This is a genomic window from Vibrio sp. nBUS_14 (assembly GCF_051201655.1).
Taxonomy (GTDB): domain Bacteria; phylum Pseudomonadota; class Gammaproteobacteria; order Enterobacterales; family Vibrionaceae; genus Vibrio.
Genome location: NZ_CP179206.1, coordinates 692,059 through 922,744 on the forward strand (window position 1 = coordinate 692,059; position 230,686 = coordinate 922,744).

Genomic DNA, 230,686 nt, shown 5'->3' on the forward strand with positions numbered 1-230,686 from the left:
GGTAAAGCGATCTTTCAAGATGAGTTTCTCTGAGTAATTTTAGTTCCCAGGATAACTGAGCCCGCTGGGTAACTTTAATTTCTTAGATAATTGGGCTCACTGAACTCATCAATCGATTAAAAGCGGAAGCCTAATCCCACTTCAACACCGCGTTGCCACTCTTCATAATCAAGGGTGGCATGCATATCTAAATTGTCTGTTAGCTGGACACGACTCGATACTTCGGCGGCCACTGACTTGTCGTTGCCTTCTGTCTCGTCTTTATATGTATGCAGAGAGCTGTTGAAAGAGATGCGTTCAGAGAATTGATAGCTCACCCCACTCAAGAAACCACTTTCGTATTTGAGAGAATCACTGTTAATACGTGCCCCTAAATAAAGATCGACATCAGCAAATAGGCTGTAGGAATAGCCGCTGTCTACTTTCCACGTATCGAAGCTTTCACTAGAGGCGTTTTGGGTTGAGATAAAGAACTTATGAGAAGAGATATCTACCTGGCTTGGGAGCAGAGGTAAACCGCTTAATATAGGTAAGTCATCCGCAGAACAAACAGCAGGCACAGCAAAGATTAAAAGAATAAGTAATCTCTTCACTTCCCACTCCTGATGCCATTATTATTGTTCTTCGAACGTTATGGTTCAATTAAAGCACAGAATTTGCACGTTCGCTGCACAATCGATATGGCAATTTGTTATGATTATATATGCAACTGATCACTTTTTTTGTTTGATGAGTTAATCCAGTCTCTGAATGGCAGGTTGATGCAGGATGTTTTATCCCTTAAATGACGCCTTGCTCTGAAAAACGGTGTGAATGTAAAAAAAACGCAACTTTTCATTGACGTCTAGTGGTAAAAATTGATACACGTAGAGTAAAGCACAAGCAGAGAATTTGATATGCAGCACGTAAGCCACCTAGTAATGACCACCACCATTATTATTACCGACATTAACATTGTTGGGGCAGGCTGCTAAGTAACGGATTTCAAAAAAAAGGCCTGTATCCAACAAGATACAGGCCTTTTTTTATACCATTTTTATGACTTATGGAGAAAGGGATGCGCGTTTTAAAGTTTGGAGGTTCATCATTAGCTGATGCAGATCGTTTTTTACGAGCAGCAGATATCATCGCTAATAATGCCCAGCAAGAAGAGCTAGCCGTTGTACTATCGGCTCCAGGAAAAACAACGAATAAGCTGGTTGCTGTTATTGAAGCAGCACTAAAAAATGGTGAAGCAGACGTACAGATCGCCGAGATCGAATCATCATTCGCTGCATTGTTTACAGAGATTCAAGCGGTATTGCCTTCAGTTGATGGCTCTGCGTTTCAAGAGCAGGTCGATACCTCTCTTGCTCAACTTAAGCAGTTCGTGAATGGTATTAACTTACTGGGCATGTGCCCGAACCATGTTAATGCTCGCATCATCAGTAAAGGTGAGCGAATCTCGATTCAGTTAATGAAAGCGGTATTAGAAGCGAAAAGTCAGCCAGCAAGCCTGATTGACCCAGTGGAATACCTCTTTGCTAAAGGTGACCACCTTGAAGCTATGGTTGATGTAGACATTTCTACACAGAACTTCCGTCAATCTCCACTTCCACAGGGTCACGTTAACATCATGCCAGGCTTTACGGCGGGTAACGAAAAAGGTGAGCTAGTCACGTTAGGTCGTAATGGCTCAGACTATTCTGCGGCTGTATTGGCAGCGTGTCTGCGTGCTGACTGTTGTGAGATCTGGACTGACGTCGATGGTGTTTACAACTGTGACCCACGCTTAGTGGATGACGCCCGTCTTCTTAAATCACTTAGCTACCAAGAGGCGATGGAGCTTTCCTACTTCGGTGCTTCAGTTCTACACCCGAAAACAATCGCACCTATCGCACAATTTCATATTCCTTGCCTAATCAAAAACAGCTTCAACCCACAGGGTGCAGGTACTTTGATTGGCCAAGACACTGGTGAAGATAACCTAGCGATCAAAGGTATCACTACGCTAAGTGACCTAACCATGGTTAACGTATCAGGCCCTGGTATGAAGGGTATGGTAGGCATGGCGAGTCGTGTATTCGGCGCGATGTCTTCTGCAGGCGTTTCTATTGTTCTTATTACTCAATCTTCTTCAGAGTACAGCATCAGCTTCTGTATTGAATCAGCTGATAAAGTGAAAGCGAAGCAAGTATTGTCAGACGCATTTGAACTTGAACTTAAAGATGGTCTATTAGAGCCAGTTGAGTTCATGGATGATGTTGCGATTGTAACGCTGGTGGGTGACGGTATGCGTACATCACGTGGTGTTGCTTCTCAGTTCTTCTCTTCTTTAGCTGAAGTGAACGTTAACATCGTTGCTATTGCTCAAGGCTCTTCAGAGCGCGCTATCTCTGCGGTTATCCCTGAAGATAAGATCTCAGAAGCAATCAAAGCGTGTCACGAAAACCTATTCAATTCTAAGCACTTCCTTGATGTCTTCGTTGTCGGTGTTGGCGGTGTCGGTGGTGAGCTTGTTGACCAGATCCAACGTCAACAAGGCAAATTGGCTGAAAAAGGCATCGTGATTCGCGTGTGCGGCCTAGCAAACAGCAGAGGTTTGTTGCTAGACAGCGACGGTCTACCGCTAGAACAGTGGCGTGATCGTATGTCGAGCGCGACAGAAGAGTTTAGCCTAGCGCGTTTAGCGGCACTTGTTCAACGTAACCACATCATCAACCCTGTGTTGGTTGATTGTACGTCTAGTGAAGGTATTGCCGGACAATACGCAGATTTCCTAGCGGCTGGTTTCCACGTTGTAACACCAAACAAAAAAGCCAACACGGCAAGCATGGCTTACTACCATCAGCTTCGTGAAGTGGCACGTAACTCTCGTCGTAAGTTGATGTACGAGACAACAGTAGGCGCAGGTCTACCGGTAATCGAAAACCTACAGAACTTAATCTCTGCAGGTGATGAACTTGAGAAGTTTAACGGCATTCTTTCTGGTTCATTGTCTTACATTTTCGGCAAACTTGATGAAGGCATGACACTCAGCCAAGCAACCAACATTGCTAAAGATAACGGCTTTACTGAACCGGATCCTCGTGATGATCTGTCTGGTATGGATGTGGCGCGTAAGCTGCTTATTCTTGCTCGTGAAGCTGGTATGGCACTTGAGCTTGAAGATGTTGAAGTTGACCAAGCATTGCCACCAGGTTTTGATGATTCAGGTACGGTTGACGAGTTCATGGCTCGTTTGCCAGAAGCGGATGCTTACTTCAAAGAGCAGTTAGCTATCGCAGCAGAAGAAGGCAAAGTACTTCGTTATGTGGGTGAGATCGCTGAAGGTAAATGTAAGGTTCGTATCACAGCTGTTGATGGCGATGATCCAATGTTTAAGATTAAAGATGGCGAGAACGCTTTGGCATTCTACAGCCGTTACTACCAGCCAATCCCACTCGTTCTACGTGGCTACGGTGCAGGTACTGAAGTTACAGCAGCAGGCGTATTCTCTGATGTGATGCGTACTCTTGGTTGGAAGTTAGGAGTTTAGGAATGAGTTCAAGTGATATGGATGTTGTCGTTTATGCTCCTGCATCAATCGGCAATGTCAGTGTAGGTTTTGATGTGCTGGGGGCCGCAGTGTCTCCAGTGGATGGCACATTGCTTGGTGACCGAGTAATGGTTAAAGCCGGTGATGAACCATTCTCGCTAAAAACAGCAGGCAGCTTTGTTTCTAAGCTGCCAACTGAAACCAAAGAAAATATTGTCTACGACTGCTGGGTTGTGTTCTCTCGCGAGTTAGACAAGAAAGGTATCTCAGTTAGGTCTTTAGAGATGACGCTAGAGAAGAACATGCCGATCGGTTCTGGTTTAGGGTCGAGTGCTTGTTCAATTGTCGCTGCGCTTGATGCCTTGAACCGTTTTCATGGTCAACCGTTGAATGAAACTGAACTGCTTGCTCTTATGGGTGAAATGGAAGGTAAGATTTCAGGCGGCATACATTACGATAACGTTGCGCCATGTTACCTTGGTGGTGTGCAGCTTATGCTTGAAGAATTAGGCATTATTAGCCAAGAGGTTCCATGTTTTGATGATTGGTATTGGGTAATGGCTTACCCGGGCATCAAGGTTTCAACGGCCGAAGCGCGAGAGATCTTGCCCTCTCAGTATCGCCGTCAAGATGTGATTGCTCATGGTCGTCATTTAGCGGGCTTTATTCATGCTTGTCACTCTGGTCAGCCAGAGCTAGCGGCTAAGATGATCAAAGACGTGATTGCTGAACCGTATCGTGAGAAACTGCTTCCAGGGTTTGCTGATGCACGCAAATATGCAACATCAGCAGGAGCACTAGCTACAGGAATTTCTGGTAGTGGCCCTACGCTATTTAGCATTTGCAAAGAACAAGATGTCGCCGAGCGTGTTGCACGCTGGTTAGAACAAAATTACGTACAAAATGAAGAAGGATTCGTCCACGTTTGTCGCTTAGATAAGCAAGGTTCGATCGTTACAGGAAGTGAGTTATGAAGCTGTACAACATCAAAGAAAACGATGAGCAAGTCTCTTTTGGCCAAGCCGTTCGTCAAGGTCTAGGCCGTAACCAAGGTCTATTTTTCCCATCAGAGCTTCCTAAGTTCGATGACATCGATGCACTACTTGCAGAGGACTTTGTCCCTCGTAGTTCAAAGATTCTTTCTGCTCTCATTGGTGATGAGTTACCAAAAGAACAGATTGATCAACTAGTGGATGCGGCATTCCAATTCCCAGCACCGATCAACCAAGTGAAAGACGGTGTTTACGCACTTGAACTGTTTCACGGTCCAACGTTAGCATTTAAAGATTTCGGTGGCCGTTTTATGGCTCAATCTTTAGCTGCGGTTTCTGATGGTGGTCAAATCACAATCTTAACGGCAACATCGGGTGATACTGGTGCGGCGGTTGCGCATGCTTTTTACGGCATGGAAGACATCAATGTTGTAATCCTTTACCCGAAAGGTAAGATCAGCCCACTGCAAGAAAAGCTATTCTGTACGCTAGGTAAGAACATCCACACTGTCGCGATTGATGGCGATTTTGATGCGTGTCAGGCACTCGTAAAAGACGCATTTGACGACGCTGAATTGCGCAAAGAGATTGGCTTAAACTCAGCAAACTCAATCAACATCAGCCGTTTGATGGCTCAGATTTGTTACTACTTTGAAGCGGCTTCTCAGCTAACCAAAGATCAACGTGAAAACCTCGTTATCTCTGTACCAAGTGGTAACTTTGGTAACCTAACAGCAGGCCTATTAGCGAAAGCGCTAGGCTTACCAGTTAAACGCTTCATTGCAGCAACCAATGAAAATGACACGGTTCCTCGTTACCTAGAAACAGGTCAATGGGATCCAAAACCAACGGTTGCGACAACATCGAACGCGATGGATGTGAGCCAACCAAACAACTGGCCACGTATCGAAGAACTCTGCCAACTGAAAGGTTGGGGACTTGATGCTTTGGGTAAAGGTAAAGTATCTGATGAGCAGAGTGCTGAATCAGTACGCGACCTAAAAGATCAAGGCTACCTGTGTGAACCTCATGGTGCGATTGCTTACCGTCTATTGGAAGAGCAACTGCAAGAGAACGAGACAGGCCTGTTCTTATGTACGGCACACCCGGCTAAATTCAAAGAAGTGGTTGATGACATTTTAGGTACTGATATTGAACTTCCTGGCCCGCTAGCTAAGCACGCGATGATGGAGTTGTTGTCTGAAGACCTAGATAATAATTTTGAAGCTTTGAAAGTGGTACTTCGTCGAGTTCAACCTGCGTAATTTCTCAGACACGTAAAGTGTAGAATTTAGATGGTTACGAGAAGGTGAATGAGCAATCATTCGCCTTTTTTATTGCCTAAGTGATTTTTAGAAGTAAGCTCTAGTGCAGTATTTTCTTCAGCTTGATGGGGTTGGCTCAAGCTCGGTAACTGAACTGACTGAACCAAAGTTTAATAAAAGGGATAGTATGAATTTTTTGATTTTTCTTGGATCTGTACGTGAGAGCACACCACCAAGACCTGCTCGATTAGGGGTGAGAGTTAGCAAGGCGTGTGAAAAGTTACTGGTGGATAAACATTCTGAGCATACGGTCGAAATCATCGACCCTTTGAATTACGATTTTGGCGATGTGTTTAAGCCTGAGTTTTCGTATAATCGCTCTAAGGTGCCAGCACATCTTGCAGAATTAGCCGACAAGATCGCAAAGGCTGACGGCTATGTGATGGTTAGTCCGGAATACAATCATTCGATGAGCCCAGCACTAGCTAATATTCTCAACCATTTTGGCAGCTCGCTATTTTCATATAAGCCGAGTGCGATTGTGACTTATTCTGCGGGTCAGTGGGGCGGGGCAAGAGCATCCGTTTCGATGCGAACCTTCTTATCAGAGTTAGGGTGTTTACCGGTTTCTGCGATGATTCATCTGCCTAAAGCACAAGAAGTGTTTGATGAAGAGGGCTGTGTTGTTCAAGAGTCAGAACAAGCACAATGGGATGAGTACATGAACCGAACCTTCCATCAGTTGATGTGGTGGGCGCAAGGGGCGGCGTTGCAAAGAGAAAATATTAATCCAACGGCTTTAGCGAAAGCCTTCACCAAAGCTCCTTCTCAACGAAATGCGCCATAACCCGATTTGATTGGTGGCAGTACTTGGTTAATTCTGAGTTAGCTAATACAGCGTTGAGATAGGTGTTTGATTTTACGTTGAGAGAGTTAGTGATAAGAAGTGGGTGACACCAAAACTTAAAAAGCTCGGTCACTTCTGACCAAGCTTTTTAAATCTTTAACACTTTACTTTACTGAGATTATAGAGATTCAGTGAATGTACGTGCAATAACGTCACGTTGTTGTTCAGTTGTTAGAGAGTTGAAACGCACAGCGTAACCCGATACACGGATAGTGAGCTGTGGGTAGTTCTCTGGGTGAGCAACAGCATCTTCTAGCGTTTCACGCTTAAGAACGTTAACGTTTAGGTGTTGACCACCTTCGATGCGTGGTGCTGCTTCGATAGCAACTTCACGGCTTTCGTACTCGCCTAGGTCTGCAGCTGAGATAACCTGGTCAGCTTCGAAACCTGAAGTAGCAACAACACAACGAGCTTCATTCTTCTCGCTATCTAGTAGCCAGATTGAGTTTAGTAGGTCATCGTTTGCTGCTTTAGTAATTTGAATACCTTGGATCATAACTATCTCCTAGTCCACTGAATGTGGTTTGATTATGGTGTTAACTTTCGATTTTTATTGAGCTGGGTAATATATACCTAACATTAGTGGGGTTAATATTGATTTAAGTCAAAAAACAACCAAAAGACATAGCTTGGCAAAGGTTATTATGTTGAGGTAAATCAATAAAACCTTTTAAAACAAAGTAATTAAAAAATATTTTAAAGCATAAAAAAATATTCAACAGTCTTGTATGTTGTAAGTTTACTACATCTTTTGTGTTTTTATTGAATTAGAAACGATACAACCCTTTATTTATTAAGCATTCTGAAAGTGTAAAGTGATTTAATGACAAACAATAATGCATCTTCAAAACCTCAAACAAATATTAAGTTTATTGGCGCTCATGTGTCTGCTGCTGGTGGTGTTGATCAGGCGCCAATGCGCGCTCGTGAGATTGGCGCCAATGCGTTCGCACTGTTTACCAAAAACCAGAGACAATGGGCTGCAAAACCATTGGAAGCTAAAACAATCAGCGCCTTTAAGGCCAATTGCAAAATGTTAGGTTTTAGCGCTGAGAACATTCTTCCTCATGATTCCTACCTTATTAACTTAGGAGCACCAGAAGAAGAGAAGCTAGAGAAATCACGTGCGGCGTTTATTGATGAAATGGAGCGTTGTAATCAACTTGGACTAACGCTTTTGAATTTTCATCCTGGGAGTCATTTGAAGAAAATCTCAGAAAGCGAATGTTTGGCGAAGATAGCTGAATCGATCAACCTAGCTCATCAAGCGGTGCCTGACGTAATCGCGGTGATCGAGAATACGTCTGGGCAGGGCACTAACCTTGGTTGGAAGTTTGAACATCTAGCAGAGATTATTGAGCAGGTAGAAGATAAGTCACGTGTTGGTGTGTGCTTAGATACCTGTCATACCTTTACTGCTGGATATGACCTACGAACAAAAGAAGCGTGTGAGCATACTTTTGCTGAGTTCGACCGCATTGTCGGCATGCACTATCTAAGAGCAATGCACATCAATGATTCAAAAGCTGAGTTCGCAAGCCGAGTAGATAGACACCATTCTTTAGGAAAAGGTGAAATTGGCTGGAATTGTTTTGAGTATATTGCCTTAGATTCTCGCTTTAATGGTATACCTCTGATCTTAGAAACGATTGATTCGACAATCTGGAAAGAGGAGATTCAACAACTTAGGGTATTTCATCGCTCAGCAACGCTAGCGAGCGAAGAAGCGTAATAATAGATGGGAAATTTATTTCCTGCTATTCCTAAAAATTGGCACCTTTTTTTCATAGTATTAAAGTGAATATGTAGTTCACGATGTCTTAGAGGAGGTGCCTTTATGTATTCAAAAGTCCAAACTTTACCTGTAGCCGTCGCCAGTCGTTTACCGACACCAAACCGTCATGTGCATAGTCACGGCCATCATCGTACACCGCAAAAAGCGGTTAATCGAGATAAACACAACTTGAACTGATTATTATGATTCATCAACAAGTGAACCCTACACATCATGTTTATTGATAGCTGTATGAGGTATAACTAGAGCCTTGTTTAGGACAGTTAGCCGATACAGCTATTTTTTTTTCTGGCGAAACCTAGAAACCTTGATGATTGGGAAGTAAAACGATGAGCGCACCAAAGACTTGGGAATCCATTATTAATGATGAACGCGAGAAAGAGTACTTTCAGGGTGTTCTCACTTTTGTCGAACAGCAACGTAATAGTGGGAAAACCATTTACCCTCCCAAAGAGCAGGTGTTCAGTGCTTTCGATATGACGCCTTTTGAGTCTGTACGCGTGGTTATCCTTGGGCAAGACCCTTATCACGGCGCTAACCAAGCTCATGGCTTAGCATTCTCTGTGCTACCTGGCGTTAAAATCCCCCCGTCTCTGCGTAATATGTACAAAGAACTCGCACAAGATATAGAGGGCTTTGAGATCCCTAGTCATGGCTACCTCGACACTTGGGCATCTCAAGGGGTGTTAATGTTGAATACGGTACTGACCGTAGAAGAGGCAAAAGCACACTCACATGCCAAATGTGGTTGGGAAACCTTTACCGATACCATCATTGCTGAGCTAAATCAGCGTTCTGAGCCGATCATCTTCTTACTGTGGGGCGCGCATGCCCAGAAGAAAGGCCAAGCCATTGATGCAGACAAACACCATGTGTTGGTCGCACCTCATCCATCGCCATTATCAGCACGCCGTGGTTTCTTCGGTTGTCAGCATTTCTCGATGACCAACGAGCTGCTCTCTTCTATTAATCAACAGCCTATCGATTGGACATTACCACTGGCACTGTAGGTTGATGATTTTCTGAGCAGAGCCAAACCACAAATTGCTACCTTCATATACACTTATAAATAGTATGTGTAATGGGATGAAATACTATGATGATTGAAAGGATAATAAGAGAGCACGCGTACATGGCTCGTTTGCTCGCGATTCTCAAGAGTAAATTAAAGTGCCTAAAGCAAGAGCGTGACATTAACTATAGCTTGATCGCTGAGGTGGTCCATTACTTGATTAACCATTCAGATAAGGTGCATCACCCTAAAGAGGACATTATTTATCGTTATTATCTCAAGCAGTACGGCAGTGACCAAGTAATTGAAGACTTGGAATTAGAGCATCAACTGCTTTCTGAGAAAACAGCGGACTTTTTAGGTTTGGTCGACATGATCTTGCAAGATGCGGTTGTTCCTCAGCAGTTTCTTATTGAACAACTAGAAGGTTTTGTCGCTGTTCAGAAAAAGCATATGGAACTGGAAGAGAGGTTCATTATCCCCAAGATTGTGGATGCGTTTACGGTACAAGATTGGCAAGAGGTCGAATCGCAATGGCAGCTGCCTGAAGATGACCCTGTATTCGGGCAAACCATCGCAGACCAATATAAGCAGTTAGCAGATCGAGTTTGCCAAAGTGAAGACGAATGTGTGTAGTGAATGGATTTGCTCTCACAAAAACTAAAGGCACCGTTTAGGTGCCTTTATCATTCAATTTATTTGTTGTTCTGATTAAAGCTTAATATCGTCTAAGCTAAAATCGAGTCCGAGATTCATCTCTCTGAGCTCTTTTTCAAGCTGTCTACGGTCGTTGATCGCCTCAATTTCTCGCCATTTTCGTTGAAGTGGTTTTGAGCGAGTCTTGGTAGCAACGCGTGGTAATTCTAGTTCTGATATTTCATCAAATTGAAAGTGGTCCATAAGCTATATCTCCATCCGTGGGCTAGTCTTTACAGACTATTAGATACCATATTTGGTTCTACAATAACCTTGATTTGTTTCTCATTTGTTTCAAATTCATGAAGGTTTTGTTTGTGTTTCCTATGCATGCTCACACATTATTGTTTATTTTCTGTATAAAAAACAAGCAAACAGACTGGCGTAAACGATTAAATTACGTGTGTTTTAATGTTAATTCATTGTGCGAAAGGAATAGTACTTTAACGACAATGCATGCAGCTGCGTATTATGTGATGAGGGGGAGGGGTTTAATCGCTATAGAAAAAATCACAGATCTTCACTAAACCTTGTAAAACCTAGGCTGGTGCTATTTTTATCGAATGTCATTCTTGTTAAACCAAGGCTCTGGGCATTGTTGATATTATGTCCCGATAATGTGACTTTTATTGGGCTTGATTGTCGAAAGTTGTGTTAATAAAACGTGTGTTATTAGTGAAATGTCATCTAGATATCAATCTATTTGCATATTGATTTTTAGGCCTTCTCGCTGCATTATCCGCCCGTCAAAAAATACACTGATACGTAAAATGGATGCATGAAGCGACATTTACAATCTAGATCGCAACAAATAAATATAAAACGAATGCCGATACAATATTGACACTGGCATTGGCGGTTTAGAGGAAGGCTCGGAAGCAAGATCGGTGCTTAAACTCAATTACGAGGTTCACGTGACAGACTTAATCAATTTGATGAACGATCTCCTTTGGGGATCTATCTTAGTTTACTTACTCGTTGGTGTGGGTATCTACTTCACTGTACGACTAGGCTTCATTCAATTCCGCCATTTCGGCCACATGTTCTCTGTTCTTAGAAACAGCCGTAAAGCAGACAGTGCTGGTATCTCTTCTTTCCAAGCTCTTTGTACTAGTCTAGCTGCTCGTGTAGGTACAGGTAACATGGCAGGTGTTGCAGTTGCTCTTACCGCTGGTGGCCCTGGTGCTATCTTCTGGATGTGGCTAATTGCCATGCTAGGTATGGCAACATCGTTTGCAGAAAGTACACTGGCACAGCTATACAAAACGCGTGATAACGACGGTAACTACCGTGGCGGTCCTGCATACTACATGGAGAAAGGCCTAGGTATGCGTTGGATGGGGGTTCTATTCTCTATCTTCCTAATCATCGCATTCGGTCTTGTCTTCAACGCAGTTCAAGCGAACGCGATTGCAAGTGCAATGAACACGGCATTCGACTTCGAGCGTAGCTACGTTGGTGTTGGTATCGTGATTATCTCTGCATTCGTTATCTTCGGTGGTATCCGTAAGATTGCTCGCACTGCAGAAATCATTGTTCCAATCATGGCACTGGCTTACTTAGCTATCGCTATCTACGTAATGCTAATGAACATTGAGAAAGTGCCTGAAGTTATGGCTCTTATCTTCAAGAGTGCTTTCGGTCTGCAAGAAGCAGCAGCGGGTGGCCTCGGTTACGCAATCGCACAAGCGATGATTAACGGTATCAAACGTGGTTTGTTCTCGAACGAAGCGGGTATGGGTTCTGCGCCAAACGCAGCAGCTTCTGCTACGCCTTACCCACCGCACCCAGCATCACAAGGTTATGTGCAAATGCTAGGCGTGTTTATGGATACTATTGTTATCTGTTCTGCAACAGTAGCAATCATCCTGATGTCTGGTGAGTATGTACCACACGGTGAAGTGACGGGTATCGAACTAACGCAACGTGCACTAACGGCACAAGTAGGCGAATGGGGTGGTATCTTTGTAGCGGTAGCGATTTTCTTCTTCGCTTTCACTTCAATTATTGCAAACTACTCGTACGCTGAAACGAACCTTATCTTCCTTGAGCACAACAACAAGAAGGGCCTAGTGCTGTTCCGTATTGTTGTACTGGGTATGGTTATGTTCGGTTCTCTCGCGACACTACCAACGGTATGGGCATTGGCTGACGTATCGATGGGCCTAATGGCGATTGTTAACTTGGTAGCGATTATCTTGCTATCGGGCATCGTGATTAAGCTAGCGAAAGACTACAACCGCCAATTAGACGCGGGTAAAGTACCCACGTTCGATGCTGATGATTTCCCAGAGCTTAAAGCTCAATTGGAAGATGGTATTTGGGTAAACAACAAGAAGAAGTAGTCTTGTTGGAGTGATTCATCGCTCATCCTAAACTCATTAGAAAGGCTAAGGTTTCGACCTTAGCCTTTTTCTTTGCCTGCGATTTTTCTTTGTAAGCGATTCTTCTTTGCAAGAGACTTATAGCTAGATCTGTCTATCAAAGTAATAGGAAAAGTCATAAAGACAAGTTGATGTTTTTTCTATACTCTAGCTGCATCCAGTTAGATAACCGATTAGGGTAAAGTTATGTTAGTTGTCGTTTCTCCAGCCAAGACATTAGATTACGAATCACCATTAGCGACTGAGCGCTTCAGCCAGCCAGAGTTTGTTGAACACTCTGCAGAGCTTATTGAAGAGTGCCGCAAGCTGACACCTGCTGATATTTCAGCTCTGATGAAAGTAAGCGATAAGATTGCTGGGCTGAACGTAGCGCGTTTTGAGCAATGGAGCGAGACCTTTACCCAAGAGAATGCACGCCAAGCAATCCTAGCCTTTAAGGGCGATGTGTACACTGGTCTAGACGCTGAAACGTTATCGGACGAAGATTTTGACTACGCACAAAACCACCTGCGTATGCTTTCAGGGTTATATGGCTTACTTAAGCCGTTAGATCTGATACAGCCATACCGCTTAGAGATGGGTACACGCCTAACCAATGCTCGTGGTACTAACTTGTACCAATTCTGGGGCAACATCATCACAGACAAGCTGAATGAAGCGCTAAATGCTCAAGGCGACAATGTGTTGATCAACCTAGCATCGAACGAATACTTTAAAGCCGTGAAGCCGAAGAGCCTTGATGGTCAAATCATCACGCCAGTTTTTAAAGACTGCAAGAATGGCCAGTACAAGGTGATCAGCTTTTACGCGAAAAAAGCGCGTGGCATGATGGCTCGCTACATTATTGAGAATAAAATCGACTCAGTGGAAGCGCTAACCAAATTTGATACCGCGGGTTACTACTTCGTTGAAGAAGAGTCGAACGCGAAAGATCTCGTCTTCAAGCGTGAAGAGCAAAACTAGTGGTTCTTGGTTAATTAGTCACTCTTGGTTAATTCGTTAATCTCGGTTTGAGTCTGTAATTAAAATTAGAGGCCTAGTCACTTAGCCTGATAACAAGCCAGACAAAGAAAAGCCCCATACAGATAACTGCATGGGGCTTTTTATTGAATCATTGAAAGGTGGTTAGATTACTTGTTCTTAACGGCTTTCTTTTTCTTAGCGATTTTCTTTTTCTTAGCAATTTTTTGCTTCGCTACCGCTTTCTTGTCTTCTTTCTTCGGTTTTTTCTTCTTCGTTACCGCGGCTTTCTTATGCGTTGGGCGCATGCCTTCGATGAAGCGTTCTTTGATCGCATCTTCAGTGTAACGAGCAACACGTTCAATCATTAGTTGATCGTGCGCTTCAATGATAGAAACCGCGTTACCTTTCTTACCTGCACGAGCCGTACGGCCGATACGGTGTAGGTAGACATCGGCTGTACGCGGCATGTCGTAGTTAATAACGTGGCTTACATCTGGAAGGTCGATACCACGAGCTGCGACGTCCGTTGCCAGCAGTACGTTGATAGAACCATCGCGGAAACGAGAAATCGCGTTGTTACGACGATCTTGAGGCATTTCACCTTGGATCCATACACACGGGATCTGTGCACTTTCTAATTGAGCTCGTAGGTCACCTAGGCGGTCACGAGTCTTCAAGAAGATGATGCTGCGTTCAGCTTGCTCTGTGATGATATGTTTTAGGATATCAAGCTTGTGCTTAGCTGAATCGGCGCGGTGATACCATTGAGTGATCTTCTTACGTTCACGCAGTGATGATTTCGCATCGATCTCAGCTGGGTTTTTCAGAAGATCTTCAGTGAAACCTTCAATACCTTTACCTTCTAGCGTTGCTGAGAACAGTAAAGTTTGTTTACGCCAGCGACACTCTGCAGACAGACGGTCAACAACAGGACCAAAGCCCATGTCTAGCATACGGTCAGCTTCATCGAGAACTAACCATTCAATCGCACGGCAGTCAAAACGCTCGCCTTCAATGTATTCCATTAAACGACCAGGTGTTGCCACCACGATATCTTGAGTAGTACTTAAGATGTCAGCGTGCTCTTGATACATCACGCCGCCAGTGATCGTAAAGATGTTTAGGCTGGTGTACTTAGCGAGCTCACGAGCTTGCTCGGTGATCTGCATTGCTAGTTCACGCGTTGGCGTCAGGATAAGCATACGCGCAGGACCTGACTTCTTACGTGGGAAGTCCAGTAGGTATTGCAGTGCTGGCAGTACAAATGAAGCTGTTTTACCGGTACCTGTTGGCGCAGAAGCCAAAACGTCTCTTCCATCTAACGCTTGTGGGATAGCTTCAGCTTGTATCTGTGTAGGGCGTTCGTAGCCCATTTCGTCAATTGCTTTAAGCAGCTCTTGGTTTAGATCGAGTTCTGCAAAGGTTCTGATCACTGTTGTTTCTCCACAAGCAATAAATGTTTCTGCTTCTAACAGCAGACGATAAAAAAGAGTAGTCGGACATTATAGAAGCATTAGTGATTAGGATCACATGGTATTTGCTACATCTTGAGATAAAAATCTTTAGTAAGTGCAATAAATGCCTCGCTATAACCACCATCGTGATGGATCGTAAGCGATTCACGCTGCAAATCTTGCTCGCCAACAGGATCTTTAGACAATTCAAATAAGACTCTAAGTGCCGGTTTTCTGTCTGTTGTTTTCACATCAAGGCGTTTTGCTAGGTACCAACCACATTGTTGAGCAAGCTTGATGAAGCCTCCTCCTTCGGACGTCGGTAGTATAAAACTGGCAGTGGCGGCATCAGTCGTTACCTCGAAACAACGTTGGGCAAGTTGAAGGTGATCCAAGCTGTCGGTGTGTCTCGCGATGGCTCTTTGACTTTGCTGCGCCTGCTCTCCAGAGTTGAAGTAGGGCGGATTACAAATTATTGCATCAAATCGTTGCGAGAAGTCCGTGGTTAGCACACTGCCATGATGAAGGCTAATACGATCTCGCCAAGGCGACTGTTCAATATTGATGGTCGCGGCATGGATCGCGTGCTGATCAATATCAATAGCCGAGATTAAGGCACCTTCGAAACGTTGAGCCGCCATCAAAGCTAATAATCCTGTGCCTGTCCCTATATCAAGTACCGACTCTTTTTCCGCAAGGCTAACCCATGCACCGAGTAGCACTCCATCGGTACTGACAGGCATACCGCTCTGTCCCCCGTAAATAGAGAATTTTTTGAAATCGAAGCTTTTGGTTTCTACCGTTTTGTTTTTCATGAATGTTCTGAGTATCGAGATATTTTAAGTGATTAGCTCTAATGTTAATTAGTTGTATGAATCAATGTTCTGCTTGGAGAACTATTGTTGTGAATTATGGTTAGTTTATAATTATGGCTATTTTCCCATATCCAGTGGAATCCACTGCTTTTTGTTTGTATATGCAAATTTATATGGTGTTTTTTTATGGTGACTTGCAGCTAGGCGAGCGTTTCGTCATTATGCGCGACTATTTTATAGATTGATTGGCAGCCTTGCGCTGTAACATTCATGTAAACACAACATAAACTCATAAATATAATTAAGGATTATCTGTGAAACAGAGTCTAAAACTAACAGATATAATGGCATTAGGCTTTATGCTTTTTGCGTTTTTCTTAGGTGCGGGTAACATCATCTTCCCACCTCTTGCTGGCCAATTGGCTGGTGACCACTTTCTTCCAGCGATGTCTGGTTTCCTGCTTACCGCCGTTGGTCTGCCGTTAATCACTATCGTCGCAGTTGCAGTAGCGGGTGGCTCTTGGGGTCATCTAACCAAAGATCTTCCTAAGCAAGCAGCAACTATCATGGCTGTGCTGATCTTCATCATTATCGGTCCTGCATTTGCTGCGCCTCGTACCGGTCTTGTTGCTTATGAGATGGCGGTGAAACCGTTCTTCATCGATGCCTCTCAAGCTCACCTCACTCTTTTTTCGATTGCATTTTTTGTGGTAGCGATGTTCTTCTCATGGTCGCAAGGTAAGCTTATCGACGTGATTGGTAAGGTACTAACACCTGTACTATTCGTTGGTTTGGTTGTACTGGCGATCGCTGTATTCGTTAATCCTCAAGGCGATATTCTTGCGGCTCACGGTGAGTACATCACTCAACCAATGACCAAAGGTTTCCTTGAAGGCTACAACACCATGGATACGTTTGCTTCTTTGATGTTTGGTATGCTGATTGTTGATGCGATTCGTAGCAAGGGCATTACTGACCGTGCAGCGACGACTAAGTATCTGATCAGCGCAGGTTGCATTGCAGCTGCTGGCCTAGCGTTTGTTTACATCTCTCTGTTCTTCCTAGGCGCAACAAGCGCAACCGTTGCAGCGGGTGCGGATAATGGCGGTGCTATCTTAAGCCTTTACGTTCAATCGTTGTTTGGTCCTTCTGGTCAGCTAGTGCTTTCTGTGATCGTACTATTGGCGTGTCTAACAACGGCGATTGGTCTTGTATCAGCATGTTCTGATTACTTTAGTTCGCTAACACCGCTGTCTTACAAGACTTGGGTAATCATCAATGGTGTAGCTTGTGCAACCGTAGCGAACGTTGGTCTTTCTCAGCTGATTTCTCTGTCTGTACCAGTATTGTTTGCGCTTTACCCGGTAGCTATCGCTCTAGTCGCGCTGACGTTCTTGCGTAGCCGTTTCCCTAACCCCAAAGCGGCTTACCGCGTGGTGGTATTAGTGTCACTGCTGTTTGCTCTTATTGATGGCGCTAAAGTAGCGGGTGTAGACGTGTCTGCACTTAAGATGCTGCCATTGTTTGAGATTGGTATGGGTTGGTTGCTTCCAACTGCTGCTGCAATCATCTGTATGTTCTTTGTTGGTAAATCAACAGAACAAGAGATGGCGGAAGAGACTGTTTAATCTTCCGTTGAGATTAAATCGTTAGTCCGTATTCAATACAGAGTTGAATAGAAAAGGCCTCATTACTTCGCAGTAATGAGGCCTTTTTGTATCTAATCGATAATGTTCTTTCGGTTTGGAGTTAGAAACTCGCGCTTAATTCTTAACGCTTAGTTTTTAGAAAACTGAGCTTATAGCTTATAGCTTATAGCTTATAGTTTTTCGCTGTACTCGACGAGTACTTGTTCAACCCAAGTTGCGATGCGTTCGTCGCTGAGTTCGTACTGTGAATCTTCATCCAGAGCTAAGCCAACAAATTGAGATTTGTCTTCCGTTAACGCTTTAGATGCTTCAAACTCGTAACTGTCATCGTTTGGCCAGAAGCCGACAAATTCAGCGCCTGCGGTTTTCAGTTCATCATGCAATAGTCCCATCGCATCTAAGAACCATTCACCGTAGCCCTCTTGATCACCTAGACCAAACAGAGCCACAACTTTGCCTTTCATTGGCGCTGTAGCGATGTCTTCCCACAACTCATTCCAGTCTTCTTGAATTTCACCGAAATCCCACGTTGAGATACCAAGTAGTAAAAGGTCGTAGTCCGCCATAAAAGAAAGAGGGGTCTCTTTCACGTTATGGATATCAACTAGGTCTTCACCAATAATGCCGCGAATTTTCTCTGCTGCCATTTCGGTATAGCAGGTGGTTGAGCCGTAAAATAATCCAATTTTCATAGCAAACGTTCGATTTTAATTTCAGATGGCGAATTCTAACCATAAATCGACTTCGATTGCAGCGATTATCCACTCAAGTTGTAATTTTTATGGCATTCATATTTGCTCTGACATACTCTCAAAACAGTTTCCAATATTGTGAGTAACACTATGCAGTCGCCTCAAGGGCAGAGCGCAGACCACGGTCTAGTTGAACAGTTTTTAGATGCTATGTGGATGGAGAGAGGGTTATCAGAGAATACACTCGTCTCTTATCGTACGGATTTATCCAAGCTTCTGACGTGGATGGAAAAGCACAATTATCGCCTCGATTTTATTAGCCTGTCAGGGTTACAAGACTATCAAGGATGGTTAGCCGACGCCGATTTCAAGCAGACTTCTCGTGCTCGTATGTTGTCTGCAATTCGTCGCTTGTTTCAATATTTACATCGCGAGAAAGTAAGAGCCGACGATCCTAGTGCGCTGTTGATCAGCCCGAAACTGCCGAAGCGCTTACCGAAAGATTTAAGTGAAGAGCAAGTGGATTCGCTGCTTGAAGCGCCAGATCCCAATGACCCTATTGAGCTTCGCGATAAAGCGATGCTTGAGTTACTCTATGCAACCGGTTTGCGTGTTACGGAACTCGTTAGCCTGACCATGGAAAACATCAGCCTAAGACAAGGTGTGGTGCGTGTGATTGGTAAGGGTGGCAAAGAGCGCTTGGTACCAATGGGCGAAAATGCGGTGGATTGGATAGAAACATTTATCGAGCAAGGTCGCCCACAATTGTTGGGGGATAATAGTTCGGATGTGGTTTTTCCTAGTAAACGAGCGAAGCAAATGACCCGTCAAACGTTCTGGTATCGTATCAAGCATTATTCGGTGATAGCGGGTATCGACACGGAATTATTGTCGCCACACGTATTAAGGCATGCTTTTGCAACGCATTTACTGAACTATGGCGCAGATCTCAGGGTCGTACAGATGTTGCTTGGGCATAGTGACTTATCGACAACCCAAATTTATACTCACGTGGCGACTGAAAGGCTGAAGCAAATTCACGCTCAGCATCACCCACGTGCTTAAATCCATTTATTTTTAAGGTGAACTTAATGAGCGTATTACGCCGTCTTCCTCTATTAGCGCTTCCTCTCATGATTACTGCATGTAATGCATCAGAAACGAAAGTAGTACAAACATCAACAGCTGTAGAAGTTGCTCCATCACAAGCTGTTGACACAGCCGCGTTAACAAAGCGCTTTGAAAAAATCGGTATTAAGATAGAGAAGATTGTTCCTTCAGATATCGATGGCCTGTTAGAAATTCAAACCAACAGTGGCGTTATCTTTTCTTCTCCAGAGGGCGATCATTTTCTAGCGGGCACTCTTTACTCTTTGGATGACAGCGGTAAATTCAGCGACGTATTGGCCGAGCGTCAAGCTCCGCTTAATGCAGAAAAGGTGGCGGCATTGTCAGATACGGTTATCGAATATAAAGCCGATAACGAAAAGTACGTTGTGACGGTGTTTACTGACATTACCTGTGGCTACTGTGTTCGTCTACACAGTCAAATGCAAGGCTATAACGATCTGGGTATTACCGTTCGTTACATGGCTTACCCACGCCAAGGTGCGACCGGACAGGTTGCTGACCAAATGGCAGCAATCTGGGCTTCTGATGATCCAAAAAAAGCAATGCACAGTGCTAAAGCAGAGCGTAAAATGCCAGCAGCGGGCACAGACCTTACCGAGCAGAAGCAAATCATAGCGAAGCAGTATCAATTGGGCCGTGAACTTGGTATTAACGGCACACCGGCTATCGTACTAGCAAGTGGTGAGTTGGTGAGTGGCTACTTACCGCCAGCACAACTTCTTCAACGCTTAGAGCAGTAAGCTTTATTCCGAGCAAATCAGTTTGGTTTAGAACGGCATGATTTGTTCCGAGCGATGAGACTCGTTGAAAGCTATCTAACCTCATCGCTCGTTGTTTTAATTCCCCCATGTTTTTGATTTAAGGAGTGGCCTGATTGATATCGGGCCCATTTTTATATGATAGAGATCCAACGCCGCCCTGAGGTCGATACTTCAGTTTTACCTGCTCACTTACCTGACTTGTTAAAGCGCATTTATGTGAGTCGCGGAATCGACAGTGCAGAGCAACTGGAGACAGCTGCGAAAGGCTTGCACTCCTATCAAAAACTGGGCGGTATCGATGCCGCGGTAGAACTACTTTTCAATGCGATTAAGCTTCAAAAGCGCATTATTGTTGTCGGTGATTTTGATGCTGATGGCGCGACGAGTTCCGCTTTGTCGGTCTTGGCACTGCGCATGCTGGGCAGTTCGAATGTCGATTACTTAGTCCCAAACCGCTTTGAAGATGGCTACGGCTTGAGCCCTGAGGTTGTTGAACAAGCGATTGAGATTGGTGCCGAAGTGATTATGACCGTGGACAATGGTGTGTCTTCGATTGACGGTGTTCGCTTCGCTAAAGAGCAAGGCCTTGATGTGTTGGTTACCGATCATCACTTGCCTGGCTCTGAACTACCGATTGCCGATGCGATGGTGAATCCCAACCTAGAAAGCTGTGCATTTCCTTCAAAAGCACTAGCAGGTGTCGGTGTGGCGTTTTACCTGATGATGGCGCTGTGTGTTCGTATGCGTAAATTGGGTTGGTTCGCAGAACGTGGCATGACCGAGCCTAAGTTGATGGAACTGATCGATTTGGTTGCGTTAGGTACCGTTGCCGATGTGGTACCACTCGATGAAAATAACCGTATTTTGGTTCATCAAGGTTTACAGCGTATCCGTGCAGGCAAAGCGCGCCCGGGTATTCAGGCCTTAATTGAAATTGCTAAGCGAGACGCTAAACGTTTGGTCGCTTCTGATTTTGGTTTTGCACTTGGTCCACGTATCAATGCCGCAGGCCGGTTAGATGATATGTCGTTTGGTGTTGAGTTGTTGATGAGCAATAACATTCACGCTGCGCGTCGAATGGCCAGCGAGTTAGATGGCTTGAACCAGACACGTAAAGAGATCGAAGAGGGCATGAAACAAGAAGCGATGGCTTTTTGTGAGCGCCTTGAGTTCGGTAAAGATGACCTGCCTTCCGGTTTAGCTCTGTTCCAACGTGATTGGCACCAAGGTGTGATTGGTATTTTGGCTTCGCGTATCAAAGACAAATACCACCGCCCAGTGATTGCGTTCGCTGATGGTGGGGAAGGCAGTATTAAAGGTTCATGTCGCTCGATTCCAGGTTTGCATATGCGCGATGCGCTCGACCGAATCGACACTCAAAACCCTGGCTTGATCTTGAAGTTTGGTGGCCATGCAATGGCGGCCGGTTTGACCATTATGGAAAAAGACTTCGAGCGATTCAGCAAGATGTTTGATGACGTTGTGCGCAAAGATCTAGGTGAGACGGCGCTGAAGGGCATCATCTTGTCTGATGGTGAGCTGTTACCAGAAGAGTTCTCAATGCACACCGCTGAAACGTTGCGTTCTGGTGGTCCTTGGGGACAAGCGTTTCCTGAACCTATCTTCGACGGTGAATTCAAAGTACTGCATCAAAAGTTGGTCGGTGAAAAACACCTTAAATTAATGCTAGAACCTTTATACAAAGGTCATCCAACCAACGTCATGATCGATGGTATTGCCTTCAACGTTGATTTACGTCGCTGGCCAGATGCGTCAGTGAAAACGGTGAATCTCGCATTTAAGCTGGATATCAACGAGTTTCGTGGCAACCAATCTTTGCAGTTGATGATTGACCATATCGAAGCCAAATAGTTGAAGCCAAATAGAGTTATCATTCACTGAATAATGTTCACCATTTAGCCCCAAATTCAACAAGCTCTGTTCAAAAACAGGGCTTGTTCTCTTTCTTTCCCTTATCAATACTACGCCTTTTTTTAGCCTGTCAAATTGATATCCCACTTAGTTATTGAATCTTGACTTTCCACTCTAAAAAATTCTGTATCTCCGTCACACTTTTGAGTACAATTCTTCGGTTAAATTCTACTCATAAATGATGAGCTAAAATGTTTGAAATCAATCCTATTAAAAACCGTCTGCAGGATGTGTCTGAACGCACAAATATCCTGAGGGGGTATCTTTGACTATGACGCTAAGAAAGAGCGCCTAGAAGAAGTAAACGCAGAATTAGAACAACCGGATGTATGGAACGAACCTGAGCGTGCACAAGCACTAGGTAAAGAACGTTCTGCATTAGAAGTGGTAGTAGAAACGATCGACCAACTTGACCAAGGTGTTGAGGATGTTGAAGGTCTATTAGAGCTTGCGGTTGAAGAAGAAGACCAAGAAACGTTTGACGAAATTGAACCAGAACTGGCTGAGCTCGAAGCCAAGCTAGAAAAACTGGAATTCCGTCGTATGTTTGCTGGCGATCACGACGCATCAGATTGCTACATCGACTTACAGTCAGGCTCGGGCGGTACAGAAGCTCAAGACTGGACTTCGATGATGTTGCGTATGTACTTACGTTGGGCAGATTCGAAAGGCTTCAAAACTGAGGTTATCGAAGTGTCTGATGGTGATGTTGCTGGCCTTAAAGGCGCAACGGTACGTATTTCTGGTGAGTACGCTTATGGTTGGTTACGTACAGAGACCGGTGTTCACCGTCTAGTTCGTAAATCACCATTTGATTCCAGTGGCCGTCGTCATACTTCATTTGCATCTGCGTTTATCTACCCAGAGATTGATGACAACATTACGATCGACATTAATCCTTCTGACTTACGTATTGACGTATACCGTGCCTCTGGCGCTGGTGGTCAGCACGTAAACACCACTGAATCGGCGGTACGTATTACTCACGTTCCAACCAACACAGTGGTTCAATGTCAGAATGACCGTTCGCAGCATAAGAACAAAGATCAAGCGATGAAGCAGCTACGTGCTAAGCTTTTTGAACTTGAGATTCAAAAACAAAATGCTGAAAAACAAGCGAGCGAAGAAACGAAATCAGACATCGGTTGGGGCAGTCAAATCCGCTCTTACGTACTGGATGATTCTCGTATCAAAGATTTGCGCACCGGCATCGAAAACCGTAACACTCAAGCGGTTCTTGACGGTGACTTAGACAAGTTTATTGAAGCTAGCCTGAAATCAGGTCTGTAAGCTTTACCAACTATTAAGCTTTACCAAGAATATTGGTAAAAATGACTATATTTGAAAAAATATAGCTGTCCAAATTATAAAAGCAGGGTACATCTCTAATGACTGATGCTGTTCAAAACGAAAACGCACAAGAAGCTTCTTCACCTGAAGAGAACAAACTAATCGCTGAGCGCCGCAGTAAGCTGGATCACATCCGCCTGAACTGTAAAGCTAACGGTCACCCAAATGACTTCCGTCGTGAGCACCTAGCTGGCGACCTTCAAGCGGAATTCGGTGAGAAGTCTAAGGAAGAGCTAGAAGAGCTTAACCACATCGTTGCGATCGCTGGTCGTATTATGGCGAAGCGTGGTCCATTCCTTGCGATTCAAGAAACTTCTGGTCGTATCCAAGCATACGCAGCGAAAGACGTTCAAAAAGTACTAAAAGAGAAGTACCAAGGCCTAGATATCGGTGACATCATCGGTGTTAAAGGTGCGCTTCACAAGTCTGGTAAAGGCGACCTTTACGTGAACATGGAAGAGTTTGAATTGCTAACGAAAGCACTTCGTCCTCTGCCAGAGAAGTTCCACGGTCTAACTGATCAAGAGATGCGTTACCGTCAGCGTTACGTTGACCTAATCGTGAACGAAGACTCTCGTAACACATTCATTGTGCGTTCTAAGCTTGTGTCTTCAATCCGTAACTTCATGAGCTCAAAAGGCTACCTAGAAGTTGAAACGCCAATGATGCACGTGATCCCAGGCGGTGCAACAGCACGACCATTTATCACTCATCACAATGCACTAGACATCGACATGTACCTACGTGTTGCACCTGAGCTTTACCTTAAGCGTCTAGTAGTTGGTGGTTTTGACCGTGTATTCGAGATCAACCGTAACTTCCGTAACGAAGGTCTTTCTCCACGTCACAACCCAGAATTTACAATGATGGAATTCTACCAAGCGTACTCTGACTACAAAGATCTAATGGATCTAACGGAAGAGATGCTAAGCACAGCAGCGATGGACGTTCTTGGTTCGACTTCTATGCCTTACGGTGACGAAACTGTTGAGTTCGGTGGCACTTACTCTCGCATGAGCATGTTCGATGCAATCAAACACTACACACCTGAAAATGCAAACATTCAAGCTCTGACTGAAGACGATCTTCAGAACAGAGAATTGATGGTTAAAATTGCAGAAGAAGTGGGTCTGTACGTTGAGAAGTTCTGGACATGTGGTCAGCTTCTTGAAGAGATCTTTGGTGAAACGGCTGAGCCTCAGTTAATTCAACCAACGTTCATCACAGGCTACCCTGCGGACATTTCTCCACTGGCTCGTCGTAGCGACAGCAACCCATTCTTCACAGACCGCTTTGAGTTCTTCATCGGTGGCCGTGAAGTAGCGAACGGTTTCTCTGAGCTTAATGATGCACAAGACCAAGATGAGCGTTTCAAAGCACAAGTGAACGCGAAAGACGCGGGTGACGACGAAGCGATGTACTACGATGCAGACTACATTACTGCACTAGAGCACGGCCTACCACCAACGGCGGGTCAAGGTATTGGTATCGATCGCCTAGCGATGCTATTTACTAACACGCACACTATCCGTGACGTGATCTTGTTCCCGGCAATGCGTCCTCAAGCGTAATTTTCGCTGACAGGCTGTAACAGCCGATTCGATTTAAAAGCCACCTTCGGGTGGCTTTTTCTATTTCTAAGTGCCCAAAACCTTGCCTGTACCGCACTCTTGATTCGAAAAATCATTATTTCTGACATAGTCTTACTATTGAGACAAAAAATCTAAGATAGTCTCACTACTATACGTCTCTGCGCTTAATACGATCTCGCGGCATTTTTGTCGAACGATGAAGCAGTGACTCGTATTAGCCGGATTTAAATAAAAATAGAACAAGGAAGAAGGATGGGAACTCAATTTAAGATGGATTCCTTACCAGGTTCTCTTATCGTCGTTGGTGGTGCGTACGAACCCTGGTTATCTGTATTAGAACAAGTGGGTTGGCAGTGTACCCAGTGTGCAGATTTACGAAAAGCCGATGCATTGATTGCTGATATAGGCCCATGCATTGGCATTGTGGACCTTAGTCATGATGAGTTCAGCCTAAATGGCATTGCAAACTTGGTGAGTAACAATAAGCAGGTTAGATGGCTCGCCTTTATCCGTGAATCGCAATTAAGCTCCGATACTATTTGCCAGTTTATCGTTAACTTCTGTATCGACTTTTTCACGGCACCCATTCCAGATGCGCAGCTACTGAGTACCATAGGTCACCAGCTTGGTATGCTTAAGCTTGAGCAGAAAGTATGGCCAAACTATGGCATTAACAAAAATATGGGCTTGCTGGGCGACTCGGTGGCAGTAAAGCGCCTAAGAGACCAAGTAAAGCGTATTGGGCCGACTGATGTCAGTATCTTGATTTATGGCGAGAGTGGGGCAGGCAAAGAGACGATTGCACGCTCGATTCATCAAAACTCTTCGCGCGCGCAAAAGCCATTTTTAACGGTCAACTGCCGAGCTCTGTCTGAGATGAGAATTGAGTCTGAAGTCTTTGGCATTTTAGCTCTGTCTGATGTTGCCCCTTGTATGTTGGAAGAGGCGGACGGCGGCACGATATTGCTCAATGATGTGTTAGCGATGCCTCGCAATCAACAGTTGAATTTATTGCGCTTCTTGCAAGAAGGGAAGGTAGAGACGGAGACTGGGTCGAAATCTGTGGATGTTCGTATTCTAGCGGCTAACTCTTCTGATATTGAAAAGTCATTGATTGAGGGTGATTTCAATGAAGAGCTTTACCACTATATCAATGTTCTACGAATCCAGGTTCCGAGCTTAAAAGAGCGGGTTAGTGATATCTCTGTGCTGGCTAATCATTTCTTGCGTCAGTATTCGAAAGAGTTTAATGCTCAAGCTAAGAGTTTCTCTGACGAAGCGCTTCGATCGATGAATCGTTATCACTGGCCGGGCAATGTCCGTGAGCTGATGAACCAAATCAAACGCGTTGTGTTGATGTCGGATTCGGTGATCATTGACGATCATCAGCTGGATTTACCTAAGCAAAATGATGAGCGCCGCAGCCTCAAAAGTATCCGTGAGCGTTCAGAGCGAGATGCGTTGCTGATTGTTCTGGAATCCTATGGTGGTCAAGTGTCGCTGGCTGCTAAGGAACTTGGAGTTTCACGCGCGACCATGTACCGATTACTGAACAAACATAGCCTGATTTCTGAAGGTGTTGTTTAGAAATCTCAACTAATCGATTTTATCCGGTTAATGTCAATTTAAGAGCCACGCATGATGCGTGGCTTTTTTGTTACCCATCGCTACAACTTCCTGTTGGCTGTTGGCTGTTGGCTGTTGGCTGCTGGCTGTTGGCTGCTGGCTGTTGCTGGCTGATAGGTTGAGCTATTGGACGCTAGGTCGTTAAGAGAGATGTTCTGTGATTTCATATAATAATAGTGAATATGTTATATATGAAGTGATATGCAACTAATGTTTCGGGTGAATCATTTGTTTTGAAATTGTTAATCAATTATCTGTTGAATAATATACTCACTTGGTTAGACTTTAATCGTGAAAGCAATGGTTCAACAACGACTTATTTGCTTTTGTTATCTCATTTCTTTTTGGATTTTTTAGTTAGTTTGGAGGCGCAAATGAAACATTTCGATTTTATACAGCATATTTGCGCGTCATTTGATCCGTGTACTGACATGGTGACTGTTATGTCACAAGCATCAGTCATGGCCGATCGAAACACCCAAGATAAACCTAACTAATAGATCCGTACCCTTATTTGGCTGCGGAAAAATAGCAGCTAAGTGAGAAGCCCTCATACTATCTAGAACGCTATTTTTCCTCAGTTTATTCCACAACTGGAGAGTTATTATGCGTCACTCAGTCTATTTAAAACTAGCAACAGTCCTTATCCGTGCAGACCTTCGTCGTGAAGAACGTGAATGGCAACGAAAAGTTCGTCGTAGTTCATATGATCTACCATGGAACAATACCCACTTATTGAGAGATATTGGCCTTGAAGCCGATGGTCGACCAATTGGTTTTTCTGAGCCTGAAGTAGTCACGATTGAGCGTCGAGTTCGTCACCTTCGTCGAGTCTTAAGCGCGCGAATACCGACGTAATCTTGTGGGGTGATAGCGCCTTTTGCCCCTTAAGATAAACATCAGCGATAGTTATGGCGTCTCAAGCACAAGCTTTTGAACTGGATCTGGCCAAAAAAGAGAAGCACTTGCTTCTCTTTTTTGCTTTTTTAAGCCGTTATGTATGATTTTTTAAGTCGTTATCTAGTAAAGGAAAAGAGTTCTACTAAGCTTTATGTAGCAATGGAGGCTTGCTATGCAAAAGCATCAATTAGACATGTGGTTACATGGAGAGCATAAAGACTCTTATCAAACACCTAAAGTGTACGTTATTGGGTGTTCCGATATCTCGGAATATCTATTGGCGGTAGAATATAAACACAAGTTGGAACCCGTTGAGCAAGACGGAGAACCGCTTCACTTTGGATCCTTGGATCAAGTAAAAGAGGAGTTGCTCCGGCTGGGCTTTGAAAAGGCATACCTGCGTTTGCACAATGCGTATGACGAGTTTGGTAATGAACCAAGCCAAGGTTACTGCGATATAGAGCTGGCTCTAAAGCCGCATTAGAACGCCTCTGTAACACACGGCAACCAATGCCATCCATTGCGTTAGTCATCTGCGAAACAAGGATTAGTCGCTAGGCACAGTGGCTGTGAGCTATTTATGCGTAGTGCGTTGTGAGCAAGTTATGGGTGAACTGGGTTCGTAGGTAGAAACCACGAGGCTTGGTCTTGATAGGTTTTCCACTCGCACCGTACGCTTCTGTTAAGACTCGGCTGTTCGCTGCTTTCGGTCGTAAATGCAATGCTTCTCCGTGCCTTGCTGTGATCTGCTCGACATTGCCTAACACGATCAACTCCATGAGCTCTTCCCAATCTCTTTTTAAGATTTCGTCTTCCGCTTGTGTTGGTGTCCAGAGTAATGGGGATCCAACATGTCTTTCTGCTAGAGGGATCTCTCGCTCACCTTCAACGGGGATCCACAATACTTTAGACAGCTTATTTCGGACGTGACTGGTTTCCCATGTTAATCCTTGTACTCCCATTAGCGGTGCTACGCAGACAAAGGTAGTTTCTAAAGGCTTGCCAGAATAACCAATAGGAATACTTTTTAGCTCGATCCCTAATTTAGCAAAATCTTGCTCTGGTTTACTGCCTGCCGCTGCACCCAAATGCCATTCTAATAGTTGTCCAACCCAGCCTTTATCGCGCTTAAGATCGTTTGGCATGATCATCTCAGCTTCGTCCGCGAGCTCTTTGAATGTCATTCCGGCAATAGCATACGCTCTGTCTAAGAGCTCTTGTTGTGTTTGTGGTTCTGGTTTCATAATAAAAGGCATGATCAAAAAAATGATTTTATCAGAAGTTATCACCAAATGCCGACTGGTTAAGAAATGATCTCATTGCTATAAAAGGGATCAAACTCATGGTTATCCACAGGTCATGAAGGTAATTAATTGAAATATTAATTTAGTGTATAAATAAACAGGGTTTTTTGGTGGATAAAATGCTTGCTAAATGGGGTTCAAAATGAACCTTTGACCCACCAGTGTGGATAAGCAGCGGAATGGTTGATCTTTAACCAGGTTTGGTTTTGAAAAGATCTTTTAGTTTTTGAAGATGGTTTACTTTATGGTTTGGTTTTTAAATTATTGATTTTGTATGTTTTTTATTGTTAATAGCGAGAGGGCTACTTTCGGGATTGATGAATGTATGGATTTAAAAAAACGATTGCGGGTAATTCTTCACATAGTTATTCACAGAAAAGGTGAATAAATGTGGTCTATGTCTCACTCTTATGTGGGTAACTAAGATTTGAGCAAAACTTATCCATATTCTTAGTTAATACTCATAAATATAGCGCTTGTCACGTCACTAAGTTTGCTCCAATTGGGGATATGTGGAAAAATCAGTGTAATTAAAAATTTAGATAGAGGTTGGCCAGTGATAGATGGCGATGGTTACCGATTAAATGTTGGTATTGTAATCTGTAACAACCATGGTCAGGTCTTTTGGGCTAAACGATACGGGCAACATTCATGGCAATTCCCTCAAGGGGGAATAGATGAAGGTGAAACTCCGGAACAGGCAATGTACCGCGAGTTGTATGAAGAGGTTGGCCTTACAAAAAAGGATGTAAAAATCGTCGCGACAAGTCGTCATTGGTTACGCTATAAGCTACCCAAACGACTGGTTCGGTGGGATTCGAAACCTGTCTGTATTGGACAAAAACAGAAGTGGTTCCTTTTGCGCTTAGATTGCGATGAATCGCATATCAATATGCAGCGTGGAAGTACACCTGAGTTTGATGGTTGGCGTTGGGTGAGTTACTGGTACCCAGTTCGACAAGTTGTTTCTTTCAAGCGAGATGTTTACCGTCGAGCGATGAAAGAATTCGCATCTTTAGCAATGCCGTTTAAAGAGCGAAAAATAAAAGGAAAACGCAAATTGCGTAGAGGTTAAGCATGCTCAGCCAACTAAGGGAAATAGTTGAACACGTATCAAGAGTTGAAGATGTGTCGACGGCTCTTGATATTTTGGTGAAAGAGACATGCAGTGCGATGCAGACAGAGTGCTGCACCGTTTATCTAGCGAATAGTGATATGCAGCGCCTTGAGTTGATGGCAACTCAAGGCCTCATCTTCGAAGGGAATAGTATTCACATTGGTTTTGACGAAGGCTTAGTTGGCCTTGTCAAAAGAAGTGCTGAGCCTATTAACCTTGCACAGGCATCTGCTCACCCAGCTTATAAGTTTTTTCCAGAACTAGGAGAAAGTGTTTACCATTCTTTTCTAGGCACTCCGATTATCCATCGCAAGCAAGTGCTTGGCGTTTTGGTTATTCAACAGAAATCTCCTCGTTTATTCAGTGAAATGGAAGAGTCTTTCCTTGTCACTCTCTCAGCTCAACTTGCGGTTATTGTGGCGCATGCCCAAACTCAAGGCCATTGGCTTCTTGAGCAACAAAAGCTGCCTGCGATTAAAGGTATTGCTGCATCATCTGGTGTCGCTATCGGTGATTTATGGTGGGACAACACGCAGCCTGAATTAACCGATGTTTACCCGGCATCGACGCTCAATGTTGAAAGAGAGCATGAGTTGTTGGCGGTTGCGGTCGAAAATGCCCTCAACGATTTCAAGCGTATGCGAAAGCGCCTAGACAGTGAAATCAACAAAGATGCGCTGGCGATCTTTGACTTGTTTACCCACTTACTCAACGACCCTATGTTGCGTAAGGATCTGAAAAGCCAAATTCAGAAAGGCGACAAGGCTGATTGGGCATTGAGACAGGTTGTTGAGAGTTACTCCAACCGTTTTGCCCGTATGTCTGATGTTTACCTTCGAGAGAGGGCACAAGACATTCGCGAGCTGGGTCAAAGGCTGCTCTATTTCCTTCACAACTCAGAACACGCGCTGCGGACGCTAGATAAACCGATTGTCTTGGTGGTGCGTGAGTTAACCGCTTCAGTCTTAGCGTCGATTCCAAAAGAAAAATTGTTGGCGGTGGTCTCGCTTGAAGGGGCGGCTAACTCGCACGCGGCTATTTTATCTCGCGCATTAGGCATTCCCTCGGTAATGGGAGTAAACCTCAATCTAGCTCAAGCCAATGGCAAACAAGCGATTGTTGATGGTTACAGCGGTGAGATATTTATTGAGCCGACTCAGAGCCTACTGAGCGAATACCAAGGGTTAATCCTAGAAGAGAGTGAACTCTCCTCTATGGTTAACCGAGAATTGTACTTACCTGCAAAAACCCAAGATGACCGAAAAGTCGAGATCTTGCTAAATGCGGGCTTAAGTGCCGATACCAATATTGCGATCAACCAAGGGGTGGATGGTGTAGGCTTGTATCGAACAGAAATCTCTTTCTTGTTACAACAAAGATTCCCGTCAGAAGACGAACAGTTCAAGCAGTATCGATCTGTTCTCGCGAGTTACCCTGAGAAGCAAGTTGTGATGCGAACTTTGGATATTGGTGGCGATAAGGCGTTACCTTACTTCCCAATAGAAGAAGACAATCCATTCCTTGGCTGGCGTGGTATTCGTTTTACGCTCGATCACCCTGACATCTTTATTATCCAATTACGTGCGATGTTACGTGCGAGTTGTGATAGTCAGAACTTGAGTATCTTGTTGCCAATGATCTCTAGCACTCAAGAACTGGATGATACAGTTCAACTCATCGAGCAAGCCTATGATGAAGTGCATGAACTCGACAGTCGAGTTCGTATGCCGCGTATCGGTATCATGATTGAAGTGCCATCTATGCTTTACCTTCTTCCGCTGATTGCGGATAAAGTTGATTTCGTTTCGGTGGGCACCAATGATTTAACTCAATATTTATTGGCGGTTGATCGGAACAATTCCCGTGTCTCTGATGTCTATGAATTCATGCACCCTGCAGTGATCATGGCATTGAAACACATCCATGATACTTGTAAGCAATATCAATTGCCTGTGTGTATATGTGGCGAGCTTGCGGGTGATCCAATGGGCGCTTTGCTCTTGATTGGATTAGGGTATGAGACGTTAAGTATGAATACCTCAAATGTCGCAAGGACTAAGTATTTGATTCGTCAATCTAAGCTTAGCGAACTGCAGAATTTGGCAAATGAGGCGCTATCAAAACCGTATGGAAGTGACATCTATAGTATGATGCTCAATTATTTCGAAGAGCGTGAATTTACAGGCTTCATTCGAGCGGGTAAAAAATAGGATTTAACGTGTCATACGAACTCATTGGCTTGTTGGCAGGCCTTGGTGCTGTTGTTGGTGTTTTAGCGGGTTTGCTGGGCATTGGTGGTGGTTTGCTGGTGGTTCCAGCCTTACTGTTTTTGCTTCCTAAAGCGGGTATTCCTCAAGAGTTTGCAATGCAGATGGCCTTAGCGACTTCGTTATCAACCATTATTGTTACGTCAGGATCTTCTGCGATTAATCACCTAAAACTAGGCAACGTCGAGATCTTTGTTGTGAAGTGGTTGATGCCTGGAGTGGTAGTCGGTGGCTTCCTAGGTTCTTTGATCGCAGACGTAATTCCCGCACAATATCTGCCGAAGGTGTTTGGTGTGATCGTCTTGATGTTAGCACTGCAAATGCTGCTATCCATTCGCTCTACAAGCCCAAAAGTGATGCCTAGTTCGGCGAAGACGATGATGTATGGCGGTGGAATTGGTGTGGTATCGAGCTTGGCGGGTATCGGGGGAGGGTCTTTATCTGTACCTTTCCTGAATCATCACGGTGTGGAAATGCGCAAAGCCGTCGGTTCATCTTCAGTATGCGGTTGTGTCATTGCGATTTCAGGAATGCTTGGATTTATTTGGCATGGTTCATCGGTTAACGATTTACCCGCTTTCAGTTTAGGTTACGTGTATCTACCCGCTCTGGTTGCGATATCTTGCACGTCAGTGTTGACCACTCGAATTGGCGCTAAGTTGGCGACTCAACTACCAACGCCAGTGTTGAAAAAATTCTTTGCGGTATTTTTAATGTTTATAGCGTCGATGATGCTGCTGTAGTGCATTTCTCCGTTGGTTGTTGTGCTGAGTTGCTTAATTTCAGTGAAGCAGTTAACTCATTGTTTATTAAATAGATAGAGAGCCAAGTATGTCTCAGGGTTTTATCGAATTCCCAAATATCGATCCTGTTCTTATTGAACTAGGACCAATCTCAGTTCGTTGGTATGGCCTAATGTACCTGGTCGGTTTTATGTTTGCGCTTTGGTTAGCAAACCGCCGAGCTGATCAACCTGATAGTGGTTGGACTCGAGAGCAAGTATCAGATCTGCTGTTTGCTGGCTTCCTTGGTGTGGTGCTTGGTGGTCGTATTGGCTATGTGCTTTTCTACAATTTTGACCTTTTCCTAGCAGACCCACTTTACCTCTTTAAGGTATGGACTGGTGGTATGTCTTTCCACGGTGGCTTGCTTGGTGTAATCACTGCGATGTTTTGGTATGCGAAAAAGAACGGTCGAACCTTCTTTGGTGTAGCAGACATGATCGCGCCTCTGGTTCCATTTGGTTTGGGTATGGGTCGTTTAGGTAACTTTATGAACAGCGAGCTTTGGGGCCGAGTGACTGATGTGCCATGGGCTATCGTGTTCCCGAATGGTGGTCCACTTCCTCGTCATCCATCTCAGCTTTATGAAATGGCGCTTGAAGGTATTGTGCTGTTCCTTATCTTGAACTGGTTTATCAAAAAGCCGCGTCCTCTTGGTTCTTTATCAGGATTATTTTTAGCAGGATATGGTACATTCCGTTTCTTAGTAGAATACGTACGTGAACCAGATGCTCACCTAGGTTTGTTCGGTGGATTTATCTCTATGGGACAAATTCTGTCACTGCCAATGGTTATCATCGGCGTGCTGATGATGGTTTGGGCATACAAGCGTGGTCACTACAAAGACGAATTACCACAACAAACGAAGTAAGGAATTGGTGTGAAACAGTATTTAGATCTCTGTCAGCGTATCGTTGATGACGGTACTTGGATTGAAAATGAACGCACGGGTAAGCGCTGCCTAACTGTGATCAATGCTGACCTTGAATATGATGTTGGTAATAACCAATTCCCACTGGTAACAACGCGTAAGAGCTTTTGGAAATCGGCTGTTGCTGAACTGCTTGGCTATATCCGTGGTTACGATAACGCTGAAGATTTTCGTAAGCTAGGGACTAAAACTTGGGATGCGAATTCGAACCTGAACGAAGCATGGCTGAATAACCCTTACCGCAAGGGTGAAGACGACATGGGACGTGTTTACGGCGTTCAAGGACGTGCATGGGCGAAACCTGATGGTGATCATATTGACCAACTGAAGAAGATTGTTGATGATTTAACGAAAGGTATTGATGACCGCGGCGAGATCTTAAACTTCTATAATCCAGGCGAGTTCCACATGGGTTGTTTGCGTCCGTGCATGTACAGTCACCACTTCTCTCTGCTTGGTGACACTCTGTACCTAAACAGTACTCAGCGCTCTTGTGACGTCCCGCTAGGTTTGAACTTCAACATGGTTCAAGTGTATGTGTTCCTCGCTATCATGGCGCAGATCACAGGCAAGAAAGCGGGCGTGGCTTACCATAAGCTTGTTAACGCTCATATCTATGAAGATCAACTTGCACCAATGCGTGATATTCAGTTGAAGCGTGAACCTCTAGCTGGCCCAACATTCCATATGAATCCTGAAATTAAGTCTCTAGAAGATTTAGAAACTTGGGTAACGGTGGATGACTTCTGGGTTGAAGGTTATGAATGCCACGAAGCGATTAAGTACCCGTTCTCGGTTTAATCTAATTCGCTTTGTTTGATTGAAAGGCTGCCTCTGTGCAGCCTTTTTTGCATCTAAGTGAGTAGTGAGGAGTAATCGGGGGGCGAGATACGAAGATCAAAAGCAGCCGTAATTCTCTATACTGACGAAGGACGGAGTAGGGAAACTCTGGGTGTTATGTGTTAGGTAGATTCCCTATCAAGCTCGTCCCTCGCTGTAGGGAATGACGGTTTTTAGGTGTGAGATACTAAATATCAAACGCAGTTAATTGGAGGGAGTCGCTCTTCGTCACTCGTTCACTCGCATCCAGTATCTTCTTTTTGCTTCCCTCATCTGCTCCTAAAAAGAAGAAGCCCGCAACCTAGGTTGCGGGCTTTGCTATAAGCGATGTTTGTTTTGCTATTAAGCAGTCAGTGCTAACACGCTACCCGGCAGTACAAGGAATACCGCAATAAGGTAACCAGCCACTACAGCTTTGTTTTTCACAGCCATGTCAGAAATGATATCAGCGGCTTTCACTGGAAGTTCACGTAGGAACGGAATACCGAAGATGAATACCGTTGCCATGATGTTGAACACCAAGTGTACTAGAGCAATCTGAAGTGCGAATACTGCGAATTCACCTGATACTGCTGTTGCTGCTAATAGAGCAGTAATACACGTACCGATGTTTGCACCCAGGGTGAATGGGTAAACATCACGTACTTTAAGAACACCTGAGCCTACTAGTGGAACCATCAGGCTTGTTGTCGTTGAAGAAGACTGAACAAGGATAGTAACGATAGAGCCAGAAGCGATACCGTGGATAGGCCCACGACCGATTGCGTTCTTTAGAATCTCACGAGCACGGCCAACCATTAGGCTCTTCATTAGCTTACCCATTACCGTGATAGCTACGAAGATAGTTGCGATACCCAGAACGATAAGCATGATACCGCCAACAGTGTCACCAAATGTTGATAGTGGCTCTTTAATCGCACTGACTACAGGCTTAGTGATTGGCTTGATGAAGTTTAGTCCACCCATGCTCATATCACCTGTTGCTAGCATCGGTGATACTAACCAGTGAGAAATTTTCTCGAGGATACCAAACGCCATCTCTAGTGGTAGGAAGATTGCAACGGCTAATAGGTTAAAGAAGTCGTGAATCGTCGCACTTGCGAATGCACGTTTGAACTCATCTTTACAACGAACATGACCAAGGCTAACTAGCGTATTGGTTACTGTAGTACCAATGTTTGCACCCATGATCATAGGGATTGCTAGCTCAACAGGTAAACCACCTGCCACAAGGCCAACGATAATTGAAGTAACTGTACTTGATGATTGAATAAGTGCTGTTGCCACCAAACCAATCATTAAGCCTGCAACTGGGTGTGAAGCAAATTCGAAAAGAACCTTTGCTTGCTCGCCTGTTGCCCATTTGAAGCCTGTACCAACCATTGAAACTGAAAGTAATAGTAGGTAAAGCATGAATGCCAAGTTAGCCCAGCGTAGCCAACGAGTTGTGCTCGAGATAGGCGCTGCTGCAGTAGTAGCTTGGTTCATAATGTTTTCTCCATTGGACCGTTTAAGTCTGTGTTTGGTCTGTTTGTTTAATCTGAGCGTGATGTTAGAGGGGAAATATTTCAGTAATATTACATTTTGGTTTAGGTAAGACTTTTTTGTGATGATTTACTCTTTAAATATTCTCATCGCTAATGTTGTTTATTCTGTGGATACAGAAAACCACGGGTTTACCCGTGGATGAATGCCTTTGGAGACGGTACGATGGATAAATGCAATATTACACCTCATCCCATAGTGTCTACTACACGAAGTATCACGTAGTTTGGGTAACTAAGTACCGTCGGAAAATCCTGAATCCTGGTATGTGCAGCTACCTACGGAAGGTTATGCCAAAGTTACTGCGAAGTTTACCTGGCGTTGAGATTGAGACGATAGGCTTTGATGAAGATCATCTGCATATGATGATGCTTATCCCACCGAAATACAGTATTTCAGACGTCATGGGTAAACTAAAAAGCCAATCGTCGCACCACATGCGAAAAACGTTCAGTTGGCTAAGTAAGGTTTACTGGAAAGAGAACATTGTGTGGTCGCCAGGTTACTTTGTCAGTAGCGTAGGCGTGAATGAACAAGTTATAGCGAATTACGTTAGACACCAGGGCGAAAAGGATTCTGGTCAACTCCGCATGGAGTTGTAACAGTAAGTACCCCGTGCATGCACGGGGGTATCTACTTAAATGATTGTTTTAGTTGAATATTTATGATCTCTTCTATGGGTGATATAGATCTTAAAAGTTAGAAAAAATTGAAAATAATCGCTCAAATATTACATTATGAAATCACACACTTCGAAAAAATAAGTGGTAATGGCTGTTTAGGTTAGGTTTTTCCGAGTTTGTTGAGCGAAGGTGTCATATTTGATATAAAAGGTTATCTACTCTTTTACTACGGCGTACTTATGTCGCATCTCAACTATAACCATCTTTATTATTTCTGGATGGTTTGCAAACAAGGCTCTGTTACTAAAGCCGCAGAAGCTCTGTTTTTAACGCCACAAACGGTAACTGGCCAGATCAAGGCGTTAGAAGAACGTATGGATGGTAAGTTAACAAAGCGTAACGGGCGCAGTGTTGAGCCTTCAGAGCTTGGCCAGTTGGTATTCAAGTACGCCGATCGTATGTTTGGCCTGAGTTATGAAATGCTGGATATCGTGAATTATAGCCAGCACTCCAATATTCTATTTGATGTTGGCGTTGCGGATGCTCTGTCCAAAAGATTGGTCAGTAAGATATTGATGTCGACTATCCCGCCCGATGACAGCATTCATTTACGCTGTTTTGAGTCGACCCATGAAATGCTACTCGAACAACTCTCTCAGCATAAACTCGATATGATTCTTTCCGACTGTCCCGTTGATTCAAGCCAAAGCCCAGGCCTTTTTAGTAAGAAATTGGGTGAGAGCGGAATGAGCTTCTTCTGTTCTGGTAAAGTAGAAGGGATTAGTTTTCCCGCTGTGTTAGAACAAAGGAAGCTTTTGATCCCTGGAAGTCGAACTTCTATGGGACGAAAAGTACTGCAGTGGTTTGATAGGCAGGGTTTAAAACCCGATATTTTGGGCGAATTTGATGATGTTGCTTTGATGAAAGCTTTTGCGCGCTATCATCATGATGCTATTTTCCTTGCCCCCACTCTTTACATGTCTGAAGTGGAAGAAGACACTTCTTTGCAACTTTTGTGTGATATTGAAGAGTTAAAAGAAGAGTACTACGTCATATTTGCGGAAAGGATGATTCAACATCCAGCAGTAAAAAATGTATGTGACGCAGATTTTAGTAAATTGTTCGAATGAGTTAGTTTGTTAATGAATTGATATCGATTATCATATCCAAGCAATATGCCGTAAATACTGATAGCCCGTAGTTGGCGTAATAAGTCGTTGGGAGCCAGACTATGAACTTAAAAGAGATGGAGAAGAAGTCGGCGCAGGCCGTTATTCTACTCAAAGCCATGGCCAACGAGCGACGTTTACAGATCTTGTGCTTATTGCATGGCACAGAGCTGTCGGTCGGGGAGTTATGTGGCAAGTTGGAATTGAGTCAATCAGCGTTATCTCAACATCTTGCTTGGTTGAGAAGGGATGGCTTAGTCGAAACTCGTAAAGAAGCTCAGACGGTGTATTACACATTGAGCAGTGAAGAAGTAAAAGCGATGATTAACCTACTGTATGGTATGTACTGCAAGTAGCTTATTGCTGGTGGATTAGCTCATTTCCTATCAGAAATAAGATAGGCACAAGGAAGTGTCGCTATTTATTAGTGAGGCTTAAGAACCATTATTAGCCAAGGCTTAGACAGCTATTAGTCAGACTTCGAGATGTGTTCGCCAAATTTCAGATATAAAAAAACCGGCCGAGGCCGGTTTTTTTCGTTTTGCGTTGTAATCAAATTTCTATTAAAGAGCTTTGATTGCAGCAGCGAAACGAGACTTATGACGTGCAGCTTTATTCTTATGAATAAGGCCTTTAGTCGCCATACGGTCTAGAAGAGGTGTAACTTCTACAAGAGCAGCAGTTGCAGCTTCTTTATTGCCAGCTTCAATAGCTGCAATAGTTTTTTTCATGTAAGTGCGCATCATAGAACGACGGCTAGCATTGTGCTGGCGACGTTTCTCAGCTTGGATAGCGCGCTTCTTAGCAGATTTACTGTTTGCCAAGGTCTAACTCCCAAAAACTTAGTTCGGTGACAATTTAAGGGCGAGGACTATCCCTCATAGGCGCTTAATTGTCAAATGATTTGTGCAAAAACCAATCTCAACCAAACAAATTTTGGTATGGAAAGGTCATCGCGGTTAAGATGGCGGGGATTCTAACAGCATTTTTAGACCAATGCTAATAATTATGCTTCTTAGGATAGGATAGTATTTATCCTTGATTGAAAGTAATCAACCAGTGTCAGAGGTTTGTGTGAGTAAACGACTATTAAAGTCAGGGCTGATTGTCAGTGTAATGACTTTTGTTTCCCGTGTCTTGGGGCTAGTACGTGATGTCGTAGTAGCAAACTTAATGGGGGCAGGAGCAAGTGCAGACGTATTTTTCTTCGCCAATAAAATTCCTAATTTTTTACGTCGACTGTTTGCCGAAGGCGCTTTTTCTCAAGCCTTTGTACCAGTATTAACGGAATATCACGCCGCAGGTGATAAAGATAAAACTCGAGACTTGATAGCAAAGGTGTCCGGTACACTCGGGGTGATGGTTTCTATTGTCACAGTGCTTGGGGTATTAGGCTCTGGGGTTATCACCGCAATGTTCGGTGCGGGTTGGTTTATTGATTGGCTTAATGACGGCCCCTCGGCGCCTAAGTTTGAACTCGCCAGCTTAATGCTGAAAATTACTTTTCCTTATTTATGGTTCATTACGTTTGTCGCTTTATCAGGTGCAATCCTCAATACTATGGGCAAATTTGCAGTTTCGTCATTTACGCCTGTGTTTTTGAACGTAATGATCATTGCTTGTGCTTGGTTTCTTGCTCCTAATTTAGAGCAGCCTGAAATTGGTTTATCCATCGGTGTTTTTCTTGGAGGCTTAGTTCAATTCTTGTTCCAAATGCCCTTCTTGATTAAAGCGGGAGTATTGGTTAAGCCTAAGTGGGGTTGGAGAGATCCGGGCGTGGTTAAGATCCGCACGCTAATGATCCCGGCTTTGTTTGGTGTGTCAGTAAGTCAAATCAACTTGTTGTTCGATACATTTATTGCCAGCTTTCTAGCGACGGGCTCTATCAGTTGGCTGTATTACTCGGATCGACTATTGGAATTCCCACTCGGTTTGTTTGGTATTGCTATTGCGACGGTCATTCTTCCGGCTTTATCTCGTAAGCACGTTGATGCCCAAGGAGAAGGGTTTGCTCATACCATGGATTGGGGGGTGCGCATGGTGTTGCTGCTAGGCATTCCTGCGATGCTCGGTCTTATCGTGTTAGCAAAGCCGATGCTGATGGTGTTGTTCATGCGCGGTGAGTTTTCTCCTCATGATGTAAACCAGGCCTCTATGTCTTTGGTGGCGTACGCTTCAGGCTTGCTGAATTTCATGCTTATTAAAGTATTGGCTCCCGGCTATTATTCTCGTCAAGACACCAAAACACCAGTGAAGTACGGCATCATTGCGATGGTGACTAACATGGTGTTCAACGCAATCTTCGCTTATTTCTATGGTTATGTTGGTTTGGCTATCGCAACGGCGTTGTCTGCGTTCGTGAATATGACTCTGCTTTATCGTGGGTTGCATTTAGCAGGTGTTTATCGTTTAACCAAGACTACATTGTTGTTTAGCCTTAAATTATTGATTTCAGGTACGGTAATGATTGGCGTGATTTTATGGCAGCTAGACAATATGCAATTGTGGCTTGATTGGGGCTTTAACCAAAGAGCGTTGACACTAACAGGTTTGATCGCACTTGGCGCCTTTGCTTATATTGTGTCGATACTGTTTTTAGGTGTCAGAGTAAAACATTTAAAAGCAGCGACAGATTAATACTGATTAGTATATAATCCGTCGGTTTCACACAATAAATGATGCAAATAACAGGTTTTAGCTGATCACAATGGAACTGATCCGAGGTATACACAATATTAAAGCACAGCATCATGGCTGTGTATTAACCATAGGTAACTTCGATGGTGTTCATTTAGGGCATCAAGAGGTTCTGAGTCAGGTTTCTAAACAAGCTGCAGCATTAGGTTTCCCTTCTGTTGTCATGACGTTTGAGCCGCAACCTATGGAGTTGTTCGCCAAAGGTAAAGCGCCAGCACGTTTAACTCGCTTACGAGATAAATACGTGCAACTGAGTAAGCTAGATATCAGTCGTTTACTGTGTGTGAATTTTAATCAGTATTTTGCAAACTTGTCGGCGGAAGCGTTCATTAAAGGCCTTTTGGTTGATAAGCTTGGCGTGAAATTCTTGGTTGTCGGTGACGATTTTTGCTTCGGTAAGGGTCGTACTGGTAATTTCGCTATGCTTCAAGAAGCGGGCGAGAAGTATGGTTTTGAGGTGGTGAGCACCCAAAGCTATTGCTTAAACCAATTACGAGTAAGCAGTACTGAGATACGAAATGCGTTAGCGGCCAATGATTTGGCTTCTAGTACTACCATGCTAGGGCGTGACTACAGTATCAGTGGTCGTGTTTCTCATGGTCGAAAACTAGGGAGAACTATCGGTTTCCCTACCGCTAATATTCCATTAAAACGTTGTGTTTCTCCCGTGTCGGGAGTGTATGTTGTTGAAGCATTAGATATCGACGGTGTTCCTGTCGGTGGTGTTGCTAATATTGGACAACGACCAACGGTTAATGGTGTAAGGCAGCAATTAGAAGTGCATTTTTTTGACTTTAAAGCCAATTTATATGGTAAACAGTTAGAAGTACGACTTTTGCACAAACTGCGCGACGAAATAAAGTTTGAATCGTTCGACGCACTAAAGAATCAAATAGAATTGGATGCTGAAGCCGCAAGGGTGTGGTTGCTTCAGCTAAAGAATTAGTCGGATAATTCCACCGATTAACATAATGTCTAACTTCGCCCAATATAACGGAATTAAGAATCGATGAGTGATTATAAAGATACCCTGAACTTACCAGAAACAGGGTTCCCAATGCGTGGCAATCTGGCAAATCGTGAACCAGAAATGCTTAAGCGTTGGTACAAAGAAGACCTTTACGGTGAAATCCGTAAGGCAAAGAAAGGTAAAAAATCTTTCGTATTGCATGATGGCCCTCCATACGCGAACGGGGACATTCACATTGGCCACGCGCTAAATAAGATTCTTAAAGACATTATTATCAAATCTAAGACCCTTTCTGGTTTTGATGCACCGTACATCCCTGGTTGGGACTGTCACGGCCTTCCAATCGAGTTGATGGTTGAGAAGAAGAAAGGTAAACCTGGTCAGAAGATTTCGGCTGCTGAATTCCGCGAAGAGTGTCGTAAGTACGCTGCGGGCCAAGTTGAAGGTCAGAAAGAGAGCTTCAAACGTCTTGGTATCATGGGCGAGTGGGACAAACCTTACCGCACTATGGATTTCGGCACAGAAGCGAACATCATTCGTTCTCTAGGTAAAATCGCAGACAAAGGTCACCTACTTAAAGGTTTCAAACCTGTTCACTGGTGTACTGACTGTGGTTCTGCTTTGGCTGAAGCTGAAGTTGAATACAAAGATAAAGTTTCTCCATCTATCGATGTGAAATTTTCTGCAGCTGACGAAGCGGCTCTACTAGAGAAATTTACTCTAGTAGAAGGCCACGCTGGTCAAGGCGAGATCTCTATCGTTATCTGGACAACAACACCATGGACTCTGCCTGCTAACCGCGCAGTATGTCTACGTGATGATCTTGAATACGTATTGATCCAAGTGGAAGCGAATGGCGAACAGCCTGCTCAACGTATTATTGTTGCTTCTGAACTAGCAAAAGACGTAATGGATCGTGCGGGTATCGAGCGTTTCCATAACCTTGGTTTTGCGACTGGTGCTGATCTTGAGCTTTCTCAGTTCAACCACCCGTTCTACAACTTTACGGTTCCTGCTGTTCTTGGCGATCACGTAACAACTGACTCTGGTACTGGTGTGGTTCATACCGCTCCTGGTCACGGTCAAGAGGATTTCGTGGTTGGTAAGAAGTACAACCTAGAGATCGCTAACCCAGTAGGCTCAAACGGCGTTTACCTGCCAGACACTGAGCTTTTTGCTGGTCAGCATGTATTTAAAGCGAACGATTCTGTTTTAGAAGTTCTAAAAGAGAAAGGTGCATTACTTCATCACCACGCTTACGAGCATAGCTACCCACATTGTTGGAGACACAAAACTCCAATCATCTTCCGTGCAACACCACAATGGTTCATCTCTATGGATCAAGCTGGTCTACGTGCAAAAGCACTAGAGTCAACGAAGAGTGTTGAGTGGATGCCAGAATGGGGTCAAAGCCGTATCGAAGGTATGATCGAAGGTCGCCCTGAATGGTGTATCTCTCGTCAACGTACTTGGGGTGTGCCAATTGCTTTGTTCGTTCATAAAGAAACATCAGAACTTCACCCAGATAGCCCAGCTCTTATTGAAAAAGTAGCGAAGCTTGTGGAAGAAAAAGGCATTCAAGCTTGGTGGGATGTAGATGCTGCTGAACTTATGGGGGCTGAAGACGCTGACAAGTACGAGAAAGTACTTGATACGCTAGATGTATGGTTCGACTCAGGTGTAACGCACTTCTCTGTTGTGGATTCTCGTGAAGAGTACAACTTCCCGAATGAAGAAAGAACGCACAGTGCTGATCTTTACCTTGAAGGTTCTGACCAACACCGTGGCTGGTTCCAGTCATCTTTGATTTCATCTATCGCGATGAAAGACGTAGCACCATACAAGCAAGTGCTAACGCATGGTTTCGTAGTTGATGGTAACGGCCGTAAGATGTCTAAATCTATCGGTAACGTTGTTGCTCCTAAAGATGTAACGAACAAGCTAGGCGCAGATATTCTTCGCCTATGGGTTGCTTCTACGGATTACACTAACGAAGTTGCGGTTTCTGACGAGATCCTGAAGCGTTCTGCTGATGCATACCGTCGTATTCGTAACACGGCTCGTTTCTTCCTAGCTAACCTGAACGGTTTCAACCCTGAAACTGACCTAGTTCCGGCTGAAGAAATGGTTGCACTTGATCGCTGGGCTGTTGGCCGTGCTCAAGCTGCACAAGAAGAGATCGTTAAGGCATACGGTGAGTACAACACTCACGGCGTAACTCAACGTCTAATGCAGTTCTGTTCTATCGAAATGGGTTCCTTCTACCTAGACGTAATTAAAGACCGTCAGTACACAGCGAAACAGGGCAGCCATGCTCAACGTAGCTGTCAAACGGCACTTTACTACATCGTAGAAGCTCTCGTTCGTTGGATGGCTCCTATCATGTCGTTCACTGCAGATGAAATCTGGAACGAGATGCCTGGCTCTTTACCAACTGGAGAGCAGCGCGACACGTTTGTATTCACAGGCGAGTGGTTCGAAGGCCTATTTGGTCTTGCTGACGACGAAGAACTAAGCAACGAATTCTGGACTGAAATCCAGTCAGTTCGTGGCGCAGTGAACAAGCTTCTTGAAGATGCTCGTAAAGAGAAAACAATCGGTGGTGCTCTGCAGGCTGAAGTTACTCTATACGCTGACGATGCACTAGCGGCTAAAATCAACAAGCTAGAAGATGAGCTACGCTTCGTACTTATTACTTCTGCTGCTGTTGTTAAGCCACTTAGCGATAAGTCTGATACAGCTCAAGCGACAGACGTTGAAGGTCTATACGTTGAAGTTGCAGCAACTGAAGCTGAGAAGTGTGACCGTTGCTGGCACCACACTCCAGATGTAGGCACAATCGAAGGTCACGAGAAAATTTGTGGTCGTTGTGTGTCGAACATCGACGGTGAAGGCGAAGTGCGTAAGTACGCATAACGACTCAGAGAAAGACTGAACTTTTTGTAAAAATCATAGCCCCAGTATCAGCTGGGGTTATTTTTAATTATAGGAAATGTGTTTAACCAAGCTGACTTTCTCGTGTTCATTCTTGATAGTGGATAATGAGATGATTTGACTGAGTAGAGACTAGGAATAGAAATGAGTGAAGTTTCGTTAAAACAATCTGGTGTTCGTTGGTTATGGCTGGCTTTGCTGGTGTTCCTTGCTGATATCGTCATCAAACTCTTTGTCATGGACAATATGGGTTATGGCTTGGCAAATCGTATTGAGGTGTTGCCATTCTTTAACTTTTTGTACGTTCATAACTATGGTGCGGCATTTAGCTTTTTGAGCGATCAGAGCGGCTGGCAACGTTGGTTATTTACGGGTATCGCATTTGCGGTAACGGGTATGCTGACATACTGGATGAGCAAACTACCTGCGACAGAAAAGTGGAATAATATTGCTTATGCGATCATCATTGGTGGCGCGGTAGGTAACGTGTTCGACCGCGTTGTGCATGGTTTTGTGGTTGATTACCTAGACTTCTACTGGGGTACTTACCATTGGCCTGCATTCAACTTGGCTGATATGGGGATCTGTATCGGTGCTGCGATGATCATCTTGGATGGCTTTCGCAAGAAAGATGAAAGCAAATAGGCTACCAAGCATTAATGAGTGTTAAGTAAATTGCTTTGAAATAGATTGCCCTAAAGTCAGTCTATGACTCACAGAATAGAATAGCCCTAAGCGCTGTCGGTTGATTCCGACGGCGCTTTTTTTTATGCTTCAGTCAACAAGGAAGCAAAGCACAGCGCATCCTCAAATAATAAAGAAATCTAAGGAAAGTAACGTGGCAGCAATTAAAAATGATTCAGCAGTAACTCTACATTTTACGATTAAAATGAAGGATGGTTCAGTTGCCGATAGCACCGAAAATATGGGCAAACCCGCTAAGTTCGTTATGGGTGATGGTAGCCTAAGCGAAAACTTCGAAGTGTGTTTGCTTGGACTTGAAGCGGGTACAGAAAAGTCTATCGAACTGAAAGCACAAGATGCGTTTGGTATGCCTAACCCAGACCATATTCACCACATGGATAAAGCGAAGTTTGCTGGTGGTACTGATGTTGAAGTCGGCACTATCATGGCATTCTCTGGCCCTGACGGTATGGAAATTCCGGGTATTATCACTGATATCGCAGGTGATTCAGTGACGGTTGATTTTAATCACCCATTAGCAGGCCAAGACGTTACGTTTGACGTCACCATCTTAGCGGTAGAATAACGATAGAATAGCTGTCTTCACGCTAGAACAAGATAGCCTTACAGCTGTGATGTCACCCAAAGCTTCACTGTCTAGGCGCTTCACTGTAGAATGCGAACCTCGCTGACAGCGAACTCTATAGAAACAACCTTAGTACCGCGGTAAATGATGAGCAATGAAATGAAAATAATGTTAGCTAACCCTCGTGGCTTTTGTGCTGGTGTCGATCGTGCGATTAGCATCGTAGAACGCGCACTCGAAATGTATCAGCCACCGATCTATGTTCGCCATGAAGTGGTGCATAACCGCTTTGTTGTTGAGGGACTCAAGCAGCGTGGTGCTATTTTTGTCGAAGAACTGAGTGAAGTGCCAGACGACAATATCGTGATCTTCTCTGCTCACGGTGTTTCTCAAGCCGTTCGTAAAGAAGCGAAAGAGCGTGAACTCACGGTATTTGATGCAACGTGCCCATTGGTAACCAAAGTACATATGGAAGTTGCTCGTGCGAGCCGTAAGCATATGGAAGTAGTACTGATTGGTCACGCGGGTCACCCAGAAGTGGAAGGCACTATGGGTCAGTACGCTAGCCAAATCGGTGGAATGTACTTGGTTGAGAAGCCAGAGGACGTACAGAACCTAGTGGTGGATGATCCAAGTAACTTGCATTACGTTAGCCAAACCACGCTGTCAGTTGATGAAACAGCAGACGTGATTGAAGAGTTACGCCGCGTGTTCCCTGAGATCCAAGGGCCACGTAAAGATGATATTTGCTACGCAACACAAAACCGTCAAGACGCAATTCGTGAGATGGCCGGTGACGTTGATGTCGTGATTGTTGTTGGTTCTAAGAACTCATCTAACTCAACACGTTTGAAAGAGCTGGCTGAGAAGCTAGGCACGCCAGGTTACCTAACCGATTGCCCTGGAGACATTCAAACAGAATGGGTTGAAGGGAAAAAGAAAATTGGTGTGACAGCGGGTGCTTCAGCGCCTGAAGAGCTAGTAAACCAAATCTTAGATCGTATTCGTGAGTTGGGTGCAACTGAAGTCGAAGAGATTCAAGGTCGTGAAGAGAACATGTTCTTCGAAGTACCTAAAGAGCTACAGATTAAGCAAGTCGACTAATCTCTATTGATTCGTGACAAGATCGATTCGTCATACAGTCGATTCGCAAGCAGTAAAAAGCCAACGTTGATACGTTGGCTTTTTTGATCGTGCGCTTTGATAAGCTATTGGATACCGAGTTGTTCTTTTAGTGTCTTGAGATAGCGACGACTCACAGGCACTTCAAACCCGGTAAGCGTGACGACCTCTGCTAATCCATTCTCGAGTAACTTGATCTCTTGGATGGATTTAATGTTGATCAAATATTGACGATGACAGCGGATCAAATCGGTCTTTTCTTCTAGGATCTTCAGGGTTAACTGTGAGGTCGCAGTTTGTGATGAGCTACGAACATGCACACCACTGATATCTGAATAAGCGCATTCGACTGTTTGGCTTGCCATGATCACAATACGGTTATGACCAATGCACGGGATTTGCTCTAAGTGACAGGGAGCAATCGCGGAGATGTTTTGTTCTGGCGCTTTCTGGTTCTGCTTGATGACCTTATTCAGACGACAAACACTCTTGTTTAATCGACAAGGTTCAACCGGTTTGAGTAGGTAATCAAAGGCATTGTCTTCAAAGGCTTGAATCGCATATTGGTCGTAGGCGGTAACGAACACCACGTAGGGCATGGTGTCTGGATCAAGCATGCTTAATAGTTCAATTCCGGTAACCTGCGGCATTTGGATATCCAAATACACGACATCAGGCTTGAAAAGGTTGATCTGTTTCAGTCCTTCGATCGCGTTACTCGCTTGGCCAATGATTTCTACTTCACCGGTTTCTGTCAGTAGCTCAATCAGCTCTTCGCGAGCAAAAAGTTCATCATCGACAACTAATGCCTTTAACATCCTACAATCTTCATCTTGATTCTATCCCTGCTTGATTCACGTTTATCTTTTAAATATGGCTTTTAAATGTAGCTACCCAGAAGCTATCACCTACGAAAACACCATTATTTTAGTATAGGTATGATAAAGCTCATTCGAGTAAATTGCTGTGGTTGAGATTCTATTTTTAGTGCAGAGTCTTGTCCAAAGAAATTAGTGAGTCGTTTGTCAACAATTTCCATCCCTAAACCGACATGGTCTTGAGACGGTTTCTGATAGTTGCCTGCATTGTCTTCCACGATCAGCTTAAATCCACCCTCGAAAGCTTCGCTATAGATCTTCACTTGGCCGCCTTCCAACATGTTTGAAATACCATGCTTGATGGCGTTTTCAACCAGTGGCTGTAGGGTAAAGCTTGGCAGTCGCGACTCATACAGTTGCGGATCGATATCCCATTCCACTTCTAATCGGTCGGTAAAGCGTGCCTTTTCAATGGTTAGGTACGCATTAACGTGTGCCAACTCGTCTTTGAGTTTCACAGTGTTGATGTTCTGCTTCAGATTACTTCTAAAGAAGTGAGACAGATGCTGAATAAGCTCTCGTGCTTTGTCGGGATCACGGCGTGTTACAGCGCTGATGGTGTTAAGTGCATTGAACAAGAAGTGAGGGTTCACTTGAGCATGCAGCAGTTTGATCTCTGCTTGAGTCAGCAGTGTTTGCTGTTGCTGATAGTTACTGAATAGGATCTGACTCGACAATAGCTGAGCGATACCTTCACCCATCGACATGTTGATGGTCGAAAACAGTTTGAGCTTTGGCTCATACAGCTTGATGGTACCGACCACTTCATTACCCGCACGCAATGGAATAATAAGCGCAGAGCCCAATTTACAATCTTGCGATAGAGAACATTGGTACGGGTTCTCTTTGCCATCGAGGTAGATGATGTCGTTCTGTTCCATCGAGGTTAGGGTGCTTTGCGATGAAATAGGGGTGTTTGGAATATGGTGTTCATCGCCAATGCCGACGAAAGCGAGGATTTTCTCTCGGTCGGTAATCGCCACGGCACCAACATTGGTCTCTTCATAAACGATACGCACGATTTTTTGTGCGTTATCGGAATTGAATCCACCATGCAGAATACCCACTGAACGTTCGGCGATGGTTAATGCGCGGCGAGAGAAGGTCGCAGAGTATTTTTCGAAGATGGTTTTACGGTCTTGGATTATGCTCATGAACAGTGCCGCACCCACAGAGTTTGCGATGATCATTGGCGCGGCAATATCAGAAACCAGAGCGTAGGATTGCTCGAACGGTTTCGCGACGGCAAGCAAGATTATCATCTGAATGATTTCGGCAAAAAGGGTTACAGAGAAAACCACCAGAGGATTAAACAGCTGGCTAGCTTTGTTCTTCCTCACGAGATAAACGTGTAATAGGCCGCCAATCAAGCCTTCTGCTGTGGTTGAAATCGCACAAGCTAGATCGGTGAATCCACCTAAAGAGTAACGATGGATACCGCCAGTAAAACCGACCGCAAAGCCGACCACCGGACCACCAAACAGACCGCCCATGACCGCGCCCATTGCCCGCGTATTGGCGATGGCGTCATTGATCTGTAATCCAAAATAAGTGCCCATAATACAGAACAGGGAAAACAGAATGTAGCAGCTGATTTTATGACTTAACCGCGAAGAGATGCTCAATAAAGGGAGAATCAGTGGAGTCTTACTTAGCATGTAAGCTATTACTAAGTAGACACAGGTTTGTTGCAGCAGAGAAAGAATGAGTTCCATATTTTCACCTATTGAGACGCTTGTTAAGTGTAAAGCTCATTGCGGGGTAACGGTAGCTTTGCTTGCCTTTTCTGGCTTATATCGAATGACTTTGGTTTCCCAAGGTCGAGAAACTAATATTTAGAAATAACAAAGCCCATCACAGTGGATGGGCTTTAGTCTTCATTCCCACGAATCACTGGGTGATTACGGGAGCAAGCGAAGCTGTGCTTGACAGTCCTTTTGTCTCTTTCTAAGAAGATTGGTCTCTTGTTATCAAGAGCTTTAAAGAACTAGGCTGTTTTAGTCACCGGTTTTGACTCTTGATCTTGCTCGTCATCAGCTAGGTCGATATTGCCTTTGCCTTTTGAAATCTTGATAACGTAAGCCGCAATAAGTAGAGAAGAAATCACACCTACGATTGTTGAGATTTGCATCGGTAGCCCAAAACCTAGCTGGCTGTTGTTCAGGATGAATGTGATACACACAGACGTCATGAAAATAGCTGGAACCGTTGTTACCCAGTGCAGTTTGTTGTGACGTAGTAGGTAAGCTGAAGCCGTCCACAGCATCATTACTGCCGTTGATTGGTTTGCAAAGCCAAAGTAGCGCCAGATGATACCGAAATCTACTTGAGTCAGGATGCCACCAAGAACGAATAGCGGTAGAGCCATTAGTAGGCGGTTACGCAGTGTTTTCTGTTCCATCTTGAAGTATTCAGCAAGGATAAGGCGGCTTGAACGGAACGCAGTGTCACCCGAAGTGATAGGTAGAATAACTACGCCAAGGAAAGCAAGGATACCGCCAAATACACCCAGTAGGCCAAATGAAGCGCTGTATACCACGTTACCTGGTCCGCCGTTTGCAATCGCGTCAGATAAAGACTCAGCTGAACCAAAGAATGATAGAGCAAGTGCACACCAGATTAGAGCGATGATGCCTTCACCAATCATTGCACCGTAGAATACGAAGCGACCGTTTTTCTCGTTTTCCATACAACGCGCCATCAAAGGTGACTGAGTTGCGTGGAAGCCAGAGATAGCACCACAAGCAATCGTGATGAATAGAGCAGGCCAAAGTGGTAGGTCATTCGGGTTCATGTTGGTGAACATATCTTTTATCTCGAAGCCACCCATAATTTGGTGCTCGTCAGATAGACCAATCGCAGTGATTAGGCCAACAGACATAAAGATAAGTAGTGCACCGAACAGTGGGTAGAAGCGACCAATGATTTTATCGACAGGGACAATCGTTGCGATGATGTAGTAAGCAAAGATGATAACAACCATAGTGCTTGCAGACATCACGAAATCAGTTTGGTCGTTCACTAGGTTAGTGATCATGCCTGCTGGAGCAGAAACGAAAACCACACCAACAAGAAGCAGCAGAACAATGGCAAAGATGTTCATAAAGTGTTTTGCGCCATTGCCTAGGTAACGTCCAGTGATGGTTGGAACCGAAGCACCGCCATTACGGATAGATAACATACCTGAGAAGTAGTCGTGTACTGCACCTGCGAAGATACAACCTAGCACGATCCAAAGCATTGCTGCTGGGCCGTAAAGGGCACCCATGATAGGGCCGAAGATTGGACCAACACCTGCAATGTTAAGCAGCTGAACTAGGTAAACCTTTGGCGTCGACATTGTAACGTAGTCCACGCCGTCTTGCTTGGTATGGGCTGGGGTTTGACGCTTTTCATTGATACCGAAGATCTTCTCGATAAAGGCACCGTAAATAAAGTAGCCACCAATGAGTGCTGCGACGCAGGTAAGAAACCACATCATAATTTGTTATCCCTGAATGTATTAATTAAGTCAGGGTGTATATTAAAGGAGTCGATGAGAAGAAACTTCCGCTAAAGGAGTGAGCGGTCGAATAGCCAATTAAGTGGTGTTATAACTCATTGAGTGGTTTGTTCTCTTGCTTGAGAGGACAACAACAGACTATGAGTGGACATCGGTACGTGTTCAGTGGAGAATCGCCACAAAGGCAGCGCTTCGTCAGGAAGTGGTGAAGTAACAATATAAAGGATTGAAATGAAAAAAATAATAGCACTATTCGCCGTGGCATTTAGCCTTGCAGGATGCAGCGCCAATGTTCAAGATTTAGCGGCCGAAGGCAATTGGCAAGAGATTGGCTATCGTGACGGTATCAAAGGTAACCCCCAACGTACTTACCAAGAGATGACTAAGCTTGGAACGGTAGACCAATCAGGCTACAGCAAAGGATACTATCTAGGTGTTGCTGAATACTGCAACCCAAACCATGCTTACCAAATTGGATTATCTGGCCAGGTTTATGAAGGCGTTTGTTCAGGTACGGAAGACGCTCAACGCTTCCGTATGGAATGGCAGCGCGGCTGGGATGAGTTTTCTAACGACTACTAAGCTCAAACTGGCGATTAGAAAATAAAAAGACCAGTGCCGCATGTGTACTGGTCTTTTTGTATGTCGTTAAAGTAGCTGTCTAAATGAAAAGCTACAAACCAAATTAAGATTACTGATTATTCTCGACCGCTTTTCTCAAGAAACCATTTTGTTGATCAAGTTGAGCCTTAGCTGATTCTAAACCCAGTCCTGTCAGAATCATCAAAATAGACAGTTTCACATCATAATCGGTGGTTTTAAGTGTCGAAACAGCAAGGGCTTTATCACACTCCGTCGCTTGGATAACGATACGAGCTGCGCGGGCAATCAATTTCTCATTGGTCGCTTTCACATCGACCATCAAGTTCTGATAGCTCTTACCAATACGAATCATGCTCGCAGTGGTGAGCATATTAAGTACCAGCTTTTGTGCTGTCCCTGATTTCAAACGAGTTGATCCCGTTAGGGCTTCTGGACCAACGACGGGGCTAATTGCGATTTGAGCAATCTCGGCAATAGGAGCACCTGGGTTACAAGACAGCGCAACCGTCACCGCACCAATCTGATTCGCATAGTTGAGCGCACCAATCACGTAAGGTGTACGACCGCTGGCTGCGATGCCTACCACGACATCATTGTCTGTAAATTGAATGGCTTTTAGGTCTTCAATACCGAGAGTCAGCGAATCTTCCGCTCCCTCTTTGGCTTTTAAAATGGCTTCTGGTCCGCCAGCGATTAAGCCGATAACCATTTTGTCTGAAACACCAAAAGTCGGAGGGCATTCTGATGCGTCTAACACGCCCAATCGGCCACTTGTGCCAGCGCCCATATAGATCAGTCGGCCACCGTTTTGAAAGGCGTGAGCGATCTTATCAACCGCTTTCGCGATCTGTGGCAATTCGGCTTCAATCGCCAGTGGGACCTGTTTGTCTTGTTGGTTAATCTTTTCAACCACTTCGAGAGAGGTGAGCAGATCAATATCCATAGTGTCAGGGTTTCTCCCCTCCGAAACGAGGTGCGAGAGCGCTGATATGAGAGCGTCGTTACTCATAATGATCCTTAAATGATGATTCTAAAGTGATGATTCTAAAATTGTTTAGACAGCACCGCGAAGTCAGTATTGTTACTAAATTAGCACGGCTATCAAATTAATCTGCACGATACAAAACGCCTAGAGAGGCAGGCCTACTTGCGCCAGTCACTTCGGGTAAATTGCTTGGCAGTTGATGAACATGACGTTGAGCAAGCCACGCAAAGGCCATCGCTTCCATGTAATCGGCATCTACACCTTTACTGGTGGTCGAATCAACCTCCCAGCTAGGAAGCAGTTCAGCCAGTCTCTCCATCAACAATGGATTTCTCGTACCACCGCCACACACATACAGTGCAGCTTGGCTACCCAAGCGATAAGTCTCCACTTCATTGGCTATCGTCAATGCGGTGTATTCACAAAGCGTGCGCTGAACATCTTCTGCTGCAAGGTCTTTAAATTCTGTTAGTTGTTGCTCTAGCCACGGTAGATTAAACAGCTCTCTACCAGTGCTTTTCGGTGGCATTTGAGATAGGTAAGATTCATTCAACAACTGTTCGAGCAAAGCTTGATTGAGTTGGCCTTTTAGCGCGAACAGTGCATCACGGTCAAACTTCTCACCCGTGTGTTTATCTACCCAAGCGTCCATCAACATATTGCCCGGACCAGTATCATAACCAAGAGTTGGCTGATTCGGGCGTAGCACTGAAATATTCGAGATACCACCAATATTCAAAACCACAACGGAGCTGTCTTGCGGGTGAAAAATAGTATGGTGAAACGCTGGTACTAATGGCGCACCTTGCCCGCCAAGCGCCATGTCTTTGCGTCTGAAATCGGCGACCGTTTGTACCTCTGTTTTAGTGGCAATGATATTGGCGTCACCTAGCTGCATGGTAAATGGCGCATCACCGGTTGGCTGGTGGAATACTGTTTGGCCATGGTTGCCAATCGCAGTCACGGATGATGCAGGCGTATCTGACTTGTCGAGAAGTTGCAGAACCGCATCAGCAAATAAATGACCAAGCTGGTGGTCGAGTTCACCAATGGCAATCAAATCCGTTTTCTGACCAATACAAACCTCAAGCAGACGGGCTTTGATATCATCTGGCATAGGGAACTCATCATGAGCGAGTAATGTGATACCAGTATCTTCTATCGAAACTAAGGCCGTATCAACGCCGTCCATACTCGTCCCCGACATCACCCCAATATACAGTTCTTTATGATCCATTCCTAAGCTCTTGCCCTGCATTCTTAAAGTCTTCCATAGATTGGTTTAAAAACATTGTAAAGCAAATTTAAAGAGAATAATCTCGGGAAGTTTATGAAATTAGGTTTAATAAGGGATAAATATGGGACCGTTGTGGGTAGATGTTGCGGGCTACGAGCTAACAGCTGAAGATAGAGAAATTTTAGAGCACCCAACCGTTGGTGGTCTCATCTTATTTGCTAGAAACTACCACGATAGCAAACAGCTATCGGCGTTAAATAAAGAGATCCGCAAGGTCGCAAAACGTCCTATTTTAATCGGTGTTGACCAAGAAGGTGGCCGAGTTCAGCGCTTCCGCGATGGCTTTTCAATTATCCCTGCAGCTCAGGAATTTGCGACCAAGAATAATGGCGAACAATTAGCAGAACAAGCGGGTTGGTTGATGGCGGCAGAGTTGATTGCTCATGATATCGATCTGAGCTTTGCGCCTGTTTTAGACAAAGGCCACGACTGTAAAGCGATTGGTAGCCGAGCATTTGGTGAAGATATTGATACCATCGTTCGCCACAGTAGCGCTTTTATTAAGGGTATGAAATCGGTTGGAATGGCGACAACAGGAAAGCACTTCCCAGGACACGGCGGCGTGATTGCTGATTCGCATCTTGAAACGCCTTACGATCCTAGAGACGATATCTTTGAAACTGACATGGCCATTTTTAAGGCTCAAATTGAAGCTGGAATATTAGATGCAATGATGCCTGCGCACGTGGTTTTTTCTCACTATGATGATCAGCCAGCGAGTGGCTCTGAGTATTGGTTGCAGAAAATATTGAAGCAACAGCTTGGGTTCAAAGGCTTGGTGTTCTCTGACGATTTAACGATGGAAGGCGCTGCGATTATGGGCGGCCCTGCCGACAGAGCTAAGGCTGCTCTGAATGCAGGTTGTGACATGGTGTTGATGTGTAATAAACGAGATGCACAAATTGAAGCTCTTGATCACTTAGCGATTCAAGAGGTGCCTTTAGCCAACTCATTGCTTAAAAAGCACAGCTTTGACTTACCGACTCTTCACTCGGATAGCCGATGGAAAGAGGCCTCAGAGCAAATTAAGCGAATGTTAAACGCTGGGTGACAAATAAACACTCTATAAGTTTTAAGAAGGCGATATGAAAAATATCGCCTTTTTTGTATGTGTTAGAAGTGGTTTAGGCCTATTTGTGCCTCAGAACGAATTAAAGATGATATGTAAATAAATATTTACATCAAATGCTTTTATTGTTTACACTTGCAATCGTTTTTGTAGCTGTTATTGTGTTTTTAAAGATTGTTAGCCCAAATGGAAATGTCGGGTGTAAAAATAAATATACAGGTTGAGTTATGCAAAAAAGTGAATTAAGCAATGTCAATATCATCGACGAACAGGTACTGATTACTCCAGAGGAGTTAAAAGCGAAATTACCTTTGAGCGATAATGCTCGTCGTTTTATTCAAGAGTCTCGTGAAACGATTGCGAATATCATTCATAAGAAAGATCACCGTATGCTAATCGTGTGTGGCCCATGTTCTATTCATGATCTAGAAGCGGCGAAAGAATACGCAAAACGCCTCAAAGCACTTTCTGAAGAACTGAGCGACCAACTGTATATTGTTATGCGTGTTTACTTTGAAAAGCCTCGTACCACTGTTGGTTGGAAAGGCTTGATCAATGACCCACATCTAGATGGTACGTTCGATATTGAGCATGGTCTGCATGTTGGTCGTGAGCTTTTAGTTGAGTTAGCTGAGATGGAGATCCCACTAGCGACCGAAGCACTGGACCCAATCAGCCCCCAATACCTGGCAGATACATTCAGCTGGGCTGCGATTGGCGCACGTACGACTGAATCTCAAACTCACCGTGAAATGGCAAGTGGCCTTTCAATGCCAATCGGCTTTAAGAACGGTACTGACGGTAACTTAGGTACTGCAATTAATGCGATGCAGGCTGCTTCTTCTAGTCACCGTTTCATGGGTATCAGCCGTGAAGGTGAGGTTGCACTGCTAACGACTCAGGGTAACCCAAACGGTCACGTTATTTTACGTGGTGGTAAGCAAACGAACTACGATTCAGTATCAGTACATGAGTGTGAACAAGAGCTGGGTAAATCTGGTTTAGAAGCTGCGTTGATGGTTGATTGCAGCCACGCAAACTCTCGTAAAGATTTCCGTCGTCAACCATTGGTTGCTGAAGACGTTATCCACCAAGTGCGTGAGGGCAATAAATCAATTATTGGCCTGATGATTGAAAGCCATATTAACGAAGGTAATCAGCCGTCAGATATTCCTCTAAATGAGATGAAGTACGGCGTTTCTATTACCGACGCGTGTATCAATTGGGAGTCAACTGAGGCACTATTGAAACATGCACATACGGAGTTAGTCCCGTTTTTAGAGAACCGTCTGAAAGGTTAGTCAGAGTTTAAATTTAAGTGCCTCATCTAATGGGGCATTTTAAGATCTGTCGCTAACGAACCTGCGTCAGTGCGGGCTTTTAGATTAGCGCGGGCTTATAGATTAGTAAGGAATAAAATGGCCGTTGAACTGAACGAATTACGCGACCAAATCGATGCTGTCGATAAACAAATGTTAGATTTACTGGCTCAAAGACTGGCTCTAGTAGAGAAAGTCGGCGAAGTAAAAAGTGAACATGGTTTACCTATTTATGTACCAGAACGCGAAGCTGCGATGCTGGCGTCTCGCCGTCAAGAAGCCGAGAAAATAGGGGTTCCGCCACAGTTAATCGAAGATATTTTGCGTCGTACTATGCGTGAGTCTTATGCCAGTGAAAAAGATTCTGGTTTTAAGTGTCTTAACCCAGAGTTGCGTTCAGTGGTTATCGTTGGTGGTAATGGTCAACTTGGCGGTCTGTTTGGCCGTATGTTCAAGCTTTCTGGCTACGAAGTGAAAATCCTTGGCAGCCAAGATTGGGATAAAGCCGATGAGATCTTAGATAATGCTGGCCTTGTGGTTGTAACGGTTCCAATTCACCTAACTGAAGGTGTGATTGCGAAGCTGGGTAACCTACCAAGCGATTGTATTCTTTGTGATTTGACGTCGATTAAATCAAAGCCTCTACAAGCCATGATGAACATGCACCAAGGCCCAGTGGTTGGATTACACCCAATGTTTGGCCCTGATGTTCCAAGCCTTGCGAAACAAGTGATTGTTTACAGTGATGGACGTAGTTCTGAAAGCTACCAATGGTTGCTGAATCAATTTGGTATCTGGGGCGCGAGCTTGTGCCAAATGGATGCAGCTGAACACGACCATGGTATGACTTTGATTCAAGCACTTCGCCACTTCACCTCTTTTGCTTACGGTTTACACCTGAGTAAAGAGAATCCAAATATTGATCAGCTTCTGAAGCTAAGTTCACCAATCTACAGACTTGAAATTGCAATGGTTGGCCGTTTATTTGCTCAAGACCCGAACTTGTACGGTGATATCATTCTTTCTTCGGATGAGAATATTGAGATGATTCGACGCTTCCACAGTCGCTTCGGCGAGGCATTAGAAATCTTGGATGGGAAAGATAAAGCCAAGTTTGTTGATAACTTTAATCAAGTCAGTGATTGGTTTGGTGATTACTCGCAGCAGTTCTTGCAAGAGAGCCAAAACCTTTTAAAACAAGCACATGACTCGATTCATCGAGGCTAATCACTATTTGAAATTATAAAAAAAGAGCGACCTAATGGTCGCTCTTTTTTATCTAATTCAGGACTAAAAGTAGTTGGCCTATAGTAGGCTAAAAGCAATTATATCATCATAGGCCAAATTAACAGGCCCTAATAACTAGTTAGTCGTGATAGGTTTTTTACTCTCTTCACTCGATACGGTGTCGATGGTCGAGCTAATGTAAGGCACATTCGTCAGGTTGATCTGCAAGCGAACCACATTATCAATCAGTTGAACCAGTGGACCCCACTTAACCTTTTTCTCTTTCTCGAACAGGTAGTTAAAGTTTTCCGGTGTCCAATCCATTAAGTATTGAGGGTTTAGTGAGCGGCCAAGGAAGCGTACTTCATAATGCAGGTGTGGCCCGGTTGAGTGACCTGAGTTACCACAACTTGCAATCACATCACCCTTGCTAACAAACTGACCGCTGCGAACTTTGAATTTTTGCAGGTGCGCGTAAGAACTCATGAAGCCGAACGAGTGACGCATGGTAATAAAGTTACCGAAGCCTTTTTTACTTGGGCGTACCGTTTCAATAACTCCATCTGCGGACGCGACAATATCTTCACCACGCTTACACGTCAGGTCGATACCAGTATGTACATGGCGTTTACCTGAAATAGGGTTAGTGCGGCGACCATAAGAAGAAGAGATACGTTGATAAGCCATAGGACTGTCGTTTGGAATCAAGCGAAACATCGTGGCTCTTACTGCTGAATCTACCGCCGCAGCATCAATGCGATCTTCCAAAGAGACATCATCGGTAAGCAGCTCTTCATCGGCAAGACCAAGTACTGATTCCACATCAAATACACGCTTACCAAGCAGTTGAATGGTGCCTTCTTTCTCAGTGAGTGTTTGCGATAGTGAGTGATTGGTTTCTACCTGCTCAGCGTAAAGAAACTCGGTTTGCTCTTTTTCAACAATCAGCGTTTCAATCAACTGTTGTGCATCGCCTGCTTGCATTGCGAGCTCTTGTTTACCTTCGAAGTGCATGTATGCAGCTCCGCCAATTAACAGCGGTACTGAAAAAATTGCAGTAGTGCACATGAGCACGGCTTTTCGGCCGAAGTAAAACGTCTGTTCCCCATGGTTAGAGGGAATAGTAATGGAAATTTTTTTAGACATGGTTCTGTATTAACTAAATGTTTCTAATCGAAAAAGGTAATGGAGATATTATTCCTTACCTAAATCGGTAAGGTGTTCAATCTCTCTATAAAGCAGTTCATCGTCACCGACATTAAGCTCAATAAGGCGCTTAAGGTGGCTAATACTATCAATATCTAAATGCTCTATGCGTAAACGCATTGAGGTATTGATGGTAGAGACTATCGTTGCTTCTAACTGAATATTGATATCACTGTTGGTGAGCTTAAAGCTGACTTGAACAGGATCATCGTGGCTGAGTTGCTGCCATTTATCACATTGAATGAGTAAACCATGGAGAGATAAGTCTTGCACTGAGCCTGCTACATTTACTTGTGCTTGTGAGATCTCAGTCGGGACTTGATAAATAACTCGTGAAAATTGACGTCTTTCAAGCATAGGTAATTCCTCTATATCAATAGGTAAATAGTAAGCCCGATATATCAAAGGCCGCTATTATCGCGGCCTTTGTTCAAAATACAAGCTAATTTACTTAGTAATACGCTTGTACTTGATACGGTGCGGTTCAGCCGCTTGTGCGCCCAGAGTCTTCTTCAGCCACTCTGTGTACTCAGTATAGTTACCTTCGTAGAAGTTAACTTGACCTTCATCACGGTAGTCTAAGATATGGGTTGCAATACGGTCAAGGAACCAACGGTCATGCGAGATAACCATTGCACAGCCAGGGAACTCAAGCAGCGCTTCTTCAAGTGCACGCAGAGTTTCGACATCAAGGTCATTGGTTGGCTCATCGAGTAGCAGTACGTTACCGCCCGCTTTTAGCAGTTTCGCTAGGTGAACACGGTTACGTTCACCACCAGAAAGCTGACCGATGATTTTCTGTTGGTCGTTGCCTTTGAAGTTGAAGCGAGAGCAGTATGCACGAGCAGGGATTTCGAAATTGTTGATCTTAATGATATCAGCGCCTTCAGAGATCTCTTGGAATACTGTTTTAGTGTCATCCATGCTGTCACGGAACTGATCAACAGAAGCAAGCTTAACGGTTTCGCCTAGTTCAACTGTACCTGAATCTGGCTGTTCTGCGCCGCTTAGCATCTTGAATAAAGTTGATTTACCTGCACCGTTGGCACCAACGATACCGACGATAGCGCCTTTAGGCATGCTGAACGATAGGTCGTCGATAAGAACGCGATCACCAAATGACTTAGTTAGGTTCTTAACTTCAAGTACCTTGTCACCTAAACGCTCACCTGGTGGGATGAACAGTTCGTTGGTTTCGTTACGCTTCTGGTATTGTCCAGTCGTTAGTTCTTCAAAACGAGCCATACGAGCTTTAGATTTAGCCTGACGGCCTTTAGGATTCTGACGAACCCACTCAAGTTCTTTCTCGATGGTCTTTTGACGTGCGCTTTCGCCTGATTTTTCTTGCTTCAGACGCTCATCTTTCTGTTCTAGCCAAGATGTGTAGTTACCTTCCCATGGAATACCTTCACCACGGTCAAGCTCAAGAATCCAACCAGCAGCGTTGTCTAGGAAGTAACGGTCGTGGGTAATTGCTACAACAGTACCGCTGTAATCAACAAGGAAGTGCTCAAGCCAAGCCACTGATTCTGCATCCAAGTGGTTAGTTGGTTCATCAAGAAGCAGCATGTCTGGCTTCTCTAGAAGTAGACGACAGATCGCAACACGACGACGTTCACCACCTGATAGGAATTCGATTTTCGCATCCCATTCAGGAAGACGAAGTGCGTCAGCAGCACGCTCTAGAGCTGTTTCTAGGTTGTGGCCATCTTTTGCTTGGATAAGTGCTTCAAGCTCGCCTTGTTCTTTAGCAAGAGCATCGAAATCTGCATCTGGTTCTGCGTAAGCCGCGTAAACAGCATCGATACGCTTAAGTGCGTCTGCAACATCAGAAACTGCTTCTTCTACGATTTCACGCACTGTTTTTGATTCGTCCAGTACAGGTTCTTGCGGCAGGTAACCGACTTTAAGACCTTGTTGTGCACGAGCTTCACCATCAATATCAGTATCAATACCAGCCATGATACGTAGTAGAGTAGATTTACCTGAACCATTTAGACCCAAAACACCGATTTTAGCGCCAGGAAAAAAGCTAAGAGAAATGTCTTTAAGAATTTGACGCTTAGGTGGAACAGTTTTACTCACCCGAGACATGGTATATACGTATTCAGCCATTGCCGATCGATCCTAATCATTGTTAAAAATTGTTAGCTATTTTATACCAATATCCCTAAAGATGTTACTCCTAGGAAAGAAAAGCCATTCTTGAACGAATCCTTACTTACTATTGTCACATTAGCCATTAAAACTATATTTAATATGCTTCTTAGGTGAAGTGTTAAATATTAGTGATATTTACACTCAATTCCTTTACATTTTATGTGATGTCGGGCGTAAATAGATTTCACGTATCCATACACGCACTAAGGAAAGAGCGAATGTTTTTCCGAATTGGTAATACGAAGGTTGCTGTGGCTGCATCTGCAATCTTGTCTTCAGTTTCACTAGCTCCAATGGCTATGGCTAGCAATGCCTCAGAGTTAGAAATGCAGCGTGATGTTTATGATAGAGCGCAAGAGGTTTTAGACAACCGTGATCTAAAAGCTTATTCAGCACTGCGCAGCAAAATTCAAACATACCCTCTAACGCCTTACACGGATTATCGTGCCTTTCTCATAGGCCTAGGTGATCGCACACCTGCTGAAATGGATGCGTTTATTGAAGAGAATAAAGCCCTGCCATTTTCTAATCGTATGCGAGCCCCCTATCTAGATGCGCTCGCTTCTAGAAAACAGTGGCAAACCATCCTTGAGTTTCAGACCAAAGAGCCGGTGGGCGAAAAGTACCAATGCATTTATTACCGAGCGAACTATGAGCAAGGTAATCAGGAGCTGGCTTTTAAAGGGGCTCAGCAGCTTTGGTTGAGCGGTGATGGTGTTGATGACGCTTGCGACCTGTTATTTAAGAGTTGGGATCAAGCTGGCTTAAGAACCGATGAGCTGATTTTAGAGCGTATGCTGTTAGCGTTTGAAGGGCGTAACGGTAAGCTGATGACCTATCTGATCAAGCAATTGGATCATGACGAGTCAATTGCTCAAGCTAAGCAGATGAAGGCGTTATACAACAAGCCTGAATATGTGCTCACATTCGCTAAGAAGCATCCAGCGAATGAGTTTTATCAAGCCCAAACGGAGTTTGCTTTTGAGAAGCTCGCGCGAAAATCGGCTAGCAGTGCCCAAGAAGTATTCGATGAGGTCATTAAAGCTCAGAAGTTTTCTGAAGAGAAATCTCAAGAGCTCGCTGATTACCTGAGTTTCCGTTTAATCAATACCGATTCTGAAGAGTTGATGGAGTGGCGAGACGAGATGTTGGCGAGTTCGTCGAAACAAGTCTTACTGGAACGTCGCGCCCGTTTGGCTATTCAGCATGCCGATTGGGCTGGATTGAAAGAGTGGATCGCCCGCTTGGACGACAAGCACCAAGCGTCATTGCGTTGGCAATACTGGTTAGGCAGGGCGGAAATAGCAACAGGTGATACTATAAAGGGCAGCCAACGTCTGTCTGATATTTTAGGTCAGCGTAATTTCTACAGTGTGGCGGCGGCAAAGCAGTTAGGTAAACCGATTCAATATCCAACCTCTACGTTGAAATATAATCCAGAAACAGTGAAGCCTTTTAGTACTTCACTGATTCGTATAGATGAACTGATCTCTCGCGATAAAATTGCCGCTGCGAAAAGTGAATGGCGTTGGTTGCTAACCAATGCTGAGAAAGATCAGAAATCAATGCTTGCCGCTCATGCAGCTACACAACGTTGGAATCACTTTACGGTAACGGCGAGTATCTCAGCGAAGATGTGGGACAACATAGCGTTACGTTTCCCTGTCGCTCACAAGTGGTGGTTTAACTTCTATGCTGAAAAGCACGATATAGACCCGATCACCTTGATGTCTTTAGCGAGACAAGAGAGTGCAATGGATTCAGAGGCTCGTTCTCCTGTTGGGGCTCGCGGTATCATGCAAATCATGCCGAAGACGGCTCAATATACGGCGAAGAAGCATCAGATTAAGTATCAGGGTAGCGATGATCTTTACGATGTGAGCAAGAACATTGAGATTGGCAGTCATTACCTCGATGGGTTGCTGTCTCAATATGATAATAACCGTATTCTTGCTTTCGCAGCATACAACGCAGGTCCGAGCCGAGTGAAACAATGGCGTTCACGCAGTGATGAAAAGTTAGATGCGTACGCCTTTATCGAAATGATCCCATTCAAGGAGACTCGTGGCTATGTTCAGAACATCTTGATGTTTGAGACTTACTATCGAGATCTCTTGGGCGAGAAGGGAACGTTTTTAGCGCCGCATGAGGCAAAAACGAAATACTAAGGTCTCGGCGCTTTGTCCAAAATTGAGTAAATATTAAAGGCAGTGAGTGCGAACCATTTCCACTGACTGCCTTTTTACATTGGATCAAAGTGAGTGTTTCGGTATAAAGTGTTGAACGCTTTCAATGTTAAGCGACTCTTTCAGTCAGAATTTAAAAGTAAGTGTAGAAATATGGCATCACAACCTGAATATGATAATTGGCAACAACTAATGGATTTGGTAAAAACAGCCGCTGAAAAAGATCAGCATGAGCTGTTGTTGACCATGATGATGACATCTGATGAACGCGATGCTTTGGTTGCTCGAGTTAATATTCTTTGTGAATTGATGAAAGGCGAGATCTCTCAGCGACAAGTGAGTCAAATGCTGGGAGTAGGCGTGGCGACGATCACCAGAGGCTCTAATGAGCTCAAGGCTAAATCTGAACAAGAGAAAGCGGCCATCGCAGAGTTACTGCTTAAGTAAGACCCACTTATTAAGCACTGAGGTTTGATAGAAACGCTAACAATCCGTTAGCGTTTTTTGTTTCTGCTGTACCGGTTAGTCTTTCAACGAGATAACTTAAACTAAACCTTTGAAAACCATGTCTTTGAAAAACCGTATCTTTGGAAGCTAAGTGGGAAAATGCTCAGGATTAACGAAAGGGATAAGCGCTAAGATCAAAGCTTGATGATATACCGAACTGCGTGAGAGTTGGTTGTGTGTCAGTAGGCCAATCGCCCCACCTTTTTGCTTGATGTTGTCTGTACCGAAGACTTCATCCATCACGTCCCCTAACTCATTCGCATACTGGAGCTTATCAAGCACAACTGGTGGCAGCATCAAGCTTGCAGAGCGAGATTCGCCACGTTGACCATTTGCTTCAATTATCATCCAAGCAAAGGTTACGTTACCTTCAATTCCAGATTCTAATCCGACATGAAAGTCTGCATTTGGCATCTCTTGGAGCGTATTGCTCACGCGGTTCACTGCACCTTGATAGGTTTCATCATTGCTCATGGGTTGATCGGCAACTCCGCTGGGTACGCTAACCCCGATGAATTCGAATTCAGTATTAGAGAAAGCTGACAAGAACGCACTTTTAACGGCGTTGATTTTTGCTGGGTTGAGCGATGCAATGACTACGGATTTCATGAATGAGTTCTTATTGTTGTTGGTTAAATTGCAATTGATGTTCTCTGTACCAATCACTTAGGTCTTCAAGTGGCATCGGTTTGCCAAAATAGTAGCCTTGCAGCATATCGCACTGCGCCTCTTGTAACCATCGATGCATGCGTTTGGTTTCGATGCCCTCAGCGGTGACCTTCTTTCCTTGTGCATGGCACAAACTTATCACTGTTTGTACTATGTTCTGATTGTCAGTTTCGATCAAGGTTTCTAAAAAGCCCTTATTCAATTTGATTTTTTGAGTCGGATATTGAACCAACTGGGTTATCGATGTGTAACCAGAGCCAAAGTCATCAATCGCTAAGCGGTAGCCCATTCGATAGAGCTCGTTCAATAATGGAAACCCTTGTGAGTTTGAGTTGAAGGTCTCGGTGATTTCAAAATCAATTAAGCTCGGCAGAATACCATTGATCTTAGCGTGTTCACCGATGAAAACAGCAAGGTGAGTCGTTTCTATTCCTGCAGAAGATAGATTGATAGAGAGCTGAATTGAATGATCAAACTGAGCTAGAAGCTGCGGTACTAATCAGTATAACGGGGGCTATTAGAAGTAATATTTTAGTACTGAGCTTCATTGTTACATACAACACTATTTATAATTTTGTGCGTAATTTTATGTTACTTACTGATAGCTCGCTATCAATTATACGTTGTTAGATGATGTCCTGTGAAGGCAATAAGGTTTTGTCTTTATTGGCGAAAGTATGAATAGTGGGGGTTTTATTATGTTGATAATGATTTTAGGGGAGGGGTGTGAAGAGATAGCTAACGGAATAACAATTTAATAGCCAGCAGTACTTATTTTTGCGTATTGCTGAGTTCGATTGTTATTCCGTTTGCGTTAATTTGTACTGTTTGGCCTATGGTAGGCGCATTGCTTTTGACACCTAAACTTACAATAACTTAACTTGAGTCGCTTTAATGTTCTCACTTGGGTAGCAGCCTAGTACTTTTAAGTGACGAGTAATGGCCGTCAGTTCCGTGATCGCTTGCTGCATGTTATCCGCATTCAAGTGTGCTTCTAAATCAACATAGAACATCTCTTCCCATGGGTTACCCATAATTGGGCGAGATTCTAGTTTCGTCATATTGATGCCCAAGCGTTGTAGAATCAGTAGAGTTTCAACCAAAGAGCCCGCTTCTTGAGAGGTTGACATGATGAGTGTCGTTTTCGCTGGGATCTGAGTCGAGACTTCTACGGGTTTACGCGCCACAACGATGAAGCGAGTGTGGTTCTCTGTTTGATTAGCAATGTTGCCTTGTATTGCTTGAAGCCCATACAGTTTACCACTTGAAGCGTTACCAATGGCCGCTACATCATCACTATCTAGCTCTTTCACTTTCTTCATTGCGTCAGCGGTGCTTGCACAAGATTCTAGGCTTACACCTTTAAGACGGCTCAAGAACTCACTACATTGCTGATGAGGTTGTGGATGCGAATAAAGCGTTTTAATGTTTTCTAATCGAATATCACTTTTAGCAACTAAGCAGTGTTCAATAGGCTGAGACAGCTCACCCACGATGTAGAGCGTTGTATGTTGCAGAAGATCGTAAACTTCGTTGATTGAACCTGAGCTGGTGTTCTCAATCGGCAGCACACCGTAATCGGCATGACCAGATTCCACCGTTGATGCGACTTCTTTGAAGTGATTGCAGTTAAGCTCTATCAATTCCATATTCTTACGGCTGAAGTATTCACGGCTAGCAAGATGAGAATATGAACCTTTAGAACCTAAGAACGCAACGCGAGCCAGTGGCTTACGGCTTTGTGGATTCGCTAGGTTTTGCAGGTATGACTGTTGAAGCAGAACCGAATCTTCAATGATGGTATGAAACAGCTTAGTAATGTACTGCGCATCAAGTTCGTATTTATCTTTACCGTTGTTAATCAGCTTAACCAGAAGCTGCTGCTCACGAACGGCATCGCGTACAGGCTTTGATGTCTTTACTTTACTTTTCGCAACTTCGATACTGAGTTTGCGGCGTTCTGAAAGTAAACTCAGAAGTTCGTCATCTAAATCATTGAGACGAAGGCGGATATCATCCAGTGAAATTGAGCGGTCAGTCATAAATGTGTCCTTATAAAAAAGCCTCCCTAGTGTGGGAGGCTTCTTGTTCGTTTTTGACTTGTTTTTCTAAAACGACTCAGCCTCCGATTTACGGAAGAAAAAAGAAGTCAAAAATAAACAAAGATTGAGAGTGCATAAAAAGTGATTGTTTTATGAATGTTTAAACACAATAAGCAAGCGAGCAACGAGCGTCAAGCAAAAAAATAGCGCCCTGAGGCGCTATTTTTTAATCTGTTCTTTTTCCTTATTCTACTTCAGCTTCTAGCTCTTCAATTTCAGGCTTTTCAGCGCGGCGCGCTTCAGGTTTATGGCGTAGCTTGTTGAGTTGACGCTCTAGTTTTTGTTCTACTTCGTTGATAGCTACGTAGAGGTCGTCATGGACTGATGAAGCAACAAGTTGGCCTTTTGGCACTGTTAGAACGGCTTCGAATTTTTTCTTCTTGTTTGGTTCTTCGCTAAAGCTCGCTTGGCAGCCAATGATGTCTACTTGCCATTTATCCAGCTTTTTAAATTTGCTTTCTATGTGATCACGGATTGCAGAGGTAATGTCGATATTTTTACCAGTGATGTTCATTTTCATAGAAGTTTTCCTCTGTTGTATCCCTCATGGGTTAACTTCAGATTACGACTTTTAGGAACAAATAACGTGATCTAGATCTTGTTTTGGTTGGGTGGGATAAGCATTAAAATCAAATGTGATCTCACGCAAGTATTGGTATCTTTTTGTAGAAAAATGCTTGTTATCCTTACGAAAAACGATAAGTTGGAGATGAGGCTTCGCTAAAAATTAAACCAGTTTTTAGGGGCGTCCTACAGCTTTTTGAAAGTGCTTGATGAAAATTTACGCAATATACTTTTGTGATTTAAGTCACGCTAAAGAACGTTCCGAATTTGATAAGCAAAAGCCGCATAAGTTTCCTTATGCGGCTTTTGTGTTTTGAGTCTTGGCTTAGGCGTCACAGCTTAAGTTCATAATGATAAACAGCGGTTAATCGTTGGTTTGCAAAAGCCTCGCAGTGCCGTTCTCTCGGATAGTATTGATCGCCTGTAACTGCTTATAAATTACAAAGTAGCGGTTGATGTTGGCGACATAGGTTACGGGTTCTTTACTGACATACTTGCGTGTAATTATTTCGACATTTTTAAACCAGATGTTTGGGTTGTAACCTTGTTTCTTCGCAATGCGTCTCATCTTTCTAATCTTAGCGGGACCAGCATTGTATGAAGCCAAAGTAAAATAGATTTGGTTGTCAGGTGAAATGGCGGGATCGTCAAAGTATCGGTCTTTGATAAAGCGCATATATTTCACGCCCGCATGGATGTTGTTATCCACTTTATGAATATTTTTGATATTAACGTTTTTGTCTTTAGCCGTACTTGGTAAAACCTGCATGACGCCAATCGCCCCACGATGAGAGACTTGACTCTGATCGAGTCCTGACTCTTGAAACCCTTGAGCAGACATCATCAAAGGATCAAATTCGTACTTACTGGAGTATTTCTCAAACACGTCAGCGAGCTTGGCAACTCTGTCGACCTTGTTTGGGTTGAGAGCTCGGCCTAACCAACGCGTATTATCGATATATTTTTGATAGATCACGTTACCCAGTAAAGTACCTGTGCGGGCTTTCTTGACGTACTTGTTGATTTCTTTTTTGAGAAGAGGACTATCCTTTCTCAGTGCCCAAGCAATTTGACCGTTTTCACGTAAGGGCAAATTATGATGAACTTGAATGTTGTCCATTACGTCAGTCCAGAGCTTTGCTTTATGGCTATCTAGAATCGTTCCTTGAATATAGCCTTGGTTCACAAGTTCTATCAGCTCATAGTCTTGTAGAGATTCTTCGATAAAGTGGACATGTAATGGGGGCAAACCTAGTTCATTGAGCTCCAAATTTACCTTTTGCACACTTTCAAAATAGCTTGAGCTTGCGCGAACCCAAACCTCTCGCCCACTCAATTGTTTGATTTCGGTGATAGGGTCTGAGTTTTTTCCAGTAATAATGAGTTCTTGTCCGTCTTTGAGCATCGGATCTGAAAAGTCGATTACTTTTAATCTTTTATCGGTAATCGTGAGGTTTGCTACCGCGACATCACCGTATCCAGATTCTAGTGAAGGAAGGAGAGCATCTCGCTGAACCGGAATGATTTGCACATTAAGATAAGGGTGTTTCTGGCGGAGGCTCTTCTCAAAGTGATAGAGCATTTCTGCCACAATACCTTTAGGCTTACCATCTTCTATGTAGTAAAAACCCAGATCAGCCGATACCAATACTCTTACTGTTCCTTTTGTTTTAAGTACGTCTAAGTCGCCCATGTAAGGCTGGTTACTCAAGGGAGATAGTTCTAATGCGTTGGAAAGTGGACTAAATAACCCGATCCAGATAAATAATAACATCCTACTCACATCCACACTCCATGTTGATGTTTTGTTAAAAGTTATCTATTGAAGATACTGCTTATGCTGCCATTCATCAAGTTTACCAGACGAAGTTCAAAAAAAATCGCGCTAACAATTAGTGCGATTTTGAAGTGATTGTTTTAGTAAACAACGAGTGTGATTCGTTGGCTAAGGCAGTGGGTTAAGCTCAATCAAGGCTTCTGTTCTTTTCACTGCGTCTTCTAATCCAAGCTGCTCGTAGGCTTCTAACTGTATTTTCAGAGATTTACGCGCTGCAATTGTGTCAGGGTAAGTCTTTTGTAATTCCTGAGAACGATTCACAGCTGCAATCCACGCTTCACGACGCAGATAGAAATCAGCGGTTGCTAAGTCATACTCAGCTAGGCGGTTTTTCAGTGCGAACATGCGTTTTTGTGCATCTTCCGCATAAGGGCTGCTAGGGAAACGTTCTAACAGTCGTTTGAAATCAGCAAACGCGAGTTTCACTGGTTCTGGATCTCGGTCGCTTCGATCGATATTAAAAATATCGTGCATGAAGTTTCGATCTTGAGCCATGTGTGTCAGGCCACGCATGTAAAGAACCCAATCCTGTTTTTCATGAGTTGGGTTTAAGCGTAGGAATCGTGAAATGGTGGCGAGGCCTAACGCTAAGTCATCATTTTTGTAGTACGCGTAAATCAGATCCAGTTGTACTTGTTCAGAATAGGCGCCGAATGGGTAACGAGAGTCTAAGGCTTCTAGTTTTTCGATTGCAGAAAGCCAGCTACCACTCTGCAGTGATTCTTGGGCGTCAGAGTAAAGAACCGATGGCGGTACATCCGGTACTATTTCTTCACTACTTGAACAGCCAACTAAGAGTGATAGGGCTAATAGACCCGATAAAGTAAGGTGTTTCATGTCAGGCGTCGATTCCTTGAATTAAATATTTCGTAAGCTTCCGTTACTTTCTAACCAGTAACAGATACAATGATGCAATTATTCTATTTTATCCATACTAATGGGTATTAGTCTCACGGTTTTTAAAAAAGTTCGATATGGCTCAGCAGATAACATTAACAGACACAGTAAAAAGCAGCCAGTTAGGTCAACGTTTAGACCAAGCTGTCGCTGAACTATTTACCGATTTTTCTCGCTCTCGTATTAAAGAGTGGCTTCTTGACGGCAAAATCCAAGTGGATGGCGAAGTTATCACTAAACCGCGCACCATAGTTTTGGGCGGTGAAGCGATCATTTTACAAGCGGAGCTTGCGGATGAAGAGCGCTGGGAAGCACAAGATATTCCGTTAGACATTGTCTATGAAGATGATGATTTATTGGTTATCAATAAACCTCGCGATCTGGTTGTACACCCAGGCGCAGGTACGCCGGATGGGACCATACTTAACGCATTGCTTTTCCATTACCCTCAGATTGCTGAAGTACCTCGTGCGGGTATTGTGCACCGTCTTGATAAAGACACAACAGGTCTTATGGTTGTGGCTAAAACGGTTCCAGCTCAAACTCGTCTTGTACGTGCTCTTGCTAAACGTCGTATTACTCGTGAATATGAAGCAATTGCAATTGGTAAAATGACTGCGGGTGGTGTTGTTGAGAAAGGTATTAGCCGTCATGCAACGAAGCGTACGTTAATGGACGTTAATGAATTGGGTAAGCCTGCGGTGACTCACTACCGTGTTGCGGAGCATTTCCGCGAACATACTCGTATTCGTCTGCGTCTAGAAACAGGTCGTACTCACCAAATCCGTGTTCACATGTCATATCTTCAGCATCCGCTGTTAGGTGATATCGCGTACGGTGGTCGTGCACGTATTCCCAAAGGTGCATCTGAAGAGCTGACAACAATGATTCGTTCTTTTGATCGCCAAGCGCTACACGCGGTTATGCTGAAATTTGTTCACCCGATTACTGGTGAAGAAGTTGAGTTCCACGCACCTGTGCCAAATGACATGGTTGTGATGGCTGAAGCGTTGCGTGTTGATGCTCGCGAAAACATTGAAGACGACATTTAATCATGTCAATGATCATCCCTAACTGGAATGCTCCTCAAAACGTGAAGGCATTTGCTTCGACACGTTTTGATGGTTGTTCTACAGGTGCTTATCAAGGGTTAAACCTCGGCATGCACGTTGGAGATGATGCTTCGCTTGTTGAAAGCAATCGAGCGTGGCTAACGCAACAATCTAAGATGCCTACGGCTCCGGTATGGTTGAATCAAACTCACTCAACGGATGTCGTTACGGTTTCAGAACCTGTGGCGAATGTGCTTGATGCGGATGGTGCATTTACCACTGCAAAAGGTGTTGTTTGTTCTGCGATGACAGCCGATTGCTTACCGGTCATCCTTACCGATACCAAAGGCACTCAAGTTGCTGCAGTTCATGCGGGTTGGCGTGGTCTTGCTGGTGGCATTCTTGAAAGTGCGGTTGCAAAATTTTCAAACCTAGATTCAGATAACCCGATCATTGCTTGGCTTGGTCCTGCAATTGGTAAGGATGCGTTTGAGGTTGGCAACGATGTATTTGACGCTTTTGTTCATTTTGACCCTCAAGCTAAATTAGCATTTAAAGCCAAATCTGAACCTGGCAAGTGGCTAGCAAACATGTCTCAGCTCGCGACTCAACGACTAGTGAAAGTAGGCGTGACTTCGGTGACAGATTCGAATCTGTGTACATACGCAGATTCAGATGCTTTCTATTCTTATCGTCGTGATGGTGTTACTGGGCGTCAGGCGACATTTATTTGGTTAGAGTAATCTCTGACTCGCACAACCACTCATTTAGAACATTTATATTTTCATATCAGCTCTATTCTTCATTCTTATCCCTTGAAAATCCGCGTTACCGTATCCATCTTCTAACCATAAGATAAACATATCTAAGAGTAGGAAGGTTGGCATGCGTCTCGATCGATTCACTAGTAAATTCCAAATTGCGATATCTGATGCTCAGTCGCTCGCATTAGGTCGTGATCACCAATATATAGAACCTGTACACCTAATGGTGTCTTTACTTAATCAAGATGGTAGTGCAATTCGTCCATTGCTCACCATGCTTAATATTGATGTTGTTCAATTGCGTTCTAAATTAAGCGAAATATTAGATCGAGTGCCAAAAGTAAGTGGTATCGGTGGTGATGTTCAGCTCTCTAACGCAATGGGAGCGCTATTCAATCTATGTGACAAGGTCGCGCAAAAGCGTCAAGACAGTTACATATCTTCAGAAGTATTCCTACTCGCTGCAATTGAAGACAAAGGTCCTTTAGGAAACTTACTTAAAGAGCTAGGCCTTACTGAGCAAAAACTATCTCAAGCTATCGAGCAAGTTCGCGGTGGTCAAAAAGTTGATGACCCGAATGCAGAAGATAGACGTCAAGCATTAGAGAAGTTCACTATTGATCTGACCGAAAGAGCAGAGCAAGGCAAACTAGATCCTGTGATCGGCCGTGATGATGAAATTCGTCGCACGATTCAAGTTCTTCAACGTCGAACTAAGAATAACCCTGTCATTATCGGCGAACCCGGCGTAGGTAAAACCGCGATTGTCGAAGGTTTGGCTCAGCGTATTATCAATAATGAAGTTCCTGAAGGCTTAAGAGGCCGACGAGTGCTTTCATTAGATATGGGATCATTGGTAGCGGGTGCTAAATATCGTGGTGAATTCGAAGAGCGTCTAAAATCGGTGCTTAATGAATTATCGAAAGAAGAAGGCAATATCATTCTCTTTATCGATGAAATTCATACGATGGTCGGCGCAGGTAAAGGCGAAGGCTCTATGGATGCGGGTAATATGCTGAAACCAGCATTAGCTCGTGGTGAACTGCATTGTGTCGGTGCAACAACGCTCGATGAGTATCGTCAATATATAGAGAAAGACCCTGCGTTAGAGCGTCGCTTCCAAAAAGTGATAGTGGATGAACCAACAGTTGAAGACACAGTCGCGATTCTTCGTGGTTTGAAAGAGCGCTATGAACTTCACCATCATGTAGAAATTACCGATCCTGCTATTGTAGCGGCGGCAACTCTATCTCACCGATACGTTTCAGATCGTCAGTTACCAGATAAGGCGATTGATCTCATTGATGAAGCGGCTTCGAGCATTCGAATGCAGATAGATTCAAAACCTGAGTCGCTAGATAAGTTAGAGCGCAAAATCATTCAGTTGAAGATCGAACAGCAAGCTTTGACGAATGAAAGTGATGAGGCCAGTGAAAAACGCCTGCGTACGCTACAAAGCGAACTTTCTGAGAAAGAGCGAGATTTTGCAGAGCTCGAAGAAGTTTGGAATGCTGAAAAAGCGGCTTTGTCTGGTACGCAACATATCAAGTCAGAGTTAGAACAAGCTCGGATGGATATGGATTTTGCACGACGTGCTGGTGATCTTAACCGTATGTCTGAATTGCAATATGGCCGAATCCCAGAATTGGAGAAGCAGTTAGATCTCGCGACTCAAGCTGAAATGCAAGAAATGACCTTGTTACGTAACAAGGTGACTGACGCTGAGATTGCCGATGTCCTTTCAAAGCAAACCGGCATCCCGGTTTCTAAAATGCTAGAAGCAGAAAAAGAGAAGCTTCTGAAAATGGAAGGTGTTCTGCATAAGCGGGTTATCGGTCAAGTGGAAGCGGTCGAAGTAGTATCGAATGCGATTCGTCGTAGCCGTGCTGGTTTGTCTGATCCGAATAAGCCGATTGGTTCGTTCTTGTTCTTAGGGCCAACAGGTGTCGGTAAAACGGAACTGTGTAAAACATTGGCGAACTTTATGTTCGATAGTGAAGATGCCATGGTGCGTATCGATATGTCTGAGTTTATGGAGAAGCACTCTGTTGCTCGTTTAGTTGGTGCTCCTCCAGGTTATGTGGGTTATGAAGAAGGTGGATACTTAACCGAAGCCGTTCGTCGAAAACCTTATTCTGTCATTTTGCTTGATGAGGTAGAGAAAGCACACCCAGATGTTTTCAATATTCTATTGCAGGTTTTAGATGATGGACGATTAACTGACGGACAAGGTCGCACGGTCGACTTTAGAAATACCGTGGTAATCATGACATCGAATCTAGGTTCAACTCGTATTCAAGAGAACTTCAACACATTGGATTACCAAGGGATTAAAAATGAGGTTATGGAAGTGGTAGGTAAACATTTCCGTCCTGAGTTTTTGAACCGAGTTGACGAAAGTGTCGTGTTCCATCCATTGGGCCAAGAGCACATCGAATCAATTGCTGCTATTCAGCTTGAGCATTTGAAAAAGCGAATGGATGATAATGGTTATGAACTCGAAGTATCAGAAAAAGCGCTCAAGCTAATATCTCAAGTTGGTTTTGATCCTGTATATGGTGCAAGGCCTCTTAAAAGAGCAATTCAACAAACTGTTGAGAACCCGCTAGCGAAAGCGATACTGGCTGGAAAAATAAATCCAGAGAAGAAAGTGCAGCTATTAGTGAATAACGACCGAATTATTGCTCACCAATAATCAAACTATGAATAATAGGTACGATTAGCCGAAATAAAGGCTTAATCGCACCTATTTTGAACGCTTTGTGCAAATAGTGTCCGAACGATCGCCTGCTGCGTTTTTTTTTTGTTTTTGGTCTTGTGCAAAGGGGAATTCTCTCTATAATGCGCCTCCGTTGCCAGGGATAACCAAGCGGTTTGAACTAAGTAACGAGACGACATTAAGCATTTAAGATGCTTTGAAAAATTAGCTGGAAAAAGTGTTTGACACTGGAACCCAATTCGCTAGAATGGCCGTCCACTTAGAGAGGCTCCTTACTAAAAGGAACGCTCAATAAGTAAAGCTCTTTAACAATTTAAACCTATCAATCTGTGTGGGCACTCGTTGATGAATATCAAGACGTTATTGGTTCTTTTTCGAAAGAGCGTAATGACAGTTACTTCGGTAACGCAATGATTTCAATGAACTGAGTGACCTGAGCTAGAAATAGTTCGAATGCTTTTTGGTTTTGCTTTTATTAAAAAGTGAAAACAACTAGCGGCACAGTCAATTCATTACCATTCTGTTCCTATTTATTTAAGAAGAGAGAGGTAATAGCTTTAAAATTACACTCTTTATTTATAAAGAATAGTTTTGAAGTCAGTATTCGTTGAGTCACACCTATTAATTTAGGTAATCAAAACTTTAAATTGAAGAGTTTGATCATGGCTCAGATTGAACGCTGGCGGCAGGCCTAACACATGCAAGTCGAGCGGAAACGACACTAACAATCCTTCGGGTGCGTTAATGGGCGTCGAGCGGCGGACGGGTGAGTAATGCCTAGGAAATTGCCTTGATGTGGGGGATAACCATTGGAAACGATGGCTAATACCGCATAATGCCTACGGGCCAAAGAGGGGGACCTTCGGGCCTCTCGCGTCAAGATATGCCTAGGTGGGATTAGCTAGTTGGTGAGGTAATGGCTCACCAAGGCGACGATCCCTAGCTGGTCTGAGAGGATGATCAGCCACACTGGAACTGAGACACGGTCCAGACTCCTACGGGAGGCAGCAGTGGGGAATATTGCACAATGGGCGAAAGCCTGATGCAGCCATGCCGCGTGTATGAAGAAGGCCTTCGGGTTGTAAAGTACTTTCAGTTGTGAGGAAGGGGGTAACGTTAATAGCGTTACCTCTTGACGTTAGCAACAGAAGAAGCACCGGCTAACTCCGTGCCAGCAGCCGCGGTAATACGGAGGGTGCGAGCGTTAATCGGAATTACTGGGCGTAAAGCGCATGCAGGTGGTTCATTAAGTCAGATGTGAAAGCCCGGGGCTCAACCTCGGAACTGCATTTGAAACTGGTGAACTAGAGTGCTGTAGAGGGGGGTAGAATTTCAGGTGTAGCGGTGAAATGCGTAGAGATCTGAAGGAATACCAGTGGCGAAGGCGGCCCCCTGGACAGGCACTGACACTCAGATGCGAAAGCGTGGGGAGCAAACAGGATTAGATACCCTGGTAGTCCACGCCGTAAACGATGTCTACTTGGAGGTTGTGGCCTTGAGCCGTGGCTTTCGGAGCTAACGCGTTAAGTAGACCGCCTGGGGAGTACGGTCGCAAGATTAAAACTCAAATGAATTGACGGGGGCCCGCACAAGCGGTGGAGCATGTGGTTTAATTCGATGCAACGCGAAGAACCTTACCTACTCTTGACATCCAGAGAAGCCAGCGGAGACGCAGGTGTGCCTTCGGGAGCTCTGAGACAGGTGCTGCATGGCTGTCGTCAGCTCGTGTTGTGAAATGTTGGGTTAAGTCCCGCAACGAGCGCAACCCTTATCCTTGTTTGCCAGCACGTAATGGTGGGAACTCCAGGGAGACTGCCGGTGATAAACCGGAGGAAGGTGGGGACGACGTCAAGTCATCATGGCCCTTACGAGTAGGGCTACACACGTGCTACAATGGCGCATACAGAGGGCAGCAAGCTAGCGATAGTGAGCGAATCCCAAAAAGTGCGTCGTAGTCCGGATTGGAGTCTGCAACTCGACTCCATGAAGTCGGAATCGCTAGTAATCGTGAATCAGAATGTCACGGTGAATACGTTCCCGGGCCTTGTACACACCGCCCGTCACACCATGGGAGTGGGCTGCAAAAGAAGTGGGTAGTTTAACCTTTCGGGGAGGACGCTCACCACTTTGTGGTTCATGACTGGGGTGAAGTCGTAACAAGGTAGCCCTAGGGGAACCTGGGGCTGGATCACCTCCTTATACGAAGATACTTACGATGAGTGTCCACACAGATTGATTAGGTTTAAAAAATTTAAGAGTAGAAATACTTTTCCAGATGGGGCTATAGCTCAGCTGGGAGAGCGCCTCGCTGGCAGCGAGGAGGTCTGCGGTTCGATCCCGCATAGCTCCACCATCTTTAAGTGTTTTTCTTTGAAAATATTTAAAAATGGTTCCCTTCTTTTAACAGAAGTTGAATCAAGCTCTTTAACAATTTGGAAAGCTGACTGATTACTTAATTGGTTTTCACTTTAAAAAGTGAAATCAAACAGCTTAAGGCTGTGATTAAGTTAATCAAATTTAAAAGTTCTCAATGTTTATCTTTCATTAGGTAAACGCAACAAACACATTCAAGTGTCTTGTATTCGAATGATCAGAAATGATTGTTCATTTTTTGATTCTACTTTTTATTAAAAGTGGAAACAAAAAGTAAATTGAGTCCGGCAAACAGTCATTGAGAATTAACCCTTCTTGATGACAACCAAAAACCTTGGTTAGTTGCCATACACTAAGACCCTTTCGGGTTGTATGGTTAAGTGACTAAGCGTACACGGTGGATGCCTTGGCAGTCAGAGGCGATGAAAGACGTAATAACTTGCGATAAGCCCAGATTAGGTAGTAATAACCTTTTGAGTCTGGGATTTCTGAATGGGGAAACCCACGTGCACAAGCACGTATCCTGTTGTGAATACATAGCAACAGGAGGCAAACCGGGGGAACTGAAACATCTAAGTACCCCGAGGAAGAGAAATCAACCGAGATTCCGAAAGTAGCGGCGAGCGAAATTGGATTAGCCCTTAAGCTTTTAATGATGCAGGTGAAGCCTCTGGAAAGTGGCGCAATAAAGGGTGATAGCCCCGTAACCGACACATCATAATCAGTGAAATCGAGTAGGGCGGGACACGTGATATCCTGTCTGAATATGGGGGGACCATCCTCCAAGGCTAAATACTACTGACTGACCGATAGTGAACCAGTACCGTGAGGGAAAGGCGAAAAGAACCCCTGTGAGGGGAGTGAAATAGAACCTGAAACCGTGTACGTACAAGCAGTAGGAGCACCTTCGTGGTGTGACTGCGTACCTTTTGTATAATGGGTCAGCGACTTAATTTTAGTAGCAAGGTTAACCGTTTAGGGGAGCCGTAGGGAAACCGAGTCTTAACTGGGCGTACAGTTGCTAGGATTAGACCCGAAACCAGGTGATCTAGCCATGGGCAGGTTGAAGGTTGAGTAACATCAACTGGAGGACCGAACCGACTAATGTTGAAAAATTAGCGGATGACTTGTGGCTAGGGGTGAAAGGCCAATCAAACCTGGAGATAGCTGGTTCTCCCCGAAAGCTATTTAGGTAGCGCCTCGGACGAATACTACTGGGGGTAGAGCACTGTTAAGGCTAGGGGGTCATCCCGACTTACCAACCCTTTGCAAACTCCGAATACCAGTAAGTACTATCCGGGAGACACACGGCGGGTGCTAACGTCCGTCGTGGAGAGGGAAACAACCCAGACCGCCAGCTAAGGTCCCAAAGTATAGCTAAGTGGGAAACGATGTGGGAAGGCTCAGACAGCCAGGATGTTGGCTTAGAAGCAGCCATCATTTAAAGAAAGCGTAATAGCTCACTGGTCGAGTCGGCCTGCGCGGAAGATGTAACGGGGCTAAGCTATACACCGAAGCTGCGGCTACGTACCTTAGGGTATGTGGGGTAGGGGAGCGTTCTGTAAGCCGTTGAAGGTGGTCTGTAAGGGCTGCTGGAGGTATCAGAAGTGCGAATGCTGACATGAGTAACGATAAAGGGAGTGAAAAACTCCCTCGCCGGAAGACCAAGGGTTCCTGTCCAACGTTAATCGGGGCAGGGTAAGTCGACTCCTAAGGCGAGGCCGAAAGGCGTAGTCGATGGGAAACGGGTTAATATTCCCGTACTTCTTACAATTGCGATGGGGGGACGGAGAAGGCTAGGTGGGCCTGGCGACGGTTGTCCAGGTTCAAGTATGTAGGCGGAAAGTTTAGGTAAATCCGGACTTTCATTAACGCTGAGATACGATGTCGAGCTACTACGGTAGTGAAGTCATTGATGCCATGCTTCCAGGAAAAGCCTCTAAGCTTCAGATTGTAAGGAATCGTACCCCAAACCGACACAGGTGGTCGGGTAGAGAATACCAAGGCGCTTGAGAGAACTCGGGTGAAGGAACTAGGCAAAATGGTACCGTAACTTCGGGAGAAGGTACGCTCTTATCAGTGAAGTCCCTTGCGGATGGAGCAGACGAGAGTCGCAGATACCAGGTGGCTGCAACTGTTTATTAAAAACACAGCACTGTGCAAAATCGTAAGATGACGTATACGGTGTGACGCCTGCCCGGTGCCGGAAGGTTAATTGATGGGGTTAGACTTCGGTCGAAGCTCTTGATCGAAGCCCCGGTAAACGGCGGCCGTAACTATAACGGTCCTAAGGTAGCGAAATTCCTTGTCGGGTAAGTTCCGACCTGCACGAATGGCGTAATGATGGCCACGCTGTCTCCACCCGAGACTCAGTGAAATTGAAATCGCTGTGAAGATGCAGTGTACCCGCGGCTAGACGGAAAGACCCCGTGAACCTTTACTACAGCTTGGCACTGAACATTGAACCTACATGTGTAGGATAGGTGGGAGACTATGAAACCGCGTCGCTAGATGTGGTGGAGTCGTCCTTGAAATACCACCCTTGTAGTTTTGATGTTCTAACGTTGGTCCCTGAATCGGGATTACGGACAGTGCCTGGTGGGTAGTTTGACTGGGGCGGTCTCCTCCCAAAGAGTAACGGAGGAGCACGAAGGTGGGCTAAACACGGTTGGACATCGTGTGGTTAGTGCAATGGCATAAGCCCGCTTGACTGCGAGAATGACAATTCGAGCAGGTGCGAAAGCAGGTCATAGTGATCCGGTGGTTCTGAATGGAAGGGCCATCGCTCAACGGATAAAAGGTACTCCGGGGATAACAGGCTGATACCGCCCAAGAGTTCATATCGACGGCGGTGTTTGGCACCTCGATGTCGGCTCATCACATCCTGGGGCTGAAGTCGGTCCCAAGGGTATGGCTGTTCGCCATTTAAAGTGGTACGCGAGCTGGGTTTAGAACGTCGTGAGACAGTTCGGTCCCTATCTGCCGTGGGCGTTGGAAAATTGAAAGGGGCTGCTCCTAGTACGAGAGGACCGGAGTGGACGAACCTCTGGTGTTCGGGTTGTCATGCCAATGGCATTGCCCGGTAGCTAAGTTCGGAATCGATAACCGCTGAAAGCATCTAAGTGGGAAGCGAGCCTTGAGATGAGTTTTCCCTGGCACTATAAGTGTCCTAAAGGGTTGTCGTAGACTACGACGTTGATAGGCAGGGTGTGTAAGTGCTGCGAGGCATTGAGCTAACCTGTACTAATTGCCCGTGAGGCTTAGCCATACAACACCCAAGGGGTTTTGTGGACTCAAAGACAGACCTTGAATGCGTTTGAAGAGATACAACTTTTATTGCTCTATTGAATAGAGAATCAGCTTTCCAGATTATTTTGCCTTCAGTTTTTAAAACGCTGAAAGTAAAAGCAAAATTTGCTTGGCGACCATAGCATTGTGGACCCACCTGATTCCATGCCGAACTCAGAAGTGAAACACAATAGCGCCGATGGTAGTGTGGGGTTTCCCCATGTGAGAGTAGGACATCGCCAGGCTTTAAATTAAATCTTTAGGTTGACCGACCTGAAGGTATGGACGCTCACTTAGTGAGTTGACCACTGCGGAGTGGTAGTTCAGTTGGTTAGAATACCGGCCTGTCACGCCGGGGGTCGCGGGTTCGAGTCCCGTCCACTCCGCCATTTATTCAGAGTTTCAGCTCTTTAAAACTGAAAATAGGGGTGTAGCTCCAATTGGCAGAGCAGCGGATTCCAAATCCGCGTGTTGGGAGTTCGAATCTCTCCACCCCTGCCATATTTAAGGCTCTAGTCGAAAGACTAGAGCCTTTTTGCTTTCTCCCATATAGAGAAAAGAGCAGCAAACCTCTGCGGCTACAAATTATCTCAATATCACTAATAGTTAGTTCAGTTCAAAAATAGTTAGTTCAGTTTAAAACAATCTATGTTGTGCATGAATAGATTAAGGCTTCAGTCGAAAGACAGGAGCTTTTTTATTTTTTGCTCATTTTTCAACTTCACCTATAAGGCGATGAGTTTACGCTGTTAATCGATAAGGTGTAGTGACTATAAATTAAATTTAAGTGACAAATTCGAGGCCCTTACGCTCTTCAGTTAGCCAATAGTAGTGGGGAAAGTTAGCTGATAAGACGCGTTGCTTGTCATTTTCACTTAATGCCCCGAAAAACTTACTACTTATGTGCCCCAATTCTTCAATGACAGCTAGTATAAATACTAAAGACAAATCATTTAGGATCGTTATGAGGTTACTTTGCGCTGTGGCTACTGTGTTATGTTCATTTGTAGCCATAGCAACGCCTTGGGAAAAGGCTAAGAGCCCGACAATCAACTCAACATCATCTATTGGCAGTTATGCTAATGGCTGTCTAGACGGGGCACAGGCTTTGCCTATCAACGGGGAGGGTTATCAAATTATTCGTCCTCAGCGAGGGCGCTACTATGGCCATACCGAGGCCATTCGGTTTATTGAAAGGCTAGGTGTAATTACAAGCGAACAACTCAACACTAACTTATTAGTGGGCGATATTTCGTTACCTAGAGGGGGACGCTTCTCATCTGGTCATTCAAGCCACCAGACTGGGTTGGATATTGATATATGGTTAAGGCTCACTGATGAGAGACTTTCCGAAAATGAACTCGCTGTCCCTAAGCCAATAAGCGTTGTCGACCTTACCAGCTACAAATTACGTCAATCAAATTGGACTGATGATCATTTTCAAGTGATTCGCTATGCTGCCAAAGACGAAAAAGTGGTACGTATTTTTGTCCATCCTGTCATTAAACAAACTCTTTGTGACCAAGAAAACTCTGATGCCAATGAGAGAGCTTGGTTAGGTAAAATCAGGCCTTGGTGGGGACATCATTCTCATTTCCATGTTCGTTTAAAATGTCCTAAAGGCAGTTCTAACTGTATCGCTCAAGCAAACCCACCAAAAGGTGATGGTTGTGGATCTGAACTTGCAAGTTGGGCTCCGCAGACTATTCCAGTTCCTCCGCCTAAAAAAGTGGTTAAAAGTAAGAAAAAAAAGAAAGTTAAAGTGATGCCGAGTCAGTGTTTAGCCTTGATATCAGATAAGTAATCGTACTTGTCGAGGTTCATTACAGTGGTAATGCCACTGTCTTTCTCGTATCTAAAACTGGAGAAATGTCACACTTTTGTCTAGAGTTTATAAACACGTAATGTACGAACATCGTTTGATATCAAAACAAACGGATAACGACAATAGCAAAAACAACGATGAATTTGATAATACTTAGTCAGGGATGGCGTGTTTCTTGGGTGAAAGATGCGGCTTATGTGCAGTATATGCAAATCAGAGTCTGATACCCGTCTATAAAAATTCCAAGGATAAGACAATGACTATGATTTGCGCGAGGGAATTCTCTAAATGGTTAAGACATAGATCCACTAATGAGAAGTAAGCGTCTACGAACCGACTCATTGACTTTCTAATATCTACGCAGATACCGCCAACTAAGGCGGTATCTGTCATTCTGAGCGGTATTCTGTAGGGGCGGACTATTCCGTCTTTGGCATGTTCCAAGGTAGAAGATGACCATGGTCATCCTCACTCTTCAGTTTCGGGATTTCTCGTAACACGTATTCGAGGTACTCATACGGCTCACAGTCGTTAGCCTTCGCGGTTTCGATAAGACTGTACAACACTGCACTGGCGCGGGCTCCATTATGAGTCTTTGAGAACAACCAGTTGTTCCGTCCTACCGTGAACGGACGTACTGAACGTTCCGCTCGGTTATTATCCATGCTTAACCGGCCATCATCGATAACTCTTACTAGCTTCGACCATTGATTGAGACTGTAGCTAATCGCCTCACCCAATTTACTTTTAGGGGGCACCTGAGTGACCGATTTATCTAACCACGCCTTGAATTCATTGAGCAGAGACTGAGTCTTTGACTGGCGGGTAACATATCGCTCTTCCCTCGTCTTATCTTTGAGTGCTTGTTCAACACGATAGAGCTTTTGGAACCAACTCACTGCCCACTGGATTTTACCCCCTTTTCCATGCTTGCCTTTTGGTTGGCTCTGCTCTGCCTCTATGAACTTACGTCTTGCATGAGCCCAGCAACCCACCAACTTCGCTTCTGTCTTTTCATACGCTTTATACCCATCAACATGAAGGTATCCAGTGTAGTTTGACAGGTACGATTCAGGGCAGTGGTGCCCCCGACTCCCTTCCTGGTAGTCGAACAAGACGATACCGGGAGATTGCGCATTACCGCCCCGGTCTGGACCACACCCATACAACCAGATGTAACTTTTCTTTCTTTCGTCATCGAGCACGGTCAACGTGGTCTCGTCCGCGAACAGAACATCTTGTGCAAGGAGGGTTTCTTTCAGTAAGGCGATTAACGGCTCTACCTTATCGGCGCAACGCAGTATCCATTGACTCATCGTTTTTCGGCTGAGCGCTAGCCCATATTGTCTGAACAGCGATTCTTGACGATAGAGAGGCAGGGCGTAGTGGTATTTGTTCGTGATAATTTGCGCAAGCAAAGAGGGAGTCGCGATGCTTTTCGGGATAATCGATGCTGGCGGTGGAGCCATTGCAACAACACCCTTCTCTCCTAACGCGTCACATTGACGACAGACGTATTTGGGTCTTTCAGTGACTTCGACATACAACTTGGCCGGGATATACACCAGTTTTTCACTGGTGCTTTGCCCCATCCTGCAGAGTATCGACTGACAACACGAGCAGGTTTTTTCTGATTCTGGTATGTCCACCACGACTCGCTCTCGTGGCAGGTCTTCAGGAAGCTTTGGGCGACCACGACGTTTTGTCTCGGATGAAGTGTTTTCCGCTTCCGAAGCGTCATCATTCGGATTATCGGGTGCTTCCTCTTCACCTGTCGTATCGGCATGAGTCTCCGCCTCATTGAACTCTAAGTCCTGAGGGGGCAGGGTTTCACTAGTGCTACCAAAGCGTTTACGCCGCGCTAGGTTGAGTTTTTCAACCAGCGATTGGATGGTTAATTCGCTCTCGCTTAGAGATTGGCGAAGTGTGAGTACCGTAGATTCAAGCTCAGTCACTTTTGAACGTAAGAGCGCTAGCTCATCTTCTTTATTTGTATTTGGCATATAAGGAAGATCGCAGAGAGCCGCGAAAGTTCCTTATCCGCTAATATTTTTTAATTTAATTAAGACTTTGGTAATTCAATGTTTGATGGGGTTTCATTTTTTCAATATCGAGCCCATCAAGCAACCAATGCCACTGCTCTTCCGTTAATGAGAGGGTTTTCCCTGGCATTTTTCTTGGCCAAGCGAACTTGTCTTTTTCGAGTCGCTTTTGCCAGAGGCAAAAGCCATTACGCTGCCAGTAGAGAACTTTGAGCTTATCCCGCGTGCGATTACAGAAGACGGATAGCGCTTCGGAGAAGGGATTAAGGTTCATATTCTGTTCAACAATAAAGCTCAAGCCGTTAATGCCCTTTCTAAAATCGACGGGCGCCTTGTGGAGATAGATAACAGAGATATCAGGGAACATTTTCATACAACAGCAAGCTCCTTCAATAGAAGACCGAGCCACTGAGGTGCTACATCACGAGGTACATGAAGAGAGCATGCTCCCGCTTCAAGGCGTAATTCCGTAGGTAACGTAGAGGGAGGCAGTTGCTCGGTTTTGGTATTTAGTATGGCTATTTTTTCAACAACAACGAATTCAGAAAGTGAATCTTCTCGTTTTTTAGGCAGGTTGACTAAGTGGTGTAGTTTGCGACGGTTGTTATCAAATGTTTTTGGATGAAGATTGTGCTCTAAACAAAACTGAGCGGCAGACTGCTCACTATTGTAATACTTCTGAACAAGGCGAAGCCATTCTTGCTGAGATCTATGCTGAGACATTTTCGAGTACCTTTAACGATAAAAGTTAAAGGTTACGACGTTTATTAAAAGGATTGAATGAGTCGATTTAAAGACGCTTACAATGAGAATGTCGGTATTTCAATTTCTAGAGAAGACATAAGCCAGCTAACAGGTCGACAACGATTAGATCCTAGCTTTGTTAATGATGTTCATTATGAACTGATGCAGCATGGAATGGCGTTTGTCACTGATACCAGTCGGGAGAGCTTTTATCTAGTTCCAGTATCTCAAGCTAAAAACTGGCGAGAGCAACTTGAATATCAATTTGAGAAAGAGATGTTCTGTAACATATATCCCATTGAGAAATCGGGTTAAAAAAAGGTTCAACTTGATGATTAAGTTGAACCTTTTCTTTTTTAGGTCAACCCTTGAATGATGACAAACTTTTCTAATAACTCGTCATCAGTTTCAATATGGTTTGGGTCAGTAATGATGCATTTTGTAATCGGGCATACTGACTGACATGTTGGCTTCTCGTAGTGACCTTTACACTCAGTACATAAATCAGGATCGATTTCGAAGATACTATCACCCATAGTGATTGCGCCATTTGGGCATTCTGGGTCACACATATCGCAGTTTATGCACTTATCAGTTATTAACAGAGCCATTTCTATCTTCTCCGTAGAGTTTCTAGGTAAAGTTATTTACCTGAAGCGTTGCGTGTATCTTGGCCTGTGCTCAAGTTACGCATTAACAAACCAAATTCTAGGTCAAGATCAGCTGGTACTGGAATAAATACAAAGTGACCGTTACCTTTTGCATCTTCTACTGGCTGAGATTTACGGTTCTCCATAACTTCTAATTTGAAAACGATGTTACCTTTTGGTGTCATCATTTCTAAGCTATCGCCAACTAGGAATTTGTTCTTAACTTCGACTTCTGCTAAGTCACCACGGCGCTTACCTGTGAATTCACCAACAAACTGTTGACTATCAGAGATAGAATAACCGTACTCGTAGTTTTGGTATGTGTCGTGAGTGTGACGACGCAAGAAACCTTCAGTGTAGCCACGGTGTGCTAGGCTCTCTAGCGTACCCATAAGGCTCTCATCAAATGGTTTGCCTGCGACAGCGTCATCGATAGCTTTACGGTAAACCTGCGCTGTACGTGCACAGTAGTAGAAAGACTTAGTACGGCCTTCGATTTTCAGAGAGTGAACGCCCATCTTAGTTAAACGCTCAACGTGCTGGATTGCGCGAAGATCTTTTGAGTTCATGATGTACGTACCATGTTCGTCTTCAAACGCGGCCATTTTCTCTTCAGGTTTGTGTGATTCAGAAAGTAAAACCACTTCATCAGTTGGCTTACCAAGACCTAGAGTGTTGTCTGGGCGCTCGTCTTGAACTTCAATACCTTGAGTTTCTACTTCTTGAATAGCAACACCTGTAGGCGTTGCTTCCACGATCTGACCGTTCTCGTCTTCTTTTGCTGCTTCGGTCTTGTATTCCCAACGACAAGCGTTAGTACAAGTACCTTGGTTTGGATCGCGTTTGTTCATGTAACCAGAAAGTAGGCAACGACCTGAATAAGCCATGCATAGTGCACCGTGAACAAAAATCTCTAGCTCTGTTTCTGGGCAGTGTTCGCGAATCTCTTCGATCTCTTCAAGTGATAGTTCACGAGATAAGATCACACGTTCAACGCCTTGAGTAGACCAGAATTTTACGGTCGCCCAGTTTACAGCATTTGCTTGAACAGAAAGGTGGATCGGCATTTCAGGAAACGATTCACGTACCATCATGATAAGACCTGGGTCTGACATGATAACAGCATCTGGGCCCATCTCAACAACAGGCTTAAGGTCGCGAATGAATGTTTTTAATTTAGAGTTGTGTGGCTGAATGTTACATACAACATATAACTTTTTGCCTTGAGCATGAGCTTCATCGATACCGATTTGTAGGTTTTCGTGATTGAACTCGTTGTTACGAACACGAAGGCTGTAACGTGGCTGACCTGCGTATACTGCATCTGCGCCGTAAGCGAATGCGTAACGCATGTTTTTAAGGCTTCCTGCCGGTGATAATAGTTCAGGTACAAATGGTTTTGGTGTAGTCATTGCTTCGTTCTCTAATCTGATCTCAAGTCAGGTTGATACCACCAAGTGATATCAAAGGGGTGCAAATTTTACGCTAAAATGAGCTTGGTTGATAGCCCTAAAGATAATAATGGTATTAAGAAGCGAGTTGATAGGTATTGATAAGCGGGAGTAGGAAAGAGAATAAGCTCAGATATCGTCGACACCTGAGCTTCAAATCGGAACAATTAAGCGTTAGGTTGAGTTAACCCGCCTAATGATTCAAATAGGTTTGGTAGGAAAACACTGAATTCACCACAGAGCAGTGAGAAGTCTGCATCAAAGCGTGCTGCTTGATCTTCACGAGGAATGTCGTCGTTCTCATCTTTTAGTTCATCACTGAATTTCAGGCGCTTGATGCTGCCATCTTCAGCAAGAATGAACTCAATGCGATCTTGCCAATTGATCATAAGTTTAGTCACAACTTTGTTGGCTTCGATGTGGTTTTTAATCTCATCAGCTTCTAGTTCTTGTTTCTTAACTCGAACAATACCGCCGTCTTCTTGGATTGATTTAAGCTCAGCTTCATCGAGCATAGTGATACCTTTAGGTGTGTCACCTGATTTCACCCACTCTGTCAGAGTCGTATCAATTGCTTGCTCTGGAATAGCAGGTACTACTGGCAAGCTACCCATTGTTTTACGTAGTAATGCTAGTACGTCTTCTGCTTTTTTGTAGCTGCTAGCATCAACAACAATAAAGCCTTCTTTCGGCATGATCAGTGCGTAAGTGAAGTTACTGCGGCTGAAAGCACGAGGAAGAAGATCGATGATGATGTCTTCTTTTAGGCTGTCTTTCTCTTTCTTTTTCAGAGGAGTACCAGACTCTGCTTCAAGCGTTTCTACTTTTGCATTCAATGAATCTTTGATCACAGAAGCTGGCAGCATTTTCTCTTCTTTTTTTGCACAGATGAGAATGCGGTTTTCTGATACATGCGTCATCATATCACCATGTCTACCCATCGCATTTACCCAACCAAACTTCTGTTTGTCTTGGCTACCACAAGGGGTAAAACGGAACTCTTCAAGTTGTTTCTCTAGCTTATCTGCGTTGAAGTCTATATCACGATTAAAGCGATAGACGAGGCAATTCTTAAACCACATAAATATTTCTCATACCTTTATCTGAAGACGCTCATCATAGGAGATTTCGATCCATTTGTCTTATACCTGCAATAAAAATTAAAAGTGAAATGTTTGAGACAGTTATATGAAAATTTGTTTTCAAAGGTCACAAAAGTGTCATAATTAAACCAGATAATGCAATGCGTTGATTAAATACTAAGGCTACTCAATTATGTCGAGAAGGATTCTGGTCGTTGAAGATGAAGCACCCATTCGTGAGATGCTGTGTTTTGTACTTGAACAAAAAGGCTACCAAGCAGTAGAGGCTGAAGATTACGATACAGCGGTAAACAAGCTATGTGAACCTTTCCCAGATCTAGTATTACTAGATTGGATGCTACCTGGTGGTAGCGGGATAAACTTTATCAAGCACATGAAGCGTGAAGAGTTAACTCGCAACATCCCAGTGGTGATGCTGACGGCTCGTGGTGAAGAAGAAGATAAGGTTCGCGGTTTAGAAGTTGGCGCAGACGACTACATTACCAAACCATTTTCGCCAAAAGAGTTGGTCGCTCGTCTGAAAGCGGTTATTCGCCGTGTAACACCAACGGCATTGGAAGATGTGATTGATGTTCAAGGGCTTAAATTAGACCCTGTATCTCACCGTGTTACAGCAAGCGAAGGTCCAGTTGATATGGGACCAACCGAGTTCAAAATGCTGCATTTCTTTATGACTCACCAAGAGCGAGTATACAGCCGAGAGCAACTGCTAAATAACGTTTGGGGCACCAATGTTTACGTTGAGGACCGTACGGTTGATGTCCACATTCGACGTCTACGCAAAGCACTTGAATCTGCTGATCATGATAAGTTAATTCAAACGGTTCGCGGCGCAGGCTACCGTTTTTCTACAAAGGCTTAATGTGGCTTCGCTGCCCAGTTTACGGAGTCCTTAATGGTTGAAAAGTTAACCTGGAAAAAGCTAGCTTGGGAGCTGGCTTTTTTTTACGCACCTTGGATTATAGTCGGATGGATATTCGGTTATCTACCTTGGTTATTGCTGGCTGCAACAGTATTACAGTTAGCATGGCATCTGCACAATCAAATGCGTTTATCTACATGGTTGTGGGATGAGAGGCGGTTAACACCTCCTTCAGGTTCTGGAAACTGGGAGTCTCTGTTTAATGGTATCTATCGTATGCAGCAGAGACAGCGTCGCAAGCGTAAAGAATTGACCAACCTTATCCGTCGTTTCAGAAACGGTGCAGAATCCCTTCCCGATGCCGTTGTGGTGTTTCGCGGTGAAGGCAATATTGTTTGGTGTAACAAGCTTGCTCAATACTTACTGGGTTTTCGCTGGCCAGACGATTCAGGTCAACCTATCTCGAACTTGATCCGAACTCCTGATTTTATCAAGTATCTCAATAAACAAGACTTCTCCGAGCCGTTAGAAATGCCATCGCCACTCAATGTGGAACGTATGCTTGAGCTGCGTATCGTGCCTTATACGGAAGGTGAACACTTGATGGTAGTTCGTGATGTAACTCAGCTTAAACAACTGGAAGGCATGCGTCGGAACTTCTTTGCTAACGTTTCTCACGAGCTACGTACTCCTATGACCGTACTTCAAGGTTACCTTGAAATGACGGAAGACCCAGACATGATTGTTGGTCCAATGTGGACTAAAGCTCACGGTGTGATGACTGAGCAATTGAATCGCATGAACAGTTTAGTCAATCAACTGTTAACACTTTCTAAGATAGAAGCGGCGCCAATGCATGAATTGGACGAAGTGGTTAACGTTCCTGCTATGTTAGAAGTTCTTGAAAAGGAAGCGGCTAGCCTAAGCGGAGATCGTGAGCATAAGCTGGAATTTGATATTGATAAGAGTCTACGCGTATTAGCAGATGAAGATCAAATGAGAAGTGCGATATCGAATCTAGTTTATAACGCAGTCAAGTACACCCCGCCCGGTGCAACCGTCAAGGTTCGTTGGTATCAAACCAGTCAAGGTGCGTGTTTGGATGTGTCAGACACCGGTGATGGTATAGAACCTCAGCACTTACATCGACTCACAGAACGTTTCTATCGAGTTGATAAGGCGCGCTCTCGTGATACGGGTGGCAGTGGCCTTGGGTTAGCTATCGTTAAACACGCACTTAGTCATCATGACTCACACTTAGAAATTCAAAGTGAAGTCGGTGTTGGTAGCCGTTTCCATTTCACACTTCCAAGCCGATTGACTGTGTAATGAAAGCGCTGATACGCACAATGCGTCTTCCTATTGTTTCTATGCTCGCATTGGCTATAACTCACTACGCTTATGCGGAGCAGGGCTTAGAGTCGCTTCCTGATTACTCTAAAGTTCCGGGTATTTCTGGCAGCTTGTTGTCTGTCGGTTCCGATACCTTAGCGGGAATGACGACGTTATGGGTTGAAGAGTTTAAGTCTTATTATCCGAACGTGAATGCTCAAGTTCAGGCGTCTGGTTCTTCCACTGCACCTCCTGCATTAACGGAAGGTACCGCGCATCTCGGGCCGATGAGTCGCCCGATGCGCTTACGAGAAGTCGAGGCATTTGAAAGAGAGCATGGTTATAAGCCGACAGCACTGCGAGTTGCGATCGATGCCATAGGCTTATTTGTACACCGTGATAACCCAGTGGAAGGACTTAACTTTCGACAGATCGATGGTATTTTTTCCCAAACATTACGCTGTGGTGCAACAAAACCACTCAATAGTTGGCAAGATCTCGATATTGACCAGCCTTGGGCTAAACATCGATTCCAACTGTTTGGACGAAATTCGGTTTCAGGGACATACGGCTATTTCAAGCAAAATGCTTTGTGTGGTGGTGATTTTAAGAATCGAGTTAATGAGCAGCCAGGTTCGGCGTCAGTGGTCCAATCCGTGGCATCTTCTATTAGTGGTATTGGTTATTCTGGAATTGGATATCGCGTTGCCGGTGTGAAATTGATACCGATCGCTGAACAAGGTTTCGATTATGTCGAGCCTACTAGAGCTAACATCTTGAATGGCGATTACCCACTGTCTCGTTTTCTGTATGTGTATGTAAACAAGCATCCAGATAAACCGCTTTCTCCGGTTGAGAGAGAGTTCCTCACTTTTGTGTTCTCAAAGCAAGGGCAAGAACTGGTAGAGAAGGATGGCTACTTAGCGATACCGTCTGAGTTCGCAGAGCAAGAGTTAGCGAAGATAGGGCTATGATGAGGTCGTTTTAGTACGATAAACAAGTACTCCATCAGCCATGATAATAAAGCCCTAATAGCTTGTGAATGCAAGCTATTTTCATTTTTGTTATGGTTAATCTAACACTAACGTCCAACCCATACTTTTCCAGCGTTCTTGCTCTTCTGCAAGTTCGTAGCTAATTAGCTGATGGTTTGTTAGCCAGTCAACATTACTTCCGGTCAAAGACCAACACTCTCCTGTCTCAACCCTTAAGTGTACCTCTGGGATTGGGGATTGGCTTCGTTGTCGGTTGAGAATAATTGCCAGTCTCAGAACTCTAATGAGTAGTGTTACTTGGTCTTTGGTAAACAGATAGAGATCTGGCAACTCGCGAAGCTTAATGGCTTTTCTTTGATTGCGAGCTAAAAGTGATAACAAGCGTTGTTGTTCAGCATTAAAACCGGGCATCGTCGTATGTTTAAGCAAGTAAGCTGAATGGCGATGATAACCTTGGAATGAGATACTTTGCCCGACCTCATGAAGCAGTGCTGACCAACCCACAAGATCAAACAACTCGCGATGCACAGGTATCTTGATTTGAGATTGAGCTTGTTTCAACAAGTTGACAGCTAGTTTTTTTACTCTTTCCCCATGAGTTAAATCTACGTGATAGCGAGATATGAGTGTTTCGGCTGTTCGAGTGCGGATATCAATATCTTTAAACCTTTCTTCCATATCATAAAGAACTCCTTCTCTTAATGCGCCATCAGACCAATGAAGATCCTTGATATCGAGAGTGTCGATGACGGCAGATAGAATTGAAACTCCAGCCGCAAATACGGCCTTTCTCTCGTCACTCAAACCTAAAAGGTTGATGTCATCAGAGGTGTCAAATTCGCATAATCGATTTTTGAGGTAGCTAAGCCGCTGTGGAGTTATATAGCCGTCAGTAAACCCTAATCCGATTAAGACCTCTTGTATTGATTTCGCAGTGCCGGAAGAGCCGAAAGCGATCTCCCAAGTGATATTGCGATATTCATTTACTACAGGCTCAATTAAACGATTCGCTGCGGTGCAAGCAATGGCGAATTTTTCAGGCGTTAAATTTTTGTCTGCGAAGAAGCGTTGGGTAAAATTGACACACCCCATAGGTAAGCTATGCATAGCTATTGGTGTAAAACCTTGCCCAGCCACGACCTCTGTACTGCCGCCACCAATGTCGATAACGAGTTTACTGTTAGAGGTGGCTTGAGTATGTTCTACACCGTTGTAGATGAGTCTGGCTTCTTCCTTACCTACGATTATCTCTATCGGAAAGGGGAAAACCTTCTTTGCTCTCTCCAGAAAAACTCTGGAATTTTTTGCCTTCCTGAGTGTATGGGTCGCAACGACTCTCACATCATCGAGTTCAAAATCGGTCAGTCGTTCAGCAAAGAGTTCAAGGCAGTCTAAACCACGTTGGATGGCACTTTCTGATAGGTGTAGGCTAGCGTCGAGCCCGTCACCCAACCGGACTTTTTGTTTGTGCCGACTCACTAATTGCAAATGCTGCTCAAAGACCTGAGCGACAACCATATGGAAGCTGTTCGAGCCCAAATCAATGGCGGCAATACGTCTTGAACGTTTATGACCGATTAGCTGCATGACTTTTTCTCTTTCTTGTGTTTCTTACGTGCGTGCTTCTCTATACGTTTAATATAGTGGTATGTCGCCAGTTGTGACGTCGAGTAATCAAGCGGCTCTGAAGGTGGTGCTAAGTAAAGGTTGCTCATTGCCTGGTCAAGGTTTCTCGCTTTGTTGTAATCATCAAAGTGAAACTCTGTGATGTCGATGATCGTTTGCTTGGCTTTGGGATCTAAGATCGGCGCTGCAACTTCAATTCGATGGTCAAAGTTTCGAGTCATCCAGTCGGCGGAAGATATGTATACCTTAGGTTTCCCATCATTATGAAAAATCATCACTCTAGGGTGTTCAAGGAAACGATCGACCACACTAATTATCTCAATATTGTCGCTGATGTTTGGTATTCCTGGAACCAAGGAGCACATGCCGCGAATGATCATTTTTATGGTGACGTTGGCTTGGCTAGCTTGATAGAGTTTTTCAATGATCTCTCGGTCGACTAAATTGTTGAGCTTGAGGGTTATGCTGGCTGGCTTGTTCTCAGTGGCATTCTTAATTTCGTTATCAATCAACTGATACAGGCGTTTTCTGGTGTTTTTGGGAGAAACAATCAGCTGTTTAAATTGAGACTTTTGATATGGGCTTTCAATATATTTAAAGACCTGTTTAACCTCTTGTGTGATCTCTTCTTGTGCCGTCAGCAGAGAAAAGTCAGTATAAACACGAGCGGTCACTTCATGAAAATTGCCAGTCCCTATATGAGCATAATGCTCGAGTGCTTTCCCATTTTTTCTTGTGATCAGTAGAAGCTTAGAGTGCACCTTTAAACTTGGAATACCATGGATGACTTTTACTCCGGATTTTTGAAGTGTTTTCGTCCATTGGATATTAGCTTGTTCATCAAAACGAGCTTGAAGTTCAACAGCCACTGTCACCTTTTTTCCGTTGTGCGCGGCATCAATAATTGAGCTGAGTAGTTTGGAACCTTCTGCAACACGATAAACATTTATTTTGATGACCGTTACTTTAGGATCGAATGACGCCTGCCTGACGAGTTCAGTGATGTGATCGAAGGTGTGGTAAGGGTAGTGCAATAAGATATCGCGAGCTTTAATCGCCTCAAAATAGTTGGGGTACCAGCCGAACTGAGCGCATTTGATTGGCGGTAAAGGGCGGTGGACCAATTCACGACGGCTGAGGCTTGGAAACTCAGAAAAGTGTTTGAAGTTATGGTAACGACCTCCTGCAATGACGCTGTCATAGTCGGATAGCTGGAGCTTTCTGCGTAAAAAATCGAGCATTTCAGGAGGTATTTCTGATTCGTAAATTAAGCGAATAGGAAGTGCTGTGAGCCGTTGCTCTAGTCCTAATGACATGGCCTCTAGTATGTTACTGTCATTCCCTTCTTGAAGCGCGTAGTCCGCATCGCGAGTCATTTTAATCGCATAGCAGCTCAAAGAGTCGTATTCAAAGAACCCTTTTAGCAGGTCATCTAAACAGAACCGAACTATATTATCTAATAAGATCAGAGTCGTACGGTGTGAATCTGAGTTGTCAGGAAGTTTCACAAAACGAGGAAGGTTCTCTGATGGGATCTCGAGCAACACGTATTGAGAGCTATCTTGATGCTGTATATCGATGGCAAGATAGCTTTGTTCATCTTTTAGAATGTTGAGTAATGGACTTTCGTCGTTTAACAGGAATGGCGTTAGGTGTGGCAGTACTTTCTTTTTGAAGTATTTTCTTACCCATTCACTTTGCTCTGCACTGATTTGCTGTTCATTGATGAGAAAAATCCGGTTACGTGCCAGTTCTAACAGTAAGTCGTTATAAAGTTCATTAAAGCGAATACCCAGCTCGCTTGCTTTACTTTGCATTCGCGCTAATAACGTTTTCGGTGAATGAGGTGAGGGTTGTGGATCTTGAAGGATGATCTTTCGTTTAACGTCAGCAAAGCGAACTTTGTAAAACTCATCGAGATTGTTGGAGTAAATACCTAAAAAGCGCACTCTTTCGATCAACGGAACAGACTTATCAGCGGCTTCTTGTAGGACTCTTTCATTAAACGATAACCAGCTAAGTTCTTTAGTAACATAGTCTTTTTCCATCGTCATGCTTATTCCTTGTGCGCTGGTTATAGAGTTTGTTACTTTAAGTGAGAACGTGGCTATTCACAAAAACAATGATCTTATTTTAAGAAATATGACGAAGAAACTTGTTATTAGTTTCAGTTGTTTAAAGTAACTTGTAATATAATTGTCATCTAACGTACATATTATGTCAGTAGCTAAAAAAAGGTAGATAAACAGATGGCTTCAGCCCAATTTTCATTGAAAGAGCGCGACAAAAAAAGATGGTTGAAAGATCGTCTCGTCCGTTTTTCGGTGACATGTGGCGGTGTCAGTGTTTTAGCTTGTTTAGTTTTGATCTTTGTTTACCTTGCTATGGTCATTTTACCGGTATTTTCTGATACTGGACTTCAGACCGGCCAAGTCGTTAAAACCGTTGATGTTGAGCAGCCCATTGCTTTATCTGTTGATGAATATGGTCAACATGCCTTTACTACCGAAAAGTCCGGCTTAGTGCAATTTTGGGATTTAGACGCTCAAAATACACAGTCTTACTTTGAGCGTGATGTTGTCGATGACCCAATAGCATTCTCTCGTAACACCCCATCTGAAAACTGGTTTGCTTTTGCTGACAGCGCAAGCAACATGACCTTCTTTTATCCAGAGTATAGTGCGCCTGTGCTTCAAAAGGACAGCGTTGTACAACCTAAGATCACACGGATCGAATTACCTGAACCGTTTTTGAAGAGTGACGAAGCGAACGGAGCGATCATCGATCAGTTCGCATTTTCTAAGAATGCGCGTGGAATTACCGTGGTGGCGCAGTTAAGCGATCAACGAGTTATCGTTAAGTGGTATCAAAGCGATCTTGCTGGTGACTATGTATTTAAGAACAGCCAGTGGTTATCGAACAAGTTAGGTCTACAGCAGCAACTGTTAGTTACACCGGATGGAAGAACGATATACCTAAGATCTCAATCGGATCTAGCGGTGTTGAAGCTGTCTGATACTGGATTCAATGTTCGCGAAGTGATCGACCTTAGTTTGAATGATGCGAAACACTCAGTGAAAAGCATCGACTTGTTGTCGGGCGCCTATTCTCTATTGGTGACGCATGAAGATGGGCAGGTTTCTCAGTGGTTTGATGTGCTTAAAGATGAACAGCGCAGCCTGACACACATTCGAGACTTCCAGCTTGCTGAACAAGTGCAATTTATCTTGCCAGATACCTATCGTAAAGGTTTCTATAGCTTCTATAAAAATGGCACATTGCAAAGCCATTATACGACCAGTGAAAAGCTCTCTTTATTTGAGCGAGCATTTGATAAGTCACCACAATTGGCGGCAATGTCGGCTAATGAACTGCATCTTGCGACTCTTATTGATGGCGAAATCAGCGTGGCTAAAGTCGACAATGAGTATCCTCAGATTTCATTCTCATCGTTGTGGCAGAAGGTGTGGTATGAGAGCTACCCTGAACCTCAGTATGTTTGGCAATCCACGTCCGCTAATGACGATTTTGAAGAAAAATTCAGCCTAGTCCCTATTACTTTTGGCACCATTAAAGCGGCCTTGTTTGCGATGATGTTTGCAGTGCCTGTGGCGGTATTAGGCGCTATTTATACCGCTTACTTTATGTCGCCTCGAATGCGTAGAGTGGTTAAGCCTTCAATCGAACTGATGGAAGCATTGCCGACTGTGATCATCGGCTTTCTGGCTGGCCTTTGGTTCGCCCCTATTGTAGAGACGCACCTCACCGCTGTTTTTTCTTTGATGGTGATATTGCCATTAAGCACTTTATTGACCGGATTAGCTTGGTTCTGTTTACCTAAAGTCATCACGAGCCGTTTTGCTAATGGTTGGCATGCCTTGATATTGATTCCGGTATTAATCATTACTGTGATTACGGTATTTGCAGGCGGAAACGGTATTGAAGCCTTATTGTTTGATGGTGACATACGTACTTTCCTTGCTAGCTATGGCATCGACTTTGACCAACGTAATGCGCTGGTGGTTGGATTTGCGATGGGCTTTGCGGTTATTCCTACCATCTTTACAATTGCAGAAGATGCGATTTTCTCTGTACCAAAACACTTATCGGACGGTTCATTAGCTCTAGGCGCAACAGCGTGGCAGACTCTGATTTATGTTGTGTTGCTCACCGCAAGTCCGGGTATATTTTCAGCCGTTATGATGGGACTTGGACGAGCTGTGGGTGAAACCATGATTGTGTTGATGGCAACTGGCAATACTCCAATTTTGGATTGGAATATTCTTGAAGGAATGAGGACGCTTTCTGCTACGATTGCCGTCGAATTACCAGAATCAGAAGTTGGCGGTTCTCATTTCCGATTACTGTTCTTAGCGGCACTGTTGCTGTTTATTTTCACGTTCGCAGTAAACTCTGTAGCAGAGTGGGTAAGACAAAGGTTAAGAGATAAATATCGTGCTTTGTAGTGTTGAAGTTATGCCTCATTGTCTTGCTAATATGGCTGAATCATCGTTTTGTGTCTTTCATGAAAGCGCGTGTTGCCTAGCTGATACAGTTAAAGGGCAGGTGAATCATGTTTAACAAACTCAAATCATTATTATCTTGGGTTAAGTCAGGTTCCCCTTGGATCTGGTTAACTGGCGGTGCGGTGAGTATTAGTATGCTCTCAGTACTTGGCCTAATGCTGCTGATCGGTTGGAAAGGTTTAACCTATTTTTGGCCTGCACCTCTTTATCAATGGCAAGTTGATTCTAAAGATCTATCGTTAGTTGTGGATCTTGATGAAACGGTCTCTCAGCAAGATGTGCTGATTGGTCAACTTTACGAACGAAAGTACATCCCGATAGAGCAAGTGCCACAAGCTCATGACTTACTGTCGCCTCAAAATATTGCCACAGGTTTAATCCAGCGCTTAAGTATCAAAGTCGCTAATAGAGAGCTTTACCCAGCCGATTTTGTTTCAATACTTGATGTGAACCTGCGTGAACCGACCACTCCGTCAGAATGGGCTGTGATCGAGCGCAGCCGTGGTGGTTATTTCTTTGGTAAACCGGTTGGTTTTAAAACGGCTTCAGGGACATACCAAACCAACATAGACCAAAAACTCCAAGAAGGCTTGGCGTTTGCCGATACTTTACGTGAAGAAACGTCACGAGTTGTGAACCAAGAAATTCGCAATATCAGTTGGCAGTTGGAAAACCTGCGTTTAGAAAAGCGTAAACTCGAGCTCAATGAGTCGGTTAGTGATGAATATCTTAAAACCTATACTAAGACTAAGCTTGAGTTAAACAGTCAGCTTGGTGATGCTGAGATTAAACTCGAGCACCTCAGAACACAGTTAAATGTGGAAAGCTTGTTGGTTAAAGATATGACGGGTAAGCAGGTCGAGATATCGCTCAGTCATATTCTTGATTACTGGTACCCCAATAACATGTCATACCCTGAAAAGGTTGTGCATTGGGGTAAACAGGTTTGGAAGTTCTTATCTGAAAATCCTCGAGATTCTAACTCGGAAGGTGGTGTTTTTCCTGCGATTTTCGGTACGGTATTACTCGTAATATTGATGTCGATTGTGGTGATGCCTCTTGGAGTTATCGCCGCGATCTATTTACACGAGTATGCAAAAAATAATGCACTGACACGCTTGATTCGCATTGCGGTGATTAACTTGGCGGGTGTTCCGTCGATTGTGTATGGCGTATTCGGCTTAGGTTTCTTCGTGTATACCATTGGTGGCTCGATCGATTCTTTGTTTTATGCCGAGCGATTGCCAGCACCGACATTTGGTACTCCAGGACTGTTATGGTCCGCACTGACCTTGGCTGTCTTAACTCTTCCCGTTGTTATTGTCACCACGGAAGAAGGCTTAACACGTATACCTAGCGCGGTGAGACATGGCTCTCTAGCACTGGGAGCCACTCAGTTTGAGACCTTGTGGCGCATTGTATTACCTATGGCAAGCCCTGCGATTATTACTGGCTTAATATTGGCGATAGCGAGGGCGGCAGGTGAAGTAGCGCCATTGATGCTGGTGGGTGTCGTTAAATTAGCATCAAGCCTGCCGGTTGATAGCCAATTTCCATACATACATTTGGATAGAAAGTTCATGCATTTAGGCTTTCATATCTACGATGTTGGATTCCAAACATCGAACATAGAAGCGGCCCGCCCATTGGTGTACGCGACTTCATTTCTATTGGTTACCGTTATCGTCGGATTGAATTTAACGGCAATCAATATCCGTAATAACTTACGTGAAAAATACCGAACCTTAGGACAAGATTAGATGTTCTCGATTAATGAAACCTTGGGTTACCAAGCGCCACTTGATGTTCACAACCTGAAGGATGAGCAAATTGCTATCTCGATTGAAGGGCTGAATCTTTACTATAAAGAGAGCCAAGCACTTGATGATATCTCGATGCAGATCCCTAAAGGGCAGGTGACGGCTTTTATCGGCCCATCGGGTTGCGGTAAGTCGACCTTGCTACGCTGCATTAATCGAATGAATGATTTAGTTGAAGGCTGTAAGGTTTCTGGGAAAGTGAAGCTTCATGGCAAGAACGTGTATCACCCTAAAGTTGATGTCGCGACTCTACGACGTCGTGTCGGCATGGTATTCCAACGCCCGAACCCTTTTCCTAAATCTATCTATGAAAACGTAGTTTATGGATTGAGGTTACAGGGTGTGAGCAATAGCCGAGATCTTGATGACGCCGTCGAGCGTTCTCTACGTGCGGCTGCGTTATGGGATGAAGTTAAAGACCGATTGCATGAAAATGCCTTTGGTTTATCTGGTGGTCAACAGCAGCGCTTGGTGATTGCTCGTGCGGTTGCGATTGAGCCGGAGGTATTGTTGTTGGATGAGCCGACATCGGCACTCGATCCAATTTCGACATTGACGATTGAAGAGTTGATCAACGAACTGAAAACTCAATATACCGTTGTTATTGTGACTCATAACATGCAGCAGGCTGCTCGCGTGAGTGACCACACCGCTTTTATCCATATGGGTAAGTTGATCGAGTACTCAGATACTGATTCTATATTTACTTCGCCATTGAAAAATCAAACAGAAGACTACATTACAGGTAGATATGGTTAACGTTTAAGTTCGTGCCATCTAGAGCTAAGTCACTCTTAAATAAATGACTTTATTCATTTCTTTTAAGGAGCTGACATGCATTTTGGTCGCCACATCTCAGGACAGTTTAATGTCGAATTGGAATCTATCCGTACCCACGTATTAACCATGGGTGGGCTGGTAGAGCAGCAGTTGTCCTTTGCGATGCAAGCGCTTCATAAAGATGATGCGGAACTGGCCAAAAAAGTGATTCGTGATGACCACAAAGTGAATGCGATGGAAGTTTCAATCGATGAAGCATGTACTCGTATTATTGCAAAGCGTCAGCCGACAGCAAAAGATCTACGTTTGATTATGGCGATAATCAAAACCATTACTGACCTAGAACGTATTGGCGATGTTGCCTCTAAAATCGCTTATGGCGCGATAGAAACCCCTTCGACGAAAGAGCAGAAATTCCACGTCTCTTTAGAACCACTCTGTCGACAAGCGATCACTATGCTTCATCAGGTTTTGGATGCCTTTGCACGAATGGATGTAGATGCCGCGGCAGAAGTACATAAGTTAGATGACAAGCTTGATGCTGAATACGAAGCCGTGATTCGTCAATTGATGACGTACATGATGGAAGACCCTAAGAACATTCCTAACATCTTACAAGTGATGTGGTCTGCAAGGGCGATTGAGCGAGTAGGCGATCGTTGTCAGAATATTTGTGAATACATCATCTATTTCGTGAAAGGCAAAGATGTTCGTCACCTTGGTGATCAAAGCTTAGATGACGCTTTAAAGTAACGTATTCATCGATCCTAGCTAATTTTATTTTTTACGTCAGCCCTTTATCGATGAGGGCTCCTCTCACTCTGGATATCTTGCTAGCATCCGTTACTGGTATCTGATAATCATCAATATCATCACTCCCCATTTGAGCATTCGAATTGCTTTCCATTAGGCTCGGTCTTGTCGATTTACCGGAAAGGTGAAGTGCAGGTACTTGGGTGGTGCTTTTAATCATTTTCGCATTCGTTGCGTTGACGCCAGCCCCTGCCATGATGTCGACTCTGCTATCGGCCTGTTTAACCATATCAGCCAAGACATTGATACCATGCTCAGCATTAACAGCAAGCCCCGACGTTAGAATTCTTTCACATCCAAGTGCGATGATTTGCTCTAGTGCGACTCTATAATCCTGAAGTTGATCGATTGCTCGGTGGAAGGTGATGCCTAGTTTGAGTTGATGAGCCTTGGTTGCGAGAGTTTGCATCGCAACCATGTCTATTTCACCTTGAGCGGTAAGCACTCCCAATACCACACCATCTAAACCAGCATCGGCAGCGGCTTGGATATCATCGAGCATGCACATCATATCGTCATTATCGAATATGAAGTCAGCTTGTCTCGGGCGAATCATTGCATACACGGGAACTGATGAGATGCGAGCAGCTTGCTTCATCATTCCGAAGCTTGGAGTTAACCCGCCAAGTGCCAGTGAAGAGCAAAGCTCAATTCGATTTGCGCCGCCAGACAGCGCGTTGTGTAAAGATTCTAAGTTATCGATACAGACTTCAATTTCGGTATTCATCATATTGACTCGTTCTAAGAGGTACTGATGAAATCATAGCAATCTTGAGACGATTATGAATAGGTAGCGATAGAGGAAAATAGAGGTAAAGTTTGGCTTTGCGGTTACCCCTATTCACTGTGGATATAAGCAAGCAATAAATCATTATTGAAGCAATAGATGCAAAAAGCCCGAAGCGTTAACTTCGGGCTTTGAATAAGACTTTACTTCATAACTGATTGGCGATGCGCTTTGCGCTATAGCTTATGCTTTATTTCTCTCTATAGAGAGTCATCCAACCATTCACCCGTGTTGAGTCGGGCTTAAGAATGTAATTACTTGCTTAAGTCGTCAGCGTGCTCAGATAGGAACGCAGCAACACCTGTTGGTGATGCGTCCATACCTGCTTTGCCTTCTTCCCATTGTGCAGGACAAACTTCACCGTTCTTCTCGTGGAAGTTTAGTGCGTCTACCATGCGTAGCATTTCGTCGATGTTACGACCTAGCGGAAGATCGTTAACTACTTGGTGACGTACAAGGCCGTCAGCGTCGATTAGGAAAGAACCACGGAAAGCAACGCCTGCTTCTGGGTGCTCAACATCGTATGCTTTGCAGATCTCGTGCTTAACGTCAGCAACTAGAGGGTATTTAACTTGACCGATACCGCCGTCAGCGATAGCAGTGTTACGCCATGCGTTGTGAGAGAATTGTGAATCGATAGAAACACCGATTACTTCAACGCCTTTAGCTTGGAAATCTTCTAGACGGTTGTCGAAAGCGATTAGCTCTGAAGGACAAACGAAAGTGAAGTCTAGTGGGTAGAAGAAAACAACCGCTTTCTTACCTTTAGTGAATTCTGCGAAGTTGAAGTTATCAACAATCTCACCGTTACCTAGAACAGCTGCTGCAGTAAAGTCAGGGGCTTGACGACCTACTAGTACCATTTGGAATCTCCTAAAAAATTAGTTGGCCCAACACATCTTTGTTTGGGCTCCGTTTCTACGCGACAAACTATAGTACAATCGGTACTATAGAAAAAAGCGAATTAAATAGATTAAGTTCATCGAAAAAAGCGATAAGCTTATTCTTTGTCCTTTTCTCAGGTCTTAGGACCTTCGTGTAACTTATCCTACTCATATTACAAAGGAATTTCATGAATAAATGGCCAAGTCTTAAGCAACTTCACTATCTTGTTACTCTTCACGAAACTCGTCACTTTAGTGATGCCGCTGATCGCTGTTTCGTGAGTCAATCTACGCTAAGTAAAGGTATCCAAAATCTAGAAGATCTGATCGGTTGTCCTCTTTACGAGAAGAAAGATAAAAAGAGCCCGCTCGTTTTCACGCAAGCGGGGGAGCTGGTGTTGAAGCATGGCCGAGAGTTATTGGCGAAAGGGCAAGACTTGGTTGAACTCGGAAACCTATGTAATGGGGATGCAATGCAAGGCCAGTTGCGAGTAGGATGTATCCCTACCATAGCGCCATTCCTTTTGTGTGATTTGGTTCAAGAAGCCAACCATCGTTTCCCGCAGCTAAATTTACTATTGCGTGAAGACACGACGACCAACTTATTAGCTGCACTGCGTCATGGTGAGTTGGATGTGTTGATTCTGGCTCTGCCTGTCGATATCGACAACATGGAGAGCAAAGTGGTTGGGCAAGACCCTTTCCGTATGGTGATCAGTCGTAATCAAGCAGATGGTATTCGTGTCCCGATTAAATACGATGACTTGCCTGACGAGTCTGTATTTCTGTTAGAGAACGAACACTGTTTAACCGAGCACGCGGTGTCAGCGTGTAAGTTAACCGACAAAGAGAAGATCAACCCGTTCACCGCGACAAGCCTACATACATTGGTGCAAATGGTGGCCAATGGTTTAGGAACCACCTTTATTCCGCAGATGGCCATCGACCACGGTTTACTGGAAAATCAGAACTTGGTGGTGATCGACCCGCCAGGCCAACAGGCATATCGAGACATAGGCCTTGTTTGGCGACCAAGCTCATCACGTCGCGAAACATTCCATCAACTTGCTGATGTGGTGTCTGAGTTGTTGTAATAAGTGCTCTTAGTTATAGATGTATTCACCCTACCTTGCATAGTGGCAGGGTAAGGCTCGTACTTAACTATTTTTTGTAAACTGGTGGTATTTTAATACGGCATATAAACATTTTAATGCAATAAATCTAAGCATTATATTTAAAGGATCCATTGCTTTATCCGACATTCCGCACCTCATTTAGGAATAAATTGCTTCATATAGCTTACCTAGCAATTGAAGCAATCTCCTCTGATGGTCTTGAATGCCGGTGATAAACCATTGTTCGCCGAACTCAAGTGTATCGACCCCTTCAAATTTTAAAAACACCCAGCGAGCAGTTGGCTTAGATGTGGTTTTGTTCTTAACCATGCTTGGAAAAAATTCTTCAGTAACAGCCAACTCTTCACGTATCTTATGCTCGAGTCCAGCATAAACCATTAGGCTTAAGGTCATTATCATGAGTAAAGCTTCGATGCGTTGTGGTTTTTTTAAGAAGATAGATGATGTTAAAAACTCAGGGCTTTTAAGGAAGCGAAAACCTCGCTCGACTTTCTGTTGTGACTTGTAGTGTTCCAGTAACGCAGCCATATCGAGATCGGTACTTTCAGTATCATTGGTCGCAAGAATGAACATACCAACTTTAAGCTTCGCGAGTTTTACTTTTTCTAAATCAGTGAACGGATTTGCTTCAATTTTGTAGTGGTATCCAGTTGGAACCTCATCTTTTTTAGGGCGCCCTCGGCCAGCAAACTCGGGCACTTGCCGTATCTCACTTTGCTCGAAACTCAACAGTTGGCATTGACTCTGAAATTCACTCATAGCCTTTTGTGCATCAGTCGCACAGGCAAATTGTTTCTTAGCTAATTGAGCTAGAGATTTAAGCTCTTTGGTCAGATTTTTATCCAAATTTTTATAAAAAGTGGCTTCTTCTCGCTTTGTCGCTTGCTCGCTGTTCACTAACAACCATCGCTGCTTCACGTTGCCATAATCAGATTCAATCCAGTGCCCCGAATAACCATTACCGATAGGCTCTAATTGCGCTGGCGATAATGCCAGTAGAGCTTGTTTGGCCATTTTAATGGTCATTGGGACGCGTGTAATGAACTTCTGCTTTTGTTCATCAAGTGAGCAAATACTGTCTGACGTGTATAAAGCTGCATCAGCAATAAAGTAACGACTATTTTGCGCGGCTTTAAGACAGTGAATATGGCGCTTAGTGACCTCTGCAAATGCTTTTGCATCGTTCGTGTTTCCACTGAGAGCCTGCATATAAACAGGGAGCCCTGCTTGATTTTCACAAATTAATTCAAGGACAACCTGATTCAATTCAGGTCGGTGATCTCGACTATAACCTTTGACGAGTTGAATAGAATTAATGTCATCCTCTGCTGATTGAGCATATTCACCATCAACATGGAAACTCGTTATATCAAGGTGGACAGACTCTGTCTTGAGGCCCAATTTTTCAACGGTATGCTCTGCAATAACTTGATATAAAATAGATACATCAGCTTCAAATAAAGCATCTAATGTGCGCCCAAGAACATCATCAGTTAAGTGGTGCGCTTCTATGTTTTTAGCAAGCAGCTTTGATATTGGCTTTGTCTCGAAAAAGTCAGAAAACATATGCAATGTTCGACTATGGAAGCCCAAACCGTTCAAAATCATGGCTAGAACGGCATCACCGTGTGAGACATTATGCTCTGAATACTTAGGAATTATGCGGTCGATAAGCCCGGGTAAATCAATCTCATGACAGAATGCAGCGATTAATCCAAGATGATCTAAGCGTTTTATGACAGGTTGAGGAGCAGACATCGCAAGTTACCGGCAAATAAAAGTAATAGATCAAAACGGGGGATCTGCGTCAAGTCTCAACTGCAATCATTATTGATAAATGATCGTGGGATCACACTAATTAAAATCTAGAATTGGCTGCGGAATGACGGCTTTATATAACCTTTAGTATTTAATGGTATTTTTATTCATTACATATTTCTTCAGTGATAGCGAATTTTTCAAATATACCACGCGAGCTTTTTTCTTCTAGATCTGGGCCGCAGTATACATGAGTTGGGCTGTTTTTTTTATAATCTTCCATTTTTAAATAATATAGAAAAGAAAGCATGAACGATATAGAAAGTAAAACATATGAAGTTTTATCTTTCATTCTAATATGATCTTTCTTTGTTTTAAATATTAATTTTAATTGAACTATACTTATGAAAAAAGCCCAAAAGAAAGCAGGAGTAAGTAGTATTGATAAGAGATATATTTTATCGGTTCTATAAGATCCGAGTGGGAAGTATAATATAGGGTAAGAACTGATTAATAATATAATCGTAAACCTAATAGCTTGTTTGTGCTTGCGTAGTTTCATATCTTTTCCTGTGTAGGTATATGACAGCCCCAGATGAGCTGTTTAAATAATATTTAATTAAATTTATACAGACTCGTCGCTAGCCGTCTCGTCATTTCCACCAGTTAGCCGATGTGGTGTCTGAATTGCTTAAAGTTAGTCACCTTAACAACAGTACTTGATTGCCATGTTTGAATAAATCCATACGATTATGTTTAATCGTATGGATTTCTAGGTCTTGTTAAATGAGACTTTAAAGCTCCATAAAGTAAATAAAAAAGCACTGCAATACTCATATAAGCAGGAAGTGTTCCAAACAAGGATAAATAAACATCAAGTAGGCTACTATTTTTATTTACTAGTATTATTTTTCCCCCATCGTTGATAGATAATACATTATAGTATCACTTCTCTATCAATTCAAAATTGAACTTATGTACAGAGCGCTTTCCCTCTATATCTAATAGATAGTAATAGGTTTTTAACCCTCTCATATGGACGTTAATATGATCAAGTTGTATTACTTTTGCTTGTTTTTCTATGCCAGATGTCCAGAATTTGTATGTATCTCCAACAACTTCATAAAGTGCAAAAGATACAACAGCATAGCCTATCATAAAAAAAGAAAATTTTAAAAATGGAAATAAATTTTTCATAATCCGTTGCCGCATTTTTCCTGTGAAAGCGCAAACTTTTCTAAAAGCCCTACAGAACTTCTCATCTTTAATATTGCCCCGCAATATACGTGACTAGTGCTTGTTTCTTTATACTCTTCAACCTTAAAGTAATAAAAAGTAGATAGTGATATGGCTATGATAAAATAAATACCCATATTATGATTTTTAGTTTGGCACTTATCATCCTATTTTTTATTATCAGTGCTAACTGTGCCACGGTAAACACTAAGAGAAAAAACATAAAAATTGAGCTTAGTACAGTAACAAAGTAAACTCTATCTGAATCATACTCCCCCGAAGGGAAGTATATGAATGGGAAGGGCGGGATCGAACTTTAGTTATTGAAAATAAATAACTTTATTTTCAATTGGAACTTTTCCTGATAGTCACGATCAGATCATGAAATAAAAAATATGAGAAACTCGCATGATTATCATTGAACAGCTAAAAAAAGTGAAAGATACCGTTCGCACATCAACCAAGTCTACCCTGTTATAGAAGTCGCTTTTGTTGTCATAACAGCCATGCTTTGTGGTCAAAACAAGTGGACGGATATCAAGGATTTTGGTGAAGGAAATATCGACTGGTTACGTGAGTATTTCCCCTACGAAAATGGCCTTCCTACTCGTCATAATATTGCAGCAATTATGAGGACTATTGTTCCTGAAACACTCTTAGAAGCTATGGTGGGCTGGGTTAATTTGCATAGAGAGAGGCATGCTCAACCTATCATCAGTGTTGACGGGAAGGTACTAAAAGGTGCTAAAGCAAACAAACAAGATAACCCCCTTTATATGGTCTCGGCATTCGATGTTGATGAAGGTTTGACCCTCACACATCAACCCTGTAAAGGCAAAGGGACGGAGCTAACAGCGATAAAAAACCTGTTAGATACTTTAGATATAAAAGGATGTCTATTAACGGCTGATGCCCTGCATTGTCAGGTTGAAACTCTGAATAAAGTGGTTGATAAAGGTGGCGATTTCTTAGTGCAAGTCAAACTGAATCAGCCCAGTTTGCTTGCAGAAGTGGATGCACAATTCCAAGACTATTGGTCTTTGCCTGAAGATAAACAAGAGTCATACATCACCGAAGATAAAGGGCATGGCAGAAAAGAGGTTCGTGAGGTTTACGTTCTCCCAGCAGCCTTCAGTGAAGCACTCAGAGAAAAGTGGTCTGTCGTTAAAAGTGTTGTTGCAGTGGTGAGAGATAGAAGTGTCAAAGGGAAAGGAAGTTATGAAACATCGTATTATATTTGCACAGATCACTTGTCGTTAGAGTTAGCCTTACAAGCGACCAGAAAACACTGGCACATCGAGAACCAGCAGCACTGGGCGTTGGACGTTATTTTCAAAGAAGATGAACAATGTATTTATGCTGGAGATTCAGCACTAAATATGGCTTGTTGCAGACGTTTTGTTCAGAACTTGTTTAGAAAATCCGAAGGGAACTTGTCAGTACCCAGGAAGATGAATAAAGCGGTATGGGACAAAGATTACAGAGCTTCGGTTTTGTTTACATCAAATTAACAAAGTACATTCGTGCCCTTTATGAATGGGTAACTGCATACAGTGATGATTACTAGGCATATTATTGAATATTTATAGTTTGATACTTTCATTTGTACTCTCAAGAACCGTAACTTTTTGGGCGCCTCATAATGAGATGCCAGTATATTCTCCGAAACATTAAGTGGACCAAATGAATGGTCGTCAATTGCTTTTATATAAGTTTCCAACACTCCTGAAGAAGTAGCTACATTCTCTACTGTGAATATAACAACAGTGATACAAGCAATGACAGGAGCTGAATTCGTTATAACCTCTGCATCAAGCCTATTGATAAATATGATTTTTTCACTTTATTACGGAGGTGGTTGTATATGGCGGGTAATATAAATCTCATAAATATATTATTCAACTTGTTTTATATTTGATATGGTGTGCGGATTGGTTGTTTATTGTAATGAGTTACGGGGTAAGCGGCAGTGCATTTCTATCGATTAAAGTTACCTAATATTGAGCCTAATAGTTTTATGAGGCTCTTTCTATAGCTTCCGAGCATTACTCCACTTCCGCTTCTTCCGGCTCTACTTCTTCTTGTAGCTCTAGCAAGTTAATCGCGATGGTTACGAAGTCGCTATCAGTAATGATCCCCACTAATTCGTAGTTTTCTACGACAGGTAAACAACCCACTTTGTGTTTCTGCATATAGATAGCTGACTCTTTTAATCCTGCACGCGGCTCTACCGACATAACGCTTTTGTGCATGATGTCGCTGAGTGGTGTTGAGAGAGTAAAAGATTGAGCTTGTGGGATATTTTGTAGGCTGGATTCTTGAGCGGCGAGAACGTCTCGTTGTGTGACGACGCCAAGTAGCTTTCTGTCGGCATCAACGACTGGGATATGGCGCATATCAAGCGCTTCCATTATGTGCTTAGCATCGGCCAGTGAGTGTGAGCGCAATAGGGTATGAGGGTTGCGAGTCATCATATCTTCAACCTTGATCATACGAACCTCCTTCTTTTTTAATTTGTTGCTATGACTATAGTTTTTTATCCAAAAAATAACTGAGATCTGACGCATTTTGGGGGAGTTTTATGCAACTAATTCTCAAACTTTAAGAGGTAAATCGTTAGCATTATTTTTCGCCTCTCTACAATAATCCAGTGCTGTAAACCTTGCTATTGCGGCTCGTGTGCCTATACTAGCCCACTGCGAAATTTTTAGTCGCGCCTGCGATCTGTTTACGGTAGCTATTTTCTTACGGTAACGGTTTATTAGCGGCAGCGATTTATGATTCGTCAACGATACAAACCTCATCAACTAAGACAAGATTAGACACATGCAAGTTTCAGATTTTCACTTTGACCTACCAGATGAACTCATTGCTCGTTACCCTCAAGAAGAGCGTACAGCAAGCCGTTTGCTTAAATTAGACGGTAATAATGGCAACTTAACTGATGGTTCGTTTAAAGACGTTTTAGACTTGGTTGAACCAGGCGATCTTGTCGTTTTCAATAACACTCGTGTTATTCCTGCTCGCGTATTCGGTCGCAAGGCATCAGGTGGTAAGCTTGAAGTGCTTGTTGAGCGTATGTTGGATGAGAAAAGCATTCTGGCGCATGTTCGTTGTTCTAAATCACCTAAGCCGGGCACGAAGTTGTTCCTTGGTGAGAACGATGAGTATGAAGCTGAAATGGTGGCGCGTCATGATGCGTTATTTGAAATTCATTTCACATCCGATCAAAGCGTTTTAGATATTCTAAACAACGTCGGTCACATGCCATTACCGCCTTATATTGATCGTCCAGACGAAGACGCCGATAAAGAGCGCTACCAGACTGTCTATAATGAAAAGCCAGGTGCAGTTGCTGCGCCAACAGCTGGCCTTCATTTTGATGACAAGTTAATGGCTGACATGAAAGAAAAAGGTGTTGAGTTTGCTTACGTGACACTCCACGTTGGTGCTGGCACATTCCAGCCCGTTAAAGTGGACAACATCAATGATCACCACATGCATGCAGAGTACGTTGAAGTGCCGCAAGAAGTGGTTGATGCCGTAGCGGCTGCAAAAGCTCGTGGCGGACGTATCATTGCCGTTGGTACAACCTCTGTGCGTTCATTAGAAAGTGCAGCGCAAGACGCACTGAAGAAAGGCACTGAGCTCGTTCCTTTCTTTGGTGATACAGAAATCTTCATCTTCCCTGGCTATGAATATCAGCTAGTGGATTGCTTGATTACCAATTTCCACTTACCAGAATCAACACTGATTATGTTGGTGAGTGCATTTGCGGGTTATGACAATGTGATGGGCGCATACGATCACGCAGTGAAGAGCGAATATCGTTTCTTCAGCTACGGCGATGCCATGTTCATCAACAAGAAAATAGCATAATTTAAAGCCTTGATCTTAAAGCTCAAAGTTTGGTGAGTTAATAGATTCACCATTTGATACAAAATATTTACGGGTGCTAGCAGTAGGCTAGGAGTCGGGCAGGTCACTGTCTAATCTCTCGCAAGGAATACGCGACCGCTCCTCATAGAACTCGCTAGATTGAACTTATGTTTAGCTTAAGGTTCTGAATTATCAGTCAGATTGTTTCTCTGGCATCTTGGAGGCTTCGTGAAATTAAAATACGAACTTAAAAAAACAAACAGCGGCGCACGTCGTGGTCAACTTCAGTTTGAACGTGGTAGCGTTGAAACACCAGCATTCATGCCAGTAGGTACTTACGGTACGGTTAAAGGCATGACTCCTGAAGAAGTGAAAGACACAGGTGCTGAAATCTTACTAGGAAATACGTTCCACCTATGGTTACGCCCTGGTCAAGAAATCATGAAACTGCACGGTGACTTGCACGATTTCATGAACTGGAAAGGCCCGATTCTGACTGACTCAGGCGGTTTCCAAGTATTCAGCCTAGGTGCTACGCGTAAAATCACTGAAGAGGGGGTTCACTTCCGTAACCCTGTAAACGGTGACAAGATTTTCATGGACGCTGAAAAGTCGATGGAAATCCAAAAGGATCTAGGTTCAGACATCGTAATGATTTTTGACGAATGTACGCCTTATCCTGCGACGCATAAAGAAGCGAAAGACTCAATGGAGATGTCTCTTCGTTGGGCTCAGCGTTCACGCAATCACTTTGATAAGCAAGAAAACCCGAACTCACTATTCGGTATCGTTCAAGGTGGCGTATACGAAGACCTTCGTGATGTATCCGTTAAAGGCCTAACAGAAATTGGTTTTGATGGTTACGCTGTTGGCGGCCTAGCAGTAGGCGAACCAAAAGAAGACATGCACCGTATTCTTGAGCACACATGTCCTCAACTACCTGAAGATAAGCCACGTTACCTAATGGGCGTAGGCAAACCTGAAGACTTAGTTGAAGGTGTTCGTCGTGGTATCGACATGTTTGACTGTGTTATGCCAACGCGAAATGCACGTAACGGCCACTTGTTTGTGACTGAAGGTGTGATCAAGATCCGTAATGCGAAGCATAAAACCGATACAACACCACTAGATTCAGATTGTGACTGTTACACTTGTAAGAACTACAGTAAGTCTTACTTACATCATTTGGATCGCTGTAATGAAATCCTAGGTGCAAGACTGAACACTATCCATAACCTGCGTTTCTACCAACGAATCATGTCAGACATTCGTCAATCTATTGATGAAGACCGTTTTGAAGAGTTCGTTGCTGAGTTCTACGCAAGAATGGGGCGTGAAGTGCCACCATTAGGTAAAGAATCTTAGTATTTCTTTTTTGCGAGCCCTATCTCTCTTCCGAGTGATGGGGCTTGAAAATAAAGGGATGCAACCCAATTAGACAAACAATGACTAAAATATAATAGAGGATGTTTTTAATGTTTATTTCTCAAGCTCACGCAGCAGCAGAAGGTGCACCAGCAGGCGGCGGTTTCGAAATGCTTATCATGCTAGGTATGTTCGCTGTGATCTTCTACTTCATGATCTACCGTCCACAAGCTAAGCGCGTAAAAGAGCATAAGAACCTTATGTCTGCTATGGGCAAAGGCGATGAAGTTCTAACGAGCGGCGGTCTGATTGGTAAGATCACTAAGATTGCAGAAGACAGCGACTACGTTGCTATCGAACTGAACGCAAACAACGAAGTTGTTATCAAGAAAGACTTCGTTACAGCAGTGCTACCAAAAGGTACTCTGAAATCTCTATAAACAGCTAGAGGATCCTCGCTGTGCTAAACCGTTATCCGTTATGGAAGTATTTGATGGTGATGTTTGCCATCGCTATCGCTGCGTTGTACGCACTTCCAAATATATACGGTGAAGATCCGGCAGTTCAAGTTACAGGGGCGCGCGGCGCCTCTGTAGATCTGTCTACGCTGGATGCTGTCACCGACGCTCTTGAAGCAAAGAGCCTTTCTACTAAATCCGTTGCTCTAGAAAACGGTTCCATTCTTGTTCGCTTTAACGATACAGATACGCAAATTAGTGCCCGTGATATCATCACTGAAGCATTAGGTGATGATGTTATCGTTGCTTTAAACCTTGCGGCTTCAACTCCTGATTGGCTTGAATCTATTGGTGCTGCACCAATGAAACTGGGTCTTGATCTACGTGGTGGTGTTCACTTCTTAATGGAAGTGGATATGGACGCTGCAATGGAAAAGCTCGTTGGCCAACAAGAAGAAGCCTTCCGTAGTGAACTTCGTGAAGAAAAAATTCGTTACCGTGCTATTCGCCCATCGGGTAAAGATGCAGTTGAAGTGATTCTGCGTAACGAAGAGCAGCTTGCTGAAGCGAAATCGCTACTGCAATCTAAGCACCAAGATATGACGTTCGTAGATTCAGAATCTAATGGTCGCTTCTCTTTGGTTGCTCGTTTTACAGACGCTCGTCTTCAAGAAATCCGTAACTACGCAGTAGAGCAAAACATTACCATTCTACGTAACCGTGTTAACGAACTTGGTGTTGCTGAACCTTTGGTTCAACGTCAAGGTGCTAGCCGTATCGTAGTAGAATTGCCTGGTGTTCAAGACACGGCGCGTGCTAAAGAAATTTTAGGCGCAACCGCAACTCTTGAATTCCGTGAAGTGGACAGCAGTGCCGATTTGGCCGCTGCCGCTTCTGGTCGAGCCCCTGCAGGTAGCGAAATCAAGCAAGACCGTGATGGTCGCCCTGTGGTACTTAAGAAACGCGTTATCTTAGGCGGTTCTAGCATTACAGATGCAAGCTCAAGTGTTGATGAATATGGTCGCCCACAAGTTAACATCTCGCTAGACAGCGAAGGTGGTAGCAAGATGTCTACGTTCTCTCGTCAAAATATCGGTAAGCTAATGGCAACCGTATTTGCAGAGTACAAAGACAGCGGTCGTAAAACACCTGAAGGTCGAGTGATCTTAACTAAGCACGAAGAAGTGATTAACCAAGCGACGATTCAATCTGCGCTAGGTCGTAACTTCCGTATTACAGGTATTGACTCAACGGCTGAAGCTCATAACTTGGCACTTTTACTACGTGCTGGTGCATTGATTGCGCCTATCTCGATCGTAGAAGAACGTACGATTGGTCCATCTATGGGTCAACAAAACATCGATATGGGTATCATGGCGATGGTTTGGGGTATGGCTGCAGTAATGTTGTTTACCCTACTTTACTACCGTACTTTTGGTTTGATTGCGAACGTTGCTCTGATGGCTAACTTGGTGTTGATTATCGGTGTGATGTCGATGATTCCGGGGGCTACTATGACTCTGCCAGGTATTGCCGGTATCGTATTGACGGTTGGTATGGCAGTCGATGCCAATGTTCTTATCTTTGAGCGTATACGAGAAGAACTTCGAGATGGACGCAGTCCACAACAAGCGATTCACCAAGGTTATGCAAACGCATTTAGTACAATCGCCGATGCCAACATCACCACACTATTAACAGCAATCATTCTATTTGCTGTCGGTACAGGTGCAATTAAAGGCTTCGCGGTAACGCTGTCTATCGGTATCTTAACTTCAATGTTTACAGCCATTGTCGGAACACGTTGTATCGTGAACCTGATGTATGGCGGAAAACGCGTTAAGAAACTGTCGATCTAAGGCTAGGAATTAATATGTTTCAGATTCTAAAAGCACAAAAAATGATCGACTTTATGCGTTGGTCAAAGGTTGCCTTTTTATTCTCAATCTTGATGATTGGTACTGCTATCTTCACCTTAACAACGAAATCGTTGAATTGGGGGCTAGATTTTACTGGTGGTACGCTGATTGAAGTGGGTTTTGAGCAACCAGCAAACCTACCTGATATACGTAGTGCACTAGAAGCAGAAGGTTTCGGTGATGCAACGGTACAGAACTTTGGTTCTGCACGTGAGGTAATGGTTCGTTTACGTCCACGTGAAGGTGTTGCGGGCGAAACGCTTGGTAACCAAATCCTGTCTGCAATTAAAGATGGTACTGGTGAGCAAGTTGAGATGCGTCGTATCGAGTTCGTCGGTCCAAACGTGGGCGATGAACTAACAGAAGCGGGTGGTCTTGCGATCTTAGTTTCTCTGATCTGTATCTTGATCTACGTGTCAATGCGATTCGAATGGCGTTTGGCTGCAGGTGCTGTATTAGCCCTAGCGCACGACGTTATCATTACATTAGGTGTATTCTCTCTAATGCAAATTGAGGTAGACCTTACTATCGTGGCAGCCTTGCTGACGGTGGTCGGTTACTCTCTCAACGATACCATAGTGGTATTTGACCGTATTCGTGAGAACTTCCGTAAGATGCGTAAAGGCGAGGCGCCTGAAGTGTTGAACAGCTCAATCACACAAACATTGAGCCGTACTTTGATTACCTCTGGTACGACGTTGTTCGTGGTTATCGCTCTGTTTGTACAGGGGGGGGCTATGATTCACGGCTTCGCAACCGCACTTCTATTGGGTATTACCGTTGGTACTTACTCTTCTATCTACGTTGCATCAGCACTCGCTATGAAGTTGGGTATCACGCGTGAACACCTGATGCCACCACAAGTGGAAAAAGAAGGTGAAGAGTTTAACGAGATGCCTTAAGCTTTGGCTTAAACTATTTCGATAAACCAAAAAAACCGCTAGGCAACTAGCGGTTTTTTTACGTCTGCATTTTGTGGTTGAACTCAATGCAATTTAACGTTGAAGTGAGTTGCACTCAAGGTAACTAAGCGCCATCCTGCTCATAGCTCATAGCTCATAGCTCATAGCTCATAGCTCATAGCTCATAGCTCATAGCTCATATCTCGAACAGCAGATACAAAAAAGCCCCGCAATCGCGAGGCTTTGAAAATCTTTTGCTCTTAACCAAAGAGTATTAACGCAAGGTCTGAATTACTTCAGCATACCTTCGTTAGAGTTCTCACGAACGTGCTTAAGAATAGACTTAACACCACGTGCGCTTGAAGCAACAACATTACCAGAAGTCATGTAATCAGTACCGCCAGCAAAGTCAGTCATGATAGCACCAGCTTCACGAGCGATGAGATCGCCAGCGGCTAGATCCCATGGCTTAAGGCCTAGTTCTAGGTAGCCGTCAACACGGCCTGCCGCTAGGTAACATAGGTCAAGAGCTGGAGAACCAGTACGACGGAAGTCAGCACAGTCAACGAATAGACCAGTGATGATTTTCATGAAAGATTCAGAATGTTGTTTTTGCTTGAACGGGAAACCAGTAGCAAGAACAGTACCTTGAAGGTCTTTAAGTTGAGTAACACGCATACGAGCGTTGTTAAGTTGTGCGCCAGCGCCGCGTTGAGCTGTGAATAGCTCGTTTAACATTGGATCATAAACACAAGCAACTTCTGTACGACCGTTCATGCGAACAGCGATAGATACTGAGAAGTGAGGGAAACCTTTTACAAAGTTATTGGTGCCATCTAGTGGGTCAACGATCCATTGTACGTCAGAGTCTTTACCTTCAGTTAGGCCTGACTCTTCAGAAATAATGCTGTGCTCTGGGTAAGATGATTTGATTGTCTCAATAATCATGTACTCAGCTTCTTGAGCAATGTTAGTAACGTAATCATTGTTACCTTTTAGAGACGATTCGATCTTATCAGTTGTTTCTAGAGATTTAGCAATATGGTTGCCAGCTTTACGCGCAGCGCGTATCGCAATGTTTAGCATTGGATGCATATGGTTTTTCCCACAAGATGTTAAAGAACAGTTTAAAGCGGCGTCGAGTATACCAAATTTTTTGCAAAAGGGAAGTGGTTGTTTTTTGAACTCTTGAATTCATATTACGCGAAGGGCCTGACCATTTTACTTAGCTATGTGTTAATATCTCGCGATTATTTTTAAAGTGGTGTCATATAGCATGTTAGACAATGTAAAAGTCGTTCTGGTTGGTACGTCTCATTCGGGAAATATCGGATCAGCCGCTCGCGCAATGAAAGTGATGGGCTTGAGTCAATTGGTTCTTGTCGATCCTCAATGTGAAGTTGACGAGCAGACCTTAGCACTGGCAGCGGGTGCAGGTGACATCGCAGAAAATGCGACGATTGTTTCTACACTGGACGAAGCTGTAAAAGACTGTGGTTTGGTGGTAGGTTCGAGTGCGCGTTCACGTACGCTTGAATGGCCAATGCTTGAGCCGCGTGAATGTGGTGAAAAGTTTGCCGTTGAAGGTCAAAAACACCCTGTAGCATTAGTCTTCGGCCGTGAACGTACTGGTCTAACAAATGATGAACTGCAAAAGTGTCATTACCATGTGTGTATCCCTGCGAACCCTGAATACAGTTCACTGAATCTAGCAATGGCGGTACAGACGTTAAGCTATGAAGTTCGTGTGGCGCACCTTGATAGGGTTGCTAGCCAATATCAACCGCAGCAACAAGATGACTATCCTCGTCACGAAGAACTAGAAATGTTCTACGAACACCTTGAAAAAGTGATCATCGATACCCAATTTATCTCTAAGGACAAGCCAGGTCAGGTGATGAACAAGCTACGTCGTTTATTCAGCCGAGCTCGTCCAGAACTACAAGAGATCAATACCCTACGTGGTATTTTGACCTCAATTGAGAAGAGTAATAAGGATAAATAAAGCCCATGCAATAGGTAGGGGTGAATACCTGACTAAAATAGTCAGTTAAATACTTGACCAATTTAGTCAGGTATGGGAAAATTCCAACCACATAAACAATGTGGATACGGTGTGATATGAAACTTACATCTAAAGGAAGATATGCGGTAACAGCTATGCTAGATGTAGCACTGCATTCGCAAAAAAGCCCAGTTCCTCTGGCTGACATTTCAGAGCGACAGGGTATTTCGTTATCTTACTTAGAGCAGCTATTTTCTAAGTTACGTAAAGCTGGCTTAGTGGCTAGTGTTCGTGGTCCTGGTGGTGGTTACCGCCTAGGTGCTGAAGCGGGCGATATCGCTGTCGGAACTGTGATTGCTGCAGTAGACGAATCAGTCGATGCAACTAAGTGTCACGGTAGAGCAGATTGCCAAGGTGGTAGTCGTTGTTTAACTCACACTTTATGGCGTGATTTAAGTTCCCGTATTAGTAGTTTCTTAAATGACATTACGCTCGGTGAGCTAATGAAAGATAACGATGTTTTACAGATTTCTGATCGTCAAGATAGCGATCTTGCGGTTAATAATAGTTTTACACAAAAAAATACGAGCACTACAACGATTAGTGCAGCACCTCACGGTGTTAATGCCCGCTCTTAGCGGTCAGTTTTTACATTGGAGTAGAAAATGAAACTGCCTATTTACTTTGACTATTCAGCTACATGTCCAGTTGATCCACGTGTTGCTGAAAAGATGGTTCAGTGTATGACGATGGATGGCAACTTCGGTAATCCAGCGTCTCGTTCACACCGTTATGGCTGGCAGGCAGAAGAATCAGTAGATAATGCTCGAGAGCAAATTGCCGATTTACTAAATGCAGACCCACGTGAGATTGTCTTCACGTCAGGAGCTACAGAGTCAAATAACCTTGCGATTAAAGGTGCAGCGCACTTTTACGAGAAGAAAGGTAAGCACGTAATTACGTGCAAAACAGAACACAAAGCGGTTCTTGATCCATGTCGCCAACTAGAGCGTGAAGGTTTTGAGGTTACATACCTTGAGCCAGAAGCAAACGGCATTATCGATCTAGACAAGCTACAAGCTGCAATGCGTGAAGATACTGTTCTAGTTTCTATCATGCACGTGAACAACGAGATTGGTGTAATCCAAGATATCGCTGCAATCGGCGAGTTATGTCGCTCACGCAAGATAATCTTCCACGTTGATGCGGCACAGTCTGCGGGTAAAATCCCACTAGACGTAAAAGAGATGAAAGTTGATCTTATCTCTATGTCTGCACACAAAGCATACGGTCCTAAAGGCATCGGCGCTTTGTACGTTCGTCGTAAGCCACGTATTCGCCTAGAAGCACAAATGCACGGTGGCGGTCATGAACGTGGTTTCCGTTCTGGTACGCTTGCGACTCACCAAATCGTGGGTATGGGTGAAGCCTTTGCTCTCGCTAAACAAGATATGCAGAAAGATTACGATCACGCACTAGCTCTTCGTGAGCGCCTATTTAAAGGTGTTCAAGATCTAGAAGCAGTAACCGTAAACGGCGACTTAGACCAACGTGTACCACACAACCTAAACGTGAGCTTTGCTTTCGTTGAAGGTGAGTCTCTGCTTATGTCTCTAAAAGACCTAGCAGTATCATCAGGTTCTGCATGTACATCAGCAAGCCTAGAGCCTTCATATGTTCTACGTGCTCTTGGTTTAAATGATGAACTAGCACACAGCTCAGTACGTTTCTCATTCGGCCGTTTCACAACGGAAGAAGAAATCGACTACGCGATTGCACAAATCCGTGCAGCGGTAAACAAATTACGTGACATGTCTCCTCTATGGGATATGTATAAAGAAGGGATTGATTTGAACACTGTTGAGTGGGCTCATCACTAATCTCACGGAAATAGAGGATTAGAGGTAACTATCATGGCATATAGCGAAAAAGTAATTGATCACTACGAAAACCCACGTAACGTAGGTTCGTTTGATAAAGAAGACCCAAGTGTAGGTAGCGGCATGGTTGGCGCACCTGCTTGTGGTGACGTAATGAAACTGCAAATCAAAGTATCTGCAGAAGGTATTATTGAAGATGCAAAATTCAAGACTTACGGTTGCGGCAGCGCAATCGCTTCTAGCTCACTAGTTACAGAGTGGGTTAAAGGTAAAAGTATTGATGAAGCTGCTGCAATCAAAAACTCTGAAATCGCAGAAGAGCTTGAGTTGCCACCAGTGAAAGTTCACTGTTCAATTCTTGCTGAAGATGCAATCAAAGCAGCTGTTGCGGATTACAAAAAGAAGCACTAATCGCTTCAATACCGTAATCACGTCGACAAAATAAGTAATATTTGGGAGCACCTTTTGTGCTCCCACCTGAGTTATCAATTTATATAAAACACAAGGTTGTAGTATGGCCATCACCATGACAGATACGGCTGCAAGCCGAGTTCAAGCTTTCCTAGATAACCGTGGTAAAGGTCTCGGGTTACGCTTAGCAGTAAAAACTACTGGCTGTTCGGGTATGGCGTATGTACTGGAATTCGTTGACGAGCTTAACGAAGAAGACGAAGTGTTTGAGCACTCAGGTGTGAAGGTCATCATTGATCCAAAGAGCCTAGTATACCTAGACGGTACTGAGCTTGATTATGTAAAAGAAGGCCTAAATGAAGGTTTTGAATTCAACAACCCGAACGCGAAAGGCGAGTGTGGTTGTGGTGAGAGCTTCAATGTTTAAACGCTTGACTCGTTAAGCGTTGTAAGCGAAGAATAAAATTAGGTTCTGAACAAAGAGCCTAAACTTAGGACCACCTTTACATGAATCATTTCGAATTATTTGGGCTACCACTTCAGTTTCAACTGGATGGTAGCCTTCTTTCTTCTCAGTTTAGAGATCTGCAACGCCAATTCCATCCTGATAAATTCGCGATAGCTTCTGAGCGTGACCGCTTATTAGCCGTGCAAAAAGCGGCACAAATCAACGATGCGTACCAGGTATTGAAGAATCCAATCAGCCGAGCAGAATACCTGTTGGTTCAACACGGAGAAGACATTCGTGGCGAACAACAAACCATGCAAGATCCGATGTTCCTGATGGAGCAAATGGAACTGCGAGAAGAGCTGGAAGATATCGCAGACAGTTCTGATCCTGAAGATGCGCTATTTGCATTTGAAGGCAAGGTTAGCAAAATGTATAAACAACAATTAAGTGCTATCCAGCAAGAACTCGAAAGCGAAGCTTGGCTAGAAGCTGCAGACCGAGTAAGAAAGCTTAAGTTTATTGCAAAATTAAAGAATGAAATCGAATTAGTTGAAGATCGTTTGATCGACTAGTTTGTATAACAAGGACACATCCATGGCACTACTTCAGATTGCAGAACCAGGGCAAAGCGCCGCTCCTCACCAGCACAAGCTTGCGGTGGGTATTGATTTAGGTACAACAAACTCATTGGTTGCTGCAGTACGCAGTGGCGAAGCGAGCACGCTCGTTGATCAACAAGGTCGAAGTATTTTACCTTCAGTTGTTCACTACCAGTCGGAATCTTATACGACTGGCGATGAAGCTCGAGCTTACGCGCAGACTGACCCTAAAAATACCATTATCTCAGTGAAGCGATTAATTGGTCGCTCACTGTCGGATATTCAACAGCGATACCCGTCTCTGCCATATCAGTTTGAAGCAAGTGATAATGGTCTACCTGTGATCCGTACAGAACAAGGCAACAAGAACCCAATTCAGGTTTCTGCTGATATTCTACGAGCGCTTGGCCAACGTGCTGAATCTACGTTAGGCGGTGAATTGTCTGGCGCCGTGATTACGGTTCCTGCTTATTTTGATGATGCACAGCGTGCGGGTACAAAAGACGCAGCTCAACTTTCTGGTCTTCACGTGTTACGTCTTCTTAATGAACCTACTGCGGCAGCGATTGCTTACGGTTTGGATTCAGGTAAAGAAGGGGTGATTGCGGTATATGACCTTGGCGGTGGCACGTTTGATATCTCTATCCTACGCCTGTCTAAAGGTGTCTTTGAAGTATTAGCAACCGGTGGTGACTCTGCGTTAGGCGGAGACGACTTTGACCACTTGATCGCAGAACACTTCCAAGATCAAATGGGCTTAACAGAGCTTACAGCAGAACAGAACCGTATCCTTTTGGATGCAGCAACAGACGCTAAGATAGGTTTATCTGAAACTGAAAGTGTTGCTGTTGAAGTGCTAGGTTGGTCTGGTTCGTTAACTCGTGAAGAGTTTGAAGACATCATCAAGCCACTGGTTAAGAAAACACTACTTTCATGCCGTCGTGCACTGAAAGATGCTGAAGTTGACGCTGATGATGTTCTAGAAGTCGTGATGGTCGGCGGTTCAACTCGTACCTTGCTTGTACGTGAAATGGTCGGTGACTTTTTTGGTCGTACGCCACTAACCAGCATTAACCCTGATGAAGTAGTTGCGATTGGTGCTTCTATCCAAGCGGATATTTTAGTCGGCAACAAGCCTGACTCTGAAATGCTGCTGCTTGATGTTATCCCGCTTTCTTTAGGTATCGAGACTATGGGTGGCTTGGTCGAAAAGATCATTCCACGCAATACCACGATCCCTGTTGCTCGCGCGCAAGAATTTACCACGTTCAAAGACGGTCAAACTGCAATGACAGTACATACCGTGCAAGGCGAACGTGAGATGGTTGATGACTGTCGTTCATTGGCTCGTTTTGCTCTGAAAGGCATTCCACCAATGACGGCTGGCGCGGCGCATATTCGTGTCACTTACCAAGTAGACGCTGATGGCCTGCTATCGGTTACTGCTATGGAGAAGAGCACGGGTGTTCAAGCGGAAATTCAGGTTAAACCGTCTTACGGCTTAAGTGATAATGAAGTGGCGAACATGCTGAAAGATTCGATGACGTTTGCCAAAGAAGACATGCAAGCGCGTGCTCTAGCTGAACAACGTGTAGAAGCAGATCGTGTTATCGAAGGCCTTATTGCAGCAATGCAAGCTGATGGTGATGAGCTACTTGATGAGCAAGAAAAGCAGCAGCTTCTGCAAGCTATTGAAGCATTGATTGAAGTGCGCAATGGCGAAAGCGCTGATGCCATCGAACTAGAAATTAAGAATACCGACAAAGCGAGCCAAGACTTTGCTTCTCGTCGTATGGATAAATCAATTCGAGCTGCACTGTCAGGTCAGTCAGTCGATAATATTTAATAGTTAGAGAATAGATAAACATGCCAAAGATTATTGTTTTACCTCACGAAGATCTATGTCCAGAAGGCGCTGTTTTAGAAGCAAAAACTGGTGAGACGGTTCTTGATGTTGCATTGAAGGCCGGTATTGGTATTGAACACGCATGTGAGAAGTCGTGTGCATGTACGACATGTCACGTCGTGATTCGTGAAGGTTTCGACTCATTAGAAGAAAGTGATGACCTAGAAGACGACATGCTTGATAAAGCTTGGGGTCTGGAAATGGAATCTCGTCTTGGTTGCCAAGCTAAAGTAGCTGATACTGACCTAGTAGTTGAGATTCCAAAGTACACATTGAACTTAGCTTCTGAAGAGCACTAAGCACTCAGCTCGACTAAACGTGTTAGTAAAACTGGCATAGAATATAAATCATTAAGATGACAAATCGTCGCTGATAAAGATAAGGAAGTGTTATGAGCTTGAAATGGATTGATTCGCGAGATATTGCGATTGAGCTATGTGATTTATACCCTGAGACTGATCCTAAAACCGTACGTTTTACGGACTTGCATCAATGGGTGTTAGATCTTGAAGATTTTGATGATGAGCCGAATCACTCGAATGAGAAAATTCTAGAGGCCATTATTTTATGCTGGATGGATGAGATGGACTAACCCTCTTGTTCTATAATTTGGCCGTTGGTTGGAATTTATCCAATATAAAACACAGCCAAGTTAACAATTCTTACTAAAAAAAGCGGACCTTATGGTCCGTTTTTTTATCAAAATGACATTTTACTTCTACATAATGCTAACATCAGAGCGCTAATAAAAAATAATCAGAATCACTCACTCAATGTGGTTCAAAGACAAGGAGAAATCATGTCTACACAGATGTCAGTATTTTTAAGTCAAGAAGCTGCCCAGCCTCAGTGGGGAGCAAAAGCTATCTTATCGTTTTCGGAAGCGGGAGCGACGATTCACATAGGTGAAGGCCACGATTTAGGTGCAGTTCAACGTGCTGGTCGTACGCTTGACGGACAAGGTATCGCACTGGTTGCACTTAGCGGTGAAGGCTGGGATCTAGAAAGTGTTTGGGCTTTTTATCAAGGCTACCGAGGACCAAAGAAAAAGAATGCATTGGAGTGGGATGCTCTAGCTGAAGCTGATCAAGTTGAATTAGAAGCACGTATCCGCGCAACAGATTGGACTCGTGACATCATCAACAAAACGGCTGAAGAAGTTGCCCCTCGTCAATTAGCGACAATGGCAGCGGAATACATCAAGTCAGTAGCACCTGCAGGCACTGTTAAAGCGAAAATCGTTAAAGACAAAGATCTCCTAACTGAAGGTTGGGAAGGCATCTACGCGGTAGGCCGCGGCTCTGAACGTACTTCAGCAATGCTTCAACTGGACTTCAACCCAACTGGCGATGAAAACGCACCTGTGTTTGCTTGTCTTGTGGGTAAAGGTATCACTTTCGACTCAGGCGGCTACAGCATCAAGCCAGGTCAATTCATGACAGCAATGAAGGCTGACATGGGTGGCGCTGCAACTATTACCGGCGGTTTAGGTCTAGCGATTGAACGCGGTCTGAACAAGCGTATCAAGCTTATCTTATGTTGTGCTGAGAACATGATCTCAGGTCGTGCATTGAAGCTTGGCGACATCATTACTTATAAAAATGGTAAGACTGTCGAGATCATGAATACCGATGCAGAAGGTCGTTTAGTTTTGGCTGATGGCTTGATGTTCGCAAGCGCTCAGAACCCAGAGTTGATCATCGACTGTGCAACGCTAACTGGCGCGGCTAAAAATGCATTAGGTAACGACTACCACGCACTATTGAGCTTTGATGATGAGTTGTCTCACCAAGCACTAACGGCTGCAAACCAAGAGAAAGAAGGCCTATGGCCATTGCCTCTTGCTGATTTCCACCGTGGTATGTTGCCTTCAAACTTTGCTGATCTTTCAAACATCAGCTCTGGTGATTACACACCGGGTGCAAGTACAGCTGCTGCGTTCCTTTCTTACTTTGTAGATGACTACAAAAAAGGCTGGGTTCACATGGACTGCGCGGGTACTTACCGTAAGTCATCAAGTGATAAGTGGGCTGCAGGCGCGACTGGTATGGGTGTTCGTACACTGGCTCGTCTTCTTATCGACCAAGCAAAATAATAATAAGAGTGAGCGGTGTTTCGATACCGCTTATTCAGAGACTCAGATCGAATGATCTTAGTAATTTCAGTATTTAATAACAAAAAAATGAAGTGAAGGAATCCCTATGGCTCTAGAAAGAACGTTCTCAATTGTTAAGCCGGATGCAGTTAAGCGTAACCTTGTCGGTGAAATCTACCACCGCATTGAAAAAGCTGGCCTACAGATTGTTGCCGCTAAAATGGTTTCTCTTACAGAAGCACAAGCAAGTGGCTTCTACGCAGAGCATGAAGGTAAAGAGTTCTTTGAACCACTTAAAGAGTTCATGACTTCTGGTCCTATCATGGTTCAAGTACTTGAAGGCGAAAACGCGATTGCTCGTTACCGTGAACTAATGGGTAAAACTAACCCGGAAGAAGCGGCATGCGGTACTATCCGTGCTGACTACGCAATCAGCATGCGTTACAACTCAGTACACGGCAGCGATAGCCCTGAGTCTGCCGCTCGCGAAATCGAATTCTTCTTCCCAGAATCTGAAATTTGCCCGCGTCCAGCTGAATAAGCAGACAACAGCAAGTATCAAAAAAGGCTTCACTTCGGTGAAGCCTTTTTCGTTTCTGGTGTGTTCTAGTGTCATTCCCGAAAGCGACGGAGGTACGAAATCGGGAATCTCGCTTTGAATTGGTTAAACTTAAGCAGGTAAATTTGGCTGTGTAAATTTTAATCGCTTAAGTTTGAATGTCTTAGTAAACACAAGGTTTTACAGAGCTTGTTGAAGTTGCCTAAAGGCTGTACAATTCGCGCCCTTAATTATTGTTCCGTCATTGAGAGGCATCATGACCACAGCTAAAGTCAATCTACTCGATTTTGATCGTAAAGGTCTTCGTAAATTTTTCACAGAAGAACTGAATGAGAAAGCGTTTCGAGCAGAGCAAGTGATGAAGTGGATTTATCACTTCGGTGTCGATGACTTCGAACAAATGAACAACATCAACAAAAAATTACGTGAGAAACTGCTGCAGCGCTGTGAGATTGTTGCACCTAGTGTTTCTGAAGCTCAGCACTCTGCGGATGGCACCATTAAATGGGCTATGAGTGTTGGTGACCAAGACGTTGAAACGGTATATATCCCAGATGGTGACCGTGCGACGCTATGTGTATCTTCGCAAGTCGGTTGTGCGCTTGAATGTAAATTCTGCTCTACGGCTCAACAAGGCTTCAACCGTAACCTGAAAGTTTCAGAGATCGTTGGTCAAATCTGGCGTGCTGCACGTGAAATCGGTTTAGAGAAAGAGACGGGTCGTCGTCCAATTACTAACGTCGTGATGATGGGTATGGGTGAGCCTCTGCTGAACATGAAGAACCTAATTCCATCATTGGAGCTGATGCTTGATGATCTGGGTTTCTCACTGTCTAAGCGTCGTGTAACAGTATCAACATCAGGTGTTGTTTCTGGTCTTGATCAGATGACAGACAACATCGATGTAGCTCTGGCGATTTCTCTACACGCACCAAACGATGCACTGCGTAGCCAAATCATGCCAATCAACGACCGTTGGGATATCCAAGATTTCCTAGCATCGGTTCGTCGTTACATTGCTTCTTCAAATGCTAACCGCGGCAAAGTAACGGTTGAGTACGTTCTATTGGATCATGTGAATGATGATATGGACCACGCTCGTGAACTTGCTGAGCTAATGAAAGATACGCCTTGTAAGATCAACTTGATTCCATTTAACCCTTACCCAGGTTCGCCTTACAAGAAGCCAAGCAACTCTCGTATTGATCGCTTCCAAAAAACGCTGATGGAATACAATTACACAGTAACGGTTCGTAAAACACGTGGTGATGATATTGATGCCGCATGTGGTCAACTGGTTGGTGATGTTATTGATAGAACCAAGCGTACTAAAATGCTGAAAGCCGCCTCTGAAGCTAACTTAATCGCAGGTGATGTAATTCAAGTAAAAGCGGTTTAAATACCATTTAGAACGAAACAAGCCAGAAGGATTCCTTCTGGCTTGTTGCTTTTCTGGAAGGTGAATTTCCAATAATTGGATTCTTTCCCCACGCTTTCTTACATTTTTCGTTAAATTTTGGACAAAACCATGAGCTGACGGTAAATTTTGTCGAAAGTGTTTTTGCCTTGTAATGGCATTAGCTTATGATTAAATAATCTTAAATTAATTTAAGTGCTCGCTTGTTACCCGATAATCGTCAATGTGTCTATTTAGGTTGGCTACTTGATAAACTAGCTTCCTGAGAAAATCGCTCACCAACAGCGTGTGGTTTTCTACTTTAAGGGGTGATGAAATGGGTTGCAGGACAAATTCCACATAGTAGGTTGTAAGATTGAGCTTAAACGAAAATAAAAAATGCTCTCATCAGCCTGCGATAATTATTTAGAAGTTCACTCTCTATGAACACAGAACACGAAACACAAACACAACCGAAAGAAACTGTCGCTCCAGCAATTGAAGCGGGAACGCTGCTCAAAAATAAACGAGAATCTCTGGGTTTAACACAAAAGCAGATTTCTGATCGTTTGAAGCTGCGTGTTACGCTGATCCAACAAATTGAAGAAAACCAATTTGAGTCCGATCAGGTTGCCACCTTTATGCGTGGTTATATCCGTTCATACGCGAAATACGTTAATCTTGATGAAAAAGTGGTGTTGAACGCACTTCATCATGCTGGTGACGCTCAACATCAAGAACAAGAAATGCTGAGTTTTTCTCGTAAGACAAAAACAGAAAAGCACAACAGCCGTATTATGATCCTCACATGGAGCATCTTTGCTGTGATTGCGGGTATCTCATCACTTTGGTGGTGGCAGAACCAGCAGCAAGACACCTTATCTCAATCTCTTGCCAATACTGAAAGTTCGGAAGAGCTAGTGGTAGAGGAGTCGCTTGATCCTGAATTGACTTCGTTAGAGGTGATTGAAGCTGAGCAAAATACTGCGCAGCCTTCAGCGACTGAAAGTACGGATGAACTTACAGTGGTTAGCGCGGCCGAGGCTTCAGAGAATATCGAGCAAGCTAAAGATACACAAGACGTTGCAGAGGTTCCCCCTGTGGCGGCTGAACCAGAGACAGTGACGCCTGAACCTGTAGCCAACGAGCTAGTGATGCAGTTTTCTGCAGACTGTTGGATCCAAGTTAAAGATGCGGCAGGCAAGACTTTGTCTACTGGTATTAAAAAAGCAGGTCAGACACTTAATCTTTCAGGAACTGCGCCATACAAAGTGATTCTAGGTGCGCCAGAGGGCGTATCAATGACATTTGCAAGTGAACCCGTTGACCTTTCTGGGTATACTTCAGGCAAAGTAGCTAGAATAACCTTACCTTAGAGTTTATATGCAACACGAATCTCCTATTATTCGTCGCAAATCAACCCGTATTTATGTGGGTGATGTGCCGATCGGTGATGGTGCACCAATTGCTGTGCAATCCATGACCAACACAAGAACAACTGATGTCGCTGCGACCGTTGCTCAAATTAGAGCTTTGGAAAAAGTTGGCGCTGATATCGTTCGCGTATCTGTGCCGACTATGGATGCCGCTGAAGCGTTTAAGCTAATCAAGCAGCAGGTCTCTGTTCCTTTGGTAGCTGACATTCACTTCGACTACCGTATAGCCCTTAAAGTGGCAGAGTACGGTGTTGACTGTCTGCGTATTAACCCTGGTAACATCGGTAACGAAAGCCGCATTCGCTCTGTTGTGGATTGTGCTCGTGATATGAATATCCCGATTCGTATTGGTGTTAACGGTGGTTCTCTTGAAAAAGAGATCCAAGAGAAATACACAGAGCCGACAGCAGAAGCTCTGGTTGAATCCGCAATGCGTCACGTAGATATCCTAGACCGTTTGAACTTTGATCAATTTAAAGTCAGTGTTAAGGCCTCTGATGTATTCCTAGCCGTCGGTTCTTACCGTTTGCTGGCTAAGCAGATTGATCAACCTTTGCACCTTGGTATTACCGAGGCGGGTGGTGCTCGTGCTGGTTCTGTGAAATCAGCGGTAGGTTTGGGCATGCTTCTTTCTGAAGGTATCGGCGATACGCTGCGTATCTCTCTAGCAGCAGATCCAATCGAAGAGATTAAAGTTGGCTTTGATATTCTTAAATCTTTACGCATTCGCTCGCGTGGCATCAACTTCATTGCGTGTCCGAGCTGTTCTCGTCAAGAATTCGATGTTATCAACACCGTTAACGCTCTTGAAGAGCGCTTAGAAGACGTTATTACTCCGATGGATGTATCAATCATCGGTTGTGTGGTTAACGGCCCTGGCGAAGCTGAAGTGTCTCACTTAGGTTTGGCGGGTAGTGCACGCAAGAGTGCCTTCTACGAAGACGGTAAACGCCAGAAAGAGCGTTTTGACAACGATGACCTTATCGATAAGCTTGAAGCGAAGATCCGAGCAAAAGCATCGGTGCTTGATAAAGCAAATCGCATTGATGTAGAAAACTTAGAAGATTAATACAACGCGATGGGGTGTGATTGTCTATTCGCACTAACACCTGGTCGTGAGAAATTACGGAATAAATACTGTGGCTAAAAATATCCAAGCAATTCGAGGCATGAACGACTGCCTTCCAACTCAATCACCACTGTGGCAGAAAGTAGAAAGCGCAGTTAAAAGTGTGGTGAGCGCATACGGTTACAACGAAGTGCGTATGCCTATCGTTGAAGAAACGAATCTATTTAGCCGTGCGGTTGGTGAAGAAACTGACGTTGTTTCAAAAGAGATGTACACGTTTGATGACCGTAATGGCGACAGCCTAACGCTGCGTCCAGAAGGCACAGCAGGTTGTGTACGTTCATGTATTCAAAATAGCCTTATCAACCGTGATGAACAGCGCCTATGGTACATGGGTCCGATGTTCCGTCATGAGCGTCCTCAAAAAGGTCGTTACCGTCAATTCCACCAATGTGGTGTGGAAGTGTTTGGCCTAGACGGTCCAGACGTAGACGCTGAACTTATTATGATGACAGCACGTCTATGGCGTGAGCTAGGCATCGACAAACACGTTCGCCTAGAACTGAACTCAATCGGTTCTCAAGAAGATCGCGTAAGCTACCGCACTGCTTTAGTGGCTTTCCTTGAGCAACACATCGATGTGCTTGATGACGATTGTAAACGTCGCATGCATACGAACCCTTTACGTGTACTGGATACTAAGAACCCAGACGTTCAAGCTATCTTAGGTGACGCACCTCGACTATCTGAATATCTGGGTGAAGAGTCAAAGCAACATTTTGCTGGTTTGTGTGAACTTCTTGACGCTGTTGGTATCGAATACCAAGTTAACGAGCGTCTAGTACGTGGCCTAGATTACTACAACCGCACAGTATTTGAGTGGATCACTGACAGCCTAGGCGCGCAAGGTACAGTATGTGGCGGTGGCCGTTACGATGGTCTTGTCGAGCAACTAGGCGGTAAAGCAACTAATGCTGTTGGTTTTGCAATGGGTCTAGAGCGTCTAGTTCTAATGATGGAAACGCTAGAACTTACAGAAGTTCGTCGTAGCGTTGACGTATACATGGTTGCTGCTGGCGAAGGTACAATGATCGCGGGTATGCAGTTAGCGAATCAATTACGTGACACCGTTAAAGGCGTACGCGTGATGAACCACTTCGGTGGTGGTAGCTTTAAGAAGCAATTCAAGCGTGCTGATAAAGTAGGTGCTGTTGTGGCGCTAGTGCTTGGTGAGAACGAAGTTGCTGACAATACAGTTGTGCTAAAAGATTTGGTTGGCGGCGTGCAAGAAACCGTGTCTCAAACGGAAGTTGCAGAGAAAGTAGCTGCGCTAATCTAGTTAGCCATTGAGCAAACGCTCATCATGAATATTAACGTCAGCACTATGCTGGCGTTTAAAGAATTAAAGAGGACAGGAAGTGGAACTTTACGATAGCGAAGAGCAACAAGTTGAAGCCATTAAAGATTGGTGGAAAGAGAACGGTAAAGCCGTAATCTTTGGTGCGGTTATTGGTTTAGGTGGTTTATTTGGCTGGCGCTATTACCAAGATTCAGTCGTTGAAGCGCGTGAAGCAGCTTCAGAAAGCTACACCTCTGTAATTTCAGCTCTTGATACTAAGGGCGTTGATGCTCAATCTGATATTCAAGCTTTCATCGACGCAAACAAAGGCGCTGAATACTCTGTTCTTGCTGCTATGCAGTTAGCTAAAGCACAAGTTCAATCGGGTGATCTTGCAGCAGCTCTTGAACAGCTTGAGTGGGCAAAATCGGCAACGAAGGACGCGGCATTAGCGCCACTACTAACTTACCGTGTTGCTCGTATCAAAGCTGAGCAAGGTGAATTTGACGCAGCGTTGACTGATCTTGAAGCGATGACTGACGAATCTTGGAAAGGCCGTGTTGCTGAACTACGAGGTGATATCTCACTTCGTAAAGGCGACACAAATGCGGCTTACAGTGCTTACTCTGAAGCTCAACAAGCTGCTGATGCGAGCCAAACGCTTCAAATTAAACTTGACGACCTAGCTAAATAAGGCGCTTTGAATGAAGAAGATGTTTCCCAAAGCAGCGTTGTGTGCGATTGCTCTTGGCCTGTTAGCCGGTTGTGCGGGTGAAGAAGACACCGTCATCATGGCTCCAGTACCAACAGTAAACAGCGAGTTCACTCCTAAGCAGGAATGGTCTACGTCGGTTGGTGATGGTGTTGGTCATTACTTTTCAAAATTAACGCCTAAGCTTGCTTACGACAAAGTGTTTGTCGCAAGTCGCGAAGGTATTGTTAAAGCGCTTGATCCTGAAACGGGTAAAAAGTTGTGGGAAACTGATCTTGAAAAAGATCTGCTCGCACGCTTATCAGGTGGTCTAACAGCGGCTTACGGCAAAGTGTTCCTAGGCTCTGAAAATGGCGAAGTGATCGCGTTAGACGAATCGACAGGTGAAGAACTGTGGCGTGTATCAGTCAACGGTGAGGTGCTTACATCTCCTGCAACTGAAAGCAACATGGTATTGGTTCATACCAGTCGCGGCATGATGATCGCTTTGGATCAAGAAAGCGGCGAACAGAAGTGGACGATTAGCACTGAAGTTCCAAGCCTAACATTACGTGGTGATAGTGCTCCTGTTGCTGTTTCTGGTGGTGTTTTCTGGGGAACGGCAAATGGTCGCTTGGCTGCTGCTATCGTTGACCGTGGTCAGCTGATTTGGCAACAACCAGTTGGCACGCCAAAAGGCGCAACTGAAATTGATCGTTTGGTTGATGTTGATGCGTCACCTGTTGTTCTTGGCGGCACGCTGTATACCGTTGGTATTAATGGTCAGTTGATTGCAATCGATCTTCGTTCTGGTAAGCCAGTTTGGAAGCGTAACTACTCGTCAGCGATTGATTTGGCGAGCGATGGTAGTCGTTTGTTCGTAGTAACAGATAAAGACCACGTGGTTGCAGTCGATGCGCGTAGCGGCACTGAACTATGGAGCACTCCATTGTTAGAAAACCGCTTACTGACCGCACCTGCTATTATTAATGGTTATGTAGTCGTGGGTGATACAGAAGGTTATCTGCACTGGTTAGATCGTTCATCGGGTGAGTTTGTTGCCCAGCAGTTAGTTAATGATAGCGGCTTTGCGGTTGCGCCTATTGAACTACCTGAAGGCTACTTAGTGACGACTCGCAATGGCGATGTAAAGAAACTAACGATTAGCCAATAAAAGCGTGATATAATTCACAGTCGGCTCCTGGTTGGTAACAGCTAGGAGCCGTTTTGTTGTTATAAATTAATAAACCATGTGGTTATAGGTAAGAGTTTAAACTTGCGAACAAGTGCTTACCTATAACTACATTTAGAGAAGAAATTGTAGAGGTTGTTATGGTACCTGTTGTTGCTCTAGTAGGGCGTCCGAACGTAGGTAAATCTACGTTATTTAACCGATTGACTCGAACTCGTGATGCATTGGTTGCGGATTTCCCTGGCTTAACGCGTGACCGTAAATACGGCCATGCGTATTTTAGTGAGCATGACTTTATTGTTATCGACACTGGTGGTATCGACGGTACCGAAGAAGGTGTTGAAACGAAAATGGCTGAACAGTCGCTAGCGGCGATTGATGAGGCTGATGTCGTTCTGTTTATGGTAGATGGCCGTGCGGGTCTGACACCTTCAGATGTGGCTATTGCTAAGCACCTTCGTCAGCTAGAAAAGCCTTCAATGCTAGTAGTAAACAAGGTTGATGGTATCGACCCTGATGCTGCAAGTGCTGATTTCTGGCAGCTAGGCGTTGAAGACATGTATCAAATCGCAGCGGCACACGGTCGTGGTGTAACCGCACTGATTGACCTTGCACTTAACCCATTCGCTGAAGCGCTAAAAGCTGAGAATGGTGAAGTAAGCGATTTGACTGAGTTTGAAGACGAAGAAGAAGAGCAAGTTGATTTCACTGAAGAAGAAGCGGAAGAAGAATTCAAGCGCCTTCAAGATCAACCGATTAAGCTAGCGATCATTGGTCGACCTAACGTAGGTAAATCAACACTAACTAACCGTATTCTTGGTGAAGAACGTGTTGTTGTTTACGATATGCCAGGTACAACTCGTGACTCTATCTATATTCCGATGCAGCGTGATGAGCGTGAATACGTTCTGATTGATACTGCGGGTGTTCGTCGTCGTAAAAACATCAATGAAACCGTAGAGAAGTTCTCTGTAGTTAAAACACTGAAAGCGATTGAAGACGCTAACGTTGTTCTACTTCTGATTGATGCTCGAGACAACATCTCTGATCAAGACTTAAGCTTGTTAGGCTTTGCGCTGAATGCTGGTCGTTCAATTGTTATTGCAGTAAACAAGTGGGATGGTCTAGACAGCGATGTTAAAGATCGCGTTAAGAAAGAACTAGACCGCCGTTTAGGTTTCGTTGATTTTGCACGTATTCACTTTATCTCTGCACTTCACGGTACAGGTGTTGGTCACTTGTTTGAATCTGTTCAAGAGGCTTACAAGTCAGCGACAACACGTGTTGGTACTTCTGTTCTGACTCGTATCATGAAAATGGCAACCGATGATCACCAACCACCTATGGTTCGTGGCCGTCGTGTGAAACTGAAATACGCGCACGCTGGTGGTTATAACCCACCTATTATCGTTATCCACGGTAACCAAGTTCGTAACTTGCCAGATTCGTACAAACGATTCCTAATGAACTACTACCGTCGCTCACTAGAGATCATGGGTACACCGATTCGCATTCAATTCCAGAACAGCGAAAACCCGTTTGAAGCGAAAACAAACAAGCTAACGATTTCTCAAGAACGCAAACGTAAGCGTATGATGAGCATGATGAAAGGCCGTAAGTAACCCTTTTTAATCGATTTGATACCCGAGCCTGTCTCGGGTATTTTTTTAAGCAAAATTCACGTTAAGCCATACCAATATGTTTTTATCATAATGGCTTAACGAATCAGACTAGATTCCAAAAGAAGAATGATATGACTACTAGCGATTTGATTACACCTGCGTCGGCAATTACACCAACCCTTACTCAATTCTGTCATCAGACTTGGCAGCTCAATGCGAAAGTGCTTTATGTTGAGAACAATGATAGTCAGACCTACGTGATTACCAATTTGACACCTTTTCACCCTGTTAGTCATATTTGGCCCGATCACCCTGCTGACCGAGGTTTTGTCAGCGTAAATGGTGAACAGTATATTGTTGAAGATTGTCTTGTTGGAGCAATAGAACAATCCACTGGCAAACTTTGTATCGCAGCAGATATTCCTGTTAAGCGCGATACGGAAGGCTGGGCGTTTGTGGTTGTTCACCAACTACCTGCATCAGCTTCCATGATTAATATTGGCGATGAAGTTGAGTTATCGGTTGATGAAGAATACCAAGCAAGCTTGAGCCGTGGGCATAGTGCTGGTCATATCGCTTTCTTAGCGTTGAATAAAGTCTTGGCTGAGAGTTACTGGCGCAAAAATGCGGATAGAAAAGATCCACTTGGTAGTTATGACTTCAATAGCTACGCTCAAGTCACCAGCTTTGTGACCCCAGAACTATGTACCGACAAGTATCGTTTGGGCAAAACCTTGAAGAAGCGCGGCTTGAACGTCGCAGACATGCTAGCAAACCTTGAAGGGGTTGAAGCCGACATCAATCAAATGATAGCAGGCTGGCTAACCGAGTCTACTTCAGTCGTAATGAGGCTGGAAGGCGAGGCATTAACGGATTCTCGTTACTGGGAATGGCAGTTTAATGCAGACACTCTCGTGTCTATTCCGTGTGGTGGTACTCACATTGAGAATACGTCAGAGCTTAAGGTATTATCGGTTAAGTTAACCCAGTTAGATGACCAACATATTGAAATGCTGACGCATGTAATTCGATGATTTAGGTTATATAACGAAATAGCTTGTGCTGTTTATTGTGTTCTAATATGTAACTTTTAATATAAATGACCATTTAAAATTGAAATGCAGCACATGTAACTTATGCTTTCGGTGTGTGGTGATATAAATATTCTTTTCGGGGTAGATCGCTGATCAAAATAGATAAAGCGAAAGATCAACCTATGATCTTCGGTTGTGTATCGTACTAATTTAGTGTGTTATTATTAACCAATAACAGCTTGCATAAGAACAAGCTGTAGCCGATTACACAATTGAAAGCTTTAGTGAATGGAACAACAATTTTTATTAGAAGGTCACCGAGCAGTCAACAGTTTGCTTCGAAAGCTTGCCCTTGGGATGGATCGCAAGGACTTAAATCATAAGATCATTCAGCTTACTGAGCAGCTTTTTGGCCAGCGTATGGCTTCAATCTTACTGCTCAACTCCGAATCAAAGACTCTGCATCTTGAATATGCCCCTAATCTACCTGATTTTTATAATCAACAAATAGAAGGGGTCGGTATTGGTGCTGGGATTGGTTCTTGTGGTGAGGCGGCGGCGCTTAAAAAAGCCGTTATGATCTCCAATATTAATACACACCCAAATTGGGCACCTTTCTTAGCTTTAACCAATCAAGCTAATCTTCATTCGTGTTGGTCAGTACCAATCATTTCTTCACATGGTCATGTGTTAGGTACCTTTGCGATTTACAGCAAATACGTCTCTGAACCCCATGAATTTGAACTCGAGATCTTAGAGTTATTGGCTTCCTTATATTCTGTGGCTTTAGAGAAATATGAGTTGGAGAATCAACTCAACTTTTTTGCTAATCGAGACTCCCTGACACACAGTTTAAATCGCCGAGCATTGCTGAGAGAAGCCGAGCAGGTGTTAACCAAGCCCTGCTTTGCTGAAAAAATGATGGCGTGTCTGTTTGTCGATGTCGATCAATTCAAGTCGATCAATGATACCTACGGCCATAGTTTTGGTGATGATGTGTTGTTAGCGGTTGCAAAAGTGCTCGATGAGGAAACCACAGCCTGCGCCAAGATCGGGCGTTATGGTGGCGATGAGTTTGTCGTGTTCCCTTGCTTTGATGATAAAGAAAGTATTCTTAGCTTTTACCGCAGTTTAGAAAGAATCTTGGAACAAGCCCTTTATATCAACGATACTCAGTTCACCGCCAGTGTTGGGCTTTCTTATGAGAAAGATCCTGAGTCATTAGAAACCTTGATCGCACAAGCCGACAAGAACATGTACCAAATCAAGCAAGCTAAGTCTCAGCGGTAGTAGATTGTATAAATCGCAGTGAATTAGGAAGTGCTAATGAGTGAAAATATCCGCCCTAAGTGCCAGTCAGAGCTAGGCTGGGATGGCAAGCATCACTGTGAAAGTTGTCAGGCTCACTTTACCAAAGTTGGTTTTTGCCCTGAGTGCAGCAGCCAATTAGAGAAGCTTCAAGCCTGTGGTGCCGCGAGCTATTTTTGTAATGGCGATTGCAACGAGCTTAAACCGAAGTCGAGAGTAAAGTTCGAATTCCAACCTGCGGAATAACTCTTTTACTTAGGGTTCTTGTTAGATACAAAAAAGCCCTGTCGATTATCGATAGGGCTTTCTGGTTTTAAATGATTTTTAAAGCTAAAACTCGCTCTTAGCGACTCTTGTTGTTACTTGCGACTCAATTACACCATCTTCTATTTGAGTGGTGATCACTTCACCCACTTCGACATCGTTAATTGATGACACAGTCTTGCTCGATGCTGAATGAGTAATGCTGTAGCCACGTTTTAGGGTTGCCAGTGGACTGACGGTTTCTAATTTCTCGGCAGCCATTGCTAGCTGGTGGCGAGTGGTTAGTAATGTCTTATCCATTGCATCCAATAGCTTTTGCTCTGAACGTTGCAGATGCAGTTTCTGTTCGCCAAGGCGTTTCACTGGCGAGCTTAACTGAAGCTGATGCTGCTTACGTTCAACTCTTTGTGCATGCTGCTTTAGGTATTGGGTCATACCGAGACGTAAACGCATGTCTAAGTCATCAAGCTGCTGACTCTGCTTTTGCAATTGGTAGCTCGGGTGTTGCTTCTCTAAGCGGTATTTCAACGTTTGAGTTGATTGCGCTTGTTTGATTAACACATGACGAATCGCACTCACTAAACGAGCACGTTTAGAGGCAAAACCTTGCTCTTTATGACTGTTATCACGGCTAACTAATTCAGCGGCAGCTGATGGCGTTGGAGCGCGCATATCGGCGACAAAATCCGCGATAGTGACGTCAACTTCGTGGCCAACGGCGCTGATAATCGGGATCTGACTTGCTGCAATCGTGCGAGCTACGATCTCATTATTGAAGCACCATAAATCTTCTAATGAACCGCCGCCACGACCAACGATCAATACATCACATTCGTTGCGCTCATTGGCACGTCCAATCGCTTGAGCGATCTGAATCGAAGCTCCTTCACCTTGAACCATGGTCGGATACACGATGACTGGCAATGAAGGATCGCGCCTTTTCAGTACGTCTAGAATATCAAACAGTGCAGCGCCGGTTTTAGAGGTGATGACACCAACGCATTTGGGGTGTTCTGGCAGAATTTGTTTACTGGACTGAGCAAATAGCCCTTCTGCAGCGAGGTTCATCTTCAGCTTTTCAAACTCTTGCTGAAGCTTACCGTCACCTTCTGGCTGCATGCTTTCAATAATTAGTTGATAGTCACCGCGTGGCTCATAAAGAGACAGACGAGCTTTGACTAGTACTTGATTACCGTTCTGAGGCTTAAAAGTCACACGGCGGTTGTTGCCACGAAACATAGCGCACTTAACCTGAGCGCGAGAGTCTTTAAGCGTGAGGTACCAGTGACCAGAGACAGGTGCAGAGAAGTTTGAGATTTCACCAACGAGCCAGACTATTCCCATTTCGTTTTCTAATAGGAGACGAACCTCTGAGTTGAGGCGAGAAACAGTAAAGATGTTTGGATTAGTCATAGAAGCACTATCTTTCCTTGAAGGAAGGTCTTTCTTGGAATCTCACAGGGCGTGAGTATGGAAGATAGCGGCAATATAATACATAGCAAGGAGGTAAATGCAAATTAAAAATACAAAAATGTGTAGCCAAGCGATTTCTTTGGCCGTATAATCCGTCCGCAATATCTAATCCAAATGCAGTTTGATTTTCCTTAATTGGCTGCCCTCATTAGGCGAAACGGTGAGATTGGATTGTTTCTTTTTACTCCTATTATTGTGAGATATTGCAAATGCTAAGAATTGCCAAAGAAGCGCTGACATTCGACGACGTACTGCTAGTGCCAGCACACTCCACCGTTCTCCCTAATACAGCTGATCTTCGCACTCAGCTGACGAAGAATATTTCCCTAAACATCCCAATGATCTCTGCATCGATGGATACTGTGACAGAAGCTCGCCTAGCGATTGCACTGGCACAAGAAGGCGGAATAGGCTTCATTCATAAGAACATGTCTATTGAACAGCAAGCTGAAATGGTTCGCCAGGTTAAAATTTACGAAGCAGGTGTGGTTTCTCACCCTGTTACTGTAAACCCTGACGCGACAATCGCTGATGTTGTAGCTCTTACTCAAAAACACGGCTTCGCCGGTTTCCCTGTTGTTACTGAAACAAACGAACTTGTTGGTATTATTACTGGCCGTGACGTTCGCTTTGTGACTGACCTTTCTAAGAAAGTTGACGTAGTAATGACGCCTAAAGCTCGCCTTGCTTCTGTTAAAGAAGGTGCAACTCGTGAAGAAGTTCAAGAGAAAATGCACGAAGCGCGTGTTGAAAAAGTTCTTGTTGTCAATGATGAATTCCAACTAACGGGAATGATCACTGCAAAAGATTTCCACAAAGCAGAACGTAAACCAAACGCTTGTAAAGATGAGCGCGGCAGCCTACGTGTAGGTGCAGCTGTTGGTGCTGGTGCTGGCAATGAAGAGCGCGTAGCTGCTCTAGTTGAAGCTGGCGTAGACGTTCTACTTATCGACTCTTCACACGGTCACTCTGAAGGCGTACTTAACCGTATCCGTGATACGCGTGCTGCATACCCTGATCTACAAATCATCGGTGGTAACGTAGCAACGGGCGCTGGCGCTCGTGCTCTTATCGAAGCGGGTGTTAGTGCGGTTAAAGTAGGTATCGGCCCGGGTTCAATCTGTACGACTCGTATCGTTACTGGTGTTGGTGTTCCTCAAGTAACAGCAATCGCAGACGCAGCTGAAGTGGCAAACGAATACGGTATTCCAGTAATCGCAGATGGCGGTATCCGCTTCTCTGGCGATATCTGTAAAGCTATCGTTGCTGGCGCATCTTGTGTGATGGTTGGTTCAATGTTAGCGGGTACTGAAGAAGCTCCGGGTGAAGTTATCCTTTATAACGGTCGTTCTTACAAGTCTTACCGTGGTATGGGGTCTCTTGGCGCTATGTCTCAAGGTTCTTCTGACCGTTACTTCCAATCTGACAACGCTGCAGATAAGCTTGTTCCAGAAGGTATTGAAGGTCGTATCGCATACAAAGGTCGTCTAAAAGAGATCGTTCACCAACAGATGGGCGGTCTACGCTCAAGCATGGGGCTAACAGGTTCTGCAACTGTTGAAGACATGCGTACTAAAGCTGAGTTTGTTCGTATCTCTGGTGCGGGCATGAAAGAATCTCACGTACACGATGTTCAAATCACGAAAGAAGCACCTAACTACCGTTTAGGTTAATAATACGTCCAAACGTTTGAATAATGTGCTGATTTAGTCGGCACATTACTATACCAATCGTAGTAAATAACTGGTCATCCTAGCTTGTTAAAAACTCGATAACTTCGTTAGGATTTTTGATTGTAGAATAACTACTTATCAGAACTCTTTGTCGAATAGAGCAGCCTTGTTCTCAAGCTTTTTTGCTGTGCTATTCCTGAACACTTACTTACTGTGATTGGTATTATATCTAAAGCCTGTTTTGTTGAACGTATGATTTTTGCAAAACATCGCCTTAAAGATAACTTACGAAAACGTTTGCTTTATTTCTTGAAGAGTTAATCAGAGGTGAGTAAACTCGCCTCCGTTTTATCACATAGCCAATAAGACTGCTTACAATGACTAAAAATATTCATGACCAACGTATTCTAATTCTGGACTTCGGTTCTCAATACACACAGCTAGTAGCTCGTCGTATTCGTGAGATCGGTGTTTACTGTGAACTTTGGAGCTGGGACGTAGAAGAAGCGGATATTCGTGAATTCAATCCAGACGGCATTATCCTATCTGGTGGCCCTGAAAGTGTAACGGAAGAGAATTCTCCACGTGCACCTCAGTACGTATTTGATTCAGGTGTTCCTGTCTTCGGTATCTGCTACGGAATGCAAACGATGGCTGAGCAACTTGGCGGTAAAGTTGCAACGTCTACTGAGCGCGAGTTCGGCTACGCAGCGGTACAAGTAACGGGTGAATCTGCACTTTTCGCTGACCTTGAGACAACTCAAGATGTTTGGATGAGCCACGGTGACAAAGTAGTTGAAATCCCTGCTGATTTCACAAAAATCGCAGAGACAGACACTTGCCCATACGCAGCAATGGCAAACGAAGATAAGAAATACTACGGTGTTCAATTCCACCCAGAAGTAACGCACACTAAAAACGGCCTAAAAATGCTTGAGAACTTCGTTCTTAACGCGTGTGGTTGTGAAGGTCTGTGGACTTCAGCGTCTATCATTGAAGATGCGGTTGCACGTATTAAAGAACAAGTAGGTGACGACGAAGTTATCCTTGGTCTTTCTGGTGGTGTTGATTCATCAGTAGTTGCGATGCTTGCTCACCGCGCTATCGGCGACAAACTAACATGTGTATTTGTAGATAACGGCCTTCTTCGTTTAAACGAAGGTGAGCAGGTTATGGAGATGTTTGGCAACAAGTTTGGCCTAAACATCATCAAAGTAGATGCGGAAGATCGTTTCCTTGACGCTCTGGAAGGCGAAGCTGAACCAGAAGCGAAACGTAAGATCATCGGTCACGTATTCGTAGACATCTTCGACGAAGAGTCTAAGAAACTGAAGAATGCTAAATGGCTTGCTCAGGGTACTATCTACCCAGACGTAATAGAGTCTGCGGCATCTAAGACTGGTAAAGCACACGTAATCAAATCTCACCACAACGTTGGTGGCCTTCCTGATGATATGGAAATGGGCCTTGTTGAGCCTCTACGTGAGCTGTTTAAAGATGAAGTACGTAAGATCGGTCTAGAGCTTGGTCTTCCATACAACATGCTTTATCGCCACCCATTCCCAGGTCCTGGTCTAGGTGTTCGTGTACTTGGTGAAGTGAAGAAAGAGTACTGTGATTTACTGCGTCGTGCTGATGCTATCTTCATTGAAGAGCTTCACGCTGCTGACCTTTACCACAAAGTATCTCAAGCATTCACGGTATTCCTACCTGTACGTTCAGTTGGCGTAATGGGCGATGGCCGTAAGTACGATTGGGTTGTCTCTCTACGTGCAGTAGAAACTATCGACTTCATGACTGCTCACTGGGCACACCTACCATACGATTTCCTAGGTAAGGTATCTAACCGTATTATCAACGAAGTTAACGGCATTTCACGTGTTGTTTACGATATTTCTGGTAAGCCACCAGCAACTATCGAGTGGGAATAATTTCTTAGAGATTTAACCAGTTTTGATTAAGCTCTTAAGCCTCGAACTCAGTTCGGGGCTTTTTTCTTTCTGATTCAGGGAATTAAAGAGCTATACTAAACCTCTAGAAACCAAATGAGTTGGAAATTAGATATCAGCTCAAGAAAGTATGAGACGCGTTGTTACGTTTAACTATACATAAAGCTATCACTCGTACTTTTTATAAATTCATACCGCAACAGCTAGGCTATTCCCCATGTGCCACATACTCTTTGATGGACTTATTAAGGATAGATAAGAGAATCCATCATGTTAAAAATCAAATATTTGGCGACAGTCGTTGGCTGCACTTTAGCTGCTCACAGTTACGCGTCTTTGAACATTCAACCTGATCCGCAAAACCCGAATAGCTACCTTGTTGAAAAGTCGGCATTACAAGCTGCTGAACAAGCGAAAACATCCGATCCTATGTATGCGATCTGGTCACAAGCATTACAAACTCGTCCCAACAGTATTGTTGAAGCGATTGAGCCGGGTTCAGCCTCGAATCCTGAAAACGTGAAACGAGTCGAGCGTGCGTTCCCTCAATCTGAATGGGACTTCCTCACTCAGATGGCTGCGCCAGAATACACATACACTCGCTTCTTACGCGCGATTGGTAAATTCCCAGCCTTCTGTGGAGAGTACACCGATGGCCGTGACTCCGATGCCATCTGTAAGAAATCTATCATCACAGCTTTTGCTCACTTCTCTCAAGAGACGGGCGGGCACATCGCGATAGATAACACCTCTGATAACCCATTAGCGCTAGAGGAGTGGCAGCAAGCACTGGTGCATGTTCGTGAATTGGCTGGTCAGAAGGCCAAGAAGGTTACACTACGGGGTGTGGCCAGAACGATTGGCAAAATGCGCGCTGGCCATGTGCTGCGGGGCAGGGTTACTTTGGGCGTGGTGCTAAACAGCTTTCTTATCACTTTAACTACGGCGCGTTCTCAGAAGTGATGTTCGATGGCGATGCAACGGTGCTGTTGAATAATCCAGGCTTGGTTGCTGATTCATGGTTGAACTTGGCTTCTGCTATTTGGTTCTTCTTAACGCCACAAGCGCCGAAGCCAGCGATGCTGCATGTTATCGACCGTACTTGGACACCATCTCAACGTGAACTGGATGCGGGTATTGGTTATGGTTTCGGTACCACCATCAACGTAATCAACGTAATCAACGGTGGCATTGAGTGTGGTGAACAGAATAAAGACAAAGGCCAACCGGTTAACCGCATTCGTTACTGGGAGGGGCTAGCGGCGCACTACCTGATCCCTGTTGAAGCAGACGAAAAGAATACCTGTTGGCAGCAAACACCATACGGAAGCTTGAACCTCAACGGCGCAACAGATGTGTTGTACACCAACTGGGATGGCAACTGGAAATACTACGCAGACCGTCCTGAAGGTTATTCATTTGAATGTGAGCTTGTTGGTTTCCAAACTGCTTACTCAGCTTTGGTTGCTGGAGATTACGAGAAGTGCGTAACCAACTTCTATGGTTCTCATGCAAGTTGGCCTGAAGTGAAGGTGGTCGATAAGCTTGATCCGGTAGACCCAGGAACCGATCCCGGCGGTAACGGTTGGAATGCGACTAAGGTTTATACCGCTGGTGACCAAGTCACTCAAAACGGTGCAACCTACGAAGCGAAATGGTGGACACAAGGGGATGAACCTGCCAATGGCGGCCCTTGGAAATTGATTGCTGGAGAGCCAACACCACCCGTAGTGACATATCCATCGCCAGTTGACCCTGCACCTGTTGATCCTGCTCCGGTAGATCCAACACCAGTTGAACCGCCAGTTATTGAGCTGCCTGTCGTTGTTGACTCATCGATGTTTATTTCATGGCAAGCGGGTGTTAGCCAAGTGAGTAATGGCGAGAAGGTGACACATAATGGCAAGTGCTTCGTAGCTAAAAACGGTCCGGGTGTTTGGGAAAGTCCTGTTCAATCGAATTGGTTCTGGGATGAAATCACTTGTAATTGATAGTCTGAATATCGAAAAGGCGGTTTAAACGACGAGTTCAGTATTACGCTGTAGCGATATAAATAATCAAAATCCGAAAGTTTCTACTTTCGGCTTTTTTCGTTTCGAACTTGGTGGTCTAGGAAGGTCGATGGGTTTATTAGGCTATGTTAATGCGCATTTAAAGATTAATTATCCTGTTAGAAAACAAAGTCCTGTACAAATTGTTTCTGTGAATTTATATTCAAATTTAATTTATATATATTCTTTATTTTTAGGGTTAAGGTGTACCTATGGAACAGACAGATATCACGTCACTCATCCCCATTGTGATTACTTTGGTGTTGTCGTTGGCGACCAGGAATGTGGTGATCGGCCTTTTTGCTGGCGTGCTAAGTGGCGTTACGATGCTGACTGGCATGTTCAGCGAACTCAATCCGCTTAATACGTTTGGTACCATGGTTAAAGGTTACCTAGTCCCTCAATTGACTGATAGCTACAACGCTGGCGTGATTATGCTGTTGGTGTTCATCGGAGGCTTTGTTGCCTTGATGGAGAAATCGGGCGGTGGTGTTGCGTTTGCTAAGCGTGTTACGCAATGGGTAAGCAATAAATGCCAAGCTCAAATCTCAGCATGGTTGGGGGGAATCGTTATATTTTTCTCAGACTTAGGTACCCCGTTAATCGTTGGCCCTGTTTTTCGTCCTCTTTTCGATAAACTGAAACTTTCTAGACAGAAGCTAGCATTCATCATTGATTCAACCTCATCGCCGGTTGCGATCCTGATTCCTTTCATTGGGTGGGGTGTTTACATCATGAGCTTGATCCAGAAAGAATTTACTGCATTGAACGTTAACATGTCTGATTGGGATGCTTTCATCGGTGCGATTCCTTTTCAGTTTTACGCAATCCTAGCGATCTTCATCGTGCCTTTGGTGTCAGTCAAAGGTTTAGATTTTGGACCAATGGCGAAAGCTGAACGTGATTGCCAAGCGGGAATCAACTCTGGCGTGAACAGCGAATCACTTAATCCTTTCTCGCATAAAAATGCAAAGGCCTCTTTTGTTTGGGCGCCGTTGTTAGTGATGCTGGTGGTACTGTGTGCCATGTTAGTTCCACAAGGCTTCCCGTTCCAAAAGGTCGCGGGTTCATCATTCAGAGCAGCTTTATCATCGGCTTATTTCTTTGCTGCGATTACCTTGATCTCGCTAATGGCTTACTACGGTGTGAGAAAGCTGTCTGACGGTTTTTCTGTGTACTTAAAAGGCATGGGAAACATGATGCCAGTCGCGATCATCTTGGTGTTGGCTTGGGCGTTAAGCACAGTCGGTAAAGAGTTGGGCGCAGCGGCTTATATCGCCGAGCAAGCACAGAGCGGCTTCCCTTATTGGTTAGTGCCTGCGGTTGCGTTTCTGTTGTCGGCTATCATTTCATTTGCTACTGGATCGTCGTGGGGAACCTTCGCGATTATGATGCCACTGGTTATTCCTACGGCTGTAGCAATAGATGCGCCACTTTTGGTAGCGATTGGCGCTGTACTTTCTGGTGGCTTGTTTGGTGATCACTGCTCACCAATTTCTGAAACCACGATTCTTTCTTCAACAGGGGCAGGGTGTGATCAGTTTGAGCACTTTAAAACTCAGCTTCCTTACGCATTGATGAACGGCTCTATCGCTTTGGTCAGCTTTGTCGTGGCAGGGTTTACTGGAAGTGCATTGATTGTGTTAGGTGCGCTGATTGCTCAACTCGTTATTGTGACTTTGTTAGCTAAGCGTGATGCTAGTAAAAACGCTCAATCAGATGTGCAATCTGAAGTCTCTGATTCTAAAGTTCAACAAGCGTAATTTAGATTACGACTGAGGGGGCGAGATTCCAGATATCTCGTTCCTCGATTCTGGAATGACGATTTAATGAGTAGATATGGGATACGAGTAACGAAAAGCTCGCTATCTATCTATCTATCTATCTATCTATCTATCTATCTATCTATCTATCTATTGTTCTTCATTTCATACCTCGCACCTCATGCACTTCAATCTAAACTCGTTCTTCGCATCCCGCATCTAGTTTACTCGTATCAACGTAAATCATCGTCACTCCCTACAGTGAGGAACGAGCGTGATAGGGAATCTCTGTATTTGCTGTTGGTGTTTAGATTGAAGAGGAGATGCCACGCATCTCACTTATTTCAATCTCAACACGCTCTTCGCATCCCGAATCTCGTTTACTCGTATCTATGTAAACTACCGTCATTCCCTAAAGTGAGGAACGAACGTGGTAGGGAATCTGCTTACCTATCGTTTCTATGAATTAATCTGCCTTGTTATAAAATTAATTTTCCATGAGATCATTTTGACAACCTTAGTTTGCGTTAACTTGATTATCCTTTGTGACGGTTTATAGATTAAAATTTTCTTACAAATTTTATCGATTTTTTTTAATCAACCACTTTAATAAGGTAAATTCGCAATGTCGACCAAACTAGCTAACCCAGCGCCACTAGGCTTAATGGGTTTCGGTATGACCACTATTCTTCTTAATATCCACAACGCAGGTTTCTTCCCAATGGATTCAATGATCCTTGCGATGGGTATTTTTTACGGTGGTTTGAGCCAAGTTATCGTGGGCACTATGTGTTTCAAACGTGGTGACACGTTTGGTACAACAGCGTTTACTTCTTACGGCCTATTCTGGTTGTCTTTGGTTGGTTTGATTGTAATGCCTTACATGGGCCTACCAGCAAGCCCTGCAGCATTCATGGGTTGGTACCTACTACTATGGGGTATCTTCACAGGCTTCATGTTCATCGGTTCTCTATGCTACCCAGTAGCGAAGCAGGTTGTCTTCGGTTCACTCACTATCTTGTTCTTCCTACTTGCCGCTCATAATTTCACTGGCAGCTCACTGATCGGCACTATCGCTGGTTTTGAAGGTATCTTCTGTGGCGCTTCAGCTATCTACTTTGCAATGGCACAAGTAATCAACAACGAATACGGCCGCACAGTACTGCCTGTTGGTGAGAAAAAAGCACCTCAAATGGCAACACAAGAAATCGCAGCTTAATGCTCTAACTTGGGTACAGTTAGTGTGTTATAAGCAGCGATTTGTTATGAACAAAACAAAAGGGGTTAGCCGAAATGGCTAACCCCTTTTTTATGCGTTATTAATAGCGCGAGTTAAAGCGAGCTACTTATTAAAGCAATCTATCTGTTAAGGCGAACTTACGATGAAGGCTGTTCTACAGGTTTAGTGTCTGCAGCTTCTGCTTCAGGAGACTTACCTGTTTTACGCTTGTACTTCTCTTCCCAGTAAGTAGCGCCTTTGATGCCTAGTTTTACAGGGTTGAATATGTACTCAGTTACGCCTTGTTTCTGCTGCTCTTCATAATCAGCAAGTGCTTTAAGCGCAGGCTTAGACATGAAGAATATGATCATAATACCTACGATGTTTAACCATGCCATCAAGCCAACACCAACATCACCCATTGCCCATGCAAGGTTCGCTGTTTTAACTGTGCCATAGAAAACTGCAGTGATAAGAACAAGCTTAAGTACGAACATCATGCCAGGGATCTTGATGGTACGACGTAGGTAAGCAATATTCGTTTCTGCGATGTAGTAGTAAGCAAGAATCGTTGTAAATGCGAAGAAGAACAGAGCAAATGCGATGAATGGCTTACCGATGCCCGGTAGCGCACTTTCAATAGCAAGCTGTGTAAATACAGGGCCATTCGCACCAATGTTTGTTGCTAGATTCTGTACAAGGAAGACACCTTCAGCGCCGCCGTGAACGTTGTAAGCACCAGTGATGATGATCATGAACGCTGTAGCAGAACATACTAGAAGAGTATCGATGTAGATAGAGAACGCTTGTACCAAACCTTGCTGAGCTGGGTGATCAACACTTGCAGCAGCTGCTGCGTGAGGACCAGTACCTTGACCCGCTTCGTTTGAGTAAACACCACGCTTAACACCCCAACCAATTGCAGCACCGAAGCCTGCCATAGGTGTAAATGCATCGCCGATGATCATTGCGAAAACAGTTGGCACTTGGCCGATGTTTAGCAGAATGATAACGAACGCGATGATGATGTAAGCCAATGCCATGAATGGAACAACGATTTGTGTGAAGTTCGCAATACGTTTAACACCACCAAAGATGATGAAAGCAAGGATGATAGCAACAACAGTACCAGTGAAAATTTTAGCGAAACTGAATGTACCGATGGCTGTTTCAATCATGTCGCCTGAGCCAAATGCAGCTTCTACAGCATTACCAATACTGTTTGACTGAACACCTGGAAGCAAAATACCACATGCAAAAATAGTCGCGATAGCGAAGATCCATGCGTACCACTTTTGACCCATTGCTTTTTCAATGTAGTAAGCCGGACCACCACGGAACTGGCCTTCGTCTTCTTCTTTGTAGATTTGCGCTAGCGTAGATTCTGCATAAGCAGTCGCGGCACCAAAGAAGGCTACAACCCACATCCAAAATACGGCACCTGGGCCACCGAAACCGATAGCGGCAGCAACACCTGCAATGTTACCTGTACCGACACGGCCAGATAGCGAAACGGCTAGAGCTTGGAAAGACGAGATGCCTTTTGATGAGCTTTTACCCGATAGTAGCAAGCGCCACATTTCAAAGAAGTGACGGATTTGAACAAATCGAGTCATGATGGAGTAGAACAAACCTGCACCTAAACATAGGTAGATAAGTACTGGACTCCAGATTATTCCATTCAAAAAATCAACGAATGACTGCATGAGTATTTTCCCTGTTAGTTTTGCTTATGATTGTTTTTCGAACAACACAATACTTCACTTGTAACTCAAGTGTTAAATTATTTAACTGCGCATTAGGATTACTGTGACATAAAGCAAGTTACAGAGGGTGTTTGTTAACGCTTAGTTCTAATTCGATAATCGTTCTATGTAGTTGCATGTCCAATTGATTGTATTTTTAGGTGTTTGTCTGAGTGAATAAATAGTGATTAATACAAACAGGTAAATTTGAGGCGTAAAGAAGAAAGCAAATTGAGAAAAATAGAGGTGAAGACCGCTTAGCATGAACGGCTGATATGTGAGTGGTGGGGTGGAGTAAGCTGGAACATATTACCGACATCGAATCTTTAGGCAGGCCTGTTCTCAGAGCGTGTAGCAATGTCGTCGTGTGTACTGGTGCCGTAAGTCGCCAGAAAAGACCACCGCCTCTTGGTTGGGTAACTTAATCTCGATATAGGCCGAACCTAAGATATGTTCTGCAGGTTGAAAGCGAGCATACAGAGTATTTGGCCTATGATGACCCTTTTCGTTGTTTTGCTGTTTAGGGGGAATAGGAAACCAACCCCCATAAGGCTTAGGAACAATTAACGAATGAGTCTTTTTAAGGATGAGTTTAGATTGTTTATGACTGAGCCCTTGCTGTTTTAGTCCGTCTTCAATCATTAAAGGGGCAAGTTCAGCCGTCGCCTGAGTGCAATAAATCGGTTGGCTAAAGCCACTGGCGAGCAACCAAGGTAACCGGCCAATATGATTAATGTGAGTATGGGTCAGCAGTAGAGCGTTAAGGTGGGAAGTTTCAAATTCAATATCAAGAGGACGTGCGTCAGAGCCTTGAAGCTTTTTACCTTGAAGATCTAAACCTTGAAAGGCCACAATCGATGAGCACCGCTTGGCCTGAATCTCTAAATTCGTGACAAGTTCCTGTGAAGGTATGTTTGCCGCCATGATGAATCACTTCCATCGTTTACTCCCATTGCTCTATAAAGCCGTTAACGCCTGTTTTTATTTTGCGGATAAGTGCCAGCAAGTAAAACAAGGACAATGAGAGTTGCGCCTTTTTAAGTAACTGAGCGATGACTCAGTGGGTTCGCTGCGAGTTAGTTCGTAGAGGAGCCGTCTGAATCCAATTCTGTATTTTGCTGTGCTTCTATATGAGCGACTTCAGCATCTAACTGTGCAATTTTTTCGGCCATCAATGCATGACAGCGATTCGCTAACTCTCTTGCGTCGTTGAGCTTGTACCCAGATACATCGATAGGCTCAAGCATCTCTGTGATCACAATGCCATTATTAACTCGGTTGAGGTCAATCTTATTGTGCGTGGTGCTGGTACACATCGGGGTGATAGGCACGCCGGCTTCAATCGCCATTCGGAAAGCGCCCGTTTTGAATGGCAGTAGTCCACGCCCTTTACTGCGCGTTCCTTCAGGATAAACCCAAACAGACAGATCTCTCTGATGAATCGCTTCCGCCACTTGCTTGATGGTATCGCGTGCTTTGGACTTATCTTCACGGTTAATCATGATGTTACCGGTGATCCAATACAGCAGACCAAAGAAAGGCACATACAACAAATCACGTTTGCCCAATGAAACAGTGCGAGGTCTTAGCATTCCAGGGTCAGTCACAAAGTCTAATATGCTTTGGTGATTCGAGATGTAGACGCTTTTTTCTGACGTCGGTGCATTCTCTAGGCCGCGCTGCACCAGTTTCACACCGACGATCTTTTGTAGTTGATTGAACCAACGGCAGAAAACGTACACATGCGTAGGGTTCTTGGGGCTAAACAAGCAGTAAACAAAAGCACAGAGGGTGGTGAAAATAATAAACACCGTAGCCAAAATAATACGAAGAACAGCAAGCACAGTTCACTCCTTACTCACCGCAAAATTACAGTGATTAAATAGTTTTAGATGCTTGAAGTTTTCACTCTATTTAACCGAATTGCAACAATTAACTGTTACAGAGGGCAATTTTTAGATCTTTATATAAAACAAGGATTAACAATGAGTGTTTGAGACAGTTATCGAGCTTACAAGTGTTCACCAGTAATGGTTAATGATCACCAATATTGTTTGTTTGGGTCCGACCTTTCTACCCATTCCGAGTCTTGTCGTGACTCAAAATAGAGTTGTAGGCCGTTATAGGACATGAAAGCTGCAGGGCCGCCAAGATGTTCGAAATAGTCAAAATAATCATCTTCGAGCGAACAAAGGTGAGCTAAATCTTTAACGTTATTCATCATTGCCCATTGAATAGCGAATACCGGAGCCGTCGAACCTGAAATGCTGACCTCTTCGACATTTGGGTTGAACAGTGGATTAGCTTGTTCAAGCAGTATTTCTTCTTGTTCAGACTCTTGCTGCAAAATCTCCTCGATGATCTCCGAGCGCTTGGTATTGGAGACATTCTTGTTTAGCTTGGCGATTCGTAACGCGTAGCTAAAACGGTCTGATGAAACGATGTCGACAAGTTGCGACAACAGTTCTTTATCCACCCCTGAAGCTTTGGTGAAGTAGTCGATACACGAATGGATTGAAGCATAACGAGTACCGTCGAATTCAAAGCCACAGGTTTCGTCGTAGGCCTCGATTACAATGTCATCAACCGACAAAGGCCAACCTTTATAGCTGATTCGCTGCTTGGCGATTTGATACATCTTCCAAGCACTGCGGCCAAATCCGCCAAGCGTTGAGCCAGAGAAGTCAGAATCAATAAGCTCTTGCTCCGTCCAATTTTCACCGATGCCTAAGTGCTTAGCGTATTTATCGATGAGTGCGTGTTTTATCTGATCGCGAACAGCCCAAATTGAAGTCAGATCTTTTGCATACCTAACACTCGCGCACTCCTTACAAGCCGGCAGTGTAATCGGTGAATAGTCTATCTTGGCAATAGCCTGTGCACTCTTAGGGAATTCAACAACATCATTGGAAGGTTCACCACAAAACCAACAGGTGTAACGCAGGTTAAATGGGATATCTATGTACGAGTATGTGGTCATTAGTCTTTTATCGGCTGGGTGATTGAGGGCGGTTAATTATCAAAACAATTATCCCTGTTCAGGCCTGTACTTGCACCTGGTTTGTATGACTTTCCTGACAGTAATGGTTCGAGATGTGACTCGCCTGATGAGCTCATTAGGTAGATATTGATATAAAACAGTCACTAACGATTAATGCAGATTGGTGTGGCTGAACTTACATGTGTTGCAAGCAATCACCCAAGCTCCCCATTACTATTGAGATAGACTCCTTACTTCAATAGCGGATATGTCCTCGTCGATTCCTTTTTACGAAAAAAATGCTCACACACTTTGTGAACAGTACAACTCAGTGACGTTCGAGGTCGTGCGTAAAAGCTGGTAAGCTTACTGGCCGAATAACGATAAGTGGAACCTTTTTCCAACTACAAGCCTTTTTCCAACTACAAGCAAAGAGAACTTAAGTAAAAATGACAAAGTGCCTACCGCTGAAAACTTCGTGCGTCTAAACCTCGTATTCTAAAATGGTGGCAATTGGCGTGGAGTGATTCGGCTCATTTTGAACAGCAATTCTTTTCTGAAGCGGCCCTTTCTTTACCTAATATTCCACCACAATGTCGAGGCTTCGAAGAGGTGTTTGACGCAATGGGTCTGCAGGTACGCGGTGTGAAAAGCCGACTGTTAATCAATGAGTGGAAGTGACCGCCACGCTTACCCGCTAATTTAATCCTTGTAAGCAACGGTAGAGTAAACAATGAAATACATCGGAATTGATGGCTGTAAGGCGGGATGGATCGCTTGGATTGTCTCTGATAATCAGGCGCCAGTGTTCAAAGTAGTAAAGGCGCTAGGCGAGCTAGCGAGTGAGCTTATCGGTTCAACGGCGCTTATCGATATGCCGATTGGTTTTGGTGACGCACAAACTCCAGATCGCTTGTGCGACAAAGCAGCAAGGCGTTTTCTAACCAGCAAACGTGGTTCTTCGGTATTTCCGGTTCCGTGTCGTGAAGCCGTTTACCAAACCGATTACATCGCGGCGTGTAATGCCAATGTGGAGCAACTGAGTAAGAAGTTCTCTAAGCAAACTTGGGGGATTGTGCCCAAGATTCGTGAACTGGATGAGTTAATGAATGCTTACCCAAACTTATCGATACGAGAGTCTCATCCCGAGGTCGTATTCGCTGCCTTGAAAGGGGAACCGCTAGCGTTCTCTAAGCGAACTCAAGAGGGCAAAGAGGAACGGCTTTCGGTTATTCAGCAACTCGCTCCGCAATGGTGTGAGGGTTTGGCGTTAGCAATCTCGAACACCAAGCGTAAAGATGTCGCGATAGATGACATTTATGACGCATTTATATTGATGTTGATTGCTTATCACGCCCCAACATTGTCTTGCTTGCCTCAGCTTTCTGATATTGGTGGAAAGGCTGATAAGGATCAGAATGGTCGAGTTCGCGAAATCGTTTATTGGAACAAAACGAACTAGCCAAGTATGCGTTCTGTTAGGTTGAGTGTGTTATTTTCCATTTCCTGTCTTTTTACTCTTACTGTTTTTGAGCCTTGATATGAAACGTTTAATTGTTGGTTTGCTGGTAACTTTGAACTGCGCGGCGAGTTACGGTCAAGTAGCGCCTGTCTCTCAGTGGCAATGTGAGATGATGAAAAAGAACAAGGTATTGAATAGTGGAGCACCTGTTGGTTGTGAGCGCCTGTCCAAAGTGGACTTTGATTTCGTTAACTTTAAGGGCGAAACGCAGCAGGGGAACATGATTGTGCTTGATGTTATCGCACCTTCTGTTGAACAAATCTTTTTAGAACTTAAACAGCGTAACTTCCCACTGCATTCTGCGCGCCTAATGCGTGAGTTCAACGGTGATGACAATGCTTCTATGGAAGCCAATAATAGCAGTGCGTTTAATGCTCGACCTATCACTGGTGGAGGAGATTGGTCGAAGCATGCCTATGGTGTGGCAATCGACATCAACCCAGTTCAAAACCCTTTCTTAGCGTTCGATAGCAACGGAACCATTACGGTAAAGCCTTCACAATCGGTAGCCAGCTATGTAAACAGAACGCGCTTTCGTGCGCGCAATGACATTGAACGCCGAGGCATGGCGGAAGATATGGTTGAGTTGTTTGCACATCATGGCTTTATTATCTGGGGAGGAGATTGGAATAGCCCAATAGATACTCAGCATTTCGAGGTTGGATCAAGAAAGTTCGTCAATCAACTGCTCTCTAAACCCGAACCAGAAGCCAAAGTGTTATTTGAGCGACACGTCGAATCTTATCGCCAATGTTTTAATAAAAATAAAGGCGAGGGCGAAGAAAAAGCTCGTGCTATCTGTGCAAAGAAAACAGTCGGGACTTTTTAGTGCTATGTTTATTTAGAACCGTTTGTGTTTTAGCAAGTTAAGCTCGCTTCAAGGGTATTTTGAATCGCTAAGGTTAACGTGCGCCGTTGGCCTTTTTTGTATTCGTTTCTCCAATAGAACTCAGAGCATTCAAAAGGTTATTGGGTATCGGTTAGTCAATATTTGATGAAGTAATGCGACGCAAAGTCATCGGTTTGTCATTGAAAAAGTCGTAGCGTAAACGTTATGTGAGAACCATTGTTGATGGGGAACTTATTGCCTTTTCACCAGTATTATTAGTGAACTGATCACAACGGACTAACTAATGAAAAAGATTCCTTTGACTCTAACTCTTTTAAGTTCTCTATTTTTGTCACAATATTCTTTGGCTATAGACAATTCTCACACCACGCAAAATCCGAGTTACGAACTTGATGGTAAAGTGGTCTTAGGGCGAACTGAGAATGTGTACTTCTCTGGCGTTCAAGGACTAAAAGACGTCCCTTTCATGGGTAAAATCGACACCGGTGCAGAAACCACTTCGATGCATGCTGAAGATATTCATGTGAGAAGTCTCCATGCCGACTACAAGAGTCTCAAAGATGAACAGTTGATGGCGGCATTGGTCGAAGAGGCTCGGAGCAACAGAGCTCTACACTACAGTGATTGGGATGGCAGCCACTTTGCAAAATATCAGGCGATCGTTTCTTTTAAGGTGCAAAACCCGCGGACTGGAGAGAAAGTAAAGGTTGAGGCCCCTTTAGAGCGTGTCAGTGTCATACGTAGCCGCACCAGTAGAAAGTCTTTGCTTCGTCCGACGGTGAAGATGTCTCTGACCATCGCTAATCAAGAGCTAAAAACTGACGTTAATCTCACGGATAGAAGTCATTTCTCTGCACCTGTATTAATCGGTAAATCCTTCCTAGCCGACAACGCGTTGGTGTTTGCTGGCTATGATTATCTGCAAGAGCAAGAGAACGCAACGGTGGTTGGCCGTAAAGAGGTGGTGTCTATTTCGGGCATGCTAATGAATGCGACCTTCTCTTTAAAGAACCGCTACAGCACCCTACATGCAAAAAATATTGATGTAGACAAAAAACACAGCGAAGTCACGTTTGATATCGTCGGTAACACTGGCAAGCCAAAAGAGGTGGCATTACCGTTAGTTCGTATGCTAAGTGTGAGTGGAAATCAGAGGCCTCTTGTATATGTACCGGTTCAACTCGATGAGAATACCACTAAAGATGTGCTTGTTTATTTGAGCGAGCATTCAGGCAGTACTTCTCAGTTAAGGTTAGGGACGAATACCGCCAGCGAATTCTTTATGATTGATACTAATGCTGAGAATTTGCTCTCACAAGGTTCATCGAGTTTTAGCAATGTGGTTAAAGCGGGTTCCCCGATGATTATCTCACCGGAAGAGGACATCACACTTGATGAGTTCTCGCTAAAGGCTGTGGCTTCTTTTACTGTAAAGACGCCTCTGTTGAAGGTGGACAGCTTTGAGGTTGTCAGCAAGGGCAAAGATGAATCGGTTGAGTTTTACCTAACTGACGCGAATGGTGAACAGCAGAAGGTAATCAAACCTATCATTAAAAAGCTTAAAGTCGGAGATGACACTCGCCCGGTCGTGAGTGGCAAGCTTTCGGTATTAGGAAAGAGTCGTACGCAAGAGTTTGCCATCGATGTATTGGACAGTGATGAAAAGCAACCTTATTTCATTCTAGGTAAGAATATGGCTAAAGAAGGCGTGTATGTAAACACGCGTTCTGACTACCTATTGAAAGCCGAGCCTCTGTTTAAAGTCGGGCACATTGAAGTGGTTGAAGTGAACGGCATGACGTTCCCTGCCAAGCTAGATACCGGTGCTGATGTGAGCTCTATGAACGCGGTGAACATCAAGCGATTTAAGAAAGATGGCCAAGACATGGTGACCTTTACTTATCAAAATAACCAAGGAGATAAGCAAGAGTTCACCAAGCCAGTTATTGATGTGATGCGTATTAAAGCTAAGAAAGGCGAGAAGGTAAACATTCGTCCTGTCGTAGAAATGAAGGTAAAGCTGGGTGAATTAGAGAAAGAGGTGAGAGTGAACCTTCAAGACCGTTCTCGCTTTGAATACAGCATGATTTTGGGTAAGAACTTCCTAAAGCATGGCGTAGTAGTAAGTAGTGATGAAGATTACGTACTAGGGAAAATGGAATAACGGCCTAATTTACTAAAAGCGAAATAGGGATGTTTTAAACGGCCACACATTTCAGTAAAGGGATGTGTGGCTGTTTGTTATGTGGTTACTTGTTGGACGTTTTGTATCTAACTCGTTGCTCTGTTAGTTGAGATAACTTGAACCTTTCTATTCAACAACTCTTGGGTGGAACTAAAATTCTTTTCGAAGCTTAAAATCGAGTTAGAAAGTTCAGTATTGGCAAAAATAGAGAGCGTCTCGCTTAATCCAAGCTTTGAGTTCGTGCGGTTTTGTTCTCTCTCATTAGGGTTTATCAGCACCACAGTTCTGCCCAGAAAGTCTCCCTTTTTTGCTGACTCCTTCTCGTGACTGTTCTCGATCCAATTTATCGAAGAGTGATTTAGTATTGGTTGAATGCCATTGGACATAGATTACTTAGACTCTTAAATCCGAGCTTTGAAACGTAGATGGCAAAGCTTCCATGGTTATATGGGCCGATAACAAGTCTTCCCAAGATTCACTTTGTGTAAGTATTTCAGCTAATGAATCTTCAAACAGCTCATAATCGAGTGACTCTGCTTGAAGTAGTCTATTCAAACATAGTTTGTGCCTGTGGTTATCTAAACTAAAAAACAGTTGATGTTCAGACCAGTGATAGTTAAATGCGACAAAAGAACGGTAAAGATCAGGGGTTACAATTTGTAGATCAACGATCTCAGCTTCCAATTGAAGTGTCCCTGTTGTTGGATGAAAGATTACATGTACTCTTATGTTGTCATCAAAAGCCAACCCCAACTCGTCTTCGATCAACTGTAATCTCGGTAACCCTATATGATGAGCAAATTTAAGTAAAACCTCATCTACGATTTGGCGCGCAGACATAGAAGTCATCCTTTTTTTTATTTAAACTTGAAGTTATGGCAAGTGTGTTTCGTTGTTTATCAAAATTAGTTAGATTTTTTTATATAAACGTTTTTTATTGATGGGCTAGGGCTTATTAGCTGTGTTTCTTATAACAAAGTTTAATATAGTTAGTGCTTGTATAATGAACGACTGTATATTTGGAACTAACATCAAGATTTTTATCAAGCTGAATTCAATGTATTTAATTGTGATTCTTATTTTTGAGACTCGTGATTATAATAATTAAAAGAAATACCTATTGATCTTTGATGCATTTTTATAGAACAATCAAGATTGTTATTTTTATTAAAAAGATAAGTTGATTGAGCATACAGTGAAGGTAAATGGCTTTGTTGCTTAATTCAGAGAGAAGGCATGCCTGCCCCATTGTGCTTAATTCTTAATCGATATACTGTGTTTCAGGCATACCAAGCCCTGTAAGCTTATTCAGGGCTTTAATCATAGCGTAAGTCTCGCCAACTTGAGCGTTGTAGTTCCTCAGGCTTAATTTCCCACCTAGCAGCTGTTTTACTCGGTACATCGCGGTCTCTGATAGAGAGCGCTTATGATAGCCATACCGCTCTTTCCAATACTTATTTGAGCCATATAACTTCTGGCAACCCACGGCGAGATTTCGGGGGTGACCACGCTCCCAGAAGGCAGCCCCTTCTCTTGGTGGGATGAGCGGAACAGCTCGCTTGATCCGTATGGCATCATGGCAATTCCTTGTGTCATAAGCGCCATCACCTGATATCTCAATGATTTTCCGACGTGTCTGATTAAGTAAGTTGGGGAGCACTTCGGCATCGGTTACGTTAGATAAGCTCAGCTCTGCTGCGACTATTTCGTGGGTGCTTGTATCTACTGCGATGTGCAGCTTACGCCAGACTCTTCGCTTCCCATCAGTTCCATGCTTCTTGACCTTCCATTCACCTTCGCCATAAACCTTGAGACCAGTGGCATCAATGGCTAGGTGTTGTATCGCACCTCTGGTTTTAGTTTTAAATGAAACCTCAACATCCTTAGATCGACGACTTATACAGGTGTAGTGTGGGCAAACCAGAGGGATGTTAGCCAGCTTAAAGACGGAGTCTAGAAAACCTTGCAGCGCTCTCAATGGCATAGAGAAAACGCGTTTCACCATCAGAGCGGTAGTAATGGCTAAGTCGCTGAATCGGCGAGGTCTACCACGCTTGCCTTGTTTGTTTTGCTTCCACTCGGCTAACGTCTCCTCATCAATCCAAAAAGTCAGAGAGCCACGGTTGATTAAGGCTTTATTATACTGCTTCCAGTTAGTTGTTTTGTAACGAGGTTTAGGCATGAGACTACGACGATTGATGGGTGTATCCGATCAGATCGTAGCTTCCTGATTTAGTTCCATCGATTTAAGCAACAAGGCCAAGGTAAATACGTCTTTTTTATTACTAAGTATATTTCTTTTGAGCGCTTGTACTCATACAGGCCATTTAGGAAGTATGTTCAAAAGCGACTCTCAGGCAGCATTGTACGGATGGGTGTCTTTTGATGAGTATGTTGCTCCTGTAAATACTTTGATTGATATCGATGTGTGCCAAGTGATTGAAGAAAAGTGTATTAGTGTTGCAAGGCAAACTTATCATGGAGTTCAGCTACCTGTGCAATACTCTTTTGTTATAGCGCCGATACAAGCAGGTAAGGGTGAAATGAAGATCCGCGCAGTGTTACGTTCTCAAGGGGAAATCAGAGCCAGTAAAGAAGAAGGCTATATTTTTACGCAAGGCAGAGTACATAAGGATTTAAAACTAGAAGCTTACAATAATAACTAGAAAGTAATCGTTTTCATTTTTTCTATTTTAATAAAAATTTAAGTTGAATGAAGCGAATAGTCCAGAGCTAAAACTCTAATTATTAATGGGGTCAAGTCATCGGCTCAGTGCTTCTTTATATGAATATCAGTTGCACTCACTGCAATTTTTATGTTTATATCCCCCTCTTCTATGAAGTTGGCTAGATAGAGTGGTTTAAAAATAAACACTCCATTTTTTGTGGAAATACCAATATAGGTGAGAGTAGGCTTAAACATTAGTACTTTCATTTATTCTAATATAATAAGAGCTTTTGTTGCTTGAGTATCACTAGTTATAAGTTGAACTTTAGCAAAAGCTTATTAACTTCTCGAGAATATAAAAAACAATATCGAGACGTTTTTCCAAGATTATTTTTTGCTACCACCGGTAGTTTATGAGCTATTTGTAATTTATTCGGGGAGTATGGTCGTGCTATCGCACCTATGCTCTTTTCTTGCTTCTTTAATTGATATCGTTCTGATTGCATATCATGTGTAATTTTTCGTGTTGTTGTAAATCAGGCTTTGGTATTTCTCTGGCTCTGTTAGAGGAGTTGGGATTATGAAGGGTAGAAAATGGATGTGTTAGGCCAGCTAAATACAGAAAGGGTCAACTCGCTATCGCGAAAAGTCCATAGTACTTGTTACTATGAAAAATACGATGAAGTTTTTCATTCTCGCCAGTCTCACATTGTAGTCGTTCACAATGGGCAATTGAGAGTTCAAACGGGTGACTGTACGCTCGATGTTGCCGCTGGTTGTGGGGTTTACCTTTCTCAAGGGGATTACTTGCTCGAATATACTCCATTAGATGGCCACTATATGGCATCAATGGTTGAATTTGACAACGAACTGGTCAGCCAATTTTTGCAAAAGCATAGTGAATTACTGATGTCGCTGCCAAAAGTTGAGAGCATTCAGTCTGGGTTGTTTCCATTCACTTTGAACATATTGGTAGATCAAGCGTTATCAGGAATTAAGGCGTTAGAGGAGCAGTCTTATCCTGATACTATTATGCGCTTAAAGTACGAGGAAATACTGATACTACTGCTTCATGGTGAGAAAGGAGAGAACCTATATGCATTATTATCACAACTGACTAACAAAACCTCAGACCGACTGCGTCGTTTTATGGAGGTCCATTACCTGAAAGAGTGGAAACTAACGGATTATGCTCAAGAGTTTGGTGCGAGCTTAACGACGTTTAAAGAGCTTTTCAACCGTCATTCCGCAGCCAATTCTAGATTTTAATGTAAACGCCCCATGAACCCACGAGGCGATGTTGTTAATGTTTGAAGTTCCAAGGTAGGAGCGCATCGATATCAGGCTCAGCTTTCGCAAGCTCTTTCATGCACTTGACCATGTAGTCGTAGAGGATAAGGCCGTTGGCTTTCGCCGTCTCGACGATGCTGTAAAGCATCGCGCTCGCATCAGCACCATTTGGTGTGTTCGAGAAGAGCCAATTTTTTCTGCCAATGACCAGCGGTTTAATGGCGCGTTCAGCACGATTATTATCGATAGATAAATGACCGTCATCGATATAGCGGATAAGTTTCGGCCATTGGCCGAGCGTGTATTTTATCGCCTTGCCCAGCGAGCTAGACGCTAGCACTTGTTGAGTCGTCATCCACTCGTACAGCTCATCCAGTATCGGCTTGGCATGCAGTTGACGTTCTGCTTTTCGTGTTTCGACAGTCGCACCTCTTAAGCGCGATTCTATCCCATAGAGCTTCTGGATTTTGGCTAGCGCTTTATCTGCTTTGCCTGACTTACCTTTACCTTGAAGCTTCTTAGCATCCATGAACTTACGCCGTGCATGTGCCAAGCAACCAACATTGGTTACGTGATGAAGACCATCATAGGCACCATAGCCATCGGTTTGCAGATAACCACTGTAATCCCCCAAGAAGGCAACAGGGCATGCCCTCGCGCGACTGTTTTGATAGTCGTACAAGGCGATATTCTTTACATTCGGCAGTGCAGCGTCGGGCGAGTCTGCGCCCGAGCAGTAGAGCCACATATAACACTGTTTATCTTCTTTGAGGACATTGAGCGGCGTTTCATCTGCCTGAACCACCACTTGTTGGAGTAGATGCTCTTTCAAGGCCGCATACAGCGGTGTGAACTTCTCACTGACTTGGATAACCCACCTTGCCATCGTGGTTCGTGATAGCTCGATACCCGACTGGGTAAACAGCGACTCTTGGCGGTACAGTGGCATTGCGTATTGATATTTGCCAAGGATGATGTTGGCTAGCAAGCTTTCTGTCGCGAAGCTTTTAGGGATGATGCTCTGGGGCGCTGGCTTTTGAACGATGTGGCTTTTGTCTTCAGTTTGCTCGCACTGACGACAAGCATACTTAGGACGAACATATTCCAGCACTTTGAGCACGGCTGGTGAGAACTCAAGTTTCTCACTGCGGTCTTCACCGATTTTATGCAGACTATGTTGGCAGCATGCACACTGTTTTTCATGGTCGTCTAAATCGAGTTCGATAACCTCACGAGGCAAAGTCTTTGGAAGTGGCTTGCGTTTACCACGCTTCTTCGTTGTGGTCGTTGTTACCTCAACCACCTCTCCCTTAGCGGCTTCACATTCCACTTCGTTGAAGAGGTCACCTTGAGATTCATCGTAAGGCTTTAACGCCTCCGAGCGTTTTGCGAACTGGCGGTCGAAAGCAAGTTTGAGTTGCTCAAGCAGAGATTGACGCTCTTGTTTCCATTGGTTTTCTGACGCCATCAGCGCTTTCACCATCGCTTGTAGCTTGGCAACATCTTGGCTTTCTGGGTTGATATCTGGCGTCTTTTTCATGGCATTGATTATACTAAAATCATACCATTTACGCTTGGTAGATAAGGCTTTATTATCGATTAAGTCATTGTAAAATCGTTTATTTGAACGGGTTTATGGCCGATAATCGTGAAGCCAGAAAGCAGTCTATCAAGCTCGAATTGAGTCAGGGTAAACACTTCATTTTTCTCTTTTGTAGGCCATTTATACTTGGCTTTTTCAAGACGTTTATACCAAAGCGCAAAGCCAGTTTTATCCCAGTACAGCACTTTGATTTTGTCGCGCTGTTTATTGGTGAACAGGAACAGTGCGCCACTTCCCAAGGGTAAATCGGTGTCACTTTCGATAATCGCCGCGAGGCCATTGATGGACTTTCTAAAATCGACACTCTCACGATACAGATAAATCTCTGGTGCGCTGAGCATATGTTTCATGACAAGGCTCCAATGAGTTCTGCCAGGTAGGTAGCGGGCGTGCCTTGAGGAATGCTCAACTCCACATCATTGATGAGAAGTGTCATGTTAGCGGTGGCTATTTGAGCTTGATATTTCGTTGTCTTTTCGACGATCTCTGCCCGTACAAAGCCTTGAGAGACATCTGCTTTTTTGAGTTGCTGGCGCTTAGCGTAAAACGTCGAGGGGTTGAGTTCATTTAGCTTACAAAATGCAAGCGTTGACAATGAACTCGATTCAGATTGCTCGATGAGCGTTTGCCATTCTTGATTAGTGTGTCGTTTTCCCATTTCAAATCTCCTTATGGTTGGAGACTTGATCTTATTCTTCGCGCTAGGCGATTAGAATGCGGGGTTTATGACGCGCTTACATTTTAATTAGTGTGATCCCACGATCATTTATCAATAATGATTGCAGTTGAGACTTGACGCAGATCCCCCGTTTTGATCTATTACTTTTATTTGCCGGTAACTTGCGATGTCTGCTCCTCAACCTGTCATAAAACGCTTAGATCATCTTGGATTAATCGCTGCATTCTGTCATGAGATTGATTTACCCGGGCTTATCGACCGCATAATTCCTAAGTATTCAGAGCATAATGTCTCACACGGTGATGCCGTTCTAGCCATGATTTTGAACGGTTTGGGCTTCCATAGTCGAACATTGCATATGTTTTCTGACTTTTTCGAGACAAAGCCAATATCAAAGCTGCTTGCTAAAAACATAGAAGCGCACCACTTAACTGATGATGTTCTTGGGCGCACATTAGATGCTTTATTTGAAGCTGATGTATCTATTTTATATCAAGTTATTGCAGAGCATACCGTTGAAAAATTGGGCCTCAAGACAGAGTCTGTCCACCTTGATATAACGAGTTTCCATGTTGATGGTGAATATGCTCAATCAGCAGAGGATGACATTAATTCTATTCAACTCGTCAAAGGTTATAGTCGAGATCACCGACCTGAATTGAATCAGGTTGTCCTTGAATTAATTTGTGAAAATCAAGCAGGGCTCCCTGTTTATATGCAGGCTCTCAGTGGAAACACGAACGATGCAAAAGCATTTGCAGAGGTCACTAAGCGCCATATTCACTGTCTTAAAGCCGCGCAAAATAGTCGTTACTTTATTGCTGATGCAGCTTTATACACGTCAGACAGTATTTGCTCACTTGATGAACAAAAGCAGAAGTTCATTACACGCGTCCCAATGACCATTAAAATGGCCAAACAAGCTCTACTGGCATTATCGCCAGCGCAATTAGAGCCTATCGGTAATGGTTATTCGGGGCACTGGATTGAATCTGATTATGGCAACGTGAAGCAGCGATGGTTGTTAGTGAACAGCGAGCAAGCGACAAAGCGAGAAGAAGCCACTTTTTATAAAAATTTGGATAAAAATCTGACCAAAGAGCTTAAATCTCTAGCTCAATTAGCTAAGAAACAATTTGCCTGTGCGACTGATGCACAAAAGGCTATGAGTGAATTTCAGAGTCAATGCCAACTGTTGAGTTTCGAGCAAAGTGAGATACGGCAAGTGCCCGAGTTTGCTGGCCGAGGGCGCCCTAAAAAAGATGAGGTTCCAACTGGATACCACTACAAAATTGAAGCAAATCCGTTCACTGATTTAGAAAAAGTAAAACTCGCGAAGCTTAAAGTTGGTATGTTCATTCTTGCGACCAATGATACTGAAAGTACCGATCTCGATATGGCTGCGTTACTGGAACACTACAAGTCACAACAGAAAGTCGAGCGAGGTTTTCGCTTCCTTAAAAGCCCTGAGTTTTTAACATCATCTATCTTCTTAAAAAAACCACAACGCATCGAAGCTTTACTCATGATAATGACCTTAAGCCTAATGGTTTATGCTGGACTCGAGCATAAGATACGTGAAGAGTTGGCTGTTACTGAAGAATTTTTTCCAAGCATGGTTAAGAACAAAACCACATCTAAGCCAACTGCTCGCTGGGTGTTTTTAAAATTTGAAGGGGTCGATACACTTGAGTTCGGCGAACAATGGTTTATCACCGGCATTCAAGACCATCAGAGGAGATTGCTTCAATTGCTAGGTAAGCTATATGAAGCAATTTATTCCTAAATGAGGTGCGGAATGTCGGTTTCAATGAGCATTATGGCGTATCTCCTAGAGCGTGGATCAGTGAGCGTCGCTTGCTGCATGCTCATAAGTTATTGCTCACCAGCAAGATGAGTATTGTCGATGTCGCAATGGAAGCGGGCTTTTCAAGCCAATCTTACTTTACGCAAAGTTATCGACGTCGATTTGGAACGACACCAAGCCGTGTACGTTCTGGGGAAGAACAAGTGCCTATTGCTAAGTGAAATGTCTGACGACTAAAATTTTCTGACTAATTTTGAAAGGCATTAACTGGCGCAAACTCTATTATGATTAGCGTAACAACGAATCAAACTAATACCTCTACTTCCTTCTGGATTGTTCGAAGTAGATGCGGAGAACAACACCGATGAAAAAGCTGCATTGGCGACGCCGTTCGCTTTTTCCTAATAACATTGTGGCGCAAAGGAAGGTCACTGTCTTGCATAGAGGCACAAGATATGAGGGGCTAACTCAATCATCACAAGTGTCTAATGTTGTTAATGTCAATCACCGACAACTTCTAAGTGAAGGAGTTTTGAGTTCTGAGCAATTGTCTTTGCTGCAACGTTTACTTGACCGTAATGTCGTTGATTGTCTATGTGCTAGCCAAGTGGTCAAAATCTATCAAAGGTTTGGTACCTCTCTAGACCGATTCGCAATGCGCCTCTTTCTCGAAGTGGGTGGGCAATTGAGTGATAGTCATGTGTTGAGCTCTTTTGATCAAAGGCTGGATTATATTAATGGTCGATTGGGGTTCCGTTTCAATTTGGCATTCCCCAAAACGCTTATTCTTTCCATGTATTTAGCCATTAATGAATGGGTTAATCGAAAGACAGATCAGACGATACTGCATGACACCATTAAACTTGAACAACTTATCAATCAACTGGGTATTCAGAAAGAGTATTGGTTGAGACTGTCGGCGGAAGAGAACAGTGCAATTTTCGCAGATCAGCAGTTATCGCTGATTCAGAGGCAGCAGAGTGAGCTGTATGAGCAGCTTGATGTTCTTAATGAACAACAAAATCAGGTCCTGGAATCCCACCGAACTACGGTAGAAGAGTGGAAGCCAACGCTGGAAAAACTAAAGGGCCTATCTCAGCACGGCAAAACATCAGATAAGTTTATCTCTGAATGGAAAGGCTGGTGTGCTGAAGCCCGAGTTCAAGCACCTGAGCTTAAAGACGTTTGGGATGCTTGTGACCATGTTTACAGCGATTTGAATGCGGTTGCGAAGATTTGGCAGTGGTTTCAAGACATGCACACCGTGGGTCATGTGGATCACTATTATTTTGATATTCAGAGTAATCAATACGGTCAAGCGTGTAACCACCTCAGTCAGATTTAAATAGAGCTAAATATGTTAGATCAAATGATGAAATCTCTCGCGGTAACGCTGGGGGTTGGGGATTTTATTACCTCAAATAATGGTTCCTACGATATCGAAGTCGACCAGATGCTGCTTAACATTCGGCAGCATTCATCATGGGTCTTGTGGGAAACCGTTCTCCCCTTTCAGTTTGCACAGCACCTCGATTTCCAAAAAGAGCAGGCACTCAAGCATTGTATGCAGCTCTCTTTGAAGACACTACGCGATACGAGAAGCACGCTGACGGTTAATGATAACGAACAGTTGATTGTGCAAGGAAAGATGAAAATGGACAGCGCAACCACAGAAGTATTGTGTACTCAGCTCTCCCAGCACGTGAATTTGGTCGAGCAGTTAAGTGCTGTGTTAGAGCATCAACGCGTCAATCATACCGTCAGCCACAGTATTTGGATTCCATAATGCTTTCCGTTTTAAAAAGACAACTAAGCCGACTAGTTTGGTCTGTTGCATGTACTTTGAGTGTGTTCGCGGTATTGCCTTTACACGCATCAGAGTTGGATTGGCCTGATCAGCCGTTTCGTTACTATGCGGACAACGACTCTTTAAAAGAACTATTGAATAACTTTGGCGCTAACTATCGCGTTTCTGTGTCGGTCAGTGACAAGGTCAATGATCGAGTCAGTGGCCGATTTACTCCAGAAGACCCAGCCGAGTTTCTCGACTACCTAGCACAGGTCTACAACATGATGTGGTATTTCGATGGCGCGGTGTTGCATGTGTACAAAGCGACGGAAACCCGTTCACGACTGCTACAGCTTGAACTTCTGACGGCCCGTGAACTGCGCAGTACTTTGATATCGACAGGGATTTGGGATTCTCGCTATGGTTGGCGTGCGGCAGAGAACAAAGGGTTGGTTTACTTAGCGGGGCCACCTAGATACGTTGATTTGGTTGTGCAAACAGCCGAAGCGCTGGAAAGCCGGTTGGTTCAAAAGTCTAACTCTACTGATGAGCTGTTTGTTGAAATTATTCCTTTGAAATATGCCTCGGCGACAGATAGAGAAATCACTTATCGCGATCAAGGGGTCACGGTACCGGGCATAGCTTCAGTATTGAGCAGAGTCTTGTCGGGTGTTCAAACTCAGATAAAGGCGACTAGAGAGGGTGAAGAAACGGATATTAATACGGCTGCAATCACGACGAAGAATGTTTCTGTGCATGGCGGAGCATCAGTAGAGGCTGAGCCTGGATTAAACGCCATTATAGTTCGTGATACACAAGCGCGCTTGCCCTTGTACCGCAAGTTAGTCGCTCAGTTGGATCAGCCACAGTCACGAATCGAAGTTGCACTCTCGATTGTTGATATCAGTGCGAACGATTTGAGTCAATTGGGTGTGGATTGGCGAGCGGGTCTTGACGTAGGCAACAACAGCATTCTTGACATAAAAACCACGGGTGATGTTGATGGTGGCGATGTAACGCTAGGCAGCGGTCAGACTTTCAAATCATTGCTTGATGCGACCAACTTAAATTATCTGTTGGCTCAAGTTCGCTTATTGGAATCTCAAGGTAGTGCTCAAGTTGTGTCTCGACCTACTTTGCTAACTCAGGAAAACGTGGAGGCAGTCTTGAACAACAGCAGCACTTTCTACGTTAAGTTGGTCGGTAGAGAAACGGCAGCCCTTGAAGAGGTGACCTACGGTACTTTACTGCGCATCGTTCCACGTATTGTCGGAGACCGATTTGTTGAAAGGCCCGAAATCAACCTAAGTTTGCATCTTGAAGACGGTGCTCAAATTCCAGATGGTGGTGTTGATGATGTGCCATCTATTCGCAAGACAGAGATCAGTACGCTGGCGACGGTCAAGCAAGGGCAAAGCCTGTTAATCGGTGGTGTATACCGTGATGAAGTGAGTCATCAGCTGCGGAAAGTCCCTTTGTTGGGGGACATTCCATACCTTGGTGCCTTGTTTCGAAGTACCACTGATACCACCAGAAGAACGGTGCGCATGTTCATTATTGAGCCGAGAATTGTTGTCGATGGCATTGGTGACAACGTGCTTATCGGTAATGAGTATGACTTAAGGCCTAAGCTCGGTGCCTTGAACAATATTTCAAATAACAGTGCAGGTCTGAAATCGGCACTCGCGCTCTACAGTTGTTCATCTCAAGTACAAGCGGAGCGTCATCAGCAAGACCTGTTGTCACAGGGTAAGTCTTCTGTGCTATCGCAATGCGATCTGCCTTCGGGACAAAAAGGATGGCGAGTGCAAATCAAAGAGTGTGATGGCTCAGATAATCATTGCCTTCGACCATTAGAGGAGCATTAGCCTCAATGCAGCAATGGAAAATTCGTATTCTCTCAGGTGTTCATGCCGGAGTAGAGGTGACATTACCCAATGACTCATTGGTTTTGGGGAGCGATGACTTTACCGCCGATCTTGTGTTAACCGATTCAGACATCAAGGGGAGTCACCTTGTATTGGTATGCAATGGCGATAGCGTTTTACTGCGTGACTGTGAAGACGTTTCGATCAATAACGAAAGCGTTACGGTTGACGCTGATGGGTTGGAATTATCACGCAACGCTTTGGTTTCGGTTGGTCGCTTAACGTTTGCGGTAGGACACCTTGAAGACGACTTGGTGAGTGATATCGCGACGGAAGCCACAGATAAACAGTCAGTATCGGTCAGCCATAAAGCGTCATCAGGTTGGAAGAGAACGTTTTTGCTCGGCTTGATGTGTAGCTTGATCCCAAGCGTGATATTTGCCGGTGTTTGGTATAGCCAAATCCGAGCCAGCGACAGCGATACCATCACGGCAGCAGAGCCCATCGTTTTAGTTCGCAATATTCTCAGCGAATTGAAACTCGATGATGTGCGGGTTGAATGGAATGCAACAGTAAGGCAGGCGGTACTGGAAGGATACGTCGAGGATAGAACCGCAAAACTGCAGCTATTGGGAAGAATTGACGCGCTTGGGCTCAACTACAAAAGTGACCTGCGAACCATGGAAGAGATTCGTCGCGGTGTACGCTTTATCTTACGTAACCTCGGTTATCACCAAGTTAAAATTGAGAATGGTGAAGAGACTGGCACGCTGCTCCTAACGGGGTACATTGATGACGCGAGCCGTTGGAGCCAAGTCGAGCAGATATTAGAACGTGATGTCCCGGGACTAGTCGCTTGGAAGGTCGAATTGCAAAGAGCGGGAGCCTATATGGATACGCTCAAAACATTGCTTGAAAAAGCAGAGTTACTAAAGAAAGTTCAGCTAGCGACAAGTGATGATCGTATCGAAGTACGGGGTGAGTTGGACGATATCGAGACCACTCGATTCTATGGGGTTACGAGGGATTTCCGTGAGCAGTATGGCGAGAAACCTTACTTGGTTTTGAAGTCCATTCCGAAAGTAAGCAAGGGAACCAACATCGATTTTCCGTTTCGAAGCGTGAATTTCGGTCAAGTCCCTTATGTGATCCTTACGGACAATGTTCGTTATATGGTAGGGGCTCGAACCCCTCAAGGATATCGCATTTCTAGCGTCACCCCAGCAGGAATTGAGCTGGTGAAAGGCGGGCGAGTGATCACGATCAATTTAGGGTATGAAGGTGGAAATACCAATGACAAATCTTGAACAACTGCTACAAAGCGACTCGGGGCAGGAACAGAAAGAGGCCATTATTCTCAAGTTCAAGCAAGCGCAATCTGCGGTTAAGCGCCAGCTTGATTTAGGCTGTACACCCCATGAATATCAGTTGCTACTCAAACAGCATGAAGCCTATCAAGCGGCCTTAGCTGTGATTGAAACTGTCGAATGCAATAAATAAACAAGAGGCAATACCTATGTCATTTTACGATGCGAGTAACAGTGTTTATCTCGATGATGTTAAAGCGAAACTAGAAGAACAAGCAAAGGCGGCGAATGAGGCCGTGAACGTAGCGATCAAAAACTTAGAATCCAACGCTGATGACCCATCAAAGCTGGCTGAATTGCAGCATACTATCAACAAATGGTCAGTGATTTATAACATCAATGCGACCACAACTCGCGCAATTAAGGATGTGATGCAGTCGATTCTACAGAAGGTGTAAGTTATGGAAAAAGACATGCGTTTGCTGTTGGCCGAAACGGCTTTGATGGCAACCGGTATACATCGCCACGAAGAGGCAGAGACGATTGCATCTTGCCTCGAATCCCAAAGGGATACCGAAGAGGTCGTTGCAATGATTCGCTCTATGAGTTTGATGAACCGCGGTCGCTACGAAGAGGCTCATCGCTTGCTTGAACCAGTTTGCGTAGACTCTACTGACTTAGTCTGCTTAGCGGCTCTAGCTGCTGGTAAAGCAGGGTTAGCGAGCAAAGCTGAATCTTGGCTGGCGATCGCTTCAAAAGGCAGTGAAGAAAGCCAAGCGTTTACTGCGAGCTTCTCTCAGGATATCAGGAACCTTTAATGAAGGTTGAAAACAACTCGCTCAACTATGTGCTAAGTCTGGTTCAGCAGCCAGCCAGAGTTGCTCCGCACGAGGCACACAAGATGAGCCGTTTGATGAGTGAAAGTGCATCTGACAGTAGTTCATCAAACAAAAGTGCATCGCCAGTGCAAAAAACTACGGACATAGTCTCTCAATCTGAGGCCAAAGTGACGGCAATTAAAGAGTGGTATGAGGTGCTCAAGAGTTCCGGAAACTTCAGCTCAACGGCACTTAACCGCTCACTTGACGGAGTGCTTACTTCTTCAAGCGAGCAGAAAGAAGCGTTGTGGTATGCACTTAACCAGGAAAGAAGCGCAAAAGGCACCGATAAAGCGTCACCAGAATTACTGGCTTCACTCGAACAAGAATTACTGGGCAGTTTTTCTGGACGTTTACTAGCAGATCCTCCAAAAGACCGTGAGGAGCTAAAAATGTTGCTGTCTGAGCATTTCTCTTTGAGTGCGCAAAAGGAACAAGCACTTTGGCATAGCTGGGCCGAATTGAAAGAGACTTCTGATCAACAGTCATTGTTAGACATAGTACGGGAAGAGTTGAGTTTTGTTATACAAATCAACTCGATGGTCAAAAACATGCTGACTTACAGCCACAAACTAAATCTTTCATAGGAACGCAGATGATCAATACGCAGTACACCGAAGTCATACAGACGAATCTAGAGCAAGTGCAAGATGCACAAGCTCAGGACGGGCTTAGTGAACGTTTCGAGCAAGCGATGTCGGCCCCGGAAGGAAACAATGGCTTAGAAGGTGGTTTGTTAGAAAACATTAGCGAACTGAAAAATACCATCGATAACGCAAAAAGCAGTTTAGCCGACAGCATGAAAATGGTGGGCGACGATCCTGCTCAGCTTTTGCAAATGCAATGGGCGTTGACTCGAATTACCTTTCAAGAGGAGCTGATCGCCAAGACGGTAGGTAAAACGACGCAAAACGTAGAAACACTGTTGAAGGCACAGTAGCGATGAAGAAAGTAAAAGCCATGATGAAAGCAATAGTCATGACAAAGGTAGTAGTTGCAATGAGGTCAGTCACCACAAAAAAAACAATGCGTGCAGTAAGCATGTTACTGGTTCTATTTTTGATGGGGTGTCAGACCGAACTTTACACTGGCGTGAGCCAGAAAGAAGGCAACGAAATGTTGTCAATCTTACTTTCTGAAGGCGTCGTCGCCACCAAAGAACCAGATAAAGACAACACCGTCAAGTTGATGGTGGATAAGGCACAAATAGCGTTCGCGGTTGACGCGCTTAAGCGCAAAGGTTATCCAAGAGAGCAGTTCTCGACACTGAAAGAAGTCTTCCCCAAAGACGATCTGATTTCTTCTCCGCTTGCCGAGCGAGCGAGACTTATTTACGCGAAATCGCAAGAGTTGTCGTCCACATTATCACAAATTGACGGCGTGCTTGTCGCTCGCGTCCACGTTGTACTTGAAGACCAAAACCTTCGTCCTGGTGAGCGCCCAACGCCGGCATCGGCATCTGTTTTTATCAAGCATGCCGCCGATGTCGCGTTGGATTCTTATATCCCACAAATAAAACTATTAGTGAATAACAGCATTGAAGGGCTGAACTACGACCGTATTAGTGTGGTTATGGTGCCATCTTCGGAAGTACGCGTGATACCTCAAGATAATCAATTCGAAAGCATTCTGTCGATTCAAGTGACCAAAGACACGGCAAGCCATCTGATTGCTATCCTTGTTTTCTTGGTACTGCTGATCATTGGCTCTAACGCAGCAACGTTTGCTTGGTGCCGCAGGAACGTGAAACGTGGTTAATTCCGAAACGCCAGTTTCCCAAATTCAGCATCAGTTTAACTATTGCCCTTGCAGCTATATTGACGAAAGTTGGATAACGGAAAAACAGTCTTGGTTGTTAAAACTCCAAGGCTGGAGAAACCAAGCGGCCATCAATCAGTGGTATATTGAAGACTGGGCGTTATCGCCAATTACGGATCATGCTTTTAATCATCCATACAACAGTTTGGCTTTGCTGCCTGTAGAGGCAACAAATCGGCTGCTGTTGATGATTGGCGGAATCATGCATTGCCAAGCGATGCGCCAAGTGGTGCTAAAGCAACCTAAACAATGTCTTAATCAGGTCTTTGGAGTAGATGAAACACGTTTTTTGATCCAACAAGGACCGATGATGATTTCCAACTGGCCCAGCGGTTGGCAAAAGCCACTGCCAACCAGCCTCGATGGAAAAAGCTTTGAAAAGACAGCCCGAGAGCTGGGTTATTTATGGGTCACGTTCTTACTGGCAAAGTCACCATCAGAGCTAGTGCAACGATGGCAATTTAAGCTCGATCGTCAACTGACGCTGACGGATCACAGTGCAGATTGGCTGGATGACGCGCATCGCGATCTTGCTTACCGACTTATCAAGAAAATCGCAAAACAGGTAATTCCTAAATGGTTTCATTTGTTGAAATAAAAACCGACAACTTGCAATTGGCGCCGGGCTTAAAAGTGCTCAAAGCAAAAGACTATGTGAGTTACTTAGATTCGCAGCATTTGGTTGAGGCGGCGCATTCAAAAGCAGAAAGTATCATTGCGAAAGCGGACGAAGCCTATGAGCTAGAAAGGCAGCGAGGTTATCAGGATAGCATCGATCAAGCGAAGATCGAGAACGCCGAAACCATGCTGGCAACACTTGCTCGATGCAACGAGTATTATTTGCAGGTCGAGCAAAAAATGACAGGCGTTGTGCTCGATGCCGTCAGAAAGATCATCAACAGCTTTGATGATGTGGATACCACAGCAAGTGTCGTGAGAGAGGCGCTCCAGCTCGTCAGTAACCAAAAGCAAGTGATTCTGCATGTGCATCCAGAGCAGGTTACTGAAGTGCGGGAGAAGGTTTCTTCCATACTCAGTGACTTCCCGGAAGTGGGGTACGTTGAAGTCATTGCCGATGCGCGTTTAAAAAACGGCGGCTGCATACTGGAGACCGAGGTCGGTATTATCGATGCGAGTATCGATGGTCAGCTGCAAGCGCTCAAGCAAGCTATTACCAAGCAATTGAGCGAACGCCAGCAGATACAGCCCTAACGCGTTTATTTTTGCTCTCCGGAAGTCCAGCCATGCTGGGCTTTTTTATTTTAAGTCGCTGGCTATTTCTAGATTCAGCATCAATTTCCTCTCACTAGCATTCAACTGAAAGCCGTGAGCGCTAGCCGATAAAAGGCGCCCTAAAAACTTCTGAACAAAAGTGATATATGGCGAATGCCCTTACGCTCATCGTTTTGATTACTCAATACGAAAAGGAGCCCTCGCAATGAACAAAGAAGAAATCATAAACAACTGGCTATCCGACTTATCTGGCGGGCAATGGCAGCTTTTGAATGGTCAATGCAACTTAGTTGGCGAAGATGGTATGCATTACGCCACGATTTTCAATTATGAAAACCGCATGGTGGTCATGTTCCCTTTGTCACCAGCCAAGCAGCCTGAGGGGGGAATATCACCTTCCAAACTGCTGGCGCTGAATTCTCATCCCGATGTTGTCGGCATTGCGTCGTTCTCGTTAGCCGCTGACAACGCCACTGTTGTACTCAATTTTGCATTGCCGGATGAGTCTGTGGTGAATAGCGATCTCAATGTCTTTTAGCAAAATGCACTCAGTTTACGCAGTGCCTTGTTTGATGCGATCACTGAATCCACTGCGGGGTGAACGATGCAAACAACGATTCGAACAGACGGCGCGGCAAGCACCGCGGCTTTGCTGTCCTCACAGCAGACACTAAGCGCGGCAAGCATGTGAGACGGGCAATTGGCTTGGTGCTTACGAGGGGCTGATAACCCAAGACATCGACTTACCCGGTATGGATGCCAAGACAATCACACTAAATGGATAAGAGGTTCATCTACCCGCGATTGAACCGGTGAAAATGAGTGTTGAAGAGTTCGATCAATCTGTGACTCAGGGGAAAGGCTACCCATCACAATATGCAGGGAGTGAGTATCTTGATGTTCTGGCGCAGGCCGCGCAGAGTGATCAAGAAGCAGACGATACCTTTGGCCTAGCTTCAGAGAAAATTTACTACGCTCCGCAAAATATGAATGACTTGAAGTTATACAATACCGAGCAGCGAACCATGCCGGAATTGCCTGAGCGAAAACCGTCAGGGCAACCCTTTATCGATGGTGTTAAAGCGGAAGCATTAGGCAACTGGTTGGAGGGTAAGTCTCCTGCGCAATACCAACAGCTTCTCAGTAATGCTGCGTCTTTGTTGGCAGAGTCTTCACAGGAAGGATCGCTAAGTAATGTTTTCCGTTACGGTGAGCGTAATGACGTGTGGGAAACCTTTCGCACGGTAGATAAGTCGAACATGCTGATGCTCAGTTGATGCTAAAAAACAACCCCGATCACCAAGATGCGTTGGGCTTTTTACAGGATGTCGCGAGTAGCAAAGCCACACCAGCTGAACGCCAACAAGCGGTATTAGAAGCCATTGGTGATGATACAAATAACCAAGCGACGCTGATTAACGCGATGCTGTTGGCGACGACTCGATTCTATACAGGGAATGGCGCAAATATTATCAACCCAGGCTACGGCGATTTTGCTCCACCAAAGAACGAGAGTGAAATGGAGATGCGTCTTCAATCGTTCCTAAAACGTAATCAATACACAAGTTCTGCTGAGCGAGCGCAGGCGAAGAAGGAGTATCGCCAGAACGTGGATATGTTACAGGCTGCGATAGACTCTCCAATGTTTGAACGATACTCCGGTAAAGTCTGGCACGGCTGTCACACCAGTGTTGCCGATGCGGCATTAGAGAAGGGAACCGGCTTTCAGTTTCCTGGCTTTATGAGTACAACGCGTGCTCTAGACTTGGCACAAAGTTATATGGCGAAAGGTGCGCTTTTGGTCATTAACCCGGCGCCAGACCTTGGGGTGAATATTGAACCCATCAGTAATGCGGAAGGTGAGAGAGAAATCTTGGTTCCTGCAGGGACGTCTTTTACTGTGGAACAAAGCTATACCTTACACCTGGAGAAAGGTTACCCGCGTTCAGCCAATACGGTGATGAAAAAGCGAATTTACGATGCAGAAGTAGCTACGGGGAGCCGCAAACCTCATGTGACCATACGCATAACGACGCCAGAGATGGAGAAAGTGGGCCTAAGTGGTCAAAGCGATCCAAAAAGGAGAGGTAGAGCTTGCTGACTTGATTGATCATATCAAGAAAAATCCCTCGACCATGGAAGAGCAAACCAAGGTTGTCGTACTGAGCCGAGAGTCCAGTGTACCAAGCGCCAATACAGCGAATGCGGATAAAGTGGCAACAGAAGCCTTTAAACCAATGTATTCTGGTGGCTTTGTTTAGCCAAATGCTCAACTACTTAAGTAAGTTTATTGAACTCGAGGTCTCTCACAGTTTTAGTTTGCTTGAGACTGAAACAGTAAAGCTCAGCACACCATACTGAGCTTTTTTTCTCATCATGTGTCTTATCATAAACGGCTTAAAATGAAAAAAAGCCGACCATATCTAGCATATCCACCCATTTGTATTCAGCATAATAACCCCATCAGCCAACACTCTGCGCTTATCTAAACCGCGGAGATGTAAATACTAATAAATACAAAAATAGGAATGTAAATCAGATGGTCAACGGATTTATATCGACCCTTCTAAACGACTTTGCAAAGCGTTGCCAAATAGAAACGCTGGAATTTGATGAAGAAGGCTGTTGCCGCTTAATTATTGATAACGAAGTGGCGATTACACTTCGCTCAAATGAAGAGAAGCTAACGCTTATTGGCTTAATCTCCGGTGATAAACCACATCCCGATGTTTATTTTAAACACATGAAGGCAGCATTAACAAAAGATGAGCCCTACGTCTGTTGGGATGAAGATGCTGGCTACATCGGTTTTATTCATATTCATCAAACGATGTTAACCGAGACATATTTTGAAACGTCGATTGCTCAATTTGTTGATTGGTTAAAGCTGTCAGCAAGCCCACAGGAGCAAGAACAGAAACAAACACAGACAATAGATGCGGCACAATTTGCCACATTAAGGGTATAAATAATGATCAGTTTTGGAAACGTAAGCGCACTTCAAGCGGCACTTCCGCAAGCGCGAAATGAGATTCTAAGTGAAGGCAAACTCAATGTTGGTGGCAAGGAATATAAGATCGATGCAGATACTCAGCAGTTTGTTCGTTCAAACCCAAGTAATAGTGCAGTCGCTCGATTCTTTGAAGCAACGGGTAAGCTATTTAGAGAAGGCAACACAGATTCAGTAGCGAAAGCGATGACGAAATCGGTATTCGATAACGAGCTTGGACAAGCTCAGCGCTTGCAAACCAGTTCTTCTGTTGAGCACGGTCAAATGCTGTTTAAAGATGCCAGCCTTAAAACGCCAGCCGATGTGTTAAATGCCTTTAGCCGACTTGATGCTCTGGCGATTAAGTCAGACAGTGGTGAACTTAACCAATTGGCTGAGCGCGCGATGTCAGAAGCGCTATTGGATACGAAATCAGGACAGGACTTGAAGTCACAAATTGGTGAGGGTGCAACAAAAGCATTAGCTGGCAAAGTTGTTAAAGCTTTTGGTGGTGGTGCGATGGGCGTGAAGAACAACCCAAATACCGCGATGGGCTTGGAAGTTGTATTTGAAACCGAGGTTAAGAACTTAAAAGCGGCACAAGCACATATTGAAGGTTTGGCAAACAAAGACTTGAGTTCGGGTGTCTATGCGGATTCGCTAGCGGAAGATAAGTTTAATAAAACGGGCACGACGAACAACCTTGAACGTGCTGCGGCTTGGATCATTAACGCATCGACTTCGAAAGGAAACGATGCTGATAATATCACTGCGCTTCTTAAAGAATACGCGGCCAATGATAAAGACTTGCTGAACATGGATAACTTAAAAGAGCTTCATGCGCGAGCGGTGCCGAATATTGAAAGAGATTACCGAGGCCCAGCGACGGCTGGTGGCGCACTTCCATCAAGCATTGGTGGTGAAGGCATGCTAAAACAGCACATAGAGGGCTTTTTGAAAGAAAACCCAGTGGCAGATAAAGATCTTGGTAAGCAGTTGTTTGCTGGCGTGATTGGCTACCATGGCTTCACGGATGGTAACGGTCGTATGGGACGTATGCTGTATGCGATTGCTGAGCTGAGAAACGATTCATTTACGCCTCTTGCCATGACTGCTGAAAACAACTTGCACGGTATTAAGTAAGTATCCCAAAAATAAAAAGAGCGACTTTCGTCGCTCTTTTTTATAAGCCTGTCGGCCTTTATTGGAAACTGAGCAAATTAGCGACCTTTAGTTTTTCATATTCTCAAGCATATAGTTGAGTACATCATCGTTGTCGTTAATGAGGTTTTCGATTATATCAAGGTGGTCTCTTTTTCGAGCGAGGTAAATGCGGCACTCTTGTTTAGCATCAAGCACTTTGGCGTGGTATTCCTTTGTTTGTCGGAAGAACTCAGGCGTGTCCAGTTCTGGGACAATCAAGTGCAACGGCGCCAGTTCCTCTTCTGAAGGAAAATCATTAAGCAGTGGACTCACCCTCTCCGATGATTCATTGGTCATCTGAATGTTATCGTTCACGAAGCTGTTCACAAGTGGTCGAATATCAAAAAGGCCAGCGATTGAAAAAACATCTTTGAGTTTATCTTTGCCTTCTGCTTCTACTCCAAATTGTTCCCAATCTGTTTTATGGAGCATGGATACAAGTTGGCCGCCAGCCGAGTGGCCTACTAGGTAGACTGCGGGAGAATTATTCTCCACTGCGAGCGATAAGATTTCTTTAACGGCAAGCTGCACCTGTTTAAGGATGGACTCCATTGGCGCACCGTTTGTCCAATGTTGAGCCATTCGGTAACTTGGCATGTAAACCGCAAAACCATTTTGATTGAAAGGTTGCGCGATAAACCCAAATTGTTCCTTTGAAAACCATTGCCACCAGCCGCCATGTATGTAGATAACCATAGGTGCATCTTTGGCAAGCCCCTTTGGCTTGTAGATATCTATTTTTCCAGAAAACTCGCCTTCTCCATATGTCATCTCGGTAAGTCCTGTTTCCAGGTTTGTTCGATAACGCTCACTTTGCTGGCTGGTAAATTCTATGTGTTTCGGTAACAAATCATCCGTGGGTAATCTATTGGTCCATAACGTTGGATTGTATTGTTCATCTGCTACCTCTCGTGAGAAGTATTGTGCAATTGAGCTTATTCTTGTTTTGTTCACTATTCCGTCCTCTGTGGTTGCTTTAGGACATTATTAATGATTTTATTAGGGTTAAAAAGATGGGTGATTTGGTACGGAATGTTTAATTTTTATAAACTATGAACAAGTATATGCGTCATATGATCATCTTCACGAGAGTTGTGGAGACGGGATCTATTACTGCGGCTGCACGCGAATTAGGGGTGGGCAAATCCGTTGTTAGCCAACATTTGAGAGCTTTGGAGGAGGCGTTAGGTGTTTTGTTACTTAAACGCTCCACTCGCCAACAATTACTCACGCCTATGGGAATAGAGTTTTTTGAGCGGTGTAAAAAGATTAGCGAGCTTGTTGATGAGGCATGGGATATTGCAAGGATCAGCCAAGTTGAGCCAAAAGGAGTGGTTAAGATTAGTTCACCCCACGCGTTGATCGAGCCAGTGATATCACAGGCAGTGGGGCATTTAGTCAGTATCTACTCTGAATTGGTTCCTACGATTCTAGCCAATGACGGCAGCGTGGACTTATTTGAAACGGCGGCTGATCTCGCGATTCATGTCGGTGAGCTACCATCAAGTGAGTACAGACAAAGAAGGATAGGTAGTTTGAAGAAAGTGCTTTGTGCAAGCCCTTCATATATTCAGAATCATGATCTCAGCATCGCGAAACTTATTAAGGAGCCGTCTCAGTTACTCGCCTGCGATTATGTGGCGAATATCTGGGAGGGGAAATCTATTCGATATACTTTAGAACACTCGTCCAGTGGTGAGCGAATAGAAGTGTCGCTGGAAGCGAATCGCTTTAATGATTCGGTCCATTCGGTTATCTCTATGGTCAAAGCGGGAGCTGGTATGGCATTAATTCCTGAATTTATGTTCGAAAGCCTCAGATGCAAAGGAGAATTAGAGAACATTTTCCCTGGGTATACGCTTCCCAAGATTCCTATTTATGCTGTTCATAATTACGCAAAAACGCCTCCGCTCAATGTCAAAATGTGTACCGATTTCATTGAACGACAGCTTAGAAATCTTAACTCTTCAGAAGATGCCTAATCGTTTTCTGAACCGCTTAGATCTATCGATTCCATTCTACTTTGTTAGAGCACAGTTCTTTTTTGTACTGTGTGCTCTCTGAGTATGACGCACATGATTGTGAGAGAGTTATACTCGCGATTCCTCAGACTGCTCAAGAGACGCAACCCAACGCAGGATCTCAGCGGTGGCTTCAATAAGATCGCCTGGAATGTACTGGTTTAACTGACCATCGGCATAAAGAGCACGTGCGAGTGGTACTTTTTGCATCACAGGGATGCCTTCTTCGTGGGCTATCGCGATCATACGTTTTGCCATCGCATCGGTTTCTTTAAGGGTTATCACAGGCAGCGGTGTTTCGCCCTTTTTGTAGTACAAACCAATCGCGATGTGGGTTGGGTTCGTGACCAACACATTCGAACGTTTAACGTTATCTCTTTGGTTCGAAGCTTGCAGCTCTTGGTGCAACTGACGACGCTTACTCTTGATTTCCGGGCTGCCTTCCATCTCTTTATATTCGCGTTTGACCTCGTCTTTAGTCATCTTCAGTTGCTTGGTGTGGTCGAATTTTTGGTATGCGTAATCGGCAGCTGCAATCACAATAAAGCCGACGGAAGAGATGATCATGAGTTGTTTCACCAATACGCCGGTGATGGTCGGTACACACTCTAATCCGCATGTCGGGATTTGCAGTAGCGTGTTTAAGTTGCCCCGCAGCGTGACCCAAATAATGCAGGAAAGGAGCGACACTTTAAGAATCGATTTAATAAACTCAATGATGCTCTTTAGCGAGAAAATTCGTTTCGCCCCTTCGACAGGGTTGATTTTTTTGATGTCTGGTTTGACGGATTCACCACTAAACAGCAAGCCGAATTGCCCCATGTTCGACATGATGGCGATCAATGCCGCCACGATCAGGATCGGTGCCAGCAAGTAAACCATTTCTTTGGCGATGGCGACGGCTACGTCAAGCAACGCATCCTGAAACCCTTGATAAGCCAACTCACTCGGCAACAAAAGTAGGGCAGAGATGTGCGACATATAGTAGTCAGCAAAGGCAAATAAGACGGCAATTAGGGCTAGGATTAACGCCGATGAGACGACTTCCTGACTTTTAGCGACTTGCCCTTTTTGCCGGGCATCCCGAAGTTTTTTCGGGGTGGGGAGTTCTGTTTTTTCTCCGCTCATTGCTCTTCCTGTCTGTTATTACCAAATGGTATTGAGCTGTTCTCTGAACAGTACGATTTCAGAGAAAAGGGCTTGAAAGTGGTCCATCATCAATGCCAAATAAACAATCAATAGCACGCTGGCAATGGCACTTTTGATCGGCATGGCTAAAGAGAAAACGTTCAGCTGTGGAGCGAATCGGCTAATCAGCGCGAGTCCAAACTCGGCAAGGAACATGGCTAAAACCAAAGGCGCAGACATCAAAACGCCAAGCCACATAAGTTGCTCGAACTGTGCGTAGAAAAAGTGCACCCACTCTTCAGTGACGGTTGGGAAAAAACTAATCACAGGCCACGACGAATAGCTGTTAAACAGCGCATAGATAAAAGCGACAAAGCCACCACCGGAGAAGAACAAGGTGATCAGGGTTTGAGTCAATAACACAGCTGTTGGCGTTGACTGAGAGCCGAGAGTGGGGTTAAACATACTTGCCATCGCAGCACCACGTTGGTTATCCACCAGAAACCCTGCAGCCTCAATAGCCCAAAAAGGGATTGCTGCAACAAAGCCAATTAGCATACCTAATAGTACCTCTTTTCCTAAGATGACCATCAACCAAATCCCGTCCGTTTCGGCGGGCAGGTCTTGCTGGTTGATCATTGGGAAGATAAACAGCGCAAGCGAACACAAAACACCATTTCTTACCAAGGTGCCACCTAGTGTTTGTTTGTTTAAGATCGGCAAAAATATAAAGCAAGCCATTAACCTAGGGAGCGTCAAGCTGTATAGGAACAGGGCTTGGTGCAAATCATCGTAACTCATCGTATTTGCGGGATTTTATCCAAGGTCAAGGTAGCGAATGAATGCAGCTCGGAGCCCAGCCATTGTGTCGTAACAAATAGGGTTATGATGACGGCGATCAGTTTGACGACAAAGCCTAACGTCTGTTCTTGTACTTGTGTTAGCGCTTGAACGAGAGAGACCAAGGTACCGACAAGTGCCGCAACCAAAATAGGCGGCAGCGACAAGAACAGAACAAGCGTTAGAGCCTGAGTGGTAAAGTGGATGATTTCAGCCGGATTCATGCTTCTCTCCTCATTATCCGTAACTGAGCACTAGGCCATGGGTCAACTTTGTCCAACCGTCTAGCAACACAAAGAGTAGTAGTTTGAATGGCAGTGAGATGGTCATTGGCGAGACCATCATCATGCCCATGGCCAGCAAAATGTTGGATACGATCAGATCGATAGCGATGAATGGCAGGTACAACAGGAAGCCAATCTCAAACGCTCTCGTTAGCTCACTCACGGTAAAGGCGGGGAGCAACAACAATAAGCTGTCTGACTCCAAACGGTCGACGTACTTTTGTGGCCACAAGGTTCTTGCTGCATCGGTAAAAAAGACCGATTCAGTTTCACGGATGTGCTTTTTCAAGAACTCACGGTACGGCTGCAATCCACTCTCGATTAAACCTTCGATACTCTCCGAATCTTCAAGTGAGATTTCGTGCTGGGTCACGTAGTCATAGGTTTCAAACCCCACTGGCGCCATGATGAAGATCGACAGAATGATCGCCAATCCGTACAAGGCCATATTGGGTGGAATCTGTTGTACACCTAATGCGTTTCTTAGCAGAGAGAAAACCACGGCCAGTTTAACGAAGGAGGTCGCCATCATTGCAATGAAAGGAATCAAAGCAAGAAGGGCGAGTGTAACGATGAGGTTCAGTTCATCAGGTAACTGGATCATGCAGGCTCCTTACTGCCGCCAAACAGTTCGAGAACGCGGACACCCAAGCGTTCATTAATGTTCACTAGTTCGCATTCACCAATGATTTTGCCGTTTGCTCGCATGGTGACTGGGTTAGAAATTGGCTGGTTAAGCTCAAAGGTAAAACCCGGTTGCAGCGCGTTAAGCTGTTCTAAAGTAATGGTTTGCTGACCAACATCGAAAGTCAGTTCAATTGGCAATTGCTGGTGGTCGGTCAGTGCTTCAGAGCTGTTGATATCGTTCATATTGGCTTCTTTTTCTTGGATATGGAGTGTCGTATTGTCGAGTTGGCATCGCCAAAGGTTGTGATTGGAGACCTGAAGCAGCACTTGGTGTTGCGCGATGTAGCAATCGTCGAAAAACACCACATCGCCTAGTTCCAGTTGCTCAAATTGACTGAGTGCCAAACGTGTTTTGCCAAAGCTCAACCAGAAGGGCAGTGCGATGTTTTGGCTCAGGTAAGAGGGTGCTTGTGGCAGAGTGTCAATCAACACATCTCGACCTTCATGGACCCACAGGCTAAGAGAGACATCATCGCGATTGATGGTGAGCATCAACACGTTTTCTTCTGATGCGGGCTGCTCATGAACTTGCAGCTTGCTCAATACCGGAAGTTGTCCAAATAAGCGCTTAATCATGTCGGTGTAGGGCTCAATTTGGCTACTGAGCAACGCCAATTGCAAAGAGTTTGGCAGTGATTCAAATGCCGTCGAGTCAAGAATGCCATGCAACCATTGCTGTAATTGCGCACCGCTGAAATCGATTTGAATGGTTTGTCCACCAATGAGTAGTGTTAAACGATAGCCAGAAAACTCCGGCTTTTGGCCAAGCGTGATCGATAAGCTATTGCTTTGACTATCTTGAAAGTGACACTGTTTTGCGCAAAGTTGATTACTTAGCGCTATGCTTGAGGCCTCGACCTTTGGGAAATCTAATATCATCATTCGTCCTCAGGCTTCCATTCATCGTAAATGCTGCGTTGTTGTCGCGAGCGTTGTTGGTCTTGTTGTTGGTTCATCTGTTCGCTGACTGCGATCCGAATCGGTTGGTCGATGCCTAAACGTTGCAGACGCTCGGTCAACTCTTGCTTAGCCGTTTGGTTTATCAGCGAAAGAGCGTGCTCTTGCTTAATCAGCACGCTATAGCCAGAACTGTCTTGCTTGATGGAGATCTCGCCACCTTTTAATTGGCCTTCATTCAGAAGCAGGCGAACTTCTTTCTCGTTTGCTGAAGGAAGAGACACGTAGATCTTGTCGACCAACTTATTAATCAATTCGCTTACGTCTTGAGCTCTACTCTGGGGCGCGTGTGTCTCTACGTTTTTCAGGATGATGTCGCCTTGCGCTGTTGCTTGGCTTAGGTTGGCCGTCGGGTGAAGCTTAGCGTCCGACTCTGAACTTGGATGACGCAGATCGATGTGTTTCGCCGGTTTAGCTTTCTCTTCAAGCGCGGACAATGCAGTTTTCGAGTCCACAATAGCAGCAGCGTCTTTTGCCGCAGGGTCGAATTTATGAGCTGCCGCATCTAACTTATGCAGTTGGCCTTGCAGCACACTCTGCACGGTTGATGGCTCAGTTTTGTTCCGGAGATTGGTTTTTTTACGCAGATTGGCTTGGTCAGTCTGAATCGGCAATACCTGATCTTTTAGAGCGTTAGGCAAGCTGGTCATCGGTATTTTAGGATCACGAGACGAACCATTATCTAATGGTGCCGTGCTGACTTGCTTATTGTTCGAGCTTTTTTTATCCGTCGGGTTAAAGGCCAACGGCTGTGGTTTGACGGGGCTAGCAGTATCCGCATGTGGCTCTTTCGCAGGACGCTCTGAAGTCTCGCTATGGCTCTTGTCCAATACCTGCACGGTCTCTCGTTCTGAGAGATCGTGACTTGGCTTTTCTGGATGCAGACCAGCGTCTGACTTCTCATTAGCAGGTTGATCTTTCAAGTTTTCAGGGTGTTCTTGGTCACCCTCTAGCTGTTCTTTTCCCGTTTCAGGAGTAGCACTGCTGACTTTGCCTTTGTGTTTGATGTTGCCGAGCTTCTCAGCGTTCAATACAGCAGCGAATAAGCGAGGAGTCTCTGACTCATGTTCGCTCTCTGTTTGCGTTGGCTTGAGCGCATTATTACAGCGAGATTCAAGCTCTTCTGAGACTTGGTTGACCGGCCTCTGTTGAACCTGTTGAGCACGTTCAGTTGTGTTTAGGTTAGCGTTTTGGACTCGCATCTTTACCTTCTATGGAACAACAACACTGCGGAACTCTTCTTGTTCGAGCTCTTCTTGATATTGCACTTGACGTGCTTGCTCAGCGATTTCTTGTTCGTTTAATTGAATGAATTTTTCTTTGGTCTTATGGGCGGTCAGAGCTTCTTGCTTTCTTTCTTTGAGTCGCTGGTTCTCTTGATTCAATGCTTTTTTTTCTTCTGCGGCTCGTTGTTTTAAATCGGCTTCTCTTTCTCTTAACAGTGCGATTTCTTGCCGCAATATTTCAAGTTCTTTTAGAACGACGGTTTTCTGTTTGGCTTTTGCAAAGCGCCGCTCTTCTTCCTCTTTGCGCCATTGACAATAATCAGCGATAGACTGTTCTGCCTTTCGGAGTGAGGAACGTGCGTTATTGACTCGATATTCTTGTTGCTGAACTGCGCGATCGGCACGGTCTGCACGAATTTTTTTTATCTCTAGCAGTCGCTCGATCATAGGCCTGCAAGTCCTCGCGCTGCGTGACGCTCTCACCGAGCTCACTTGGCTCGTGCGTACCTTGGCGCAAGAACGCTCCTATATCATCTCCCTGTGCGATGGCCATATCCGCGCGACTGTCGGCACCGTGTTGGTATTCCCCAATTTTGATCAACAGTTCGACTTCTTCATATTTGGCCAGCATTTCGCGCATGTGAGCCGCGGACGCTTGATGAGTTTTATCGACGATTTGGTTCATTACACGACTGGCTGAGCGAAGCACATCAATGGCTGGGTAGTGGTTCATCGCCGCCAGTTTACGAGAAAGAATGATGTGGCCATCGAGTATCGAACGCGTTTCATCGGCGACTGGCTCAGTCATATCGTCACCTTCCACAAGTACGGTATAAAGCGCGGTGATGGAGCCTTTGTCTGATTGACCTGCACGTTCCATCAGTTTTGGTAGCGCGGCAAAAACAGAAGGCGGATAGCCTCGTCGTGTTGGTGGCTCGCCAGCGGCCAAGCCGATTTCACGCTGAGCTCGAGCAAAACGCGTCACCGAATCCATCAGCAGCAGGACTCGTTTACCTTGGTCGCGAAAGTACTCGGCGATAGAGGTCGCGACGAACGCCGCTTTGGCACGTTCCATTGCTGGCCTGTCAGAGGTTGCGACAACAAGTACTGACTTTGCCATACCTTCTTCCCCAAGGTCGTGCTCGATAAATTCTCTTACTTCACGACCCCTTTCACCGATCAGGGCAAGCACGGTTACATCGACATCGGCAGAGCGAATAAGCTTGGCAAGCAGGGTACTTTTACCACCGCCCGCTGCGGCAAAAATGCCCATCCTTTGTCCTTCACCACAGGTGAGCAATCCGTCGATAGAACGCACGCCCATCGAAATCGGTTTTTCAATCAGCTTTCGCTGCATTGGTGGTGGCGCATCGCGGTAAACCGGATACCAAGCGCTCGGCTCAGTGCTTTGAGAACCATCGAATGGGCGGCCTAGACCATCAAGAGTTTTCCCTAAAAGGTGATCGCCAACACCGACTTCGTGCATTTTTCCAAGCGGGCTCACTTCGGTATTGGATGAAATTCCAAACATGTTGCCAAGTGGAGTAAGCAACGCATGGTGTTGCTCAAAACCCACCACTTCCGCAAGCAGCGACAAGGTTTGATCTGGATTACGTAGCTCACAAAGCTCGCCGACACGAACACCAGGCACAACGGCTTTGATGATGGTGCCAGTAACCTGAGTCACACGACCGCGGATTTGGATCAAACGCGTTTGCTTGATGGCTGATTGTTGAGTTTCGGTGATGTATGAGAAGTCGTTCAATTTAAGAAAACATGCAATAACTGATGCTGGGAGAATAGAAAGGATGACGCCGTATTTATAGTGACTATTGGTCGGGAGTTTTTAGAAAACTTAAAACGCCCTAAAAAAACACGTCTGATTTTGACAGCCGAATAAAAATGCAATTCCTATAATTCGCTCATATTGTAGGAAGGAGTGCAAATCAATGAGCACTATCAATAGCCAAATTTTAACGGGCAACAAATTTGACGCGCCAATTCGAAGTAACCTTGAGTCTTCCCGAACGGGAGCCTCAGTCAATGGTAATTATCGAGGTGAAACTGTCCGCGTACACAATGCAACTCAGTCGTTGTTTGATGCAATGGAAGAGCTGACGGCGTTAGGTTCAGAAAAAGCAGAAAAAGATCTCACGAAACGCAAAGTGAAAGACGGCAGTATTCGCGTGAATGAAGCCCATGAGCTGGTTTCTGATTACCTAAGAAAAGTGCCTGATCTTGAGAAGAACCAAAAGATCAAGGACCTTGCTACCAAAATGGCAAGCGGCAACTTATCAACGATTGCTCAGTTACAGGCGTACCTCAACGGATTCTCTGAAGAGAAGAGCCATCAGTACCTCGCGCTACAAGCGGTGAAAAAGTTCCTCGGAACCAATCCCGAAAGTAAGAACTTATTGGCGCTGATAGACCAAGCCATTCTGAGCTTTGAGCAGAACCCGGACTCTTGGGCTCGGATTGATACTGAAATTCGTGTTTCAAGCTTCGCGGATGAATACAGCCAAGAGCAAGGCTTTAGCAGTTTGCATCAATTGCGTGGCTTCTATCGCGACACGGTACACAGCTACCAAGGTTTAGGCTCAGCATACAAGGATGTGGTTGAGCGTTTTGGTGCAAAAGAGGTCTCCACGGCGGTCGACTTTATGTTGCAGGGTATGAGCGCAGATTTGAGCGTTCAAGGTAGCAATATTGACTCCGTTAAGCTTCAGCTTCTGATGTCCGATATGCAAAAACTTAAGACGTTGAATACGCTTCAAGACCAAGTTAGTAACCTCTACCAGATGTTCAAACCTCAGCAGGCAAACTATGGCTTATCAAGTTACTGATTTAATGTCAGACGTCATCGCTTTGGTTGAGCAGCGTTGGGTGGGAAGTGCCGAGATATGGAACCTAGTGAACGCCATGGAGTTGGCGTCCACGGAGAGAAAAATCGGCTTTTTTAGGGAACTTCACAAACTTATTCGCCATATTCCAATTGATGTATTTAACGATGAAGAACAGCGACAAAACCTAATACAAGCTGTGCAAAAAGCGCTTGATGAAGCGATTGATTTAGAAGAAGAGGAAATGTGGGACGATGAATTGGATTGATGCATCAGTGGATGATTTTTGCCGAGGAATGGGACTTGAAGCGGTAGACTTCTCGTCAGCAGGACGTGTTCAACTGAGTTTCGAACAGAGCGGCACTCTGCACGTTGAGAGGCATCAGGACTGCCTGTTTCTCATGCTGGCGAAACCGCTGCATTGGCATCAATCAAACGAGCCGATTAAAAAGGCGTTGAGTTTTTGCCATTCAGGTCAAGGCTGGCCATTCGTCATAAAGACCGGTTTACTGGATGAACAGACACTGGTCTTCTCTGCACAAATTGAAGGGGATGAAGTGACCCTACCAACCATCGAGCAAGCGTTCGCTCTACTGGTTCGTTTACATAAAGATGTGGCGGATTCATGAGCCGTATTAGTACGTTAAACGTCGGTATTGAAGGCTTTACTCACGTTTCACTTGAGCAGGTTGAAAGCGACTTCCCACAGCGTTTTCAGCTGTTGCCTGACGGTCAAGCCATCGCGACTCACTTAGAGAAACTGTACGAGCTTCGCCCCTCTGAGCAGTACCTGGTGTCATTGGCCAAGCCAAAATTGACACATTCGGAGCTACTTCGCCCGGACAAGTACCGTCAACAGTTTGATACCACTCAGCAGCGGCTTCAGGAATTGGCACAGAAAAATGGCTCTCATGCGCTCAATCAGGCAGTGGAAACATTGCAAAGTACCCAATTAGACCAACGTTATCTCACTATGGCGTTGAATCTACTAATTCAGGTTTAAAAAGCCCATGTTGAAGACAAAAGACGTGGAGCTTTTGCTTATCCACGCCGCACTCCAAGTTCAATATCAAAAGCCGGAACAAGCGATTATCTTGCTTGATGCACTGCTGGAAATCGAACCTCAGCATCAGGAAGCTCGCCAAACATTAGCGGTAGCATGCCTCAATTCAGGCCGATACACGCGTTCAATTGAGCTGTGCGAAAGCTTATTGGAAAGCGAACAATCAAATAAAGCGGGCTTGTGGTTTTGCCTAAGCCAAGCTCGCTGGAAAGAACAGGATGTTGAAGGTGCCCGCCGAGCACATCAACATTATCTACAATCTCTAAATAGTGAATCAAATGAATAAGTTGATTGATACTCTAAACAAAGTCGGACAGCGTAAAGACATCATGCTTGCCGTGATGCTACTTGCGATCGTCTTTATGATGATCTTGCCTCTACCTACGGCACTAGTGGACGTTTTGATCGGTACCAACATGAGCATTGCGGTCGTCTTATTGATGCTGGCTATCTACATCACTACACCACTGGAATTTTCTGCATTTCCAGCCGTGCTTTTGATCACCACCTTGTTTCGTTTGTCACTTTCTATTACGACTACGCGACTTATCCTGCTGCAAGGTGATGCAGGTCAGATCGTATACACCTTCGGTAACTTCGTGGTCGGCGGTAACTTGGTAGTAGGTATTGTTGTCTTCCTGATCATCACCATTGTTCAATTTATGGTGATCACCAAAGGTTCTGAAAGGGTTGCAGAAGTCAGCGCTCGATTTTCTCTTGACGCGATGCCGGGTAAGCAGATGAGTATCGATGGCGATATGCGTGCTGGGGTTATTGATGTTCATGAGGCGCGTCACCGCCGTTCATTGATCGAAAAAGAAAGCCAAATGTATGGCTCGATGGATGGCGCGATGAAGTTCGTTAAAGGCGACTCAATCGCGGGCCTGATTATCATCGTGGTGAATATACTGGGTGGTGTTACCATCGGAGTGACTCAAAAGGGCATGTCTGCCTCTGAAGCACTCGAATTATTCGCTGTTCTCACTGTTGGTGATGGCCTGGTTTCCCAAATTCCAGCCCTGTTTATCGCCATTACGGCCGGAATCATCGTTACTCGTGTTACAAATGAGGACTCTGCCGATTTAGGTTCAGATATTGGGGGGCAGGTAACCGCTCAGCCAAGAGCTTTGCTGGTTGGTGGTGTTCTACTTATTTTGTTTGCTCTTATCCCGGGCTTCCCGAAGATCACCTTCCTGGTTCTTGCCGCTATTGTTGGTGGTGGTGGTTTCTTCTTGTCCTACCAACAAAAGAAACAAAGCGAATCCGACAGCTCTGACTTGCCTAGCTTTGTTGCCCAAGGTGCTGGTTCGCCAGCCGCTAAGCCCAATAAAACGGCGTCATCTCGTAATAGCAAAGGCAAGCTGGGTGAGCAAGAAGAGTTTGCGATGACAGTACCGCTTCTCATCGACTTGGATTCTCGCTTGCAAGAAAGTTTAGAGGCCGTGGCTCTCAACGATGAGCTTGCGCGTGTCAGACGTGCACTTTATCTCGATCTCGGTGTCCCGTTCCCCGGTATTCATTTACGCTTCAACGAGGGAATGAGTAACGGCGAGTATTTGATTCAATTGCAAGAAGTGCCGGTCGCTCGTGGTCGAATTGAAAGCGAGAAACTGCTGGTAACAGAAGGTAATGAACAGATCGATTTACTGGGCGTACCTTATGAAAAAGATGACGACTTTCTGCCGGGCATTACGAGTCTTTGGGTTGACCAAAGTCATTATGAAAAACTGCAAAACAGTCATGTGGGCTTTCTGACCCCCGATCGCATTCTGACTTATCACTTGTCTCACGTTTTGAAAGAGTACGCGCAAGACTTCATCGGTATTCAAGAGACCCGCTATCTGCTTGAGCAAATGGAAGGCAGCTATTCCGAGCTGGTAAAAGAAGCGCAACGTATTGTGCCTCTGCAAAAGATGACGGAAATCCTGCAACGCCTCGTTTCTGAGGATATATCTATTCGTAACTTACGGGTGATCTTAGAAGCCATGGTTGAGTGGGGACAAAAAGAGAAAGACGTGGTTCAACTGACTGAATACATCCGTTCCAGCTTGAAACGCTACATCTGTTACAAGTACGCCAGCGGTCAAAATATGCTGCCAGCCTATCTTTTGGATCAGAGTTTGGAGGATACGATCCGTAACGGTATCCGCCAGACTTCGGCGGGTAGCTACTTAGCGCTTGACCCCTCTGTGACTCAACAGTTTGTCAGCGACGTTAAGCAAACCATCGGTGATTTGAGCCGCATGCCAAATAAACCTGTGCTGGTGGTGTCGATGGACGTGCGTCGTTACGTACGTAAATTGATTGAATCTGAGTACTACGAACTGCCAGTGTTGTCGTTCCAAGAGCTGACGCAACAAATCAATATTCAACCGCTTGGTAGGGTAGGTATGTGATGAAATGCCTTCTCACTCAGTCTCTAGTGGCGTCAGGCATCGAAGTGACGCCCTACTTTTGGCAGAAAAGTACCATCTTACTTGGTCATCGTTATGAATGTGATGGGATGGAGCTGGTCTTCCGTGTCGAAGAGGGTGAAATCATCATCGTATTACTGCGAAGAATTAGCCCAAACCAAGGTCTAAGCAACCCTTTCTCCGCGCTATTTATGCTCGCAGAACATGCCATCCGTTTGTACCCGCTCGACTGGGCTATTCGTGGCAACGTTGATGTATTGCGAGGTAGCAACATGAGCAGCCAGCGATTAGCACAATTCTACTTACGAGCCTGCGGCGCGAGCCATGATGAACAAGAGGATTGGTACTTCTTGCGCCTCAGTGATTACCGCCCACTTAAAAAGAGAAAAAAGTAAAAACTCTCGACTGTTACTGACAGCATCCCAGAGATGCTTCGCTTTAAGATAGGACCCAAGATGAAGCAACCCTTTACTGAAACCATTGAAAAATCAGAACTTGCTATTCGCAATGCAGAAGACAGGACTGAGGTATTCAATGAACTACTCGAAGGATTAGGCGTTGGTCCTGTTGCAGGCAACATTCTGCTCGATGGGTTAAATGCTTCGCCTCAATTGATGAAACAAGCAGAGCATGAGCTGCTTGAAGAAGTACAACACCGCAGACAACAACAGCATCAGCCACAAGCCGCGAGCACTAAAGGCACTCGGCGCAAGCGACCGACCATGATGCGTGGCATGGTGATCTAAAGGTTTTTACATGACGGATATGACAACCATGAACTCCATCACCGGAGTTCTCAATACAACAGCCAATCGTGATTCTCAGATCGTATTCCACCAGAGTTTGGTTAAGACCCTTTCTCCAATTCTAAGCGATGCCCATATCGACCCGAATCAATTAGAGTCACAGATTCGCCAATTACCCATGGTCGTTGGGCGCACGGAACAAGAAAGCTTGGATCTTTATGCAGATTCATTGGACACCTTGTTAAAGAAGCAAGATGCTTTTACGGGGACTGCTGCCGCTGAAACTGCTGCGCATTGGATGCAGTCACTGCAACACCAAGCGGTGAATGGTCAGATTGCGCCTCAAGATGTAGTAACTGGCCTAAACAACACGCTCGCGCATCAATTCCAGTCTTGGTTCGATAAGCAATTAAAAGATACGGTCGACAGCTCGCTTCCAACAGATTTTATCAATGAGTTTCGTTTAAGAAGCCAAAGCACCCAAGCGCAGCAAATTGCAGCCCTAGATGCGAGCGAGCTTAAAGCCGCGACAGCAGAGATCAGCAAATTTGTAGACGCTCTTGCACAGCAAATGAGCTCTAGCGAAGTCCGTGATAGTGCGATTTCATTTTTACGCAATGCTTTTAGTAATTTAGTCTCGGTAGACACCAACGGGCTCAAGAACTCGGACTACTTGCTAACGCAAGAAAGCTTCAGTGCAGCGGTTACAGCTCAACTGGTTGCTTCTTTTGACAGCGTAGATATCAAGTTAAGTAAAAGTGACTTAGAGGTTTTGGCAGGCAAGATTGCTTGGATTCCTGGTATGTCTAAACAGGAGCTTAACGACGCATTAAATGATCTTGCAAAACAAGTGAAAGGTCAGTTCGCAAATAGTTATACCACTGGCGGTAAAGATGAATTACAAGCCGTACTTAATAACGTGGTAAACGAACTCAAGAACTCCCCAGATGCAATAACACTTTCGAGTTTGTTTTCTAGCATTGCGCTAAGCCTTGTGAACACGCAAGTCGATGCTTTTTACGGTAACCTCCATAAGGTACAGAAATACCAAGCGACGCAAGATCAGGTTGATCTCATAAAACAAAATACTGCACGAGACATAAACCTGCTGTTTGAGAAGATTGTTGCCAGAAAAGACATTGGTACTGATTTCATTACGCGTCATCAAAGAATGATGGAGAACCTTAGCAAGTTAAATACGCGCTTGAGCAAAATCTCAGAAGAAGAAAAGAAGATAACCACAGGACCCGACGGGAAAGAGCACGCTGATGTTAAAGCGGAACACTCTCTGACTGCTCGCGATTTATTGTCTGTGATTGAATCCAGCATTGGTGATCGCTTTGATGAGCGCGTGTTGTTTGCCCTAAACGAGCGTCGCGTTAACCGACTTGAAAAACGAAATGAGCAGAAAGAAACGTTAGAGAACCTCACCGTTCAGTTGAAAGTATTTGGCGTCGTTCAGTCAAAGATTCACTCCAAACAAAGTGTAGATGGCACATACAAACCTGTTGATTATGGGTTTGCTGCTGCAGATTTTAACTATAGCTCAAATGCAGACTTCAAAGCTTCACCTGAGTATAAGTACCTAACAGACAACGGTATTAACAATCATCAAGACTTTCTGCAAAAGCAGGGAGTAAGTTTGTCTAACAATGCAAGCTTTAAAGACGAAGAGAAGTCAAAAAAACTGTCTAATTTTTCTAGTTCTGTCAGTGCTAAATCCAAGTTGCTTAATGATGAAGTGCAAATCAAAACCACTGAGCTGAACGACACCAGTTCTCAATACAACTCTACCGTTGAAGCGATGAACAAGTTTGTTCAGAAGTATCACAGTATTTTACAAGAAATCCTACGAGCGATTTAAGGATAAACAACCATGACTACACAAAACGCGGCAACTGACCCATCTCAAATGCAAGCAGATGAACTCCTTTCATTTCTAGAGGATGGGGGAACGTTAAAAATGCTGCACGACGTATCGGCAGATACTATCGAGCACATTTATGCGGTTGGATATAACTTTTTCCAATCAGGTAAGGTAGAGCAAGCCGCTAAGATTTTCCAACTACTTAGCATGCTTGATCATTACCAAGCGCGCTTTTTTATTGGTTTGGGAGCCGCTCGTCAGGAACTGGGTGAGTACCTGCAGGCGATTGATGCCTACAGCTACGCTGCGCTTGTGGATATTAATGATCCACGCCCACCTTTCCACTCTGCAGAATGTCACCTTAAGCTTGAGAACTTGACAGAAGCAGAGAGTGGGTTTTATAGCGCGAAGGAGATGTCTGCCGGGAAATCAGAGTATGCAGACTTGCATCAACGAGCAGACATCATGTTAGAAGCGGTGATAAACAAAAGGAGTAACTAGAACATGATTTCTATTGCACTTGACCGCACTCAGAGTCAGTTATATACACCTGATTCTGACCAAACTACGTTAAACAAGGTTAACAAGACCGCTGCTTATGCATCGCCGTCAGTTACCGTTGAAAACGTAAAAGGTAAAGATGCTGAAGCATTGAACACCGGTAAGGTAAAAGTTCAGCTTGATGCACCTAATGCCGCAGTAAGCGATAAGGTGAATGAACTTACGCTGAAAGCCATGGCTCAGCTACAAAAAATCGTAGACTCGATTGCCAAGGTTTTGCATGCGGTGGCCGACAATACGGGCTCGCTAGCAGTGAGAATCATCGCAGGTTCTGCGGATGACTTTGAAGTGGAGCTGGCTGCAATCACAGACAAACTGAAGAGCGCTCAAAACGATCTTAAAATTCAGGAAGTGAAAGTAGCGAAAGCGAAGCATGAGCAAGAAATGGCAGAAAACCAAGAGAAGATCAAAGAGTCTGAAGCTGCGGCAAAAGAAGCTCAGAAGTCAGGCTTAGCCTCTAAAATCTTCGGTTGGATCAGTGCTGTTGTCTCTATTGTCGTTGGTGCCATCATGGTTGCGACGGGTGTTGGTGCTGCAGCTGGCGCATTAATGATCGCAGGCGGCGTGATGGGCGCAATCAATATGACTCTGCAAGAGCCTGCTGTTCAAGAGGCAATGAAAGAGGCCGGACTTAACGTCGATATACTTAATAAAGTCGTCATGGCGTTAGAGCTTGCGACTGCCGTCATTGGCGCTGTAGTCACATTTGGTGGTGCTGCTGCGAGTGGTGTTGCGAAGTTAGCAGCGAAAAGTGCAAGTTCAATTGCACAAAAAGTCACTGATATCGCAACCAAAGCGGCGACAAACATGGCTAAAATTGCCGATATGGGCTCTAAAGCGGCGACAACCACCGCGAAGGCAATCCGTTATGGTGCTGAGACCGTCGATCTTACTGTTAATGTAGGTAAGGGGAGCACGGACAGTGTTCATGCTGCAAACAATGCGCATGTAACTGAAATCCAAGCTGACATTACAGATTTAAGGGCGAAGATGACGCTTGGCCAAGCGGTGATCGACAAACTTAAAGAAGAAATCGCCAAGCTGATGGAAGATTTCCAAGAGCTAATGAGTATCATCATGCAGATGATTCAGGCGAAAGGCGAAACGATACAAGCAGTAATGAGTCGTCCAGCGACGGTTTAAGGAGCAACTATGTTAGATAAAATTAGTAATACTGGGCGCGCTGACCTTTACGGTTTGGGTGAACTAGGTAAAACAACTCACACAGAGAAAACGTCTGAGACTAAAACCGAAGCCGCCGCTATCCGTAGCAGTAATGATAGTGCAGTAACGGGTGCGAAGAACTACCAATTAGATGGGCCAAAAGCTCCTGCGATTGGCGAACAAGCTCGTGTGGTAGAAAAGCTGATGAGCGCGTTGGCTCCAACCGTAAATCTATTGATGCAAACCACAGAAAAAGCATTGAATGGTGAGCAAGTGATTAAGTCACCATCGGATACCATTTCGCAATCCCTGTCTCTGATTACTCTGCTCTACCAAGTGTCTAAGTTAAGCCGTGAGCAACAGGTCCTGCAACGTGAAATTGCCGTTGAAGCAAACGTTGCAAGCATCAAGAGCCAAGCGGAAGAGTTGAACAATTCTGCCAAAGCGATGATCGCGATGGCGGTAGTATCAGGCGTATTGGCTGGTGTGACTGCTATTATTGGTGCCGTGGGTTCTTTCAAAGCGGGCAAAGAAATCAAGGCAGAAGTCGCGAGCAACAATGTATTGAAGACGCAAAAAGCAGGCTTTGATCAGGTTGAAGAGTTAATGGGCAATACTAACTTGTCGAAAACTCAGCAAGATCAAGTGAGACGTGCTCAAGCGTTCGCAAAAGATAGCATTACTGACACGACAAATACTTTGAGTAGTGGTGGCCGTAAGTTCGACAAGATGATGGGCGCAAACCAATCGAAGAACGCGGTACTGCAGGGACTTGGCCAAATGGCGAATTCAGCTGCAAATGTAGAGCAAACGAAAGCTCAAGCTCGAAGCAAAGAGGATGAGGTATTAGCAACTCGTGCTCAAGCAGACAAACAGAGAGCCGATGAAAACATTGGCTTCCAAGAAGGTTTGCTAAAAGAGCTGCGTGAGCTTTTCCGCTCTATCGCTGATAGTCAAAACCAAGCATGGCGAGCATCCACTCCAACGGTGTAATCGCATATCAGGCATCATATTGTTATTTGTGTTTGGTCAAATCTAGATTAAAGGCAAACAAAAAGGGCCAACTCTTTCGAGTTGGCCCTTTCCAAACGTTTGGTGGAGCTGGCGGGAGGTGCTTCCAAAGTCTTTTATTTTCCTTTATTTTCAATGCCTTACTTGGAATTGATTTTTTGGTTTTGTGTCGATTTAGTACTGAAAATATGGATTAATTACCTTGAGGTGTCAACTGGGTTCAGCTCCCACTTAGGGAGTTAAACTGGCAGCGATAGCTATGAGTAGATAACACAAAGAGCGGAAGCTCTTTGGACTTTTCTATTGTATTTATTGATATTGAAAGGGGTTATTGGCCTGAATTTATACCTAGTTTTTTTACCATTTTTAGAGAATTATCGAATATAGCTGTCGAAACTTCTTCAGGAAAGCTATCTGGAAGTCTAGCTTTTAGTCGTTCAATTGCTTGAGGAAGCTCAACTTGGATATCGTCTAAGATTTGCTGCATCTTTTCTTTGCTAAATCCTACAGATATGGCTGTAGCTAAGAAGTGACGAGCGTAGATTTTATTTATTTCATACTTCTTACCACGAGTTGCTTTTATCCCCATAGCTAACTTTAGCTTTCTTATATTTAACCCTTTTCCTCCAAGGACAACATAAGCAGATAGAATGTCGTAAAAAGGGGTAAGCTTATAGCTTCCTCCTTTTTCAATAAAAATGGAAAAGTTCTTAGCATGTCCATCTGTAGCGCCAATTGCCCACTGGAAAACTTGGAACTTCATGAAGTTGTATTGGTCTTCTAGTGCGTTACTCGACCCCATCAAAAGATCCATTATTTCAGCGATACCAGGACCACCTTGAGACTCATACTTTATAGATGAAGGTTTTCCGAAAACTTGGCAAATATCCTCTTGAGGTAATCGCAATAAATTTGTTTTATCTTTGTTCCAGCGTCTATCGAAACGTTCTACTGCTAGTGCTTTAACTTTTTCAGTATGGATGATCTCAACATTAGGCACTTCGAAACCAAGCTCTCTAGCCAACTCAATACAAAGGTATTCATTTTCAACGCTATCTGTTAGATCTAACGTTGCATGAGCTTGCTGTATTTCTCCAATAGGTAACTTGATAATATGAGTAGTTGGTGTATTGCCTTTCGGTATGCACCATTGGTCGTTGGAGCGAAGAAGAGCCGTTTTTTCTTGTGCGCCCGCCACTGATATTCTGAAGTCTTCCTCTTCTTCAAGCATCCCTAAGGGTATATCTGACTTGTATGCGAGAAGAACATTTTCAAGCTTTTCTTCATTTAGCGTCTCATAATTGATCTTATCTTCATTATAAGGTTGCTCTGGAGGTAATAAGGCTATTGCACCAACACTGTCTTTACCTACCTCTTTTAAAAGGTCAAATGGTTGCTTAGAAGAGGCTTTATATCTAGCAACTATTCTTTCTCTAACTTTTGGTGCATCAGGCAAAAGGTTATCAAAGTAATTAATAACTGCATCTGATTTTATTGGTGCTATTTGCAACTTTAATGATAAAGATAGGGGGCGGGCTTTTCTGTTATTTATCCAGTCTGAATCATACTGGAAAGAATGAGCACCATTCGATTGTTTTTGTAATCTGCCGACAAGCTCTCCATTCATATAAGCTAGTAGTTCTTGCATTACCAGTCTTCCTCATCATTATCGTTACAATGTTGTACTAGGCTCCTTTCTTCTAACTTCAGTGTTAAGTTCATGGCTTGGAGCAGTTTAAAAAAAGTTGAGAGTGTAGTGAGATTTGGGTTGTTCTCGAAGTTGGATATCGTTGATTGCTTTATACCAACTCTTTTGGCTAGCTCAGTCTGACTCCAGTTGTTCTTTTGCCTTATAAGAAGCATGCTATCAGCAAGTTGCTTTGGGCTATATATCATGTATTAGCTTCCTATTTGTTTGAATTTTAGATGCATAATTGTGTGCTTTATACATAGAGTATAACATTATCCCTTATAGGGGATACTAATTTGTTTTTGAATTGTACGTATCCCTTATAAGGGATGATAGTGTGACTATCCCTTATAAGGGATGATAGTGTGACTATCCCTTATAGGGGATGATAGTGTGACTATCCCTTATAGGGGATGATAGTGTGACTATCCCTTATAGGGGATGATAGTGTGACTATCCCTTATAGGGGATGATAGTGTGACTATCCCTTATAGGGGATGATAGTGTGACTATCCCTTATAGGGGATGATAGTGTGACTATCCCTTATAGGGGATGATAGTGTGACTATCCCTTATAGGGGATGATAGTGTGACTATCCCTTATAGGGGATGATAGTGTGACTATCCCTTATAGGGGATGATAGTGTGACTATCCCTTATAGGGGATGATAGCGTGACTATCCCTTATAGGGTATGATAGTGTGACTATCCCTTATGGGGGATGATAGTGTGCGTATCCCTTGTAGAAGGGAGGATATATACATTATGTTTAGATAGAACACTCAAAGCCCTTGGCTTTGACTTATCTATATACAGGATGATATTTAGCATGGATGAGCTTGAGTCAGTAAATCAAAGAATTGAACAGTTGAAATCCGAGCTATCTCAGCTTGAGAAAAGACGAAATGAGTTACTGTCTAGTACTGTGAATCCAGAGCAAACTCTGTTAACTCCAGGACAGAAAATCGAACTATTTCAAAGTTACTTCCGAGGAAATCACCACTGTTACGCTAATCGTTGGCAAAACTCGGCAGGTCGAAATGGTTACTCAATAGCTTGCTCCAATGAGTGGCAGCAAGGGGTATGTGAAAAGCCGAAGGTAAAGTGTTTAGAGTGCTTGAATCAAGCTTTTAAACCTCTGGATAGAGATGCGATCTATCGTCACTTAACTGGCGCTGAAGTTATTGGCTTATACCCTATACAGCCTGACAATTCGTGTTTCTTATTAGCCATAGATTTTGATAAAAGCGACTGGCTTCAGGCATCTCAAGCTTATGTTGAAGCGTGTGAGTTTTATGATCTGGATTGTTTGTGGGAGCGCTCTCGTTCAGGTAAAGGAGCGCATGTCTGGATTTTCTTTGAATCCGCAACAACAGCAAAGGACGCAAGAGAATTAGGCTTTCTTCTCTTAGACAAAGCGATGCAAATTCATAGTGCATTAGCTTTTGATTCTTATGACCGCCTCTTCCCTAATCAGGATGTTTTACCCACTGGCGGAATCGGCAATCTAATAGCCTTACCCTTACAAAAACAAGCAAGGGCTAATCAAAACTCAGTGTTTTTGGATCGTTTTGGTCAACCCTATGCCGATCAATGGTTGGCACTAAAATCAGTTCAGAAAGTACCAGTATCTAAACTTGAAAAGCTGATATCGGCTATAGAGAAAAAAGTTAAACAACCAGACGTTAGTGACTTGAAACCATGGGAACGTAACGTATTGCCAACATCGGGCATTGATGGGTGTCCGTCAAACGTAACCGCAGTATTGGCAAACCGCATTTATTTACCTCTCTCAGAGTTTCCTAATCCATTAGTCGCTAGACTCAAAAAGTTAGCATCATTTTCTAACCCCAAGTTTTTTAAAGTGCAGGGCATGCGTCTTTCAACTAATGGTATAGCTCGCTTTATATGCTTAGCGGAGTTAGATAATGGCTATTTAAGCTTACCTAGAGGCTGCCTTGATGATGTACAGGAAATCTTGGCGGATCTGCATATTAAGGTAGATCTCGTTGATAAAAGAACGCTTGGGCAGAAGTTGGAGTTAGTTAACTTTCAGGGTGAGTTACGACAATCACAGCAAAAAGCAGTGGACTCCTTGCTTAAGTTTGATTGTGGTGTGCTACATGCTCCAACTGCTTTCGGTAAGACGGTGACGGCTATCGGTCTGATAGCTCAACGCAAAGTTAATACGCTGATTTTAGTGCATAGCAAGCAACTCGCAGACCAATGGAAGGAACGTTTAACAGCCTTCTCTGACGGCATTGATATCGGTATTTATACTGGGGCAAGGAAAAAACCAACAGCTCAAGTCGATATTGCTACCTATCAAAGCCTGATAAACCGAGGTGATAATACTGTAAACCCAATGATTCAGGAGTATGGTCAGATCATTGTTGATGAATGCCATCATTTATCTGCACCGCAATATGAACGTGTGTTGTCAGAGGCTCATGCGAAATATGTCTATGGGGTAAGTGCGACTTTAGAACGTAGAGATGGGCATCAACCCATTATTTTTATGCAATTAGGTAGGGTGAGACACACGATCAAGATTGATAAAACATCTCAATTCCAACAGATACTGCATTGCAGAAAACTCGCGTATGTACCACCGCTTGTTCTGACTAATGATGAATCAAAGCCACATATATCAGAAGTCTATCGTTGGCTTATGGAACATCCTGAGAGAAACAAGCAAATCTTATCTGATACTCAATCTGAAATATTGAAAGGTCGAGTTCCTATCATTTTGACTGAGAGAAGAGAGCATGCAGCCACTATTTATAATGCTTTGGTTGAAGAGGGGGTTCAAGTTCAGCTACTTGTTGGAGCTATGAAAAAGAAGTCTCTGAAACAAGTGATGGATCAGCTCGACTCAGCTCAGGTACTTGTTGCCACAGGAAAGTTTATCGGTGAAGGGTTTGATTTACCGAGGCTGGATACATTGATCTTAGCGTTACCTGTATCGTGGAAAGGCTCGCTAATACAGTATGTAGGGCGAATTCAAAGGCAATATCAAGGTAAAATAGAAGTGAAGGTGATTGACTACGTAGATACTAAATTGCCAATGTTACAACGAATGTTTAAGAAGCGAGAGAAAGGTTATAAAGCCCTTGGTTTTGAAGAGGAAGTCCAAGGGCGTGGGCATCAGCCTTCATTAGACTTGCCTATGTAGATACTGCATCCGAGTAGTTGAGTGAGAGTGAAACTACTAAGGGTTGATGCTGTCCATTGTTTGCTTATGAGATCAAACATTGTGATTACAGTAAAAGTGAAACTAGACTATTCAGTATTATTGTTTAAAGGATTTCGATGATGACACGTAAGCAGCTAAAATATGACATACAAGAGTTAATGAGAAATACTGATTTTGAAGCGCAACGGAATGACCCGCGATTAAAGTTATGGCAATCAAAAGCACTTTACACTACGCGTCACTCGGTGAGTGAAAGTTCGGACGGTCAAGAAGCAAAATATGGTAACGCAAGGTGATCTAAGGATCGCTGTAATTACTCAAATTTTATGCTGAAAGATCGAAAGTTCAGTATCTCCAACTCAAATAAACGGAACTTCTGATCAATTTTTTCATACTTGCACCGTACAGGTGCAAAACTACTGAAAGTTTAGTATTAATTGAAGCGATCCTTAGATCACCTCACTCAATTATTAAAGTGCGCAATAATGGAATGCACGCACTCTCAATAGCTTGATTAGAAACGTATCAAGAAGTAACCCCGAGTTGTTTGCTTTTGTTAAATCTTCTCCAAGTTGAAATAGACACCTCTGCTAGCTGGCAAGCCTTTATTTGTGAAAGAGAATTATTGGTTATGTAATCGTTAGCCATAATACACTTATCAATGGTTTTTTGAGTTTGCTGCTTCCCTTTGTATTTCCCATCATTTTTAGCTTTCTCAATTCCTTCAGCTTGCCGCCTTCTTCTATCTTCATAGTCCTTTGAAGCAATAGCAGCTAGCACGTCAAAAAGAAGCTCATTAATTTTCTTGAAAATAATGCTAGTAAGCTCATCAGTGACAGAGTCGCTTTTTTTCAGAAGTTGATAGCTTGTAGGAATATCAAGCGCAACGATAGATACTCCAGATTGAACTAGCTTGTTTTTCAGTCTTTCCCAATCATCAGAAGACAGACGTGTTAATCGATCTAACTGCTCAACAAGAATAGTGTCGCCATTCTTTGCAATATTGATCATTTGATTCAGGACTGGTCGTTCAAAATCTCGACCAGAAGCATTTTCAATGAAGTACTCCGTTATTGTTACTTTATGCTCATCTGCAAATCTTTCGAGGTAAGCTTTTGCACGAGTAGCATCTTGCTCGAAAGTCGATGCTCGTAAATACCCATAAATCATACCGCTAGCTCCTGATGGTTCATTTAGATATCTTTATGAACTATAGCTCATTTAAGTCATCCTTCAAACTAAATGAATCATTAGTTCATATGGATGTGATGGGTATACCCATAAGAACCATTATTTAAGGCTAAGTTTCTGTGGCTAGAAATACCAAAGCCTGTAGTTAGGGTAAGAACTGTGTTCATGGGGGAGGGAGTATATGAAAATTCCACTTGTGGAATTTTGGCATCGACAACGTAACCTTAATCTCAATTTGGTAGGTGTTGAACATTAGCTTCAATATTCATTGGTAGTGAAACACCAATCCCCAAAATCTCACCAGTGGGACTCTGGCATAGGCAACGCAACCTTAATCTCAATTTGGTAGGTGTTGAACATCAGTTTCAATACTCATTGGTAGTGAACACCAATTCCCAAAATCCCACCTGTGGGACTCTGGCATCGGCAACGTAACCTTAATCTCAATCTCAATCTCAATTTGGTAGGTGTTGAACATCAGTTTCAATAATCATTGATAATGCAACACCAACCCCAAAATTCCACGTGTGGGACTCTGGCATCGGCAACGTAACCCCCATCTCAATTTGGTAGGCGTTGAACATAGGCTTCAATATTCATCGGTAACGAAATACCAACCTCAAAATTCCACTTGTGGAATTTTGGTTAGTAGGCTGTTGAACAGTGTTCCAAGGAACTTACATATGAATATCAATGTTTATATAGAATAAGCTAAAGAGCCTGCTCTTTAGCATTACTACTTATCTGCTCTGTATGAATGACGCTCCCTCTGAACTCATACCCGATACTGACTAGGAACAGTGTTCATAGAGGTATTTAATGTGTGCAGGCTTCAATGTGAAAGAGCTTCTCTGTAGTTTTACTAGCTTAAGCCTTGTTTATGGCTTGGTTGCTGTAACCAAGCTGTATGAAGCTGATATATGTTGTTTGAATTTATGGTATTAGATATGACAGGTCATCGAAGTCAACTTAGCCTTTTTTCTTTTTCTTTTTCTTTTTCTTTTTCTTTTTCTTTTTTGCTTTTGATTAGATATCAGTGACGATAAAAGTCAACATGACTAATGTGATGACTGTTAAGTTGCTGATATTTCGAGTTGTTGGTGTTTTTTATCGGTCAAAGTTAGAAGAGAACACTGTTCTAGTGTGTTTTTCACATTTTACTTTTCTGAAATCGCATGATGAAAAACAAAAAAGCGCTTGAACAGTGTTCTTAGCTATCCAATATCCCCAAACAGGTTTTTGGTTATAGGCTGTTGAACCACTCCTGAGGTTGACATACTGTGCGAAGACAATTCAGATCTTCAACTTCAATACTCATCAGTAATGAAATACCAATTCCCAAAATCCCACTTGTGGGACTCTGGCATCGGCAACGTAACCTTAATCTCAATTTGGTAGGCGCTGAACATTAGCTTCAATATTCATTGGTAGTGAAACACCAATTCCCAAAATCCCACCAGTGGGACTCTGACATAGGCAGCGTAACCTTAATCTCAATTTGGTAGGTGTTGAACATCAGTTTCAATATTTATTGATGCTACACCAACCCCAAAATGCCACCAGTGGAACTCTGGCATCGGCAACGTAACCTTAATCTCAACTTGGTAGGCGTTGAACATCAGCTTCCATGTTCATCGGTAATGAAATACTTGTCCCCTAATGCCATTTGTAGAATTTTGGTTCTAGGCTGTTGAACAGTGTTCCAAGGAACTTACATATCAATGTTTATAGAGAATAAGCTAAAGAGCCACTCTTTAGCATTACTACTTATCAGCTGCTGTATGAGGGATGTTTCCTCTGAACTCATACCCGAGACTGACTAGGAACAGTGTTCATATAGGTATTTAATGTGTCCAGGCTTCAAGGTGAAAGAGCTTTTCTGTAGTTTGCTAGCTTGAGCCTTGTTCTAGGTCTTGGTTGCTCTAATCAAGCTGATGTTTAGATATGACTGGCAATCGAAGTCAACATAGCCTTTTTCTTTTGGTCAAAGTTAGAAGAGAACACTGTTCTAGTGCGATCTTCATATTTTATTTTTCTGAAATAGCACGATGAAAAACAAAAAAGGCTTGAACAGTGTTTCTAAGGCACAAGCGTGCCTAACGAACAAAAGTGAAGATATGCTTTAACAAGATTAAAGGAAGGTAAGACTCTTTATATAAGTTCAGATCGGAGAATATCTCCATCTTCGGTAGAGGATGAGGCACGAGTTAGCAGATAAGAAGGCAGAACTATCTGAGTTACGTAAAGCTAGCCATGAGCTAATTAAACGAATGCTGAACTATTTATTGTTGAATACAGTGGAACATAAAAATAGACGGGATTTAGACTTAGAGGGAGTGGTTAGCTCGACAACAAATATTAATATTTCAGATGATTTAAGGTATTTATTGAAGTGACTATAATATTTAACTAACCCATCTTTTACTTATTTGTAAAAGATGGATTTCCTTGAGGGAAAATAGCATTATTCTTCATTTTTAAAAAATAGATTACTAGTTTAATAACATAGCCCCCTTTCATAAAGTGGCATTATTTCATTAAAAGCTTTTTCATAATTATCAGTTTTTAATAAGCTATACTTCTCGGTAAGTTCGATTTGGTGATAGCCATGCATATTACTCTCTAATGATACTGCTCCAATAATCATTTGATTATTTTTACCTAAATCTGTTGTGCATAAGTTTATTAACTTCTCTGTACCTTCAGTATCTAGATCCTGTTGTTTAGGAGAGTCGATTACAATAGGCCCGATTTCAGATAATAAGTGCGACATTCATGGAAAGGTGTAGAAGAGGAAGCCAACTGCTGAAAGTGGTACGCTCTTCTCGCCAAAGAAACAAGCAGTACTACCATGAATTATCAGCAGTTGACCGAGGGCAGAAGATACCAGATTTCTGCTCTTTTGGAACGGGGGATTTCGGTTTCTGAAATAGCTAAAACTGTTCAGTGCCATCGCTCTACGGTATATCGTGAGCTTAAACGCGGCAGTAGAGGCAGTCATTATTGCCCAAGCGAAGCTCAGGTATTCTCAATCAAAAAACGCACATCAGCTCGTAAATACAGAATACCTCAGGAGCGTGTTGATTTTATCCGTCTCCTTTTGGAATCGGATTGGAGTCCAGAGCAGATTTCCAGTGTATTAACGAGAGTCGGTGCCGCTGTCAGCCATGAGTGGATCTACCGATTTGTTGCGCAGGATAAACGCTTGGGAGGCAAGTTATATCGCCACTTGAGGCAAGGTCACAAGCGGTATCGTCGCGGTAGAAAAGAGAAAGCGCCAGCGATCAAGAATGCTGTTTCTATCGATGATAGGCCAAGCATCGTTGACAGTAAGGAGCGATTGGGTGATTGGGAAATCGACACCGTATTAGGCAAACATGGCACTGGTGCATATTTCGGAGCTATCCGACCGCCTATTTCGGTTTTAATCGACCACCAAATCCGTTTTTAACCGACCACTCATTTCGGTTTTAATCATCCACTTTTCGGTGTGTTTCCGAAATCGATGGTCGATTTACCGAAATAAACCTCTTTTCTCTTTTAAATCAATAGGTTTAACCTGAGTCTTTCATGTTGAGAGCACTAAGGATAAATCATGCCGAAAAAGAGAATGCCAATGAATAAAATTAAGGAAATATTACGCCTCCGATACGAGTGCAATCTTTCTAATCGACAGATCGCCGCTTGCCTCAATATTGCTCATTCCACTGTATCCCAGCATCTATCCCGATTTAAATCCAGTGGCCTCACGTGGCCACTGGAAGAGACTCATCATGAAAATCAAGTCACCCAAGCTTTGTTTGATGGTCGCTCATCTTCTCAGCATAAAGTGATGCCTGATTTCACTCTCTGCTACTTAGAATTGAAGCGTAAAGGGATGACTAAAGCTTTGCTTTGGGAAGAGTATTGTCATCAGCATCAAGACAAAGCCTATGGCTATACACAGTTCTGCGAACTGTATAGACGTTGGCTAAAGACACAAAAACGCAGTATGCGCCAACTTCACCATGCTGGTGACAAGCTCTTCATTGACTACTGTGGCCCGACGATCCCTGTTGTGAATCCAGATACAGGAGAATGCAGACATGCTCAGGTATTTGTCGCCACTTTAGGGGCGTCAAATTACACCTATGTCGAGGCGAGTGAGAGCCAAGGGCTTGAACACTTCCTCATGGCTCATGTGAATACCTTTAATCACTTTGGTGGTGCTCCGAATCTACTTGTACCTGATAATCTGAAATCTGCTATAACGAAAGCAGACCGTCATAGCCCTATCCTCAATGAGAGCTACCGAAAACTGGCACAACATTACGGCGTTGCTGTGATGCCAGCCAGGCCCTACAAGCCTAAAGATAAAGCCAAAGCTGAGAACGCAGTTCTCATCGTAGAGCGCTGGATAATGATGCGCCTTCGCCACCAAGTGTTCTATACAATGGCTGAGCTGAACCTGGCTATCCGAAAGCTGATGCATGACTTAAACCAACGAGAGATGAAGCAGCTTGGTGTCAATCGACATGACTTGTTCAACAAAGTTGACCGTCCAGCGTTAAAACCACTGCCATCGCAACCATATGTGTATATCGAAACTAAACGAGCAACCGTCTCCCCTGATTATCACATTCAATATAAAAAGCACTTCTACTCTGTGCCGCACCAACTTGTTGGGCAACAAGTTGAGCTTGAAGCAACGCATCAAATAATACGTATCTACCACAAAGGGAGCATTGTTGCTCACCACTGCACAAGCCAAAAAGAATATGGTCTCTCTACCGTTTACGAGCATATGCCAAGCAACCATCAATACCAATCATGGACACCCGAGCGTTTTATCCGTTGGGGAAAATCTATTGGGCCAGCCACAGGTGAACTGACTCAGATGTTGCTCAAACGCCCAGAGCATGAAGCATTGGCCTTTAGAAGTTGCTTTGGGTTACTAAGTCTTGCCAAAAAGCACTCAGACGCACGGTTAGAACAAGCTTGCCGAGATGCCTTAGTGACAGAGAAGCCATACCTTGGCTTCGTCAAAAACTTATTGAAGAACCATCGTGAAGGCACTCTCTCTCAGCCTTCCACTGATACACCAAACCTTAAACACACTAATGTTCGTGGTTCCAACTACTACCACTAGGAGAAACAATATGGACGCAATAATCCAACAGTTAAAATCACTACGCCTAAGTCATGCTTCTGATGCACTGGAACAGCAAAGAATACACCCCGCGACCTATGCTGAACTTGGCTTTGAAGAAAGGTTAGGACTCATCCTTGATCATGAGATAGTGAACCGAGATCAAACCAAAATCCAACGACTTAAACGGCAAGCCAAGCTGCGCCTAAGCGCTAGCGGTAATCAACTGGACTACCGCCCAGAACGAGGCTTAAAAAGAGCAATGATGGGAGAGTTATTATCAGGCACTTATTTACAAAAGCGACAGAATGTCCTGATTACAGGTGCAACAGGTGCAGGTAAAACCTATGTTGCTTGTGCGCTCGCCGAGCAGGCGTGTGAGCAACACTGCCCAAGTCGTTATTATCGCCTAAATCGTTTACTTGATGACCTGAGTAGTAGCCGCCTTGATGGCAGCTATCAAAAGCTACTACTGAGCTTGTCTAAGAAAAAACTGTTGGTTATCGATGACTGGGGAATGGAAAAACTCAGCCAAGAGCATGCAAGTAATCTTCTCGAAGTGCTAGAAGATAGATACCAAGAGTGCAGTACGATCATTATCAGCCAACTACCTGTAAAAGAATGGCACGAGATGATCGACAACTCGACGATCGCTGATGCGATCTTAGATAGGTTGGTTCATCAAAGTCATAGAATCGAGTTACGAGGGGAATCAATGAGAAAACTGGCTTAAATCGACCACTTGGAGTAAAACTAAGGAAGAGAAAAGAGAGGCTTAAAAAGGTGGTCGATTAAAAACGAAACTAGGGGTCACATCAGCCGAAATACGCAACTGGTGCTATGGTGACAATTTTAGAGCGTAAAACACGATTTTACGTGGTCAAGAAAGTGCCATCGAAGTCAGCAGATGATGTCACCAAAGCCACCATCGAGCTACTCATGCCTTATAAGGAACATGTCCATACCATCACGGCAGATAACGGGAGAGAGTTTGCAGGCCACGAAACCATCGCAAAGGCGTTGGAGGCTGATGTGTACTTTGCCCACCCTTATAGTTCTTGGGAGCGTGGAGCCAATGAGAATGCTAACGGGCTTTTAAGGCAATATGTGAAGAAAGGAACCGACTTAACAACGGTAACAGACAGCGATATTGAATTCGCTGTATCACGGATAAATTATCGACCGAAAAAGTGTTTAGACTTCAAGCAACCAGCGATTGTCTTTAAAGAAATGGTATTGGCTGCTTGATATTGGAGAGTGTCGCACTTCGGGGTTGAATTCGGGGGTAACATATTCATTGTTGAATGTTTTTCCATTGTTTTAAGTAACCCATAATGATAAGCAAAAATGGATCTAGGACTTCGACTGCCAGTTTTACTCTTCGTTATCTTCCCATATTGGATTAGAGGAGCAATAATCGGTGAACCTATACCTAATCGATCTTGTGCAATTGCAAGAAAGGATTTAAAGTCATCGTTTATAGTTTGTGTATGCTTCCGATCAGTATATTCGTTTTGCTTTGTTGTTAAACCTTCTAAAGCTGTCGTTTGTGCTCCAATTTTTTCATGAAGACTTTTTATCTGCTCATCAAAAGTGAATTCAACTTCCTTACTTGCTTGAGACTTTATTACGTCTTGTAAAGTCAACTCCCCTCGAACTTCTTGCATCATGGCATTTAATTCTGAACTCAAGGTTTTAGACTGTCTCAATTCCTCTTTAATTGAATTTATTTGGTCATCTAAAACCTGCTTTTCATCATACATTATCGGAAGGATTTCTAATATTTGCTCTCTACTTTCGAACATATGATATTTTTCAGCGGCATCATTAGTAGTATGATCACCAAAGTCCTCTAAGAGGTTCCGACATACATCGATTTCATTCGCTATTGCATCTCTACTAGATAGTAAGTTCAATAGATTTAATCTATATTCTGATTCGTCTTTATTTAGTTCTTGACACTTTGCTAAGAATTTATTTAACAAGTTTTGGTAATATTCAACATCTATGTCAAACAATACTCTTCCGAATGATTCCTCAAACTTCTTTTTAGCAGCTAAAACTACTTTAAGTGTTGCAATAAGCTCTTCCAAATCAAGCTGTATTGTCTTGATTTCACCCACAAGCTCATAGAACTCTTTAGGTTTCATTCCTGAGTGAAATTGTAGCGAGTTTTTTTGCCAATCATCATACATTGTTAAACCTGAGAATGACGATAAGATGGTATGCCAGCCATTGTCTTGGTCAATGTAAAAGGGAAGGTATAGGCATGCGGGATTCGCTTGACTTTGTTTTCCTGTCTTTTTATGAGAAAGTTGCAAATTAAAATCGAAAATATCTTTAACTTTATCTGCAATAGCACTCATGTGGCTTGAGGTTACTAATGGCTTCGAATCGTCAGTGTTTGAAAATATTGAGATCCGCTTATTGTGTCTAATAAATGAGTAGTTTTTCCCTTTAACACAAATACAAACCTTTGTGATTATATCATCGTCTTTCCAATCTTTGTCAATGCGACAGTCACCGCCTAGAGTGAAATATAGGGCTTTTATTAAACTAGATTTTCCAGTGTCATTTTCGCCAAAAATCATATTAACAGAAGGGGAAAATTCGAAGCTAAAACCTTTTCTATCTCTACGTGAAAGAATAGATATGTCTTTAAAATATATGAGGCTCATTATTTCTCGCCTTCTATGATGTTTTTAATTATTGAATAAACTATGATGCATTCTTTTTTTGATTCAGTTAATGCTAGAGAATAGTCGGGTATTGATATTTCTAGTAATTTAATCGATTCAATTATGTATTTAGATACGTTCGTTTCAACAGAGATTCTATTGAATAACAAATCAGCTTTATCCAAGTACAACTTTTCAACGCTATTTGATGATTTTACTGAAATACTTATGCGTGTAAATGTTGATTGCAAAGAAAGAAGTTGAATAGTGTTCTTCCCTATATCTGAGAATATTACACGAGCATTTTCCCAATCAGGCTGTAACATTTTGGTAGTACAGATGTTATTGAGAGTATCTTTTACAAAGCTAGAGGTAAAACCTTTTCTTCTAACAAGTTCATCAAAATTCCTAATATCTGATGATCTTACTTTAGCTCGATCTCGACATGCACTTTCTAAAGTCCTAGCGAAAGATGCTGGATTGATTTCAATATCACCATCGAAATAACATTCGAAAAAATCACAGATCTTGCCCTTCAAATGTGAAGAGTGATCTTCTAAGCTTAAATCAGAAGTTAAGAATGTAAGCTTTGAAAGATCCAATGAGCCATTACTAGGTAATTGTGCCGATACTTTGTTAAGTACATCATCCTGATGGTCTTGCTTAAGTTCATTAGCCCCGAAAGTATTTCTTTTATCAAAACTGAAGTAAGCATTTGAAACAAACATTAATTCTACAGCGGACTTATCAAACTTACTTTTTTGTTCGAATAGCTTGCCAATAAATGATACAGGTTTCTTTTTCGTGCTGGTAATTAGTTTACTTAATGTCCAAGGCTTTTCATTGGTCTTAACTTGAGCAAATGTTGCTTTTGTTGGTGTTGTTTCTGAGTCAAGAATTAGTACATCATCATGGTATTCGAAAACAAAAACGTACTCTTTTCCTAGAAGTTCATACTCAAACATATGAGAAATAGCCCAACAAGTTTGAAAATCAAACCCTCTTTGAGCAATCTCACCACCTCGTTCAGTTTGTGGCACAGCGATTAGACTCTTAGCTAATTCCATCATAATCCTTTATTAGACGTTTCAAGCCCAAATATGGCTCATACATGTTTACTAAGAGTGGAGGTTCTTAGTTAAAAGAAGCGTGCTTTGCTTCACTCTTTCGCTGTAGACACTACTAACAACTTTTACCAACGATATCAGCTAAGTAGGGTGCATGTTACTCATACTACCATATCCATAGTAAGCAACAACGTGTATAGAGGTGAATTTACTTATTTAAGCCGTATACTCAACGAATATATGGCTTTTCGAATGTGGAGCGCTTGGAAAAGTAAATCGTGGCTATATCTCCCATTGCATAAGGTTTGAAGCTCTCTGCGCTAACTGCACTGATAATAATGGATTAGAGTTTCAAACAATGTAATGGACTACATCATTATCCATGAACTTTGCTATACCGTAAAAAAGTCATAATAAAGTATTCTGGCAGTTAGTGACTAAGCACTGTCCGAACTGGAAAGAGTTGCATGCAGAAGTCGAACACTCAGGCATGGGATTGTAGTAGAGCTATCAAAGCCAAGCATGGCTTTGATTTTTCTATTGATTTGACTAGTGATTAGGATGTCGGTACGATGTTCTGGCTTCATGTGTAGGCATGAAGGTTTGTAACAGATTGTCAATGTATTTACTCTTGGCTAGCCAAGAGAAGGTCATGGATAGGAAGCGTAAGGTTATCATCGTATAGTCTCCTGTGATTACATAATAAATCATTTCTAATAGTTTGCGGTGCGTGCTTCTTAGTGAAGCCAGATAATTGGTTTGACCAGTTAGTTAAAGCCCAAGAGGATGCTACGGAAAGGCCGCTCATTCCATTTCTCTTGGGTTTTGCTAGAACACACTCTATGACTCATAAAAAATCTTCTCAGTGGTATACAAAGCGAAATTACCTGCATTTTGACCAATCGGTATCAGAAGTGAAGGCACAACGAATCGTAATGAATAAGAAAGTGGTTTCGACTCATGCCTTCTTCCCATTTATTTCATATACCTTTAATACATCTAAACTTGCTCGTGATGTTGCTACAGATAAGCTTTATCAAAAACCAAAGCCTCGCTCAGTTGCGTACTCTTCACATATTGATAGTCATATATATGCTTATTACGCTCAGTTGTTGTCTGAACGTTATGAAGAAGCACTTAAGCAAAAGGGATTAGAAGAAAATGTATTGGCGTTTAGAAAAATAGACGGGAAGAGCAATATTCATTTTGCGAACGATGCTTTTAATGATATCAGGCTATTTGGTACTGGACATTCAGCGGTAGCGTTAGATTTTTCTAAATTTTTTAATACATTGGATCATCAACTTCTAAAGCTAAGTTGGTGTGAGGTTTTAAAGGTAAGCCAACTACCTTCTGACCATTACAACGTTTTTCGTTCTTTAACTAAGTACTCTGAAGCAGATCGAAATGCTCTATTTTCGATGTTTGATATTTCTCCCTATAACCCCAAGGCTCAAGATTCTCAGGGTAAAAAACGAAAACAGATCTGCTCAATTTCTGACTTTAGAAGTAAGGTTAGAAAAAATGGATTAATACAGACTAATCGCTCGGGAGAGGGGATCCCGCAAGGCTCGCCCATCAGTGCCTTATTATCTAATATCTATATGCTTTCTTTTGATGAAAAAATGCGAGATTTTGTAGCTTGTCATGGTGGTAAATATTATCGCTATTGTGATGACATGTTGTTTATTGTTCCGACAAGTATAAGAAGTGATGTTGAGCAGTTTGCGATTCAAGAGATTGGTTCTCTGAAGGTTCAGATCAACAAAGACAAAACAGAGATAAGAGACTTTAAATTAAGCGATAACGTATTAACTTCTTTTGATGAGCATGGTCAGAAAAAGACACTTCAGTATTTGGGCTTTTTGTTTGATGGAAACTCGATCTATTTGAGATCTACAGCCTTGGCTAGATACTCGGAAAAGATGAAAGGTGGAGTGAAGCTCGCAAAGGATACAAGGGATAAAGAAAACCGAATCCGAAAGACTAAAGGTGAGCCGAAGCAAGATCGCCTGTATAGAAAGAAGTTGCACCGTTTGTACTCTTACCGAGGAAAGAGAAACTTTTTATCATATGGATATCGAGCGGCTAAGATCATGGATAACTCAAGTAGCATTAAGAAGCAACTGAAGCCATTGTGGGGAAGATTGCAGGAAGAAATAGCAAAGTAGAATATTAATTGAGATCTATTATCATTTATTCCCTCAAGAAAATGTGTTATAACTATGATAACTGTTATAACTATTTTAAAGTTATAAATTTAATATAAGGCTCAAGCGTTATTTTGCTTTAGCACACTTCGAAATCTTCACCTTCTTCTTAAAAAAGCAGTGCGTCAAACAGCACTTCTATTGCGCCATTCCGCACTTTCAGTGCGCTATTCGGCATTTCTAATGCGTTATTACGCACTTTCGCTATAGTGACACATATTTTCTTATCTTAATGTTTGCTTAACGCTTAGCGGACAGTTGAAGATGTTTACTATATACCTAAGCAAACACATTCGGGTGTCTGCTTAGTATATGAGCTTTGTGATTCACAGAAACAAGCTTTTGTGTCCTATTCGTATACACGAGGCTTAAGGCTGTTTAATGATGGTATGATTTCTTTCCAAGACAGCATTTCAACGACAGGATGCAGTACAGAAGGGCAGAATTTACTACCGTATAGATCAAAAGCGATTGAATTGTGTTTATGCCCTACGATAGCTTCAGCAAACCGAAGTTCGATAGATGTTTTTTGTTTATAGTAATCGAGAATTGTGTGTCGATACGAGTGAAAAACTTTATACCCGTGATCATTGAAGATGCTTGATTTTCAATGAAATCAGGATCATGCTACTCACCATGAAAATGGTACTAACTCCTGAGCAAAAACAACAACTCGAACAGATGCACAATACTGAGCGTGATCGTCGAGTATGCGACCGTATAAAAGCGGTCTTGCTAGCTTCCGAAAGTTGGAGCCCGCCTATGATCTCTCAAGCCCTTCGTATCCATGAATCTACAGTTGCTCGTCATCTTAGTGATTATGCTCTATCTGAAAAACTTAAACCTGAGAATGGCGGGAGCCAGAGTCTACTTTCTGATACTCAGACGATGCAGCTCATCGAGCATTTGACTGAGAAAACCTATTTTCATACGCGTCAAATCGTTACTTACGTCGAAGCTGAATTCGGTGTGAGCTACACCGTTTCTGGGATTAATAAGTGGTTACATCACCACGGTTTTGCATACAAAAAGCCCAAAGGTGTACCACATAAACTAAAGCCTGAAGAGCAGCAAGCATTTATCGAGTATTACAACGAGGTACTTAAGCCCAAGGATGCGCCTGTACTTTTCATGGACGCCGTTCATCCAACTCAATCAACAAAACTTAGCTGTGGCTGGATCCGTAAGGGACAGGATAAGCTAATTGAAACGACAGGTAGCCGCACTCGAGTGAATCTAATCGGTGCTCTGTCATTGAAAAACATCAGCGCAACGATCACAGATACTTATGAAACGATAGATAGCGAGAGTATTGTTCGCTTCTTTTGGAAACTCAAGAAAGAGCATTATCCACTAGAGCAAACCGTGCATATTGTGCTTGATGGTGCAGCCTACCATCGGTCAGAAATGGTTAGGAATGCGGCAAAAGTACTCAATATAGAGCTTCATTACTTACCCCCATACAGCCCAAACTTAAATCCAATAGAGCGGCTTTGGAAAGTAATGAATGAGCATGTGAGGAACAATGTCTATTTTCCCTCCAAAACAGCATTCACCTCTGCTATCAAAAAGTTTTTCGATGTGACGTTACCAGAAGTTGCAGGCTCACTTGTATCCAGAATTACAGATAATTTTCAGGTACTGATACCTGCATCTTCAAGTTGAAAGGGTATAGTCTTTTTAGGGAAGCCTAGACTTGACTTAAATCGTCCGAACCATTTACTTGCTACACCACCATAACCGTTCTTCTCAGTATATGTTAATCCATCAAATAATAGCTCTTTCCCCTGACGAGAGTTCACATAGTTGATAAATCCAAGTTCAATAAGATCTGAGTGAATGGGAACGATTCGAACTGAGGCTAGATTTTTTGTGCGCTGGTTTCCACTATCTCTTTTGATGTCGAGACACCATATACCTTCGATTTCTCTTACATCTGTAGTATAGAGTTGACACAACTCGTTGATGCGAGCACCTGCATACAAGCCTAAAAGGGGGAGCCAGTATCTGTATTCTTGGTTCTTTCGTTTAGTCTTAGAGAAGTTGAGAGACTGAAAGATATCTTGGCTAAAAATCAAATCCAGTTCTTCAAGTGAGAATGGATCTCGATCTTCAATTTCATTAGTGGCTTTAAACTTGATCGCCTCGAAGGGGTTATAATCAATGAGCTTGTGCTGTATTCCGTACTTTAAGAGGGATGAGCACTTCTGAATATAATCTTCAACAGTGCTCTCTGATAAACATTCGTGTTTTAGTTTTTTATTTTTGTTGATGGCTTTAATTATAGATAGGTCTTTGAATTCTTTTTTCTTATTAATATTGCTTGGCATCGCTAACAGAAGTTTTTTTATAGCTAATGCGTCAGATCTTTCGAGTTGTTCTAATGGACGGCTTTTTAGTAGTTCATCTACGACAAGAACTTTCTTTTCAGTCGCTACTATTGTTTGGTTAGCAATACCTTCTCCCAGCTTTTCTTCTTTATATAGCTCGAATAGTTTGAGCATGGTTATCTTAGGTTTTGAGTCGGTTTTTTTAGTGACCGTATCGATTGCCGAACGAGTGCTTTTTGGTAATGAGTGACTATGGGAATAAAGAGAAGGGGTAAGCCTATAGTTAATAGCATTCAAGCTTTCTATAGTTTGCCTTGCTGTTTCTAAATCTGCTACTCGTAAAGCTTCTTGAGCGGCTTTTACGTAACGAAACACCTGTTCAAGGTACTCTTTGGCTTGAAAGTAGATAGGAAGGGATGTGTCGAGAATATAGCTATACCCATTCATTCGATCTAGCTCTCGAATAGCAAGTATTTCAGGAGTCTCATTTCCTAATATCAACGATTCAGTTGGAGATAGTAGCTTGCTCTTTAATTCACTATCAATGACCTCAAGGTGTGCTGGGTCAGTGAATAGTTCGATGCTGTCTGCTAAGTAAGGGTTATGGCTGAATGGTTCAATAGCAGCATTAATTTTATCAATACTTATTTGAATATTTAGGGCAGTAAGACTTTTGGCTCGATCAAGATCAAATGTAGGTAAACCTTCGGACATGATTTTTCTGATTTCTAACTCTAATGATAATGCACCTACTTTAGCATTATTCAAGTCGGATGTGCGGAGGCTACGCTTGATCTCTTTACGGTTCTTGAAGAGGTGTTGAAAGCGAGAAGGAACTTGAAAGCGAAAGTGCCAGATTCCCTTTGCTGTGAGTGAAAGATATTTCATGATTTAGTACCTAGTTTTAGTACAAATCAATTTTCCGCAGACATTAAATGAAAAAATGGCGATAAATCAAAGACTTATCGCCATTCCAAACGTTTGGTGGAGCTGGCGGGAGTTGAACCCGCGTCCAAAAATCATTCATCATTGGTACTACATGCTTAGTCGATCTTTAATTTCACCAGCAACCTGCGAACCGACACGCTAGTTAAAGGCTAACCTGAATTGTTATTCGCGCTTTTCCTCTCAGGTGGGAGAATCCGCGCTAGCTAGTTTGGGTTTGATCTCTTATTGGTCCCCGTCTTACGAGCGGAAGCTAGGGTAAGAGAGCTCTGAGCAGGTTATTAAGCTGCTAGTGCGTAGTTTTCGTCGTTTGCGACTATTTTTTTGCGGCTTTTAACGTGGCCAACCGCCCCACGGCATGCACCTCAGACTTCAAAATTCCTGTCGAATCCTAAATCAGCCCCAAGTGTTATTTGCATAGTACCAGAAAAGCTTTGCCTGTCTAGCACTGTGCGTTTAAGTGCTTAAAATTAACGCAAATTACTCTTCATAATTCGTGCTTTATCTCTCGCCCAATCTTTTTCTTTCATATCAGTACGTTTATCGTGCAGCTTTTTACCTTTCGCTACGCCAACTTTAATCTTCGCCCAAGAACGAGACCAATAAAGCGCGGTTGCGACAAGTGTCATGCCTTCACGGTTAATACGACCGATAAGGTTATCGAGTTCTTTTCTCGACATTAGTAGTTTACGGATGCGTGTTGGGTTCGCCACGATATGAGTACTCGCTTGAGTGAGCGGAGTGATCGTCATACCACTGATGAATGCTTCGCCGTCTCTGATGTAGACGTAGCTTTCTGCGATATTGGTTTTGCCTTCACGTAGGGATTTTACTTCCCAGCCTTGTAGCTCAAGCCCCGCTTCTATCTCATCATCGATGAAATATTCGTGGCGAGCTTTCTTATTAAGCGCAATGGTATTGCTACCGGCTTTTGATTTTGATTTATTTTTTGCCATAATGGCCTCATTATACGGATTGCACCCGAGTTGGGGAATCCTTTTTATTTGCGCTCTGGCCCAATACCATTAAAATTGCAGTTTGTGTTAATGTAACGCTGTCTTTAACAGGAGTCTATATGCCAAAGGTTACTCGTTCAGCATTAGTGTCGTTTAGTGCTGACCAGATGTTTAGCTTGGTCAATGATGTTGCTCGTTATCATGAGTTTTTGCCAGGGTGTTCTGGTTCACGTGTGATCGAATCTTCATATTCAACTATGGTGGCTTCGGTTGATGTCTCTAAAGCGGGTATCAGCAAAACATTTACTACCTCTAACCGTTTAGCGGATGGTGCTGAGATCTTAATGGAGCTGGTGGACGGCCCATTTAAGAAACTGCAGGGCGGTTGGTATTTCACTCCGCTCGACGATCAAGCGTGTAAGGTTGAGCTTAAGTTGGAGTTTGAATTCTCTAGTCGAATGATTGAAATGGCTTTTGGTAAGGTTTTCAATGAACTGACGAGCAATATGGTCAGTGCTTTTACTCAACGAGCGAAACAGGTTTACTAAGCCATGACTATTGAATCAGATATGATCCACGTAGAAGTTGTGTTTGCGCTTCCGCACGAGCAACGTGTGTTTACCTTGGTGTTGAACAAGAACGCGACCGTTGAAGAGATCATCGCACAGTCTGGTGTTTTGGAGTTGTATCCAGAAATCGACTTAACGAAAAACAAGGTTGGCGTATTCAGCCGTAACGTTAAGTTAGATGCGACGGTTCGCGATAAAGACCGTATCGAAATCTATCGAGCATTGTTAGCTGATCCCAAAGAGATTCGCCGTAAGCGTGCTGAACAAGCAAAAGCGGCAGCAGCTAAATCATAACGCAAAACAAATTTAAGTAAGAAGAGAGCTCGCGATATTGGCGAGCTTTTTTGTGCCTGTTGGACAGGTAATGATGATTAATTTGTTACAGAATATTAAAAAGCCTGCTCATGTGAGCAGGCTTTTGCGATTCTTGTTTTGTCGACTGAGAGTTTTGTCGACTGAGAGTTTTGTCGGCTGATAGCTTTGTTGACTGAAAGCTAGCGAAGGCTTTCGAAGAACTCGTCACTGGCTTCAAAATCACCATTGACCGTAACTAATGTGCCAGTGGCATCAAAGTTCACGACTAGGTTTTTCTGAATCGGGTCTTCATGGCCTTTAGTGTGGTAATAAATGTAGTACCACGTGTCTGGGTAGCCGTTTTCGATAAGCATTGGTGAGCCCATAACGTAACGAACTTGTGTTTTTGTCATGCCAAACTTGAGCTGTTCGACAGCTTCTTGTTCAACATAGTTACCCTGATTGATGTCAATTCGATAAACCAACTTCTCTAGTAGAGAGCAACCGGTCAACATTGTTAGTGCAAGTGGAACTGCAACTAACCACTTTTTAATTCGCATAGTTTGAGATCTTTCTTCGCTAAAATACTGCCTGATAATAAACAAGCTCCAGCAAGAAGTAAAAAGCTCCTTGCGCTTTGAGCTTGTTATGACTGGCAATTTTGAATTAAGTTGCAAAATTGCCGAGAATTTTTGGTAAATTATCAGAAAGTTGCTGAATATGTAACCTAAGCTGCGATTAATAATTCTTTTGCGTTGGCCAGCGTCGATTCGGTAATTTGGCTGCCACCAAGCAAGCGAGCAAGTTCTGATATGCGTTGTTGCTCATCCAAGGTATGCATTTGAGTTTCTGTTTTCCCCGATTTGGTGTTTTTAGCCACGAACAACTGTTGGTGCCCGCAACCTGCCACTTGAGGTAAGTGAGTCACACACATCACTTGGGTTGATTCACCCAGAGTACGCAGCATTTTTCCGACAACTGCAGCCGTTGGTCCACTGATACCCACATCGACTTCATCGAAAATCAGGCTTGGTGTATCCACTTTTTGAGCTGTGATCACTTGAATCGCTAATGATATACGTGACAGTTCACCACCAGAAGCCACTTTAGCAATTGGCTGCATCGGTTGACCTGGGTTGGTGGACACAATAAAGGTCACGTTATCCATACCTAGTGGCGATGGGTGCATGTTAGTATTGTTCACTTCAATAGCAAACTGCGCTTTTTCCATGCTGAGTTCGTGCATGCTTTGCGTGATCAGCTTGTTGAGCTCTTTTGCGTAACGAGTGCGAGACTTATGAAGCTTCTCTGATTTGGCAACGAACGACAGGTATTGGTTCTCGACATCATTGGCCAATTCATCCAGTTTTTCATCAGAGCAATCCAGCGCTTCGATTTGTTGCAGCAAGTCTTGGTGATGATTATACAACTCTTCTGGCAACACATGATGCTTACGTGACATCGACATTACTTTTGAAAAGCGTTCTTCAACGTAAGCCATACGGCCTGGATCGACATCAATGCTGTCTAGGTAAGTTCTTAACTCGTTGTTGGTCTCTTCAATCTGAATAATGGCTTCGGAGAGTAGGTTTGGCAGCTCAGCCAGTCTTTCGTCTAGGTCTGCTAACTGAATTAGGGAGTGATTGGCCGATTGCAGAATACTAAGCGCATTAACTTCTTCGCCTTCGTAAATAAGCTCGATAGCCTGTTGGCAGGTTGAGGCCAATTCTCCGCTATTGGAGAGGCGCTTATGCTCTTGTTCGAGGTCTTCATATTCTTCCTCCCCAATAGACAGCTCATTTAACTCTTTGATTTGGTATTCAAGAAGTTGTTTTTGAGCTTGGTTTTGCTGGCTGTTTTCTCGTAACTCTTTTAAGTGGTTATCCGCTTGTCGCCATGTTTGGTAAGCGTTACGAGTCGATTTCAATAGATTCAAATGGCCAGCGTATTGATCAAGCATCGCCATTTGATAGTCACTTTTCATCAATTGATGGTGCGCATGTTGACCATGAATGTTGATCAGCAGTTGGCCTAGAGATTTCAGTTGTGAAAGAGGAACTGGGCTGCCGTTGATGAATGCACGAGAACGACCTTCTTTAGAGATGGTTCTACGTAATATGCATTCACCGCCATCAAGCAGTTCATTGTCTTCTAACCAGCGGGTCGCATGCAGATTGTTCTCAAGTAAAAAAGCGGCACTGACTTCGGTTTTTTCTTCACCTTGTCTTACCATTCCTGCATCTGATCTTCCTCCAAGACATAAGCCTAAAGCATCGATCGCGATAGATTTACCTGCACCCGTTTCACCGGTGATTGTTGTCATGCCTTTAGAGAGTTCTAGCTGTAAAGACTTAACAATAGCGAAATTGTTAACACTGAGATGAGCCAGCATTTTTATTTACCTGTATAACTGAACAATACTGTATATAAGATCAGTATATACTGTTTCTTTATACAGTAAAGTCGGCAAGTGAAATTTTTTTGCGACAGCTCTCAGAATTGAAGTTGTCCGTAGAACACTGAAACTGCTATAGATTCCCAATACAGTCGTTCCTCCCTTTTGGGAGTGACGGTGTGATGGATTGGCGGGAAGATAGAAATGGCGGGCTTTTGATCGGCAATAAAAAAGGCTGACGAATGCGTCAGCCTTTCAAATTTTCGGTTACTTCTGGAGCGTTTATTCTTTTAGAACAGCTTACTCGACCAACCTAGTTTGTTACGCAGGACATGGTAGTAGTTGTAGTCTTTAGGGTGGATCAGCTTGAGCACATTCGGGCTTTGATAAATGTGGATCTCATCACCAGGAGAAACAGGCAGCGAGATTTGACCATCGCAGCTGACTTCTTGAGTTCCGCGGTTGTCAGGCGAGACGATAAGCTTGATTCGACGCTTTCCATCAACCACTAATGGTCGGCTTGAAAGTGTGTGCGGGAACATTGGCACTAATGAAATTGCATTTAGGCTTGATGACAGAATGGGGCCACCGCCTGAAAGCGAGTAAGCTGTTGAACCCGTTGGGGTTGATACGATCAAGCCATCAGAACGCTGAGAGAAGGCGAAGCTGTTATCGATATACACTTCAAACTCGATCATGCGTGCAACTTGACCAGGGTGAAGTACGGCTTCATTGAGTGCCGCGTTGTGGCTTTTTATTTGGCCATGACGATGTATCTCTGTTTCGAGTAGGAATCGCTCTTCTTCCATAAACTCACCTTTAAGTACATCGGTGAGTGAGGTTTGGAAGTTTTCAGGGTTCAGATCTGTCAGAAAACCTAAATTGCCTCGGTTAACACCGATGACTGAAATATCGAAACGCGACAAAATACGAGCGGCCCCCAGCATATTGCCGTCGCCACCGACAACAATCGCGAGATCAGCACGTTTTCCTAGTTCAATTAAGCTAGAAAAATGTTTTTTGGGGATATCGTCTAAAATAGTAGCGAGTCTGTCATCAACAAACACTTGATAACCCTCAGCACTTAACCACTGATAGAGCTCTCTATGAGTCTGAATTGCTTGCTGATCTCGAGGTTTACCAATAATGGCGATGACTTCAAATGGCTTTTTCATAAGGTTTCCAAACGAATTAGGCTTGAATCAAAATTCTTCATCCCCATAATAAAGGCAAGTTGAACGTCTATGCGAGTGTTTTATATCAATTTGGGGTGCAAATACACCTGTCACTTGCATTGAAAACGAATTCTGGAGAGATCATGAGCAACGAAGAAAACAAAGTAACGGAAGCTGAGCTAGATCAAATCATCGCTGAAGCTGAGAAAGTTGAAGAAGCTGAACTGAATGAAGAGTCTGTTGATGAGCAAGAAGCAAAAATCGCTCAACTAGAAGCTGCATTGCTATCTAGCGAATCTAAAGTGAAAGAGCAGCAAGATTCTGTACTACGCGCTAAAGCTGAAGTTGAGAATATGCGTCGTCGTACTGAGCAAGAAGTGGATAAAGCACGTAAATACGCGCTAAACAAATTCGCTGAAGGCCTACTGCCTGTTATCGATAACCTAGAGCGTGCAGTACAAGCTGCAGATGCTGAGAATGAAGCGGTTAAGCCAATTCTTGAAGGCGTTGAGCTAACGCACAAAACGTTCGTAGACACAGTGGCTAAATTTGGTCTGACAGAGATCAACCCTGAAGGTGAAGTATTCAACCCTGAATACCACCAAGCAATGTCTATTCAAGAAAGCCCAGATCACGAATCAAATACTGTGATGTTTGTTATGCAGAAAGGCTACGAGCTTAATGGCCGTGTTATTCGCCCTGCAATGGTAATGGTTGCTAAGTAATTGAGTTACCGTTTGCTGAGCCGTTGATTGTTGCAATTGTGAAGTAAGAAAATAGCGGCGACAAAATAATTCACTGGTTAACGTAAAATGAAAAGAGAGGCATATGTCTCTCTTTTTTTATGTTTGTAACTTGAGAGCCCAAGTAAATAGTCATCAAAATCGCATTAAGAATGTCGTTCTTTTTATTTTATCCAGATCAGCGATTTAGAGTTTTATATTATAAAACTGGTTGTTATGTGAGAAATGTTTCGACGTCACACTTGTAATATTTTTGTAAATAAATACTTTTAATTGTTATCTTTGTATGTAAAATCCACTGCGATATAGCGATTCTAGTCGCATATATAACTATAAAAGTACAAATTTTAAACACAACAAACTGGAGAAGAACGATGGATAAATCGCTCTCAAGTAAGATTTTTGTAGGCTTGTTTGCTGGCCTAATTATTGGTACTGCTATTCAGTACCTATTCAGCGGCATTGCTATTTTTGATACGTACCTACTCGGCGCTGCTGAAGGTGCTGGTGGTATGTTCGTATCACTTATCAAGCTGCTTGTAGTACCTCTTGTATACGTATCTATTGTTTGCGGTATCGTTGAGCTAAAAGATATTCGTTCATTCGGTCGTCTTGGTGGTAAAACCTTTGGTCTTTACATTATTAACACCATCATTGCGATTTCAGCAGCTCTAACGATTGGTCTTATTTTCCAACCGGGTGCTGGTGCGAATTTAGCGGGTACAGTTTCTGAGACAATTGCGCTTACAACAACTGAAACGCCAGATATCTTCTCTCTTGTTGTTAACATCGTTCCTAGCAACCCTGTAGAAGCCTTTGCAAGTGGTGACATGCTGCAAATCATCTTCATGGCTATTCTGACTGGTCTTGCTATCCAAGCTCTTGATTCTCGTGGTGGCCCAGCTATCAAGACATTCAAGATGGCCAACGAAATCATGATGAAGCTTATCGGCCTAGTAATGAGCCTTGCGCCATACGGTGTGTTTGCTCTGATGATTCAATTAGGTGCAACACTTGATGCAAACACGCTAATGTCAGTTGCTGGCTATGTAGCGCTTGTTGTGGCAATGCTTGTGTTTTGGATCTTCTTCTTCTACCCAATGATGGTTGGTTCATTCACTGGTATTTCTCCAAAGCAGTTTCTACGTGCAACTCGTGAGCAAGTTCTATTCTCACTATCGACGGCAAGTTCGAACGCGACAATTCCAGTAACAATGCGTACTCTAACGGACAAACTGAACGTATCTAAGTCAGTAGCAGGTTTCGGTGTACCACTGGGTGCAACAATGAACATGTCTGGTGTGTCTATCTACATCGCACTAGCAACTATGTTCGTAGCAAATGCATTTGGTCAGCCAATCAACACTGCTGATATCTTTACTCTCGGTCTAACTATCTTGCTACTGTCTATCGGTGCTGGTGGTGTTCCCGGTGGCGGTGTTGTTATGGTCGGTGTTCTATTGCACCAACTAGGTTTGCCACCAGAAGGCCTAGCGATTGTTGCTGCTGTTGACCGTATCTGTGACATGTTCTGTACTTCTTCTAACGTTGTTGGTGACACTGCGGTTAACACTATCGTAGCGAAATCTGAAAACGAAATCGGCGTTGAAACTAACGAAGAAGCTGAGCTACAGAAAGCAGAAGCATAATCAGAGACTTTTCCTTTATAGATTGAATCTAAGTTGAAAACCTGAATAGATAAACGGAGCCCAAGTGGCTCCGTTTTTTATTGGGGGAGGAGGGCACTTTATCTTCTTTAACTGAGAGTGAATGGCTTTGTGAGGGAAATCTGTCTGACTAGTCTTTTTACCAGAAACAGAACTTTGCTATAGCAACGGATAATCGAAAGTTGATAAACCCAGTTATGGGACTTATATAGGCGGTAATGATATGTATTCGTACCTAATTATTCCTTTTATTAAAATAAATGAAAAAAAATCCATTTTTACCCTTGAAAAGGCTTTGTGAGCCCTTATCTATGGTGCATACGAAAGCAAATTACATTTGCACTTTAATTTTGTGTATTAGGGTTGAATCCCTGATTCCCACCCCCACATATGTGGGTATAGCAAAAACTAAATAATATATATTCGGAGATGGCCTGATGGGTAAAATCATTGGTATTGATTTAGGTACTACTAACTCTTGTGTTGCTGTTCTTGACGGCGACAAACCACGCGTAATTGAAAATGCTGAAGGCGAACGTACAACAGCATCGGTAATCGCATACACAGAAGGCGAAACGCTAGTTGGTCAACCTGCAAAACGTCAAGCTGTTACTAACCCTCAAAACACACTATTCGCAATTAAGCGTCTAATTGGTCGTCGTTTTGAAGATGAAGAAGTTCAACGCGATATCGAAATCATGCCTTTCAACATTGTTAAGGCTGACAACGGTGATGCATGGGTTGAAGCGCAAGGCCAAAAAATGGCGGCTCCTCAAGTATCTGCTGAAGTTCTTAAGAAAATGAAGAAAACAGCTGAAGACTTCCTAGGCGAAGAAGTAACTGGCGCAGTAGTAACTGTTCCTGCTTACTTCAACGATGCTCAACGTCAAGCAACGAAAGATGCTGGCCGTATCGCTGGTCTAGATGTTAAACGTATTATCAACGAACCTACTGCTGCTGCTCTGGCTTACGGCCTAGACAAGCAAGGTGGTGATCGCACTATCGCTGTATACGACCTTGGTGGTGGTACATTCGATATCTCTATCATCGAAATCGATGAAGTAGAAGGCGAGAAGACTTTCGAAGTTCTTTCAACTAACGGTGATACTCACCTTGGTGGTGAAGATTTCGATAACCGCATGATCAACTACTTAGTAGATGAGTTCAAGAAAGAGCAAGGTATCGACCTTAAAGCTGATCCACTAGCAATGCAGCGTGTTAAAGAAGCAGCAGAAAAAGCGAAAATCGAGCTTTCTTCTACTACTCAAACTGACGTAAACCTACCTTACGTTACTGCTGATGCGACTGGTCCTAAGCACATGAACATCAAAGTGACTCGTGCGAAGCTTGAGTCTCTAGTTGAAGACCTAGTTCAACGTTCTCTTGAGCCACTAAAAGTTGCTCTAGCAGATGCTGAACTATCTGTAGGCGAAATCACTGACGTTATCCTAGTTGGTGGTCAGACTCGTATGCCTATGGTTCAAGCTAAAGTAACTGAATTCTTCGGTAAAGAGCCACGTAAAGATGTGAACCCTGACGAAGCTGTTGCAATGGGTGCTGCTGTTCAAGGTGGTGTACTAGCGGGTGAAGTTAAAGACGTTCTTCTTCTAGACGTTACTCCTCTATCTTTCGGTATCGAAACGATGGGCGGCGTAATGACTAAGCTTATCGAGAAAAATACAACTATCCCTACTAAAGCGGATCAAGTGTTCTCTACAGCTGAAGACAACCAAAGCGCAGTAACTATCCACGTTCTTCAAGGTGAGCGTAAGCAAGCGACTTACAACAAGTCTCTTGGTCAGTTTAACCTAGAAGGTATCCAACCTGCACCACGTGGCATGCCACAAGTTGAAGTAACATTCGACCTAGATGCTGATGGTATCCTGAACGTATCTGCTAAAGATAAAGCGACAGGTAAAGAGCAGAAGATCACTATCCAAGCATCAGGCGGTTTGTCTGAGGAAGAGATCGAAGCAATGGTTCAAGAAGCAGAAGCTAACAAAGAAGCTGACAAGAAGTTCGAAGAGCTAGTAACTGCACGTAACCAAGCTGACCAAATGATTCACGGCACTAAGAAGCAAGTAGAAGAAGCTGGTGAAGCTCTACCTGCAGACGAGAAAGCTAAAATCGAAGCAGCTATCGAAGCTCTAGAATCAGTTAAGTCTGGTGACGACAAAGAAGCTATCGACGCTAAAGTTCAAGAACTTATGCAAGCAGCTCAAAAGCTAATGGAAATTGCTCAACAGAAAGCTCAAGCTGAACAAGCTGGTGCTGACGCTGGTGAACAACCTAAGCAAGACGACGATGTGGTAGACGCTGAGTTCGAAGAAGTAAAAGAAGACAAAAAATAATTTTTCGTCGCTATAACACGTGATTTCTTCGTCGAAGGTACTCACTTACACTTGCCTTTTGGTTGGTTAAGAAAGTCCGTGCCTTCTCCTTGACCTATCGTGTTTTAGCTTAGAAAAAGTCGTTTTTCGATTTCTAAATATACGGGCGTCAGAGGTAACTCTCACGCCCGTAAATTTGTATTTAGACTTGTCGATCTAGATAATAGCTTTATTCGGTGCTTCAGCCGGCAGAACTTTTATCTAGATTGATACACAGACTACTGAAGTGATCATTCGGTAGTAGCAATTATTTGGTGACCTAGAACATGTCAAAACGTGATTTTTACGAAGTATTAGGCGTAAGCCGCGATGCATCAGAGCGTGATATTAAAAAAGCGTACAAACGCTTAGCGATGAAATTCCACCCGGACCGTAATCAGGGTGATGACAGCGCAGCAGACAAATTTAAAGAAGTAAAAGTAGCGTACGAGATCCTAACCGATACTCAAAAGAAAGCAGCTTACGACCAATACGGCCATGCAGCTTTTGAACAAGGTGGCATGGGTGGCGGCGGCGGTTACGGCGGCGGTGGCCAAGGTGACTTCGGCGATATCTTCGGTGATGTGTTTGGCGATATCTTTGGCGGCGGTCGTCGTGGTGGCGGTCAAGCGCGTGCACAACGTGGTTCTGATTTACGTTACAACATGGAGCTTTCTCTAGAAGAAGCCGTTCGTGGTGTATCTAAAGAAATTGAAGTACCAACACTTGTTGAATGTGATATTTGTGATGGTAGCGGCGCTAAAGCGGGTTCTTCTGCACAAACGTGTGGTACTTGTCATGGCCACGGCCAGGTACAAATGCGCCAAGGTTTCTTTGCGGTTCAACAGACTTGTCCTACTTGTAACGGTAAAGGCAAGATCATCAAAGACCCATGTAACTCATGTCATGGTCAAGGTCGCAAACAGAAGACGAAAACGCTTAACGTTAAGATCCCAGCAGGTGTTGATACTGGTGATCGCATTCGTCTATCTGGCGAAGGCGAAGCAGGAGAGCACGGCGCTCCGGCTGGCGACTTGTATGTACAAGTACACGTAAAAGAGCACAACATCTTTGAGCGTGACGGCAACAATCTTTACTGTGAAGTGCCAGTTAGCTTCACAATGGCTGCGCTAGGCGGTGAAGTTGAAGTTCCGACACTGGATGGCCGTGTAAACCTTAAAGTGCCTGAAGAGACACAAACGGGCCGTATGTTCCGTATGCGTGGCAAAGGCGTGAAAGGTGTTCGTGGCGGTGGTGTGGGTGACCTAATCGTTAAGCTAGTAGTTGAAACACCGGTTAAGCTAAGCTCTCGTCAAAAACAACTTCTTCGCGATTTCGAAGAGACATGTTGTGGCGAAGCGGCGAGCAAGCATAAGCCAAAGTCTGAAGGCTTCTTCAGCGGCGTTAAAAACTTCTTCGATGATCTAACTAAGTAATTAGGTTATTGATAAAATTAGAAAAGCCTGCTCATGTAGCAGGCTTTTTTGTGTCTATAGATCATAGAAAAAGAAGAACCTAACAAGGAAGAAGATTAAAGAAGAAAGAGCTGAGATTTCGGGAGATAAGATTTAGCGTCCTTTGGTATTTTATCTTGTCACTTCCAACACGCTTCTGGCTCCGAAACTCCTGATTGGTGCAATTCCAAAATATCGGTCGTCGAATCTAAGCAGTCATCGCTTGTCTGTGGTGAAAGTGGTTCAGCCTGAATCGAATAGGTCGTGCTGCTAGCCGAAACTGCTAGCGTGTAGCGACTGGTATCCGTATCGCAAAACAAACATGTTCCTCCAGAAATAATACTCTCCGCAGCGGACACGTAGCTTCCCGTGTATAGCGTTTCCATCTCCAATTGTATCTTTGTCATGTCAGCTATCGCTGTGACTCGATGCGCCTTGATTACATGGTTTGTATAACTTGGATAGGCAATGGCGCCGAGTATCCCCATGATGGCGACAGCGATCAATAATTCGACCAATGTCATTCCTTTAATGCTTAAGTTGCTGTGGTTGCATATATTTCTTCGAATCATCGCGAGTAGTTTCCTTTCATATCTCTGCCTATTTTTCTCCGGTGGTAGCATCGACGCAAGATTAAATACGGTTACGCATCAAATTACATAGGGATTTGGGAAATGACTCGCGGGTTTACTTTATTCTGTGGATACAGAAAACCACGGGTTTACCCGTGGATGAATGCCTTTGGAGACGGTACGATGGATAAATGCAATATTACACCTCATCCCATAGTGTCTACTACACGAAGTATCACGTAGTTTGGGTAACTAAGTACCGTCGGAAAATCCTGAATCCTGGTATGTGCAGCTACCTACGGAAGGTTATGCCAAAGTTACTGCGAAGTTTACCTGGCGTTGAGATTGAGACGATAGGCTTTGATGAAGATCATCTGCATATGATGATGCTTATCCCACCGAAATACAGTATTTCAGACGTCATGGGTAAACTAAAAAGCCAATCGTCGCACCACATGCGAAAAACGTTCAGTTGGCTAAGTAAGGTTTACTGGAAAGAGAACATTGTGTGGTCGCCAGGTTACTTTGTCAGTAGCGTAGGCGTGAATGAACAAGTTATAGCGAATTACGTTAGACACCAGGGCGAAAAGGATTCTGGTCAACTCCGCATGGAGTTGTAACAGTAAGTACCCCGTGCATGCACGGGGGTATCTACTAGAGCTGTTAATAACGGTATCGGTTTTGTCGATTCTGATAGCCACGGCTGCCCCGAGTTTTAGTTCTGTCACGCAAACCGTGAAGATGCAGCGATTGGCTGGCGAGTTAAATGGTTTTCTTATTCAGGCTAAGTCAGAGTCAGTAAAAAGGAATCAAGATCTTTGGGTTCATTTCTCGATGGAAAAGAATGAAGTGCAATCAACTGGAGGTTGGACTATTTGGTTAAAACCGACCGAAGACTTGTCAGGAGAAACCTTACTGCAGTTGTCGGGCGAACCCTTTCGTGATCTCTCTTTTTCTCATAACTATACCGGAGACAGAATCACCTTTGAGAGCGTTCGTGGAAGACCCTCTCGAGGGACTCTGTATCTGGCGCCTAATACAGTTTCAACCGATCGGCTTTTGATCAAATTATCTAGCCCTCCTGGGCGCATTAAGGTGTGCGGCGAGTCGAGCGCGCAGTATGGCTATGAAGCGTGTTAAGCCGATAATGGCAGCGTCTCACAAGCAACAAGGTACATCACTGATTGAATTGATGGTGGCCTCTGTGATTGGCGTGTTTGCTATTTCAATTATCGGCAGTGTGTTTATTACGGGGCAGAGAATCGCTAAAGATAAAGGTATTGAGCTATTGCTGCTGCAAAACCTAACCAGCACCATGCAGGTGATGAAAGAAGATATCCAACGAGCGGGCTACGATGGTGCTAATGGTTACTCAATTAAGTTATCTGGCGCGAGTAACACCATCCAAGTGAGTGGCGGTGTTGCGGTTGGTTTTGTTTATTTCAGACAAGGCTCAAGTGACGATAAAGATCATCGACATATCGTTTACCGCAAGGATGGGACTAGGCTGAAAATATGTGAAAAGGGCATACTTGTATCTGACGACCTCCTTTCGTTCAATGAAGTCACGGGTTGTTATTCGCTATTTGATGACAGCCTCATCGAAGTAGATGAACTCAATATTACTTCTCAGGTATTGGAGCAGAATTCTATAAGGAGCACGCTTACTGATATTAATATTACAGCGTCAATTCCAACCGCAGGTGTTTCCAAATCTGTTTCTGTTTATGTTAAGCAGAGGAACTGGCAATGATGATGTTTAGAAAGCAACGTGGTGTGGTGACTTTATTGATTACGTCAGTGCTTTTAATTGGTGCTTTAGTGGTGACCTTAGGCACGTATCGCAGTGTATTCCATCAAATTAAAGTAGCTCAAAATGAGGTGCAAGGAAGGCAAAATCATTGGCGTTCGGAAGGTGGTTTAGAGTGTGCATATTCCTATCTACGTGAGCTCGATAAAACCGTTTTAGATATCAAAGATGCCAGTGCTCGTCCTGCCGACTTTTCTGATTGGTGTTCTCCTTATGATAATGAACCGCAAATTGAGGTTTCGGATAGTGCGAGTTCCATTGCTTATATTATTGCATCGACAACTGATACACAGCTGCTGTCTAAAACCATTCGTGAGAGCTCTCAGTTAGGAGGTGGGGCGATTCAATCAACAGGGCCGATTGAGATCATTGGTACATTGAGCCTGAAGCCTACAGTAAAAGAAGAACCGATCAGCGGTAATGAATATGAGTGTGTTAGTGTTACTTTTGCTGACCTTTTTACTTACCAATACGATTCAACACATGGTGATTTAGGACAAACGTTAGGCTTAGAAGTGCTCGACCCAAGTGCGGATGG

Annotated in this window: 197 protein-coding genes, 3 tRNA genes, 3 rRNA genes, 1 other RNA gene, 12 pseudogenes and 2 other annotated features (1 of these 218 cut by a window edge); of the genes and pseudogenes, 144 read left to right on the plus strand and 72 right to left on the minus strand. The window is 43.9% G+C overall.

What is annotated here, in order from left to right; all coding sequences use genetic code 11:
• Positions 1–116: 116 nt before the first annotated feature.
• On the minus strand, positions 117–593 hold the full coding sequence (locus ACMAZD_RS03150; protein WP_435248540.1) for a ribonuclease regulator: 477 nt from the start codon (positions 591–593) through the stop codon (positions 117–119).
• Between the two features lie 316 nt (positions 594–909).
• Positions 910–1,028, plus strand: a sequence feature (Thr leader region).
• A gap of 29 nt (positions 1,029–1,057) precedes the next feature.
• Between ACMAZD_RS03150 and thrA the strand changes: the two genes are divergently transcribed.
• From thrA to ACMAZD_RS03170, 4 genes are all read left to right on the plus strand, one after another.
• On the plus strand, positions 1,058–3,517 hold the full coding sequence (gene thrA, locus ACMAZD_RS03155; RefSeq protein WP_435248541.1) for a bifunctional aspartate kinase/homoserine dehydrogenase I: 2,460 nt from the start codon (positions 1,058–1,060) through the stop codon (positions 3,515–3,517).
• A gap of 17 nt (positions 3,518–3,534) precedes the next feature.
• On the plus strand, positions 3,535–4,491 hold the full coding sequence (gene thrB, locus ACMAZD_RS03160; RefSeq protein ID WP_435249318.1) for a homoserine kinase: 957 nt from the start codon (positions 3,535–3,537) through the stop codon (positions 4,489–4,491).
• The gene (gene thrC / locus ACMAZD_RS03165) at positions 4,488–5,774 is read left to right on the plus strand and encodes a threonine synthase (RefSeq protein ID WP_435248542.1); all 1,287 of its coding nucleotides are present in this window, start codon (positions 4,488–4,490) and stop codon (positions 5,772–5,774) included. The genes thrB and thrC overlap by 4 nt, the downstream gene beginning before the upstream one ends.
• A gap of 187 nt (positions 5,775–5,961) precedes the next feature.
• Positions 5,962–6,621 (plus strand): NADPH-dependent FMN reductase, encoded by a 660-nt coding sequence (locus ACMAZD_RS03170; protein WP_435248543.1) that lies wholly within the window; start codon positions 5,962–5,964, stop codon positions 6,619–6,621.
• Positions 6,622–6,799: 178 nt separating this feature from the next.
• On the opposite strand, the gene grcA is transcribed toward ACMAZD_RS03170, so the two are convergent.
• Positions 6,800–7,177 (minus strand): autonomous glycyl radical cofactor GrcA, encoded by a 378-nt coding sequence (gene grcA / locus ACMAZD_RS03175; protein ID WP_009848415.1) that lies wholly within the window; start codon positions 7,175–7,177, stop codon positions 6,800–6,802.
• A 327-nt stretch (positions 7,178–7,504) separates the two neighbouring features.
• Between grcA and nfo the strand changes: the two genes are divergently transcribed.
• From nfo to ACMAZD_RS03195, 4 genes are all read left to right on the plus strand, one after another.
• On the plus strand, positions 7,505–8,413 hold the full coding sequence (gene nfo / locus ACMAZD_RS03180) for a deoxyribonuclease IV (protein ID WP_435248544.1): 909 nt from the start codon (positions 7,505–7,507) through the stop codon (positions 8,411–8,413).
• Between the two features lie 105 nt (positions 8,414–8,518).
• On the plus strand, positions 8,519–8,653 hold the full coding sequence (locus ACMAZD_RS03185) for a hypothetical protein (protein WP_435248545.1): 135 nt from the start codon (positions 8,519–8,521) through the stop codon (positions 8,651–8,653).
• Between the two features lie 152 nt (positions 8,654–8,805).
• A complete protein-coding gene (gene ung / locus ACMAZD_RS03190) occupies positions 8,806–9,486 on the plus strand; it encodes a uracil-DNA glycosylase (RefSeq protein ID WP_435248546.1) in 681 nt (226 codons plus the stop codon).
• An 86-nt stretch (positions 9,487–9,572) separates the two neighbouring features.
• Positions 9,573–10,124 (plus strand): hemerythrin domain-containing protein, encoded by a 552-nt coding sequence (locus tag ACMAZD_RS03195; RefSeq protein WP_435248547.1) that lies wholly within the window; start codon positions 9,573–9,575, stop codon positions 10,122–10,124.
• A 75-nt stretch (positions 10,125–10,199) separates the two neighbouring features.
• Here the strand turns inward: ACMAZD_RS03195 and ACMAZD_RS03200 are convergent, their stop codons facing one another.
• Complete coding sequence (locus ACMAZD_RS03200; RefSeq protein WP_435248548.1) at positions 10,200–10,388, minus strand: DUF3545 family protein; 189 nt, start codon at positions 10,386–10,388, stop codon at positions 10,200–10,202.
• A 710-nt stretch (positions 10,389–11,098) separates the two neighbouring features.
• Here ACMAZD_RS03200 and ACMAZD_RS03205 point away from each other — a divergent pair.
• Both ACMAZD_RS03205 and yaaA read left to right on the plus strand, forming a co-directional pair.
• Positions 11,099–12,529, plus strand: a complete 1,431-nt coding sequence (locus ACMAZD_RS03205) for an alanine/glycine:cation symporter family protein (RefSeq protein WP_435248549.1) — start codon at positions 11,099–11,101, stop codon at positions 12,527–12,529.
• A 225-nt stretch (positions 12,530–12,754) separates the two neighbouring features.
• Positions 12,755–13,531 carry a peroxide stress protein YaaA gene (yaaA, locus tag ACMAZD_RS03210; RefSeq protein WP_435248550.1) on the plus strand — a complete coding sequence of 259 codons (777 nt, stop codon included), beginning with the start codon at positions 12,755–12,757 and terminating at the stop codon, positions 13,529–13,531.
• A gap of 167 nt (positions 13,532–13,698) precedes the next feature.
• Here the strand turns inward: yaaA and srmB are convergent, their stop codons facing one another.
• Together srmB and ACMAZD_RS03220 are read right to left on the minus strand one after the other, a co-directional pair.
• Positions 13,699–14,964, minus strand: a complete 1,266-nt coding sequence (gene srmB / locus ACMAZD_RS03215; protein ID WP_009848422.1) for an ATP-dependent RNA helicase SrmB — start codon at positions 14,962–14,964, stop codon at positions 13,699–13,701.
• A 107-nt stretch (positions 14,965–15,071) separates the two neighbouring features.
• Entirely contained in the window at positions 15,072–15,800 is a 729-nt protein-coding gene (locus ACMAZD_RS03220; protein WP_435248551.1) for a tRNA1(Val) (adenine(37)-N6)-methyltransferase, read from the minus strand.
• 314 nt (positions 15,801–16,114) lie between these two features.
• On the opposite strand from ACMAZD_RS03220, the gene brnQ reads away from it, so the two are divergent.
• Positions 16,115–17,428 carry a branched-chain amino acid transport system II carrier protein gene (gene brnQ, locus ACMAZD_RS03225; protein WP_435248552.1) on the plus strand — a complete coding sequence of 438 codons (1,314 nt, stop codon included), beginning with the start codon at positions 16,115–16,117 and terminating at the stop codon, positions 17,426–17,428.
• A 191-nt stretch (positions 17,429–17,619) separates the two neighbouring features.
• On the opposite strand, the gene fldB is transcribed toward brnQ, so the two are convergent.
• Positions 17,620–18,141 (minus strand): flavodoxin FldB, encoded by a 522-nt coding sequence (fldB, locus tag ACMAZD_RS03230; protein WP_435248553.1) that lies wholly within the window; start codon positions 18,139–18,141, stop codon positions 17,620–17,622.
• A gap of 150 nt (positions 18,142–18,291) precedes the next feature.
• On the opposite strand from fldB, the gene xerD reads away from it, so the two are divergent.
• From xerD to ACMAZD_RS03270, 8 genes are all read left to right on the plus strand, one after another.
• Complete coding sequence (xerD, locus tag ACMAZD_RS03235; RefSeq protein ID WP_065105633.1) at positions 18,292–19,206, plus strand: site-specific tyrosine recombinase XerD; 915 nt, start codon at positions 18,292–18,294, stop codon at positions 19,204–19,206.
• A gap of 26 nt (positions 19,207–19,232) precedes the next feature.
• Positions 19,233–20,012 carry a bifunctional protein-disulfide isomerase/oxidoreductase DsbC gene (gene dsbC / locus ACMAZD_RS03240; RefSeq protein WP_102350203.1) on the plus strand — a complete coding sequence of 260 codons (780 nt, stop codon included), beginning with the start codon at positions 19,233–19,235 and terminating at the stop codon, positions 20,010–20,012.
• Positions 20,013–20,168: 156 nt separating this feature from the next.
• A complete protein-coding gene (gene recJ, locus ACMAZD_RS03245) occupies positions 20,169–21,905 on the plus strand; it encodes a single-stranded-DNA-specific exonuclease RecJ (RefSeq protein WP_435248554.1) in 1,737 nt (578 codons plus the stop codon).
• A gap of 251 nt (positions 21,906–22,156) precedes the next feature.
• Positions 22,157–23,255, plus strand: a protein-coding gene (gene prfB, locus ACMAZD_RS03250; RefSeq protein WP_102269567.1) for a peptide chain release factor 2 whose coding sequence is annotated in 2 segments (ribosomal slippage) — positions 22,157–22,231 and positions 22,233–23,255 — 1,098 coding nt in all. Because the reading frame shifts where the segments join, the coding sequence is not laid out codon by codon here.
• 98 nt (positions 23,256–23,353) lie between these two features.
• Entirely contained in the window at positions 23,354–24,886 is a 1,533-nt protein-coding gene (lysS, locus tag ACMAZD_RS03255) for a lysine--tRNA ligase (protein ID WP_435248555.1), read from the plus strand.
• Between the two features lie 273 nt (positions 24,887–25,159).
• On the plus strand, positions 25,160–26,494 hold the full coding sequence (gene vpsR, locus ACMAZD_RS03260; RefSeq protein WP_435248556.1) for a cyclic-di-GMP-binding transcriptional regulator VpsR: 1,335 nt from the start codon (positions 25,160–25,162) through the stop codon (positions 26,492–26,494).
• Between the two features lie 645 nt (positions 26,495–27,139).
• Positions 27,140–27,391: a hypothetical protein gene (locus tag ACMAZD_RS03265; RefSeq protein WP_004735015.1), complete on the plus strand. Its 252-nt coding sequence runs from the start codon at positions 27,140–27,142 to the stop codon at positions 27,389–27,391.
• 214 nt (positions 27,392–27,605) lie between these two features.
• Positions 27,606–27,917: a DUF6482 family protein gene (locus ACMAZD_RS03270; RefSeq protein ID WP_435248557.1), complete on the plus strand. Its 312-nt coding sequence runs from the start codon at positions 27,606–27,608 to the stop codon at positions 27,915–27,917.
• A gap of 94 nt (positions 27,918–28,011) precedes the next feature.
• Here the strand turns inward: ACMAZD_RS03270 and mutH are convergent, their stop codons facing one another.
• Positions 28,012–28,677: a DNA mismatch repair endonuclease MutH gene (mutH, locus tag ACMAZD_RS03275; RefSeq protein ID WP_050546301.1), complete on the minus strand. Its 666-nt coding sequence runs from the start codon at positions 28,675–28,677 to the stop codon at positions 28,012–28,014.
• Between the two features lie 616 nt (positions 28,678–29,293).
• Here mutH and rppH point away from each other — a divergent pair.
• The 5 genes from rppH (at position 29,294) to ACMAZD_RS03300 (ending at position 34,635) form a co-directional block, all read left to right on the plus strand.
• Positions 29,294–29,812 (plus strand): RNA pyrophosphohydrolase, encoded by a 519-nt coding sequence (rppH, locus tag ACMAZD_RS03280; protein ID WP_017059335.1) that lies wholly within the window; start codon positions 29,294–29,296, stop codon positions 29,810–29,812.
• A 2-nt stretch (positions 29,813–29,814) separates the two neighbouring features.
• The gene (gene ptsP / locus ACMAZD_RS03285) at positions 29,815–32,064 is read left to right on the plus strand and encodes a phosphoenolpyruvate--protein phosphotransferase (RefSeq protein ID WP_435248558.1); all 2,250 of its coding nucleotides are present in this window, start codon (positions 29,815–29,817) and stop codon (positions 32,062–32,064) included.
• 8 nt (positions 32,065–32,072) lie between these two features.
• A complete protein-coding gene (locus tag ACMAZD_RS03290) occupies positions 32,073–32,864 on the plus strand; it encodes a sulfite exporter TauE/SafE family protein (RefSeq protein WP_435248559.1) in 792 nt (263 codons plus the stop codon).
• 88 nt (positions 32,865–32,952) lie between these two features.
• On the plus strand, positions 32,953–33,774 hold the full coding sequence (lgt, locus tag ACMAZD_RS03295) for a prolipoprotein diacylglyceryl transferase (RefSeq protein WP_435248560.1): 822 nt from the start codon (positions 32,953–32,955) through the stop codon (positions 33,772–33,774).
• Positions 33,775–33,783: 9 nt separating this feature from the next.
• Positions 33,784–34,635, plus strand: coding sequence for a thymidylate synthase (locus tag ACMAZD_RS03300; RefSeq protein ID WP_435248561.1), 852 nt, complete (start codon positions 33,784–33,786; stop codon positions 34,633–34,635).
• A gap of 381 nt (positions 34,636–35,016) precedes the next feature.
• On the opposite strand, the gene ACMAZD_RS03305 is transcribed toward ACMAZD_RS03300, so the two are convergent.
• A complete protein-coding gene (locus ACMAZD_RS03305) occupies positions 35,017–36,162 on the minus strand; it encodes a Na/Pi symporter (protein WP_102434701.1) in 1,146 nt (381 codons plus the stop codon).
• Between the two features lie 230 nt (positions 36,163–36,392).
• On the opposite strand from ACMAZD_RS03305, the gene tnpA (ACMAZD_RS03310) reads away from it, so the two are divergent.
• The 3 genes from tnpA (ACMAZD_RS03310) to ACMAZD_RS03320 all read left to right on the plus strand — a co-directional run bounded on the left by tnpA (ACMAZD_RS03310) (position 36,393) and on the right by ACMAZD_RS03320 (position 38,367).
• Positions 36,393–36,821, plus strand: coding sequence for an IS200/IS605 family transposase (tnpA, locus tag ACMAZD_RS03310; RefSeq protein WP_140150538.1), 429 nt, complete (start codon positions 36,393–36,395; stop codon positions 36,819–36,821).
• A gap of 260 nt (positions 36,822–37,081) precedes the next feature.
• Positions 37,082–37,972 carry a transcriptional activator NhaR gene (gene nhaR / locus ACMAZD_RS03315; RefSeq protein WP_435249319.1) on the plus strand — a complete coding sequence of 297 codons (891 nt, stop codon included), beginning with the start codon at positions 37,082–37,084 and terminating at the stop codon, positions 37,970–37,972.
• A 101-nt stretch (positions 37,973–38,073) separates the two neighbouring features.
• Complete coding sequence (locus ACMAZD_RS03320; RefSeq protein WP_435248562.1) at positions 38,074–38,367, plus strand: ArsR/SmtB family transcription factor; 294 nt, start codon at positions 38,074–38,076, stop codon at positions 38,365–38,367.
• 207 nt (positions 38,368–38,574) lie between these two features.
• On the opposite strand, the gene rpsT is transcribed toward ACMAZD_RS03320, so the two are convergent.
• The gene (rpsT, locus tag ACMAZD_RS03325; protein ID WP_012603273.1) at positions 38,575–38,835 is read right to left on the minus strand and encodes a 30S ribosomal protein S20; all 261 of its coding nucleotides are present in this window, start codon (positions 38,833–38,835) and stop codon (positions 38,575–38,577) included.
• Between the two features lie 250 nt (positions 38,836–39,085).
• Between rpsT and murJ the strand changes: the two genes are divergently transcribed.
• The 6 genes from murJ (at position 39,086) to ispH (ending at position 46,986) form a co-directional block, all read left to right on the plus strand.
• Positions 39,086–40,648 carry a murein biosynthesis integral membrane protein MurJ gene (gene murJ / locus ACMAZD_RS03330; protein WP_435248563.1) on the plus strand — a complete coding sequence of 521 codons (1,563 nt, stop codon included), beginning with the start codon at positions 39,086–39,088 and terminating at the stop codon, positions 40,646–40,648.
• 70 nt (positions 40,649–40,718) lie between these two features.
• Positions 40,719–41,654, plus strand: coding sequence for a bifunctional riboflavin kinase/FAD synthetase (gene ribF, locus ACMAZD_RS03335; RefSeq protein WP_435248564.1), 936 nt, complete (start codon positions 40,719–40,721; stop codon positions 41,652–41,654).
• Between the two features lie 63 nt (positions 41,655–41,717).
• Positions 41,718–44,594: an isoleucine--tRNA ligase gene (ileS, locus tag ACMAZD_RS03340; RefSeq protein WP_435248565.1), complete on the plus strand. Its 2,877-nt coding sequence runs from the start codon at positions 41,718–41,720 to the stop codon at positions 44,592–44,594.
• A 162-nt stretch (positions 44,595–44,756) separates the two neighbouring features.
• Positions 44,757–45,257, plus strand: a complete 501-nt coding sequence (gene lspA, locus ACMAZD_RS03345) for a signal peptidase II (protein ID WP_435248566.1) — start codon at positions 44,757–44,759, stop codon at positions 45,255–45,257.
• Positions 45,258–45,450: 193 nt separating this feature from the next.
• A complete protein-coding gene (fkpB, locus tag ACMAZD_RS03350; protein ID WP_435248567.1) occupies positions 45,451–45,882 on the plus strand; it encodes an FKBP-type peptidyl-prolyl cis-trans isomerase in 432 nt (143 codons plus the stop codon).
• 147 nt (positions 45,883–46,029) lie between these two features.
• On the plus strand, positions 46,030–46,986 hold the full coding sequence (gene ispH / locus ACMAZD_RS03355) for a 4-hydroxy-3-methylbut-2-enyl diphosphate reductase (protein WP_435249320.1): 957 nt from the start codon (positions 46,030–46,032) through the stop codon (positions 46,984–46,986).
• Positions 46,987–47,090: 104 nt separating this feature from the next.
• Here the strand turns inward: ispH and btsR are convergent, their stop codons facing one another.
• The 3 genes from btsR to ACMAZD_RS03370 form a co-directional block, all read right to left on the minus strand.
• Positions 47,091–47,822, minus strand: a complete 732-nt coding sequence (gene btsR / locus ACMAZD_RS03360; protein ID WP_435248568.1) for a two-component system response regulator BtsR — start codon at positions 47,820–47,822, stop codon at positions 47,091–47,093.
• Between the two features lie 104 nt (positions 47,823–47,926).
• Positions 47,927–49,597 carry a LytS/YhcK type 5TM receptor domain-containing protein gene (locus tag ACMAZD_RS03365; RefSeq protein WP_435248569.1) on the minus strand — a complete coding sequence of 557 codons (1,671 nt, stop codon included), beginning with the start codon at positions 49,595–49,597 and terminating at the stop codon, positions 47,927–47,929.
• 272 nt (positions 49,598–49,869) lie between these two features.
• The gene (locus ACMAZD_RS03370) at positions 49,870–51,363 is read right to left on the minus strand and encodes a carbon starvation CstA family protein (RefSeq protein ID WP_435248570.1); all 1,494 of its coding nucleotides are present in this window, start codon (positions 51,361–51,363) and stop codon (positions 49,870–49,872) included.
• A 252-nt stretch (positions 51,364–51,615) separates the two neighbouring features.
• Here ACMAZD_RS03370 and ACMAZD_RS03375 point away from each other — a divergent pair, with 252 nt between their 5' ends.
• Complete coding sequence (locus ACMAZD_RS03375) at positions 51,616–51,966, plus strand: DUF2799 domain-containing protein (RefSeq protein ID WP_435248571.1); 351 nt, start codon at positions 51,616–51,618, stop codon at positions 51,964–51,966.
• 109 nt (positions 51,967–52,075) lie between these two features.
• Here ACMAZD_RS03375 and murQ read toward each other — a convergent pair whose 3' ends face one another.
• The gene (gene murQ / locus ACMAZD_RS03380) at positions 52,076–52,996 is read right to left on the minus strand and encodes an N-acetylmuramic acid 6-phosphate etherase (RefSeq protein ID WP_435248572.1); all 921 of its coding nucleotides are present in this window, start codon (positions 52,994–52,996) and stop codon (positions 52,076–52,078) included.
• Between the two features lie 97 nt (positions 52,997–53,093).
• Entirely contained in the window at positions 53,094–54,209 is a 1,116-nt protein-coding gene (locus ACMAZD_RS03385; protein ID WP_435248573.1) for an anhydro-N-acetylmuramic acid kinase, read from the minus strand.
• A 121-nt stretch (positions 54,210–54,330) separates the two neighbouring features.
• Between ACMAZD_RS03385 and nagZ the strand changes: the two genes are divergently transcribed.
• From nagZ to tyrA, 3 genes are all read left to right on the plus strand, one after another.
• A complete protein-coding gene (gene nagZ, locus ACMAZD_RS03390; RefSeq protein WP_435248574.1) occupies positions 54,331–55,320 on the plus strand; it encodes a beta-N-acetylhexosaminidase in 990 nt (329 codons plus the stop codon).
• Positions 55,321–55,565: 245 nt separating this feature from the next.
• Entirely contained in the window at positions 55,566–56,639 is a 1,074-nt protein-coding gene (locus tag ACMAZD_RS03395) for a 3-deoxy-7-phosphoheptulonate synthase (RefSeq protein ID WP_010434849.1), read from the plus strand.
• Between the two features lie 117 nt (positions 56,640–56,756).
• Complete coding sequence (gene tyrA / locus ACMAZD_RS03400) at positions 56,757–57,884, plus strand: bifunctional chorismate mutase/prephenate dehydrogenase (protein WP_435248575.1); 1,128 nt, start codon at positions 56,757–56,759, stop codon at positions 57,882–57,884.
• 135 nt (positions 57,885–58,019) lie between these two features.
• Here the strand turns inward: tyrA and ACMAZD_RS03405 are convergent, their stop codons facing one another.
• From ACMAZD_RS03405 to ettA, 3 genes are all read right to left on the minus strand, one after another.
• Positions 58,020–59,030, minus strand: coding sequence for a M23 family metallopeptidase (locus ACMAZD_RS03405; protein ID WP_435248576.1), 1,011 nt, complete (start codon positions 59,028–59,030; stop codon positions 58,020–58,022).
• A 48-nt stretch (positions 59,031–59,078) separates the two neighbouring features.
• A complete protein-coding gene (locus ACMAZD_RS03410) occupies positions 59,079–59,447 on the minus strand; it encodes a PilZ domain-containing protein (protein ID WP_435248577.1) in 369 nt (122 codons plus the stop codon).
• A 90-nt stretch (positions 59,448–59,537) separates the two neighbouring features.
• Complete coding sequence (ettA, locus tag ACMAZD_RS03415) at positions 59,538–61,205, minus strand: energy-dependent translational throttle protein EttA (RefSeq protein ID WP_017110510.1); 1,668 nt, start codon at positions 61,203–61,205, stop codon at positions 59,538–59,540.
• A 263-nt stretch (positions 61,206–61,468) separates the two neighbouring features.
• Here ettA and sltY point away from each other — a divergent pair, with 263 nt between their 5' ends.
• Entirely contained in the window at positions 61,469–63,418 is a 1,950-nt protein-coding gene (gene sltY / locus ACMAZD_RS03420) for a murein transglycosylase (protein ID WP_435248578.1), read from the plus strand.
• A 171-nt stretch (positions 63,419–63,589) separates the two neighbouring features.
• Entirely contained in the window at positions 63,590–63,883 is a 294-nt protein-coding gene (gene trpR / locus ACMAZD_RS03425) for a trp operon repressor (RefSeq protein WP_435248579.1), read from the plus strand.
• Between the two features lie 147 nt (positions 63,884–64,030).
• Here the strand turns inward: trpR and yjjX are convergent, their stop codons facing one another.
• The 6 genes and pseudogenes from yjjX to ACMAZD_RS03455 all read right to left on the minus strand — a co-directional run bounded on the left by yjjX (position 64,031) and on the right by ACMAZD_RS03455 (position 69,952).
• Entirely contained in the window at positions 64,031–64,552 is a 522-nt protein-coding gene (gene yjjX, locus ACMAZD_RS03430) for an inosine/xanthosine triphosphatase (protein ID WP_435248580.1), read from the minus strand.
• Positions 64,500–65,102 (minus strand): annotated as a pseudogene (locus ACMAZD_RS03435) (EAL domain-containing protein); the annotation flags it as partial. The pseudogene ACMAZD_RS03435 and the gene yjjX, both read right to left, overlap by 53 nt.
• A 376-nt stretch (positions 65,103–65,478) precedes the next feature.
• Positions 65,479–66,654 carry a prephenate dehydratase gene (pheA, locus tag ACMAZD_RS03440; RefSeq protein WP_435248581.1) on the minus strand — a complete coding sequence of 392 codons (1,176 nt, stop codon included), beginning with the start codon at positions 66,652–66,654 and terminating at the stop codon, positions 65,479–65,481.
• A gap of 12 nt (positions 66,655–66,666) precedes the next feature.
• Positions 66,667–66,787 (minus strand) — a sequence feature (Phe leader region).
• Positions 66,788–66,898: 111 nt separating this feature from the next.
• The gene (gene hpf / locus ACMAZD_RS03445) at positions 66,899–67,234 is read right to left on the minus strand and encodes a ribosome hibernation-promoting factor, HPF/YfiA family (protein ID WP_435248582.1); all 336 of its coding nucleotides are present in this window, start codon (positions 67,232–67,234) and stop codon (positions 66,899–66,901) included.
• A 408-nt stretch (positions 67,235–67,642) separates the two neighbouring features.
• Positions 67,643–69,067, minus strand: coding sequence for a transporter substrate-binding domain-containing protein (locus ACMAZD_RS03450; protein ID WP_435248583.1), 1,425 nt, complete (start codon positions 69,065–69,067; stop codon positions 67,643–67,645).
• 156 nt (positions 69,068–69,223) lie between these two features.
• Positions 69,224–69,952, minus strand: a complete 729-nt coding sequence (locus ACMAZD_RS03455) for an outer membrane protein assembly factor BamD (protein ID WP_435248584.1) — start codon at positions 69,950–69,952, stop codon at positions 69,224–69,226.
• Positions 69,953–70,089: 137 nt separating this feature from the next.
• Between ACMAZD_RS03455 and rluD the strand changes: the two genes are divergently transcribed.
• From rluD to mepA, 10 genes are all read left to right on the plus strand, one after another.
• Positions 70,090–71,064: a 23S rRNA pseudouridine(1911/1915/1917) synthase RluD gene (gene rluD / locus ACMAZD_RS03460; RefSeq protein WP_009848467.1), complete on the plus strand. Its 975-nt coding sequence runs from the start codon at positions 70,090–70,092 to the stop codon at positions 71,062–71,064.
• 2 nt (positions 71,065–71,066) lie between these two features.
• Positions 71,067–71,807: a peptidoglycan editing factor PgeF gene (gene pgeF / locus ACMAZD_RS03465; protein WP_435248585.1), complete on the plus strand. Its 741-nt coding sequence runs from the start codon at positions 71,067–71,069 to the stop codon at positions 71,805–71,807.
• 142 nt (positions 71,808–71,949) lie between these two features.
• Positions 71,950–74,523, plus strand: coding sequence for an ATP-dependent chaperone ClpB (gene clpB / locus ACMAZD_RS03470; protein WP_435248586.1), 2,574 nt, complete (start codon positions 71,950–71,952; stop codon positions 74,521–74,523).
• 668 nt (positions 74,524–75,191) lie between these two features.
• Positions 75,192–76,746, plus strand: a 16S ribosomal RNA gene (locus ACMAZD_RS03475).
• A 78-nt stretch (positions 76,747–76,824) separates the two neighbouring features.
• Positions 76,825–76,900 (plus strand) — tRNA-Ala (locus ACMAZD_RS03480).
• 394 nt (positions 76,901–77,294) lie between these two features.
• Positions 77,295–80,188: ribosomal RNA gene (locus tag ACMAZD_RS03485) — 23S ribosomal RNA — on the plus strand.
• 149 nt (positions 80,189–80,337) lie between these two features.
• Positions 80,338–80,453 (plus strand): 5S ribosomal RNA (gene rrf / locus ACMAZD_RS03490).
• The 16S, 23S and 5S rRNA genes sit together here with 3 tRNA genes alongside, the layout of an rRNA operon.
• Positions 80,454–80,520: 67 nt before the next feature.
• A tRNA-Asp gene (locus ACMAZD_RS03495) sits at positions 80,521–80,597 on the plus strand.
• 35 nt (positions 80,598–80,632) lie between these two features.
• Positions 80,633–80,709, plus strand: a tRNA-Trp gene (locus tag ACMAZD_RS03500).
• Between the two features lie 463 nt (positions 80,710–81,172).
• On the plus strand, positions 81,173–82,012 hold the full coding sequence (mepA, locus tag ACMAZD_RS03505; protein ID WP_435249321.1) for a penicillin-insensitive murein endopeptidase: 840 nt from the start codon (positions 81,173–81,175) through the stop codon (positions 82,010–82,012).
• 440 nt (positions 82,013–82,452) lie between these two features.
• On the opposite strand, the gene tnpC (ACMAZD_RS03510) is transcribed toward mepA, so the two are convergent.
• The 3 genes from tnpC (ACMAZD_RS03510) to tnpA (ACMAZD_RS03520) are packed head-to-tail and all read right to left on the minus strand — an operon-like array spanning position 82,453 to position 84,798.
• Positions 82,453–84,036 carry an IS66 family transposase gene (gene tnpC, locus ACMAZD_RS03510; protein WP_435248587.1) on the minus strand — a complete coding sequence of 528 codons (1,584 nt, stop codon included), beginning with the start codon at positions 84,034–84,036 and terminating at the stop codon, positions 82,453–82,455.
• Positions 84,037–84,091: 55 nt separating this feature from the next.
• Positions 84,092–84,448: an IS66 family insertion sequence element accessory protein TnpB gene (tnpB, locus tag ACMAZD_RS03515; RefSeq protein WP_435248588.1), complete on the minus strand. Its 357-nt coding sequence runs from the start codon at positions 84,446–84,448 to the stop codon at positions 84,092–84,094.
• Positions 84,445–84,798: an IS66 family insertion sequence element accessory protein TnpA gene (gene tnpA / locus ACMAZD_RS03520; RefSeq protein WP_435248589.1), complete on the minus strand. Its 354-nt coding sequence runs from the start codon at positions 84,796–84,798 to the stop codon at positions 84,445–84,447. The genes tnpB (ACMAZD_RS03515) and tnpA (ACMAZD_RS03520) overlap by 4 nt, the downstream gene beginning before the upstream one ends.
• A 57-nt stretch (positions 84,799–84,855) precedes the next feature.
• Between tnpA (ACMAZD_RS03520) and ACMAZD_RS03525 the strand changes: the two genes are divergently transcribed.
• On the plus strand, positions 84,856–85,134 hold the full coding sequence (locus ACMAZD_RS03525) for a hypothetical protein (protein WP_435248590.1): 279 nt from the start codon (positions 84,856–84,858) through the stop codon (positions 85,132–85,134).
• A gap of 41 nt (positions 85,135–85,175) precedes the next feature.
• Here ACMAZD_RS03525 and ACMAZD_RS03530 read toward each other — a convergent pair whose 3' ends face one another.
• The 3 genes from ACMAZD_RS03530 to rdgC all read right to left on the minus strand — a co-directional run bounded on the left by ACMAZD_RS03530 (position 85,176) and on the right by rdgC (position 88,002).
• Positions 85,176–85,430: a YfhL family 4Fe-4S dicluster ferredoxin gene (locus ACMAZD_RS03530; RefSeq protein WP_004735061.1), complete on the minus strand. Its 255-nt coding sequence runs from the start codon at positions 85,428–85,430 to the stop codon at positions 85,176–85,178.
• Positions 85,431–85,462: 32 nt separating this feature from the next.
• Positions 85,463–86,881, minus strand: coding sequence for a tRNA 5-hydroxyuridine modification protein YegQ (gene yegQ, locus ACMAZD_RS03535; RefSeq protein ID WP_435248591.1), 1,419 nt, complete (start codon positions 86,879–86,881; stop codon positions 85,463–85,465).
• 206 nt (positions 86,882–87,087) lie between these two features.
• A complete protein-coding gene (rdgC, locus tag ACMAZD_RS03540; RefSeq protein WP_435248592.1) occupies positions 87,088–88,002 on the minus strand; it encodes a recombination-associated protein RdgC in 915 nt (304 codons plus the stop codon).
• Between the two features lie 193 nt (positions 88,003–88,195).
• Here rdgC and phoB point away from each other — a divergent pair, with 193 nt between their 5' ends.
• The 3 genes from phoB to ACMAZD_RS03555 are packed head-to-tail and all read left to right on the plus strand — an operon-like array spanning position 88,196 to position 91,191.
• Positions 88,196–88,885 carry a phosphate regulon transcriptional regulator PhoB gene (phoB, locus tag ACMAZD_RS03545; RefSeq protein WP_435248593.1) on the plus strand — a complete coding sequence of 230 codons (690 nt, stop codon included), beginning with the start codon at positions 88,196–88,198 and terminating at the stop codon, positions 88,883–88,885.
• Positions 88,886–88,918: 33 nt separating this feature from the next.
• A complete protein-coding gene (gene phoR, locus ACMAZD_RS03550) occupies positions 88,919–90,214 on the plus strand; it encodes a phosphate regulon sensor histidine kinase PhoR (RefSeq protein ID WP_435248594.1) in 1,296 nt (431 codons plus the stop codon).
• 20 nt (positions 90,215–90,234) lie between these two features.
• Complete coding sequence (locus tag ACMAZD_RS03555) at positions 90,235–91,191, plus strand: PstS family phosphate ABC transporter substrate-binding protein (protein WP_435249322.1); 957 nt, start codon at positions 90,235–90,237, stop codon at positions 91,189–91,191.
• A gap of 96 nt (positions 91,192–91,287) precedes the next feature.
• Here ACMAZD_RS03555 and ppx read toward each other — a convergent pair whose 3' ends face one another.
• Positions 91,288–92,799, minus strand: a complete 1,512-nt coding sequence (gene ppx, locus ACMAZD_RS03560; RefSeq protein ID WP_435248595.1) for an exopolyphosphatase — start codon at positions 92,797–92,799, stop codon at positions 91,288–91,290.
• Complete coding sequence (ppk1, locus tag ACMAZD_RS03565; protein ID WP_435249323.1) at positions 92,790–94,886, minus strand: polyphosphate kinase 1; 2,097 nt, start codon at positions 94,884–94,886, stop codon at positions 92,790–92,792. Before ppk1 ends, ppx begins: the two co-directional genes overlap by 10 nt.
• 201 nt (positions 94,887–95,087) lie before the next feature.
• Between ppk1 and ACMAZD_RS03570 the strand changes: the two genes are divergently transcribed.
• From ACMAZD_RS03570 to phoU, 4 genes are all read left to right on the plus strand, one after another.
• Positions 95,088–97,304 carry an ABC transporter permease subunit gene (locus ACMAZD_RS03570; RefSeq protein ID WP_435248596.1) on the plus strand — a complete coding sequence of 739 codons (2,217 nt, stop codon included), beginning with the start codon at positions 95,088–95,090 and terminating at the stop codon, positions 97,302–97,304.
• Between the two features lie 107 nt (positions 97,305–97,411).
• Positions 97,412–99,124, plus strand: coding sequence for a phosphate ABC transporter permease PstA (gene pstA, locus ACMAZD_RS03575; protein WP_435248597.1), 1,713 nt, complete (start codon positions 97,412–97,414; stop codon positions 99,122–99,124).
• Positions 99,125–99,943: a phosphate ABC transporter ATP-binding protein PstB gene (gene pstB / locus ACMAZD_RS03580; RefSeq protein WP_004735071.1), complete on the plus strand. Its 819-nt coding sequence runs from the start codon at positions 99,125–99,127 to the stop codon at positions 99,941–99,943.
• Between the two features lie 75 nt (positions 99,944–100,018).
• Entirely contained in the window at positions 100,019–100,717 is a 699-nt protein-coding gene (gene phoU, locus ACMAZD_RS03585) for a phosphate signaling complex protein PhoU (RefSeq protein WP_435248598.1), read from the plus strand.
• Between the two features lie 31 nt (positions 100,718–100,748).
• Here the strand turns inward: phoU and ACMAZD_RS03590 are convergent, their stop codons facing one another.
• Together ACMAZD_RS03590 and ACMAZD_RS03595 are read right to left on the minus strand one after the other, a co-directional pair.
• A complete protein-coding gene (locus ACMAZD_RS03590) occupies positions 100,749–101,504 on the minus strand; it encodes a copper homeostasis protein CutC (RefSeq protein WP_435249324.1) in 756 nt (251 codons plus the stop codon).
• A gap of 314 nt (positions 101,505–101,818) precedes the next feature.
• Positions 101,819–102,427, minus strand: coding sequence for a peroxiredoxin C (locus tag ACMAZD_RS03595; protein ID WP_435248599.1), 609 nt, complete (start codon positions 102,425–102,427; stop codon positions 101,819–101,821).
• Between the two features lie 209 nt (positions 102,428–102,636).
• Here ACMAZD_RS03595 and ACMAZD_RS03600 point away from each other — a divergent pair, with 209 nt between their 5' ends.
• Positions 102,637–103,542, plus strand: coding sequence for a hydrogen peroxide-inducible genes activator (locus ACMAZD_RS03600; RefSeq protein ID WP_435248600.1), 906 nt, complete (start codon positions 102,637–102,639; stop codon positions 103,540–103,542).
• Between the two features lie 180 nt (positions 103,543–103,722).
• Here ACMAZD_RS03600 and ACMAZD_RS03605 read toward each other — a convergent pair whose 3' ends face one another.
• The 4 genes and pseudogenes from ACMAZD_RS03605 to ACMAZD_RS03620 form a co-directional block, all read right to left on the minus strand.
• Positions 103,723–105,342 carry an IS1634 family transposase gene (locus ACMAZD_RS03605; protein ID WP_435247103.1) on the minus strand — a complete coding sequence of 540 codons (1,620 nt, stop codon included), beginning with the start codon at positions 105,340–105,342 and terminating at the stop codon, positions 103,723–103,725.
• Positions 105,343–105,505: 163 nt separating this feature from the next.
• On the minus strand, positions 105,506–105,904 hold the full coding sequence (locus ACMAZD_RS03610; protein WP_435248601.1) for a hypothetical protein: 399 nt from the start codon (positions 105,902–105,904) through the stop codon (positions 105,506–105,508).
• 383 nt (positions 105,905–106,287) lie between these two features.
• Positions 106,288–106,539, minus strand: a complete 252-nt coding sequence (locus ACMAZD_RS03615; protein ID WP_435248602.1) for a hypothetical protein — start codon at positions 106,537–106,539, stop codon at positions 106,288–106,290.
• Positions 106,536–106,888 (minus strand): annotated as a pseudogene (locus tag ACMAZD_RS03620) (hypothetical protein). The gene ACMAZD_RS03615 and the pseudogene ACMAZD_RS03620 overlap by 4 nt, the downstream one beginning before the upstream one ends.
• Positions 106,889–106,986: 98 nt before the next feature.
• Between ACMAZD_RS03620 and ACMAZD_RS03625 the strand changes: the two are divergent.
• Positions 106,987–108,089, plus strand: a pseudogene (locus ACMAZD_RS03625) (ISAs1 family transposase).
• Between the two features lie 534 nt (positions 108,090–108,623).
• Here ACMAZD_RS03625 and ACMAZD_RS03630 read toward each other — a convergent pair.
• A complete protein-coding gene (locus tag ACMAZD_RS03630) occupies positions 108,624–109,070 on the minus strand; it encodes a CBS domain-containing protein (RefSeq protein WP_435248603.1) in 447 nt (148 codons plus the stop codon).
• Positions 109,071–109,404: 334 nt separating this feature from the next.
• Here ACMAZD_RS03630 and queA point away from each other — a divergent pair, with 334 nt between their 5' ends.
• From queA to secF, 5 genes are all read left to right on the plus strand, one after another.
• Positions 109,405–110,457: a tRNA preQ1(34) S-adenosylmethionine ribosyltransferase-isomerase QueA gene (gene queA / locus ACMAZD_RS03635; RefSeq protein WP_435248604.1), complete on the plus strand. Its 1,053-nt coding sequence runs from the start codon at positions 109,405–109,407 to the stop codon at positions 110,455–110,457.
• 228 nt (positions 110,458–110,685) lie between these two features.
• Complete coding sequence (gene tgt, locus ACMAZD_RS03640; RefSeq protein WP_004735086.1) at positions 110,686–111,822, plus strand: tRNA guanosine(34) transglycosylase Tgt; 1,137 nt, start codon at positions 110,686–110,688, stop codon at positions 111,820–111,822.
• A gap of 110 nt (positions 111,823–111,932) precedes the next feature.
• Positions 111,933–112,262: a preprotein translocase subunit YajC gene (yajC, locus tag ACMAZD_RS03645; protein WP_435248605.1), complete on the plus strand. Its 330-nt coding sequence runs from the start codon at positions 111,933–111,935 to the stop codon at positions 112,260–112,262.
• 20 nt (positions 112,263–112,282) lie between these two features.
• Complete coding sequence (secD, locus tag ACMAZD_RS03650; RefSeq protein WP_435248606.1) at positions 112,283–114,139, plus strand: protein translocase subunit SecD; 1,857 nt, start codon at positions 112,283–112,285, stop codon at positions 114,137–114,139.
• 14 nt (positions 114,140–114,153) lie between these two features.
• Complete coding sequence (secF, locus tag ACMAZD_RS03655) at positions 114,154–115,101, plus strand: protein translocase subunit SecF (protein WP_435248607.1); 948 nt, start codon at positions 114,154–114,156, stop codon at positions 115,099–115,101.
• Positions 115,102–115,392: 291 nt separating this feature from the next.
• On the opposite strand, the gene suhB is transcribed toward secF, so the two are convergent.
• Entirely contained in the window at positions 115,393–116,196 is an 804-nt protein-coding gene (gene suhB, locus ACMAZD_RS03660) for an inositol-1-monophosphatase (RefSeq protein WP_435248608.1), read from the minus strand.
• A gap of 181 nt (positions 116,197–116,377) precedes the next feature.
• Between suhB and trmJ the strand changes: the two genes are divergently transcribed.
• From trmJ to ACMAZD_RS03765, 21 genes are all read left to right on the plus strand, one after another.
• The gene (gene trmJ / locus ACMAZD_RS03665; RefSeq protein WP_435248609.1) at positions 116,378–117,106 is read left to right on the plus strand and encodes a tRNA (cytosine(32)/uridine(32)-2'-O)-methyltransferase TrmJ; all 729 of its coding nucleotides are present in this window, start codon (positions 116,378–116,380) and stop codon (positions 117,104–117,106) included.
• A gap of 116 nt (positions 117,107–117,222) precedes the next feature.
• Positions 117,223–117,744 (plus strand): Fe-S cluster assembly transcriptional regulator IscR, encoded by a 522-nt coding sequence (gene iscR / locus ACMAZD_RS03670; protein WP_435248610.1) that lies wholly within the window; start codon positions 117,223–117,225, stop codon positions 117,742–117,744.
• A gap of 27 nt (positions 117,745–117,771) precedes the next feature.
• Positions 117,772–118,986: an IscS subfamily cysteine desulfurase gene (locus ACMAZD_RS03675; RefSeq protein ID WP_435248611.1), complete on the plus strand. Its 1,215-nt coding sequence runs from the start codon at positions 117,772–117,774 to the stop codon at positions 118,984–118,986.
• Positions 118,987–119,019: 33 nt separating this feature from the next.
• Positions 119,020–119,397 (plus strand): Fe-S cluster assembly scaffold IscU, encoded by a 378-nt coding sequence (iscU, locus tag ACMAZD_RS03680; protein WP_004735094.1) that lies wholly within the window; start codon positions 119,020–119,022, stop codon positions 119,395–119,397.
• 103 nt (positions 119,398–119,500) lie between these two features.
• On the plus strand, positions 119,501–119,824 hold the full coding sequence (gene iscA, locus ACMAZD_RS03685; RefSeq protein ID WP_004735095.1) for an iron-sulfur cluster assembly protein IscA: 324 nt from the start codon (positions 119,501–119,503) through the stop codon (positions 119,822–119,824).
• Positions 119,825–119,904: 80 nt separating this feature from the next.
• Positions 119,905–120,420, plus strand: a complete 516-nt coding sequence (gene hscB / locus ACMAZD_RS03690) for a co-chaperone HscB (RefSeq protein WP_139684142.1) — start codon at positions 119,905–119,907, stop codon at positions 120,418–120,420.
• Between the two features lie 22 nt (positions 120,421–120,442).
• Entirely contained in the window at positions 120,443–122,293 is a 1,851-nt protein-coding gene (gene hscA, locus ACMAZD_RS03695; RefSeq protein WP_435248612.1) for a Fe-S protein assembly chaperone HscA, read from the plus strand.
• Between the two features lie 20 nt (positions 122,294–122,313).
• Positions 122,314–122,652, plus strand: coding sequence for an ISC system 2Fe-2S type ferredoxin (fdx, locus tag ACMAZD_RS03700; protein WP_004735098.1), 339 nt, complete (start codon positions 122,314–122,316; stop codon positions 122,650–122,652).
• Between the two features lie 92 nt (positions 122,653–122,744).
• Positions 122,745–122,945, plus strand: a complete 201-nt coding sequence (gene iscX, locus ACMAZD_RS03705; protein WP_017098072.1) for a Fe-S cluster assembly protein IscX — start codon at positions 122,745–122,747, stop codon at positions 122,943–122,945.
• A gap of 207 nt (positions 122,946–123,152) precedes the next feature.
• Positions 123,153–124,448 carry an aminopeptidase PepB gene (gene pepB, locus ACMAZD_RS03710; RefSeq protein WP_435248613.1) on the plus strand — a complete coding sequence of 432 codons (1,296 nt, stop codon included), beginning with the start codon at positions 123,153–123,155 and terminating at the stop codon, positions 124,446–124,448.
• Positions 124,449–124,554: 106 nt separating this feature from the next.
• Positions 124,555–124,989 carry a nucleoside-diphosphate kinase gene (ndk, locus tag ACMAZD_RS03715; protein WP_435248614.1) on the plus strand — a complete coding sequence of 145 codons (435 nt, stop codon included), beginning with the start codon at positions 124,555–124,557 and terminating at the stop codon, positions 124,987–124,989.
• Positions 124,990–125,263: 274 nt separating this feature from the next.
• A complete protein-coding gene (locus ACMAZD_RS03720) occupies positions 125,264–126,406 on the plus strand; it encodes a bifunctional tRNA (adenosine(37)-C2)-methyltransferase TrmG/ribosomal RNA large subunit methyltransferase RlmN (RefSeq protein WP_435248615.1) in 1,143 nt (380 codons plus the stop codon).
• Between the two features lie 440 nt (positions 126,407–126,846).
• Positions 126,847–127,779, plus strand: a complete 933-nt coding sequence (rodZ, locus tag ACMAZD_RS03725) for a cytoskeleton protein RodZ (RefSeq protein WP_435248616.1) — start codon at positions 126,847–126,849, stop codon at positions 127,777–127,779.
• Between the two features lie 7 nt (positions 127,780–127,786).
• The gene (gene ispG, locus ACMAZD_RS03730) at positions 127,787–128,908 is read left to right on the plus strand and encodes a flavodoxin-dependent (E)-4-hydroxy-3-methylbut-2-enyl-diphosphate synthase (protein WP_435248617.1); all 1,122 of its coding nucleotides are present in this window, start codon (positions 127,787–127,789) and stop codon (positions 128,906–128,908) included.
• A 70-nt stretch (positions 128,909–128,978) separates the two neighbouring features.
• Positions 128,979–130,247 carry a histidine--tRNA ligase gene (hisS, locus tag ACMAZD_RS03735; protein ID WP_435248618.1) on the plus strand — a complete coding sequence of 423 codons (1,269 nt, stop codon included), beginning with the start codon at positions 128,979–128,981 and terminating at the stop codon, positions 130,245–130,247.
• Between the two features lie 79 nt (positions 130,248–130,326).
• On the plus strand, positions 130,327–130,941 hold the full coding sequence (locus ACMAZD_RS03740; protein WP_435248619.1) for a YfgM family protein: 615 nt from the start codon (positions 130,327–130,329) through the stop codon (positions 130,939–130,941).
• Positions 130,942–130,951: 10 nt separating this feature from the next.
• Positions 130,952–132,112, plus strand: a complete 1,161-nt coding sequence (bamB, locus tag ACMAZD_RS03745) for an outer membrane protein assembly factor BamB (protein ID WP_435248620.1) — start codon at positions 130,952–130,954, stop codon at positions 132,110–132,112.
• A gap of 158 nt (positions 132,113–132,270) precedes the next feature.
• Positions 132,271–133,752, plus strand: a complete 1,482-nt coding sequence (gene der, locus ACMAZD_RS03750) for a ribosome biogenesis GTPase Der (RefSeq protein ID WP_435248621.1) — start codon at positions 132,271–132,273, stop codon at positions 133,750–133,752.
• Positions 133,753–133,883: 131 nt separating this feature from the next.
• Entirely contained in the window at positions 133,884–134,786 is a 903-nt protein-coding gene (locus ACMAZD_RS03755; protein ID WP_435248622.1) for an alanyl-tRNA editing protein, read from the plus strand.
• A 288-nt stretch (positions 134,787–135,074) separates the two neighbouring features.
• Positions 135,075–136,076, plus strand: coding sequence for a sensor domain-containing diguanylate cyclase (locus tag ACMAZD_RS03760; RefSeq protein ID WP_435248623.1), 1,002 nt, complete (start codon positions 135,075–135,077; stop codon positions 136,074–136,076).
• A 36-nt stretch (positions 136,077–136,112) separates the two neighbouring features.
• Positions 136,113–136,340 carry a zinc ribbon domain-containing protein gene (locus ACMAZD_RS03765; RefSeq protein ID WP_435248624.1) on the plus strand — a complete coding sequence of 76 codons (228 nt, stop codon included), beginning with the start codon at positions 136,113–136,115 and terminating at the stop codon, positions 136,338–136,340.
• An 84-nt stretch (positions 136,341–136,424) separates the two neighbouring features.
• Here ACMAZD_RS03765 and xseA read toward each other — a convergent pair whose 3' ends face one another.
• Positions 136,425–137,771: an exodeoxyribonuclease VII large subunit gene (gene xseA / locus ACMAZD_RS03770; RefSeq protein WP_435248625.1), complete on the minus strand. Its 1,347-nt coding sequence runs from the start codon at positions 137,769–137,771 to the stop codon at positions 136,425–136,427.
• A 269-nt stretch (positions 137,772–138,040) separates the two neighbouring features.
• On the opposite strand from xseA, the gene guaB reads away from it, so the two are divergent.
• The 5 genes and pseudogenes from guaB to ACMAZD_RS03795 all read left to right on the plus strand — a co-directional run bounded on the left by guaB (position 138,041) and on the right by ACMAZD_RS03795 (position 146,486).
• Entirely contained in the window at positions 138,041–139,504 is a 1,464-nt protein-coding gene (gene guaB / locus ACMAZD_RS03775) for an IMP dehydrogenase (protein ID WP_435248626.1), read from the plus strand.
• 377 nt (positions 139,505–139,881) lie between these two features.
• A complete protein-coding gene (gene guaA / locus ACMAZD_RS03780; protein ID WP_248384737.1) occupies positions 139,882–141,435 on the plus strand; it encodes a glutamine-hydrolyzing GMP synthase in 1,554 nt (517 codons plus the stop codon).
• A 288-nt stretch (positions 141,436–141,723) separates the two neighbouring features.
• Positions 141,724–143,444 (plus strand): annotated as a pseudogene (locus tag ACMAZD_RS03785) (glycoside hydrolase family 19 protein).
• Positions 143,445–143,716: 272 nt separating this feature from the next.
• Positions 143,717–145,267 (plus strand): Na+/H+ antiporter NhaC family protein, encoded by a 1,551-nt coding sequence (locus ACMAZD_RS03790; protein ID WP_435248627.1) that lies wholly within the window; start codon positions 143,717–143,719, stop codon positions 145,265–145,267.
• 625 nt (positions 145,268–145,892) lie between these two features.
• On the plus strand, positions 145,893–146,486 hold the full coding sequence (locus ACMAZD_RS03795) for an acetate uptake transporter (RefSeq protein ID WP_017106470.1): 594 nt from the start codon (positions 145,893–145,895) through the stop codon (positions 146,484–146,486).
• Between the two features lie 158 nt (positions 146,487–146,644).
• Here ACMAZD_RS03795 and ACMAZD_RS03800 read toward each other — a convergent pair whose 3' ends face one another.
• The 4 genes and pseudogenes from ACMAZD_RS03800 to ACMAZD_RS03815 all read right to left on the minus strand — a co-directional run bounded on the left by ACMAZD_RS03800 (position 146,645) and on the right by ACMAZD_RS03815 (position 151,211).
• The gene (locus tag ACMAZD_RS03800) at positions 146,645–148,192 is read right to left on the minus strand and encodes an alanine/glycine:cation symporter family protein (RefSeq protein ID WP_435248628.1); all 1,548 of its coding nucleotides are present in this window, start codon (positions 148,190–148,192) and stop codon (positions 146,645–146,647) included.
• 368 nt (positions 148,193–148,560) lie between these two features.
• Positions 148,561–149,171: pseudogene (locus ACMAZD_RS03805) on the minus strand (MBL fold metallo-hydrolase); the annotation flags it as partial.
• Positions 149,172–149,307: 136 nt separating this feature from the next.
• Positions 149,308–150,075 (minus strand): 1-acylglycerol-3-phosphate O-acyltransferase, encoded by a 768-nt coding sequence (locus tag ACMAZD_RS03810; protein ID WP_435248629.1) that lies wholly within the window; start codon positions 150,073–150,075, stop codon positions 149,308–149,310.
• A gap of 197 nt (positions 150,076–150,272) precedes the next feature.
• Positions 150,273–151,211 carry a hypothetical protein gene (locus tag ACMAZD_RS03815; protein WP_435248630.1) on the minus strand — a complete coding sequence of 313 codons (939 nt, stop codon included), beginning with the start codon at positions 151,209–151,211 and terminating at the stop codon, positions 150,273–150,275.
• Between the two features lie 364 nt (positions 151,212–151,575).
• Between ACMAZD_RS03815 and ACMAZD_RS03820 the strand changes: the two are divergent.
• The 4 genes and pseudogenes from ACMAZD_RS03820 to ACMAZD_RS03835 form a co-directional block, all read left to right on the plus strand.
• Positions 151,576–151,892 (plus strand): annotated as a pseudogene (locus ACMAZD_RS03820) (SAM-dependent methyltransferase); the annotation flags it as partial.
• Positions 151,893–151,944: 52 nt separating this feature from the next.
• Positions 151,945–152,673 (plus strand): DUF429 domain-containing protein, encoded by a 729-nt coding sequence (locus ACMAZD_RS03825; RefSeq protein ID WP_435248631.1) that lies wholly within the window; start codon positions 151,945–151,947, stop codon positions 152,671–152,673.
• A gap of 79 nt (positions 152,674–152,752) precedes the next feature.
• Positions 152,753–153,562, plus strand: a complete 810-nt coding sequence (locus ACMAZD_RS03830; RefSeq protein ID WP_435248632.1) for a M15 family metallopeptidase — start codon at positions 152,753–152,755, stop codon at positions 153,560–153,562.
• Positions 153,563–153,866: 304 nt separating this feature from the next.
• Positions 153,867–155,747 (plus strand): ATP-dependent zinc protease family protein, encoded by a 1,881-nt coding sequence (locus ACMAZD_RS03835; protein WP_435248633.1) that lies wholly within the window; start codon positions 153,867–153,869, stop codon positions 155,745–155,747.
• Between the two features lie 107 nt (positions 155,748–155,854).
• Here ACMAZD_RS03835 and exsE2 read toward each other — a convergent pair whose 3' ends face one another.
• The 3 genes from exsE2 to ACMAZD_RS03850 form a co-directional block, all read right to left on the minus strand.
• Positions 155,855–156,154, minus strand: a complete 300-nt coding sequence (gene exsE2, locus ACMAZD_RS03840; protein ID WP_435248634.1) for a T3SS regulon translocated regulator ExsE2 — start codon at positions 156,152–156,154, stop codon at positions 155,855–155,857.
• A 7-nt stretch (positions 156,155–156,161) separates the two neighbouring features.
• On the minus strand, positions 156,162–156,608 hold the full coding sequence (locus ACMAZD_RS03845; protein WP_435248635.1) for a CesT family type III secretion system chaperone: 447 nt from the start codon (positions 156,606–156,608) through the stop codon (positions 156,162–156,164).
• A 421-nt stretch (positions 156,609–157,029) separates the two neighbouring features.
• Positions 157,030–157,950 (minus strand): IS5 family transposase, encoded by a 921-nt coding sequence (locus ACMAZD_RS03850; RefSeq protein WP_435246996.1) that lies wholly within the window; start codon positions 157,948–157,950, stop codon positions 157,030–157,032.
• Positions 157,951–158,104: 154 nt separating this feature from the next.
• On the opposite strand from ACMAZD_RS03850, the gene ACMAZD_RS03855 reads away from it, so the two are divergent.
• The gene (locus ACMAZD_RS03855) at positions 158,105–158,434 is read left to right on the plus strand and encodes a YscW family type III secretion system pilotin (RefSeq protein WP_435248636.1); all 330 of its coding nucleotides are present in this window, start codon (positions 158,105–158,107) and stop codon (positions 158,432–158,434) included.
• Positions 158,435–159,030: 596 nt separating this feature from the next.
• Positions 159,031–159,699 (plus strand): annotated as a pseudogene (locus ACMAZD_RS03860) (AraC family transcriptional regulator); the annotation flags it as partial.
• Positions 159,700–159,739: 40 nt separating this feature from the next.
• On the opposite strand, the gene tnpC (ACMAZD_RS03865) reads toward ACMAZD_RS03860, so the two are convergent.
• Genes tnpC (ACMAZD_RS03865) through tnpA (ACMAZD_RS03875) form a run of 3 tightly spaced genes read right to left on the minus strand, consistent with a single transcriptional unit; the run spans position 159,740 to position 161,987 of the window.
• Complete coding sequence (tnpC, locus tag ACMAZD_RS03865; protein WP_435247148.1) at positions 159,740–161,266, minus strand: IS66 family transposase; 1,527 nt, start codon at positions 161,264–161,266, stop codon at positions 159,740–159,742.
• A 59-nt stretch (positions 161,267–161,325) separates the two neighbouring features.
• Positions 161,326–161,679, minus strand: coding sequence for an IS66 family insertion sequence element accessory protein TnpB (tnpB, locus tag ACMAZD_RS03870; RefSeq protein WP_016785808.1), 354 nt, complete (start codon positions 161,677–161,679; stop codon positions 161,326–161,328).
• The gene (gene tnpA / locus ACMAZD_RS03875; protein ID WP_016767112.1) at positions 161,676–161,987 is read right to left on the minus strand and encodes an IS66 family insertion sequence element accessory protein TnpA; all 312 of its coding nucleotides are present in this window, start codon (positions 161,985–161,987) and stop codon (positions 161,676–161,678) included. The genes tnpB (ACMAZD_RS03870) and tnpA (ACMAZD_RS03875) overlap by 4 nt, the downstream gene beginning before the upstream one ends.
• Positions 161,988–162,174: 187 nt before the next feature.
• On the opposite strand from tnpA (ACMAZD_RS03875), the gene ACMAZD_RS03880 reads away from it, so the two are divergent.
• The 18 genes and pseudogenes from ACMAZD_RS03880 to ACMAZD_RS03965 all read left to right on the plus strand — a co-directional run bounded on the left by ACMAZD_RS03880 (position 162,175) and on the right by ACMAZD_RS03965 (position 176,840).
• Positions 162,175–163,794, plus strand: coding sequence for an IS1634 family transposase (locus ACMAZD_RS03880; RefSeq protein WP_435247103.1), 1,620 nt, complete (start codon positions 162,175–162,177; stop codon positions 163,792–163,794).
• A 20-nt stretch (positions 163,795–163,814) separates the two neighbouring features.
• Positions 163,815–164,036, plus strand: a pseudogene (locus ACMAZD_RS03885) (helix-turn-helix transcriptional regulator); the annotation flags it as partial.
• Positions 164,037–164,179: 143 nt separating this feature from the next.
• Positions 164,180–165,160: a T3SS regulon anti-activator ExsD domain-containing protein gene (locus ACMAZD_RS03890; RefSeq protein ID WP_435248637.1), complete on the plus strand. Its 981-nt coding sequence runs from the start codon at positions 164,180–164,182 to the stop codon at positions 165,158–165,160.
• A gap of 12 nt (positions 165,161–165,172) precedes the next feature.
• Positions 165,173–165,601 (plus strand): YscB family type III secretion system chaperone, encoded by a 429-nt coding sequence (locus tag ACMAZD_RS03895; protein WP_435248638.1) that lies wholly within the window; start codon positions 165,173–165,175, stop codon positions 165,599–165,601.
• Entirely contained in the window at positions 165,601–167,472 is a 1,872-nt protein-coding gene (sctC, locus tag ACMAZD_RS03900) for a type III secretion system outer membrane ring subunit SctC (RefSeq protein ID WP_435248639.1), read from the plus strand. Before ACMAZD_RS03895 ends, sctC begins: the two co-directional genes overlap by 1 nt.
• A 5-nt stretch (positions 167,473–167,477) precedes the next feature.
• Positions 167,478–168,779 (plus strand): type III secretion system inner membrane ring subunit SctD, encoded by a 1,302-nt coding sequence (gene sctD, locus ACMAZD_RS03905; protein WP_435248640.1) that lies wholly within the window; start codon positions 167,478–167,480, stop codon positions 168,777–168,779.
• Positions 168,766–168,972, plus strand: coding sequence for an EscE/YscE/SsaE family type III secretion system needle protein co-chaperone (locus ACMAZD_RS03910; protein WP_017107480.1), 207 nt, complete (start codon positions 168,766–168,768; stop codon positions 168,970–168,972). The genes sctD and ACMAZD_RS03910 overlap by 14 nt, the downstream gene beginning before the upstream one ends.
• 16 nt (positions 168,973–168,988) lie before the next feature.
• Positions 168,989–169,237, plus strand: coding sequence for a type III secretion system needle filament subunit SctF (gene sctF, locus ACMAZD_RS03915; protein ID WP_435248641.1), 249 nt, complete (start codon positions 168,989–168,991; stop codon positions 169,235–169,237).
• Positions 169,238–169,240: 3 nt separating this feature from the next.
• A complete protein-coding gene (locus ACMAZD_RS03920; RefSeq protein ID WP_435248642.1) occupies positions 169,241–169,597 on the plus strand; it encodes a YscG family type III secretion system chaperone in 357 nt (118 codons plus the stop codon).
• Complete coding sequence (locus tag ACMAZD_RS03925; protein WP_435248643.1) at positions 169,597–170,244, plus strand: YopR family T3SS polymerization control protein; 648 nt, start codon at positions 169,597–169,599, stop codon at positions 170,242–170,244. The genes ACMAZD_RS03920 and ACMAZD_RS03925 overlap by 1 nt, the downstream gene beginning before the upstream one ends.
• An 8-nt stretch (positions 170,245–170,252) precedes the next feature.
• Positions 170,253–170,597: a type III secretion system inner rod subunit SctI gene (gene sctI / locus ACMAZD_RS03930; RefSeq protein WP_435248644.1), complete on the plus strand. Its 345-nt coding sequence runs from the start codon at positions 170,253–170,255 to the stop codon at positions 170,595–170,597.
• Between the two features lie 86 nt (positions 170,598–170,683).
• Positions 170,684–171,415 (plus strand): type III secretion system inner membrane ring lipoprotein SctJ, encoded by a 732-nt coding sequence (gene sctJ, locus ACMAZD_RS03935; protein WP_435249325.1) that lies wholly within the window; start codon positions 170,684–170,686, stop codon positions 171,413–171,415.
• Positions 171,408–172,073 (plus strand): SctK family type III secretion system sorting platform protein VscK, encoded by a 666-nt coding sequence (gene vscK, locus ACMAZD_RS03940; RefSeq protein WP_435248645.1) that lies wholly within the window; start codon positions 171,408–171,410, stop codon positions 172,071–172,073. Before sctJ ends, vscK begins: the two co-directional genes overlap by 8 nt.
• The gene (locus ACMAZD_RS03945) at positions 172,052–172,687 is read left to right on the plus strand and encodes an HrpE/YscL family type III secretion apparatus protein (RefSeq protein ID WP_435248646.1); all 636 of its coding nucleotides are present in this window, start codon (positions 172,052–172,054) and stop codon (positions 172,685–172,687) included. Before vscK ends, ACMAZD_RS03945 begins: the two co-directional genes overlap by 22 nt.
• 226 nt (positions 172,688–172,913) lie before the next feature.
• Complete coding sequence (locus ACMAZD_RS03950; RefSeq protein ID WP_435248647.1) at positions 172,914–173,246, plus strand: hypothetical protein; 333 nt, start codon at positions 172,914–172,916, stop codon at positions 173,244–173,246.
• Positions 173,247–173,382: 136 nt separating this feature from the next.
• Positions 173,383–174,969 (plus strand): annotated as a pseudogene (locus tag ACMAZD_RS03955) (ADP-ribosyltransferase); the annotation flags it as partial.
• 278 nt (positions 174,970–175,247) lie between these two features.
• Complete coding sequence (locus ACMAZD_RS03960; protein WP_435248648.1) at positions 175,248–175,676, plus strand: CesT family type III secretion system chaperone; 429 nt, start codon at positions 175,248–175,250, stop codon at positions 175,674–175,676.
• Between the two features lie 3 nt (positions 175,677–175,679).
• Positions 175,680–176,840, plus strand: coding sequence for a VopS family T3SS effector adenosine monophosphate-protein transferase (locus ACMAZD_RS03965; RefSeq protein WP_435248649.1), 1,161 nt, complete (start codon positions 175,680–175,682; stop codon positions 176,838–176,840).
• Between the two features lie 87 nt (positions 176,841–176,927).
• Here the strand turns inward: ACMAZD_RS03965 and ACMAZD_RS03970 are convergent, their stop codons facing one another.
• Positions 176,928–177,854, minus strand: coding sequence for an alpha/beta hydrolase (locus ACMAZD_RS03970; protein ID WP_435248650.1), 927 nt, complete (start codon positions 177,852–177,854; stop codon positions 176,928–176,930).
• A 110-nt stretch (positions 177,855–177,964) separates the two neighbouring features.
• Between ACMAZD_RS03970 and ACMAZD_RS03975 the strand changes: the two genes are divergently transcribed.
• Entirely contained in the window at positions 177,965–178,882 is a 918-nt protein-coding gene (locus tag ACMAZD_RS03975; protein WP_435248651.1) for a LysR family transcriptional regulator, read from the plus strand.
• A gap of 108 nt (positions 178,883–178,990) precedes the next feature.
• On the opposite strand, the gene sctU is transcribed toward ACMAZD_RS03975, so the two are convergent.
• The 8 genes and pseudogenes from sctU to sctN all read right to left on the minus strand — a co-directional run bounded on the left by sctU (position 178,991) and on the right by sctN (position 185,808).
• On the minus strand, positions 178,991–180,049 hold the full coding sequence (gene sctU, locus ACMAZD_RS03980) for a type III secretion system export apparatus subunit SctU (protein ID WP_435248652.1): 1,059 nt from the start codon (positions 180,047–180,049) through the stop codon (positions 178,991–178,993).
• Between the two features lie 18 nt (positions 180,050–180,067).
• The gene (sctT, locus tag ACMAZD_RS03985; protein WP_137408929.1) at positions 180,068–180,850 is read right to left on the minus strand and encodes a type III secretion system export apparatus subunit SctT; all 783 of its coding nucleotides are present in this window, start codon (positions 180,848–180,850) and stop codon (positions 180,068–180,070) included.
• Positions 180,847–181,113 carry a type III secretion system export apparatus subunit SctS gene (sctS, locus tag ACMAZD_RS03990; RefSeq protein ID WP_017107464.1) on the minus strand — a complete coding sequence of 89 codons (267 nt, stop codon included), beginning with the start codon at positions 181,111–181,113 and terminating at the stop codon, positions 180,847–180,849. The genes sctT and sctS overlap by 4 nt, the downstream gene beginning before the upstream one ends.
• A gap of 13 nt (positions 181,114–181,126) precedes the next feature.
• A complete protein-coding gene (gene vscR / locus ACMAZD_RS03995) occupies positions 181,127–181,777 on the minus strand; it encodes a SctR family type III secretion system export apparatus subunit VscR (RefSeq protein ID WP_005426130.1) in 651 nt (216 codons plus the stop codon).
• Positions 181,774–182,739, minus strand: coding sequence for a type III secretion system cytoplasmic ring protein SctQ (sctQ, locus tag ACMAZD_RS04000; protein WP_435249326.1), 966 nt, complete (start codon positions 182,737–182,739; stop codon positions 181,774–181,776). Before sctQ ends, vscR begins: the two co-directional genes overlap by 4 nt.
• Positions 182,739–184,019 carry a type III secretion system needle length determinant gene (locus ACMAZD_RS04005; RefSeq protein ID WP_435248653.1) on the minus strand — a complete coding sequence of 427 codons (1,281 nt, stop codon included), beginning with the start codon at positions 184,017–184,019 and terminating at the stop codon, positions 182,739–182,741. The genes sctQ and ACMAZD_RS04005 overlap by 1 nt, the downstream gene beginning before the upstream one ends.
• Positions 184,020–184,028: 9 nt before the next feature.
• Positions 184,029–184,490, minus strand: a complete 462-nt coding sequence (locus ACMAZD_RS04010) for a type III secretion protein (protein WP_435248654.1) — start codon at positions 184,488–184,490, stop codon at positions 184,029–184,031.
• Positions 184,487–185,808 (minus strand): annotated as a pseudogene (gene sctN / locus ACMAZD_RS04015) (type III secretion system ATPase SctN). The gene ACMAZD_RS04010 and the pseudogene sctN overlap by 4 nt, the downstream one beginning before the upstream one ends.
• A gap of 184 nt (positions 185,809–185,992) precedes the next feature.
• Between sctN and sctW the strand changes: the two are divergent.
• The 12 genes from sctW to vopD are packed head-to-tail and all read left to right on the plus strand — an operon-like array spanning position 185,993 to position 195,691.
• A complete protein-coding gene (gene sctW / locus ACMAZD_RS04020) occupies positions 185,993–186,886 on the plus strand; it encodes a type III secretion system gatekeeper subunit SctW (RefSeq protein WP_435248655.1) in 894 nt (297 codons plus the stop codon).
• Positions 186,867–187,151 carry a TyeA family type III secretion system gatekeeper subunit gene (locus ACMAZD_RS04025; RefSeq protein ID WP_435248656.1) on the plus strand — a complete coding sequence of 95 codons (285 nt, stop codon included), beginning with the start codon at positions 186,867–186,869 and terminating at the stop codon, positions 187,149–187,151. The genes sctW and ACMAZD_RS04025 overlap by 20 nt, the downstream gene beginning before the upstream one ends.
• Positions 187,138–187,512, plus strand: coding sequence for a type III secretion chaperone SycN (sycN, locus tag ACMAZD_RS04030; RefSeq protein ID WP_435248657.1), 375 nt, complete (start codon positions 187,138–187,140; stop codon positions 187,510–187,512). Before ACMAZD_RS04025 ends, sycN begins: the two co-directional genes overlap by 14 nt.
• Positions 187,509–187,886, plus strand: coding sequence for a type III secretion system protein VscX (gene vscX, locus ACMAZD_RS04035; protein ID WP_435248658.1), 378 nt, complete (start codon positions 187,509–187,511; stop codon positions 187,884–187,886). Before sycN ends, vscX begins: the two co-directional genes overlap by 4 nt.
• 7 nt (positions 187,887–187,893) lie before the next feature.
• On the plus strand, positions 187,894–188,232 hold the full coding sequence (vscY, locus tag ACMAZD_RS04040; protein WP_435248659.1) for a type III secretion system chaperone VscY: 339 nt from the start codon (positions 187,894–187,896) through the stop codon (positions 188,230–188,232).
• Positions 188,216–190,342 carry a SctV family type III secretion system export apparatus subunit VcrD gene (gene vcrD / locus ACMAZD_RS04045; RefSeq protein WP_435248660.1) on the plus strand — a complete coding sequence of 709 codons (2,127 nt, stop codon included), beginning with the start codon at positions 188,216–188,218 and terminating at the stop codon, positions 190,340–190,342. The genes vscY and vcrD overlap by 17 nt, the downstream gene beginning before the upstream one ends.
• Positions 190,342–190,755: an LcrR family type III secretion system chaperone gene (locus ACMAZD_RS04050; protein WP_042605841.1), complete on the plus strand. Its 414-nt coding sequence runs from the start codon at positions 190,342–190,344 to the stop codon at positions 190,753–190,755. Before vcrD ends, ACMAZD_RS04050 begins: the two co-directional genes overlap by 1 nt.
• Before the next feature lie 60 nt (positions 190,756–190,815).
• Positions 190,816–191,106, plus strand: a complete 291-nt coding sequence (locus ACMAZD_RS04055; RefSeq protein WP_435248661.1) for an LcrG family type III secretion system chaperone — start codon at positions 190,816–190,818, stop codon at positions 191,104–191,106.
• Between the two features lie 10 nt (positions 191,107–191,116).
• Positions 191,117–192,970: a virulence-associated V antigen gene (locus ACMAZD_RS04060; RefSeq protein WP_435248662.1), complete on the plus strand. Its 1,854-nt coding sequence runs from the start codon at positions 191,117–191,119 to the stop codon at positions 192,968–192,970.
• A 12-nt stretch (positions 192,971–192,982) separates the two neighbouring features.
• Complete coding sequence (locus ACMAZD_RS04065) at positions 192,983–193,474, plus strand: SycD/LcrH family type III secretion system chaperone (RefSeq protein WP_435248663.1); 492 nt, start codon at positions 192,983–192,985, stop codon at positions 193,472–193,474.
• A gap of 3 nt (positions 193,475–193,477) precedes the next feature.
• Positions 193,478–194,677 carry a type III secretion system translocon subunit VopB gene (gene vopB, locus ACMAZD_RS04070; RefSeq protein WP_435248664.1) on the plus strand — a complete coding sequence of 400 codons (1,200 nt, stop codon included), beginning with the start codon at positions 193,478–193,480 and terminating at the stop codon, positions 194,675–194,677.
• A gap of 9 nt (positions 194,678–194,686) precedes the next feature.
• A complete protein-coding gene (vopD, locus tag ACMAZD_RS04075; RefSeq protein WP_435248665.1) occupies positions 194,687–195,691 on the plus strand; it encodes a type III secretion system translocon subunit VopD in 1,005 nt (334 codons plus the stop codon).
• A gap of 346 nt (positions 195,692–196,037) precedes the next feature.
• Here vopD and ACMAZD_RS04080 read toward each other — a convergent pair whose 3' ends face one another.
• Both ACMAZD_RS04080 and hipB read right to left on the minus strand, forming a co-directional pair.
• Positions 196,038–197,357, minus strand: coding sequence for a type II toxin-antitoxin system HipA family toxin (locus ACMAZD_RS04080; RefSeq protein WP_435248666.1), 1,320 nt, complete (start codon positions 197,355–197,357; stop codon positions 196,038–196,040).
• Positions 197,357–197,605, minus strand: coding sequence for a type II toxin-antitoxin system antitoxin HipB (hipB, locus tag ACMAZD_RS04085; RefSeq protein WP_435248667.1), 249 nt, complete (start codon positions 197,603–197,605; stop codon positions 197,357–197,359). The genes ACMAZD_RS04080 and hipB overlap by 1 nt, the downstream gene beginning before the upstream one ends.
• 515 nt (positions 197,606–198,120) lie before the next feature.
• Between hipB and ACMAZD_RS04090 the strand changes: the two genes are divergently transcribed.
• Entirely contained in the window at positions 198,121–200,574 is a 2,454-nt protein-coding gene (locus tag ACMAZD_RS04090; RefSeq protein ID WP_435248668.1) for a TOTE conflict system archaeo-eukaryotic primase domain-containing protein, read from the plus strand.
• 546 nt (positions 200,575–201,120) lie between these two features.
• Here the strand turns inward: ACMAZD_RS04090 and ACMAZD_RS04095 are convergent.
• On the minus strand, positions 201,121–201,765 hold the full coding sequence (locus ACMAZD_RS04095; RefSeq protein WP_435248669.1) for a recombinase family protein: 645 nt from the start codon (positions 201,763–201,765) through the stop codon (positions 201,121–201,123).
• 1,514 nt (positions 201,766–203,279) lie between these two features.
• Positions 203,280–203,405 carry a hypothetical protein gene (locus tag ACMAZD_RS04100; protein ID WP_435248670.1) on the minus strand — a complete coding sequence of 42 codons (126 nt, stop codon included), beginning with the start codon at positions 203,403–203,405 and terminating at the stop codon, positions 203,280–203,282.
• 1,232 nt (positions 203,406–204,637) lie between these two features.
• On the opposite strand from ACMAZD_RS04100, the pseudogene ACMAZD_RS04105 reads away from it, so the two are divergent.
• The 4 genes and pseudogenes from ACMAZD_RS04105 to ACMAZD_RS04120 form a co-directional block, all read left to right on the plus strand.
• Positions 204,638–205,177 (plus strand): annotated as a pseudogene (locus tag ACMAZD_RS04105) (IS30 family transposase); the annotation flags it as partial.
• A 204-nt stretch (positions 205,178–205,381) separates the two neighbouring features.
• Entirely contained in the window at positions 205,382–206,914 is a 1,533-nt protein-coding gene (gene istA / locus ACMAZD_RS04110) for an IS21 family transposase (RefSeq protein ID WP_435247818.1), read from the plus strand.
• 10 nt (positions 206,915–206,924) lie between these two features.
• Complete coding sequence (istB, locus tag ACMAZD_RS04115; protein WP_286291966.1) at positions 206,925–207,647, plus strand: IS21-like element helper ATPase IstB; 723 nt, start codon at positions 206,925–206,927, stop codon at positions 207,645–207,647.
• Positions 207,648–207,736: 89 nt separating this feature from the next.
• Positions 207,737–208,162: pseudogene (locus ACMAZD_RS04120) on the plus strand (IS30 family transposase); the annotation flags it as partial.
• Here the strand turns inward: ACMAZD_RS04120 and ACMAZD_RS04125 are convergent.
• Both ACMAZD_RS04125 and ACMAZD_RS04130 read right to left on the minus strand, forming a co-directional pair.
• Complete coding sequence (locus ACMAZD_RS04125) at positions 208,090–209,592, minus strand: AAA family ATPase (RefSeq protein ID WP_435248671.1); 1,503 nt, start codon at positions 209,590–209,592, stop codon at positions 208,090–208,092. The pseudogene ACMAZD_RS04120 and the gene ACMAZD_RS04125 sit on opposite strands and share 73 nt — an antisense overlap.
• Positions 209,592–210,659: a DUF4297 domain-containing protein gene (locus tag ACMAZD_RS04130; RefSeq protein WP_435248672.1), complete on the minus strand. Its 1,068-nt coding sequence runs from the start codon at positions 210,657–210,659 to the stop codon at positions 209,592–209,594. The genes ACMAZD_RS04125 and ACMAZD_RS04130 overlap by 1 nt, the downstream gene beginning before the upstream one ends.
• 740 nt (positions 210,660–211,399) lie before the next feature.
• Here ACMAZD_RS04130 and drt2 point away from each other — a divergent pair.
• Both drt2 and ACMAZD_RS04140 read left to right on the plus strand, forming a co-directional pair.
• Complete coding sequence (gene drt2, locus ACMAZD_RS04135; RefSeq protein WP_435248673.1) at positions 211,400–212,830, plus strand: antiviral reverse transcriptase Drt2; 1,431 nt, start codon at positions 211,400–211,402, stop codon at positions 212,828–212,830.
• A gap of 675 nt (positions 212,831–213,505) precedes the next feature.
• The gene (locus ACMAZD_RS04140) at positions 213,506–214,534 is read left to right on the plus strand and encodes an IS630 family transposase (RefSeq protein WP_435247188.1); all 1,029 of its coding nucleotides are present in this window, start codon (positions 213,506–213,508) and stop codon (positions 214,532–214,534) included.
• Here ACMAZD_RS04140 and ACMAZD_RS04145 read toward each other — a convergent pair.
• From ACMAZD_RS04145 to smpB, 3 genes are all read right to left on the minus strand, one after another.
• A complete protein-coding gene (locus ACMAZD_RS04145) occupies positions 214,504–216,087 on the minus strand; it encodes a DUF6538 domain-containing protein (RefSeq protein ID WP_435248674.1) in 1,584 nt (527 codons plus the stop codon). The two genes, ACMAZD_RS04140 and ACMAZD_RS04145, sit on opposite strands and share 31 nt — an antisense overlap.
• 94 nt (positions 216,088–216,181) lie before the next feature.
• Positions 216,182–216,548, minus strand: a transfer-messenger RNA (tmRNA) gene (gene ssrA, locus ACMAZD_RS04150).
• Positions 216,549–216,614: 66 nt separating this feature from the next.
• Positions 216,615–217,100, minus strand: coding sequence for an SsrA-binding protein SmpB (smpB, locus tag ACMAZD_RS04155; RefSeq protein ID WP_004735156.1), 486 nt, complete (start codon positions 217,098–217,100; stop codon positions 216,615–216,617).
• 119 nt (positions 217,101–217,219) lie between these two features.
• Between smpB and ACMAZD_RS04160 the strand changes: the two genes are divergently transcribed.
• Complete coding sequence (locus tag ACMAZD_RS04160) at positions 217,220–217,648, plus strand: SRPBCC family protein (RefSeq protein WP_435248675.1); 429 nt, start codon at positions 217,220–217,222, stop codon at positions 217,646–217,648.
• Positions 217,649–217,651: 3 nt separating this feature from the next.
• Entirely contained in the window at positions 217,652–217,963 is a 312-nt protein-coding gene (locus ACMAZD_RS04165; protein ID WP_435248676.1) for an RnfH family protein, read from the plus strand.
• A gap of 200 nt (positions 217,964–218,163) precedes the next feature.
• Here the strand turns inward: ACMAZD_RS04165 and bamE are convergent, their stop codons facing one another.
• The 3 genes from bamE to nadK all read right to left on the minus strand — a co-directional run bounded on the left by bamE (position 218,164) and on the right by nadK (position 221,533).
• Entirely contained in the window at positions 218,164–218,523 is a 360-nt protein-coding gene (bamE, locus tag ACMAZD_RS04170) for an outer membrane protein assembly factor BamE (RefSeq protein ID WP_435248677.1), read from the minus strand.
• A gap of 167 nt (positions 218,524–218,690) precedes the next feature.
• Positions 218,691–220,355: a DNA repair protein RecN gene (recN, locus tag ACMAZD_RS04175; RefSeq protein WP_435248678.1), complete on the minus strand. Its 1,665-nt coding sequence runs from the start codon at positions 220,353–220,355 to the stop codon at positions 218,691–218,693.
• Between the two features lie 293 nt (positions 220,356–220,648).
• On the minus strand, positions 220,649–221,533 hold the full coding sequence (gene nadK, locus ACMAZD_RS04180) for an NAD(+) kinase (protein ID WP_435248679.1): 885 nt from the start codon (positions 221,531–221,533) through the stop codon (positions 220,649–220,651).
• Positions 221,534–221,676: 143 nt separating this feature from the next.
• Here nadK and grpE point away from each other — a divergent pair, with 143 nt between their 5' ends.
• The 4 genes from grpE (at position 221,677) to dnaJ (ending at position 227,748) form a co-directional block, all read left to right on the plus strand.
• On the plus strand, positions 221,677–222,258 hold the full coding sequence (gene grpE / locus ACMAZD_RS04185) for a nucleotide exchange factor GrpE (RefSeq protein WP_435248680.1): 582 nt from the start codon (positions 221,677–221,679) through the stop codon (positions 222,256–222,258).
• Positions 222,259–222,650: 392 nt separating this feature from the next.
• A complete protein-coding gene (locus tag ACMAZD_RS04190; RefSeq protein ID WP_435248681.1) occupies positions 222,651–223,925 on the plus strand; it encodes a dicarboxylate/amino acid:cation symporter in 1,275 nt (424 codons plus the stop codon).
• A 455-nt stretch (positions 223,926–224,380) separates the two neighbouring features.
• Positions 224,381–226,294: a molecular chaperone DnaK gene (gene dnaK, locus ACMAZD_RS04195; protein WP_435248682.1), complete on the plus strand. Its 1,914-nt coding sequence runs from the start codon at positions 224,381–224,383 to the stop codon at positions 226,292–226,294.
• 305 nt (positions 226,295–226,599) lie between these two features.
• Positions 226,600–227,748, plus strand: coding sequence for a molecular chaperone DnaJ (gene dnaJ / locus ACMAZD_RS04200; RefSeq protein ID WP_435248683.1), 1,149 nt, complete (start codon positions 226,600–226,602; stop codon positions 227,746–227,748).
• 158 nt (positions 227,749–227,906) lie between these two features.
• On the opposite strand, the gene ACMAZD_RS04205 is transcribed toward dnaJ, so the two are convergent.
• Positions 227,907–228,389 (minus strand): type IV pilin protein, encoded by a 483-nt coding sequence (locus tag ACMAZD_RS04205; protein ID WP_435248684.1) that lies wholly within the window; start codon positions 228,387–228,389, stop codon positions 227,907–227,909.
• A 140-nt stretch (positions 228,390–228,529) separates the two neighbouring features.
• Here ACMAZD_RS04205 and tnpA (ACMAZD_RS04210) point away from each other — a divergent pair, with 140 nt between their 5' ends.
• The 4 genes in view from tnpA (ACMAZD_RS04210) to ACMAZD_RS04225 are tightly spaced (at most 13 nt apart) and all read left to right on the plus strand, a layout consistent with a single transcriptional unit that may run on beyond the window.
• Entirely contained in the window at positions 228,530–228,958 is a 429-nt protein-coding gene (tnpA, locus tag ACMAZD_RS04210) for an IS200/IS605 family transposase (RefSeq protein WP_140150538.1), read from the plus strand.
• Positions 228,959–228,971: 13 nt separating this feature from the next.
• Positions 228,972–229,478, plus strand: a complete 507-nt coding sequence (locus tag ACMAZD_RS04215; RefSeq protein ID WP_435248685.1) for a GspH/FimT family pseudopilin — start codon at positions 228,972–228,974, stop codon at positions 229,476–229,478.
• The gene (locus ACMAZD_RS04220; protein ID WP_435248686.1) at positions 229,459–230,091 is read left to right on the plus strand and encodes a PilW family protein; all 633 of its coding nucleotides are present in this window, start codon (positions 229,459–229,461) and stop codon (positions 230,089–230,091) included. Before ACMAZD_RS04215 ends, ACMAZD_RS04220 begins: the two co-directional genes overlap by 20 nt.
• Positions 230,088–230,686: the 5' portion of a hypothetical protein gene (locus ACMAZD_RS04225; RefSeq protein WP_435248687.1), read on the plus strand. 742 nt of this gene lie beyond the right edge of the window; the window shows 599 of its 1,341 coding nt (coding positions 1–599); the start codon lies at positions 230,088–230,090; its stop codon lies beyond the right edge, outside the window. Before ACMAZD_RS04220 ends, ACMAZD_RS04225 begins: the two co-directional genes overlap by 4 nt.

Coding starts and splice junctions, on each gene's coding strand:
- thrA (WP_435248541.1), top strand. CDS start 1,058: ATGCGCGTTTTAAAGTTTGGAGGTTCATCATTAGCTGATGCAGATCGT.
- thrB (WP_435249318.1), top strand. CDS start 3,535: ATGGATGTTGTCGTTTATGCTCCTGCATCAATCGGCAATGTCAGTGTA.
- thrC (WP_435248542.1), top strand. CDS start 4,488: ATGAAGCTGTACAACATCAAAGAAAACGATGAGCAAGTCTCTTTTGGC.
- ACMAZD_RS03170 (WP_435248543.1), top strand. CDS start 5,962: ATGAATTTTTTGATTTTTCTTGGATCTGTACGTGAGAGCACACCACCA.
- grcA (WP_009848415.1), bottom strand. CDS start 7,177: ATGATCCAAGGTATTCAAATTACTAAAGCAGCAAACGATGACCTACTA.
- nfo (WP_435248544.1), top strand. CDS start 7,505: ATGACAAACAATAATGCATCTTCAAAACCTCAAACAAATATTAAGTTT.
- ACMAZD_RS03185 (WP_435248545.1), top strand. CDS start 8,519: ATGTATTCAAAAGTCCAAACTTTACCTGTAGCCGTCGCCAGTCGTTTA.
- ung (WP_435248546.1), top strand. CDS start 8,806: ATGAGCGCACCAAAGACTTGGGAATCCATTATTAATGATGAACGCGAG.
- ACMAZD_RS03195 (WP_435248547.1), top strand. CDS start 9,573: ATGATGATTGAAAGGATAATAAGAGAGCACGCGTACATGGCTCGTTTG.
- ACMAZD_RS03200 (WP_435248548.1), bottom strand. CDS start 10,388: ATGGACCACTTTCAATTTGATGAAATATCAGAACTAGAATTACCACGC.
- yaaA (WP_435248550.1), top strand. CDS start 12,755: ATGTTAGTTGTCGTTTCTCCAGCCAAGACATTAGATTACGAATCACCA.
- ACMAZD_RS03220 (WP_435248551.1), bottom strand. CDS start 15,800: ATGAAAAACAAAACGGTAGAAACCAAAAGCTTCGATTTCAAAAAATTC.
- fldB (WP_435248553.1), bottom strand. CDS start 18,141: ATGAAAATTGGATTATTTTACGGCTCAACCACCTGCTATACCGAAATG.
- xerD (WP_065105633.1), top strand. CDS start 18,292: ATGCAGTCGCCTCAAGGGCAGAGCGCAGACCACGGTCTAGTTGAACAG.
- dsbC (WP_102350203.1), top strand. CDS start 19,233: ATGAGCGTATTACGCCGTCTTCCTCTATTAGCGCTTCCTCTCATGATT.
- recJ (WP_435248554.1), top strand. CDS start 20,169: ATGATAGAGATCCAACGCCGCCCTGAGGTCGATACTTCAGTTTTACCT.
- lysS (WP_435248555.1), top strand. CDS start 23,354: ATGACTGATGCTGTTCAAAACGAAAACGCACAAGAAGCTTCTTCACCT.
- vpsR (WP_435248556.1), top strand. CDS start 25,160: ATGGGAACTCAATTTAAGATGGATTCCTTACCAGGTTCTCTTATCGTC.
- ACMAZD_RS03265 (WP_004735015.1), top strand. CDS start 27,140: ATGCGTCACTCAGTCTATTTAAAACTAGCAACAGTCCTTATCCGTGCA.
- ACMAZD_RS03270 (WP_435248557.1), top strand. CDS start 27,606: ATGCAAAAGCATCAATTAGACATGTGGTTACATGGAGAGCATAAAGAC.
- mutH (WP_050546301.1), bottom strand. CDS start 28,677: ATGAAACCAGAACCACAAACACAACAAGAGCTCTTAGACAGAGCGTAT.
- ptsP (WP_435248558.1), top strand. CDS start 29,815: ATGCTCAGCCAACTAAGGGAAATAGTTGAACACGTATCAAGAGTTGAA.
- lgt (WP_435248560.1), top strand. CDS start 32,953: ATGTCTCAGGGTTTTATCGAATTCCCAAATATCGATCCTGTTCTTATT.
- ACMAZD_RS03305 (WP_102434701.1), bottom strand. CDS start 36,162: ATGAACCAAGCTACTACTGCAGCAGCGCCTATCTCGAGCACAACTCGT.
- tnpA (WP_140150538.1), top strand. CDS start 36,393: ATGCAATATTACACCTCATCCCATAGTGTCTACTACACGAAGTATCAC.
- nhaR (WP_435249319.1), top strand. CDS start 37,082: ATGTCGCATCTCAACTATAACCATCTTTATTATTTCTGGATGGTTTGC.
- ACMAZD_RS03320 (WP_435248562.1), top strand. CDS start 38,074: ATGAACTTAAAAGAGATGGAGAAGAAGTCGGCGCAGGCCGTTATTCTA.
- ribF (WP_435248564.1), top strand. CDS start 40,719: ATGGAACTGATCCGAGGTATACACAATATTAAAGCACAGCATCATGGC.
- ileS (WP_435248565.1), top strand. CDS start 41,718: ATGAGTGATTATAAAGATACCCTGAACTTACCAGAAACAGGGTTCCCA.
- lspA (WP_435248566.1), top strand. CDS start 44,757: ATGAGTGAAGTTTCGTTAAAACAATCTGGTGTTCGTTGGTTATGGCTG.
- ispH (WP_435249320.1), top strand. CDS start 46,030: ATGAGCAATGAAATGAAAATAATGTTAGCTAACCCTCGTGGCTTTTGT.
- btsR (WP_435248568.1), bottom strand. CDS start 47,822: ATGTTAAAGGCATTAGTTGTCGATGATGAACTTTTTGCTCGCGAAGAG.
- ACMAZD_RS03365 (WP_435248569.1), bottom strand. CDS start 49,597: ATGGAACTCATTCTTTCTCTGCTGCAACAAACCTGTGTCTACTTAGTA.
- ACMAZD_RS03370 (WP_435248570.1), bottom strand. CDS start 51,363: ATGATGTGGTTTCTTACCTGCGTCGCAGCACTCATTGGTGGCTACTTT.
- ACMAZD_RS03375 (WP_435248571.1), top strand. CDS start 51,616: ATGAAAAAAATAATAGCACTATTCGCCGTGGCATTTAGCCTTGCAGGA.
- murQ (WP_435248572.1), bottom strand. CDS start 52,996: ATGAGTAACGACGCTCTCATATCAGCGCTCTCGCACCTCGTTTCGGAG.
- ACMAZD_RS03385 (WP_435248573.1), bottom strand. CDS start 54,209: ATGGATCATAAAGAACTGTATATTGGGGTGATGTCGGGGACGAGTATG.
- nagZ (WP_435248574.1), top strand. CDS start 54,331: ATGGGACCGTTGTGGGTAGATGTTGCGGGCTACGAGCTAACAGCTGAA.
- ACMAZD_RS03395 (WP_010434849.1), top strand. CDS start 55,566: ATGCAAAAAAGTGAATTAAGCAATGTCAATATCATCGACGAACAGGTA.
- tyrA (WP_435248575.1), top strand. CDS start 56,757: ATGGCCGTTGAACTGAACGAATTACGCGACCAAATCGATGCTGTCGAT.
- ACMAZD_RS03405 (WP_435248576.1), bottom strand. CDS start 59,030: ATGTCTAAAAAAATTTCCATTACTATTCCCTCTAACCATGGGGAACAG.
- ACMAZD_RS03410 (WP_435248577.1), bottom strand. CDS start 59,447: ATGCTTGAAAGACGTCAATTTTCACGAGTTATTTATCAAGTCCCGACT.
- ettA (WP_017110510.1), bottom strand. CDS start 61,205: ATGGCTGAATACGTATATACCATGTCTCGGGTGAGTAAAACTGTTCCA.
- sltY (WP_435248578.1), top strand. CDS start 61,469: ATGTTTTTCCGAATTGGTAATACGAAGGTTGCTGTGGCTGCATCTGCA.
- trpR (WP_435248579.1), top strand. CDS start 63,590: ATGGCATCACAACCTGAATATGATAATTGGCAACAACTAATGGATTTG.
- yjjX (WP_435248580.1), bottom strand. CDS start 64,552: ATGAAATCCGTAGTCATTGCATCGCTCAACCCAGCAAAAATCAACGCC.
- pheA (WP_435248581.1), bottom strand. CDS start 66,654: ATGACTGACCGCTCAATTTCACTGGATGATATCCGCCTTCGTCTCAAT.
- hpf (WP_435248582.1), bottom strand. CDS start 67,234: ATGAAAATGAACATCACTGGTAAAAATATCGACATTACCTCTGCAATC.
- ACMAZD_RS03455 (WP_435248584.1), bottom strand. CDS start 69,952: ATGAAACACCTTACTTTATCGGGTCTATTAGCCCTATCACTCTTAGTT.
- rluD (WP_009848467.1), top strand. CDS start 70,090: ATGGCTCAGCAGATAACATTAACAGACACAGTAAAAAGCAGCCAGTTA.
- pgeF (WP_435248585.1), top strand. CDS start 71,067: ATGTCAATGATCATCCCTAACTGGAATGCTCCTCAAAACGTGAAGGCA.
- clpB (WP_435248586.1), top strand. CDS start 71,950: ATGCGTCTCGATCGATTCACTAGTAAATTCCAAATTGCGATATCTGAT.
- mepA (WP_435249321.1), top strand. CDS start 81,173: ATGAGGTTACTTTGCGCTGTGGCTACTGTGTTATGTTCATTTGTAGCC.
- tnpC (WP_435248587.1), bottom strand. CDS start 84,036: ATGCCAAATACAAATAAAGAAGATGAGCTAGCGCTCTTACGTTCAAAA.
- tnpB (WP_435248588.1), bottom strand. CDS start 84,448: ATGAAAATGTTCCCTGATATCTCTGTTATCTATCTCCACAAGGCGCCC.
- tnpA (WP_435248589.1), bottom strand. CDS start 84,798: ATGTCTCAGCATAGATCTCAGCAAGAATGGCTTCGCCTTGTTCAGAAG.
- ACMAZD_RS03525 (WP_435248590.1), top strand. CDS start 84,856: ATGAGTCGATTTAAAGACGCTTACAATGAGAATGTCGGTATTTCAATT.
- ACMAZD_RS03530 (WP_004735061.1), bottom strand. CDS start 85,430: ATGGCTCTGTTAATAACTGATAAGTGCATAAACTGCGATATGTGTGAC.
- yegQ (WP_435248591.1), bottom strand. CDS start 86,881: ATGACTACACCAAAACCATTTGTACCTGAACTATTATCACCGGCAGGA.
- rdgC (WP_435248592.1), bottom strand. CDS start 88,002: ATGTGGTTTAAGAATTGCCTCGTCTATCGCTTTAATCGTGATATAGAC.
- phoB (WP_435248593.1), top strand. CDS start 88,196: ATGTCGAGAAGGATTCTGGTCGTTGAAGATGAAGCACCCATTCGTGAG.
- phoR (WP_435248594.1), top strand. CDS start 88,919: ATGGTTGAAAAGTTAACCTGGAAAAAGCTAGCTTGGGAGCTGGCTTTT.
- ACMAZD_RS03555 (WP_435249322.1), top strand. CDS start 90,235: ATGCGTCTTCCTATTGTTTCTATGCTCGCATTGGCTATAACTCACTAC.
- ppx (WP_435248595.1), bottom strand. CDS start 92,799: ATGCAGCTAATCGGTCATAAACGTTCAAGACGTATTGCCGCCATTGAT.
- ppk1 (WP_435249323.1), bottom strand. CDS start 94,886: ATGGAAAAAGACTATGTTACTAAAGAACTTAGCTGGTTATCGTTTAAT.
- ACMAZD_RS03570 (WP_435248596.1), top strand. CDS start 95,088: ATGGCTTCAGCCCAATTTTCATTGAAAGAGCGCGACAAAAAAAGATGG.
- pstA (WP_435248597.1), top strand. CDS start 97,412: ATGTTTAACAAACTCAAATCATTATTATCTTGGGTTAAGTCAGGTTCC.
- pstB (WP_004735071.1), top strand. CDS start 99,125: ATGTTCTCGATTAATGAAACCTTGGGTTACCAAGCGCCACTTGATGTT.
- phoU (WP_435248598.1), top strand. CDS start 100,019: ATGCATTTTGGTCGCCACATCTCAGGACAGTTTAATGTCGAATTGGAA.
- ACMAZD_RS03590 (WP_435249324.1), bottom strand. CDS start 101,504: ATGAATACCGAAATTGAAGTCTGTATCGATAACTTAGAATCTTTACAC.
- ACMAZD_RS03595 (WP_435248599.1), bottom strand. CDS start 102,427: ATGGTACTAGTAGGTCGTCAAGCCCCTGACTTTACTGCAGCAGCTGTT.
- ACMAZD_RS03600 (WP_435248600.1), top strand. CDS start 102,637: ATGAATAAATGGCCAAGTCTTAAGCAACTTCACTATCTTGTTACTCTT.
- ACMAZD_RS03605 (WP_435247103.1), bottom strand. CDS start 105,342: ATGTCTGCTCCTCAACCTGTCATAAAACGCTTAGATCATCTTGGATTA.
- ACMAZD_RS03610 (WP_435248601.1), bottom strand. CDS start 105,904: ATGAAACTACGCAAGCACAAACAAGCTATTAGGTTTACGATTATATTA.
- ACMAZD_RS03615 (WP_435248602.1), bottom strand. CDS start 106,539: ATGAAAAATTTATTTCCATTTTTAAAATTTTCTTTTTTTATGATAGGC.
- ACMAZD_RS03630 (WP_435248603.1), bottom strand. CDS start 109,070: ATGATCAAGGTTGAAGATATGATGACTCGCAACCCTCATACCCTATTG.
- queA (WP_435248604.1), top strand. CDS start 109,405: ATGCAAGTTTCAGATTTTCACTTTGACCTACCAGATGAACTCATTGCT.
- yajC (WP_435248605.1), top strand. CDS start 111,933: ATGTTTATTTCTCAAGCTCACGCAGCAGCAGAAGGTGCACCAGCAGGC.
- secF (WP_435248607.1), top strand. CDS start 114,154: ATGTTTCAGATTCTAAAAGCACAAAAAATGATCGACTTTATGCGTTGG.
- suhB (WP_435248608.1), bottom strand. CDS start 116,196: ATGCATCCAATGCTAAACATTGCGATACGCGCTGCGCGTAAAGCTGGC.
- trmJ (WP_435248609.1), top strand. CDS start 116,378: ATGTTAGACAATGTAAAAGTCGTTCTGGTTGGTACGTCTCATTCGGGA.
- iscR (WP_435248610.1), top strand. CDS start 117,223: ATGAAACTTACATCTAAAGGAAGATATGCGGTAACAGCTATGCTAGAT.
- ACMAZD_RS03675 (WP_435248611.1), top strand. CDS start 117,772: ATGAAACTGCCTATTTACTTTGACTATTCAGCTACATGTCCAGTTGAT.
- iscU (WP_004735094.1), top strand. CDS start 119,020: ATGGCATATAGCGAAAAAGTAATTGATCACTACGAAAACCCACGTAAC.
- iscA (WP_004735095.1), top strand. CDS start 119,501: ATGGCCATCACCATGACAGATACGGCTGCAAGCCGAGTTCAAGCTTTC.
- hscB (WP_139684142.1), top strand. CDS start 119,905: ATGAATCATTTCGAATTATTTGGGCTACCACTTCAGTTTCAACTGGAT.
- hscA (WP_435248612.1), top strand. CDS start 120,443: ATGGCACTACTTCAGATTGCAGAACCAGGGCAAAGCGCCGCTCCTCAC.
- fdx (WP_004735098.1), top strand. CDS start 122,314: ATGCCAAAGATTATTGTTTTACCTCACGAAGATCTATGTCCAGAAGGC.
- iscX (WP_017098072.1), top strand. CDS start 122,745: ATGAGCTTGAAATGGATTGATTCGCGAGATATTGCGATTGAGCTATGT.
- pepB (WP_435248613.1), top strand. CDS start 123,153: ATGTCTACACAGATGTCAGTATTTTTAAGTCAAGAAGCTGCCCAGCCT.
- ndk (WP_435248614.1), top strand. CDS start 124,555: ATGGCTCTAGAAAGAACGTTCTCAATTGTTAAGCCGGATGCAGTTAAG.
- ACMAZD_RS03720 (WP_435248615.1), top strand. CDS start 125,264: ATGACCACAGCTAAAGTCAATCTACTCGATTTTGATCGTAAAGGTCTT.
- rodZ (WP_435248616.1), top strand. CDS start 126,847: ATGAACACAGAACACGAAACACAAACACAACCGAAAGAAACTGTCGCT.
- ispG (WP_435248617.1), top strand. CDS start 127,787: ATGCAACACGAATCTCCTATTATTCGTCGCAAATCAACCCGTATTTAT.
- bamB (WP_435248620.1), top strand. CDS start 130,952: ATGAAGAAGATGTTTCCCAAAGCAGCGTTGTGTGCGATTGCTCTTGGC.
- der (WP_435248621.1), top strand. CDS start 132,271: ATGGTACCTGTTGTTGCTCTAGTAGGGCGTCCGAACGTAGGTAAATCT.
- ACMAZD_RS03755 (WP_435248622.1), top strand. CDS start 133,884: ATGACTACTAGCGATTTGATTACACCTGCGTCGGCAATTACACCAACC.
- ACMAZD_RS03760 (WP_435248623.1), top strand. CDS start 135,075: ATGGAACAACAATTTTTATTAGAAGGTCACCGAGCAGTCAACAGTTTG.
- ACMAZD_RS03765 (WP_435248624.1), top strand. CDS start 136,113: ATGAGTGAAAATATCCGCCCTAAGTGCCAGTCAGAGCTAGGCTGGGAT.
- xseA (WP_435248625.1), bottom strand. CDS start 137,771: ATGACTAATCCAAACATCTTTACTGTTTCTCGCCTCAACTCAGAGGTT.
- guaB (WP_435248626.1), top strand. CDS start 138,041: ATGCTAAGAATTGCCAAAGAAGCGCTGACATTCGACGACGTACTGCTA.
- guaA (WP_248384737.1), top strand. CDS start 139,882: ATGACTAAAAATATTCATGACCAACGTATTCTAATTCTGGACTTCGGT.
- ACMAZD_RS03790 (WP_435248627.1), top strand. CDS start 143,717: ATGGAACAGACAGATATCACGTCACTCATCCCCATTGTGATTACTTTG.
- ACMAZD_RS03795 (WP_017106470.1), top strand. CDS start 145,893: ATGTCGACCAAACTAGCTAACCCAGCGCCACTAGGCTTAATGGGTTTC.
- ACMAZD_RS03800 (WP_435248628.1), bottom strand. CDS start 148,192: ATGCAGTCATTCGTTGATTTTTTGAATGGAATAATCTGGAGTCCAGTA.
- ACMAZD_RS03815 (WP_435248630.1), bottom strand. CDS start 151,211: ATGACCACATACTCGTACATAGATATCCCATTTAACCTGCGTTACACC.
- ACMAZD_RS03825 (WP_435248631.1), top strand. CDS start 151,945: ATGAAATACATCGGAATTGATGGCTGTAAGGCGGGATGGATCGCTTGG.
- ACMAZD_RS03830 (WP_435248632.1), top strand. CDS start 152,753: ATGAAACGTTTAATTGTTGGTTTGCTGGTAACTTTGAACTGCGCGGCG.
- ACMAZD_RS03835 (WP_435248633.1), top strand. CDS start 153,867: ATGAAAAAGATTCCTTTGACTCTAACTCTTTTAAGTTCTCTATTTTTG.
- exsE2 (WP_435248634.1), bottom strand. CDS start 156,154: ATGTCCAATGGCATTCAACCAATACTAAATCACTCTTCGATAAATTGG.
- ACMAZD_RS03845 (WP_435248635.1), bottom strand. CDS start 156,608: ATGTCTGCGCGCCAAATCGTAGATGAGGTTTTACTTAAATTTGCTCAT.
- ACMAZD_RS03850 (WP_435246996.1), bottom strand. CDS start 157,950: ATGCCTAAACCTCGTTACAAAACAACTAACTGGAAGCAGTATAATAAA.
- ACMAZD_RS03855 (WP_435248636.1), top strand. CDS start 158,105: ATGTTCAAAAGCGACTCTCAGGCAGCATTGTACGGATGGGTGTCTTTT.
- tnpC (WP_435247148.1), bottom strand. CDS start 161,266: ATGAAAAAGACGCCAGATATCAACCCAGAAAGCCAAGATGTTGCCAAG.
- tnpB (WP_016785808.1), bottom strand. CDS start 161,679: ATGAAACATATGCTCAGCGCACCAGAGATTTATCTGTATCGTGAGAGT.
- tnpA (WP_016767112.1), bottom strand. CDS start 161,987: ATGGGAAAACGACACACTAATCAAGAATGGCAAACGCTCATCGAGCAA.
- ACMAZD_RS03880 (WP_435247103.1), top strand. CDS start 162,175: ATGTCTGCTCCTCAACCTGTCATAAAACGCTTAGATCATCTTGGATTA.
- ACMAZD_RS03890 (WP_435248637.1), top strand. CDS start 164,180: ATGAAAAAGCTGCATTGGCGACGCCGTTCGCTTTTTCCTAATAACATT.
- ACMAZD_RS03895 (WP_435248638.1), top strand. CDS start 165,173: ATGTTAGATCAAATGATGAAATCTCTCGCGGTAACGCTGGGGGTTGGG.
- sctC (WP_435248639.1), top strand. CDS start 165,601: ATGCTTTCCGTTTTAAAAAGACAACTAAGCCGACTAGTTTGGTCTGTT.
- sctD (WP_435248640.1), top strand. CDS start 167,478: ATGCAGCAATGGAAAATTCGTATTCTCTCAGGTGTTCATGCCGGAGTA.
- ACMAZD_RS03910 (WP_017107480.1), top strand. CDS start 168,766: ATGACAAATCTTGAACAACTGCTACAAAGCGACTCGGGGCAGGAACAG.
- sctF (WP_435248641.1), top strand. CDS start 168,989: ATGTCATTTTACGATGCGAGTAACAGTGTTTATCTCGATGATGTTAAA.
- ACMAZD_RS03920 (WP_435248642.1), top strand. CDS start 169,241: ATGGAAAAAGACATGCGTTTGCTGTTGGCCGAAACGGCTTTGATGGCA.
- ACMAZD_RS03925 (WP_435248643.1), top strand. CDS start 169,597: ATGAAGGTTGAAAACAACTCGCTCAACTATGTGCTAAGTCTGGTTCAG.
- sctI (WP_435248644.1), top strand. CDS start 170,253: ATGATCAATACGCAGTACACCGAAGTCATACAGACGAATCTAGAGCAA.
- sctJ (WP_435249325.1), top strand. CDS start 170,684: ATGCGTGCAGTAAGCATGTTACTGGTTCTATTTTTGATGGGGTGTCAG.
- ACMAZD_RS03945 (WP_435248646.1), top strand. CDS start 172,052: ATGGTTTCATTTGTTGAAATAAAAACCGACAACTTGCAATTGGCGCCG.
- ACMAZD_RS03950 (WP_435248647.1), top strand. CDS start 172,914: ATGAACAAAGAAGAAATCATAAACAACTGGCTATCCGACTTATCTGGC.
- ACMAZD_RS03960 (WP_435248648.1), top strand. CDS start 175,248: ATGGTCAACGGATTTATATCGACCCTTCTAAACGACTTTGCAAAGCGT.
- ACMAZD_RS03965 (WP_435248649.1), top strand. CDS start 175,680: ATGATCAGTTTTGGAAACGTAAGCGCACTTCAAGCGGCACTTCCGCAA.
- ACMAZD_RS03975 (WP_435248651.1), top strand. CDS start 177,965: ATGCGTCATATGATCATCTTCACGAGAGTTGTGGAGACGGGATCTATT.
- sctU (WP_435248652.1), bottom strand. CDS start 180,049: ATGAGCGGAGAAAAAACAGAACTCCCCACCCCGAAAAAACTTCGGGAT.
- sctT (WP_137408929.1), bottom strand. CDS start 180,850: ATGAGTTACGATGATTTGCACCAAGCCCTGTTCCTATACAGCTTGACG.
- sctS (WP_017107464.1), bottom strand. CDS start 181,113: ATGAATCCGGCTGAAATCATCCACTTTACCACTCAGGCTCTAACGCTT.
- vscR (WP_005426130.1), bottom strand. CDS start 181,777: ATGATCCAGTTACCTGATGAACTGAACCTCATCGTTACACTCGCCCTT.
- sctQ (WP_435249326.1), bottom strand. CDS start 182,739: ATGATATTAGATTTCCCAAAGGTCGAGGCCTCAAGCATAGCGCTAAGT.
- ACMAZD_RS04005 (WP_435248653.1), bottom strand. CDS start 184,019: ATGCGAGTCCAAAACGCTAACCTAAACACAACTGAACGTGCTCAACAG.
- ACMAZD_RS04010 (WP_435248654.1), bottom strand. CDS start 184,490: ATGATCGAGCGACTGCTAGAGATAAAAAAAATTCGTGCAGACCGTGCC.
- sctW (WP_435248655.1), top strand. CDS start 185,993: ATGAGCACTATCAATAGCCAAATTTTAACGGGCAACAAATTTGACGCG.
- ACMAZD_RS04025 (WP_435248656.1), top strand. CDS start 186,867: ATGGCTTATCAAGTTACTGATTTAATGTCAGACGTCATCGCTTTGGTT.
- sycN (WP_435248657.1), top strand. CDS start 187,138: ATGAATTGGATTGATGCATCAGTGGATGATTTTTGCCGAGGAATGGGA.
- vscX (WP_435248658.1), top strand. CDS start 187,509: ATGAGCCGTATTAGTACGTTAAACGTCGGTATTGAAGGCTTTACTCAC.
- vscY (WP_435248659.1), top strand. CDS start 187,894: ATGTTGAAGACAAAAGACGTGGAGCTTTTGCTTATCCACGCCGCACTC.
- ACMAZD_RS04050 (WP_042605841.1), top strand. CDS start 190,342: ATGAAATGCCTTCTCACTCAGTCTCTAGTGGCGTCAGGCATCGAAGTG.
- ACMAZD_RS04055 (WP_435248661.1), top strand. CDS start 190,816: ATGAAGCAACCCTTTACTGAAACCATTGAAAAATCAGAACTTGCTATT.
- ACMAZD_RS04060 (WP_435248662.1), top strand. CDS start 191,117: ATGACGGATATGACAACCATGAACTCCATCACCGGAGTTCTCAATACA.
- ACMAZD_RS04065 (WP_435248663.1), top strand. CDS start 192,983: ATGACTACACAAAACGCGGCAACTGACCCATCTCAAATGCAAGCAGAT.
- vopB (WP_435248664.1), top strand. CDS start 193,478: ATGATTTCTATTGCACTTGACCGCACTCAGAGTCAGTTATATACACCT.
- vopD (WP_435248665.1), top strand. CDS start 194,687: ATGTTAGATAAAATTAGTAATACTGGGCGCGCTGACCTTTACGGTTTG.
- ACMAZD_RS04080 (WP_435248666.1), bottom strand. CDS start 197,357: ATGCAAGAACTACTAGCTTATATGAATGGAGAGCTTGTCGGCAGATTA.
- hipB (WP_435248667.1), bottom strand. CDS start 197,605: ATGATATATAGCCCAAAGCAACTTGCTGATAGCATGCTTCTTATAAGG.
- ACMAZD_RS04090 (WP_435248668.1), top strand. CDS start 198,121: ATGATAGTGTGCGTATCCCTTGTAGAAGGGAGGATATATACATTATGT.
- ACMAZD_RS04095 (WP_435248669.1), bottom strand. CDS start 201,765: ATGATTTATGGGTATTTACGAGCATCGACTTTCGAGCAAGATGCTACT.
- ACMAZD_RS04100 (WP_435248670.1), bottom strand. CDS start 203,405: ATGTTCAACGCCTACCAAGTTGAGATTAAGGTTACGTTGCCGATGCCA.
- istA (WP_435247818.1), top strand. CDS start 205,382: ATGCCGAAAAAGAGAATGCCAATGAATAAAATTAAGGAAATATTACGC.
- istB (WP_286291966.1), top strand. CDS start 206,925: ATGGACGCAATAATCCAACAGTTAAAATCACTACGCCTAAGTCATGCT.
- ACMAZD_RS04125 (WP_435248671.1), bottom strand. CDS start 209,592: ATGAGCCTCATATATTTTAAAGACATATCTATTCTTTCACGTAGAGAT.
- ACMAZD_RS04130 (WP_435248672.1), bottom strand. CDS start 210,659: ATGGAATTAGCTAAGAGTCTAATCGCTGTGCCACAAACTGAACGAGGT.
- ACMAZD_RS04140 (WP_435247188.1), top strand. CDS start 213,506: ATGAAAATGGTACTAACTCCTGAGCAAAAACAACAACTCGAACAGATG.
- ACMAZD_RS04145 (WP_435248674.1), bottom strand. CDS start 216,087: ATGAAATATCTTTCACTCACAGCAAAGGGAATCTGGCACTTTCGCTTT.
- smpB (WP_004735156.1), bottom strand. CDS start 217,100: ATGGCAAAAAATAAATCAAAATCAAAAGCCGGTAGCAATACCATTGCG.
- ACMAZD_RS04160 (WP_435248675.1), top strand. CDS start 217,220: ATGCCAAAGGTTACTCGTTCAGCATTAGTGTCGTTTAGTGCTGACCAG.
- ACMAZD_RS04165 (WP_435248676.1), top strand. CDS start 217,652: ATGACTATTGAATCAGATATGATCCACGTAGAAGTTGTGTTTGCGCTT.
- bamE (WP_435248677.1), bottom strand. CDS start 218,523: ATGCGAATTAAAAAGTGGTTAGTTGCAGTTCCACTTGCACTAACAATG.
- recN (WP_435248678.1), bottom strand. CDS start 220,355: ATGCTGGCTCATCTCAGTGTTAACAATTTCGCTATTGTTAAGTCTTTA.
- nadK (WP_435248679.1), bottom strand. CDS start 221,533: ATGAAAAAGCCATTTGAAGTCATCGCCATTATTGGTAAACCTCGAGAT.
- grpE (WP_435248680.1), top strand. CDS start 221,677: ATGAGCAACGAAGAAAACAAAGTAACGGAAGCTGAGCTAGATCAAATC.
- ACMAZD_RS04190 (WP_435248681.1), top strand. CDS start 222,651: ATGGATAAATCGCTCTCAAGTAAGATTTTTGTAGGCTTGTTTGCTGGC.
- dnaK (WP_435248682.1), top strand. CDS start 224,381: ATGGGTAAAATCATTGGTATTGATTTAGGTACTACTAACTCTTGTGTT.
- dnaJ (WP_435248683.1), top strand. CDS start 226,600: ATGTCAAAACGTGATTTTTACGAAGTATTAGGCGTAAGCCGCGATGCA.
- ACMAZD_RS04205 (WP_435248684.1), bottom strand. CDS start 228,389: ATGCTACCACCGGAGAAAAATAGGCAGAGATATGAAAGGAAACTACTC.
- tnpA (WP_140150538.1), top strand. CDS start 228,530: ATGCAATATTACACCTCATCCCATAGTGTCTACTACACGAAGTATCAC.
- ACMAZD_RS04220 (WP_435248686.1), top strand. CDS start 229,459: ATGGCTATGAAGCGTGTTAAGCCGATAATGGCAGCGTCTCACAAGCAA.